The organism is Sphingobacterium sp. LZ11T8 (assembly GCF_024261425.1).
GTDB lineage: Bacteria > Bacteroidota > Bacteroidia > Sphingobacteriales > Sphingobacteriaceae > Sphingobacterium.
Map to the genome: position 1 here is coordinate 57,672 of NZ_JANBZY010000007.1, position 230,686 is coordinate 288,357.

General features: G+C 40.4%; 206 protein-coding genes and 1 riboswitch (2 of these 207 only partly in view). Of the genes, 83 read left to right on the plus strand and 123 right to left on the minus strand.

Annotation, left to right across the window (positions count from 1 at the left end):
* Nucleotides 1-327, minus strand: partial view of a collagen-like protein gene (locus tag NLF99_RS15785; RefSeq protein WP_254529494.1) — the 5' portion only. Its footprint begins 651 nt before the window's first position; the window shows 327 of its 978 coding nt (coding positions 1-327); it begins with the start codon at nt 325-327; its stop codon lies beyond the left edge, outside the window.
* 159 nt (nt 328-486) lie between these two features.
* On the opposite strand from NLF99_RS15785, the gene pth reads away from it, so the two are divergent.
* From pth to NLF99_RS15800, 3 genes are all read left to right on the plus strand, one after another.
* A complete protein-coding gene (gene pth / locus NLF99_RS15790) occupies nt 487-1,050 on the plus strand; it encodes an aminoacyl-tRNA hydrolase (protein ID WP_254529496.1) in 564 nt (187 codons plus the stop codon).
* A gap of 78 nt (nt 1,051-1,128) precedes the next feature.
* Nucleotides 1,129-1,311 (plus strand): hypothetical protein, encoded by a 183-nt coding sequence (locus NLF99_RS15795; protein WP_093101669.1) that lies wholly within the window; start codon nt 1,129-1,131, stop codon nt 1,309-1,311.
* A gap of 17 nt (nt 1,312-1,328) precedes the next feature.
* Nucleotides 1,329-2,114 carry a prohibitin family protein gene (locus tag NLF99_RS15800; RefSeq protein WP_185213436.1) on the plus strand — a complete coding sequence of 262 codons (786 nt, stop codon included), beginning with the start codon at nt 1,329-1,331 and terminating at the stop codon, nt 2,112-2,114.
* 72 nt (nt 2,115-2,186) lie between these two features.
* Here NLF99_RS15800 and NLF99_RS15805 read toward each other — a convergent pair whose 3' ends face one another.
* On the minus strand, nt 2,187-4,124 hold the full coding sequence (locus NLF99_RS15805; protein ID WP_254529498.1) for a M56 family metallopeptidase: 1,938 nt from the start codon (nt 4,122-4,124) through the stop codon (nt 2,187-2,189).
* Nucleotides 4,125-4,128: 4 nt separating this feature from the next.
* The gene (locus NLF99_RS15810) at nt 4,129-4,491 is read right to left on the minus strand and encodes a BlaI/MecI/CopY family transcriptional regulator (RefSeq protein ID WP_185213434.1); all 363 of its coding nucleotides are present in this window, start codon (nt 4,489-4,491) and stop codon (nt 4,129-4,131) included.
* A 313-nt stretch (nt 4,492-4,804) separates the two neighbouring features.
* Between NLF99_RS15810 and NLF99_RS15815 the strand changes: the two genes are divergently transcribed.
* On the plus strand, nt 4,805-6,094 hold the full coding sequence (locus NLF99_RS15815; RefSeq protein WP_254529500.1) for a citrate synthase: 1,290 nt from the start codon (nt 4,805-4,807) through the stop codon (nt 6,092-6,094).
* A gap of 135 nt (nt 6,095-6,229) precedes the next feature.
* Here NLF99_RS15815 and NLF99_RS15820 read toward each other — a convergent pair whose 3' ends face one another.
* Nucleotides 6,230-6,676: a T9SS type A sorting domain-containing protein gene (locus NLF99_RS15820; protein ID WP_254529502.1), complete on the minus strand. Its 447-nt coding sequence runs from the start codon at nt 6,674-6,676 to the stop codon at nt 6,230-6,232.
* Nucleotides 6,677-6,884: 208 nt separating this feature from the next.
* Here NLF99_RS15820 and NLF99_RS15825 point away from each other — a divergent pair, with 208 nt between their 5' ends.
* Nucleotides 6,885-8,825, plus strand: a complete 1,941-nt coding sequence (locus NLF99_RS15825; protein ID WP_254529503.1) for a KUP/HAK/KT family potassium transporter — start codon at nt 6,885-6,887, stop codon at nt 8,823-8,825.
* Nucleotides 8,826-8,875: 50 nt separating this feature from the next.
* Here NLF99_RS15825 and NLF99_RS15830 read toward each other — a convergent pair whose 3' ends face one another.
* Nucleotides 8,876-10,567 (minus strand): amino acid permease, encoded by a 1,692-nt coding sequence (locus tag NLF99_RS15830; protein WP_254529504.1) that lies wholly within the window; start codon nt 10,565-10,567, stop codon nt 8,876-8,878.
* Nucleotides 10,568-10,608: 41 nt separating this feature from the next.
* Nucleotides 10,609-11,292: a hypothetical protein gene (locus NLF99_RS15835; protein WP_185213429.1), complete on the minus strand. Its 684-nt coding sequence runs from the start codon at nt 11,290-11,292 to the stop codon at nt 10,609-10,611.
* 84 nt (nt 11,293-11,376) lie between these two features.
* Between NLF99_RS15835 and tyrS the strand changes: the two genes are divergently transcribed.
* Nucleotides 11,377-12,657 (plus strand): tyrosine--tRNA ligase, encoded by a 1,281-nt coding sequence (gene tyrS / locus NLF99_RS15840; RefSeq protein ID WP_254529505.1) that lies wholly within the window; start codon nt 11,377-11,379, stop codon nt 12,655-12,657.
* A gap of 72 nt (nt 12,658-12,729) precedes the next feature.
* Here tyrS and NLF99_RS15845 read toward each other — a convergent pair whose 3' ends face one another.
* Nucleotides 12,730-13,428 carry a DUF4397 domain-containing protein gene (locus NLF99_RS15845; RefSeq protein WP_185213427.1) on the minus strand — a complete coding sequence of 233 codons (699 nt, stop codon included), beginning with the start codon at nt 13,426-13,428 and terminating at the stop codon, nt 12,730-12,732.
* A 212-nt stretch (nt 13,429-13,640) separates the two neighbouring features.
* Between NLF99_RS15845 and NLF99_RS15850 the strand changes: the two genes are divergently transcribed.
* Entirely contained in the window at nt 13,641-16,244 is a 2,604-nt protein-coding gene (locus tag NLF99_RS15850; RefSeq protein ID WP_254529506.1) for a DNA translocase FtsK, read from the plus strand.
* Nucleotides 16,245-16,247: 3 nt separating this feature from the next.
* Nucleotides 16,248-16,892 carry an outer membrane lipoprotein carrier protein LolA gene (locus NLF99_RS15855; RefSeq protein WP_185213425.1) on the plus strand — a complete coding sequence of 215 codons (645 nt, stop codon included), beginning with the start codon at nt 16,248-16,250 and terminating at the stop codon, nt 16,890-16,892.
* A 150-nt stretch (nt 16,893-17,042) separates the two neighbouring features.
* On the opposite strand, the gene NLF99_RS15860 is transcribed toward NLF99_RS15855, so the two are convergent.
* From NLF99_RS15860 to NLF99_RS15890, 7 genes are all read right to left on the minus strand, one after another.
* Nucleotides 17,043-18,398: an FGGY-family carbohydrate kinase gene (locus NLF99_RS15860; protein ID WP_254529507.1), complete on the minus strand. Its 1,356-nt coding sequence runs from the start codon at nt 18,396-18,398 to the stop codon at nt 17,043-17,045.
* Nucleotides 18,399-18,406: 8 nt separating this feature from the next.
* Nucleotides 18,407-19,681, minus strand: a complete 1,275-nt coding sequence (locus NLF99_RS15865) for a TIM barrel protein (RefSeq protein ID WP_254529508.1) — start codon at nt 19,679-19,681, stop codon at nt 18,407-18,409.
* A 30-nt stretch (nt 19,682-19,711) separates the two neighbouring features.
* Nucleotides 19,712-21,820, minus strand: a complete 2,109-nt coding sequence (locus NLF99_RS15870) for a bifunctional aldolase/short-chain dehydrogenase (RefSeq protein ID WP_254529509.1) — start codon at nt 21,818-21,820, stop codon at nt 19,712-19,714.
* Nucleotides 21,821-21,840: 20 nt separating this feature from the next.
* Nucleotides 21,841-22,914 carry an L-rhamnose/proton symporter RhaT gene (gene rhaT, locus NLF99_RS15875; protein ID WP_254529510.1) on the minus strand — a complete coding sequence of 358 codons (1,074 nt, stop codon included), beginning with the start codon at nt 22,912-22,914 and terminating at the stop codon, nt 21,841-21,843.
* Nucleotides 22,915-23,453: 539 nt separating this feature from the next.
* On the minus strand, nt 23,454-24,083 hold the full coding sequence (locus NLF99_RS15880) for a 3-oxoacid CoA-transferase subunit B (RefSeq protein ID WP_185213420.1): 630 nt from the start codon (nt 24,081-24,083) through the stop codon (nt 23,454-23,456).
* A 3-nt stretch (nt 24,084-24,086) separates the two neighbouring features.
* Nucleotides 24,087-25,265 carry a thiolase family protein gene (locus tag NLF99_RS15885; protein WP_254529511.1) on the minus strand — a complete coding sequence of 393 codons (1,179 nt, stop codon included), beginning with the start codon at nt 25,263-25,265 and terminating at the stop codon, nt 24,087-24,089.
* On the minus strand, nt 25,258-25,980 hold the full coding sequence (locus NLF99_RS15890; RefSeq protein WP_254529512.1) for a CoA transferase subunit A: 723 nt from the start codon (nt 25,978-25,980) through the stop codon (nt 25,258-25,260). The genes NLF99_RS15885 and NLF99_RS15890 overlap by 8 nt, the downstream gene beginning before the upstream one ends.
* Nucleotides 25,981-26,461: 481 nt before the next feature.
* On the opposite strand from NLF99_RS15890, the gene NLF99_RS15895 reads away from it, so the two are divergent.
* The 3 genes from NLF99_RS15895 to NLF99_RS15905 all read left to right on the plus strand — a co-directional run bounded on the left by NLF99_RS15895 (nt 26,462) and on the right by NLF99_RS15905 (nt 28,794).
* Complete coding sequence (locus tag NLF99_RS15895; RefSeq protein WP_185213417.1) at nt 26,462-27,025, plus strand: hypothetical protein; 564 nt, start codon at nt 26,462-26,464, stop codon at nt 27,023-27,025.
* Nucleotides 27,026-27,205: 180 nt separating this feature from the next.
* Entirely contained in the window at nt 27,206-28,120 is a 915-nt protein-coding gene (locus tag NLF99_RS15900; RefSeq protein WP_254529513.1) for a hypothetical protein, read from the plus strand.
* On the plus strand, nt 28,117-28,794 hold the full coding sequence (locus NLF99_RS15905; RefSeq protein ID WP_254529514.1) for an ATP-binding cassette domain-containing protein: 678 nt from the start codon (nt 28,117-28,119) through the stop codon (nt 28,792-28,794). Before NLF99_RS15900 ends, NLF99_RS15905 begins: the two co-directional genes overlap by 4 nt.
* An 821-nt stretch (nt 28,795-29,615) precedes the next feature.
* On the opposite strand, the gene NLF99_RS15910 is transcribed toward NLF99_RS15905, so the two are convergent.
* From NLF99_RS15910 to NLF99_RS15950, 9 genes are all read right to left on the minus strand, one after another.
* On the minus strand, nt 29,616-31,397 hold the full coding sequence (locus NLF99_RS15910; protein ID WP_254529515.1) for a M14 family metallopeptidase: 1,782 nt from the start codon (nt 31,395-31,397) through the stop codon (nt 29,616-29,618).
* Nucleotides 31,398-31,410: 13 nt separating this feature from the next.
* A complete protein-coding gene (locus NLF99_RS15915) occupies nt 31,411-33,033 on the minus strand; it encodes a M14 family zinc carboxypeptidase (protein ID WP_254529517.1) in 1,623 nt (540 codons plus the stop codon).
* A gap of 343 nt (nt 33,034-33,376) precedes the next feature.
* A complete protein-coding gene (locus NLF99_RS15920; protein ID WP_254529519.1) occupies nt 33,377-34,189 on the minus strand; it encodes a siderophore-interacting protein in 813 nt (270 codons plus the stop codon).
* A 6-nt stretch (nt 34,190-34,195) separates the two neighbouring features.
* The gene (locus NLF99_RS15925; protein ID WP_254529521.1) at nt 34,196-35,140 is read right to left on the minus strand and encodes a siderophore ABC transporter substrate-binding protein; all 945 of its coding nucleotides are present in this window, start codon (nt 35,138-35,140) and stop codon (nt 34,196-34,198) included.
* A gap of 10 nt (nt 35,141-35,150) precedes the next feature.
* Nucleotides 35,151-35,933 (minus strand): ABC transporter ATP-binding protein, encoded by a 783-nt coding sequence (locus NLF99_RS15930; protein WP_254529523.1) that lies wholly within the window; start codon nt 35,931-35,933, stop codon nt 35,151-35,153.
* Nucleotides 35,906-36,859: an iron chelate uptake ABC transporter family permease subunit gene (locus NLF99_RS15935; RefSeq protein WP_254529525.1), complete on the minus strand. Its 954-nt coding sequence runs from the start codon at nt 36,857-36,859 to the stop codon at nt 35,906-35,908. Before NLF99_RS15935 ends, NLF99_RS15930 begins: the two co-directional genes overlap by 28 nt.
* Before the next feature lie 4 nt (nt 36,860-36,863).
* A complete protein-coding gene (locus tag NLF99_RS15940) occupies nt 36,864-37,853 on the minus strand; it encodes an ABC transporter permease (protein WP_237219521.1) in 990 nt (329 codons plus the stop codon).
* Nucleotides 37,854-37,946: 93 nt separating this feature from the next.
* Nucleotides 37,947-38,993: a YncE family protein gene (locus NLF99_RS15945; protein ID WP_254529527.1), complete on the minus strand. Its 1,047-nt coding sequence runs from the start codon at nt 38,991-38,993 to the stop codon at nt 37,947-37,949.
* Nucleotides 38,994-38,995: 2 nt separating this feature from the next.
* Nucleotides 38,996-40,144 (minus strand): alpha/beta hydrolase, encoded by a 1,149-nt coding sequence (locus NLF99_RS15950; RefSeq protein WP_254529529.1) that lies wholly within the window; start codon nt 40,142-40,144, stop codon nt 38,996-38,998.
* A gap of 133 nt (nt 40,145-40,277) precedes the next feature.
* On the opposite strand from NLF99_RS15950, the gene NLF99_RS15955 reads away from it, so the two are divergent.
* The 18 genes from NLF99_RS15955 (at nt 40,278) to NLF99_RS16040 (ending at nt 62,002) form a co-directional block, all read left to right on the plus strand.
* Entirely contained in the window at nt 40,278-42,674 is a 2,397-nt protein-coding gene (locus tag NLF99_RS15955) for a TonB-dependent receptor plug domain-containing protein (protein ID WP_254529531.1), read from the plus strand.
* Nucleotides 42,675-42,694: 20 nt separating this feature from the next.
* Nucleotides 42,695-43,957 carry a hypothetical protein gene (locus tag NLF99_RS15960; RefSeq protein ID WP_185217708.1) on the plus strand — a complete coding sequence of 421 codons (1,263 nt, stop codon included), beginning with the start codon at nt 42,695-42,697 and terminating at the stop codon, nt 43,955-43,957.
* 195 nt (nt 43,958-44,152) lie between these two features.
* Nucleotides 44,153-45,655: a F0F1 ATP synthase subunit beta gene (gene atpD / locus NLF99_RS15965; protein WP_185213404.1), complete on the plus strand. Its 1,503-nt coding sequence runs from the start codon at nt 44,153-44,155 to the stop codon at nt 45,653-45,655.
* A 108-nt stretch (nt 45,656-45,763) separates the two neighbouring features.
* Nucleotides 45,764-46,012 carry an ATP synthase F1 subunit epsilon gene (atpC, locus tag NLF99_RS15970; RefSeq protein WP_099370009.1) on the plus strand — a complete coding sequence of 83 codons (249 nt, stop codon included), beginning with the start codon at nt 45,764-45,766 and terminating at the stop codon, nt 46,010-46,012.
* Between the two features lie 369 nt (nt 46,013-46,381).
* The gene (locus NLF99_RS15975) at nt 46,382-47,272 is read left to right on the plus strand and encodes a branched-chain amino acid transaminase (protein WP_185213403.1); all 891 of its coding nucleotides are present in this window, start codon (nt 46,382-46,384) and stop codon (nt 47,270-47,272) included.
* Entirely contained in the window at nt 47,256-48,956 is a 1,701-nt protein-coding gene (gene ilvD / locus NLF99_RS15980) for a dihydroxy-acid dehydratase (RefSeq protein ID WP_185213402.1), read from the plus strand. Before NLF99_RS15975 ends, ilvD begins: the two co-directional genes overlap by 17 nt.
* A 206-nt stretch (nt 48,957-49,162) precedes the next feature.
* A complete protein-coding gene (gene ilvB / locus NLF99_RS15985; protein WP_185213401.1) occupies nt 49,163-50,905 on the plus strand; it encodes a biosynthetic-type acetolactate synthase large subunit in 1,743 nt (580 codons plus the stop codon).
* 2 nt (nt 50,906-50,907) lie between these two features.
* A complete protein-coding gene (ilvN, locus tag NLF99_RS15990; protein ID WP_185213400.1) occupies nt 50,908-51,498 on the plus strand; it encodes an acetolactate synthase small subunit in 591 nt (196 codons plus the stop codon).
* A gap of 11 nt (nt 51,499-51,509) precedes the next feature.
* Nucleotides 51,510-51,881 carry a glyoxalase superfamily protein gene (locus NLF99_RS15995; RefSeq protein ID WP_254529533.1) on the plus strand — a complete coding sequence of 124 codons (372 nt, stop codon included), beginning with the start codon at nt 51,510-51,512 and terminating at the stop codon, nt 51,879-51,881.
* 5 nt (nt 51,882-51,886) lie between these two features.
* Nucleotides 51,887-52,357, plus strand: coding sequence for a DinB family protein (locus NLF99_RS16000; protein WP_185213398.1), 471 nt, complete (start codon nt 51,887-51,889; stop codon nt 52,355-52,357).
* Nucleotides 52,358-52,399: 42 nt separating this feature from the next.
* Nucleotides 52,400-53,881 (plus strand): ketol-acid reductoisomerase, encoded by a 1,482-nt coding sequence (gene ilvC / locus NLF99_RS16005; RefSeq protein ID WP_185213397.1) that lies wholly within the window; start codon nt 52,400-52,402, stop codon nt 53,879-53,881.
* A gap of 96 nt (nt 53,882-53,977) precedes the next feature.
* Complete coding sequence (leuC, locus tag NLF99_RS16010; protein ID WP_185217704.1) at nt 53,978-55,375, plus strand: 3-isopropylmalate dehydratase large subunit; 1,398 nt, start codon at nt 53,978-53,980, stop codon at nt 55,373-55,375.
* Nucleotides 55,376-55,387: 12 nt separating this feature from the next.
* Nucleotides 55,388-55,972: a 3-isopropylmalate dehydratase small subunit gene (gene leuD, locus NLF99_RS16015; RefSeq protein ID WP_185213395.1), complete on the plus strand. Its 585-nt coding sequence runs from the start codon at nt 55,388-55,390 to the stop codon at nt 55,970-55,972.
* Between the two features lie 56 nt (nt 55,973-56,028).
* Nucleotides 56,029-57,435 (plus strand): ATP-binding cassette domain-containing protein, encoded by a 1,407-nt coding sequence (locus tag NLF99_RS16020; RefSeq protein WP_308214545.1) that lies wholly within the window; start codon nt 56,029-56,031, stop codon nt 57,433-57,435.
* A 3-nt stretch (nt 57,436-57,438) separates the two neighbouring features.
* The gene (gene leuB / locus NLF99_RS16025; RefSeq protein ID WP_185213393.1) at nt 57,439-58,512 is read left to right on the plus strand and encodes a 3-isopropylmalate dehydrogenase; all 1,074 of its coding nucleotides are present in this window, start codon (nt 57,439-57,441) and stop codon (nt 58,510-58,512) included.
* Between the two features lie 34 nt (nt 58,513-58,546).
* Nucleotides 58,547-59,707, plus strand: coding sequence for a 2-isopropylmalate synthase (locus tag NLF99_RS16030; RefSeq protein WP_093100276.1), 1,161 nt, complete (start codon nt 58,547-58,549; stop codon nt 59,705-59,707).
* 55 nt (nt 59,708-59,762) lie between these two features.
* Nucleotides 59,763-61,016: a threonine ammonia-lyase IlvA gene (ilvA, locus tag NLF99_RS16035; RefSeq protein ID WP_254529537.1), complete on the plus strand. Its 1,254-nt coding sequence runs from the start codon at nt 59,763-59,765 to the stop codon at nt 61,014-61,016.
* A 464-nt stretch (nt 61,017-61,480) separates the two neighbouring features.
* The gene (locus NLF99_RS16040; RefSeq protein WP_185213391.1) at nt 61,481-62,002 is read left to right on the plus strand and encodes a DUF2911 domain-containing protein; all 522 of its coding nucleotides are present in this window, start codon (nt 61,481-61,483) and stop codon (nt 62,000-62,002) included.
* A 192-nt stretch (nt 62,003-62,194) separates the two neighbouring features.
* Here NLF99_RS16040 and NLF99_RS16045 read toward each other — a convergent pair whose 3' ends face one another.
* Complete coding sequence (locus tag NLF99_RS16045; RefSeq protein ID WP_254529538.1) at nt 62,195-64,591, minus strand: S9 family peptidase; 2,397 nt, start codon at nt 64,589-64,591, stop codon at nt 62,195-62,197.
* 470 nt (nt 64,592-65,061) lie between these two features.
* Between NLF99_RS16045 and NLF99_RS16050 the strand changes: the two genes are divergently transcribed.
* The 4 genes from NLF99_RS16050 to nrdF all read left to right on the plus strand — a co-directional run bounded on the left by NLF99_RS16050 (nt 65,062) and on the right by nrdF (nt 68,878).
* A complete protein-coding gene (locus NLF99_RS16050; protein ID WP_254529540.1) occupies nt 65,062-65,295 on the plus strand; it encodes a glutaredoxin domain-containing protein in 234 nt (77 codons plus the stop codon).
* A 21-nt stretch (nt 65,296-65,316) separates the two neighbouring features.
* A complete protein-coding gene (gene nrdI, locus NLF99_RS16055; RefSeq protein ID WP_185213389.1) occupies nt 65,317-65,724 on the plus strand; it encodes a class Ib ribonucleoside-diphosphate reductase assembly flavoprotein NrdI in 408 nt (135 codons plus the stop codon).
* Nucleotides 65,684-67,789: a class 1b ribonucleoside-diphosphate reductase subunit alpha gene (gene nrdE, locus NLF99_RS16060; protein WP_185213388.1), complete on the plus strand. Its 2,106-nt coding sequence runs from the start codon at nt 65,684-65,686 to the stop codon at nt 67,787-67,789. Before nrdI ends, nrdE begins: the two co-directional genes overlap by 41 nt.
* 102 nt (nt 67,790-67,891) lie before the next feature.
* Nucleotides 67,892-68,878: a class 1b ribonucleoside-diphosphate reductase subunit beta gene (gene nrdF / locus NLF99_RS16065; RefSeq protein ID WP_185213387.1), complete on the plus strand. Its 987-nt coding sequence runs from the start codon at nt 67,892-67,894 to the stop codon at nt 68,876-68,878.
* A 253-nt stretch (nt 68,879-69,131) separates the two neighbouring features.
* Here the strand turns inward: nrdF and NLF99_RS16070 are convergent, their stop codons facing one another.
* From NLF99_RS16070 to NLF99_RS16095, 6 genes are all read right to left on the minus strand, one after another.
* Nucleotides 69,132-70,766, minus strand: coding sequence for a RagB/SusD family nutrient uptake outer membrane protein (locus NLF99_RS16070; protein ID WP_185213386.1), 1,635 nt, complete (start codon nt 70,764-70,766; stop codon nt 69,132-69,134).
* An 11-nt stretch (nt 70,767-70,777) separates the two neighbouring features.
* The gene (locus NLF99_RS16075) at nt 70,778-73,801 is read right to left on the minus strand and encodes a TonB-dependent receptor (RefSeq protein WP_254529542.1); all 3,024 of its coding nucleotides are present in this window, start codon (nt 73,799-73,801) and stop codon (nt 70,778-70,780) included.
* A 262-nt stretch (nt 73,802-74,063) separates the two neighbouring features.
* Complete coding sequence (locus NLF99_RS16080; protein WP_254529544.1) at nt 74,064-75,242, minus strand: glycoside hydrolase family 76 protein; 1,179 nt, start codon at nt 75,240-75,242, stop codon at nt 74,064-74,066.
* A gap of 137 nt (nt 75,243-75,379) precedes the next feature.
* Nucleotides 75,380-77,095, minus strand: coding sequence for a GMC oxidoreductase (locus NLF99_RS16085; protein ID WP_185213383.1), 1,716 nt, complete (start codon nt 77,093-77,095; stop codon nt 75,380-75,382).
* Between the two features lie 3 nt (nt 77,096-77,098).
* Nucleotides 77,099-77,578: a gluconate 2-dehydrogenase subunit 3 family protein gene (locus tag NLF99_RS16090; protein ID WP_254529546.1), complete on the minus strand. Its 480-nt coding sequence runs from the start codon at nt 77,576-77,578 to the stop codon at nt 77,099-77,101.
* 51 nt (nt 77,579-77,629) lie between these two features.
* Nucleotides 77,630-78,289, minus strand: a complete 660-nt coding sequence (locus tag NLF99_RS16095; RefSeq protein WP_254529548.1) for an HAD family phosphatase — start codon at nt 78,287-78,289, stop codon at nt 77,630-77,632.
* A 363-nt stretch (nt 78,290-78,652) separates the two neighbouring features.
* Between NLF99_RS16095 and NLF99_RS16100 the strand changes: the two genes are divergently transcribed.
* Genes NLF99_RS16100 through NLF99_RS16115 form a run of 4 tightly spaced genes read left to right on the plus strand, consistent with a single transcriptional unit; the run spans nt 78,653 to nt 82,962 of the window.
* Nucleotides 78,653-79,264, plus strand: coding sequence for a fumarylacetoacetate hydrolase family protein (locus NLF99_RS16100; RefSeq protein ID WP_254529550.1), 612 nt, complete (start codon nt 78,653-78,655; stop codon nt 79,262-79,264).
* Nucleotide 79,265: 1 nt separating this feature from the next.
* On the plus strand, nt 79,266-80,987 hold the full coding sequence (locus NLF99_RS16105) for a M23 family metallopeptidase (protein ID WP_254529552.1): 1,722 nt from the start codon (nt 79,266-79,268) through the stop codon (nt 80,985-80,987).
* 11 nt (nt 80,988-80,998) lie between these two features.
* Nucleotides 80,999-81,463, plus strand: coding sequence for a thioredoxin-dependent thiol peroxidase (gene bcp, locus NLF99_RS16110; RefSeq protein ID WP_254529554.1), 465 nt, complete (start codon nt 80,999-81,001; stop codon nt 81,461-81,463).
* 29 nt (nt 81,464-81,492) lie between these two features.
* On the plus strand, nt 81,493-82,962 hold the full coding sequence (locus tag NLF99_RS16115; protein WP_185213377.1) for a glycine--tRNA ligase: 1,470 nt from the start codon (nt 81,493-81,495) through the stop codon (nt 82,960-82,962).
* 84 nt (nt 82,963-83,046) lie between these two features.
* Here NLF99_RS16115 and NLF99_RS16120 read toward each other — a convergent pair whose 3' ends face one another.
* The 4 genes from NLF99_RS16120 to NLF99_RS16135 all read right to left on the minus strand — a co-directional run bounded on the left by NLF99_RS16120 (nt 83,047) and on the right by NLF99_RS16135 (nt 90,117).
* Nucleotides 83,047-83,448, minus strand: a complete 402-nt coding sequence (locus NLF99_RS16120; protein WP_254529556.1) for a hypothetical protein — start codon at nt 83,446-83,448, stop codon at nt 83,047-83,049.
* Nucleotides 83,449-84,235: 787 nt separating this feature from the next.
* On the minus strand, nt 84,236-85,720 hold the full coding sequence (locus NLF99_RS16125) for a hypothetical protein (protein WP_254529558.1): 1,485 nt from the start codon (nt 85,718-85,720) through the stop codon (nt 84,236-84,238).
* A gap of 164 nt (nt 85,721-85,884) precedes the next feature.
* On the minus strand, nt 85,885-88,209 hold the full coding sequence (locus NLF99_RS16130; protein ID WP_254529560.1) for a glycoside hydrolase N-terminal domain-containing protein: 2,325 nt from the start codon (nt 88,207-88,209) through the stop codon (nt 85,885-85,887).
* 3 nt (nt 88,210-88,212) lie between these two features.
* Nucleotides 88,213-90,117, minus strand: coding sequence for an alpha-L-fucosidase (locus NLF99_RS16135; protein ID WP_254529562.1), 1,905 nt, complete (start codon nt 90,115-90,117; stop codon nt 88,213-88,215).
* Nucleotides 90,118-90,427: 310 nt separating this feature from the next.
* Between NLF99_RS16135 and NLF99_RS16140 the strand changes: the two genes are divergently transcribed.
* Entirely contained in the window at nt 90,428-91,600 is a 1,173-nt protein-coding gene (locus NLF99_RS16140; RefSeq protein ID WP_185213372.1) for a PLP-dependent aspartate aminotransferase family protein, read from the plus strand.
* 134 nt (nt 91,601-91,734) lie between these two features.
* On the opposite strand, the gene tpx is transcribed toward NLF99_RS16140, so the two are convergent.
* Entirely contained in the window at nt 91,735-92,232 is a 498-nt protein-coding gene (gene tpx / locus NLF99_RS16145; protein WP_185213371.1) for a thiol peroxidase, read from the minus strand.
* Nucleotides 92,233-92,426: 194 nt separating this feature from the next.
* Here tpx and NLF99_RS16150 point away from each other — a divergent pair, with 194 nt between their 5' ends.
* From NLF99_RS16150 to NLF99_RS16160, 3 genes are all read left to right on the plus strand, one after another.
* Nucleotides 92,427-93,647: an OmpP1/FadL family transporter gene (locus NLF99_RS16150; protein WP_185213370.1), complete on the plus strand. Its 1,221-nt coding sequence runs from the start codon at nt 92,427-92,429 to the stop codon at nt 93,645-93,647.
* 19 nt (nt 93,648-93,666) lie between these two features.
* Nucleotides 93,667-94,968 (plus strand): SGNH/GDSL hydrolase family protein, encoded by a 1,302-nt coding sequence (locus NLF99_RS16155; protein ID WP_185213369.1) that lies wholly within the window; start codon nt 93,667-93,669, stop codon nt 94,966-94,968.
* Between the two features lie 158 nt (nt 94,969-95,126).
* Nucleotides 95,127-95,543: an OsmC family protein gene (locus NLF99_RS16160; RefSeq protein WP_185213368.1), complete on the plus strand. Its 417-nt coding sequence runs from the start codon at nt 95,127-95,129 to the stop codon at nt 95,541-95,543.
* Between the two features lie 6 nt (nt 95,544-95,549).
* Here the strand turns inward: NLF99_RS16160 and NLF99_RS16165 are convergent, their stop codons facing one another.
* The 6 genes from NLF99_RS16165 to NLF99_RS16190 all read right to left on the minus strand — a co-directional run bounded on the left by NLF99_RS16165 (nt 95,550) and on the right by NLF99_RS16190 (nt 101,270).
* On the minus strand, nt 95,550-96,560 hold the full coding sequence (locus NLF99_RS16165) for a LacI family DNA-binding transcriptional regulator (RefSeq protein WP_185217686.1): 1,011 nt from the start codon (nt 96,558-96,560) through the stop codon (nt 95,550-95,552).
* Between the two features lie 31 nt (nt 96,561-96,591).
* The gene (locus NLF99_RS16170; protein WP_254529564.1) at nt 96,592-98,025 is read right to left on the minus strand and encodes a S41 family peptidase; all 1,434 of its coding nucleotides are present in this window, start codon (nt 98,023-98,025) and stop codon (nt 96,592-96,594) included.
* A gap of 70 nt (nt 98,026-98,095) precedes the next feature.
* Complete coding sequence (locus NLF99_RS16175) at nt 98,096-99,589, minus strand: S41 family peptidase (protein WP_254529566.1); 1,494 nt, start codon at nt 99,587-99,589, stop codon at nt 98,096-98,098.
* The gene (locus tag NLF99_RS16180; RefSeq protein WP_185213364.1) at nt 99,586-100,146 is read right to left on the minus strand and encodes an HAD hydrolase-like protein; all 561 of its coding nucleotides are present in this window, start codon (nt 100,144-100,146) and stop codon (nt 99,586-99,588) included. Before NLF99_RS16180 ends, NLF99_RS16175 begins: the two co-directional genes overlap by 4 nt.
* Before the next feature lies 1 nt (nt 100,147).
* Entirely contained in the window at nt 100,148-100,615 is a 468-nt protein-coding gene (locus NLF99_RS16185) for a hypothetical protein (RefSeq protein WP_185213363.1), read from the minus strand.
* Between the two features lies 1 nt (nt 100,616).
* Complete coding sequence (locus NLF99_RS16190) at nt 100,617-101,270, minus strand: ABC transporter ATP-binding protein (RefSeq protein ID WP_185213362.1); 654 nt, start codon at nt 101,268-101,270, stop codon at nt 100,617-100,619.
* A gap of 144 nt (nt 101,271-101,414) precedes the next feature.
* Between NLF99_RS16190 and sucC the strand changes: the two genes are divergently transcribed.
* From sucC to NLF99_RS16205, 3 genes are all read left to right on the plus strand, one after another.
* Nucleotides 101,415-102,614 carry an ADP-forming succinate--CoA ligase subunit beta gene (gene sucC / locus NLF99_RS16195; protein ID WP_185213361.1) on the plus strand — a complete coding sequence of 400 codons (1,200 nt, stop codon included), beginning with the start codon at nt 101,415-101,417 and terminating at the stop codon, nt 102,612-102,614.
* 283 nt (nt 102,615-102,897) lie between these two features.
* The gene (gene hemL, locus NLF99_RS16200; RefSeq protein ID WP_254529568.1) at nt 102,898-104,211 is read left to right on the plus strand and encodes a glutamate-1-semialdehyde 2,1-aminomutase; all 1,314 of its coding nucleotides are present in this window, start codon (nt 102,898-102,900) and stop codon (nt 104,209-104,211) included.
* Nucleotides 104,212-104,280: 69 nt separating this feature from the next.
* Entirely contained in the window at nt 104,281-105,093 is an 813-nt protein-coding gene (locus tag NLF99_RS16205) for a hypothetical protein (RefSeq protein WP_254529571.1), read from the plus strand.
* A 54-nt stretch (nt 105,094-105,147) separates the two neighbouring features.
* Here the strand turns inward: NLF99_RS16205 and NLF99_RS16210 are convergent, their stop codons facing one another.
* From NLF99_RS16210 to NLF99_RS16230, 5 genes are all read right to left on the minus strand, one after another.
* Nucleotides 105,148-105,729, minus strand: a complete 582-nt coding sequence (locus NLF99_RS16210) for a hypothetical protein (protein WP_254529573.1) — start codon at nt 105,727-105,729, stop codon at nt 105,148-105,150.
* Nucleotides 105,730-105,753: 24 nt separating this feature from the next.
* Nucleotides 105,754-106,395: a response regulator transcription factor gene (locus tag NLF99_RS16215; protein ID WP_254529575.1), complete on the minus strand. Its 642-nt coding sequence runs from the start codon at nt 106,393-106,395 to the stop codon at nt 105,754-105,756.
* 4 nt (nt 106,396-106,399) lie between these two features.
* The gene (locus tag NLF99_RS16220; RefSeq protein ID WP_254529577.1) at nt 106,400-108,340 is read right to left on the minus strand and encodes a tetratricopeptide repeat-containing sensor histidine kinase; all 1,941 of its coding nucleotides are present in this window, start codon (nt 108,338-108,340) and stop codon (nt 106,400-106,402) included.
* A gap of 61 nt (nt 108,341-108,401) precedes the next feature.
* Nucleotides 108,402-109,364 (minus strand): hypothetical protein, encoded by a 963-nt coding sequence (locus tag NLF99_RS16225; protein WP_254529578.1) that lies wholly within the window; start codon nt 109,362-109,364, stop codon nt 108,402-108,404.
* Nucleotides 109,365-109,370: 6 nt separating this feature from the next.
* A complete protein-coding gene (locus NLF99_RS16230) occupies nt 109,371-110,699 on the minus strand; it encodes an OmpA family protein (RefSeq protein WP_254529580.1) in 1,329 nt (442 codons plus the stop codon).
* Nucleotides 110,700-110,910: 211 nt separating this feature from the next.
* Here NLF99_RS16230 and NLF99_RS16235 point away from each other — a divergent pair, with 211 nt between their 5' ends.
* Genes NLF99_RS16235 through NLF99_RS16245 form a run of 3 tightly spaced genes read left to right on the plus strand, consistent with a single transcriptional unit; the run spans nt 110,911 to nt 113,716 of the window.
* Nucleotides 110,911-111,795 (plus strand): hypothetical protein, encoded by an 885-nt coding sequence (locus NLF99_RS16235; protein ID WP_254529582.1) that lies wholly within the window; start codon nt 110,911-110,913, stop codon nt 111,793-111,795.
* A 5-nt stretch (nt 111,796-111,800) separates the two neighbouring features.
* Entirely contained in the window at nt 111,801-113,114 is a 1,314-nt protein-coding gene (locus NLF99_RS16240; protein ID WP_254529584.1) for a hypothetical protein, read from the plus strand.
* Nucleotides 113,115-113,143: 29 nt separating this feature from the next.
* Nucleotides 113,144-113,716, plus strand: a complete 573-nt coding sequence (locus NLF99_RS16245; protein WP_254529586.1) for a hypothetical protein — start codon at nt 113,144-113,146, stop codon at nt 113,714-113,716.
* A gap of 282 nt (nt 113,717-113,998) precedes the next feature.
* Here NLF99_RS16245 and argC read toward each other — a convergent pair whose 3' ends face one another.
* From argC to NLF99_RS16260, 3 genes are all read right to left on the minus strand, one after another.
* Entirely contained in the window at nt 113,999-115,018 is a 1,020-nt protein-coding gene (gene argC / locus NLF99_RS16250) for an N-acetyl-gamma-glutamyl-phosphate reductase (RefSeq protein ID WP_254529588.1), read from the minus strand.
* A gap of 97 nt (nt 115,019-115,115) precedes the next feature.
* Nucleotides 115,116-116,303, minus strand: a complete 1,188-nt coding sequence (gene argG, locus NLF99_RS16255; protein WP_185213358.1) for an argininosuccinate synthase — start codon at nt 116,301-116,303, stop codon at nt 115,116-115,118.
* Nucleotides 116,304-116,344: 41 nt separating this feature from the next.
* The gene (locus NLF99_RS16260) at nt 116,345-117,061 is read right to left on the minus strand and encodes a GNAT family N-acetyltransferase (RefSeq protein ID WP_185213357.1); all 717 of its coding nucleotides are present in this window, start codon (nt 117,059-117,061) and stop codon (nt 116,345-116,347) included.
* Nucleotides 117,062-117,565: 504 nt separating this feature from the next.
* Here NLF99_RS16260 and NLF99_RS16265 point away from each other — a divergent pair.
* On the plus strand, nt 117,566-117,814 hold the full coding sequence (locus tag NLF99_RS16265) for a hypothetical protein (protein ID WP_185213356.1): 249 nt from the start codon (nt 117,566-117,568) through the stop codon (nt 117,812-117,814).
* 73 nt (nt 117,815-117,887) lie between these two features.
* On the opposite strand, the gene NLF99_RS16270 is transcribed toward NLF99_RS16265, so the two are convergent.
* Entirely contained in the window at nt 117,888-120,044 is a 2,157-nt protein-coding gene (locus tag NLF99_RS16270; protein WP_254529590.1) for a S9 family peptidase, read from the minus strand.
* A 124-nt stretch (nt 120,045-120,168) separates the two neighbouring features.
* On the opposite strand from NLF99_RS16270, the gene NLF99_RS16275 reads away from it, so the two are divergent.
* From NLF99_RS16275 to NLF99_RS16290, 4 genes are all read left to right on the plus strand, one after another.
* Entirely contained in the window at nt 120,169-121,794 is a 1,626-nt protein-coding gene (locus NLF99_RS16275) for a S8 family peptidase (RefSeq protein ID WP_185213354.1), read from the plus strand.
* A 352-nt stretch (nt 121,795-122,146) separates the two neighbouring features.
* A complete protein-coding gene (nth, locus tag NLF99_RS16280) occupies nt 122,147-122,809 on the plus strand; it encodes an endonuclease III (protein ID WP_254529592.1) in 663 nt (220 codons plus the stop codon).
* 138 nt (nt 122,810-122,947) lie between these two features.
* A complete protein-coding gene (recA, locus tag NLF99_RS16285) occupies nt 122,948-123,973 on the plus strand; it encodes a recombinase RecA (protein WP_254529594.1) in 1,026 nt (341 codons plus the stop codon).
* A gap of 199 nt (nt 123,974-124,172) precedes the next feature.
* Complete coding sequence (locus NLF99_RS16290) at nt 124,173-125,360, plus strand: metallophosphoesterase (RefSeq protein WP_254529596.1); 1,188 nt, start codon at nt 124,173-124,175, stop codon at nt 125,358-125,360.
* Between the two features lie 123 nt (nt 125,361-125,483).
* Here the strand turns inward: NLF99_RS16290 and NLF99_RS16295 are convergent, their stop codons facing one another.
* Together NLF99_RS16295 and NLF99_RS16300 are read right to left on the minus strand one after the other, a co-directional pair.
* Nucleotides 125,484-126,182 (minus strand): ABC transporter ATP-binding protein, encoded by a 699-nt coding sequence (locus tag NLF99_RS16295; RefSeq protein WP_185213349.1) that lies wholly within the window; start codon nt 126,180-126,182, stop codon nt 125,484-125,486.
* A gap of 24 nt (nt 126,183-126,206) precedes the next feature.
* On the minus strand, nt 126,207-127,685 hold the full coding sequence (locus tag NLF99_RS16300; RefSeq protein ID WP_254529598.1) for a DUF5687 family protein: 1,479 nt from the start codon (nt 127,683-127,685) through the stop codon (nt 126,207-126,209).
* A 140-nt stretch (nt 127,686-127,825) separates the two neighbouring features.
* On the opposite strand from NLF99_RS16300, the gene NLF99_RS16305 reads away from it, so the two are divergent.
* Nucleotides 127,826-128,164 carry a hypothetical protein gene (locus NLF99_RS16305; RefSeq protein WP_254529600.1) on the plus strand — a complete coding sequence of 113 codons (339 nt, stop codon included), beginning with the start codon at nt 127,826-127,828 and terminating at the stop codon, nt 128,162-128,164.
* Between the two features lie 563 nt (nt 128,165-128,727).
* On the opposite strand, the gene pruA is transcribed toward NLF99_RS16305, so the two are convergent.
* The 5 genes from pruA to NLF99_RS16330 all read right to left on the minus strand — a co-directional run bounded on the left by pruA (nt 128,728) and on the right by NLF99_RS16330 (nt 133,820).
* Nucleotides 128,728-130,365, minus strand: coding sequence for an L-glutamate gamma-semialdehyde dehydrogenase (gene pruA / locus NLF99_RS16310; protein WP_185213346.1), 1,638 nt, complete (start codon nt 130,363-130,365; stop codon nt 128,728-128,730).
* A gap of 1,707 nt (nt 130,366-132,072) precedes the next feature.
* The gene (locus NLF99_RS16315; protein WP_254529602.1) at nt 132,073-132,687 is read right to left on the minus strand and encodes a superoxide dismutase; all 615 of its coding nucleotides are present in this window, start codon (nt 132,685-132,687) and stop codon (nt 132,073-132,075) included.
* Between the two features lie 91 nt (nt 132,688-132,778).
* Complete coding sequence (locus NLF99_RS16320) at nt 132,779-133,255, minus strand: nucleoside deaminase (RefSeq protein ID WP_185213344.1); 477 nt, start codon at nt 133,253-133,255, stop codon at nt 132,779-132,781.
* Nucleotides 133,255-133,596 (minus strand): tRNA-binding protein, encoded by a 342-nt coding sequence (locus NLF99_RS16325; protein ID WP_185213343.1) that lies wholly within the window; start codon nt 133,594-133,596, stop codon nt 133,255-133,257. The genes NLF99_RS16320 and NLF99_RS16325 overlap by 1 nt, the downstream gene beginning before the upstream one ends.
* 8 nt (nt 133,597-133,604) lie before the next feature.
* On the minus strand, nt 133,605-133,820 hold the full coding sequence (locus tag NLF99_RS16330; RefSeq protein WP_185213342.1) for a hypothetical protein: 216 nt from the start codon (nt 133,818-133,820) through the stop codon (nt 133,605-133,607).
* Between the two features lie 71 nt (nt 133,821-133,891).
* On the opposite strand from NLF99_RS16330, the gene NLF99_RS16335 reads away from it, so the two are divergent.
* From NLF99_RS16335 to NLF99_RS16360, 6 genes are all read left to right on the plus strand, one after another.
* The gene (locus NLF99_RS16335) at nt 133,892-134,470 is read left to right on the plus strand and encodes a porin family protein (protein ID WP_185213341.1); all 579 of its coding nucleotides are present in this window, start codon (nt 133,892-133,894) and stop codon (nt 134,468-134,470) included.
* A gap of 163 nt (nt 134,471-134,633) precedes the next feature.
* Nucleotides 134,634-135,413, plus strand: a complete 780-nt coding sequence (locus tag NLF99_RS16340; RefSeq protein ID WP_185213340.1) for a succinate dehydrogenase cytochrome b subunit — start codon at nt 134,634-134,636, stop codon at nt 135,411-135,413.
* A 49-nt stretch (nt 135,414-135,462) separates the two neighbouring features.
* Nucleotides 135,463-137,397: a fumarate reductase/succinate dehydrogenase flavoprotein subunit gene (locus tag NLF99_RS16345; RefSeq protein ID WP_185213339.1), complete on the plus strand. Its 1,935-nt coding sequence runs from the start codon at nt 135,463-135,465 to the stop codon at nt 137,395-137,397.
* 46 nt (nt 137,398-137,443) lie between these two features.
* Nucleotides 137,444-138,220 (plus strand): succinate dehydrogenase/fumarate reductase iron-sulfur subunit, encoded by a 777-nt coding sequence (locus NLF99_RS16350; protein WP_175486344.1) that lies wholly within the window; start codon nt 137,444-137,446, stop codon nt 138,218-138,220.
* 84 nt (nt 138,221-138,304) lie between these two features.
* Complete coding sequence (locus NLF99_RS16355; protein ID WP_254529604.1) at nt 138,305-142,057, plus strand: ATP-binding protein; 3,753 nt, start codon at nt 138,305-138,307, stop codon at nt 142,055-142,057.
* A 648-nt stretch (nt 142,058-142,705) separates the two neighbouring features.
* Nucleotides 142,706-142,924 carry a hypothetical protein gene (locus NLF99_RS16360; RefSeq protein WP_254529606.1) on the plus strand — a complete coding sequence of 73 codons (219 nt, stop codon included), beginning with the start codon at nt 142,706-142,708 and terminating at the stop codon, nt 142,922-142,924.
* Between the two features lie 171 nt (nt 142,925-143,095).
* Here NLF99_RS16360 and NLF99_RS16365 read toward each other — a convergent pair whose 3' ends face one another.
* The 3 genes from NLF99_RS16365 to NLF99_RS16375 form a co-directional block, all read right to left on the minus strand.
* A complete protein-coding gene (locus NLF99_RS16365; protein WP_254529608.1) occupies nt 143,096-144,037 on the minus strand; it encodes a hypothetical protein in 942 nt (313 codons plus the stop codon).
* A gap of 108 nt (nt 144,038-144,145) precedes the next feature.
* Entirely contained in the window at nt 144,146-145,297 is a 1,152-nt protein-coding gene (gene gmd / locus NLF99_RS16370) for a GDP-mannose 4,6-dehydratase (protein ID WP_185213335.1), read from the minus strand.
* Between the two features lie 141 nt (nt 145,298-145,438).
* Nucleotides 145,439-146,002, minus strand: a complete 564-nt coding sequence (locus tag NLF99_RS16375) for a lipocalin family protein (protein WP_185213334.1) — start codon at nt 146,000-146,002, stop codon at nt 145,439-145,441.
* A gap of 403 nt (nt 146,003-146,405) precedes the next feature.
* Here NLF99_RS16375 and NLF99_RS16380 point away from each other — a divergent pair, with 403 nt between their 5' ends.
* From NLF99_RS16380 to NLF99_RS16395, 4 genes are all read left to right on the plus strand, one after another.
* The gene (locus tag NLF99_RS16380) at nt 146,406-147,323 is read left to right on the plus strand and encodes a lysylphosphatidylglycerol synthase transmembrane domain-containing protein (protein WP_254529610.1); all 918 of its coding nucleotides are present in this window, start codon (nt 146,406-146,408) and stop codon (nt 147,321-147,323) included.
* 2 nt (nt 147,324-147,325) lie between these two features.
* Nucleotides 147,326-148,036: an SDR family oxidoreductase gene (locus tag NLF99_RS16385; RefSeq protein WP_254529612.1), complete on the plus strand. Its 711-nt coding sequence runs from the start codon at nt 147,326-147,328 to the stop codon at nt 148,034-148,036.
* A gap of 234 nt (nt 148,037-148,270) precedes the next feature.
* Entirely contained in the window at nt 148,271-151,279 is a 3,009-nt protein-coding gene (locus NLF99_RS16390; RefSeq protein ID WP_254529614.1) for a TonB-dependent receptor, read from the plus strand.
* A gap of 18 nt (nt 151,280-151,297) precedes the next feature.
* Nucleotides 151,298-152,677 carry a RagB/SusD family nutrient uptake outer membrane protein gene (locus NLF99_RS16395; protein ID WP_185213330.1) on the plus strand — a complete coding sequence of 460 codons (1,380 nt, stop codon included), beginning with the start codon at nt 151,298-151,300 and terminating at the stop codon, nt 152,675-152,677.
* Nucleotides 152,678-152,736: 59 nt separating this feature from the next.
* Here NLF99_RS16395 and NLF99_RS16400 read toward each other — a convergent pair whose 3' ends face one another.
* Genes NLF99_RS16400 through NLF99_RS16415 form a run of 4 tightly spaced genes read right to left on the minus strand, consistent with a single transcriptional unit; the run spans nt 152,737 to nt 155,424 of the window.
* The gene (locus NLF99_RS16400) at nt 152,737-154,101 is read right to left on the minus strand and encodes a S9 family peptidase (protein ID WP_254529616.1); all 1,365 of its coding nucleotides are present in this window, start codon (nt 154,099-154,101) and stop codon (nt 152,737-152,739) included.
* Nucleotides 154,102-154,105: 4 nt separating this feature from the next.
* Complete coding sequence (locus tag NLF99_RS16405; RefSeq protein ID WP_254529618.1) at nt 154,106-154,705, minus strand: hypothetical protein; 600 nt, start codon at nt 154,703-154,705, stop codon at nt 154,106-154,108.
* Nucleotides 154,695-155,156 (minus strand): hypothetical protein, encoded by a 462-nt coding sequence (locus tag NLF99_RS16410; RefSeq protein ID WP_185213327.1) that lies wholly within the window; start codon nt 155,154-155,156, stop codon nt 154,695-154,697. Before NLF99_RS16410 ends, NLF99_RS16405 begins: the two co-directional genes overlap by 11 nt.
* 4 nt (nt 155,157-155,160) lie before the next feature.
* A complete protein-coding gene (locus NLF99_RS16415) occupies nt 155,161-155,424 on the minus strand; it encodes a DUF2089 family protein (RefSeq protein WP_185213326.1) in 264 nt (87 codons plus the stop codon).
* 135 nt (nt 155,425-155,559) lie between these two features.
* Here NLF99_RS16415 and NLF99_RS16420 point away from each other — a divergent pair, with 135 nt between their 5' ends.
* Nucleotides 155,560-156,306, plus strand: a complete 747-nt coding sequence (locus NLF99_RS16420) for a 1-acyl-sn-glycerol-3-phosphate acyltransferase (RefSeq protein WP_185213325.1) — start codon at nt 155,560-155,562, stop codon at nt 156,304-156,306.
* Nucleotides 156,307-156,308: 2 nt separating this feature from the next.
* Here NLF99_RS16420 and NLF99_RS16425 read toward each other — a convergent pair whose 3' ends face one another.
* Entirely contained in the window at nt 156,309-157,409 is a 1,101-nt protein-coding gene (locus tag NLF99_RS16425; RefSeq protein ID WP_185213324.1) for a glycosyltransferase, read from the minus strand.
* 16 nt (nt 157,410-157,425) lie between these two features.
* A complete protein-coding gene (locus NLF99_RS16430) occupies nt 157,426-158,400 on the minus strand; it encodes a lysylphosphatidylglycerol synthase domain-containing protein (protein WP_185213323.1) in 975 nt (324 codons plus the stop codon).
* A gap of 86 nt (nt 158,401-158,486) precedes the next feature.
* Here NLF99_RS16430 and ruvC point away from each other — a divergent pair, with 86 nt between their 5' ends.
* Nucleotides 158,487-159,050 (plus strand): crossover junction endodeoxyribonuclease RuvC, encoded by a 564-nt coding sequence (gene ruvC / locus NLF99_RS16435; RefSeq protein WP_254529621.1) that lies wholly within the window; start codon nt 158,487-158,489, stop codon nt 159,048-159,050.
* On the opposite strand, the gene NLF99_RS16440 is transcribed toward ruvC, so the two are convergent.
* The gene (locus NLF99_RS16440; protein WP_185217656.1) at nt 159,047-160,090 is read right to left on the minus strand and encodes a hypothetical protein; all 1,044 of its coding nucleotides are present in this window, start codon (nt 160,088-160,090) and stop codon (nt 159,047-159,049) included. The genes ruvC and NLF99_RS16440 overlap by 4 nt on opposite strands.
* A gap of 378 nt (nt 160,091-160,468) precedes the next feature.
* Here NLF99_RS16440 and NLF99_RS16445 point away from each other — a divergent pair, with 378 nt between their 5' ends.
* Nucleotides 160,469-160,939 carry an Lrp/AsnC ligand binding domain-containing protein gene (locus tag NLF99_RS16445; protein WP_185213320.1) on the plus strand — a complete coding sequence of 157 codons (471 nt, stop codon included), beginning with the start codon at nt 160,469-160,471 and terminating at the stop codon, nt 160,937-160,939.
* An 88-nt stretch (nt 160,940-161,027) separates the two neighbouring features.
* Here the strand turns inward: NLF99_RS16445 and NLF99_RS16450 are convergent, their stop codons facing one another.
* The 43 genes from NLF99_RS16450 to NLF99_RS16665 form a co-directional block, all read right to left on the minus strand.
* Nucleotides 161,028-162,092 carry a M20 family metallo-hydrolase gene (locus tag NLF99_RS16450; protein ID WP_254529623.1) on the minus strand — a complete coding sequence of 355 codons (1,065 nt, stop codon included), beginning with the start codon at nt 162,090-162,092 and terminating at the stop codon, nt 161,028-161,030.
* Nucleotides 162,085-162,885 carry a pyrroline-5-carboxylate reductase gene (gene proC, locus NLF99_RS16455; RefSeq protein WP_185213318.1) on the minus strand — a complete coding sequence of 267 codons (801 nt, stop codon included), beginning with the start codon at nt 162,883-162,885 and terminating at the stop codon, nt 162,085-162,087. The genes NLF99_RS16450 and proC overlap by 8 nt, the downstream gene beginning before the upstream one ends.
* 11 nt (nt 162,886-162,896) lie before the next feature.
* Nucleotides 162,897-163,685 (minus strand): acetylglutamate kinase, encoded by a 789-nt coding sequence (gene argB / locus NLF99_RS16460; protein WP_185213317.1) that lies wholly within the window; start codon nt 163,683-163,685, stop codon nt 162,897-162,899.
* An 8-nt stretch (nt 163,686-163,693) separates the two neighbouring features.
* Nucleotides 163,694-164,659 carry an acetylornithine carbamoyltransferase gene (locus NLF99_RS16465; RefSeq protein ID WP_185213316.1) on the minus strand — a complete coding sequence of 322 codons (966 nt, stop codon included), beginning with the start codon at nt 164,657-164,659 and terminating at the stop codon, nt 163,694-163,696.
* 18 nt (nt 164,660-164,677) lie between these two features.
* On the minus strand, nt 164,678-165,811 hold the full coding sequence (locus NLF99_RS16470) for an aspartate aminotransferase family protein (RefSeq protein ID WP_254529625.1): 1,134 nt from the start codon (nt 165,809-165,811) through the stop codon (nt 164,678-164,680).
* A gap of 132 nt (nt 165,812-165,943) precedes the next feature.
* Nucleotides 165,944-166,675 (minus strand): 50S ribosomal protein L17, encoded by a 732-nt coding sequence (gene rplQ, locus NLF99_RS19750; protein WP_185213314.1) that lies wholly within the window; start codon nt 166,673-166,675, stop codon nt 165,944-165,946.
* A gap of 97 nt (nt 166,676-166,772) precedes the next feature.
* A complete protein-coding gene (locus NLF99_RS16485; RefSeq protein WP_185213313.1) occupies nt 166,773-167,765 on the minus strand; it encodes a DNA-directed RNA polymerase subunit alpha in 993 nt (330 codons plus the stop codon).
* A gap of 77 nt (nt 167,766-167,842) precedes the next feature.
* Nucleotides 167,843-168,451 carry a 30S ribosomal protein S4 gene (gene rpsD, locus NLF99_RS16490; RefSeq protein WP_254529627.1) on the minus strand — a complete coding sequence of 203 codons (609 nt, stop codon included), beginning with the start codon at nt 168,449-168,451 and terminating at the stop codon, nt 167,843-167,845.
* Between the two features lie 66 nt (nt 168,452-168,517).
* A complete protein-coding gene (rpsK, locus tag NLF99_RS16495) occupies nt 168,518-168,907 on the minus strand; it encodes a 30S ribosomal protein S11 (RefSeq protein WP_093100381.1) in 390 nt (129 codons plus the stop codon).
* A gap of 10 nt (nt 168,908-168,917) precedes the next feature.
* On the minus strand, nt 168,918-169,295 hold the full coding sequence (rpsM, locus tag NLF99_RS16500) for a 30S ribosomal protein S13 (RefSeq protein ID WP_094257893.1): 378 nt from the start codon (nt 169,293-169,295) through the stop codon (nt 168,918-168,920).
* A 27-nt stretch (nt 169,296-169,322) separates the two neighbouring features.
* Complete coding sequence (gene ykgO / locus NLF99_RS16505) at nt 169,323-169,439, minus strand: type B 50S ribosomal protein L36 (protein WP_013665024.1); 117 nt, start codon at nt 169,437-169,439, stop codon at nt 169,323-169,325.
* Between the two features lie 43 nt (nt 169,440-169,482).
* On the minus strand, nt 169,483-169,701 hold the full coding sequence (infA, locus tag NLF99_RS16510; RefSeq protein ID WP_021071231.1) for a translation initiation factor IF-1: 219 nt from the start codon (nt 169,699-169,701) through the stop codon (nt 169,483-169,485).
* Nucleotides 169,702-169,774: 73 nt separating this feature from the next.
* Nucleotides 169,775-170,557 (minus strand): type I methionyl aminopeptidase, encoded by a 783-nt coding sequence (gene map / locus NLF99_RS16515; RefSeq protein WP_185213312.1) that lies wholly within the window; start codon nt 170,555-170,557, stop codon nt 169,775-169,777.
* 6 nt (nt 170,558-170,563) lie between these two features.
* Nucleotides 170,564-171,910, minus strand: coding sequence for a preprotein translocase subunit SecY (gene secY, locus NLF99_RS16520; RefSeq protein ID WP_093100387.1), 1,347 nt, complete (start codon nt 171,908-171,910; stop codon nt 170,564-170,566).
* A 6-nt stretch (nt 171,911-171,916) separates the two neighbouring features.
* Entirely contained in the window at nt 171,917-172,363 is a 447-nt protein-coding gene (gene rplO / locus NLF99_RS16525) for a 50S ribosomal protein L15 (protein WP_185213311.1), read from the minus strand.
* 110 nt (nt 172,364-172,473) lie between these two features.
* Entirely contained in the window at nt 172,474-172,653 is a 180-nt protein-coding gene (rpmD, locus tag NLF99_RS16530) for a 50S ribosomal protein L30 (protein WP_093100390.1), read from the minus strand.
* 4 nt (nt 172,654-172,657) lie between these two features.
* The gene (rpsE, locus tag NLF99_RS16535; RefSeq protein ID WP_093100392.1) at nt 172,658-173,176 is read right to left on the minus strand and encodes a 30S ribosomal protein S5; all 519 of its coding nucleotides are present in this window, start codon (nt 173,174-173,176) and stop codon (nt 172,658-172,660) included.
* Between the two features lie 12 nt (nt 173,177-173,188).
* Complete coding sequence (rplR, locus tag NLF99_RS16540; RefSeq protein ID WP_093100394.1) at nt 173,189-173,542, minus strand: 50S ribosomal protein L18; 354 nt, start codon at nt 173,540-173,542, stop codon at nt 173,189-173,191.
* Nucleotides 173,543-173,547: 5 nt separating this feature from the next.
* Complete coding sequence (rplF, locus tag NLF99_RS16545) at nt 173,548-174,102, minus strand: 50S ribosomal protein L6 (RefSeq protein WP_185213310.1); 555 nt, start codon at nt 174,100-174,102, stop codon at nt 173,548-173,550.
* 18 nt (nt 174,103-174,120) lie between these two features.
* Nucleotides 174,121-174,522 carry a 30S ribosomal protein S8 gene (gene rpsH, locus NLF99_RS16550; RefSeq protein ID WP_229678329.1) on the minus strand — a complete coding sequence of 134 codons (402 nt, stop codon included), beginning with the start codon at nt 174,520-174,522 and terminating at the stop codon, nt 174,121-174,123.
* A gap of 137 nt (nt 174,523-174,659) precedes the next feature.
* Nucleotides 174,660-174,929, minus strand: a complete 270-nt coding sequence (rpsN, locus tag NLF99_RS16555; protein ID WP_093100399.1) for a 30S ribosomal protein S14 — start codon at nt 174,927-174,929, stop codon at nt 174,660-174,662.
* On the minus strand, nt 174,922-175,491 hold the full coding sequence (gene rplE, locus NLF99_RS16560; protein ID WP_185213309.1) for a 50S ribosomal protein L5: 570 nt from the start codon (nt 175,489-175,491) through the stop codon (nt 174,922-174,924). Before rplE ends, rpsN begins: the two co-directional genes overlap by 8 nt.
* On the minus strand, nt 175,491-175,802 hold the full coding sequence (rplX, locus tag NLF99_RS16565; RefSeq protein WP_254529666.1) for a 50S ribosomal protein L24: 312 nt from the start codon (nt 175,800-175,802) through the stop codon (nt 175,491-175,493). The genes rplE and rplX overlap by 1 nt, the downstream gene beginning before the upstream one ends.
* Nucleotides 175,803-175,837: 35 nt before the next feature.
* Nucleotides 175,838-176,206, minus strand: coding sequence for a 50S ribosomal protein L14 (gene rplN, locus NLF99_RS16570; protein WP_002997484.1), 369 nt, complete (start codon nt 176,204-176,206; stop codon nt 175,838-175,840).
* Nucleotides 176,206-176,460: a 30S ribosomal protein S17 gene (gene rpsQ / locus NLF99_RS16575; protein WP_013665010.1), complete on the minus strand. Its 255-nt coding sequence runs from the start codon at nt 176,458-176,460 to the stop codon at nt 176,206-176,208. Before rpsQ ends, rplN begins: the two co-directional genes overlap by 1 nt.
* 13 nt (nt 176,461-176,473) lie before the next feature.
* Nucleotides 176,474-176,692, minus strand: coding sequence for a 50S ribosomal protein L29 (rpmC, locus tag NLF99_RS16580; protein ID WP_185213308.1), 219 nt, complete (start codon nt 176,690-176,692; stop codon nt 176,474-176,476).
* Nucleotides 176,693-176,783: 91 nt separating this feature from the next.
* The gene (gene rplP, locus NLF99_RS16585) at nt 176,784-177,206 is read right to left on the minus strand and encodes a 50S ribosomal protein L16 (protein WP_094257903.1); all 423 of its coding nucleotides are present in this window, start codon (nt 177,204-177,206) and stop codon (nt 176,784-176,786) included.
* 51 nt (nt 177,207-177,257) lie between these two features.
* The gene (gene rpsC / locus NLF99_RS16590) at nt 177,258-178,040 is read right to left on the minus strand and encodes a 30S ribosomal protein S3 (protein WP_094257904.1); all 783 of its coding nucleotides are present in this window, start codon (nt 178,038-178,040) and stop codon (nt 177,258-177,260) included.
* An 11-nt stretch (nt 178,041-178,051) separates the two neighbouring features.
* Nucleotides 178,052-178,483, minus strand: a complete 432-nt coding sequence (rplV, locus tag NLF99_RS16595; protein WP_093100409.1) for a 50S ribosomal protein L22 — start codon at nt 178,481-178,483, stop codon at nt 178,052-178,054.
* A gap of 6 nt (nt 178,484-178,489) precedes the next feature.
* Nucleotides 178,490-178,756, minus strand: a complete 267-nt coding sequence (gene rpsS / locus NLF99_RS16600; RefSeq protein WP_002997495.1) for a 30S ribosomal protein S19 — start codon at nt 178,754-178,756, stop codon at nt 178,490-178,492.
* The gene (gene rplB, locus NLF99_RS16605; RefSeq protein WP_093100410.1) at nt 178,756-179,580 is read right to left on the minus strand and encodes a 50S ribosomal protein L2; all 825 of its coding nucleotides are present in this window, start codon (nt 179,578-179,580) and stop codon (nt 178,756-178,758) included. The genes rpsS and rplB overlap by 1 nt, the downstream gene beginning before the upstream one ends.
* 6 nt (nt 179,581-179,586) lie before the next feature.
* Entirely contained in the window at nt 179,587-179,877 is a 291-nt protein-coding gene (rplW, locus tag NLF99_RS16610; protein WP_093100412.1) for a 50S ribosomal protein L23, read from the minus strand.
* A gap of 1 nt (nt 179,878) precedes the next feature.
* Complete coding sequence (gene rplD, locus NLF99_RS16615) at nt 179,879-180,508, minus strand: 50S ribosomal protein L4 (protein ID WP_093100413.1); 630 nt, start codon at nt 180,506-180,508, stop codon at nt 179,879-179,881.
* A gap of 5 nt (nt 180,509-180,513) precedes the next feature.
* Nucleotides 180,514-181,131 (minus strand): 50S ribosomal protein L3, encoded by a 618-nt coding sequence (rplC, locus tag NLF99_RS16620; RefSeq protein WP_093100415.1) that lies wholly within the window; start codon nt 181,129-181,131, stop codon nt 180,514-180,516.
* 174 nt (nt 181,132-181,305) lie between these two features.
* On the minus strand, nt 181,306-182,538 hold the full coding sequence (locus NLF99_RS16625; RefSeq protein ID WP_185213307.1) for a glycoside hydrolase family 88 protein: 1,233 nt from the start codon (nt 182,536-182,538) through the stop codon (nt 181,306-181,308).
* A gap of 379 nt (nt 182,539-182,917) precedes the next feature.
* Nucleotides 182,918-183,277 (minus strand): CoA-binding protein, encoded by a 360-nt coding sequence (locus NLF99_RS16630; RefSeq protein ID WP_185217651.1) that lies wholly within the window; start codon nt 183,275-183,277, stop codon nt 182,918-182,920.
* 19 nt (nt 183,278-183,296) lie between these two features.
* Nucleotides 183,297-184,481 (minus strand): serine hydrolase, encoded by a 1,185-nt coding sequence (locus NLF99_RS16635; protein WP_308214546.1) that lies wholly within the window; start codon nt 184,479-184,481, stop codon nt 183,297-183,299.
* A 304-nt stretch (nt 184,482-184,785) separates the two neighbouring features.
* A complete protein-coding gene (locus tag NLF99_RS16640) occupies nt 184,786-186,444 on the minus strand; it encodes a pyruvate dehydrogenase complex dihydrolipoamide acetyltransferase (protein WP_254529629.1) in 1,659 nt (552 codons plus the stop codon).
* 42 nt (nt 186,445-186,486) lie between these two features.
* Entirely contained in the window at nt 186,487-187,482 is a 996-nt protein-coding gene (gene pdhA, locus NLF99_RS16645; RefSeq protein ID WP_093100421.1) for a pyruvate dehydrogenase (acetyl-transferring) E1 component subunit alpha, read from the minus strand.
* Between the two features lie 276 nt (nt 187,483-187,758).
* On the minus strand, nt 187,759-189,138 hold the full coding sequence (hisS, locus tag NLF99_RS16650) for a histidine--tRNA ligase (protein ID WP_254529631.1): 1,380 nt from the start codon (nt 189,136-189,138) through the stop codon (nt 187,759-187,761).
* 186 nt (nt 189,139-189,324) lie between these two features.
* Entirely contained in the window at nt 189,325-190,062 is a 738-nt protein-coding gene (gene rnc / locus NLF99_RS16655) for a ribonuclease III (protein WP_185213303.1), read from the minus strand.
* An 80-nt stretch (nt 190,063-190,142) separates the two neighbouring features.
* Entirely contained in the window at nt 190,143-191,396 is a 1,254-nt protein-coding gene (gene fabF, locus NLF99_RS16660; RefSeq protein WP_185213302.1) for a beta-ketoacyl-ACP synthase II, read from the minus strand.
* A gap of 27 nt (nt 191,397-191,423) precedes the next feature.
* Nucleotides 191,424-191,660: an acyl carrier protein gene (locus tag NLF99_RS16665; protein ID WP_079643602.1), complete on the minus strand. Its 237-nt coding sequence runs from the start codon at nt 191,658-191,660 to the stop codon at nt 191,424-191,426.
* A gap of 266 nt (nt 191,661-191,926) precedes the next feature.
* Here NLF99_RS16665 and NLF99_RS16670 point away from each other — a divergent pair, with 266 nt between their 5' ends.
* Complete coding sequence (locus tag NLF99_RS16670) at nt 191,927-192,427, plus strand: IPExxxVDY family protein (protein WP_185217648.1); 501 nt, start codon at nt 191,927-191,929, stop codon at nt 192,425-192,427.
* Nucleotides 192,428-192,538: 111 nt separating this feature from the next.
* Entirely contained in the window at nt 192,539-193,972 is a 1,434-nt protein-coding gene (gene pyk, locus NLF99_RS16675) for a pyruvate kinase (RefSeq protein ID WP_185213300.1), read from the plus strand.
* Nucleotides 193,973-194,035: 63 nt separating this feature from the next.
* Here pyk and NLF99_RS16680 read toward each other — a convergent pair whose 3' ends face one another.
* Nucleotides 194,036-194,422: a hypothetical protein gene (locus tag NLF99_RS16680; RefSeq protein ID WP_254529633.1), complete on the minus strand. Its 387-nt coding sequence runs from the start codon at nt 194,420-194,422 to the stop codon at nt 194,036-194,038.
* 126 nt (nt 194,423-194,548) lie between these two features.
* On the opposite strand from NLF99_RS16680, the gene NLF99_RS16685 reads away from it, so the two are divergent.
* The 3 genes from NLF99_RS16685 (at nt 194,549) to metE (ending at nt 199,883) form a co-directional block, all read left to right on the plus strand.
* Complete coding sequence (locus NLF99_RS16685; protein ID WP_185213298.1) at nt 194,549-196,420, plus strand: sensor histidine kinase KdpD; 1,872 nt, start codon at nt 194,549-194,551, stop codon at nt 196,418-196,420.
* Between the two features lie 18 nt (nt 196,421-196,438).
* Nucleotides 196,439-197,128, plus strand: a complete 690-nt coding sequence (locus NLF99_RS16690; RefSeq protein ID WP_254529634.1) for a response regulator transcription factor — start codon at nt 196,439-196,441, stop codon at nt 197,126-197,128.
* A 271-nt stretch (nt 197,129-197,399) separates the two neighbouring features.
* A riboswitch (SAM riboswitch) is annotated at nt 197,400-197,498 on the plus strand.
* A 75-nt stretch (nt 197,499-197,573) separates the two neighbouring features.
* Nucleotides 197,574-199,883 (plus strand): 5-methyltetrahydropteroyltriglutamate--homocysteine S-methyltransferase, encoded by a 2,310-nt coding sequence (gene metE, locus NLF99_RS16695; RefSeq protein ID WP_254529636.1) that lies wholly within the window; start codon nt 197,574-197,576, stop codon nt 199,881-199,883.
* A gap of 65 nt (nt 199,884-199,948) precedes the next feature.
* Here the strand turns inward: metE and NLF99_RS16700 are convergent, their stop codons facing one another.
* Together NLF99_RS16700 and NLF99_RS19755 are read right to left on the minus strand one after the other, a co-directional pair.
* A complete protein-coding gene (locus NLF99_RS16700) occupies nt 199,949-201,340 on the minus strand; it encodes an APC family permease (RefSeq protein WP_254529638.1) in 1,392 nt (463 codons plus the stop codon).
* A gap of 130 nt (nt 201,341-201,470) precedes the next feature.
* Nucleotides 201,471-201,602 (minus strand): hypothetical protein, encoded by a 132-nt coding sequence (locus NLF99_RS19755; RefSeq protein ID WP_302328342.1) that lies wholly within the window; start codon nt 201,600-201,602, stop codon nt 201,471-201,473.
* Nucleotides 201,603-202,189: 587 nt separating this feature from the next.
* Between NLF99_RS19755 and NLF99_RS16705 the strand changes: the two genes are divergently transcribed.
* From NLF99_RS16705 to NLF99_RS16720, 4 genes are all read left to right on the plus strand, one after another.
* Entirely contained in the window at nt 202,190-202,372 is a 183-nt protein-coding gene (locus NLF99_RS16705) for a hypothetical protein (RefSeq protein ID WP_093100438.1), read from the plus strand.
* Between the two features lie 65 nt (nt 202,373-202,437).
* A complete protein-coding gene (locus tag NLF99_RS16710; RefSeq protein WP_185217645.1) occupies nt 202,438-202,962 on the plus strand; it encodes a DUF4833 domain-containing protein in 525 nt (174 codons plus the stop codon).
* Nucleotides 202,963-203,080: 118 nt separating this feature from the next.
* Entirely contained in the window at nt 203,081-204,244 is a 1,164-nt protein-coding gene (locus NLF99_RS16715; protein WP_254529640.1) for an alpha-hydroxy acid oxidase, read from the plus strand.
* A gap of 146 nt (nt 204,245-204,390) precedes the next feature.
* Nucleotides 204,391-206,415 (plus strand): alpha-galactosidase, encoded by a 2,025-nt coding sequence (locus tag NLF99_RS16720; RefSeq protein ID WP_254529642.1) that lies wholly within the window; start codon nt 204,391-204,393, stop codon nt 206,413-206,415.
* 32 nt (nt 206,416-206,447) lie between these two features.
* Here the strand turns inward: NLF99_RS16720 and NLF99_RS16725 are convergent, their stop codons facing one another.
* Together NLF99_RS16725 and uvrB are read right to left on the minus strand one after the other, a co-directional pair.
* Nucleotides 206,448-206,882 carry a hypothetical protein gene (locus NLF99_RS16725; RefSeq protein WP_254529644.1) on the minus strand — a complete coding sequence of 145 codons (435 nt, stop codon included), beginning with the start codon at nt 206,880-206,882 and terminating at the stop codon, nt 206,448-206,450.
* Between the two features lie 53 nt (nt 206,883-206,935).
* A complete protein-coding gene (uvrB, locus tag NLF99_RS16730) occupies nt 206,936-208,969 on the minus strand; it encodes an excinuclease ABC subunit UvrB (RefSeq protein WP_185213291.1) in 2,034 nt (677 codons plus the stop codon).
* 117 nt (nt 208,970-209,086) lie between these two features.
* Here uvrB and upp point away from each other — a divergent pair, with 117 nt between their 5' ends.
* The 4 genes from upp (at nt 209,087) to NLF99_RS16750 (ending at nt 211,850) form a co-directional block, all read left to right on the plus strand.
* Nucleotides 209,087-209,731 carry a uracil phosphoribosyltransferase gene (upp, locus tag NLF99_RS16735; protein WP_185213290.1) on the plus strand — a complete coding sequence of 215 codons (645 nt, stop codon included), beginning with the start codon at nt 209,087-209,089 and terminating at the stop codon, nt 209,729-209,731.
* A 102-nt stretch (nt 209,732-209,833) separates the two neighbouring features.
* The gene (locus tag NLF99_RS16740) at nt 209,834-210,307 is read left to right on the plus strand and encodes a ribonuclease H-like YkuK family protein (RefSeq protein WP_185213289.1); all 474 of its coding nucleotides are present in this window, start codon (nt 209,834-209,836) and stop codon (nt 210,305-210,307) included.
* A gap of 388 nt (nt 210,308-210,695) precedes the next feature.
* Nucleotides 210,696-211,298 carry a nicotinamide riboside transporter PnuC gene (pnuC, locus tag NLF99_RS16745; RefSeq protein WP_254529646.1) on the plus strand — a complete coding sequence of 201 codons (603 nt, stop codon included), beginning with the start codon at nt 210,696-210,698 and terminating at the stop codon, nt 211,296-211,298.
* A gap of 12 nt (nt 211,299-211,310) precedes the next feature.
* Nucleotides 211,311-211,850, plus strand: a complete 540-nt coding sequence (locus NLF99_RS16750) for an AAA family ATPase (RefSeq protein ID WP_254529648.1) — start codon at nt 211,311-211,313, stop codon at nt 211,848-211,850.
* Nucleotides 211,851-211,945: 95 nt separating this feature from the next.
* Here NLF99_RS16750 and ahcY read toward each other — a convergent pair whose 3' ends face one another.
* Nucleotides 211,946-213,262, minus strand: coding sequence for an adenosylhomocysteinase (gene ahcY, locus NLF99_RS16755; RefSeq protein ID WP_254529650.1), 1,317 nt, complete (start codon nt 213,260-213,262; stop codon nt 211,946-211,948).
* 162 nt (nt 213,263-213,424) lie between these two features.
* Here ahcY and NLF99_RS16760 point away from each other — a divergent pair, with 162 nt between their 5' ends.
* Nucleotides 213,425-213,835: a BrxA/BrxB family bacilliredoxin gene (locus tag NLF99_RS16760; RefSeq protein ID WP_185213285.1), complete on the plus strand. Its 411-nt coding sequence runs from the start codon at nt 213,425-213,427 to the stop codon at nt 213,833-213,835.
* 204 nt (nt 213,836-214,039) lie between these two features.
* Entirely contained in the window at nt 214,040-215,611 is a 1,572-nt protein-coding gene (locus tag NLF99_RS16765; protein ID WP_254529652.1) for an amidohydrolase, read from the plus strand.
* 2 nt (nt 215,612-215,613) lie between these two features.
* On the opposite strand, the gene NLF99_RS16770 is transcribed toward NLF99_RS16765, so the two are convergent.
* A complete protein-coding gene (locus tag NLF99_RS16770; RefSeq protein ID WP_254529654.1) occupies nt 215,614-216,510 on the minus strand; it encodes a hypothetical protein in 897 nt (298 codons plus the stop codon).
* A gap of 73 nt (nt 216,511-216,583) precedes the next feature.
* Complete coding sequence (lipA, locus tag NLF99_RS16775; protein WP_185213281.1) at nt 216,584-217,465, minus strand: lipoyl synthase; 882 nt, start codon at nt 217,463-217,465, stop codon at nt 216,584-216,586.
* 142 nt (nt 217,466-217,607) lie between these two features.
* Here lipA and NLF99_RS16780 point away from each other — a divergent pair, with 142 nt between their 5' ends.
* Together NLF99_RS16780 and carB are read left to right on the plus strand one after the other, a co-directional pair.
* Complete coding sequence (locus NLF99_RS16780) at nt 217,608-219,860, plus strand: family 20 glycosylhydrolase (RefSeq protein WP_254529656.1); 2,253 nt, start codon at nt 217,608-217,610, stop codon at nt 219,858-219,860.
* 279 nt (nt 219,861-220,139) lie between these two features.
* Nucleotides 220,140-222,959, plus strand: coding sequence for a carbamoyl-phosphate synthase large subunit (carB, locus tag NLF99_RS16785; protein ID WP_185217637.1), 2,820 nt, complete (start codon nt 220,140-220,142; stop codon nt 222,957-222,959).
* Nucleotides 222,960-223,157: 198 nt separating this feature from the next.
* On the opposite strand, the gene NLF99_RS16790 is transcribed toward carB, so the two are convergent.
* From NLF99_RS16790 to NLF99_RS16810, 5 genes are all read right to left on the minus strand, one after another.
* Complete coding sequence (locus NLF99_RS16790; protein WP_254529658.1) at nt 223,158-224,237, minus strand: formylglycine-generating enzyme family protein; 1,080 nt, start codon at nt 224,235-224,237, stop codon at nt 223,158-223,160.
* A gap of 142 nt (nt 224,238-224,379) precedes the next feature.
* Entirely contained in the window at nt 224,380-225,789 is a 1,410-nt protein-coding gene (locus NLF99_RS16795; protein ID WP_185213277.1) for a Gfo/Idh/MocA family protein, read from the minus strand.
* 264 nt (nt 225,790-226,053) lie between these two features.
* On the minus strand, nt 226,054-227,358 hold the full coding sequence (locus tag NLF99_RS16800) for a TolC family protein (RefSeq protein WP_185213276.1): 1,305 nt from the start codon (nt 227,356-227,358) through the stop codon (nt 226,054-226,056).
* A 1-nt stretch (nt 227,359) separates the two neighbouring features.
* Nucleotides 227,360-230,455, minus strand: a complete 3,096-nt coding sequence (locus NLF99_RS16805) for an efflux RND transporter permease subunit (RefSeq protein WP_254529660.1) — start codon at nt 230,453-230,455, stop codon at nt 227,360-227,362.
* Between the two features lie 10 nt (nt 230,456-230,465).
* Nucleotides 230,466-230,686 carry the 3' portion of an efflux RND transporter periplasmic adaptor subunit gene (locus NLF99_RS16810; protein ID WP_254529662.1) on the minus strand. It continues 841 nt past the right edge of the window, so only the last 221 of its 1,062 coding nucleotides appear in the window; the start codon falls outside the window, past its right edge; it ends in the stop codon at nt 230,466-230,468.

Below are 230,686 nucleotides of genomic sequence, written 5' to 3' on the forward strand. Positions count from 1 at the left end.
ACTTAACAAATTCAATCCATCTTTTCCATTTTCTCCAGCTTCCCCCTGGTCCCCTTTTAATGAGGTGGGATTGCCCCATGAATTTGCTGTTTTTGGTCCATAGATATTAGTAAGTGCTAAGTCTATATAATAATCACCTAAATTTCCCAGATTTGCTGCCGGAGGAGTAGTTCCGCTAAGGACCTTAGTTCCGTCCTCTCCTTTGATTCCCACTTCGCCTTGTTCACCTTTATCACCTTTGTCACCTTTTGGCCCTTGCTCTCCATCTTTAGAGCAGCCTAACATTATGGAGAAAACCACAATGAAGAAAAGTATTCTGTTTTTCATGTTATTAATAGTTAGATAGATACAAATATAATAATTAGGATAAATAATTAATATTGGGATATTATATTTCCCTGAAGACATTTTCAATCATGCGTTTCATATTTAGTTCTGCCTCTAATCTTTTTCATTCTGTTATAATTAAATCCTATTTTTGCAGGCATGAATTATCTGATAGTAGGATTAGGAAATATTGGAAGGGAGTATGCTGATACTCGGCATAATATAGGTTTTATGGTTGCAGACGAACTGGCAAATCAGGCCGGCACGTCTTGGTCAACCTTGAAACATGCTTATTACACTGAATACAAGCAAAGAGGTCACAACGTTTTTGTGATCAAACCTACGACCTTCATGAACCTGAGCGGAAAAGCCGTAAACTATTGGATGCAAGAGCTGAAGGTACCTATCCAGAATGTCTTGGTCATTGTGGATGACTTGGCCATTCCTTTTGGATCATTGCGTATCAAACCTAAGGGATCTGCAGCTGGACACAATGGCCTGAAATCCATTGAAGGGTCGGTGGGCGGACAACATTATGCACGATTAAGATTCGGTATCGGAGATAATTATCCCAAAGGAAGACAGGTAGACTATGTATTGGGTCCTTTTGACAAGGAAGAACAACGGGAATTACCCGCGCTGATCGAACATTCCGTAAAAATGGTGAACAGCTTTATCAATATCGGAATTGAGCTGACCATGACTAACTTGAACACAAAATAAATCCCGGACTCTTCCAGATTCCCTAAAGACTTAGGCATTTTTTTCGTATATTATTAGCATATTTACGCGACATAAATTATGGATAGAATACGACCTTTCATTACCATTCCGATCATCTTGGTTTTCTTTATATGGGGATCGACGCAGGCATTTCATTTATTGAGTGCGGCATCAGATTGGGATGTTTTTGTGGGCGTTTGTTTGGCTCTCTTGCTGATTGCCATTCTCTATAAGTTCATTATGTATATCTTAAAAAAATAGACCAACCAATTTTATTTATGAAAAGAAATCTTATTGCTTTGGGGGCAACCCTTATTATCGCTTTGCTAGTTTGGATCATTTGCACGGAAAGGATTGACGCCGGATATGAAGGTATCAAGGTCAAACTCTATGGTTCTGAAAAAGGTGTTCAGGATGTCAGTCTTGTTACCGGAAGGGTTTGGTACAATCCAGTCACTGAGTCGATCTATGAGTTTCCAACCTATGTTCAGACAGTCAACTACGAGAACTTTACGGTAAATGCCAAGGATGGTTCTGTCTTTACGGTCGACCCTACCCTATCCCTTCGCGTATTGACAGGCAGCTCACCGAAGATCTTTACCAAATATAGAAGACCAGTGGACGAGATATTAAACATGACTTTGGTGAATCACATCAAGGATGTGTATAGGATCGAATTCAACAAATATTCCACGGATTCCATCATCAGCAATCGTGAGAAGTTTGAAAATGGTGTACAGGATAAAATGATCAAGTTTTTGGAGGGTGAAGGCTTTATCTTGGAGCAACTGACTTCAGGTATACAGTATCCTGAATCGATCACCCAAGCTATCAATGCCAAAAATGCCGCCATACAGAAGGCACAACAGGCTGAAAACGAGCTGAAGGTCGTGGAAGCGGATGCCAGAAAAATGATCGTCCAGGCAGAAGCTGAAGCCAAGGCCAATCAATTGAGGCAGCAGACCTTGTCACCATTGCTGATTCAACAGCAGTTTATTGAAAAATGGGACGGCTCGACACCGCTATATGGCAACAGCCCTGTGATCTTTAAGGAATTGAAATAATAAAAAGGCAGCCCTAGGGTTGCCTTTCTTGCCTGATTTGATTTAGTAAATAATAATATTTAATAAAAGTCTTTATTTGGATTTTGTCCCAATGATCACCACTCCCTTTTCACCTTTTTTCCCATATAAGGCTTTGCCTCCTTGTGGATCCAACTGGTTCAAATATTCTATTTGATTATTATCCAATTTGTCAATAGCTTTCTTATTGGCGATCTTTCCATCGATGACAACAAGCTTATCCTTTAGTCCATCTTTGGATAATGTTCCTCTAACCATGGCAGCTCCAGGTTTGCTATTTTGAGTATGTCCAGGATTACTTATGATTACTTGTGTTATCTCAGAGTCTGGCTCGCCTTTTACAGTCATTCTCGCAGGTTCAGAACCTGGTTCTCCTTTTACAGTTATTCTTGAAGGTCCAGAGGCAGGTTGGCCTTTAACGGTGATCCGAGGTTCGGAAACAAGTTTCCCAGAGAAAGTTGTTGATTGGAGATTGTTTTTCCTTGCAAATTCTTTTGTTGTGAACTTGATGGTTGGTTTCCCACCATTGGAATCCTTCATAATATGAACATTCTCCAATTCATTTGGGTTCAGTTTTTTATACTCATCGTGATTGGACTCTTTTTCATCAATGATAATTTTCGTGTCCTTTGGGATTCCTTGGAGCTGGACTTTTGTAATGACCTTTACAGGCACTGAGTCTGTATCAATAATATTATTCGCCTTCATACCTATAAATTCACCACTAAGCTCTTTGGGGCCTTGAGGACCTTTCCCATCGTCTTCTTTCTTGGTTTCGATAACAATTACTCCGTTTTTGGCCTCTTCACCATAACTTTTTGCATCAGCACCTATTAGAACCTTCGAACTTTTAATGGATTTAGGATTAATCGCGTCTATATTGAAGTTTATAGGTAATTTTTCACCATCAAGTATCACTAAAGGACGCTTACTCGGAGTTATATCAACAAAACGGATAGTTCCGCCAGACCTAGGCTTACCTTGAATATAGTCTGCAAATGCCCTGGTATTTATATCTTTGATGGAATCAAGGTATGTCGTATCTTTTCTAGGATGCTGAATCATGACCTTTTTGATCTGTTGATTGAGGTCAGTTTCATTCAAAGTGACCACGACACGTTCAATTTTTGCTTCTGCCTGGTTTACCGTAAAGGTAATACCGGCAATGATCAGGACGGGCAACAGGAATACATACTTTCCAAGTTGCAGTCGGGATGATCGTTTTTTGTTCATCATCATAATGCGCTTTTTTAAGGTTTTAAAATTAAACTGATTGCTGATGCCGACCGAAGCACCCTGCTTGGTGACATTCAGCAACGAGTATTGATAGGTCTGTCGGTCCACACCCTTATCCAGAACTTGTTGATCAGTCAAGAATTCTAGATTTTGACGTACGGCTTTGCGCATGTACCATACGAAGGGATTAAACCAACAGCACAACAACACTATTTCAAACAACAGAACATCGACGCTGTGATGGCCTTTCACATGTACCTGTTCGTGCTTGAAAATATCATATAGCTCCAGATCCTGGTGCTGCTCTTTGTGCAGATAGATTTTATTGAAGAAGGAAAACGGTGTGATCGGGAAAATGACATTCCTGAAGATATAATCTCGCCATTGAGATGGTTTAGAATGCCAATGGATACGCAATAAGCTTCCGAGCTGTATCAGCAGCCTGGTCAATAGGATCAATCCTCCTATGGCTAGCAAATAAACCAAAAGGTCGCTCAGGTAAAACCCTCCTTCTTCTTTACTGTCCTCCAACAATGGAAAGTATTCCATGATAATCCCCTGTGGGATTGTAATGCTCTTGGCAAACCACGCTTTGACGTCCAAGAACGGATAAACAAAGGCATAGATGCTCCCGAAGATAAAATAAACCCTATTGAGACGGTAGAAGGTGAGGTTCTTCAAAAGTACTTGGTACCCTAAATAGAATAAGGCCAGCAGCAGGTTTACTTGGATGATATAGGTCAGTAGAGCTTCCATGCGATTAGGATTTATTGTTCTTGATCATGTCCATGATTTCTTCCAATTCCTTTTGGCTTAGCTTCTCTTCTTTCACGAAGAAAGAAACCATTTCTTTATAGGAATTCCTGAAATAATCTCCTACAAAGGAATTCATGAATTTAGCTTTGTATTCCTCTGCATTTAATATGGGTTCATATCGCTTTGCATTGGCATATTTGACCGCCTTTACAAAGCCCTTCTTTTCTAGATTGCGGATAGTGGAAGCCAAGGTCGTGTAAGGCATCTCTTTGTCTTTCAAATTATCCAAAATCTCGCGGACAAATCCTCCGTTTAATTGCCAGATTGACAACATGGCTTCTTCTTCTTGTGCGGTCAGTTTTTCCATTGCTCTACGTATTTATCACTAAATTACGAACTTTTCGTAGACTTCCAAACTATTTAACATATTTTATCTGTTTGGCTCACTGGAAATGAACGGATTAGGCTGCCTATTTAGTTAAAAAAGGAGAATTAGGGCTATGCGAACAAAGATTTGTCCTGATTGGACAAGTAATCTAATTAATACACATAAATTGTCTTAAAATGACTGTTTTGTGTCATAATTATTCATATTATACATCTGAAAATAGAAATCAATTTTATACATTTGTAAGAATACGATAAAAGTATAAAACACAAATAATACAAGAAATTTGATTATGTCTGAAACTGCATCTATTAACTTAAATGGGTCTACATATGAAATGCCTGTTATCACAGGAACAGAAAATGAGAAAGCCCTAGATATTTCAAAATTAAGAGATTCTTCTGGATACATTACATTAGATCCAGGATTCAAAAACACAGGTTCTACAAAGAGCGCCATCACTTTCTTAGATGGAGAAAAAGGTATCCTTAGATATAGAGGATACGCGATTGAAGATTTAGCAGAAAAATCAACTTTCTTGGAAGTAGCTTATCTATTGATTTATGGCGAGCTACCGACAAAAGACGTATTAGAGAAATTCCGTTCCGATATCAGGGCGCAGATGATGATCCACGAGGATATGAAAAACTTCTTCGCAGGTTTCCCATCGAAGTCTCATCCAATGGGTCAATTATCTTGTTTAGTAGGTGCATTGTCATCTTTCTATCCAGAGTCCCTAAACCCTAACCAAACGGAAGAGGAAGAAAATAAAACGATCATCAACCTTTTGGCTAAGATGCCTACGATCGTTTCATGGATCCAAAAGAAATCATTAGGTCATCCGGTGGTTTACCCTAAGAATAACTTCGGTTATATCGAGAACTTCCTGAACATGATCTTTGGTGAAGTAAACCAAGACAAAACATTCGATCCTTTGGTAATCGATGCGATGCATAAATTATTGATCTTACATGCTGACCACGAACAGAACTGTTCTACATCAACGGTAAGAATGGTTGGATCATCCAATGCGAACATGTACGCTTCTATCTCTGCCGGTATCAATGCCCTATGGGGTCCATTGCATGGCGGTGCTAATCAAGCAGTAATTGAAATGCTTGAGGCTATCAAAGAAGATGGCGGGGATGCCGATAAATATTTAGCAAAAGCGAAAGACAAGAACGATCCTTTCCGTTTGATGGGATTCGGTCACCGTGTGTACAAAAACTTCGACCCACGTGCGAAGATCATCAAGAAAGCTTGTGACGATGTATTGGAAAAATTAGGTGTTCAAGATCCTGTATTGGATATCGCAAAGCGTCTTGAAGAAGCTGCCCTGAATGACCAATTTTTCATTGACCGTAAATTATATCCAAACGTTGACTTCTATTCTGGTATCATCTACCGTGCATTAGGATTTAACTCGGATATGTTCACTGTATTGTTCGCTTTAGGCCGTCTACCAGGATGGATCGCGCAATGGAAAGAAATGCGTGATAACAAAGAACCTATCGGACGTCCAAGACAAGTATACATTGGCGAGAACCTTCGTCCATATGTAGAGATCTCAGACAGAAAATAAGAAGAAGAAATTCATAATAAAAAGCCCAACCATCGAAAAGACGGTTGGGCTTTTATATTGAATGTCAATAAATTTCTACAGCAATTAAAAAGGCTCCAGAATTGGAGCCTTTAATATTTTATATAAATCTTTGGATTATTGTCTGATTGAAATACGCTTAACGATTGTTTCTGAGCCCCCAGACACTCTTACGAAGTAAAAACCTTCGGAAAGTTTCTGTTGGGTATCAAAACTTAAGTTCTGCATCCCTGCATCTAAACTACCATTGTGTAGACTTAAGACTTCATTTCCAAGGGCATCCATTACTTTTATCGTAATATTATTTACCTTTGCGAGCTTAAAAGTTACAGAGATTTGTTCTGAGATAGGGTTGTAGAAGACTTTAACATTATTGATAAGCTTGTCATTGTCTTCTTCTTTCGCCTTAATCAAATCAAATGAAGAAGGTTCAAGTGTTGAAAAACTGGAATAATGTGGGGTTGAAACTTCTGAATTAGAAGCCTGCGCAGTGCCTCCTAAGCCGACTAATAGGCATAGGGAACAGATAGCAAGGTGTGATATTTTTCTAAATTCTAATTTCATGTTTCAATATGGATACTCGATAAAGGTTATGGTTTAATCAAATGTAAACAATAATTCGAGAAATCCTAATACAAAAGTAATTAATTTTAGCTTTTTTTCTGGAGTTTTTTATGGCCTTTAACAATTTTTAACAAGAAAATACGTTGTCGCATTAAAAGTTGTAATTTCGCCTCTAATTTTAGACAAGATATCAAACATAATTAAATATATGTCAGGAGATCATAAACAAAACCTACAGCGCCTAAGCTGGACAGGTTTATTAATCAGTCTAGGTATCATTTTCGGTGATATCGGTACTTCTCCCCTCTACGTTTTCAAAGCAATTTTTAACAAAGGTGAAATTCAAGAAATCATGATCTATGGCGGTCTATCGTGTATTTTTTGGACCCTTACCTTGCAGACCACCGTTAAATATGTCATCATTACCTTAAATGCGGACAACAAAGGTGAAGGCGGGATCCTATCCCTCTATTCCTTGGTCCGAAAGAAAGCGAAATGGTTGATCATTCCGGCCATCATCGGGGGTAGTACCCTGTTGGCCGACGGGATGATCACTCCTGCGATCACGATCTCATCAGCTGTTGAAGGATTAGCTATCAAAACCCCAGGTTTTCCGACCATACCAGTCGTTGTTCTCATCATTTCCCTGCTATTTATCATCCAACGTTTCGGAACGAATATCGTAGGTCGGGTCTTTGGACCATTAATGTTCATTTGGTTCACCACAATTGGGGTTTTAGGATTTTCATACTTAGGACATAATCCAGAAATCTGGAAAGCTATCAATCCATATTATGCCTATCAATTATTGGCCAACTATCCCAATGCTTGGTTCATCATAGGTGCAATTTTCCTATGTACCACGGGAGCTGAAGCGCTTTATTCAGATATGGGTCACTGTGGAAAATCAAATATCCGTATCAGTTGGATCTATGTGAAACTGATGTTGATATTCAACTATTTCGGTCAAGGAGCTTGGTTATTGGAGCATGTTGGAACCCAGATCGGTGAGGTCAATCCTTTCTATGCGATCATGCCAGATTGGTTCATTATATGGGGAGTAACCATTGCAACCATAGCGGCTGTAATTGCCAGTCAAGCCATGATTTCAGGATCTTTTACCTTGATTGCTGAGGCTGTACGACTAAATATTTGGCCTAAGGTTGCTATCCGATATCCAAGTGACCATAAAGGTCAGATCTATGTGCCTTCGGTAAACCTGATCCTATATCTGGGCTGTATGCTGATCATCCTGATCTTCAGGGAATCCAGCAATATGGAGGCAGCCTACGGTCTTGCCATTAACCTGACCTTCATCATGACGACCATCCTGATGACCGTATTCATGATCAGAAAACGCATCAACCCAATCCTGATTGGCTTATTCGCATCGGTTTACACTGTCATCGAACTAGCCTTTTTAGTGGGTAATATCAGTAAAATTGCACATGGTGGTTGGTTGACCCTATTGCTTGCATTAACCTTGTTCATAGTGATGTACAGCTGGTATGGTGCAAGGAAGATCAAGAACAGATTTGTCAAATTCGTCAATATCCAAGACTACTACCCTATCCTATCTGAACTTAGTGAGGACAAAACGGTCCCTCAGTTTTCATCTCACCTGGTTTATTTGACCAGTGCAAATAACCTAACGGAGGTAGAGGCTAAGATCACCTACTCAATCATCAACAAGAAGCCCAAACGTGCCGATGTGTATTGGTTGGTTCACGTTGATGTAATGGACAACCCACATACAAGGGAATATAAAGTCACCCAATTGATCCCTGGTAAGCTTATCCGGATAGACTTTCATTTAGGTTTCCGTGAGGAGCAGAAGATCAGTTTATTGTTCCGTAAGGTTGTGGAAGATATGGTAAACAAGGGTGAGATAGATATCACAAGTAATTACGAAACCTTGAAGAAACATAATATTCCAGGTGATTTCAACTTCGTAGTATTGGAAAAAGTGATTTCTAAGACCCACTTCTTGAAATGGAATGAAAAGATAATCCTTGAGATCTATAAGATCCTGAAGAAATTCAGTCTTTCCGAGGAGAAAGGATTTGGACTCGACAGTAGCTTCGTAACATTGGAGCGGGTGCCACTGACCATTCCAAACACGGGAGAAGTAAAACTTACTAGATTATAAAAAAAGGCTGCCAATGATTGGCAGCCTTTTCTAATGCTTTTTATCTCGATCTATTTTGTGTCGATATTTCTCAACTTGGAGTTTCTATAGCCATAACCAAAATATATCGCTAAACCACCCAGTAACCACAGGATAAAGATAATCCAGTTACTCGCCCCTAATTCAGACATCAGGTAAAGGTTTACCAAGATTCCAATGACCGGCAGTAATGAAAAGTTATATTTAAAACTCAACACACTCAACACCAACCAAGCCAACCAAAATACGATCACTAAAGATTTATGCAAAAGAATCGCTGAGGACCCCATACTCATCCAATCTGAAATGGACTCTCCACTAAACTTAACAGCGAGTATCAAGCCAATAATTAACCCAATACCTACGATGTATTTCCCATTGACATATGGCACTCTAAACTTAGAACGTTTGGATAAGCCGGAATGATCCATATACAACACCCCGCAACACACTAGGATAAATGCGAAGAAAGTACCTACAGAGGTCAGATCGACAAAGAAATCCATCTTGAAGAACAATGCTGGGACAGCCACCACGATACCTGTCACGATCGTTGCAAAAGAAGGCGTTTTATATTTTGGGTGAATAGTTGCAAACTTCTTCCATAACAACCCGTCCCTACTCATGGTCATCCAGATCCTTGGTTGAGCCAATTGGAACACAAGCAAAGCACTCGTAATCGCAATTACGGAAGTAACCGAAATAATCCCGGCCATATGATCGAAGCCTACGTATTCGAATACATATGCCAATGGATCCTTCACATTCAACTCCTTATAATTCACCATTCCTGTCAATACAAGTGTGATCGCCACGTAAAGCACCGCACAGATCAACAAACAATAGATCATCGCTTTTGGAAGGTCCCTTTGGGGGTTCTTGCACTCCTCTGCTGTTGTTGAAATGGAGTCAAAACCGATAAAAGCAAAGAATACTGCTGCTACCCCACTCATTACACCTCCTAAACCATTCGGGGCAAATGGAGTCCAGTTCTCCGGTTTAACAAAGAAAATACCGCCGATAATCACCGCGAGGATAATCCCGATCTTGATCAGCACCATGATATTACTGGCTTTCCGGGATTCTTTAATACCGATATACACCAGCCAGGTCACCAGGAAAGTGATCAATCCAGCAGGCATGTCAAATATAATCGGGATATCCAAGATCCTTGGCGCAGTGTCATAGGCCTGCAGAGCAACCTTATCGATTTTCTCCAAATTCTCTATCCCTACTTCCAGGAACTTCTGATGCGCATCTAGGGCATAACCTGGCGCCATGGTCATCCATTTGGGGAGATGTATCCCAAAGCCTTCCAGCATGGACACAAAATACTGCGACCATGATATGGCCACTACCATATTGGATACGGCATATTCGAGCACCAGGGCCCAGCCAATTATCCAAGCAAACAATTCACCAAATGCCACATAAGCATAGGTATATGCACTACCGGAAACCGGTACGGTACTCGCAAACTGAGCATAGGAAAGAGCAGTAAACACACAGGCAAAAGCCACAAAAACGAAGAGCAGCGAAACAGCCGGTCCTCCATTGTAGCTAGCCAAACCTATGGTACTGAAAATACCAGCCCCTACGATGGCTGCAATACCAAGGGAAACTAAATCTCGAACTCCTAAAATTTTTGCTAATCCAGAACCACCATGTTCAGCGTCTGAAAGAATTTGATCTACGCTTTTCTTTCGGAAAAGTCTATTAGCCATATTAAGTTAATTTATTGGACAAGTAACAAAAGTGAAAAAAATTATGACAAATACGTCAAGTTATCCTGAATATATGTGTAGATATCCTTGAAGTCCTTCATATCTTCATGGCAATAATCGACCAAGACCTCGGTCAATCCTTCATGTATTCCCTTTGGGGTCTCAAAGGTCCAGATACGTTTTGAAATATTGATCAGTGGCTTTGAAATCTGATCAAGATCTTTATAATCAAAAATATACTTCCATGCTAGGAATTTATCATAAAAGGCAACAAACCCATCAATATCTTCAACACCGATGGTTTTCAAATAACTTTTCATAATTGGTTTGTGAACATTTTCCAGGTGTTCATATAATCTCGAAACATTGACAAGCTGATGCTTGATCAACAGATGGTCTAGCATCAATTCTACTGCGATATGCGCCATGAAAGTCCCACGGATCGGCGTACCTTCCAATACAGGGTCCAGCTTACGTCTCAGGTGATGGCAATGGTTCAAAAAGAACTCACTGCTATGGAATAACTTGTCCACCTCCACATGCCGATACCAACCTTCGGATATTTCCATGGTCAGGGGATGGGCAAAAAGCTGTTCCTCGAATTTTTGGGGATGAAAGATATAGGACTTATCTACATTCTTCAACAAGTCAGGCAACAAAGAGCCAAGAACACGCTCAGGGATAGTTGCAAACCTTTCAAAATAGAAATGTGAGAGAAAATTCATCCGCTATATCAAACAATAATTATCTGAAAGATACAGTTTAATCTCGTATCTTTGCAACTTAAATAAAAATCTTAAGGGTATATTATGAACTTTGTAGAAGAACTACGCTGGAGAGGCATGCTTCAAGACATCATGCCAGGAACAGAAGAATTGTTAAACAAAGAACAAGTAGCGGGATATATCGGCTTCGACCCGACAGGCGATTCTCTACATGTTGGTCATTTAACTCAAATCATGACCCTGATCCACTTTCAACACGCAGGCCACAAACCTGTTGCCCTTGTTGGAGGTGCTACAGGTATGATCGGAGACCCTTCATTCAAATCAGCTGAACGTAATCTTCTTGATGAAGCTACGTTAGCTCACAATGTTGCATCCCTGAAACATCAATTGACCAAATTCTTAACATTTGGCGAAGGTGAAACAGATGCAAAAATGGTGAACAACTTCGATTGGTTCAAGGACTTCAGTTTCTTGGATTTCATCCGTGACGTTGGTAAGCTGATTACCGTGAATTATATGATGGCCAAAGATTCTGTAAAGAAACGTTTGGAAGGCGAAAACGGCCTTTCCTTCACTGAGTTCTCCTATCAATTAATTCAAGGTTATGACTTCTATTATCTTTGGAAAAACCAGAACTGCAAAATCCAAATGGGTGGTTCTGACCAATGGGGCAACATCGTTACAGGAAGTGAAATCGTTCGCAGATTAGAACAAGGGACTGTTTTCGGATTAACTACGCAATTGATCAAAAAGTCTGACGGACAGAAGTTCGGTAAGACAGAATCAGGGGCAGTATGGTTGGACGCTAAGAAAACCTCTCCTTATAAATATTATCAATTCTGGTTGAATGCTTCTGATGATGACGCTAAAAACTGGATCAAGATCTTCACCTTGAAAACCAAGGAAGAAATTGATGCCATTATCGCTGAACATGATGCAGCACCACACTTGAGAATTGTTCAAAAGGCATTAGCTAAGGACATCACAACACGTACGCACTCTGAACTAGACTACGAAACAGCGGTTAAGACTTCGGAATTCCTTTTTGGAAACGGAGACCTTTCTTTCCTAGCTAACTTAGACCATGATGCCGTACTTGAGGTATTCGATGGTGTTCCTCAATCCAACTTGGAAAGGGCAAAATTAGCCGAAGGCATCAACATCTTGGATCTACTGGTTGAAACACAGGTTTTCCCTTCCAAGGGTGAGGCTAGAAAAATGTTGCAAGGTGGTGGAGTTTCCTTGAACCGCGAGAAATTAACAGACATTGAATTGCTAGTAAACACCAGCAACCTAATCAATGACAAATACTTAATTGCTCAACGTGGTAAGAAAAACTACTACTTGATCACTGTAGCATAAAGATCAAGCTATATCAAAAAGAAAGCCCGTAATCGACTTGATTATGGGCTTTCTTTTTGACCTCCAATCCGATTAGAGTTCCAATATTTTATATTTTATTTCCCTTTTTTCCGCATTTTCCTGTTGATCGGAGTACAATACGATCGAAAAAACGGCGCGATCTTTTCCATCTAAATTTATTTCAATATTATCATATTTACGGTCGGTGGAGCTGATTTCAAACTTAAAATCTTCCTTTGAGGAGTATTCATTCAATCCGAAGACTCTATCCTCCATATCATGGGTCACTTTTGAATTCAGGTATTGAAAGTCCAATTTAAGTTTAGAATCTGACACCAGGTTTACCAGCCTAACTTTCATCTTACCAGTTTCAGGCTTAATCACATCATCCTCTGTTACAAGCGGTTCCCTTTTGTTAGTACCATAAAAAAAGTATGAGTAAATTTTTGGACTCTGAAAAACTTTCTCTGTGGCATACAAAACATCTCCCTTTATTGTTTTCAGCTCCAACGATCTTTTTCCTGGAAATAAAGTACGGTGGTTAAGGTATCCTCCTGTGCTAAAATTCTCGTCGTCCTTATTGATTAATTTCCCATCGATCAAAAGCTGTAGGTTACTTGTTCCTTCGATGGCATTGAAAGCAGCAATACCTGAAAAACTATCGCTGTCCAGATTTTCTGGCCCAACGCCATCATCCTTGGCACAACCTTGCATAAAAATCGTAAAACAAAGCGCTAATACAGGCAGCAAATATTTATTTCTTGGAAACATACTTCAAAATTCTTTATATTCAAAGATACAACGAATTTGGAGAGCTTATTGCTACAGCTCCATGAATTCAAATCAATGAACTATTTATGCATTAGCTTTGTCGATTTCAATTGTTTTTAACATGACATGATACCATGTTGTGTTATGACCTACACAATGGAATCCTAAAAGTTTTTTTTAAGTTTGTACTAACGTAAATCACGTCATAATTAATGGCTAAATTAAATACATTTAAAAACGGTAGTGGTAGCACTGGGACTAAGAAGACGAAGAACACTACTATTTCCTATCAAAAAAGAGCAAAAACCAAGTCTTTTGACCAATTCAACTTTTCGGAAGGTCAGAGAAAGGCTCTAAAAATATTAGGCTTATTTCTTCTTTTGCTCGCTGGTCTATTCACCGTTGCATTTGTTTCCTATTTGTTCACTTGGCAATCTGACCAAAGCTACATCGCCCAAAGCAATGGCGGATGGAGCACTTTGATGCAAACTACCGAAGAAATCCATGATGAAACCATTGAAACACCAATCGTTCAGAATAAACTCGGAAAGTTCGGAGCCCTATTAGCCAATCAATTTATCTATGAGTGGTTTGGCGTCGCTTCCTTTCTATTTATTTTGGTCTTATTTGTTATCGGTTACAAGTTCCTTTACAAAAGATCGATCCTTCCTGTTTGGAAAACCGTGATCTACTCCCTTGTAGCTATTATCCTCTTGTCAATTACCCTTGGTTTCGCCCAAGATTTTATATCCAATACACCCCATATCCTTGAAGGTAAATTTGGTTTCTGGACCAACCAGATCCTAAAAAATCAAATCGGAACCGTAGGGACAGGCGGCTTGCTCGTATTTATTTTCTTGACAGCCTTGGTATTGCTGTACAACTACGACTTAAGATTCTCATTCCAGTCCTCCAAAAAACAATTGGAAGACGAGGATGAAGAATTTGAAGAAGATGATCAAAATTATACCACGGTCAACAATAAGATCAAGGCCAATACACAGCAAAACATCGCTACGGATACCTATGCTGTACCTGATGAGGAAGAAGAAGAAATTGGCAGTGTAGATTTCACGTCCAACAAAGAAGAGGACAATTCGGTATCTCTTCCATTGAATGTGAATGCTATCAAGCCCAACACAAACTTTGTTGAGAACCAGGAAAAAGAAATCGAGCTCAGCATTGATCCCCCTCCTGCTCCAGTAAAGAAATCTGAAGAGGTTGCAGAACCTGCTCTTACTGTGGAAAGAGTCATTGAAGAAAAACCGATTTCAGCCAATGACTTAGTGGAGAAATTTGGTGAATATGATCCTAAACTCGACCTTTCAGGATACCAATACCCCGGTTTAGATCTATTGAAAGATTATGGCTCCGGTAAAATCACGATCAACCAACAGGAGCTTGAAGCCAACAAAAACAGAATTGTTGAAACGCTTAGGAACTACAGCATTGAAATCGAACATATCAAAGCGACCATCGGACCAACGGTGACCTTATATGAAATCATCCCAAAACCGGGCGTTCGTATTTCTAAAATCAAGAATTTGGAGGATGATATTGCCCTTAGTTTAGCAGCCTTGGGTATCCGTATCATTGCACCAATGCCGGGTAAAGGAACGATTGGTATTGAGGTACCAAGCTCCACGCCTGAAATGGTATCGATGCGTTCTATCTTGACCACCGAGAAATTCCAGAAGTCAGATATGGACTTACCTATCGCTTTAGGAAAAACCATTTCCAATGAGGTATATATTGCCGATTTGGCAAAAATGCCGCACTTATTGGTAGCGGGTGCAACAGGCCAGGGTAAATCGGTTGGTATCAATGCGATTTTAACTTCGTTGCTTTACAAGAAGCATCCAGCCGAGTTAAAGTTTGTCCTGGTCGACCCTAAGAAAGTAGAGTTATCCTTATTCAAGAAAATCGAAAGACATTTCTTGGCAAAACTGCCTAATGAGGATGAACCAATCATCACCGACACGAAAAAAGTAATCAACACCTTAAATTCCCTTTGTATTGAAATGGATCAACGTTATGACCTATTAAAAAATGCACAGGTAAGGAATTTAAAGGAATATAATGCAAAATTTATCAATCGTCGATTAAACCCTGAGGAGGGTCATCGATTCTTACCATTTATAGTTCTTATAATTGATGAGTTTGCCGATTTGATCATGACTGCCGGTAAGGAAGTAGAAACTCCTATTGCTCGTCTTGCTCAGTTAGCCCGTGCCGTGGGTATCCACTTGGTCATTGCAACACAAAGACCTTCCGTGAATATCATTACAGGTACCATCAAAGCTAACTTCCCAGCTCGACTTGCTTTCAGGGTACTTTCGAAAACCGACTCAAGGACCATCTTGGACAGTGGCGGTGCCGACCAATTAATTGGTCGTGGTGACATGTTGCTTGCAACAGGTAGTGACCTTATCCGTATCCAATGTGCCTTTGTCGATACACCTGAGGTGGATCAGATTTCTGATTTCATCGGATCGCAACGTGGTTATCCATCCGCCCACCTATTACCAGAGTACATTGATGAAAATGGTGAAGGTTCCGGCTTAGCGGATTTCGACATGTCCGATAGAGACCAGTTGTTTGAAGAAGCTGCAAGGCTGATCGTCATGCATCAACAAGGCTCAACATCATTGATTCAGCGCAAATTAAAATTAGGTTATAACCGCGCTGGTAGGATCATCGATCAATTGGAAGCTGCAGGTATTGTAGGTCCTTTTGAAGGAAGTAAAGCACGCGAGGTGCTCTATCCCGATGAATACTCATTGGAACAATATTTGGAAACATTAAGAAAAGATTAATTAATGATGATGAGATTTATCTATGTATTTGTTGCCCTATTTAGTGCAACATTAGCTTTCGGACAAAATGGTTCAACCAAGAAAATCTTGGATGAAGTGTCCCAAAAATATGATGGCTACAAAACCATTCAATCCGAATTCACTTTTAAAGCTACGCAGGCGAATGGCGAGAACTATACCGACAAAGGAAAATTGTTCCTGAACAAACCTTCCAATCAGTATAAGATTTCATTGCCTACACAGGACCTGATTTCTGATGGCAAATCCACTTGGTCCGTTCTTAAGGAAGATAAAGAAGTTCAGGTTTCTGAAGCTGACAATTCTGGACAATCCATTGGACCCAACAATATTTTCACCTTCTATAAATCAGGATATAAATATGGAAGTTCTTCCAATCAGTCAGATGCTGCTGCTGGAAAGTTGACCGCAATTGACTTGACTCCTGAGGATGCAAAGAGTAATTATTCCAAGATCCAGGTCCGCATCAACAAGAACAAGCATATCCATGATGTAACCATCTTTGACAAATCTGGCGCTAAGTATACTTATACCATTAACGGCCTGTATGTCAACAGCCCAATTGCTGGTTCGACTTTCCAATTTAACAAAGGAAATTACCCAGGATTTGAAGTCGTAGATTTACGTTAAGAAACCAAACATTTCATATAAAAAAGGCGAGTCAACCCTAGGTTGCTCGCCTTTTTGCTGCATAAGCCCCCAACCATCGCAAAAATAAAAAAGCCTCATTGCTGAGGCCTTCTTATACTTATTCTAAAAAATTATAATGAAAATTCTAAACTATGCCCGAAAGAACCGCAGCTCGATCAGGTCATTTGGTACAGGCAAGGTATTCCAATGTTCATGAATGGCTAGGGCTGCTCCTACAGCCGTGGCCTGCGCCATAGATGCAGCATAAACTTCTACCTGCGGATACTCCTTGGCCAACAGGTTCATATAGATAGAATTCTTGCTGAATCCTCCATCCACAAAGACCCTACTGATCTTTCCTTGATCCATGATCAAATTGGTCGATCGTACCTGCGCCTTCACCAGGTGCAACATAAAGGAATGGTAGGCCTCTTTATAGTCCTTAAATTGATTTAGATCCAGTTTTGAGAAGGCATCCAATTCATCCGAAGTCTCTTTCTTTTTTAAGGCCTCTATTAAATTCCAATCAATATCCATATTCCTGAATTTTGCTGTCGTAACAGCAAAATGATCTGCAATTCGTTTGGATTGCACATCATGTTCATGTCCTGCAAACAGTCGCGAAGCTTTGACAGGATCACCTGCATAAGACAGGTAAAATAAACAATCCTGCTCCAACTCTGATTTAGTCAGTGGACTATGGTTGAAGGGATTCAAAGAGATACACCAGGTTCCTGTAGAGATCAAAACGAATGGCTCATGAAAATTCAACAGGTACGGAATCAAGGCCGATGAACTATCATGAAGGCCAGAACCGATCACAAAAGTACTTCCCGGAAAATTTGCTGAGAACACTTCATCCGCTTCCACTACCGGAGCCAATTTTTCATCAATGCCATTATCCTTTACCCATTGGTGATAATCCTGCTTATGGTAATCCCAAAGAGCTGTATGGCAGCCAATGCTCGTCTTATCCGAATAGAGCTTGCCAGAAAGCAAGAAACTGAGGTATTGTGGCAGATGCAGTGCACAATGGATCTCTTTGAAGACCTGAGGCCTTTCTTTCTTCACCCGAAACAATTGCAGACCGGAGTTTAAACTCCCTAAATCTGGCGATGCCGTATCTAAACTGAATTTTTCCAAACCCCCGTATTGATTATGGAGTTCGTCTTTCAGTTCCTGGGGATAGGCTTTCAAATAATTGTACAGTGGAGTCAGCGGTTGTCCATCCTCTTTGATCAGAACAAAGCTTGCTCCATAGGAAGTAAAGTTGATTGCTTTAACTTCAAATTCTGTTTTACGGAAAATCTCATGTAGCGAATCAAACACGGAAAGCCTCAAGCTTTCAATATTTTCACATGGATCTCCATCCTCATCGACCGTTTCTAAAAAACGTGCTGATTTTTCAAAGACGATCTGATAATGTTCATCAAATAAGAACAATTTTTTGTTCGTTTTGCCAACATCAAAAATGGCAACAACAGGTATACGTTCTTTTTGTCCCATTTATTTTTTTATAATCCCGTAGCAACTGAATTTTCACCTCTTTCTTTCACTAATTGATCCCTAACAGCTAGTTCATCGAACATTTGTAGTGGATCCAATGCAGCTCCAGACCGTAATCTTGCTTCAGCTACTATCGGTCGGACATCTGTGCGGAATGCGTCCTGCAAGATGTTCTGTGCTTTAACGATATCATTATTTTGTTGAGCCGCTTTCAATGCTTCTCGGTCTACCAAAAGCGCTTGCGCATAGGCAATCAAGATTGCTTCAACGGATTGCAATAAATCAATCAATGGATCTTTCAAGTTATGCGAAGCATCGATCATCCAACCTAAATCACTGACATGGTCCATCCCTCGGGCATCCATACCCTCCACCAACTCACTGAAGATCAAGAAGAGTTGGTAAGGCTTAATTGCCCCAGCAGTGAGGTCATCATCAGCATATTTACTATCATTGAAATGGAAACCACCTAATTTTCCTTCCATCAGCAATAAAGAAACAATCTGCTCAATATTGGCATTAGGAAGATGATGGCCCAGATCAACCAGCGTATATGCCTTAGGTCCCAACTTTGTAGCCAATAGCAAAGATTGCCCCCAATCTCCAATGGTCATCGAATAAAAGAAAGGTTCAAAGGCTTTATACTCCACAAACAATTTCCAATCCGCCGGCAGATGGGCATAGATCTCTTTCAGACTTTCCAAGGTATTTTGAAAAGCTTCCCGAAAGTTCAATTGACCTGGAAAGGATGAACCATCCGCCAACCATACTGTCAGCGCCTTCGACCCTAACGCTATTCCATGGTCAATAACCTCTTTATTATGGGCAACAGCCTGTTTCCTGACCTTCGGATCCACATGCTGCAAAGAGCCATGCTTATAGCTTAATGCTTGACCTTTCTGGTCCTGAAAGGTATTGGAATTTACCGCATCAAATTTTAGGTCAAAGGAAGCTGCCAGATCCCTGATCTTTTGGGAATCTTGAGGGATATCCCAAGGAATATGCAATGAAATGGCACCACTTGACCGATTTAAGGCATGTAATAAACCTACGTCCTCAATCTTTTCCTCCAAAGTCCCAGGCTCACCCTTACCACTAAACCTCCCGAAACGGGTACCTCCCGTTCCCAGAGCCCAACTAGGAATGGCAACCTGAAACTTTTCAAGCTTCGATACAATAGCTTCAATCCCTTGAATATCTTCTTTCAGAAATTGGAAAGCACGCTGATGCCTACTTTCCAATTTCCTATTGTGCTCTTCAATCTGTTCTTTCGCAATTCTCATCGTATCTGCTTTATGTTATTGAAACGGCCCTTATCTCACAAAGGCCATGGCAACTCCACCATCTACATTCAGTACATTCCCTGTTGATTTGTTCAACAGACCGCCAACAAAGGCAAAACATGCATTGGCAATATCTTCCGGCAAGATCACCTCATTTAATAAAGTTCGTTTCGCATAGAAAGCCGGCAACTCTTCAACAGATATACCATAGGCTTTTGCTCTTCCTTCGGCCCATCCTCCGGCCCAGATATTACTGTCCGAAATAACCGCATCTGGATTTACCACGTTGACCCTGATCTTGTCTGGACCTAACTCTGCGGCATTTAAGCGACTAAGGTGTAATTGGCTGGCCTTGGCACTGCCATATCCGGCATTGTTTGGTCCACTTACCAACGCATTCTTACTCACAATATTGAGGATATCCCCGCCTACTCCTTGAGCTTTCATGACATGTACAGCTTGTTGAGTGACATAAAACTGTCCCTTCACCAACACATCGTATAATAGATCAAGATCCTTTGTACTATGGTCCTCAATGGTTTTTGAAATCGATAGCCCAGCATTGTTTACTACGATGTCAATACCTGCGTAATTTAAACATGCTTTTTCAAATGCGACTTTGATCTGCTCTTCATTGGTTACATCTAAAGGTACAGAGACTACATTGTCATTTCCAAAAGCAGCTTCAAATTCTTTTTTTGCACCAGCCAATCGTTCAGCATTTAAGTCATTCAGTACAATGACAGCACCTTCTTCTGCAAATTTCTTGGCTATAGCCTTGCCTATACCGCCGGCACTACCTGTCACCAAGGCAATCCTTCCCGATAAGGCTTTCGGTTTCGGCATACGCTGTAATTTAGCTTCCTCAAGCAGCCAATATTCAATATTGAAAGCTTCTTGTCTAGGCAAGGATGTATATTCACTTACCGCCTCTGAACCTTTCATCACATTGATCGCATTGGTATAGAACTCCGCTGCTACCCTTGCTGTTTGTTTGTCTTTCGCAAAGGCAAACATCCCTACACCCGGATAAATGATGATCACCGGATTTCTATCCCTGATCGCTGGGCTGTTCGGGTGTTTACAGGTTTCATAATATTCCGTATACATGGCCCTATAATCCTCAAACAGGGGAGCAAGTTTCTCCTTCAATGCTTTTACATCATTCAAGTCCTCATCTTTGTCCAGGTTCAGGATCAATGGCTGTATCTTGGTTCTCAAGAAATGATCTGGACAGCTGGTACCTAATGGTGCCAATTTCTCCAGATCATTGGAGTTGATGTATTCCAGTACACGGTGGTCATCTGTGAAATGACCAATCATGTGGCGTTCACTGGAACAGAACCCTCTTAAAATAGGCGCTATTTTAGCCGCCTGTACTTGTCTTCCTTTAGGATCCAGACTTTCTACTTTCTGCCCCCCAAATATTGCTCTGTTCTTACCGTAGTTTTCTTCCAGGTAATTCGCACAAGCTTCAATCACATCCAAGGAATTGATATAGCAATCCTTTGCATTGTCGCCCCAGGTAAATAGACCATGGGAACCCAACATGATGCCGCGGATGCCCGGATTTTCTTCCAGACATTCACGCAATTGCAATCCAAGGTCAAAGCCTGGTTTTTGCCAATCCACCCAACCAATGGTCCCGTTAAAGAGCTCATGGGTAATTTTCTTGCCATCCTTGGCTGCCGCGATGGCAATCGCTGCATCGGGGTGAAGATGATCAATATGTTTGAATGGTAAAAATCCATGTAATGGGGTATCGATTGAAGGTGCTTTCGACGCTAGATCAAAAATGCAGTGATTGAACAGTTCAACCATCTCATCTTCATGTTCTATCCCTCGGTACACTTTTTCAAGATCCCGTAGCCTATCTACATATAAAGCAGCTAGTCCGGACTTCTTCAATGTTCCTATATCCCCTCCTGAACCTTTGATCCACATAACCTCTACTTCCTCTCCGGTCAAGGGGTCTTTATCCATTACCTTGCAAGAGGTATTTCCTCCGCCGTAATTGGTAATCCTTAAATCCGATCCTAAAATGTTAGAACGGTATAATAACAGAGCTACCTCATCACCCGCAAGCTGTTGAGCGTACTCATCGTCCCATAAATAATTAACGTGTTTGTATGTTCTCACAGTTATATGTATTTAGTTTATTATTCTAATGTTTTCGCAAATCCCACTATACAAATCGACAGAATGATAGTGGCTATTCCAGCTATGATCGCTGTATATGTTGGTTTACTAACTCCTTTCCATTCTTTGAGGGCAATTCCCCAAGCATTGGAAATCAAAATGATAAAGGCCATGTGCAGGATCCATGAACTCGCACCATTGCCCAATCTACTTTCGCCCATCCCATAGAAAAAGAACTGCAGGTACCAAGTCGTCCCGGCTATGGCACAGAGCAAAAAATTCTTTCCAATTGGCGTATCCCTTTTCGTATAATCTACAAACGAATGGTTCTTGATCAATAGGTACAGGCACCATAAAAAATTTGTGCTGAATCCACCCCAGAGGATTACGATATAGGTTACATTGTTTTGGTATAAAAACTCACCTTGACCTGGATGGGCAGACTTCCATAAATTATTGGCAACTTCTGCCATGGGTTTGCCGGATTCTATTCCAAAATTAAAACAGGCACTCAAAACCCCAGATACGATAGCGACAATGATCCCTAACCCAAAATTATAGTCTGCCTTCGCTTCTGATCCCAAGGCTCCCAAACTTCTTTCCTTTAGCACACCTGCCTTCCCACATAAATAGATCCCAACCACACAGACCAACAGGCCAACCATCACACAGATTCCAGCGTTCTCCGTAAAGAAATAATCAATGCCATGCTTCCCCTCGGTCCTATTGAAGAAATAATATATGGCCGGCATCAGGGAACCAAAGACCATACTCAGTCCCAGAATCACACTGCTCCCCAAGGAAACCCCTAAATATCTCACCCCTAGACCATAGGTCAACCCTCCTATTCCCCATAATATACCAAACAGAAAAGTATATCCTAAAATATGGTTTCCTGTATTGCTGATGATATCCCAAAAATTGGGAATTGTCAGCCATGCTGCAATCGGAGGAACAATGATCCAAGAGAACAAACCACCTAAAATCCACATTGCCTCCCAAGACCAGCCCTTTACTTTCTTAAACGGAACGTAAAAACTACCAGACGCAAAGCCACCAATAAAATGAAATATTACTCCTGCTAATGCATTCATACGTGATCAAAAAGTGATTTAGGTTTTTAAGTTATTCCGAAGATATTTTATTTCTTTCATTCAACTGTTATGCACTGTCATGCTGTATGTAACTTAAGTCACATATCTTCACTGAAACTTTAAATAAAAGATTAAAAAGGTTAATGTTTTTTCAGATTTTGTACTGTAAAAACATTTTATACAATAATCATAATACAGCAGCCAATCTATCTAATAACAAATTAAATGATATAATCTTAACCGAAATTGGGAGGAGTGTTTCAGATACATACGTTTTGAACCAGGATGGAAGGGATGAGAGGATGGACCAAGATCAGACCGTCTGCCGAAAGGATTGAAACTTATCGGAATATTGCATAAATAAGGTTTTACTGATTTAACGGGCTGTATTGCCGTACAGTTCCTGAACCTTCGGTCCAGGATGACAAAAACTTTAAAAAAAACAGACACAAGACCTAGCGCGCTGAACGGTCTATTGTCTTGTGTCTATTGTCTTATGTCTTAGAATAATGTCATAGACGTTCATCTATGACATTATTCTAATAAAAAAGTTTACCTGCGGTACTTTGTTTTACCATATCCAAGGATACGCCATCATGGAGTTCTAGTACCTTAAATCCGCCAGTTGGCAACACTTCAAATACGCCTAATTCCGTGACGATCTTCTTAACGCATTTCACACCCGTCAAGGGCAATGTACAACTCGGCAGCAGTTTAGACTCGCCAGCTTTGTTGACATGTTGCATGGCCACAATGATATTTTCAGCACTTGCCACTAGATCCATGGCTCCACCCATTCCTTTTACCATTTTACCGGGAATCTTCCAGTTGGCGATATCACCATTCTCCGAAACCTCCATGGCACCTAGGATAGTCAGGTCAATCTTTCGGGATCGGATCATTCCAAAGCTCATGGCCGAATCAAAGAAGGCTGAGCCCGGTAAGGTCGTGATAGTCTGTTTTCCGGCATTGATATAGTCTGCATCTTCTTCACCTTCAAATGGGAAAGGTCCCATACCCAACAAACCATTCTCACTTTGCAGAACTACATTGATATTGTCGGGGATATAATTGGCAACCAAGGTCGGGATTCCAATCCCCAGGTTGACATAATAGCCGTCCTTTATCTCCTTAGCAATTCGTTTTGCTATTCCAAATTTGTCCAACATAGGTTAAATCTTTTTAAGGATCATGGCACTTGCCCCACCGCCTCCATTACAGATTGCGGCAAGTCCTAACTGACCATTTTCCTGATGTAAAACACTGGTTAAAGTCACGATGATCCGAGCACCGGAACAACCCAATGGATGCCCCAATGAGACTGCACCACCGTAAACGTTCATCTGGTCTTCTGAAATGTCCAATAGCTTGGCATTGGCCAAGGCAACAACCGAAAAGGCCTCGTTAAATTCAAAATAATCGATATCATCCACTGTAAGTCCGACCTTTTGCAATACTTTCTGGGTAGCGGCTGTTGGTGTGGTGGTAAACCATTCCGGAGATTGTTCCGCATCTGCATACGCAATCACCTCTGCCAAGGGCTTAACGCCAAGCTCATTTACTTTTTCTTCACTCATCAAGATCACCGCAGCAGCTCCATCGCTTAAAGTCGATGCATTGGCAGCCGTGATCGTTCCATCGGTTTTAAAGGATGTCTTCAATTGACTGACCTTTTCAAAGTTGATATTCTTGAATTCCTCATCTTCATCAACCATGACGGAACCCTTTCTAGATTTTACCTCTACAGGAACCACTTCATTCTTGAATTTCCCCGTCTCCCAGGCAATCTTACTGCGGGTATAGGATTGAATGGCATATTCATCTTGATCCGCTCTACTGATCTCATATTTTTCCGCACAGAGTTCACCACAATTCCCCATGGCCTTATCCGAATAAACATCCGTTAGTCCATCTTTTTGGATGCCATCTGTTAATTTCTGATCGCCATATTTAGCACCCCATCTAGCTGCTGTATCATAAAAAGGAACTTGGCTCATATTCTCCATTCCTCCAGCGATCACCACTTGGGCATCACCTAATAGAATTTGCTGCACGCCAATTGAAATCGCTTTCATACCACTTGCACAGACCTTATTGATGGTTGTGGCAGGTACATGGTCGGGTAAACCGGCAAATTTTGAAGCTTGCCTGGCAGGTGCCTGTCCCAGATTCGCCTGGAGAACGGAACCCATATAGACTTCATCCACATGGTGCTTCTCCAATTTAATTTCGTCCATTACAGCTTTGATGACCGTAGCCCCCAACTCAGTGGAGGAAACGGTGGCCAGGGATGACCCGAAACTTCCCATTGCTGTCCTCTTGGCAGCAACGATATATACTTTTTTACGCATTATCTTCTCTATTTCTTACTGTTCTTTGTTCGATTCTTTTTTCATACTTCGCACCTTGGAATATCTTGTTTACAAATATGCCAGGGGTATGGATATGGTTAGGATCCAACTCGCCGACCTCCACTAATTCTTCCACTTCTGCGATGGTGATCTTGCCACACATGGCGACTGCATGGTTAAAATTCTGGGCCGTACCACGATAAACCAAGTTGCCCGCGGTATCCCCTTTCCATGCTTTTACCAAAGCATAGTCAGGTTCAAAAGCATATTCCATTAGATAATCTTTCTCTACTCCATGGAAGGTAAACCTTCTTACTTCCTTTCCCTCCGCTACTTCGGTCCCCACTCCCGCAGGGGTATAAATAACTGGCAGTCCGTAACCCCCAGCCATTAAACGCGTGGCCAAAGTTCCCTGTGGAACTAAGTCTACCTCCAGCTCACCACTCAACATCTGTCTTTCAAATTCAGCATTCTCCCCTACATAGGATGCAATCATTTTCTTGATCTGCTTGTTCTGCAGCAACAGGCCCAAACCGAAATCATCCACCCCGGCATTGTTACTGATGCAAGTAAGGTCTTTGACCCGCTTTTCCAACAAAGCTGAAATCAGGTTCTCAGGAATCCCACACAGCCCAAAACCACCCAAGGAGATGGTCATGCCATCCTGAATCCCCTCAATAGCCTGCTGTGCATTAGATACTGTTTTATTAATCATATCTGTACATTGCGTTATTTTCCCTTTCGGGAATGAATAAATCTTTTAGAGCTTAGGACAACCAAATAATTATCTTAAAATCAATGAGTTGATAAAATATTTTTTGGTATAATATTTATTTATGTCCTGAAGTTTATAATCATGATAAATTTAACGAAATTATCTTAAACCTCTAATTATTAAGAACTTTTACCATTCTATAAACCAGAGTTGGGTATTATTCAATACTTAGCAGTAAACAAGAAGGTATTTTACAAATGATGAAACAGTTTCAGGAATTGGATTAGATATTACAAAATAACCCTCCCAATTTAATCGGAAAGACAAATAATTGTTAACCTAAGGTTAATCAAATAAATAGATTAGTGTATTATTGAATCAATTTTTAGAATTTCTTTTGTAATTCTAATTAAATTGCTAAACTTGACTCTTAAAGCAAGAAATATACCCTATAACTATGCGATTATTATCACTTTTTTTAATGTTTTGGGCATTTAGTTCACCCCTATTTGGACAAACCCTACAACAAAAACTGAAAACGGCTCCTCTAGACAGCCAATTCGTCTATTTGAATTTGCAATCTAGAAACCAGGACAAGGACTTTAAGATTATCAGAAAGACAAATCTTGATATCATCCGTCAAAACGTTAAAGACTCCTTGAGCATTTATAAAAAGCAAATTTCCGGATTGAAAGGCGATGCGTCTTCTACCGAAGGTAGCCTACAGAGCCTACAAGATTCTGTAACCAACCTATCTGCTGCTTTACAAACTGAACAACAAAAAACCGACAGCATTTCTTTCCTTGGAATCCAATTTTCCAAGAGCTCTTACCATACCATGGTTTGGGTGATCATCATTGTGCTAGCGATTGCTTTATTTGGAATTTTAGCGGCCTTCAGAAAAGCTAAAGTTGACACTGAAGAAAGCAAACATACCGTAGATGAACTTCAGGAAGAACTTCAGACCCTTAGAAAAAAATCTATGGAAAGAGAACAACTTCTTAAACGTCAACTATTGGATGAACAGTTGAAAAGAAATTCTTAATTAGACAATAGACATAAGACGATATTCTTAGTTGTTTGAGGTCTAGACTTAATAAAAAAGCAGTGTTAACCGACGTTAACACTGCTTTTTTGGTTTAAAATCATATTTTACTCTGACTCCTGTAACATAACAGGATAATTTCTGACTAATTACAAAGGTTAAGCCTAAAGCCTAAAGCGCATGAAGACATACTTCAATTTGCAGTGGAAGATTATCTGTAGATCGATGAAAGATTTCGGTCTTCCATGGCTATTGATTTTTCCTGCAATCGCATTGGTATATATCGCCTTTTTCTATTTACTAAGACAGTACCCCTATTGGGCAGCCTATCTCATATTCCTGTTGAATTTTCAAGCTTTATTTAGCCTTGCCGAATACCAGCGAAATGACTTCCTCAAAATGACCTTCAATAACCTGGACTATTATCTCATCAGGATCCTTGAAAACCTGATCCTTAGTTTTGGAACGGTCATTCTATTAATCATATTCGGCAAACTTAATCTTGCCCTTGTACTATTGGCCATTGCTGTACTTTTCGTTTTTGTGTCCACAAACAGCCTATGGTCTGGTACCTTTCCAACTCCGTTCAGGAAATACCCTTTTGAATTTATTATCGGTTTCCGAAGGACCTGGCTTCTTCTGATTATTTTATATGTCTTGGCATATATTGGTTTAGCCTATGGTAATCAAAACCTAGCACTCTTCTGCATGTTTTGCATCTGCATCTGTGGAACCCTCTATTATCAAGTCATAGAGCCAGGGATAATTCTTTGGAACCAAAACAGAAAACCAGTGGCGTTTCTACTCCACAAATTCACGAGAGGAATAATACAGTTAAGTCTTTTGTTATTGCCTATTGCGATTCCGCTCTGTGTTATCTTCCCAGAGGACATCACGAAGGCACTTATTGTATGGGGTTTAGGTTTGTTCCTGATTCCCTTTGCTATCTGTCTCAAATATGCGGTCTTTCCAAGAAAGGTCAGTGTTTCAGAAAGTATCGTTCTAGGATTATGCCTTGCCTTTTATCCATTGGTCCTGGTCATCATCCCCTACTATTATTACAAAGCCATCCAAAACTTAAAATCTGCAGCATGATAGAAGTAATTAACCTCAGTAAATCCTATGGCTCCAAGACAGTCCTCAAGCATATCAACGTGATCTTTGAGCCTGGAAAGGTCTACGGCATTGTCGGAGAGAATGGTTCTGGAAAAACTACTTTCTTCAGGTGCATGGCTGAAATGGAGGACTATGAAGGAAAAATCAAGACGGGCTACAAGGAAATCAAGAATCACCTCGGTTTTTTAACGGCGGAACCTTATTTCTTACCCAAGATCACCGGAGAAGAACATATCTATCTGATGGCGGATGCTCGGAAAATAAAGCTGAAAAACCTTCAGGAAAAGAATATTTTTAAACTACCTTTAAAGGAATATATCAGCCAATATTCTACAGGAATGAAAAAGAAATTGGCGATTATGGCGGTTCTCTTTCAACAGAATGATTTCATTATCTTGGATGAACCTTTTAATGGTATCGATCTGGAGAGTTCTATAATCCTTGAGGAAATCATCAAGATGCTTAAGAACAAAGGAAAAATTATCCTTATGTCCTCACATATTTTTTCGACACTGAAGAATAGTTGTGATGTGATTTACCAGATTGAAAATGGACAGTTCTCCAATCCCTATTCTCCATCCACTTTTGGAGACTTGGAAGATGCTATGAAGAGTAAAATCCTACAGAATCACTTCAATAATTTTTCATTATAAGATTCCTGAACCCTAACCAGCAGAAAAATTAGGGGAATAGCTTTGACCTTATTCGAGACATATTCCGAAAATTCCGAAAATGGCTAGAATATTATTAAAGGTTTTCTCGAATGTGTCTCGAATGATTCTCGAACATGGTCAGGATATCAACCTAAAAAACAGCTGACACATTCAATTTAATCAGTCCTATTTGGTATTGGCTTTAAATAATGTTTGTCATAAACTGTAATATTCCTCTGTTTTTATTATATTATATGTAATTATAGATCAATAGAATTATAGTAGGATGTCTTATTACAGAAGCCTACTCGTAAATAAGAAATTATGAGAAATTCATTTTTATATACAGCATTTATATGCTGTATATTATTAGAAGTTTTAGTAATCTATTCTTATGTAGTAAAAAACATAAACACAAAAGAGTTCCTTCTTATAGGATTGAGCAATATTGGTGTTATATATGTTTTTATTTTAAATATTAGACATAATAACAAAAAGGCTAAAACCATTCTGAATGATAAGTAAAGGGGGCATGTACGTTTCTGTCTCATGACCCTGTCATCCTCAATCTTCGAGTGAGGACCTGTACGCCAATACACACTTGATATGTTTGGTTCCGAGACCCTTCGTTCCTCAGGGTGACCCTGGAAAAGGAGAGCTTTTTCCAAAAGATCTCGGAACTATCCTTTCTTTATTAACAATGGTTTTCTCATATTACGATTTCGCTATGACCTTACTTCCCCCCAAAAAAAAACAAAAGCAGCAATCCGTAGATTGCTGCTTCAAGGTATAAACCGATCTGTAAATTGTTGCTTTTTTGATTAGGACTTGTTCGCTGCGTCCTTCAGATTATATTCAAGGTATCCACCTTTAGGGCTATCCACGATCAGCTTCGCTGAACTAGGATTTCCTTTTACGATCCATCTTACCTTCACGGAGCTCATACCATCAATAGTAGGCACTTCGATCTGCTGTGGCTGATACTTTTGCTCCAGCGTTTCATTGAAGTCAGCGTTCAATACCTGCATCCCTGTTACCACCTGTGCACCTTCTAATCGGATATGGTTAGGGCGTTCGATCTTATGTCTCACATCATGGTCTGAGTGTGTAGGAACAATCCTGGTATTCCAGATCGTTGCATTCACTTCATATAGATTACCACCAAGAGGTTTGATACTGGATTCCATTACCTCCAATTTAGGCATGTGGTAAGCATGGTAAATGGTAAATGCGGCATTTCGGTGTGCATCCTCCATCAATAAGAAACCTGGGTGGTTACGAGTATAGTTTTTCTTAGCTCCACCGATCTCGATCTTACCATATTGCGGATGATCAAACTCTTTCCATGGCACATAGGCATCTCCGAACATCAAAAGCTTATCAAACTCATAATACTCATCACTGTTCCTTAGGCCACCTTCGGACTTTTCATTGAAAAGCTTGTAGGTAGTCATCAATTCATTGGAGAAAGTAAAGATACCACGGGTCAGGGCCAAGAAATCGATCTCGCCACCAAACACGGTATACAGATCTTTATGGATCACGATATAATCATAGCCCGGCAACATCTTTTCTCCGGTCTTTCCTAGGGCATCATATACCTGAACGTCTTTTCTTGAGTAGAACCTTTCATCATCTGCGGCTCCTGGACCACGCAGGATCATACCTCCGAAGTTGTGATACGATTGCGCTCCTGCGATATTCGGATGGGCATAGATAAATTTCTTGACAGCTTGCGTTTCAGGCAAGGTTCCTGGATAGTAGAGGGCACCACCCTGTACATAGTTTGGCTGCCAGTTCCATCCCCAGTCACGGTTAGGGTCATAAGTTCCTGTGATATCCTCATTGACCAATCCATCACCATCATTGTCAATCCCCTCAAAACCCAGCATTTCATATTCGCCTACTTCACCTGGTTTCACCATCAGCATACGGTTAGGATTTTCAGGATCGGCTTTAAACCTTCCGGTCTTGGACTTGCGGCGCATCATGACAATTTCGCCATCTCCATCCAAATCATCGTATAGATCTTCTGCTACCAGTCCATCGCCATCGTTATCAAATGGTCTTCGACCAGTCCTAGAGGAGTGCATGGTGTTCGGTTGGTAAATAAAGTATTCACGAGAATCTGGATTGATCGTTGGCGCGATGTAAAACACCTTATCCTTCAATAAATCTTTGATAAACGGGACATTATTATAGTTTTCTAAGAGATACCATGCGGTGTACATGGATATTTCAGACCCTTGCAATTCATTGGCATGGATGTTACCATCGATCCACATTGCCGGTTTTCTTTCGGGTTTACCTTCCTTGAAATCCGTTACGGTCAGGACAAAGATGTCCCTGCCTTCATAACTTTTCCCAATAGACTCATATTTAATAAGGTCAGGATAGGCTTTTTGTAGGTCCTTATAGAACTGTTCCATTTGTTTTAGGTCGTGGTAACGGCTCCAATTCATTTGAACTTTAGGATTGGAGGGCGAACCAACAGCCCGTAGACCGGCGATCTCCTTGCTGACATCGTCGTTTTTCTTTTGGGCAAAGGCTGCCGAAACACTCAGTGCTAAGGCAAGTGATAATATTTTATATGATAGTCTCATTTCTTGGCAGATTTTATAGGTTAATATCTAGGGTTTTCTCACCGGCAGTTGGGCAACCAACAGTCAACTGTACTTTACCTTTTCCTTTGACCAACCAAGAGAAGGTATTGGAAGCACCAGCTTGAAGGGTTGGATAAAGTTGAAGGCGTTTTCCGCTTAGGAAAGATTGTCCTTTTTGCAATTCCATAATGGATTTCATTTTGGAAACATGCTTAATCTTATCTGCAATTTCCGGATAGACAGGCATGGCACCCGTATTGAAGACTTTCACTTCGATACGGTAGATATCATCGCCAAGATTGGTCACTTTCGGGCTTGAGAATTCCAGGCTGGCCAGCGAACGGGTCAATTCAACCACAAAGTTGCTGTGCATCTTTGCTGCAACATCCAATAATGCTATAGGAGGGTTGTTCATAAAACGTTCCACTACCCCACCGACTTCCACATCCTGATTTGGAAAATCCGGATGGTTAACCTTGGCCCATGGAAGGATTGCTCCTTGGATCCCTTGGTTTTTAACCCAGTTCACAAAACGGTCGGAGTTGTTTGTTGCTGGTACTTTCGGTCCAGCATTCTTCGTCGTATCCGAAATGGTCGGAATCCACCATGATGGCGTAACAAAGCTGAATTTACCTGTATGGTAATAAATCGTTGGACTTAGGTTTCCTTTACCAGCAGCCATTTTTGGAGCTTCTCCCATTGGTTTTACGGCATCATTATAGATCTTGCTCACAAATGCAGAAACTTGTGCATCGTTATTGGTCCAAGACTTCGTAATTCTTTCCGAAGCTTTTCTTTGATCGAATTGTTCAGGTACAGATAGATTGTTTTGCAAGCCGAAGTGCAATACGGCCGCAATTTGTGGATTTTCGAAGATCAAATCGATGATTGCCCTGGTTTCCGGCTCCGAAGCTGCATAATCCCCGGTTTCTGGTTCGAAAAATGGATAATCATAGGTAAAGTTCTTGTCCAAGTTGACACCTGATTTACCATCTTCCGAGATTGCACCATCTTGATCTGCATCACGTCCTTCGGTATATAGTTCATATGTTCCTGATTCACCTTTATTACGTTCAGCCAAAACCAGGTAATCGGCATTATTGGCATGGGAACGGTAAGGCCCTGCAGGCGTTTTGATCCTCATCTGTGAAATCAAACCATCTTTATTTAGGTCTACTTCAGGGTCTTCATCGATCCGACCATCACGATCATTGTCTATGGTCCTGGCATTTCCAGAATACCAAGCTGCAGAACTGGAATTTCTTTTATAAGCATCTACATTTAGAACAGGAATAATCCAAATGGATTTATTGGCCAATAGTTCATTCAATTGATCGCTAGGAAGGGCTAAGATCTGCTTGGCCACATTTAATGAATTGATCACTCCAGCAGGATGTTTTCCATCTACACCGGCAACAATCAATAATGTGGGTTTTGCAGTTTTTCCATTTTGGATTTTAATTAATGGGATATCTTCAGAACCAACCGACTTTCCGATGGAAGTTCTTTCCACGAGTTTGTTTGAAGATACATCTTGAATTTGTTTTGTCAATGCATCGAAATTGGGATAATTCCACTGTGCATGTACAAAAAACGGCATGCCGCAGGAGAGCAGCAAAATGATCCAGTATTTCATATATTTAGGTATTTAGTCTGTCGCTAAACTACTGAATTAGGTTAATAATTGAAAGGCATTAAGCAGATAATCCCATTTTTAAATGATTATTTAAAAAAATTGGGAATAGAATGAATGGGAAGCCTGAAAACAGGTTATTAGGCCATCATTTTTATCACAGCCCCTTGGATAACAATATTGTTATAATTGCGATTAGGGGTGGTTTTTCTTTAAGAAATCTGCAAAAAAGTTGGAATGATTAAACAGGTTTCATCCCTATGATATTCAAATTGCATTTATTCTAATAACTAAACTTCTCGTCTTTCAAGATTTGATTGAGAAAGCTAATAACAATATGATTTTATTATTCTGACTTTTCTTCCCTTCGGTCCTGGGCGGACTTATCTTCAGCGACACCGGCTTTCCAATATGAGAATGCGTAAAAATCTTTATTGGACCAACCTAGATTATCTTTGAAATAAGTTCGAAGGTCTTTTACAGAACTGTACTCACAGGCTACATAAGCAAACTTCGATTGATCACTAGGTAGTTGCACCTCTTTAGCCAAGGTAGCTAATGTACTTCCTTTTTCTGGCTCTGGATTGATTAACCATTGAAATTCAAATCCGGGATGTTTTAGTTCTGGATGAAAATCATGCTCGGTTGGGATTTCTATCAAACAATACCCCTTAGCTGATGAAGGAAGGCTTTCCAGGATACAACAGATAACTGGAATCGCTGTCGCATCACCAATCAAAAGGTACCAGTCTACTTTGGGATAATGAACAGTTTCCCTAATTTTCATGGCAACCCCCAATTGATCGCCTAGGCCAGCCTTGCGAGCCCAAGTTGAGGCAGGACCGTTATCACCATGGTTTACAAAATCAATCGTAATTTCTTGCGTTTCGGGATTGTATTTCCGATGGGTATAAGTGCGGACAATAGGTTTCACGTCTTCATCAGGCATGACCCACTCCCCTTTTTGCGCATCAAAACTGGCAAATTGAACTTCCTTCTTTCCATGCGGAGGGATGAAGATCTTATTGTTTGCACCAGGTGTGCATTTATCAAAGTCTATCTCCTCATCTGATTTCAGGACCACGCGAATATAATGTGGGGTAATAGATTGTTTATCCGTTACCTTAAAAACATGTTTTGATATGATTGGCTTTTCCATTTTTTGTTATTGAATAAGTTTTACGATATCATCGACCATCAAATCCACTGATGTTATCCCCCCTCCGGAGATAAACCATACATTGGGGTCGAGATAAAACAGGTTATTTGATTTAAAGGCTTTGGTCTGTTTGATCAGTTGATTTTCCACTTCCTCTTTACTTGATTTCTTTCCTAAGACCGCAGCATTTCGGTCGACGATAAACAGATAATCAGGGTTGGCTTCAGCAATCAATTCATTGGATACCCGTTGTCCATGAACAGATTCATCCTGCAATTCAAGAACGGGCTTGATGCCTAGAACATCATGGATAAAACCGAACCTTGAACCTTTACCAAAGGCACTAAATTTCCCATTGTTATAGATCAAGAACAGTGCTTGATGCGGATCCTGTTGGAATTTGCTTTGGGCGGCAAGAATTTTCTTGTTCAATGACTCTAGTTTTTCAGTCGCCAACTCCTCTTTTCCATAAATCCTCCCGATCAGTTTGACATTGTTCTCAAAGGAGGGAAGAAAATTTTTATTGTCAGTTCCGATAAAAACCGTTGGGGCAATCTCATTGATTTCTTGGTAAAATCTTTCTAGTCGGGTTGAAATAAAAATAATTTCAGGTTTTGTTGCAGCAATGGCTTCAAAGTCGGGTTCAATCACAGAACCCACGTCTGCCACATCGGGATTGTCATGGATAGTCTTCAGGTAGGAAGGAAGGAATTTCTTGGGCACACCGACAGGCGTAATCCCTAATTCATTCATTGTTTCTAAAGCACCAATATCCAGAACAACGCTGCGTTTGGGATTTTTGGGAATGATCTGTTTGCCCAATTTATGTTCAATATGTAGTGTGTCACTCACAACCTTATCGTCTTGACTCGGTGAATTAGATTGGCAGGATAGGAATACAAAAGGCAAGATTAACATTGCCATGGATTGCCTTAATATATTGATGTACATCGTATTCATTTTATAGATTGAAATAGTTACAGATTTTTTTATTGTTGATTTCGATGATATTAAATTCAAGGTCAAATATTTCATGCAGGATTTTCGCATCGATTACTTTATTGGTTTGATCATTATAAAGGATCTCTCCATTTTTCAGCGCAATAATTTGGTCGGAATATTGGGAAGCAAAATTGATTTCATGGATGACCATGATTACCGTTTTTCCCAACTCATCCACGAGCCTCCGCAGTGTTTTCATGACATGGACGGCATGCTTCATGTCTAGATTATTGAGGGGCTCATCGAGCAGGATAAAATCAGTGTCCTGGGCAATGATCATGGAGATGAACGCCCTTTGTCGTTGTCCACCACTCAATTCATCGATAAAGGAATCTTTTAATTCCATTAGATCCGAAAACGCGATGGCATCATCCACTTTCCTCCAGTCCAATTCGCTCAGTTTACCTTGGCTATAAGGAAACCGTCCAAAGGAAACGAGGTCCCGTACGGTAAGTTTCAACTCAAGGTGATTGGACTGCTTCAGAATGGATAGTTTTTTTGCCAATTCAGCTCCTTTATAGGAGGAAAGCTCCTTCTCATAGAAAGCCACATGCCCTTCATCTTGCTTAATCAAGCGACTTATTATTGACAGTAAGGTACTTTTCCCAGCACCATTCGGTCCAATCAAGGAGGTAATCTTAGCTTGTGGAAAACCACCGGTAAGATTTTTCAACACTTCCTTTTTGCCATAGCGCTTGGCAATCGCTTCAAAGCTTAGCTTATTTTTTTCCTCGTCAACCATAGTAAATACATAAAATAAACACCACCGATAAAATTGATAATAATACTGACCGTTGTGGTAAATCCGATGACCTGTTCCACTAGAAACTGCCCCAATACTAAACAGAGCACAGAAATCACGGCACAAATAGGGAGCATATACTGATGTTTTCTTGTTTTAAAAAGTTCATAGGTCAGGTTACAGACCAGAATTCCAAGGAACGTAATGGGTCCGACCAATGCTGTGGATACTGAAACCAATAGGGTGATACAGATTAGAAATCTTTTGACCATCTTATTGTAATCGACACCAAGGTTAATGGCATGATCTCTTCCCAGTGCAATAACATCGAGATATCGAAGGTTAAAACTGATATAGACGATGGCTGCCAACATGGTAATCCCGGCAATGCCCAATAATTTACTGTTCATCTTGGCGAAGGAGACAAACATGAAGTTTTGTACCATCGAAAATTCATTGGGATCAATCAGAACCTGCAGGAATTGGCTCATGGTCAAAAATAAGGTGCCAAATACCATCCCTGTAAGTAAGAGATAGTACATGCTTCTTTTATTCTTACCAAACATCAAAAGGTAGATCAATAAAGTAAAGCCTAGCATCAGGATCACGGCAAATAAAAAATTCTCCTGTTGATTGATGACTTGAAAAGTTCGATCCCCATAGATAAAGACGATAACAGTCTGGAACAAGATAAAGATGGCTTCGTAACCCATGATTGAGGGGGTCAGAATCCTGTTATTAGTAATCGTCTGGAATAGGATCGAAGAATAAGCGACCGAACAGCCAACTATCAACATGCTAAAGAGTCGAATCGATCTTTTACTGATTGCGTAATTATTGGAAAGGTCAATGTTAAAGAACAGGAATAGGCCAATTACTATAAGTAATAAGCCTAGCAATAGAGAAAATTTGAGGATTGGCTTCATGGTCTTATTTCTTTTTAAGGATTAAGATCAAGAATACAATTCCACCTATTATGCCCACTGTCATCCCAATTGGCACTTCATAAGGAAAGACAATCAACCGACTGATCAAGTCGCATACGATGAGAAATACTGCGCCCACGTAAGCTATTATTGGGAGAATCTTTCTAAGGTTATCGCCAAAGACCATACTCACCAAGTTTGGTATGATCAGCCCCAGAAATGGAATAGCTCCAACGGTAAGCACGGAAGAACTCACCACGATAGAGACTGTAAACAAGCCTATATAGACAATAGTATTATAGGAAAGTCCCAAATTCTTGGCAAAGCTCTCGCCCATACCCGCAATGGTAAAACGTTCGGCAAACAGATAGACCAAGATAACCGCTGGAAGAATGATATAAATGGCTTCATATTGCCCTTGCATCACGGAGGAAAAATCTCCGAGCAACCACTCTTGCGTACTTTGCACTATACCTTTTTCATAAGCGAAGAAAGTTGAAATGGCACTGAGGATACTTCCAAACATCAATCCTACAAGCGGAATAAATACAGTGCTGCGCAGCTTGATCTTGCTGATAAAATAGATGAACAGGAAAGAGGTAAAGAATGTAAAGAGCAAGGCAAAGATCATCCTAATGGTCAAGGAGGATTGCGGAAAAAGGATCAATGCGGTCAATATCCCCATTTTTGCGGCCTCTAATGACCCAGAAGTAGTTGGCGAAACAAACCGGTTTTGCGATAATTGTTGGAGGATAAAACCAGATATACTCAATCCTGCTCCTACCAATATCAAAGCCAAAGTTCTAGGAATTCGGCTGATCAGAAAGAACAGCATCTTTTCACTATCCGAGGAAAGATCGGAATAATGGATATCCTTCACCCCTGTAAATAGGGATATCCAGATTAAAACTAAAACAACCCCTATGGCAATGATCCATAGCAGGTATTTATTCTTCAATAAACTCAATTTCTCCAACTCCTTACAGCATTTCAACGGCTCTCTTTAAACCGAAAAAAATGCTATGCTAAAAAATGAAACTATGCCCTGATCCATCCGGTTCAGGACATAGCAATCATCAAGATTTTATTAATTTATTTTTGTGATGGTATCGCCATTCTTGTCGACCTCCACAGGCTGACCTTCCACTGGTCTACCACCCTTGGTTTTGTTGATGACAAAGGCCTCTCCTGATTTAGGATCGATCTTTACATGATTCGGACGAGAACCTGTAGGCAGGTCCGCGACCACCTCTAAGGTCTTGGCATCGATAATACTCGTGGTACCAGTTTGGCGATTGGCAGAATAAATTCTGTTTTTCACTTTATCAAAGGCTATTCCTATGGCGCCATCCCCCGTTGGGATACTCTTGATCAAATTACCATCAGGACCTAAAACCGTTACAGTGCCAGACTTTTGGTTGGTAACAAATAGGCGCTCTCCATCCGAAGTAATATTTACCGGTGCTTCACCAGCAGATGGAAACTGCTTTTCAACTTTCTTACTTTTTACATCGACAACGTAAATGGAATTATCACCAATAACAGACACATAGATCTTGTCCGTTCCTTTCAGGAAAGTCATGCCAGTGGCTGTTTTCCCAAGGTTGTTCAAAGAATGGGAATAGGTATTCGTTTTTCCATCAATGACCCAGATATTACTAGGATCACCTACATCAGATACGTAGATCAGGTTATTTTCTTCATCAACCAATACCTCACGGGTATGGGATTCTTCGGCTCCATTTTTAATGGTTGCCAATAACTTTCCAGATTTTAGGTCCACGGCACTTACCGAATTCGTTCTTGTATTTGTGGTATAGGCGATCTGGGTTTTATTATTGATTCCAATTCCGAATGGAGGGTTTTCTTTAAGACTGATGCTATCCACAATAGCCAAATCTTTGGGGTTAATTTTATAGATTGCACCGCCTGGATTAGCTCTAGAACCAGCTGAAGTCACGTAGATATGTCCATCGTTTGTATTGATTACCGCTTCATAAACGCCTGTTCCAGCATGAGAAGATTTCACTACCTGTTGGCCGAAAGCCAAAGTACCACAAAAGAATAACCCTGTACTGAGGAATAGAGCTTTTGAAATGATTGAGCACTTGTGATTGAAGTTAATTGTGTTCATAGTTACTTATTTATATATATGGAGTTAATTCTTGATTTCCAGTGCAGGTAAAATTCTTCGAAAGCTTTTTGCCAATAATAGGCTCCATGTTTACCTTCAGGATTGATATTGAGTGTTAATTTTCCAGGAAAAATATCTTTTATCCAGTTGAAATAGCAATCTAGGTCAATTTTCATATTATTATGGGAGTCCATCATCCGAAAGCGCCTTTCCCGATCACCCATATAGAAATAGATTTCTTGGTCAGATCGATCTGTTCCTTTTTTCAGCAAGCTTTCAGAATAGCTGTATAGATTTGACTCGTCCATCCAGATAGATGGGGAAAAAACAGCGGTAGTACCGAACACTCCAGGATATTTCAGCCCGGCATACAGCGTTAACAGGCCTGCTATGGAACTACCGACCATGGCGGTATTCCAAGGGTCGGAAAGAGTCCTATAATTGCTGTCCACAAATGGTTTTAAGGTATGGACAATATCTTCGAGGTACAGCCATCCCAAAGGATTCTTAGTCCCCTGAACGGGATGCACAAGGTATTCTTGTTGTCTTAACTCATAATTCTTTGCATGATCTATGGCGACTACGATTGTAGATGGATCAATTTCATCCAGGAATTCATCCACCATCCATTCTACAGGTCCTGATCGACCAATCGATCGAGCTTCATCGAAAAGATGCTGCCCATCATGCATATAAATGGTTGGATAATGCTTGTCAGTATGAAAATAATCTTTGGGTAAGTAGATCATAACCTTTCGATATACATTCAAATCTGGAAAATAGAAATGTTCATCCAGGGTATGCACCTGTTTACTCGCAGTTGATTTGGGGAAAAGGTCCCGCCAAGATTCTATCTCTAAATTGATTTCTGAGTCTCTTTGTACCTTGAATACTTGAGGCGATTTCAGTTTGCCGTTTTGTGTAGCTTCGAGTGTTTGCCAATTGCCACGAGTTATTTTCAGTTCAAGTTCTCCGCTTGGTACTTCGGGCAGCAGGTATTGGACAGACTGCCCCTTTTCAGGGATTGTTCCTACCAATAAATGATCGGTATCCCAATTATTGAAAGTTCCAGCAAGGAACAATGGATCACCAACAAATTGGTCGCAATTGTTCAGAATGTTTACTGTTATCTCAATGATTTTTTTGGGCATAGTTAAATGTTTGCATTTAGCATTTTGACTTGGAGCTAAATTAGATAGATTCTAAATAAATGACAAACTTTATTTAAACTAATTATAAATAAGCCTATATTTACCAGCAAATCAACGCTATTTAGGAGAAAGGATGAGTTTAATTAAGGATACGATTTTAGTTTTACTAACTATTTTTAGTCACAATTTAGTTTTTGCCCAACAGGGCAGTTCGATTCAAATCGATGTTGTAGATGATCAAACTAAGGAAAAAATTGATGGAGCAAGCATACATTTTGCAGAATATGCGGGGAGTACAGATAAAACTGGTTCCTATTACCTGGAGTCCATAAAATCTGGGCAATACACTATTGAGGTAAAAGCTATTGGTTATATCCCCTACCAGGGATCATTTACTAAGAACAGTTTTGAAGAGTTGCATTTAGTGTTTTCCCTACAGCAGGAGGTAGCTCAAATTGAAGGGGTGACCATCATTGGGAATTCAGAAAACAAAAAAATCAAGCAAGCGGCAATCCGCAATATATTTATCGATACACGGGCTGTATCCAGCCAAGCTTTATCATTGAGCGACCTGATGAACCGCAGTACGGGAATCAGGGTGAGACAGAATGGAGGCTTAGGAAGCCGCCCAGAGGTATCCGTAAATGGTTTTCAGGGCAAGGCAATCAAATACTTTAAGGATGGAATCCCTTTGGATTACCTAGGTGATGGCTACAACCTATCTTCTCTACCTATTGAAATGCTGGACCATGTAGAAATATATAAGGGCGTTTTGCCTGTTTCATTAGGCTCAGATGCATTAGGTGGGGCTGTAAACTTGGTCACTAATAAAAATCAGGGAAAACATGCCAAAGTCTATTATGAACTGGGCTCTTTTAATACGCATAGACTTGGATTGATGGCTTCCAATCTTTCAAAGAATGAAAAATGGAGTTATGGTGGTGAGTTTTTCTATAATTATTCTGCCAATGATTACGATGCCTTGGTCGATGTCGTAAATCCAGAGACCAAAAACAAGGAACCGCAGAGACTTCCCCTATTTCATAATGCATATAGACATTATCTGGGTGAGCTGTTTGTGGGCATGCGGAACCGATCATGGGCAGATGAACTAAAGTTCAGCTTAACGGGATTCAATCTGTATAAGGAACAACAACATCCTGCCTTAATGACCGATGCTTATGGTGCTTTGCACTCTACCCAAGCAACCCTTGCCCCTTCGATACGGTATAAAGCAAACTTCCTGGATAACAAATTGCGTATTGATCAATTCAATTCCTACAATATCCTGCAGACACAACGGATTGATACGTTAAGGGGTAATTATGATTGGTTCGGCAATTTTAAGCCCGGTGCCAATATAGGGGAAAGCCGACTTCCCTCCCAGTCCAAGATTGACGAGAAGCAATGGGTCAATAGGACGAATTTGAGCTATTTAGTTAGTCCGAATAGCAAGGTTGAATTAAACTATGTATTCAGTTCGGCCAACCGATCTGGAAAGGACCCACTTGGCGTAAAACTTGAAGGTTCGGACATCGATGTCCTGAGTTTGGCATCAACTTACCAGAAACATGTTTTTGGGCTATCCTATGAGCAATCGTTACTCCAAGACCGTTTGACTAATCAGCTGATGGGAAAATACTATGTCTACAAAGCGAACGGATATCAGAACACCTGGTTTTCCGTAGATATCAAGGAAAAAGACAAGAGAAACACTTCTGGAGATTATTGGGGGATCACTGAAGCTATAAAATATCAGTTTTCTGAAAACAATTTCTTGAGGGCATCCGCAGAATATACCTATAGACTGCCGGAACGGGAGGAACTCTTTGGAAACAACATCTTTATCGTCCCTAATTTTGAATTGAACCCTGAACAGAGTTTAAATTTCAACCTTGGTCTCCATACCCAGCTCTTGAAGCCTTTGAAAGTTGAACTGAACAGTTTCTATAGAAATACAAAGGGATTGATTTTGTTGGTCCCTATTCAAGCACCGAATGCACAGTATCAAAACCAAGAGAATGTCCGTGGTTATGGAGTTGATCTAGACATGAAGTACCAAATCAGTGAGCAATATCAATTGTCGGGGAATGCGACATGGCAGGACTTGAGATTATTTGGTATCCAAAACGCACAGGATTCGTGGAAAAACAAGGCTCGGCTTCGTAATACGCCATATTTCTTTGCCAACCTTGCTGCGTCCGCAAAATACCATGATCTATTTCAGCGAGAGAACGAACTTCAGGTCTATTTGAACTACAATTTCATGCGTGAGTTCTATCTCGAAACCATCCCTAAAGAGGTTGAGCCTGGAGGATTCTTAGGATTATCAGGCAGTGCGGATCTAAGTTCAAATCTTATTATACCGAACCAGCACCTATTAAATGCAGGTTTTACCTTTCAATTCCAAAAAAATAAAATGGCCATCGGCGCAGAAGCCAGGAACCTGTTAAACCGGGATATATATGACTATTATCGGGTGCAGCGACCGGGCAGGAGCTTTCATTTAAAACTTAGTTATCAAATATAAAAACACAAAAATTAAAGGTTATGAAAATCAATAGATTCAAAGCATCCATTTTGTTTATGTTCAGTATAGGCGTTTTTGCCAGTTGCAGTGACGACAATGGAGGACCAACACCAGTTGAACCAGATGGAAAAGACAAGTTTGTGCTAATTACCATGAGTGAGAACAACCTTCAGAAGCCTGGCTTTGCAACCGCATTTGATGCATTACCATCGGGTAATGTGGTCAACAACGGAAGCAATAGCTTTCAAGGGATGGGTTTTGGTGGTTGGCGGCCACATGGCAATCAACTCCTGAAAATGTTCAATAGTAAGACCAATGAGCTTGGTATTGATCAGTTATTGGTTGATGGGAACGGAAAAATCAGTGCTGGCAAATTCATTGCAGCAGATAATAACAGTAATGGTTCTGGAAATTTCGTTATCCATGATGAGAATAAGGGTTACTATTGGGATGGAGCATCGCCCCTGAAAATCCAGACCTTTAATCCGACCAACATGACAAGGACTGGAGAATTGGATTTTGCATCCGTAGTCAATGAAAGAGGTCAAAACGTTCCTGAAATATTGTTTAGATCTATTGGACAGAAATTTTTGGCCATTAAAGCTGGCAAACTTTATGCAAACATCAGTTATGCAAAGACGAACGGTCCACAAAAAGGCTTTTTCGATGATTATTTTCCAGATGTATATATTGCGGTTATCGATATTGCGACCGGAAAGTATGAGAAAACCATAAAAATTGAGGATACGGGATCTATTGCCTACATCAATGATAATAATATGTATGACTTTGATTCCAATGGGGACCTCTATATCGTAACACAAGGGAGGAGCGCCGTTGGCGGAAAATCTAAGATTGTGCGTATCAAGGCTAATGAAACAGACATAGATAAAACCTGGAGCCTAAATATGGATGAAATCCAGCAAGGCGGAAAGTTCGTTTCCGTATTTGCGAAGGAAGGGAAGATCATTACGGTGATTCCCAATACGAAGTTGACTGGAGGACCTTCAGGCAACATCAATTTTGAAAACGTTTGGGAATTTTACCAGATTGATATTGCCAGTAAACAAAGGACGAAGATCAGTGGAATTCCAGCTGTTACAAATCCTGGAGCAGCATTCTGCGCGATTGATCTGGACGGAAAAACATTATTGAGGGTGAATACCAAAGACGGAAGTCAGAACGGATACTATGAATTGACGGGTACATCTGCGAAAGCCTTGTTCAATGTTACTGCTGGGGGTTCTGTATCTGGACTTTACAAGATTGTAGCAGGACAGTAAGGTTTTGAAAAACTGACAATAAAAGGCAGAAATAAATAACAAAAAAGGGGTATGCAGGATGATTTGAAAAAAATAAAAATTAAATATGCATATCCCTTTTGCTTTTAATAAGATAAAACTTATTTTTGCATTCCAAAATACAGGCATTCAAACAATCTGTATTTAAATTGATTAATAAATTTTAGTCCCTATAATATGCCCAATATTGGTAAAATAGCGCAGATTATCGGCCCAGTAGTTGACGTCAACTTTGCCGACAATGAAAATCTTCCTAAGATTTATGATGCATTGTACATTGAGAAAGACAATGGACAGCGCATTATATTAGAGGTTCAACAGCACTTAGGTGAGGAACGTGTTCGTACGATTGCAATGGATGCTACCGAAGGTTTAATTCGTGGCATGAAGGTCGTTGATACTGGCGCTCCTATCAAAATGCCGATTGGCGAAGAGATCAAAGGTCGTGTATTCAACGTTGTTGGAGATCCAATTGACGGTATTCAAGCATTAAACAAGGATAACGGTCGTCCTATTCACAACGTACCTCCTAAGTTTGAAGATCTATCGACTGAAACTGAAGTATTGTTTACAGGAATTAAAGTAATCGATTTGTTAGAGCCATATGCAAAGGGTGGTAAGATCGGTTTGTTCGGTGGTGCTGGTGTTGGTAAAACAGTATTGATTCAGGAATTAATCAACAATATCGCAAAAGGACACGGTGGTCTTTCGGTATTTGCTGGTGTAGGCGAGCGTACTCGTGAAGGAAATGACTTACTTCGTGAGATGTTGGAGTCAGGCATTATCAAATACGGTGACAAATTCATGGAAGAAATGGAAAAAGGTCAATGGCCTTTGGACACTGTGGATTTGGAATTAATGAAAGAATCTAAATGTACTTTCGTATTCGGACAGATGAATGAGCCTCCAGGTGCTCGTGCTCGTGTTGCGTTATCAGGTTTGACAATTGCGGAATACTTCCGTGATGGAGATGGCGAAGGACAAGGTCGTGATATCTTATTCTTTATTGATAACATCTTCCGTTTTACCCAAGCAGGTTCTGAGGTATCGGCATTATTAGGTCGTATGCCATCAGCAGTAGGTTACCAACCTACCCTAGCAACAGAGATGGGTTTAATGCAAGAGCGTATTACATCCACTAAGAACGGATCGATCACATCAGTACAAGCGGTATACGTACCTGCGGATGACTTGACTGACCCTGCTCCGGCAACAACATTTGCCCACTTAGATGCGACTACAGTATTATCCCGTAAAATTTCTGAGTTAGGTATTTACCCAGCGGTGGATCCATTGGATTCTACTTCACGTATCCTTTCTCCAGCAGTTTTAGGTGATGAGCATTACAATACTGCACAACGCGTAAAAGAAATCCTTCAACGTTATAAAGAACTTCAGGATATCATCGCCATCTTAGGTATGGACGAATTATCTGAAGAAGATAAGTTAACGGTACACCGCGCACGTCGTGTACAACGTTTCTTGTCACAACCATTCCACGTAGCAGAGCAATTTACAGGTCTGAAAGGTTGTTTAGTAGACATCAAGGACACTATCAAAGGATTCAACATGATCATCGATGGTGAAGTAGATGAATACCCAGAAGCATCTTTCAACTTGGTAGGTTCAATCGAAGACGCTATCGAGAAAGGTAAAAAACTATTAGCAGAAGCAGTTTAATGTAAGATATGAGATATTAGACATGAGATATGAGACTTTTGAAAGTATATAAAGTCTCATATTTTAAGTTTAGGTCTCAAATCTCAAATCTCACATCTCAAGTCAAAAATGAAATTAACAATCATAACTCCAGACAAATTAGCTTACGAAGGTGATGTAACAGCGGTTACAGTTCCGGGATCGGCGGGTTCTTTTCAGATTCTGAAGGATCACGCGGCTATTGTGTCTACGCTAGAAGATGGTAAAGTCATTATTAAGAATAATAATGATGAACAAGTCATTATTATTAAAGGTGGTGTAGTAGAAGTAAAGGACAACAATATCATCGTTTTAGCAGAAGGAATTGCGGAAGAATAGATAAACAAAATATTACGATAAAGTAGCCCTTAAAACTTCAAGTTCTAAGGGCTATTTTTTTGCAAGTTTTTTCGGTCCGAGGCCGGTTTTAGGAAGAATTTCGACCAGTTTCCTAAAAATTTGAAAAAATCAAAATTATACCAATTTTAATTTTAGTCTACAGACAACAAAATTTAAAACAGAAAATTAATAGGTATAACAAAATATAATTTTTAATATTAGCAAACATCGAAATAAAAAACTTTATCAAAAAAAAATTCTAGGCTATTGTAAAGAATTTTAATTCGAGCTAACTTAACAAAACAGAACGAAGGGAATCCTAAACGATATTTTTTCAAACAAGTATTACATCAAATTCGGCAGGTTATTATGCAGTATTACAATCAAGATACACTGATCTATTTAAATGGGGAGTTTGTGAAGGCGAGCAATGCTGGAGTTGATATGTTTGGACAGTCATTACATTATGGCTATGGAGCCTTCGAAGGTCTGCGTGCATACAGCACTCACAATGGAACGAGGATCTTTAAGGCAGAAGAACATTTCGACCGTTTACAACAATCATGTAAAGCCATCGGCTTACCTTATCAGTGGGACAATAGAGAGTTGATCGCAAAGTCGTATGAGCTTTTGGAAGCGAACAATCTTCGGGCAGCCTATATTCGCCCTTTGATCTATTCGGGCTCCAATATGCACTTAACGGCATCTGATACGGCAAACATCATGATCGCGGCTTGGGAATGGGGTCCTTATTTAGGACAGAACCTATTAAAGGTAAATATTTCCAGGATTGAACGACCGAACCCGAAGTCCTTCCCCATCAATGCCAAGGTTTCGGGACAATATATCAATTCGATATTAGCGACCAGTGATGCTATCCAAAAGGGTTTCGACGAGGCTTTATTGTTGGACCAAGATGGTTTTGTGGCTCAGGCATCAAGCGAAAACCTGTTCATTGAAAAAGATTTCAAGATCTATACCCCTCCTTTGGGAAACATCTTCCCAGGAATTACCAGGGATACCGTGATCGATATCTGTAAGCGTTTGAATTTTGATATCATCGAGAAGAGAATTACCATAAAAGACATTTACGAAGCTGACAGTGCCTTTTTAAGTGGTACAGCAGCGGGAATAATAGGCATAAAACAAATAGACGATGTAATCTTCCAAGAAGAATGGGAAGACAGCATCGGCGCATCTATCCAAAGAAAATATAAAAATTTAGTATTAGAGCAGAATAATTATGAAGTCATCATCTGATAACCAAAAGGGAATCAACAAGTACAGCCGCATCTTTACACAAGATGAAACTCAACCAGCTGCGAAAGCCATGTTATATGGTATCGGTCTGACCGATGCAGATATGGAGAAGGCACAGGTTGGAATCGCGAGCATGGGCTACGACGGTAACACCTGTAACATGCACCTTAATGACCTAGCTCAGGTCGTCAAAAAAGGTATTTGGAACAGCGATCTGGTCGGCTTGACGTTTGGAACGATTGGGGTCAGTGATGGGATGAGTAACGGAACGGATGGAATGCGCTACTCTTTAGTGTCTCGTGATGTCATTGCAGACAGTATAGAAACGATCTGCGGTGGTCAGTACTATGATGGCGTTGTGGCTATCCCAGGTTGTGACAAGAACATGCCTGGTGCCATCATGGCAATGGGAAGGTTGAACCGCCCTGCCATTATGGTCTACGGAGGAACAATTGCTCCTGGTCATTATAAAGGTGAAGAATTAAATATTGTTTCAGCATTTGAAGCATTAGGAAAGAAAATAGCTGGAACCATTTCGGATGAGGACTATGATGGTGTTATCCGTCATACTTGTCCAGGTGCCGGCGCATGTGGAGGTATGTATACAGCAAACACGATGGCTTCAGCGATTGAGGCTATGGGAATGAGCTTGCCATACTCCTCTTCCAACCCCGCTGTTTCTGATGAGAAGAAACAGGAATGTCTGGAAGTCGGTAAATATATGCGCATCCTATTGGAGAAGGACATCAAGCCTTCGGATATCATGACACGCAAAGCATTTGAGAATGCCATGCGTATCATCGTAATCCTAGGAGGATCTACCAATGCGGTACTTCACTTTATTGCAATGGGTAAATCAGTGGATGTAGATGTTACGCCGGATGATTTCCAACGCATGTCGGATGAAACTCCAGTATTGGCAGATTTCAAACCATCAGGTAAGTTCTTGATGCAAGATTTACACCAATATGGTGGTATTCCAGCAGTGATGAAATACCTATTGGATGAAGGTTTATTACATGGTGACTGTTTGACGGTAACTGGTAAAACGGTAGCAGAGAACTTAGCGGATGTAAAATCGATCATTGACTATAATCAACCGATCATTCACAAATTAGATGATCCGATCAAGGCGACTGGTCACTTGCAGATCCTTTACGGAAACTTAGCTGAGGAAGGTTCAGTAGCGAAGATTTCGGGAAAAGAAGGGGAGAAATTCACGGGTCCAGCGCGTGTATTTGATGGAGAGCATGATTTGGTAAAAGGTCTTGAGACTGGAAGAATCAAAAAAGGTGATGTGGTCGTGATCAAGAACGAAGGACCTAAGGGGGCTCCAGGAATGCCTGAAATGTTGAAACCAACGTCGTTGATCATTGGTGCAGGCTTAGGAAGTTCTGTGGCCTTGATTACAGACGGACGCTTCTCAGGAGGAACCCATGGATTCGTAGTAGGTCACATTACACCGGAAGCATACGAAGGAGGATTGATCGGATTGGTGCAGGACGATGACATCATCGAAATCGACGCAGTCAACAACAGCATCAACCTTCAGGTCTCGGACGAAGAGATTGCCGCACGCAGAGCAGCTTGGCAACAGCCAGCACTGAAAGTGAGCAAAGGCGTTCTGTACAAATACGCAAAAAGCGTTGCAAATGCATCACAAGGTTGTGTGACGGATTTGTAAAAAAAGACATAAGACAATAGACACAAGACATTAGATCCATCAGATATAAATTAAGCAGATCTATTGTGTCGATTGAATAAAGAGAAAAATTGTAGACAAATAATAAATAAAAAAATAAGCATAAGGGATAAGATTAGTTAGAGAAGCAAAAGGAGAAAACTTTAAAAAATCTTATGTCTTATGTCTTATGTCTAAAATCTAAAAAGATGAGTACACTTGAAAAAACGGAAACAAAGGAAACCACTAGAAAGGCAGCTGGAACGCAGGTAAGCGGTTCCCAGGCTGTGATGGAAGCCTTAATCCACGAGGGGGTGGATACCGTATTCGGGTATCCAGGAGGTGCTATTATGCCGATCTATGATGCATTGTATGATTACACTGATCAATTGAAGCATATTTTGGTACGTCACGAACAGGGTGGAATTCATGCTGCACAAGGATATGCACGTACATCGGGACGTGTGGGTGTGGCTTTTGCAACAAGCGGTCCTGGAGCAACAAACCTGGTCACCGGTTTGGCAGACGCAATGATCGATAGTAACCCTATCGTCTGTATTACAGGTCAAGTCTTTGCTTCCCTTCTAGGAACAGATGCGTTTCAAGAAACTGACGTCATTAACATCACCACACCTGTGACCAAATGGAACTATCAGGTGACTGATGCGAATGAGATCCCAAGTGTATTAGCTAAAGCATTCTATATTGCTAGAACAGGGAGACCTGGTCCAGTATTAATTGATATTACCAAAAATGCTCAGATCCAATTGTTTGATTACAATGGATACGAGTCCTGCAAGCATGTACGTAGTTACAGACCTGCTCCGATTGTTCGTAAGGAATATGTTGAAGAGGCTGCAAAAGCAATCAATGCGGCAAAGAAACCATTCATTTTATTTGGTCAGGGCGTGATTTTGGGTAAAGCGGAACAAGAGTTCAAGACCTTTATCGAAAAAGCGGGTATCCCTTCGGCTGCTACTGTTATGGGGCTTAGCGCTCTTGAGACAGACCATCCATTGCATGTGGGTATGTTGGGTATGCACGGAAACTATGCACCCAATGTCATGACGAATGAATGTGACGTGTTGATCGCTATCGGAATGCGTTTCGATGACCGTGTAACCGGACGTTTGGATAAATATGCAAAACAGGCAAAAGTTGTTCACTTGGACATAGACCCTGCTGAAATCGACAAGAACGTGAAAGCCCATTATCCAGTTTGGGGAGATTGTAAGGAAACCCTTCCAATGTTGACCGAATTGGTTGAAAAAGGCGATCATGCAGCTTGGTTGAGCAAATTCAGGGATTTGGAAAAAGAAGAAATCAAGGAAGTAATCCATAATGAACTGAACCCTACCTCTGACATCATGACCATGGGTGAAGTACTAAAGGTATTGAACGAGATCACTGGTGGAGATGCTGTTATTGTTACTGACGTAGGTCAGCACCAAATGGTAACCTGCCGTTATGCAAAATTCAACAGTTCGAAATCCAGCGTTACTTCTGGAGGTTTGGGAACGATGGGATTTGGTCTGCCAGCCGCAATTGGCGCTTGGTATGGTGCTCCGCATCGTGATGTGGTAGCTATTATCGGTGATGGTGGTATTCAAATGACCATCCAGGAATTAGGTACCATTATGCAATTCGGCGCCAAGGTGAAGATCTTGATCCTGAACAATGAGTTCTTGGGAATGGTTCGCCAATGGCAACAACTATTCCACGATAAGAGATATTCATTTGTTAATATCACCAGCCCAGATTTCGTAGCTGTTGCGAAAGGATACTATATCGATGGAAATAAGATCTCGGAACGTAAGGATTTAAAGGATGCCCTACAGACTATGATGGATCATGATGGCTCTTACCTATTGGAAATCATGGTAGGTAAAGAGAACAATGTATTCCCAATGGTAGCGCAAGGAACAAGTGTGTCAGAAATTAGATTGAAGTAATCATGGAAAAACAAGAATATACCATAACCATATACACAGAAAACTCTATCGGGATGATAGGCCGTATATCGGGGATATTTTCAAGACGTAAAATCAATATCGAGAGCTTAAATACTTCCCCATCGGAAGTGGATGGCATTCACCGCTTCACAATCTTGATTACAGAATCAGAAGAAGTGGTCCGCAAATTATGCCGTCAGGTTGAAAAACAGGTGGAGGTATTGAAAGCATACTTCAACACCAATGATGAATTGATTTGGCAAGAACAGGCTCTTTATAAAGTACCAGCAGACGCGATTGCAGAGAAAGTATTGGTAGAACGCTTACTTCGTCAATACGGTGCTAATGTAGTTGTGATCCGTAATGACTATATTGTATTCGAAACAGCAGGTCACCGTGAGGAGATCGACAGGCTTACAGAGGAATTGGGCAAATACAACCTGATAGAATTTGTTCGTGGTGCTCGTATCGCCATCATCAAGGACAGTGCTGGTTTCCATACCAAGCTAAAACAATTTGAAATCAATGAGCCAGCTCCAGACATCGTTGAAAACGAGTATTTGGATCAGCGCGACGATGTCTTTACCATGTAATTAATCCTTGCATGCAAGTAGAACAGGTCATACCGATATTCAGGATATTTGATTATGCCAAGGCAGTCGAGTTTTACATCGACTGGCTTGGTTTTCACATTGACTGGGAACATCGATTTGATGACAATTCTCCTATTTACATGCAGATCTCCAGAGATGGCATGGCAATGCACCTCAGCGAGCATCATGGAGATGCCACTCCGGGTTCACAGGTTTTTGTGAATTGCACTGGACTAAAGGCATATCATGAGCAATTGATTCAAAAGAATTATAAGTACAATAAACCCAGCTACGAGGAAACATTCTATAACTGCCACTGTGTTCAAGTCATTGATCCATTTGGCAATAGGATATCATTCAACGAGCCGATTAAAAAAGCATAGAACAAATGGAAAAAGTATTCCAATTCATTATCGATGGCCGCAAGGCATTCATCCGATTAATCGATGAATTGTCCTTAGAGCAATTGAACGAAATTCCAACAGGATTCAACAACAATATCATCTGGAATTTTGGACATATCGTAGTGAGTACACAAACATTAAGCTATACCCGCACAGGAATCCGTGAGGGCGTGAGCTGGGTAAAGTATGTGGATGCCTATGCAAAAGGCACTAAACCTACATACTTCGTAAGCCAAGAGGAAGTAAATGAACTTAAGGAAATCGCATTGAGTTCCATCCGTGAGATCGAGGCTGATTACAATGCCGGAGTTTTCAAGACTACGACTCCTTATGAGACGGCAACCTATGGCGCTACGTTAAATAGCATTGAAGATGTCCTGATCACTTCGGTAGGTCATGACAACCTGCACTATGGCTATGCGACGGCACAAAAAAGAATAATCAACAACAAATAATAAGAAACCTTAATCGAAAAAAATATTTAATTCAGTATTACAATGGCAAATTATTTCAACACATTACCTCTTAGAGAGCAATTAGATCAATTAGGCGTTGCAGAATTCATGAATTCATCCGAATTCAACGAAGGAGTAGAAGCTTTAAAAGGTAAAAAAATCGTAATCGTAGGTTGTGGAGCTCAAGGCTTGAACCAAGGTTTAAACTTGAGAGATAGCGGATTGGACGTATCTTATGCATTGCGTAAAGAAGCTATTGAACAAAAAAGAGATTCATGGAAAAATGCAACAGATAACAATTTTAAGGTTGGAACTTACGAAGAATTGATTCCTTCTGCTGACCTAGTTATCAACTTGACTCCAGATAAACAACATACATCCGTTATCAATGCCGTAATGCCATTGATGAAAGAAGGTGCTACCCTATCCTATTCACACGGTTTCAATATCGTTGAAGAAGGTATGCAGATCCGTCCGGATATCACGGTTATCATGGTAGCTCCAAAATGTCCAGGTTCAGAGGTTCGTGCTGAATACTTGAGAGGATTTGGTGTTCCTACCTTGATCGCTGTTCACCCAGAAAATGACCCACAAGGCAAAGGTTGGGCGGAAGCAAAAGCATACTGTGCCGGTACTGGTGGTGACCGTGCTGGTGTATTGAAATCATCATTCGTAGCAGAGGTAAAATCAGATTTAATGGGTGAGCAAACTATCCTTTGTGGTTTGTTGCAAACAGGTTCTATTCTTTCATTTGATAAAATGGTAGAAAAAGGAATCGATGCTGGCTATGCTTCAAAACTTGTTCAATACGGTGTTGAAGTTATTACTGAAGCTTTAAAACATGGTGGGGTAAGTGGTATGATGGACCGCTTGAGCAACCCTGCGAAAATCAAGGCTTTTGAATTGTCGGAAGAACTGAAAGATATTATGCGTCCATTGTTCCAGAAACACCAAGATGACATCATGTCTGGTGAATTCAGCAAGACCATGATGGAAGACTGGGCTAATGGAGATTCAAACCTATTGAAATGGAGAGCTGAAACTGGAGAAACTGCTTTTGAGAAAACACCTGCTGGCGATGTTAAGATTTCAGAACAGGAATATTTTGACAATTATCTATTGATGGTTGCTTTCGTGAGAGCTGGTGTTGAATTGGCTTTCGAAACGATGGTTGAAGCTGGAATCAAACCAGAATCGGCATATTACGAATCATTGCACGAAACTCCATTGATCGCAAATACAATTGCTCGTAAGAAATTATTCGAGATGAACCGTGTTATTTCTGACACAGCTGAATATGGATGTTATTTATTTGACCAAGCTTGTAAGCCATTATTGGCAGATTTCATGAAGAAAATCGACACAGATGTTGTTGGTAAAAACTTCAATGAAGGCAAGGATGGTTCTGTGGACAACATCAAATTAGTACAGGTTAACGAGATTTTAAGAAATCATGAAGTAGAAACCGTAGGTAGAAAATTGCGTAAAGCAATGACTGCTATGAAAGCTATTCAAACTGTTTAATTTTTCGTAAATTAGATAGCTAAAATTGGGGTAAAATTACCATATTTTAATTTTACCCCTTTTAAAATTTCAAACCAACAAGAGATAAAGAGAAAAATGGGAAAAACATTAGTAGAAAAAATTTGGGATGCACATGTCGTCAAGCGTCAAGAAGGGTTTCCTGATATCATATATATCGATACCCACCTCATCCATGAAGTGACCTCCCCACAGGCATTTGATGGTTTGCGCAAAAGAGGACTGCCTGTACTCCGTCCGGATCAAACTGTAGCAACGGCTGACCATAATGTCCCAACATTAAACCAGCACTTGCCAATCAAAGAAGAACTTTCTCGCTACCAAGTAGACATGCTGACCAAAAACTGTAAGGAGTTTGGTGTTGAACTTTATGGATTGGGCCACCCATTCCAAGGCATTGTCCATGTTATTGGGCCTGAATTAGGCATCACCCTTCCTGGAAAAACCATGGTATGCGGAGATAGCCACACTTCTACGCATGGCGCTTTTGGTGCTATTGCATTTGGAATCGGGACTTCTCAAGTAGAGCAGGTATTTGCTACACAATGTTTATTGCTGCAAAAACCCAAGACCATGAAAATCGAGGTTAATGGTGAACTAGGAAAAGGTGTGGGTGCTAAAGATATCATCCTTTACATCATTTCCAAGATTTCTGCAGCTGGTGGAACAGGCTATTTTGTTGAATATGCTGGTTCTGCTATTCGCTCATTGAGTATGGAAGGTCGAATGACCATCTGTAATATGAGTATTGAAATGGGTGCTCGTGGTGGATTGATTGCACCTGACCAAACGACTTTTGATTATATCAATGGTCGTGAATTTGCTCCAAAAGGAGAAGAATGGGATAAAGCATTGGCTTATTGGAAGACGTTGTATTCCGATGATGATGCAGAGTTTGATAAGGTATTGACCTTTGATGCTGCCGATATACAGCCGATGATTACCTATGGTACCAATCCAGGTATGGGTATCGGAATCACGGAGTCCATTCCTACAACCACCTCTCAACCTGAGAATGAACGCCCTTCTTATCAAAAAGCCTTAAACTACATGGGATTCCACGATGGCGATCAGGTCATTGGAAAACCGGTGGATTATGTATTCATCGGAAGTTGTACCAACTCCCGTATTGAAGACTTACGCCAAGTAGCGGCCTTCGTTCAAGGTAAGCATAAGGCGGAGAATGTGGAAGTATGGATCGTTCCAGGATCAAAACAAGTGGAGGCTCAGGCTAAACTTGAAGGTATTGACAAGATATTTGAAGAAGCAGGTTTTATGCTTCGTGAACCTGGCTGTTCTGCATGTCTAGGGATGAATGAAGATAAGATCCCTGCTGGTAAATACTGTGTTTCTACTTCTAACAGAAATTTTGAAGGTAGACAAGGACCAAACGCACGCACCATGCTGGTAAGCCCGCTTACCGCAGCAGCTGCAGCAGTAACTGGTAAAATTGTAGACGTAAGGGAATTAGTGTAAAGAATTAGAATCATGAAAAAATTTGAAAAATTATCCTCTCGTGTAGTTCCTCTACCGATAGAAAATATAGATACAGACCAGATCATCCCTGCCCGTTTCCTTAAGGCAACGACGCGTGAAGGATTTGGAAATAACCTATTCCGCGATTGGCGGTTTGACAGCGAAGATCAGCCTAAAGCGGACTTCGTTATGAATGACCCAACTTATAAAGGCAAGGTATTGGTTGCCGGTAAGAACTTTGGCTGTGGCTCCTCTCGTGAGCATGCTGCCTGGGCTATTCAAGATTATGGCTTCGATGTGGTAGTTAGCTCTTTCTTTGCTGATATCTTCAAAGGAAATGCCTTGAACAACGGTGTCTTGCCTATCACGGTTCCTGAGGAATTCTTAGAAAAAATCTTTGAGAAGGTTTTTGCTAATCCAGATACGGAAGTGGTGGTTGACCTAGAAGCTCAAACTATCGGCATTGAAGGAACTGATGACAAATTTACATTTGAAATCAATCCTTATAAAAAATCATGCTTGATCAATGGCTATGATGATATCGACTATATCTTAAGCCAAAAAGCGGAAATCGAAGCTTTCGAACAAAACAGATAATGGCTGCTTTCGTCCAAATATCAAATTTATCGGTTTCATACGGTCTAACTACTGTTTTGAACAATTTGTCTTGGACTATTGAGCCCGATGAAAACTATGTATTGGCTGGCAAGAGTGGTTCTGGGAAAACAACTTTGGCAAAAGCAATTGCAGGATTGATAACTGCAGCTGGCGAAGTGAAAGTTGAATTCGATTCCAATTGCCCTCTCCTTCAAAAAGTAATCTACGTTTCTAATTGGTATCAGTTTACCAATTTAGAAGGCGACAGAAACTTCTATTATCAACAACGCTATAACCGTCATCAAGGGAATGATACCCTGACGGTCAAAGCTGAACTGCTTCATTTTGCGAAGAAGGAAAACCTTCGAATAGAAGATATCCATGATAAGATTGTTGCCATGGGTTTTGAACATACCATGGATTCTCAATTGATTGAACTTTCAAGTGGAGAGCACAAGAAATTGCAATTGGTCAAGTCACTTTGGTTGAAACCACAGCTTCTGATCATTGATGAACCTTATACAGGTTTGGATAAGCAATCTAGGTTAGAATTGAATATCTGGTTAGATGAACTTGTTGCTGAAGGTGTACAGCTTTTTATTATTTCAAATGATAGGCAGTTACCAAAATCCATCAACCGATATGCACATATTGTAGACGGTCAGATCGAATCGGTAAGATCTTTTGATGAGATCATCCAAGATGAGGAGCGCGTAAAAAAAGAATTGCCTGCTTTTCTTCACCAAGTTCCAGAGACTAATTATAGCACGGTTGCTGATCTGAAAGATATAATTATCAGGTATGGTGAGAAGGTTGTGCTGAACAAAGTATCTTGGAAGGTAGAAGTAGGCGAGAAATGGTTGCTACAAGGTCCGAATGGTTCAGGAAAATCCACCTTATTGAGTTTGATCAATGGAGATCATCCGCAATCTTATGGATTGGACATCGAGCTGTTTGGAAACAAACGCGGATCCGGTGAGAGTATTTGGGACATCAAACAGAAGATTGGAATGATATCTCCAGAAATGCACTGGTATTTCGACCAAAACGCAACGGTTTGGCATACGCTGGCTTCTGGATTTTACGACAGTATCGGATGGTTCATTGATGTCAAGTTCCAAGAAAAGAAACAGATCGAGGAGCTGATGGCTTTCTTTGATTTGACGGAGCATAAGGATCAATTACTGCATACCCTTACATTAGGCAAACAGCGTTTGGCGATGTTAGCCAGGAGCATTATCAAAAATCCTCCATTATTGGTATTGGATGAACCCTGCCAAGGCTTGGATTCGCAGCAAGCAAAGTATTTTAATGATGTAGTCGATGAACTTTGCCAGCACGGCAAGACATTGATCTATGTCGGACATTATGAAAGTCAGCTTCCGAGCTGCATTGAAAAAAGAATTGTATTAGAAAAAGGTGAAGTCATCGCCTTGGAAAATAAAGTTGAAAACGTTTTATAACACATGAAGAAAAACATTCTTATTATTCCCGGAGATGGAATTGGACAAGAGGTTACTACCTGGGGAAAAGAAGTTCTGAATAAAATTGCCGAAAAATATAATCACGAATTTATTTTCGACGAGGCAATCATGGGCCACACTGCTATTGAAGCTACAGGAAATCCATTACCAGATGAAACACTAGAAAAAGCAAAAGCTTCTGACGCTATCCTTTTCGGTGCGATCGGTCATGCTAAATATGATAATGACCCTTCTGCCAAGGTACGTCCTGAACAGGGCTTATTAAAGATTCGTAAGGAATTAGGCTTATATGCCAACTTACGTCCTATCCTGTTGTTCGATGAACTATTGGATGCTTCAAGCCTGAAACCAGAAGTCCTTCGTGGTACTGATATCCTTTTCTTCCGTGAATTAACAGGTGATGTTTATTTCGGTGAAAAGAAACGTAATGAAGACAATAGTTTCGCTTCCGATCTGATGAACTATAACCGCTACGAAGTTGACCGTATTGCCCGTAAAGCATTCGATGCAGCAAGGACGAGAAGTAAAAAACTTTGTTCAGTGGATAAAGCCAACGTATTGGAAACATCAAGATTGTGGAGAGAGGTTGTCCAAGAAATCGCGAAAGAATACCCAGATGTTGAGACTGAACACATGTTCATCGATAATGCTGCCATGCAATTGGTTAAGAACCCTAAGAAATTTGATGTGGTATTGACGGCAAACCTTTTTGGTGACATCTTAACTGATGAAGCATCACAGATCGCCGGTTCAATGGGAATGTTAGCTTCGGCTTCTGTGGGTGATGGAACAGGATTCTTTGAACCTATCCATGGTTCTGCACATGATATCGCGGGACAAAATAAAGCTAATCCGCTAGCTTCTATCCTTTCAGCCGCATTGATGTTGGACATCGCCTTCGGTTTACAAGATGAGGCAAAAGAAGTGACCAATGCCGTTGCCGAAACATTGAAAGCTGGTTGGAGAACTGGTGATATCGCCAATGCAGATACCCCAGCCGAAAAGATTTTAGGCACTCAGGAAATGGGGGCTAAAGTTTTAGAGTTTTTGAAATAGAATTAATCAAGGTATAAACATAAATTGAGACAATATGTTACACGATCCTAATCACTTATACATTTTCGATACGACATTACGTGACGGTGAGCAAGTGCCGGGTTGCCAATTGACAACTCCTGAAAAAATCGAAATTGCCAAAGATTTGGAACGCTTAGGGGTAGATATTATTGAAGCAGGATTTCCTGTTTCAAGCCCTGGAGATTTCCAATCGGTTGTCGAACTATCCAAGGCTGTTAATGATGTGATCATCTGTGCACTGACCCGTGCTAACATGAACGATATCGATGTGGCTGCTGATGCATTGAAATATGCAAAAAGACCCCGTATCCATACTGGAATCGGCTCTTCAGACATGCACATCAAATATAAATTCAACAGTACCCGTGAAGAAATCCTAGAACGTGCTGTAGCAGCTGTAAAGCATGCCAAATCTTATGTAGAAGATGTTGAATTCTATGCAGAGGATGCTGGCCGTGCCGATTTAGAGTTCTTGGCAAAAATGATCGAGTCAGTGATTGCTGCTGGCGCAACCGTTGTTAATATTCCAGATACCAATGGATATTGTTTACCGGATCAATATGGCTCCAAAATCAAATACCTGAAAGAAAATGTAAAGAACATCGATCAGGCCATTATTTCAGCACATTGCCATAACGACTTAGGATTAGCGACTGCCAATTCCATTGCAGCCATCCAAAATGGTGCTCGCCAGGTGGAATGTACCATCAACGGAATCGGTGAACGCGCGGGAAATACTTCTCTGGAAGAAGTTGCCATGATCCTGAAAGTACATAACCAGGCTTTTGGAGGATTATCTTCCAATATCGACAGCAGAATGTTCACTTACCTTTCCAGAAAAGTAAGTGAAATGATGAACATGCCGGTACAGCCGAACAAAGCTATTGTTGGCCGTAATGCTTTCGCACATAGCTCCGGAATCCACCAAGATGGCTTCCTAAAACACCGTGAGAATTACGAGATCATCCGTCCAGAGGATGTAGGCTTGGAAGAAGCAGACATTATCTTAACGGCTCGTTCAGGTCGTCACGCCTTGAAACACCATCTTGAAAGACTAGGTTATAACCTAGATAAAGATAAATTAGCAGATTGTTACCAACGATTCTTGATCTTAGCAGATGCCAAAAAAGAAATCTGCGATGAGGATTTGCTGATCTTGGTAAAAGAAAATTAATACAAAGGCTGGGTGACCAGCCTTTACATCCACCTAAACAAACGAACAGATTAGAATGAGTTTGGACCTATCAACACTGACCATAGACTCGGTTGCTGCTAAAGAACAGATCAAGGATGTGGTTACCCGTACGCCATTGCAGTACAACCATCATCTTTCTGAAAAATACGGAGCTGAGGTCTATCTTAAAAGGGAAGATCTCCAAGTAGTGAGATCTTATAAATTACGTGGTGCTTTCAACAAAATCTGTAGTCTTTCCCAAGAGGAAAGAGAACGTGGTGTTGTCTGTGCCAGTGCTGGAAACCATGCCCAAGGCGTGGCCTTATCCTGCAAAAAATTAGATATCAAAGGCGTAATCTTTATGCCCGGCCCTACCCCAAGACAAAAAATTACCCAAACTGAGATGTGGGGGAATGGCAATATCGAAATCGTTCTGATTGGCGACACGTTCGATGACTGCCAAAAAGCCGCTTTAGAATATACCAAGGAACATAACATGACCTTTATCCCTCCGTTTGATGACCTGAAAGTCATTGAAGGTCAAGGAACAGTTGCTGTTGAAATCCTTGAAGATTTACCTGATGTAGACGCGATTTTTATTCCTATTGGTGGTGGTGGCCTATCTTCAGGAGTAAGCTATCATATCCGCAAATTTGCTCCTGGAGTAAAATGTTATGGCGTAGAGCCAGAAGGGGCTCCATCCATGCAGGCGGCAATCCAGAATGGTAGCCCGATTGAACTGGAGCAAATCAATAAATTCGTTGATGGTGCTGCAGTTAAGAAAGTTGGGGCTCTGACCTTCGACATCAGTTCAAAACTGTTGGACGGTGTGAAATCGATTCCTGAAGGCAAGATCTGCACAACCATTCTAGAATTATATAATAAGGATGCCATTGTAGTAGAACCTGCAGGGGCACTTTCCGTTGCTGCATTGGATTTCCACAAAGATGAAATCAAAGGCAAAAAGGTAGTCTGTATCATTTCTGGAGGAAACAACGATATCGACCGAATGAGCGAGATCAAAGAGCTTTCCTTATTGTATGAAGGATTTAAACATTACTTTATCGTTCGCTTCCCGCAAAGACCTGGTGCATTGAAATTATTGGTTACCGAAGTACTTGGTCCTAAAGATGATATCACTCGTTTTGAATACATCAAAAAAACAGAACGAGAAAGAGGTCCTGCCTTAATTGGTATTGAATTAAATGATCCAAATGATTATATTACATTTATAGAACGATTAAAGTCTTATAAATTTGACTTTATCGAATTGAACAAAGACCAGACATTATTTGAGTATCTGGTATAAAAACGCAACTAACCCTCCAAAATAAAGTAGATGCAACGGCCATTATTTCTTATGGTCGTTGCTTTTTTGTTTTACAGATATTATCAATTTTTTGACTCTTTTGTTACAAAACAACTAAAAAAGTTTAAGCGTAGATAAGGACTGGAAATCCTAATTTATTGACCGTCAACAAATGCCAATCCCAAAAAGAAGAACACCTATCTGCATTAGCTTAATTTTACCCGCTTGCCAATACAAATAGATGTTCTAGAAAATTTTAATCTATCATAACTTTATCTAACTAACAAACCTAAATTCTAGGATAGATTATAAATCAATATTAGAGATATTTAATGTTAAGAAGTGTAAATAAATCCTAATGTTATCTTAAATTTTAAATAACTTATTGATTTACAACTAAATTATACAACAATTATCGCTAATTTCAGTTTATTATTTAGTCAATAACCAAAATCATACTTACGATGAAAGCATCAACAATCTTATTAATCTTGACCCTGCTGTGCGGTTTTTCCATGGCTCAAGCTCAAGAAAAAAAGCCAAAGGCTAGTCCAGCGGACAGTGCCATGGTCACTACAGATGATGGAGTAACCATCTCGATCAAGTACAGCAGCCCTTCATTAAAAGGACGTAAGTTAGGTGTAGACCTTGCAAAAGTTGGGGAGGTTTGGAGAACAGGAGCCAATGAAGCTACTACCGTAGAATTCGACAAAAACGTATTGGTAAACGGCCAAAAACTTCCTGCTGGAAAATACAGCCTCTATTCCATTCCAGGTGAATCCCAATCAACCGTGATCTTTAATAAAACATGGAAACAATGGGGTACCGATTACAACGAAAAGGATGATGCCTTACGCGTGCAAGTCGACAATGAGGAAAACGGTGAAAACCTGGAACGCCTCAAAATCACCGCTGACAAAGATGGAACCATCAAAGTGAAATGGGGCGACTACGGCCTGCCAATTTCGGTTAAAGCGGATAAATAAAATAAAGGAGTCCTTTTACAAAAGGACTCCTTTATTTTATTTAGAGACTAGACAAAAGACATCAGAGTCCTTCAGGCGACAAACCAACGGGAACTCCCCTTTGTTTATAAACCCTTGGTCATAATAAACGCAAATAATCTGATCAGCCCTACCAAGTCTATTGTCTTATGTCTATTGTCTATAATCTACTGTCTACTGTTTATTCTTCACATACTTCTCCAAGAACTGGTCTTGTTCCCAAAGAAGATGGAAGATGTTTTCCTTCGCCGCATAGCCATGAGACTCTCTTGGCAACAATACCATTCTTACTGGAGCACCCAAGTTTTTCAATGCTTGGAAATAACGCTCAGTCTGCAAAGTAAAAGTACCAGGATTATTATCTGCAGCACCATGAACCAACAACATCGGCGTCTTCATCTTGTCCGCGCTAAAGAAAGGCGACATGGTGATATATAGGTTTGGATCATCCCAAAGGTTCCTTTGCTCGCTCTGGAAACCAAAAGGAGTCAAGGTACGGTTGTATGCACCGGAACGCGCAATACCTGCTGCAAACAGCTTAGAATTGCTCAACAAGTGTGCAGTCATGAAGGCACCATACGAGTGACCTCCAACAGCTACCTTATTTCTGTCCACATAGCCCAACTTGTCCACCGCATCGATTGCTGCTTCGGCATTGCCAACCAATTGCTCGATGAAATTATCATTAGGTTCTTGCGTACCTTCACCCACGATCGGGAAAGCCGCATTATCCAATACTGCATATCCTTTAGCTACCCAATAAATAAAGGATCCATAACTAGGAAAAGTGAATTCCTTAGGATTATTGGTGCTCTGGCCTGCAGTACTCTTATCCTTATATTCACGAGGGTAAGCCCAGATCAATAAAGGCAACTTCTCTTTCTTGTCATAGCCTGCTGGCAGGTACAAAGTACCTGAAAGGTCGACTCCATCCTTACGTTTGTAGTTCAACACTTCCTTGTGGACATTCGCCAAGGACTGGAATGGATTGGCTATCTCAGTTACGGCCTTTTCCTTGCCGGTCTTGATATTTTTGGAATAGTAATTAGGGAAATCAGTAGGTGATTGCAGAGAAACCAAAATATCTCCTTTGGCCATATCGATTACCGAATAGATACGCTCCTGCATCTTCGACTCCTTCGCCGTGTAGATACGTTTCTTCTTCTGCGTCTTGAAGTCATATTCATCGATAAATGGATATTCCCCTTCTTTGGTATAACCATTACCTATCCAATAAGACTTGCCGTTTTTGATATACATGCTATAGGCACCGAAATCATTCTTATCACGATATGGTGTCCCTGGATTTGAATAGATATCCTGAACATTCAGGTCATAGATCACCTGATTTTTACCGGTACTTGGATTCAGTAAGTAGGTTTTTCCATTTCTGGTATCATACCATTGGCTATATACCAAGGCATAGTCATCGTTGCCCCATAGAGTTCCTGCATAGCGGTCTTTGATCTTGATCAGGGATTTTGGTTCAGCATTGAAAGGCGCATCCCAAACAAAGAGCTCATCTCTAAATTCTGCTGGCTTATTGGCATCTCCCCCGTCCAATGCCTGTACAAAGGCAAGTGTCGCAGGTTTATCCGTTCTCCATGACAAAGAACGTTTGCCAGGTCGTGTGGAAGAGAATCCTTTCGGCATGATTTCCATCAATGGCGTCTCGTTCACCTTCTTTACCAAGTTCCCTTTTAGGTCATACACATTCGTTTCCATTGGAAAGCTTCCATAAGAAACAACATAGGAGAAAGGCTTTTTCAGGGTAGTGACCAAAACATATTGACCATCAGGAGATACTGATGAATTCATGTGCAGGTCAGCATTTTTAAAAGGCTCTTCCTTTCCATCCAAACCTAACCAAACCAATTTGGACTTCACCAGGTTCTCGAATTGTTGCTCATCTTGCGGGTTTTTCAATAGATCCTGATAGGTACGCAATTGCGAAACCTGTCCTGTCGAACTCGATACCACCGGCCCCGTTGGCAACTCATCTGGATTCCTAACCTTATCGGTTGCGGATCCATCAATCAAACTTAACAGCAAGCGATCTGAAGTCTTGTACCACATATAAGGGTCGTGCATGACAGCATTGAGGTTATACTCCGTTAGTTTTTTCAGTTCTCTCTTTTCGATGTCAAAAACAAAGAGAGCCACTCCATTTTCCTGGCTGTTGGTAAAGGCCAACTTCTTCGAATCTGGCGAAAAGCTCACGTTCGATACCTTTGCCATCTCTGGCAATTGGATTTCGATCACCTCTTTGGATCCAGCTGGACTTAGGCTAAGGGCGTCAAAATAGGTCTCGGTACTCGAGATGTGCGCCTTTGCATTGATCCGTAGACCTGCAAGCTTCGTTTCCTCCACGCCCAGTTCAGAAAGCGTTTTGTAGGTTGGGCGGTACATAGACAGTACCCAATTCTTGTCGCTGCTCATCTGGATGCTCGGCGGACGCTTGAAATCTGCTAACTGAAGGATTTCTGTGGATGGTTTTTGAAAGGTTACATTCTCTTGAGCAGACACACTCGAAAACAACAAGAGAAATGGTACTAAAAATTTACATTTCATAATTATGGTTTCATAAACATTTAATAAATTCATTAATAGTCACCCTTGGTTCGGGTCGTACTTCCTAACAATTGTTAATAAAGTAGCACATTAGATTTACACAAATCTAACAATATATTATTTTATAATTTACTTTTAAAAATATATAACGATTTTGGTTAATATTAACAAAAATTGCAAGGTAATTTGACAATAAAAAGAGGAACGATTTCCGCCCTAAAATTATCCCCCATAAGTTATCAACATAGTTATAAAGCTGTAAAACAAGCCTTTAACAATAAGTGAATGTTACCAAGCATGTTTTAACCTGATTTTGGAAATCAATGTGGAAAAGTATCGTTACCGCTCCGAGGAAAAATAAGAGATATTTGTTCTACTTAAGAAAATGACCTTCTTAAGTCACAACGTTTTTTTTATTTATCAAAGGACCAAGGCTTATTCAGCTAAAATTCTTTTAAACTTAATATATCATGGCAAGAATCATTAAATTCGAAAAAAATGACTGTGCACCATGCGCACAAGTATCGGCATACCTAGACAGTAAAGGTATTGCCTATGAAACCATTAATCCTTTCGACGAACCTGAATTAGCCGTTAAGTTTAAAGTTCGTACCGTACCGACTGTGATCGTACTGGAGAACGATGAAATCAAAAACCGAATCATTGGATTCAATCCAAATGAACTCGATCAAATCGCATTGTAATAATCATAAACCGGAGGAATTATGATTTATTTATACTATGATTCTCGAACAGGTAATGTGGAACGCTTTATCAATAAAGTGGTTCAGATTACCGGCTGGACAGCCATCCGCATCCAAGATGACTTGGAAGGTAAGGAAGCTGGACATCTGATCACTTATACCACCAACTTTGGTAAAGTGCCAGACAAAACCGATGCATTCATGAAAGAAAAAAGTCATCTCATCAGTTCCGTTACTTCAAGTGGTAACCGCAACTGGGGAAGAAACTTTGCCGTGGCTGCAGACAAAATCTCTGAAATATTCGACATCCCTACGGCGATGAAATTCGAACTTTCAGGCACAATGGAAGATATTAATCAATTTATTGACATCATAAAAAATCAGTACTATGATAGCAAACGAGGTAGCGAAAAACTGGATATTGCTTAACAACGAAATCATGATCAAACATGATGACGAGTTCAGCTTGCATAAAGACAAGGAGGCTGTACGCGCCTATTTCCTGGAATATGTGAACAAGAACACCGTGTTCTTCTATACATTGAAGGAAAAAATCGACTATTTGGTCGAAAACGATTATTACATCGATTTCTACCAATGGTTTACGTTTGAGCAAATGGAAGAGGTGTACAACTATGTATTCGCCAAAAAATTCCGTTTCCAATCCTTTATGGCTGCATTCAAGTTCTTCCAAAGTTACGCCCTGCGCGATGACTCTGGCGAGAAGTTCTTGGAACGCTATGAAGACCGCGTCGTTGCTGTAGCCCTATTCTTGGCTAGAGAAGAAGGCGTACAGAAAGCTATCGAGTATGCCGAAATCATGATCAGTCAAGAATATCAGCCCGCTACCCCGACTTTCTTGAACGCTGGTAAAAAACGCTCCGGCGAACTGGTGTCATGTTTCTTGGACGAAATCGGCGATAACCTGAATGGTATCGGCTATGCTGTCGATTCGGCAATGAAACTATCATCTATCGGTGGTGGAGTTTCTTTCAACATCTCCAAGATCCGTGCCCGTGGCGAAGCCATCAAAGGTGTGGAAGGACGTGCTGGTGGAGTATTACCGATCATGAAAATCATGGAAGATACCTTCTCCTATGCTAACCAACTTGGTCAACGCCCAGGTGCAGGTGCTGTATACTTAAACATCTTCCACTCGGATATCGAAGAATTCTTGGATTGTAAAAAAATCAACGTAGACGAGAAAGTTCGTATCAAGTCTCTTTCCATCGGTATTATCGTTCCTGATAAATTCATGGAATTAGCAGAAAAGGATGAGCCTTGCTACCTGATCTACCCGCACACAGTAATGCAAGAGTACGGTCAGTACCTTGATGAAATTGACATGGATGCGATGTACGATGAGTTGATAACCAACCCTAACGTTAAAAAGAAAAAAATCAATGCCCGTCACCTATTGGTGAAAATCGCTCAGACACAAAAAGAGTCGGGATACCCATACATCTTCTTCAAAGAGAACACTAACCGTGCACACGCATTGAATGGAATCGGTAAAGTAAAATTCTCTAACCTGTGTACCGAGATCATGCAAGTATCAGAAGTATCTGATATCAACATTTACGGTAAAGAAGACACTATCCGTTACGGTATTTCCTGTAACCTAGGCTCCTTGAACATTGCAACGGTCATGGACAACAAACGCATCAAAGAAACTGTTAAAACCGCTATGCGTGCCTTAACCGTGGTTTCTGATGTCACCAATATCGAAATGGTTCCTTCCATCGCTAAAGCAAACCGCGAGCTTCACTCTGTTGGTTTAGGAGCAATGAACCTACATGGCTACCTAGCGAAAAGCTTTATCATGTACGAATCTACCGAAGCATTGGATTTCGCCAACATCTTCTTCATGGCCATGAACTACTATTCTATCGAGGCTTCCATGGAGATTGCAAAAGAACGCCAACAGACTTTCGTAGGATTCGAAAAATCAGCTTACGCTGATGGTACTTATTTCGATAAATACCTTTCGCATGAATACACGCCGAAAACGGAAAAAGTAAAAGAATTGTTCGAAGGCATCCACATCCCAACATTGGAAGATTGGGCGAACCTAAAAGCTCAAGTGGCTGAACATGGTGTTTACCATGCGTACCGCTTAGCGATCGCTCCTAACCAGTCTACTTCATACATCATGAATGCAACTGCTTCTGTCATGCCGATCGTGGACATCATCGAAGTAAGAGAGTACGGTGATAGTACGACTTATTACCCAATGCCTTACTTGACCAATGACAACTACTTCTATTTCAAATCAGCTTACGATATGGACCAGATGAAAGTGTTGAAGTTGATCTCGGTTATCCAACGTCATATTGACCAAGGGGTATCCACCATCCTTCACACCAATTCAAAAGACTCCACTCGTGATCTAGCGAAATACTACATTTACGCCCATAAGTTAGGACTGAAATCATTGTACTACACCCGTACGCGTAAATCTACCATCGAGGAATGTATCTCTTGTTCAGCATAAGACATTCTCGTTAGAACCCAAGACATAAATCACGGAGAAGCTGAACTGGAAATTGAAAATTATCCAGTTCAGCTTCTTCAACTAAAAGATATAAGAAAAGCAATGAGCAAACAATTTACAGCGGTAAACTGGAATACACCGGACAACGATTACGCCTTGATGTTCTGGGAACAGAATATCAGACAATTCTGGATCGATACAGAATACATCCCTTCCAAGGATATAGACAGCTGGAAAGGCCTAAGCTGGGATATGAAAGAATGTTATAAGAAAGCCCTAGGCGGTCTTACATTATTGGATACCCTACAAAGCCATACCGGTATGCCAAAGATCATTGACCACATTGACTCATTGCAGAACAAAGCTGTTCTTTCTTATATGTGTATGATGGAAGCGATCCACGCCAAATCATATTCAACCATCTTTACAACGGTTTCCACAACCAATGAAATCAATGACGTTTTCGGATGGGTTTCCCAAAACAAATTCTTACAGTACAAAGCTTCAACGATCGACAAGTACTACCGTGCCATCGATAAAGAAAATGTATCTGACGAAGAACTGTTCATGGCTCTAGGTGCTTCGGTTTTATTGGAATCTTTCCTTTTCTACTCTGGTTTCTTCTTGCCTTTATGGTTATGTGGTCAGGGACAGATGGTAGCCTCTGCTGATATCATCAAAAAGATCATCGCTGATGAATCTATCCACGGTGTATTCGTTGGCCTTATCGGTCAAGAGGTATTTGCAAGACTGCAGAACAAAGCTGAAGTTAAACAACGCTTCCTAGACCTCTTAAACGAGCTGTACGAGAACGAAATCAAATACACAGAAGAATTGTACACCGTAGTAGGATTGACTGCTGAGGTAAAGGAATACGTACGTTACAACGGAAACAAAGCACTGATGAACTTAGGTTTCGAACCTATCTTCGAGGTAAAACAAGTAAACCCAATCGTATTGAACGGTCTGAACACAGAAACCACCCAACACGATTTCTTCTCCAAAAAATCTACTAACTACGAAAAAGCAACGGAAATCGTCCACCTAAAAAATGAAGATTTCCTATTAGATGCTACAGTAGAGATTTAATATTCTTTGTTATAAAAAAAACTCCCCTCAAGTAAAATTGAGGGGAGTTTTTTTATAGACATAAGACAACAGACATAAGACATTAGAACTTTCTAGCTTATCTCGTGGCTTATCCTGCCTCCCATGTTTTATGTCTTGTGTCTAGAAGTTTTTTTTATAGACATAAGACATTAGAACTTTCTAGCTTATCTCGCGTCCCCTGTCTTGTGTCTTGTGTCTTATGTCTTATGTCTTATGTCTAAACAATGGTCTCTTAGTAACCTGGGTTTTGTTTCAGGTTAGGGTTGATGGCCATATGTTGTTGTGGAATTGGGAACAATTCCTTGTTGACATCGTTGGTTGCTTTATGATCCCACCATGCTCCGCTTGTGTATTTTCCGAAACGGATAAGGTCGGTTCTGCGTTTACCTTCGAAGATAAACTCACGGCCACGTTCAGCTAAAAGCTCGTCTAAAGTCAAGGTAGCTGTAGAATACTGGTTGGCAGCCCAGTCTGCTGCTGCAAATGAGCGCTTCTTAGACTCATTGATCAAGTTTACAGCTTCTTGGTTGGCCGTTCCACCATTCTTGCGCATGATAGCTTCTGCCTTGTTAAAGTAAACCTCGCTCAGACGGTAGATCAAGTAATCATTCTCTTGGTAGTTATCATCCGATAAACGACCTGATTTATACTTGTTAAACCTTGCTCCTGAGTTTTCTTCTCCTTCCGCCATCGATCCTTGTGAAGTTTTATCTCCTTCACTCTCACGACGAATGGAATTAACGAATACTAAAGGTTGTCCAGAATACTCTTCTGTCCCTACCACTGGAGTTTGGGTACCGTATTTATATTGAGGACCGAACAAGAACCAATCTTTCTTTCTTAAGTCTTTGGCGTTGTAAGCGTCAAATGCAGTAGGAATAACCACGAATGCATTCCATCCTCCGTAACCTACGTTCAAGGCCTCTTTCATATAATCATATCCGAAATAGAATCCGCCCCAATCAAAAGCCCATCCACCTTTACGGCTGAACTGGAATTGGAATAGCGCCTCTGGATTTGCTGAGTTCGTATTGCTGAAGGCAGCATTGATGTCAGCAGAAAGCTTCGGTGTACCTCCGATTCCGCCGCCAGCACCTGAGATGACCTTATCCGATGCAGCGATCGCTTGATCCCACATGGCAGTGCCCGACCATTTCTGTGCATTCAGATATAGCTCCGAAAGCATGGCATAACCTGCTGCTCGGTTTACCTTACCAACAGATTCAGCAGTCAGATCTGGCAACTTCGGAACCTCGGCCTCCAATTCGGTCTTTATAAAATCAAAAACCTCTTTTCTGGTCTTGGTCTCCGGGTTCAATGGCTTGTCAGCTACTTCAACTGCAATCGGCACATTTCCCCACATATCCATGATGCGCATATAGTGGTAAGCTCTCAACACCTTTAGTTGTGCAACAGCGGTATTGATCTCTTCTTGGGTCATGTTGATGCTTGCAAAATCCAACTTCTCGATATCCCCAATGGCATTATTGATAAAACCTACACCGGTCCACATCAAATCCCACGCATTCTTCAGCCTATTTTCGTTCACTGTCCAGGTATGGTAGTGCATACGGAAGTGGTCTCCCCCATCATAACCATGGCGACCTTTTTGCGGCCAAGCCACTTGATCTGCTGCTAATTCCGAATGATAGTAAAATCCGGAACCTCCTGTAGGGGCCAACCATGCCTGCATGTGCGTGAATGGTCTTAATACGGCCTGCTCTACCTCCAATTTATTCTTATAGAAACTTTCCTGTTCTAATTTGCTATATAGATTCTCATCTAAATTGGTACAAGCGGAAAGTCCAGCTGTCGCCATTACCGCAACGGCTGCAAATCGTATCGTACGTTTATTTAATAATCTCATAATTTACTTCTTTAAAAACCAATATTTAATCCCAATGACCATGATTGTGTTCTAGGGTAGAATCCTCTAGAATCGATACCTCCATCAAATCCAGTATCTTGCAATTCCGGATCTATTCCAGAATAAGAAGTAATGGTTGCAAGATTCCTTGCGGTCATATACACATATAAATTCCTCAAATAGTCATTCTTAAGGTTGAAAGTATATCCAAGGGTAATATTGTCGATCTTAACAAATGAACCGTTTTCCAAATAGTAGTCTGAGTACTGCGGGTCATCCTTCAAGGCAGCATGTTTGCCAAATGCAGACTCCAATACGTTGTTCGGTAACCATTTTTGGTTTCCAAAATACATATCTGCAGTGTTCAAGATATCATATTTGAATTTACCTCTCAAGAATACGGTCAGGTCAAATCCTTTATAACTGAATCGGTTACCAAGGGAAGCCTGGAATTTTGGAATACCATTCCCGATATAGGTCAGGTCATCGTTGTTGATTTCGCCAGCATGTGCCGTAGAACCATCAGCTTTGTAGAATAACCATTTTCCAGCATCGTCAAATCCAGCGAATCTCTTACCGTAGAATGATCCGACCTCGCCACCTTCTTCCAGACGGATAGCATTACCCAAGTTTCCTGGCGAAGGCAAACCTCCGAACTCTAACCAGTTACTCTTAAAGATATCACTGGATAGTTTGGTCAACTTGTTCTTTTGGTAGTTACCGGCAAAATCAACTTGCCATGTAAAGTTATCATTGGCGATCGGCGTACCGGTCAATTGGATCTCGATACCTTTGTTCACCACTTCACCTACGTTGTACCAAATCGATGGCTGTACGTAAGCAGGCAACTGCGCATTGTATTCATACAATAAGTCAGTAGTCTTTCTGTGATAAACATCAATAGCACCCGTCAAACGGTTATTGAACATACCAAAGTCAACCCCGATATTGGTTTCTGCTTTTTGCTCCCATTTCAAGTCCGGATTCGGGTTTGTGGAAATACCGTAAGTTTGGTAATAGATCCCGTTCTGCGGATATACACCACCAGTACCTAAGGTAACTAACGATAGGTAGTTAGGGATACCTTGGTTACCCGTAACACCATAACCAGCACGTAGCTTCAAGTCATTAACCACTTCTTTGTTGGTAAAGAAGTCTTCGTTTGAAATATTCCAACCTGCTGAAACTGCTGGGAAATTACCCCATTTGTTGTTGGCACCAAATCTTGAAGATCCTTCACGACGTAAGATCGCAGTAACAAAGTACTTGTCTGCATAATTATAGTTTACACGTCCAAAGAATGCGATCAGGGTGTTGTCTTCTTTAAATGAATTCAACCCTGGTCTAGGTAATTTATCATTGGTAATGGCAGTACCGGAGTTAAAGTCCCAATCTAGGAATCCGTCGGTGGTAAAACCATTATTGTTCATGTCAAACCACTCCAAAGTTGAGTATTGATAACTATAACCTAATAATCCAGTAACGGTATGTTTCTCGTTGAAGGTTTTGTTATAGTCAATGGTACTTTCAAAGGTTTTTGTCCAGTTCAGTTCATTGCGTTTATACGCATATCCCATTCCTTGGTAGTTGGAGTCTTCCCTTTGGTCCCAATCTAATTTAGAACGGAATTCACGACCGTTCCAGTTGTCTCTTACATAAGAACCGAATGCCGAAACGCTCAATTCGTCCAAGATCTTGAACTTCAAACGGGCATCACCAGAAAATGTCTGTTGGTTACGCTCATTTAACCTATAGGCCAATCGGCTCATCGGGTTATAGTTATTGTATTCCTGGGTTTGGTAGAAAGTTCCATCGGCATTCACCAATGGCGCAGTCGGGTTACGTTGAATGGCTTGTTCAAAATCCCCTGTTTGTCCACCCAATAGATTGGCTTTATTAAAGTTGGCAGCAATATTAGCTGATAAGGTCAAACGATCCTTCAATCCTGTTTGGCTGAAGTTGATACGTCCACCAAATTGCTCTTTACCATTTTCCTTAGCCACACCTTTTGCCTGTTCATAGTTGAAAGAAGCACGGTATGTTGAGTTTTCCCCACCGCCGCTGGCAATGAAGTTATGGAAATGCGAAAAGTTATCCTTATTGATCAATTCATCATATAGATCAGTTGTAGCACCTAAATCATATTTTGGTCTATCCAATCCTACAACTACTTTATCCCTAAACTGAGCAGCATCCAACATGGTTGGTCTGCGGTTTACGATTTCAGTCTGTCCATACGTCAAGTATTCAAACTGAGGTGTTCCAGCCTTACCTTTTTTAGTTGTAACCAAAATTACACCACCGTTACCACGGGTACCATAGATTGCCGCTGCAGAACCATCCTTCAATACGTCGATGGACTCGATGTCCCCTTGTTTGATCAGGTCCAGGTTACCACCAGGGATACCATCGATAACCACCAATGGGCTATTGGATCCTTTTAGGGAAGCCATACCACGTAACTGAATATTGGTTCCTGAGTTCGGGTTACTTCCTTGCGTCCGAGTTACGTTCAGACCAGCTACTTTACCTTGGACCAATTCCATCGGGTTTCTCATTCCCCCTCTGTTAAAGTCCTTTTCCTTTACGGAAGCCACTGCGGAAGTAATCTCCTTACGTTTCTGAGTACCGTAACCAACTACGACTACCTCATCCAATGATTCTTCGTCTGGGCTCAGGTTTACATTGGCTGTTGCAGAGGTTACTGGAAATTCTTGGGATTTAAATCCAATGTAACTTACCTGGAGAACATCTCCGTTTTCTGCTGCGATGCTAAAATTACCGGCATCATCGGTTTGGGCCGCTGCTTCTTTTCCCTTCACGCGGACGGTCACTCCTGAAAGTGCTTCCCCCGTGCTTGCATTCTTCACCGTCCCCGTCACTGTCTGTTGAAATTCAACCTTCTCCATCCTTGTCGCTTCAGAATACGGTACCGATGCAGCATAACCATAACTGCAAGCCATCAGCGCAAAGCACAATATGCTCCCTCTGACAAAGCCTTTCCGATACATTTTTGAACTGTAAATGTTTGGCATGTTAATTAACGTTAATGAATAAATAATTTTTAAAGGTCTATAAAACTGATACTTAATCCTAAAACGATTTAGTTTAATTGGGACACAAGTTTGATTCTGAATGACCCAATAAAAGTAACGTGATAATTAGTTAAATATTATCCTTTGTTTTATTGATATTCGGGTAAATTAGAAAATTTATGTTAAAAACCTAAAATTAACAGCACAAAGTTTGGTAACACTTGTGTTATATTCTGCTAAAAAAGTGCAGGAATTTTAGTGCCTAAATGGAGGCAATTCGAGCGTACATTTCCACCATGGCCAGTTGGTCCAGCAACCATTTTTTGGCGCTCTTTTTTTCACCCGTCCAGTCCTTGTTGAACAAGCCGTGTTCATCCCTTAGATCCGTCCAGGCATAACGTAAATTATCCTTGAAACTGTTGATATACAGTGGATTTTTATCGGCATGGTACAACTCTACAAAACCCCTCAACATCACGGCGATAAACCAGGAATCGGAGTTCTTGAAAAGCTTGATTTTTTTGCCAGAATTCAATGCTTTATCTTGGAAGAAATATTCATGCGCAGAAGCAGCAATTTCCTGCGCTTCTTTCAGGTATTTTTGGTCCTTTGTAATTTTATAAAATAAGGCAGCCGATTGTAACATTTGTCCGGAATTATAGGGAAATTTTGTTTTGTTTACTTTACCCGTCAAGGAAATGTTGTCAAAATAGAGATGATCCACAGGATCCTCCAAATGCTCCTTGGTCCATTGGTACAATTTCTCCGCTTTCTCTAGATATGCTCTTTTGTTGGTCGCCTCATACAGCTTTAACAGATAGACCACAGCCGGAGCATTAGAACAGGTATTCTTGGATTCTTTTTTCTGTTCGCACCAATAGATCCCTCCCCCTAGTTTATCATCCATTCCACTTTCCACAAAACGCCAGATCTCCTCCGATTTAGCTAGGAATTTCTTGTCCTTCGTGTTCAGGTATAGATCGGCAAAGTCTATTCCCAACCAAACGTTATCATCATAGAATCGATCTGATAATGGGGCATTTTTCACATAAGAGGCATAGCCATATGGTTCTCTTTTATCATAATAATGTTCCAATCCCGGCAGGACCTTGGTTTTGATCTCTTTAAGGATCTTTGGGTCTTTATGAAGCTCATAACGGGCCACTTGAGCAGAAAGTGAGCCTGAAAATGGCCAAAGGTAGGAATAGGCATTTCCCTTTTTGCCTTCATCGGGTCCGGCCAGATAACTGGCTTTGTAGCTATCATCATATGGAAAATTCTCGCGAAGTAAATATTCCCCTTTAATACCATAATGCTTATAGATGGAGTCCAAGCTTATCGCTGCTTGCTCAGCAAAAGATGGTACTGCAGGGTTGGGCTGTGCAAGTACTTGCACAAGCTGCATAAAACAAATTACGGTTAGGATGAATGTCTTTTTCATGATCGCGTTCTTTTCTTCTTAAAGTTTATGTTGGGAAACCAGGTTTCCATAGGTTGATTGATGTCAGATAGCATCAGCGTGATTTACATTTCTTGGGGATCAATAGGATGGTATCCCCAAGAAATGTCGGAATTGTCTTAAATATTGCCTTTTTTCAGCTCATTGACGGCATGGTCCACTGCCCGAGCAGAGAAAGCCATATAGGTCAATGAAGGGTTTTGCGTAGAGGTGGATGTCATACTCGCCCCATCCGTAACGAAAACATTTGGACAGGCATGCACCTGATGCCAACTGTTCAAAACCGAGGTTTTGGGATCTTTACCCATGCGGGCTCCTCCCATTTCATGGATATCCAAACCCGGAGCTTGTGAACTTTCATTTCTATGGATATTCTTGAACCCAGCGGCTGTAAACATTTCTTCCATGGTATCCAGATAATCCTTCTTCATCTTCGCATCGTTATCATCATAATCCACGGATATCTTGAGCAATGGCATTCCCCATTCATCTTTCTGCTTATCATCCAGGGCTACATAATTGCTTTCCTTTGGAATGGTTTCACCCATCATATGCGAACCCACTCCCCAATTTCCATATTTTGGAGTTAAGATCGACCCTTTCAGGTCAGCCCCCAATCCCGACTCGTCCGACCAGGAAGAACGGTAAGCTCCAAATCCAGCCGCGTAGCCTCTCAAGAAATCGGTCTCCTGTTTATGTAAATTTCTGAAACGCGGAATATAACCTCCTCCAGCAGGATTTCTGCCATCGGTCTTAAATTCCAGCATCCCTTCGTATTCCGCCCCAATCCGTGCACTGTAATTATGGAAAGCCACATATTTCCCTAAGGTACCCGAATCATTGCCCAGGCCATTCTGGAATCTATTGGATTTAGAGTTCAACAGGATCAAGGTAGAATTTAGCGCCGCTGCATTCACGAAGATCACCTTAGCATAGAAATCTATCTCTTCCTTTGTCTCTTTATCGATTACCTTTACCCCTACCGCTTTCCCTTTACTTTCATCGTATAAGATAGAGTGCACGACCGAGTTCGGTCTCATGGTCAGGTTTCCTGTTTTCGCTGCCCAAGGCAGAGTGGACGCATTCGAACTGAAGTATCCTCCAAAAGGACAGCCACGTTGGCATAAGGTACGGTTCTGACATTGAACCCTACCCTGATCCAAGTGGATCTGATTAGGCTTAGATAAATGGGCACATCGCGCTGAAATCACTTTTCTTCCCGGATATTTGCTCTCTACCTGTTGTTTGAAATATTTTTCAACCACATTCAAGGGGTACCCTGGCAGAAACTCACCATCCGGTAGTTCCGGCAGACCGTCCTTATCACCGGCAATCCCCGCAAAACGTTCCACGTGGTCATACCAAGGTTTAATATCTTTATAACGGATAGGCCAATCTACGGCAAAGCCATCCCTTGCTGGACCTTCAAAATCAAAATCAGACCATCGCTGGGTCTGTCTGGCCCATAACAGGGATTTTCCCCCTACCTGATAGCCACGGATCCAGTCGAAAGGCTTTTCCTGAACATAAGGATGTTCCTTGTCTTTCACGAAAAAATGGGCTGCATCCTCATGGAAGGCATAACAACGATTTACAATTGGGTTTTCCTGCTGTACGGCATAAGGCATTTCCCCTCTATGCTCAAACTCCCATGGATATAGGTTGGTCGTCGGATAATCCTTCACATGCTGTACATCCCGACCACGCTCCAGGACCAAGGTCTTGAGACCTTTCTCACAAAGTTCCTTGGCAGACCAGCCACCGGAAATCCCAGAACCGATGACGATGGCATCGTAACTACGATCTTTTTCTGAATCAATATTTAAGTTTGCCATGGTCTATGCATCTATTTTTGCGGCTCCGTTATATCTACCCGGAACCAATTCGTAAACTAATTTATTTTTCATCACGTATTCCGAGTTCTTATATCCTTGGACCGTCCTTCTTTTCAAGATCTTGAAGAATACATCATCTTCAGGAAGCGCCTTGAGATAAGCCTGTTGCTCTTCCAAGGTCTTACCCTTCAGTTTTGAGGCTGCTTTCAAGCCATCGGTAAATTTATGCTGATCTTCTGGACTCGTGCAATCGTCCAGCATTTTCATCACGAAAAGATGTAGGTTTAGCTCTTTGGCACCAGGGCTATCGGTTTTGGGAATAATGGCTTCAACCAATTCAGCCAACATTTTCTCATCATCAAGATTGAGCTTCACTTTGTTTAACTGAATGGTAGGAGCTTTAGAACTAAAGTCGCAGGAAGTAGCAATCATGATACCACCTGCCACGATAAACATTTGTTTTAATGCGGTCCGTCTATCCATAAGATTCATAATCTAGAAACCTAAAATACGAATTATTGGATAGTTAGTTCTTTAATTTAGGGAAAGCAACGATTTTTTTACTTCTGCTAAATCGTTTAATAATTCGTCAGCATGTGTCAAACGAGATTTTTCAACCTCCTGTTTGGTCACAGCGATACAGTAAAGACCGGCAGTTTTAGCCGCTGTACAGCCCGTACTGGTATCTTCTACCACCACAATCTCCTCTTTTGGGATCGATAATTTATTGACTGCCAATAAATAAGGTTCAGGGCTGGGTTTTGGATTCTCCACTTGTTCCCTTGTCACAAAGAATTCAAAGTACTTCAGCAAATTATGTTCTCCAAGCACCGTATCTACGGTCGTCTGATAACTGGAAGTCACCAATCCTATGGTCTTTCCAGCATCCTTTACAGCATCTAATAATTCCTTGGCATGGGGCATCAGACGTATATTCTTCATATTAGCCTTCGCATACCGAGAACGCGTCGCAAACCACATATCTTCTTCATCAACATGCAGCTTATATTCCTCATTCAACATCTTTACGTTATGGCTCAAGGTGTGCCCAGCAAAATTGGAAATCCATTCATCAAAATCAATCTTCAAACCATAATCATTCTCCAAAATTGGAGCCCAGTTGCTGAAATAGAAATATTCAGAATCAATCAACGTCCCATCTAAATCAAAAAGTACTGCATTTATATTATTCATGCTGCAAATTTAACCATATTAATATTAAGCCCATGTTAAATAACGAAGTCTTAACATAGGTCTTCATCTTTATTTAACAAGGTTTCATGGATAAGGTTCTATGCTTTTCTAATGATGGGAACTAAGTATTAGTTTACCCATATTCGAGACATATTGCGAAAGTTCCGAATGTGTCTCGAATAAGGTCAAAAGTTCATAAGAAAACCTTGGCTTAATAGAATTTTAAATTTGCATTCATGCCATCCTTAGAACTGTAAATTCATTGTTGTTAATGAAGGCTTGATTTGCGATAGCTAGTGGCTTTTATTAAGTTTGCTTAGCCCGCTATAAAGATATGCGGAAGGTATAAAAACAAAATACTTTATGAAAATAATTGCAGTAGGCAGAAATTATATAGACCACGCCAAAGAATTAAACAATCCTGTCCCAGAAATGCCAGTTATCTTTCTAAAACCTGATACTGCAGTTTTGAAAGACAATAAGGACTTCTACTACCCAGAATTCAGCAAGGATGTGCACTATGAAGTGGAACTGGTGCTACGGGTATGTAATGAGGGCAAGCATGTTTCCAAAAAGTTCGCCCATAAATATTATGATGCGATTGGCTTGGGCATTGATTTTACGGCAAGGGATCTTCAATCAGAACTGAAGGCTAAGGGATTACCTTGGGAGTTGGCAAAAGCTTTTGACCACTCCGCCGTAGTCGGGGAATTGATTGCAAAAGAGCAGTTCAATGACCTACAGAACCTGAATTTTTCACTTCGGAAAAACGGAGAAATGGTTCAGGAAGGCAATAGCAAGGACATGATTTTTGATTTCGACAGCTTGATCACATTTGTTTCCCAATACATTACCTTAAGAAAAGGAGATTTGATCTACACGGGCACCCCAGCAGGGGTAGGACCGGTACAAATTGGGGATAAATTGGAAGGATTTTTGGAGGAGAAAAGCATGTTTACATGCCAAATAAAATAAGATGAAGAAAATAACGCTATCCTTATTCGTAGCACTCAGTCTGGCGGGAACTCTATCCGCTCAAAATAAAGATATTATCAAATCACGGAATTATCCACAGGGCTATTTCCGGAATCCATTGAATATAGCGCCAGATGCTTCTGGTACTTTTGGGGAACTCCGTTCGACCCACTTCCATGCGGGTGACGATTACCGGACCCAGCAAAGAATCGGACTTCCATTACATGCCGCAGCCGAAGGTTATGTTTCCCGTGTAAGGGTACAGATCGGTGGTGGTGGAAACTCGGTTTACATAGATCATCCCAATGGTTATACCTCGGTTTATTTGCACATGGACAGCTTTAATGATGTCCTGACCAAAATCATCCGTGCGGAGCAGTACAAGCAGCAACGGTTTGATGTGGATATGGAATTAAAACCCAGTCAGGTGAAGTTGAGCAAAGGGCAATTTATTGGAAATGCAGGGAATACGGGTGGTTCAGCAGGACCGCATCTCCATTTCGAAATCAGGGATACTAAGTCCCAGCATCCTTTGAACCCGCAGCTCTTTGGCCTGCATTTTACCGATAGGTTTGCCCCAACCATTAACGGCATTATGGTCTATGACCTTCTGGATCCACTGTTTAACGAAAATACTGGCCGGAGGTATCAACAATTAAAGGCGCTAGGGTCGGGACGCTATGCGCTGGCTTCTGGAGCACCGATTTCAGTAAACGGTAAATTTGGCCTTGGAATAAATACGATTGACAGGCATCGCGCTGGAGGTTTCCAAAACGGTGTGTATTCCATCGAACTGTTCCTTGATGGTAAAGCGATCTCCACCGTGCTGTTCGAGGAACTCGATTTCAATACTTCCAGTGCCATCCATTCTTACATAGACTTTCCGCATTTTAAGAAAACAAAGGCTAAGGTTCAGAAGAGTTTTAAAGACCCAGGCAATCCTATACAGATCTTCAAGTTCTTAGACAAGGATGGTACGATTGAATTGAAGGATGATGCGGTCCATGATGTGAAATATGTAGTCAAGGACGTTCATGGCAATTGTAGCGAACTGGATTTTAAAGTCAAGAACAATGCAAGCTATACCGCAAAGCGAAACCCTGCAAAAGGAGAACTGTTTGCCTACAGCAAAGACAACAAGTTTGAAGCAGACCAAGTGAAATTGGACATTCCAAAAGGAGCCCTTTATACTGATCTGGATTTTGTGTATTCCACGAGTGCTCCAAGGCCCAACAGTTATTCGGCAGTACATCATGTGCAGAACAACCTAACGCCCCTATTTTCCACTTACAAGTTAAGTGTGAAACCAACCAGCCTTCCAAAACACCTGGAGAGCAAAGCCTTATTGGCATCTGTAGAAGGAGGTTCAGTAGGTGGGAAATTTGAAAATGGCTGGGTAACAGTGAACACCAAGATATTTGGTTCATTTTATGTGACGGTAGATACGATTGCACCGACCATTGTTCCACGCAATTTCAGTAATGGCAAGAACGTCAGTGGACAATCAAAAATTGACTTCACGATTGCCGATAATTACTCGGGGATTCAATCTTTCAATGCATATATTGATGACAAATGGTTACTGATGGAGTATGATTCCAAGAACAGGCATGTTTGGCATCGATTTGACCCCGCATTGAGCAAGGGACAACATAAATTCAAATTCGTAGTGAAGGACTGGAAGGATAACGAGAAGGTCTACGAAGCTACATTTACTAGATAGAAAGGACAATTATGGCAGAGTTGAAAGTTGGAGACAAAGCTCCACAGTTTACATCAAAGAACCAGAATGGGGAGGAGATTAAGCTATCGGATTTCAAGGGAAAAAAGGTAATCTTATATTTCTATCCCAAAGATAATACACCAGGTTGTACCACGGAGGCCTGTAATTTCAGGGATAACTACCAGAGTTTATTGAAAGATGGTTTCGAGGTAATTGGCGTAAGTATCGATAGCGAGCAATCGCATCAGAAGTTCATTTCTAAATTCGAACTTCCATTTAATCTGGTCTCCGATGAGGACAAAAAGATCGTTGAAGATTATGGCGTTTGGGTAGAGAAGAACATGTACGGCAAGAAATACATGGGAACCGCAAGAACCACTTTTATCATTGACGAGAAAGGTATTATTCAGCAAATTATCAAAAAAGTTGACAATAAAAATGCGAGTCAACAAATAAGAGATTTATTGGCACAATAAATCAAACGAATACATTATATTTGCCCCTTATGAGCAAGCAAACAGACGATTTTTTCAAGAATATCATTTCGCATGCGAAGGAATATGGATTTGTTTTTCCTTCGAGTGAGATCTATGACGGTCTAAGTGCCGTATATGATTATGGTCAATTGGGTTCTGAACTAAAGAACAACCTAAAGACTTATTGGTGGAAATCCATGGTTCAATTGAATGAGAACATTGTGGGCATTGATGCTGCAATTTTCATGCATCCTACAACCTGGAAAGCATCCGGACACGTGGATGGGTTCAATGACCCGATGATTGACAATAAGGACTCGAAAAAGCGTTACCGTGCGGATCAATTGATCGAAGATAAGATCGACCGTTATGAAAAGGACGGAAAGAATGAAAAAGCCGCCCAACTTCAGAAAGATTTAGATGATGCGTTGAATGCGGACGACTTGGTTCGTTTGAAAACCATCATTGAAGAGCACAATATTGTTTGCCCTATCTCAGGAACAAAAAATTGGACGGATGTACGTCAGTTCAATTTAATGTTTGCCACGCAGATGGGTGCTATGGCTGATGGTGCGGAACAAGTTTATCTTCGCCCTGAAACAGCACAAGGTATTTTTGTGAACTTCCTGAATGTTCAAAAAACAGGTAGGATGAAAATCCCTTTTGGTATTGCCCAAATTGGTAAAGCATTCCGTAATGAGGTAATTGCCCGTCAATTCATCATGCGCATGCGTGAATTTGAACAGATGGAAATGCAATTCTTTGTACGCCCTGGAACAGATTCAGAATGGTATGCTAAGTGGAAAGAAAACCGTTTAAAATGGCATTTGGCATTGGGAGCTGATGAAACAAAATATCGCTACCATGACCACGTGAAATTAGCGCATTATGCTAAAGCAGCAGTAGATATTGAATACCAATTTCCTTTTGGATTTAAAGAGGTTGAAGGTATCCACTCCAGATCTGATTTCGACTTAAAACAACATCAAGAGTTTTCAGGTAAGAAGATGCAATATTTCGACCCTGAAATCAACCAAAGTTATATTCCATTCGTAATTGAGACTTCAATCGGTTTGGACCGCTTATTCCTGACAGTATTGGCCAATAGCCTGGTTCAGGAAGACCTTTCAACTGAAGACAAACAAGATTCACGTGTGGTATTGAAATTCCACCCAGCGATCGCTCCAGTTAAAGCAGCTATCCTTCCTTTGACCAAGAAAGATGGCTTGCCAGAAAAGGCGAGAGAGATTATGTCTAAGTTGAAATTGGACTATAACATCCAATACGACGAGAAAGATTCCATTGGAAAACGTTATCGCCGTCAGGATGCCATCGGTACACCTTTCTGTATTACGGTAGATCACCAGACCTTGGAAGACAATATGGTTACAATCCGTCATCGCGACAGCATGCAACAAGAGCGTGTGAACATTGATGAACTAGAAAACATCATTGGCAACCTTGTGAGCATGAGCAACCTTTTGAAAAAATTGATCTAAGCATCAAAAGAAATAATAAAATTAAACCTGCTTCGGGAATGAAGCAGGTTTTTTTTATATAGAGAGGTGGTTAGTTCAAACCATTCAAGAGGAGGTCACCCTTGTTTGATCAATAGTATAGTTTTTTCTTTCCAGATACTTCCAAACTGAACAGCCGTTTACCCGATGGAATACCCTATGAAATTCATAATCGCTTTTAAAACCCGATTCAAACAGTAATTTATTGATCACCGCCGAATCATGATCTGCATGCCCTAATTTATCCATGAAATAGGAAATGCGTTTAGAATTGAGATAATACTCAAAATTACCCCGCAAATAAACTTTAGTGATTTCCTTTAATTCACGATCAGACAATGGCAAAAATTTAGCGATGTCGCCTAGCTTAAATTCAGGATTCTTAAAGAGCTTTTCCTGGTCCATTAATTGGTCAATGGCTGTCACATAAAAGATCAGATCTACGTCCTTCTTAAATGAGTCTTCCAACCTTGGATTTTTTTGCAATCCATAAAACCGAAACATATAGGCGAAAAATAATTGCACCGTTTTAAAATACCGATAATAAAGGATAGAAAAGAGAACCAAAAAAGTATAGAGACCATCAGGGAACTTGAGGAACAAACCGTTTTCAAAAATAATCCCATTGAAAACAATGACTGTAAGCACAAGCAACTTTGACAGTATGAGAGAACAAGCTAATTGTCCATCAATGGAACACGAGAGCTTAGCCAAGTTTTTCCTAAAGGGCCAAAGTATATAGATATCATACACTAGCGTAACGGCGAACAAAATTGTCCTTGACCGTTGATTAAAAAAATCCAGGTAATCGTAGATCATCCCTTCTTTTATCTGATCTGAAAAGATATTGTAGAGGAAGAAGAAGACATAAAAAAGTAAAAAAGGGAAAAAGGCCAATAGCATGAGGTATCCCGAGGTCCTAATTTCCAAGACGATATTACGGAGATATAACGAAGATAGGGAAACCAAACATAGGCTACTTGTTGCGGTAAATAGCAAGTCAATATGAGGATCAATCATGGATACCAAATATTTAACTAATAGAACAACAATGGAAGAAAACATTAGGATTCGGATAATCTCCCCTCTTTCATCCCTAATAGTTTTTACCTTTAGATAGAGGATTATGATTAGTACCTGAATAATAGTTAGCGCTAGCAAATAAGCCATATAACAATAATAACACACTATTATTAACAAATTAAAAAGGTCTCGTTAAGTTTAATTTTTTAATCAGTACGATGATTTCGAAATTTTACTTAAAAACAACCACTTTGTTCGCATCCCAAGTTTCATCAATTATCACCTCAAAAAAGCCTGTAGAGAAACCTGATGGGTACAAGGGCCCTTTGAAAATCAACTTCACATTGTTTTTGATATTCGATTTCAGCCTAAATTTTCGGATGACTTTACTTTTGTCCCAGACCTCAATTTCATATTGAACGGGAAGCTCCTTATCAGATAGTCCTAAAAAATGACTAAATGAAATTTCTTTATTAAGGTTAAAATCTTGCTCAAATTCCAATGGTTTTGTAGGTTCCTCTAGAATTTTGGTATCTACTTTTAGATTAAAAGGTTTCCAAAAATAAGGAGCAGTAATTGGCCTGACGGTGACCTTTTTAATTTCCTTTAGGTCTCGAATATCAGTAAAGTTCAAGGTTACCAAACTGTAAAGGCGCTTAAGCTTGACCAGTTTCTCTACATTTTCCTTTAAGTCGAAGGAATCGATTGCGGCGAATGAACGGCCAAATTTATCTTCGAAGGTATGGCCAATAAAAATCTGGTCCTTATTTTTGATATCCGTAGGCATCAGTAATTTCTTTGGCGAATCATGGAACAAGATGAGGTTATAATAGCTTCCATAAGGAAGTTCCACTAATTGCTCCTTATTATTCTGGGAAAGGTCGAAACTTCCATTTTTCACAAGTTCACCTGTTTTCTTTTTAAAGATAAAATAGGGCAAGTCTGACAAATTGGGTTTACTGCGATCTTTTGCCCTACCATAAAATTTAATATTATCTATATAATGTGTATGGTTATTTGGCTCCTCAACATAGGGACTGTTGATTTTTGGGTCTTTCATCCAGATATTAACAATGGTTTTATCATTTCCTTTTAATTCTTTTGGAATCGGAATGTTATAGGTCTGCAATGGTTTAGAGGCATTGGAATTAGGAACAATTTGAAATATTGTATCTAACTTTCTAATTGCAAAATTCTTTGGATCATAAAAATCTACGTAGAAGTATTTTTGCTTTTCATCTGTTGATAACAAATCAAATTCAAGTCTATCGAGTTCATGAATTTTCGTCAGATCTATTTTGAAAGAAAACCTCGATAATCCTTTCACAGTATAGACAAAATTATCTTTATAAGCAGGCTTTGAAGGATCATTTACAAATTGAACGCTATTTTCTAGACCTGATATAACTTCTATTTTAAATACCTGATCATAATCATAGGTAGGTTCTAAAGATTTTTTATTCATATCGAAGTAACCCAGTACTTCAAATTGATCAGGATGAAGGTTTAATGTGGCATCATTTTGAACAGATTTGGTTGAGGGAGCGGAATGGTAGGATTGGATCTCAGACTGGAAATTTGAAAAATTGAAAGAAACTTGATGTAGGCCGTTATCAGGCTGTGGGGCTTCATGATCTTTCCTTTTACAGGAGAAACAAAGCAATGTTGGGATTAGGAAGGCCAAAAGGAAACGGAGGGATCGGCATAATAAACTCATAATAATTAAAATTTAAAGTAAACTAAAATATTTTATGTTTAAATTAAATGATAGAGTTTAACAAAAAAGAAAAAAGAGATAATTAAAATATTAATTATCTCTTTAATCATCTATAAGATAGAATGATATCTAACCTTTACATCAAAAAAACTTAATTAAATGCTTTAAGAAACGGTGTAGCTTATTTTTTCTCCATTTTTGATAACAGGTACTTTTTCACCCTTTTTACCTTTAATTTGAAGATTTGTAACTTTTCCGTCTTTCCATTCAAAATCAACAGTGTAATTCCCTCTTGCTTTTAAACCAGAAACTTTACCATCTTTCCATGCGGATGGCAAAGCAGGCAATAAATGGATATAACCATCATGGCTTTGAATCAGCATTTCAGCGATACCTGCTGATCCGCCAAAGTTTCCATCAATTTGGAAGGGAGGATGGGCACAAAAGAGATTTGGATAGGTGCCTGCTCCTGCACCTTCATAGGTTGTTCCACTACCGTAGGCAGGCTGCAACAACTGTCTCAAGATTTCTAGTGAATGGTCACCATCATGCAATCTTGCCCAGAATAAGATCTTCCAAGCTCTGGACCAACCGGTTCCTTCATCGCCACGGACCGCCAAGGTCTTCTTCGCAGCTTCAGCCCAATCTGGACTGCTCACAGGCGATATGAAATTTGCTGGATACAGACCATAGAGATGAGAAACATGTCGATGCTTGGGTTCAACCTCTTCATAATCTTCCAGCCATTCCATCACACGACCTGATTTGCTTACTACCACTGCCGGAGGTAACTGTTTTATGTCGATCTGCAACTGCTTCGCGAAATCGTCATTTAAGCCAAGGATCTCATTACTTTTTATGACCGATTCATATAATTCGCGGACGATCTGGTTATCGATGGTAGGTCCCATGACCACAGCAGCACGCTTACCATTGGCCAACTTGAAACCATTTTCTGGAGAAACCGAAGGAGAGGTAACTAACCAGCCTGTCTTAGGGTCTTTTACCATGGTGGCTTTATAAAAAACCGCAGCTTCTTTTAAAACTGGATATATTTCCTTTAGGTATGCTTCATCCTTTGTGAATTGGTAGTGCTCCCAAAGGTGATTACACAACCATCCTGAAGCCGTACTGGCTCCCCAAGAAGCGTGTTCACCTGGGGCAGTGTACCCCCATGGGTTCGTCATCATGTAGACAACCCATCCAGGAGCATTATAATAAGCCTTTGCAGTTTTTGTCCCTTCTTTCGCAATATTTTTGATCATCTCGATAAAAGGTTTATGGTATTCAGAAAGGTTGTTCACTTCTACTCCCCAATGGTTCATCTGAGCGTTGATGTTCAAATGGTAATCGCCGTTCCAAGGAGTCTGGATCTGATGTGCCCAAAGACCTTGAAGGTTTGGTGGCAATGCTTTCGGGGTATGGGGCGATGCGCTCGCTAAGGTTAAATACCTTCCGAACTGATAATATAAAGATGCCAGTCCATTATCTTGGCTTGGATCTTTAAAGAAAGCCTGCAAACGGTCTTTTGTCGGAACATCTGCCTTCGGGGATACATCGGCAAGCTGTAAGGACACGCGATCGAACAGAGGCTTGTATTTTGCAGCATGTGCTTTCCACAGTTTAGCATAATTGCTTTTCTCCACCTTCAATATTTCCTTAGATACATAATCCTTAGGATCATGTCCGTAATAACTGGTAGAGCCTGTAAACAACACTAGGGCCTCATCAGCACCCTTGATAATGATCTGATTGTCGTGGTTCTGAAGAGTCCCCCCTTTTGTCAGAACCTTGAACTTGGCGGCAAACTGGATTCCACGGCCTCCCTTTCCATCCGGAAGGCTGCCGGTTACCGTAATTTCATTCCCGTTTATCTTGTAATCTTCCACATTTTGGTCCCTATAGAAATGCATGGCAAATGCTATTGATTTCTTTTTATCTGCAGACAAACGGACAACGCCTACATTCTTGTCAAAAGATGTAAAGTACTCCCTTAGATAATGTGTCCCATTATTGCTGAAACTGGTAACCGCTTTCGCATCGGCGATATCCAGCCAGCGTTTGTAATCGGTAGTTTCGCCTTGATGAAAGAATAGAAAATTCATGAAACCAAGATTCTGGAATGCGCCATAAGGGGCCTCAGCTCCATTACCTTGTCCTGAACCGGCTCCTACACATACAAAATTCTTGTTGACCAATGCTTCTGCTAGATCATTCTTTCCTTCAAACAGCAGTTTCTGGATTTCACCAACAGAATTCATTGCCTTATAGTTATTGGCATCTTGGGGAGATCCGGACCACATGGATATTTCATTCAATACAATGGATTCATCATTGATCTTGCCATCCGGCATCATTCCAATCAATCCATTTCCCAAGGGCAGGGTCTCTTCCCAGACTTTTGCGGGTTCCTTATACCATAATTTAGAATCCTGCGCACTTAGAAGTCCCGTCCAAAGGCACAAACTCATCAACACTACTCTCTTCATTTCTTATTTTAAATAGATATCAAACTCTGCTACTGAAAATTCTTTCCCCTCACTTAATATTTCTTTCGGGATAAACCGTATATAATGAGCTTCATGGGCAGTATCAAAATTGATATTCTGTTCCGTTGCATTGGCTCGAATATTGGAAAATTCCCCTATGGCTGCCGTCTTCCACTCTTTTCCATCAATACTGGTCTGTACTTCATATTTGGAAGGAATTCCATTGATTTTGCGATCCTGTCTAGGCATATAGCTCATTCCTAAGACCTGTTCTGTTTTTGGCAAACGGATTTCAACGAATTTTTGATTGCTTAAGATAGTTTCCCAAACAGTCTTGTCATTGTTGTCAGATGCCAGTTTTACATTTTTATCAGCAGAAATAATCGTGATCTGATCCTTGGCGATTTTTTTACGGTCGGCATGGTCAAATTTAAAATCAGACTTCGCTTCCTTGAACAATGCAAAGTCGCTCAATGTAGGTGCAACAGGTGCATACAGTTTCAGCCTCAATTTGCTAGCGCGGATAGGTTTCTCCAATTTGATCAGTCTGGTTGATCCGATACTGGTCGCTGAAGCCAATGGTTTCCAATTATCATCCGACCAAACTTCTACCTGAACACTATCCAAACGCTGTCCCAATTTGATATTTTCGCGCAATCTAATGAGGTCAAACTCTTGATCATGGGCCAGATTGATTTCTATGGTAGGATTCAGCACATCATCGTCCGAGGCATAATAAGTATACCTATCGTTGTCAAATAGATTTTTCTCGGAGAACTTTGCATGGTTTTCTCTTATATTACTCGCTTTTGCTGTAGCACCAGCGGCTAAATTATCAGCGAAGGTTGACTTTAATTTTTCTCCAAAAGCAGCCAGTGATTTCACATCATTATCATGTAGGAGACCATTTGGCATTGGCGCCAATCCAAGGTTCATATTGCCACCACGTCCCACTGATTTCAAATAAATTTCAAACAGTTGATTTGGTGTTTTCACCTTTTCGTTTTGGTCCTCATGATAGAACCAACCTGGTCTTTGGGGAACATCACATTCCGCAGGAATCCAGAATTCACCATTACGGTCACCGGATGGCAAATTGGAATCATCGACTTCACCAGGAACAGCTGGTTTACCAGGGGTTTTGCTCTTCGGAGTCAGGGTTGCCCAACTGGTTTCTGCAGCAAAACCTTTTTCATTTCCTACCCATCTCATATCTGGGCCAACATCCGAGAATATCATCGCCATGGGCTGAAGTTTTCTCACAATAGGCCAAGTCTTTTCATGCCACTCGTAATAGGTGGTACGGTCAATGGTCCGTTTTTCATTTTTTCCGCCATAATAGCCATCTCCCCCGTTTGCACCATCGTGCCACGAAGTGAACAATGGGCCATAGTTGGTCATTAATTCTGTAAGCTGCTCACGATATGCATCTGCATAGGCTTTGGTGCCATATCGTGTATCATTTCTATCCCAAGCAGAAAGGTAAACACCGAATTCAAGGGCATTGTCATGCGAGGCTTGCATAAATTCTTTGACCATATCCCCTTTTCCATCACGCCAAGGTGAACTGGCTACACTGTATTGGGTCGTTTTAGTAGGCCATAAACAAAAGCCATCATGGTGTTTTGCAACTGATATCAATCCCTTGAAGCCTCCTGCCGCTGCAGCTTTGGCAATTTGGTTGGCATCGAACTTTGTCGGATTGAATATTTTTGGATCGGCATCACCGAAGCCCCATTCTTTATTCTGGAAAGTTGTCGGAGTAAAGTGAATCAGGGTGTACAATTCCATTTCATGCCATTTCAATTGTCTTTCACTAGGCAGGACACCGTAGGGTTTAGGCTCGGTCTGTCCAAAGGAAAGCAAAGGGCATAGTAACACCAAAGAAAGTAGGTTAGATCTTTTCATAAACGCGCTTAAAATAAACCCTCAAGATACAGAAAACTGCATAGAATCATGGGGAAAATTCGTTTTTTGATGTAATTTATTTAAAACAATAAGGATTTTTCATTAAACAATCGATTTCGTTGATAAACCAACAGCAGCCAATTGTAATCATAATTAATTCATCAAAATCTATTTTGAAGGTAGAAATTGAATAACTGTGGCTCAAAAATCGGCCTGCACAAAGGTTTGCATAAAAATATTTTCAATTCAGGCTTAAAATTATCTTATTGACTTAGTGCTTTTTATTGAAAAGTGAATAAATTTGTTAATCATGAATAACGAACAATCTAAAATCATCCGCGAGCAAGCCAAACGTTCTTCATTGAGGGAGCATTCGGTACCATTATACTTAACCTCAAGTTTTATTTTTGACAGTGCTGAGCAAGGCCGTGCGGTCTTTGCTGACGAAGAAGAGGCCATGGTCTACTCTCGATATGCTAATCCTAACACTACTGAGTTCATCAACAAAGTCTGTTTAATGGAAGAGGCTGAAGCTGGATTAGCTTTTGCATCTGGAATGGGTGCAATCTTTGCCACTTTTGCAGCTTTTATCGCGCAGGGAGATCATATTGTATCTTCTAGAGCAATATTTGGTTCAACCCATCAGCTATTTACACAGCTGTTTCCACGTTGGGGAGTTACAACAACCTATGTGGATGCCATAAACCCTGAAGAATGGGAAAAAGCCATACAGCCCAATACTAAATTCATCTTCTTGGAATCTCCTTCTAACCCAGGTCTAGAACTAGTGGATCTGGAATGGCTAGGAGGTTTAAAGAAAAAATATCCAAATATCATTTTTGCAATTGACAATTGTTTTGCTACACCTTATCTACAGAAACCTCTTCCATATGGTTTCGACCTATCCATTCATTCGGCCACGAAATACATGGACGGACAAGGCAGAGTCTTGGGAGGTGTTGTAGTTGGTAAACAGGAATTAATGGACAAGATGATGTTCTTAATCCGTCACACTGGCCCAGCAATGTCTGCATTTAATGCATGGATTCTTTCAAAAAGTATTGAGACTTTGGGATTACGTATGGACAGGCACTGTTCAAACGCCCTTGCTCTTGCAGAAGAATTGGAGAAAAATGAGGAGGTTTTAGACGTGAAATATCCTTTCTTGCCATCACACCCTCAATATGAACTTGCAAAAAAACAAATGAAAGCAGGTGGAGGGATTGTGACCATTGAAGTGAAAGGTGGCAAGGAGCGTGCTTTCAATTTCTTGGATGCATTAAATATGATCCTCTATACATCCAATTTAGGTGATTCTAGAAGTATAGCGACTCACCCTGCATCTACTACCCACTCCAAGTTATCGGAAGAAGAAAGGGAAAAACTAGGTATCCGTCCCGGAACCGTCAGACTTTCCATAGGAATCGAAGATAAACAGGATATCATCGATGATATCCTTCAAGCCTTAGAAGCTTCTAAATAAACAAAAAAAACGGGAATTAAAGCCCGTTTTTTTTTGTCTGGTATTGAGATTTGAGTATTGAGAGAGAACCTGTATTAAATTTGGTCATCACCAGAGATAAAATTTCTCATAACTCAAATCTCATATATAACATCTTATACTGCCGCTAATGCTGCTTCGTAATTTGGCTCTTCTGTAGTTTCTGCGACCTGTTCAGTGTATTTCACTTTTCCGTCTTCATCTACAACGACTACCGAACGGCTTAAAAGACCTTGAAGAGGTCCATCCGTAAATTTCACGTGATACGCATTGTTGAAGTTATCGTCTTTAAAATCGGATAAGGTCACCACATTTTCCAATCCTTCAGCTGCGCAGAAACGGCTCTGTGCAAAAGGAAGGTCTTTGGAAATACAAAGGACAACGGTATTATCTAAGCCAGAAGCTTTTTCGTTGAATTGACGTACTGACATGGCACAGGTCCCTGTGTCAATACTTGGGAATATATTAAGGATTACTTTCTTTCCTGCAAAGTCTTTCAATGATTTTTGTGATAAATCACCAGCTGTAAGTGTGAAGTCAGGAGCAACCTCACCTACTTTAGGTAGGTCTCCACCGGTATGCACTGCATTACCTTTAAATGATACTTGAGCCATATTTATTTTTTTTATCTGTTTATATTGAAAACCAATATACCTTAATTATGTTTTGATTAAAAACGATAAGCACTCTTTTATCGAATCTTGACAATTAGTTTATAAATATTTATCAATTAATTTATAATAATTAATAGAATTTTACTATGTTAGCATATCAAATTAAATTTGAAAAACGCTAATCAATAATTACTATGAAACGATTATTACTCAGTTTGTTATTAGCTTCCCCTACGCTTTTGTTTGCACAGGGCTCCCAAGTTAATACCCAGAGCCAAAAAGCGGTGGGTATGGCTGGTGCAGGATCTGCACTTTTTATCGATGAAACTTCCATCGTATACAACCCTGGAGCATTGGTGAAAATGGAGAACAATGGGGTACAAATAGGTGGTAGCGCCATCATGTACAGGTCTGCTTTCCAGGAGGCTGGCAGCCCAGATGTACACCATACAAAATTTCAAATATCCCCACCTTTTGGTGCTTATGCCACTTTTGGTCCTAAAGGATCCTGGTGGAAAGCGGGTATTGGTGTATATACTCCCTTTGGTGGTGGAGTTGATTGGGGAACGGAATGGCCAGGTAAATTTTCATTGACGCATCTATCCATGCGTGCAATCTATATCCAACCTACAATTAGTTTTAAATTGACCGATCAGTTCTCTATCGGTGGTGGATTTGTTTACAACATCGGTTTGGTGGATTTAGGAAGAGCTCTTCCAGTTTTCTATCCGGATGGAAGAACAGGTCAGGCTACTCTGAAAGGAACTGGAACTGGTATGGGTTATAATTTAGGTGTTCACTACACGCTTGATGAAACCTTTGCTCTATCCTTAAACTACCGTTCAAAAGTTGTTACAAAACTGAAAGGTGGAGATGCCACATTTGAAGTACCAAATGCTTTGGCAGCCAACTTCCCGAATGGCAAATTCGACGCTGAATTACCTCTACCAGGTTCATTCAATGTCGGTATCACTTTCCCATTATCGGATAAAGTGGATGCAGCAATCGATGGATCCATTATCAATTATGACATCTACAAAGAATTGGTATTTGATTATGAAAACAACACCCCTGTATTGCAGGATACCCGTTCAGAGAAAAAATATCAAAATGCCTTTTCAGGAAAAGCTGGTCTGAACTATGAGGTGAATGACAAGCTTGATCTTCGCCTTGGGGCTGGATATGTCTACACACCGGTTCAAGCTAAATATGTTTATCCAGAAACGCCGGATAATAACCGTGTAATGGCGGCAGGAGGTGTAACCTATAAGTTTTCACCAAACTGGCAGATGTCAGCAGCTTATGTTTTCCAAAAGATCTTGAAGAGAACAACTACCAATGCTGAAACGCAATTGAGAGGAACGTATGAAACCAATATTCATGCTCCAGGTATTTCTGTTTCTTATTACTGGTAGTCCTTAAATTATGAAAACAATGAAAAAGAACTTTAAACTCTATATCGGACTTGCAATTTTAGGATTTGCGAGTTCATGTGCCCCGTCTTTGGATGAACTGGAAACCAGCAAAGGAACAGCTGATTTCTCAAAATTCATTGCCGTGGGTAACTCTTTGACTTCTGGATATGCAGACAACGGCCTTTATCTTGAAGGACAAAAAGTGGCATTCCCTAATTTGATGGCTGAGCAGTTTAAAACTGTTGGTGGCGGTGAATTTACTTCCCCTTTCTTCAGTCAGGAACAAGCAAATGGTTCAGGTTATATCCAATTGAAGTCTTTGGTTGATGGCAATCCAGTGATGGAGCCTGTGACAACCAATTTGGCAATCCGTGGAAAAAGCCCTAATGGTGGTCCATTATACACAAAACATACAGAGCCTATTCAAAACTTAGGAGTACCGGGTATGCGCCTGGATATGTCCATGGCTCCTGGAATTGGTACTGTTATGGGAAATCCTTATTTCGAAAGGTTATTACCTGATGGCACTCCTCAAACATTGAAGTATGTGGAATATGCGGCTTCTCATGAACATACGTTCTTCTCCTTCTGGTTAGGAAATAATGATGTTTTAGGCTATGCAACCAATGGTGCTGCTCCATCACAAGATCCAACAAAGAAATTATTGGATTTGGCAACTTTTGATTTTGCTTACAATACTTTTGTCAATGCACTGACTCAAAATGGCTCAAAAGGCGTTGTGGCGACTATTCCAGACGTTACGACTATTCCTTTCTTGAACACCGTAACTACAGCTCGCCTAAATGCCGCAGTGGAAGCTGCTTCTCAAGGTAAAGCTAAAAATGTATTCATCGCAACTAAAACAGGACCTAGAATGGCTACTGATGCCGATCTATTTGTGCTGACCTTCCCTACTACTTTATTGGGCAAGCCAAATGAGCAACAGATTCCTTACGGTATGCATCCATTGAACCCTATTGAGGATCAATACGTGTTGGATAAAGCTGAGGTAACTGAAGTTTCAGGGCGTGTAAAAGCCTTTAATGATAAGATTAAAGCGATCGCTGAATCGAAACAACTTGCTGTTGCTGATGTTCATGCTTTCTTAAACAAGGTGAAAGCAGGATACAACTACAATGGTGTTCACATTTCAGCAGCATTTATTACTGGAAACGCTTTCTCTTTGGATGGGGTTCACCTTACTCCAATGGGAAATGCTATCGTAGCAAATTTATTTATCGACGCTATCAACGCCAAGTACAAGGCAAAAGTACCTAAGGTTGATATCAGTTTATATCGAGGTGTAAAATACCCGAACTAAAAAACAATAAACCCCCAAAAGATTTGGGGGTTTATTGTTTTTTATCCGATCCTTAAGGGCATTCAATCCTCTTGAATGTCTATAATATGTAGTCTTTGTCTGTTCCTTTTTCGTCTTGAATGGATTTTGACTACCTTTAAAGTAATAAATCAAAAAACATGAAAGTACATATTAAAAGACAGAATCAAGCGGTACACTTCGAGGCATCCAGCGAACTTTCCCCAGTAACAGTTCATGTAGACGGCCCAGAATCAATTGGAGGCGAAGGCAAGGGCGTTAGACCGATGGAATTGGTATTGATGGCTCTAGGTTCGTGCAGTGCGTTTGATTTAACGACTATCTTGCAGAAACAACGTCAGGACATTCAAGATATACAAGTTGATGTGGAAGGTGAGCGTAGAGAAGAGATTCCTAATATCTTCACTAAGATCCATATTTCCTTCAAATTGAAAGGTGAGATCGATGAAGCTAAAGCCCAAAAGGCAGCCGAACTGGCCGTAAAGAAATACTGCTCGGTACATGACATGCTAGTGAACGGTGGTATTGAAATCACCTATAGCATCCAGATTAACTAATCCTGATTATTTAAGCACCAATTTAGAAGGGAATACCACATCCTGTGGTTTGTTGGTATATTCTTTCTTATCTATACAATCGAACAATATCTCGGCAGCTTTTTGAGCTTGTTTTTCAGGGTATTGTTCGATACTTCCCATTGGCGGATTATCCATATATTTCCATAAAGGATAATTTGCATAGCTAATGAAAAACATATCCTGATTGAGAACAATGCCTCTTTGTTTGGCATAGCGGATAAGATCCAAAGTCACGAAGTCATTAAAGGAAACAACGGCAGATGGTCGATCAGCTAAGGAGCAGATTTTATCCATTGCCTCTTCATTTCCATGTTCCGTAAGGTCAGTATTGACAACAAAGCTTGAGTCTGCACCGATACCCTTCTTTTCCAGGGCATTTTGAAAGGCTTCTGCCCTTTCCTTTGATGCTAATAATGATTCAGGGCCATTGATCAGGGCAATTTTTCTATGCCCACGGTCTACGAAAGCTTCGATTGCTTCGATCATACCAGAGGCAAGATCGCTATATACCTTATGGACATGTTCTAGGTCGGGAACACAGTCAAAAAACACAATTGGGATTTCCGTTTTGGCAAGTAATTCCAAAAAGTCGGTATCACCAGTATTTTTACTCATGGAAATTAGGATTCCATCTACCCTATGCTTTTTGAAAGTCTGTATTATGTTCAGTTCCCTGTTTTCATCATCCAGGGATTGGCCAAGAAGCACGGTATATTTCTTTTCTTCGGCAACATTTTCGATCACACTGATGGCTTCAGAGAAAAAAGGTTCAGATAGTTTGGGCAGAATGACACCGATCGTAAAGGTCTTGCGTTGTTTAAAGAAAATAGCAGTTTGATTAGGCTCATAAGCCATTTCTTCAGCCATTTTCTTCACGCGCATAGTCGTGACCAACCCAATGCTTGGGTGATCATTCAATGCCCTAGACACAGTAGAAGGAGAAATCTTCAGTTTCCTTGCGATTTCTTTGATCGTGGTTGGTTTATTTCCTGCCATGCATCAAAGTTAATAATTATATAATGATAAATTAGTCCTTTATCATATTACGACGTGGTATTTTGTTCAATTCACGTGTAGTTCTGTTCACTGAACTTCGAACAGCAACAGTTCTGCTGCTAGCCTTAGATCCAGGTCCAATCAGGATATTCAAGGCTCTGCGGGTCATATCTTCGCTTGGATCTCCAAACTCTTTGTAGAAGTTATCAAAAACATTCGGATAATCCGCAGGGATACCATCCCAGTAGTCTGTATAATTAGCTGCATTGATGATTTTGAATGAGGCTGCCCAAAGTCCAACTTTTCCAAGGATATCCTCTCTATAAAATCCGACTGGCTTACCATAGGTCGAAGCATCAGAACCAACAAGCTTAACATCCATATAAGGTTTCAAAGCAGAGATCACAATCTCACTCGCTGAAGCAGTATAATCACTCACCAAGAATACGACCTGTTGGATTTCAAGATTTCCATTATCCTTAACAAAGATTTCATCTTCAAATTCAGGATCACCCTTATCACGATCTCTTTTTAGGTTTTTGTTGAGGTCATATTTAAACATCACCTTTCCATTTCCTGATGAATTGATGATTTTATTGAGCAGATGGATTGCGGAACTCACATATCCCCCTCCATTATATCGTAAATCCACAATTAGCTTGGTCACATTTTGGCTTGCGAAAACCGCAAAAGTGGAGTCGATCCCTTTTTTCATTTTGCTATCCGAGACACCTGACTTAAGTTCCTCAAAAGAGGATAGACCAATATAACCGGCTTTTTTTCCATTCTCTGTAAACACTTTACCTAATTGGAATGGCTGAATATCATAGGAAGTATAATTCAGATTATAGGTCTTTTGTACGTGTTGGGCATTTTCAGTCTTAATGCTCAGGGTATTTCCTTCTATATATTCATCCACCTTGGTTTTATTGGAATACACCATTTTCTTGTCACCCTGCATTTCAAGGACTTTATCGCCCCTTTTGATACCAACCGCAGCCCCAGGGGAACCACCTTCTACAAAGTAGACAAACAAGCTATCTCCACGACTTCCATCAAACGCCATATATAAGCCATATCCATCCGCTAAATCAGCCATTGCTGCGGCTTTGGAATCCGAACCGATATCTTCAATCCAAGAAAAGCGATCTAAAGGTCCATTGTAGGTGGGATGATACTTATAGTCCATCTTTTTAGGCGTGAGCCCCATTAGATAACTCAAAAGGTCATCTGCATCAGTATATTTATCTGTTAGACTGGAAATAGGATTTGCAACTGGAATGGAAGACTCCCAATAGGATGAATATTTATATTTAGAGTAAACACTATCTAACACCTCCTGATCAATGGTTCTGTCACCACCAGGTCTTGGTGGAGGGGTAATATCATTAAGATCCTTTTTACAACCGAATATGGAAACCAAGGTCAAAAGCACCAATAGTTTACTGAGAATAGCGTTTTTCATTTATAATATTAAGTAATATCGAAGCATGCAAAGATGATTCCAATAATTGACTTCCAAATTCGAAAAAAGATTAATCAACCTTTGGTATACTTCGAAGTTTCAGGTCCGGAAACTTGTACATATTATTACGATGATCGTTCAATTCCGGAACTTTTATCTCTCTAGCTCCTTCAAGACCAGTTTTTGTTGTCCTGCTAGATGCCCTTGCCCCCGCTCCTGTTCCGGTAATATCCGAGATGGCGGTAGCCAATAAAGCTTCTCTCTCATCCCCTAATTCTGTGAAGAAACCATCCGCAGCATTGGTGATCTTTCCTTTTAACCCATCGAAGTAATCTCCAAAACCATCTTTATTGAGCATTTGGAAAGAAGTAATATAAAGATCTGCATAGCCATGTACCACTGGATACCCAAAAAAGCCGACCGGTTTGCCGTAGGTGCCTTTTCCATTGGTCGTAATGATCTGCACATCCATATAAGGTTTCAATACATTCATCACCAATTCACTGGCAGAAGCGGTTCCGGTAGTTCCTAAGAAGTAGACTCTTTGTAGGTTCAGGGCATTGGTCTTATTGAAGTTCACAGAGCGGAATGGAGCTTTAGGATTAGTTTCATCATCCCAACCCCATTCTTTCAGATTCTTATTGATCTTATAATCATACATTTTACCTTTTGAACCAGCTGTTGGTACCAAAAGGTTTGACATCATTTCAGCTGTTGAAGTTGAACCTCCTCCGTTATATCTTAAATCTATGATCAACTCATTCACGTTGGCCGTTTCAAATTCCTTGAATGCATTTGTCATGGCTGTATGGTAGCCATTTGGGCCAGATTCACTGAACACATTAACAAAAGAAGTATAAAAGATGTACCCAATTTTCTTACCATTGATTGTGAATATCTTTTTGACTAAGATTGGGTCGATATTATAAGCCCCACCAGAAACCGATACGGTTTTGGTGGTCGTTTCACCCGGTGCTTGAACCACCAAATTCAAGGTCTCCTTGCCTTCTACAACTTTATAGTAGTTTTCGATTGCCTTTTGTTCACTCTTGTTATAGTCCAGATTGCTATCACCATTGATGCTCACGATGCGCATTCCACGTTTTAATCCAGCCTTCTCACCTGGAGAATTCTTTTGCACATACTTGACATACATATTGGCTTCCCCATTGTTCTGGTTGCTGACCGTAATGAAAATAGGCACAATACCAGTTTCTTTATGGACACCTTGTTGAATTTCCTCACTAACGGTGCCTTCACGGTCAACAAAACTAAAGCGATCTTCAGGAGCACTTCGTTTCAGTGCCGCCAGAACTCCTTCGGCATCCTGATAGGCATTCGTAAATGCTTTAAGGTCAGGTTGGCCTTTAGAATCGACTTTGGGCTGTGGGAGTTGATCTTCCCAGAGGGAAAGCGCCAAGGAGTAATAGTAAGTGGAGTCTCTTAAGAGAATTTCTTTGTCAGGATCTCGACCATCATCGGATGGTTGAACCGGGTCTTTTTTACAGCTAGCTCCAAAAAGCAATGAAAGCAGTAAAAAAGGAAGAACAAATCTTTTCATCATAACCTAGCTATATTGTCTTCAATGAAAATCAAATCACTCTGTGTTACATGATTTTCTGAAGCAATATAGTTAAATGGTTCAATATTTCTGAAATTTAACTCATCGATAAAATAAATTTTAACATTTCGGTCAAAACCTTGCCAATCAAGATGTTTTAGTTTATTTAACTGTAACGCTGGATTCCCTTTGGTTAATATGGCGATCTGTCCGCCATGTTCAAGAATAGAAGCAAATAACAGCTTGATTTCATTAAACAGGAAAAGTTTCAAGGGAAGATGTCCATTCACCATTAATCGTTCTAAGTTTTCCTTATAATCGTTGCTGAAATTGAATTTTTTGGCGGTTTGCTCATATAGGTCATCCTCTCCATTTTCAAGATATTGATCTTTCATGAAGTTCACTAGTTCGGTGGAGATCGGTCTCCCTTCAGTAAACTCAACAAACTGCGAAAAAAGATAATAGATCTGCAGTAAATAGTCTTTTTTTGGAAAAAGGACATCATCTATTTCGAATAGATATAGTTTTTTATCGAGAGGAATATTTGAAAAATCGATCATGTTAAATTGTACAAAGCGCTAAATCATCACCATCATCTGAAATGGTAAACAAACCAGAAACTTCCGATTCTAATTGACGGTCTGAAATCAGGCTTTTACCATCTAAAACCAATAATAATTCCACTACCGAAGGTGGATTCTCCAAAACGTACAGCTCTGTCAATGCCTCTTTAGAGGGAGAGAGCAATTGAATTCCATATTCTTCAAAAAGGATTTTGGACTCCGCCAACACATTGATCTCGTTCAGGCCTAGAGGCAGTAAATAATTCACCTCCTTATCAAGACAGAGTTTCAAAAGTTCATGGGCGTATGTTGGGTTTGCTGCCGTCGGAATTTTTTTAAAATTAGCTTCTAAAAAGCTGGGCACTTCTTCAGAAGTTGCGAAAATAACCTCAAATTGATTGTTCAGCATTTTGGAAAGTCTTTGGGCCAATGGCCGTGTTCCAAAAGTTATCAGGAGCTTTTGCATATTAATAGATTAAACCGTCTCTCATATGGATCGTACGATCCGAAATTCTCGCTAGTTCCTCATTGTGGGTGACAATGACAAAGGTCTGTTGCATTTTATCCCTTAGATCAAAGAATAATTGATGTAGGGCAGTCGCATTTTCCGAGTCTAAGTTTCCTGAGGGCTCATCAGCAAGGATGAGGGTAGGATTATTGATGAGCGCTCGAGCTACCGACACCCTTTGTTGCTCTCCCCCAGACATGGCCGAAGGTTTATGGTGAGCTCTATGGGCAACCCCAAGAATATCCAAGAGTTCCAAAGCTCGATTCTCAACAGCTTTTTTATCCTGACCAGCGATGAAACCAGGTATGGAAACATTTTCCAGGGCAGTGAATTCAGGAAGAAGGTGATGAAATTGAAAAACAAAGCCTATGTGTTTATTTCTGAAATCACTCAGTTTTTTTTCATTCAAGGCAAAAACGTCCTCACCCTCGATCAGTACGGTCCCTTGATCGGGTTTGTCCAATGTACCGATGATATGGAGCAAGGTACTCTTACCGGCACCGGAAGCTCCCACGATGGAAACAATCTCTCCTTTACGGACAGAAATACTGACACCCTTGAGAATTTCAAGGTCGCCATAAGACTTAAAAATGTTATTTGCCTTTAAGATCATACTGCGAAAATAACAAAAAACAAAAACAACTTGCCGCCCAAGCGATATAATAAATAGTTAGGCGTAACAAAGGACAATTTAATCGTAATAATAACTTGACCCTTACGAATAAATACGCTATTTTTACAGCAAATTTTTTTATCAATGAACATTCACGAATATCAAGGAAAAGAAATACTTAAGAGTTTCGGAGTAAGAGTACAAGAAGGTATTGTTGCTGAAACCCCAGAGCAAGCTGTTGAAGCTGCTAAGAGAATGAAAGAAGAATTCAACTCGGATTGGGTTGTGGTAAAAGCACAGATCCATGCGGGTGGCCGTGGTAAAGGTGGTGGTGTGAAATTAGCTAAGAACCAAGATGAAGTATTGCAACGCGCAACTGACATCATTGGAATGCAGTTAGTAACTCCACAGACTGGTCCAGAAGGTAAAAAAGTTAATAAGGTTTTGATCGCTCAGGATGTTTATTATCCTGGTGACAGCGAAACCAAAGAATTCTACATGTCTGTATTGTTAGACCGTGCTACTGGTCGCAACATCATTATGTACTCTACAGAAGGTGGTATGGACATCGAAGAGGTTGCTGAAAAAACTCCACACCTTATTTTCAAAGAAGAGATCGATCCAAAAGTAGGTCTTCAAGGTTTCCAAGCTCGTAAAATCGCTTTCAACTTAGGCCTTTCTGGTGCTGCGCACAAGGACATGGTTAAGTTTGTTGCTGCATTGTACAAAGCTTACGATTCAATTGACGCATCTATGTTCGAAATCAACCCTGTTTTGAAAACATCTGATGATAAAATCCTAGCGGTTGACGCGAAAGTGAACTTGGATGAAAACGCTTTATACCGTCATCCAGAAATCGCTGCTTTACGTGACATTACAGAAGAAGATCCTACTGAAGTGGAAGCTGGAGAATTCAACCTTAACTACGTAAAACTTGATGGAAACGTAGGATGTATGGTAAATGGTGCTGGTTTAGCAATGGCAACTATGGACATCATTAAAATTGCCGGTGGTGAGCCTGCAAACTTCCTAGATGTTGGTGGTACTGCAAACGCTGAAACTGTAAAAGCTGGTTTCAACATCATCTTAAAAGACCCTAACGTAAAAGCTATTTTGATTAACATCTTCGGTGGTATCGTTCGTTGTGACCGTGTTGCTCAAGGTGTTATCGATGCATACAACGAAATTGGAAACATTCCTGTTCCAATTATCGTACGTCTACAAGGTACAAACGCTAAAGAAGCTAAAGAATTAATCGACAATTCTGGCCTAAAAGTGTACTCTGCAATCTTATTGAAAGAAGCAGCTGAACTTGTAACTAAAGTATTAGAAGAAGGAAAGTAATACTTTCCATAAAAAAAGCGGGCTTTTCTCAAGAAAGCCCGCTTTTTTTTATGGAGTATTTAGTATTAAGTGTTTAGTAGTTAGACCTATTGCTTGTTTTCAGATTTGTAGCTTTGAAGTCTATATCAAAGTAAAACTACCAATAACAATACACTAAATGCTTTGACAAGATATATTATAACATTTCCGTCATAATCCCTCAATATCGAGCCCTACCCCAATCTAAATACGAAATACTAACTACTAAATACTACTTTTGTACCATACAATAAAACAAAAAACTATGACAACATCTACTTCAGATATTTCTCGCGAAAAGTCGGCGAAGTTATTTGAAAAAGCCAAGGAATTCTTTCCTGGTGGTGTAAACTCTCCTGTTCGTGCATTTAAATCAGTATATGGAACTCCATTGTTCATTGAGCGTGGTGACAAGGCCCATTTATGGGATGCTGATGGCAATGAATTTATTGACTATTGTTGTTCTTGGGGTCCTTTGATCCTGGGCCACAATACGCCAGAAATCCGTGAAGCCGTGCAAGAGCAATTAGGTAAAGGTTTGAGTTTTGGAGCTCCTACAGCGCTTGAAAATGAATTGGCAGAACTTATCCTTAGCAACAACAAAAAGATTGAAAAAATCCGTTTTGTAAGCTCAGGGACAGAAGCTGTCATGTCTGCAATCCGACTTGCCCGCGGATATACAAAAAGAGACAAAATCGTAAAATTCGAAGGCTGTTACCATGGCCATTCGGATTCTTTATTGGTTAAAGCGGGATCAGGTCTTGTCACCTTCGGTGAAACCTCTTCAGCAGGGGTGCCTAAAGCTTTTGCAGATGAAACTATTGTCATCGCATTGAATGATAAAGAAGCCCTTAAAAAAGTATTTGCAGATTTTAAAGATCAAATTGCAGCGGTTATTATTGAAGGTGTTCCTGCAAATAATGGCTTGTTGATACAAGATAAAGATTACATCCATTTCTTGAGAGATATTACCAAAGAGAACGGTGCATTATTGATCATGGATGAGGTAATCACTGGATTCCGTCTGGGTTTTGAGGGTGCTTCCAAATATTATGATATCCAACCGGACATTTTGACCTATGGAAAGATTATCGGTGGTGGTATGCCGGTAGGTGCTTATGGTGCCTCTAAGGAACTGATGGGCTGTATTTCGCCAGATGGTTCGGTATACCAAGCTGGAACCCTATCTGGTAATCCGGTTGCCATGGCAGCTGGTATTGCAGCTTTGCAGATCCTTGTACAACCTGGTTTCTATGAAAAACTAGAAAAAACAACCCAAGAATTCGTAACTGAACTTCGTTCCTTCATTAAAGAGAATGGTTTTGAGGTTTCCATTACGACAATTGGTTCCATTTTCTGGTTTGCCTTTACTGACAAGGAAAAAATCCAACGTGCAGATGAAATTGATCCAGCATCCATGGAAAAATACAAAGTGATGCATAGGGAATTATTGAATAGAGGAATCTATTTCGGTCCTTCCGGCTATGAAGTTGGCTTTATCTCGGCTGCACATACAGAAGATGACCTTAAGAAAACACTTCTCGCGCTAAAAGAAGCTTTACAGATTGTATTTCAATAAAAAATAAACAATTTACCGTTATATTTGTTTAAGTAACATAACAAATTCGACTAAATTTTAAATTAAGTGATGAGAACATTCAAATCAGCATTAGCAGTATTAACTGCAACAGCGGTACTCGCTTCATGCAATAACCCGACAAAAAATCAAGAAGGAGAAGTCAAAGATTCTACAGCATTAGCTGACACAGTTGGTGCAATCGCAGTGAACCCTCTTCAACATGCGAAAGACTTCCCAGGAGCAACTTTGAAAATCGCTTCATTAACTTCTGAAAAAGTAGGAACAGACTCTGCAAAGATTACAGTTAAATATGATGTTCAGAACTTTAAATTAACTGAGCAAACTGAACATGAGCACCACATGGCGAATTCCCATGATGGTCAACATATCCACTTTATTTTGGATAACACGCCATATGTAGCTTTGTATAAACCAGAACATACATTTACAGTACCAGTTAATTCTGAGCACTATTTAATGTCTTTCTTGTCTCGTTCATTCCACGAGTCCCTAAAAACTGCTGACGCTTCCAAATTAGTGAAGTTCAAAGTAGAAGCTGACGCTAAAATCGCGGAGCTTCCTACTCCTACAGAACCTTCTTTGTTCTACAGCAGACCAAAAGGTGATTACAAAGGTGAAGAAACTAAAACTTTATTGTTAGACTTCTTCGTATCTAATGCAACATTAGGTGCAGATAGCTATAAAGTAAAAGCTAACATCAATGGTCAAGATTTCACTTTGGACCAATGGGTTCCTTACGAAATCCTGAACCTGCCTCTAGGCGAAGCAACTGTTAAATTGACTCTAGTTGATAAAGACGGTAATGCTGTAACTGGAGACAATGTTTCTGTTGAAAGAAAAATCAACTTATTAGAAAAATAGGTTTTTCTAAATAAAAAGATAAGGGGCAAAACAATCATTTTGCCCCTTATCTTTTTAACCAAATATTACAATCATAAATACAAGACTAAAGAATAACAGCAACCCAATTACCTGCCATATAACTGCTGGCTCTCTATATAAGGTTCTTTCCACAGAACTACCATGAGACCTGACCAACATCGTATACTTAAACCAATCCCATATAATTAATAAAATTGAACTCAGCATCAACATTCCCGTAATGACCCATGTTCCTTTAAAATTAAGATCCACTGTTATTATGAAGATATTTGAAATCACTACAAAAAAGATTAAATTCCCTAATGCTGCAAATTTTTGCGTAAAAAGAAGGAACGCTGCTGTCAATTGCATCATCCCAATAAACTTCCAATAATTTGAAGCTTGAAATAAGGCTTCAAAGAAATATCCGATCTTGGTCTCCACCCCCAATCGAGTAAATCGTTCACCTTCAACCTTAATAATGCCAGAAGGAATAAAAGCCATACCCATCAGAAACCTTAGACCAATTATACATAATTCAACCTCTCGATTATTCCGGATCTTTTCAAAAAACACTGCCCATTTAGATTTGTTGATTTCGCCTGAACCCAGATTTTTGACTACTCCAAGTTTCATACAATGCCATATTTAGTGTAAAGTTTAATTAATTAGCCCTCGTTTAATGGCTTGTTTGACCAAACCCGCAGAAGTCTTAACACCCAACTTTTGATTTAGATTCAAGCGATGAGTTTCAACGGTACGTAAACCAATGAAAAGCTTTTCTGCAATCTCTTGGTTGGTAAATTCTTCTGCAATCAACCTTAAGATTTCCGTCTCCCTATTTGTCAATGGGATATCGTGCATTGATCTTTTATGTCCAAAGATACTCTCTTGCAACAGGGAAGATTTCAATCTTTCATCGATATAATTCTCTCCTTCCGCAACCTGAAATATAGCCTCAATAATGGTCTGTCGATCTGCATTTTTAAGTAAATACCCCTTTGCCCCATTTCTCAAAATCTGTTTGATATAATGAGATTCATCAAAACTACTGAAGGCAATAATTCTTAGTTCTGGATAAGTTTTCAAAACACTATAGGCCAGATCTATTCCACTTATCCCTGGCATTTGAATATCCATTAGTAAAATATCTGGACTACTTTCCTGTAATTTATTATTAAGTTCATCTGCAGTTTGTACTACAAGAACCACTTGAATCCTCTGCTCCGAGGATAACATCGAGATTAAGCCATCAAGAACCACTTTATGGTCATCAATTATCGCAAGCTTTATATTTTCCATAATATTAAATATGCTGACTGTTGATATTAAATTCTAAATAAACACCTAGACCCTTTCCTGGTCGGTTTTCGTATTCCAATTTCCCATCCATTGCGGCAGCTTGTTTTTGAAATCGCTGTAAACCAACTCCCTCTTGGTCCACCGCATCAAAATTGATCCCCTTGCCATTATCCTCAACTGTCAAAAATATACTGTCATGATGCTTGTTGATCTGAACTAATACCAGAGAGGCTCCAGCGTGCTTCATCGCATTGTTCAGCAGTTCCTGGATCATGCGATATACCGCCAATTCAAATCGCTCATCATAACGGCCAATTTCTCCCCAACTATCAAATTGAACCTGTAAGCTATGGCTGTTTATTTTATTACAATATTTTCTAATAGCTTCAACCAATCCTTTCTGAAGCACAATATCGGGCATAAGGTTATGTGAGGTCTTCCTAATTTCATCGGTAGCATCTGTTAGCAATTGTAGGCCTAATTGATAATTTTCCAGATTACAGGTATATTCCTTACAGGTCTTAAAAGATTGAAACTGCATCTTAGATGCTGTCAACATGCCGGCTACTCCATCATGCAACTCTTTCGCTATTCGAATGCGTTCCTTCTCCTCGCCCTCCATGAAGGCCTGTAATTGTTGAAGTTCTTTTTCCTTCTCATTTGCAACAGTTTGTAAAGCAAATTGCTTCCTCTTGTTATAAATAAAGAAGACCGCGAAAATCAAGAGCATCAAAAAAATGATGGCTGTAGTTATTGAAATTAAAAAATACTGTCGGTTCTTTTGAATGGTAACTTCCTGTTCTACAAGATCCAATTTCTGCATGGATAGCTCTTTTTCCTTTTGGGCAGTTTCATACTTGATATGCATTTCATTGGCCTCAAGTTTGGTCTTTTCATTCAATGTACTATCATTCAGCGAGGCATATTTGGTATAGTAATGTAAAGCTGATTTATAATCATTCACCTGACTATAGACCGATGAAAGGCCCTTATAGATATCATCCAATTGCAGAACGGTTCCACTTTTCAATGCGATTTTTTCAGAATTTTTATAAAAATGAATGGCATTTTCTGGATCCTTTTTTAATCTGTATCCATCTGCCACCGCAAGGTTACCAATGAGTAAATATTGGGTTTCATTAAGTTGTGAAGCATGGTAGATAATTTGCTGACCGTGATAGATTAATTCATCAGGTTTCTTCCATTCTTGATAAAGTTGTGTAAAAGCATTATGGGCAAGGGAGTACTCAAAATGGGCCCCAAATTTCTGCGCCAATGCCAAAGCTGCCTGTGCATGTTTCAACCCCTCTGGAAACTTCTTCAGAGCTGCATAACAATTTGTAAAACCAAGATTCGATGTGATTAAGTTTGATGTATCTTTCCGAATTATAGCCAAATCCCTAGCTTTTTTAAAATAAATAAGCCCTTTCTCTATCTCTTCCAAATTGTAATATAGTGCACCCATAATATTATAGGCATTCAGTATGAGATTACTTTTATTGCTACCCTCCAACATTTTTATGATTTTTTGCTGCAATTCAATTTCTTTTTCCAACTTCCCTAATCGACCATTCAATGCAGCAATATTCACGTAACATCGAATGATATTTTCCTTTGCACCAACTTTTTCAAAATGCTTTATTGCTGTTTCAAAATTTTCAATGGAAAGACTGTCCAATGCGTCCCGAGCATTGATAAAACCAATATTGAACCATGCAATTCCACTCCAGTATTCATTCTTCAATTTCTTACTGAGGTCCATTTGTTTATAAACTAACCATTTGGATTGAACAGGATCATTATAGATTACCTTGTTGATATAATTATCTAATTGAACCATCTTCGTGGTATCATCCTTTAGGCCCAAAATCCTATCCAACTCCGAATTTGAGGGTGGGATATTGTCCTGAAGGATGGAAAGTATCATCCCTAGGACTAGTATCATGATTTTCATGGTATAATTGGCTGTTTCTCAGACACAAAATTAGTGAGTAGAAATTGAAATTTTATTGATTTTCAACAATTTGAAAATTATTATAGGTAGAAATATGAAAATTTAACTGCTCCTTACTCCATAGTGTGTTTTGAGCAATATTCAGTGCCAAATCCGTGTTCACTATATGTTCTTGGATATGCTCCAAGATACGCGTTGAAAGGTCGTCAAAAACAGTAAATCCATTTTGGGTTTTTCGTTGTGGGGTAAGGGCTTTGTACAACCTAATAGCCTCCTCCAATCGACCTTGTTTTGCTTTCCAATCCAAATAAACCTTCGCATAATTCTGTTTCAGCAATAAGTACCGTTTTCCGTCATATCGGATCTGCAGCTCAATGGCTTTCTTTGGGTTTTCCATTTCCATAATAATACTCGGTTCCTGCTTATGAAACACCCAAACCTTAGGAATAGCATCCAGTTCTTCCCTCAGAGTAGATTCTAATTCCATTAAATTACCGGCATAAAGTGTTGGTAAATCAGAAATATTATTTTCATTACTTTTTAGACTTCCTAACAACTGCTCTATCGCCTTGACTTGGGATATACTAATACCAGAATTTTCAAAGTCTATCCAAGAGTAGCTATTACTACTTATCGGTCCCCTTTTTTTTATGGCAATCCTAAAAGCCACAATTTGAGAAGCTTCAGAAAGCCCCAACCTATGGGTTGCCACTTGTTCCCTTAAATTCTTCTCAGCAAGAGTCATATTCCCATGCAGTTTATTGCTTTCAAAAGAGGGTATAAGGTCAGCATAAAATAGGTCCAACGTTTCGTTAATTGCTGCTAGATGTTTGTTCTTATGTTCCTCGACCAATTCATTCTTTGGATGTTGGCTTGCTGTCAAATCAATATCAGGATCTAAAACCAATAGGCTTTCCCAATGATTTATTACGGTCATAGGATCCTTTTCTTGAGCAAAGATCATTTCTGCTCCCAGCCCAAATAAGAAGTATGGCAATAAAATAATAGTTCTCATAGATTACTAGAACTTAATAAATTCAACCCTTCTATTTTTTGCTCTTCCAGCTGAAGTAGCATTATCCTCTATCGGACTTCCTTCGCCTGCCCCACTTGACCTTAACCTAGACCCAGCTATTTTATGCTTTTCTACTAAATAGTTTTTTACTGATTCTGCCCTTTGGTTAGATAATGTCAGATTCTTTTGTTCATCCCCTTCACTATCTGTGTGTCCTTTGATCTCTATATTCAGACTTGGATTATCAATAAATATTTTGGCAATAGCATCGATTGTCCCTACACTTTCTGGTTTAATATTCGATGAATTGGTGTCAAATAGAATTCCCTGTGTTACGATCTTGCCCTCTGTCAAAAATTTAGACCTTAGATCCGCCATTGCATCCGCAACCATAACATTACCTATGTAGTAACCAACTTGCTCATCCTGATAGGCAGATCCCTCTACATTAAAGCCCAAATGGTCAAAGACAACGCCCTGCGGAATGGCTACTGGAATATCATATATCTTTTCCTCGTTGAGCCAAACCCTAATTCTTTGCCCTTGATTCCAGATGGCAATATGAATTGGTTTGCCGTAAAATGAATCCAGCTTCCGATAGCCTTTTTCTTCATTCTGAAAAAACAAACTCCCTTCTTTATTTACCTTTAAGGAGATGTTGGAACTGCCTTCCTCTCCTGGTAGTATTTCAATGATCAATTCCCCCTTGGAATTATTGTTCACCAAATAATCTTTGACATTATTCTTTCCATTCAATGCCAACAAATTCAGCTGTAGCCCTGGGAAGCGATAACTATTGCCCCCTTTATCAAAATTTAGGATCAAATCAAATTCTATCGTATGGTTTACTGGCAGTGAACTGATCATTGGTGATACAAATTTTGAAGATTGATACATGCGAAGCCATTTATTTATACTGTTTTTTACATTTACAGCTTCTCCTCTATTATTGGTTGACCATTTCAAAGGGAATTCTCCAATAACATCTTCAGAAAAATCATCCGAAAAACGGATTTGGCTCCCTCTTTCGAAATCATACTTTGAGTAGCTTTGAAAACTTGAAAGACCCTTTCCAGCTTGTTCCGTCTCTCCGTTTCCCTTTTCCTTATTGCTGGGCTTATTCTCTGGCTTTGACCCTTTGTTCTTTACGGTTTCATTCTTGACAGCTTCAGTCCCTTTTTGCTCTGCTTTATCTATCCCTTTGTCAATACCTTCTTCAATCTTCTGCTCAACTTTGTTCTTCACCTTATCCTTAATCCGATTAAGGATAGATTGACCGTAGCTTATGGTCATTGTTGCCATTAGGCACACAAGTATTACTGATGTCTTTATCATAATATTAAATTTTAACAAAGCTAGCAGCGAATAAGCGACACTTTTTCGATACCTGCACGGATATAAAGAAATACGTAGTTCTACGGAAAAGACAGCAAGGACCGCCAATTTCAGTACATCTACGGAGATATAAAATTCAGGTCTGCTACTTAAAAAATGGGGAATGATTAGGCTCAAATTTGTTCCATAAATTTTAATGAAACCAAAAGTCATGAAAAACAATAAAACAAAAATTTACCTGGCAAGCCTTCTCTTGATCCTTTCAAGTTGTAATCAGGATCAAGTTGTCGAGCCAACCCCTCCTAAAAAAGGATGTACCTTATCTGTCCTAAAACAATTCGATGGATTCGGTTTAAATACCTTCGTAGGAAACCTTTATAAGGAATCTCAACTATCTTATGAGAACAAAAACTTAAAAGAAGTAATAAACTTCACACGAGGGACAAAAGACCTCATTCGACGTGTAGCGACCATAGATGGGTTGGTCAAATCAGTGTCTTTTTATGATGCAAATGAAATCCTTAAAATCAGGTATTCTTTAAATTATGCAGCTAATAGTAAAAGGATTGAAAGTGCTGAGGTTCGATATGACAATATCTCTCCTGCAGTAACTGAATCCTATTTGTTCACTTATAACAAAGATAACAAAGTTTCAGAACTGAAATTGTACTCAAACAATCTATTAATGGAAAAGATCAAATATTTCTATTCCATTGATCAAGGCAAGCAGGTCATCAAAACCGAGACTTACGAAGTCAGTACTGCAAATCCCAACCATCATTATTTATCCTCTAAAGATGAGTATCATTATGACGACAAGCATACCGGTGAAATCCACCCTGCTTTTGCCATCAACCTATACCATCAAACAAGGTTAGATTTGCTTCTCCCTGAAAGTAAAAATAACATCATGAGTTACTACCATTATCACAATACTGCTGAAGTAAATGAAGTACCTGTGCTCAAGCTATCCCAAAGTGTCAGTTTCGACCGAACAATAACCTACAATAAAGAAGAGTACCCAATAAAAATCGTTGAAAACAGATTGAATGGCTACAAGTTAGAGTATGAATTGACTTATAGTGATTGTAAATAATTATCATGAAAAATCATCTAAAAACTGGTTTAAAAACCGTAATTATCTTTCATCTTATCCTTTTATTTTCAAGTGTTCTGGCCTGTGAACGGAACGATCTAAGGTTAGAAGAGGAAGAACCTATTAAAGATACTATCAAATATGAAATGCCTATTGGTGAGGCGATAGATGAACCTGTTTATGAATTTATCGGTCCTGAAGGAGGGTCTATACAAAGTTCAGATGGTAAGGTAAAAATATTATTCCCTGAAGGCGCCCTACTCGAGGAACAGGAAATTGGTATACAACCGCTTGAAAACAGCAGTCCTGGAGGCAGCGGCTTTTCATATCGCTTTACGCCAGAAAATATCGAATTACATAAGGAGGTAACTATTACCTTCAATTTAGAGGGACAAAGCCAACAGTCCCTTTTATCCAAAACCTTAGAAATTGCGTATCAAAATGAGGTAGGAACCTGGATATGCCCAGGAAAGAATGAAATTGATCTAAACAAAAAGGAATTACGCGTCCTGACAGACCACTTTAGTGATTGGTCAATGATCGAAACCATGCAATTAACACCAAATATGGCAACCATAGGACTAAGTGAGTCCCTTGAATTGGCCGCTATTCAAAATGTCCATCCCGTAGACGGCGATCTTTTGGTACCCTTAGTGCAGCCAATAAATGCTGGAACTCCTATACCATTAAGTCAAACCTATATTAAAAATTGGAAGTTGGATGGCCCTGGAAGACTGGTCGTGAATGGAAATAAAGCAAAATATTTATCACCTTCATCCAAACCCGCTAAAAATATTGCCACGGTTTCCGTAGAATTAAGTGTTAGAGGGCATCAAGTAATTTTAATAAGTGAAATCCACATCATTGAGGATGGCATTATGATTAGTTTAGATGGGGGCGAATGGAGAACATATTTGGGTGCAGCAGGTAATGTCCCTGGAACTAGCTTCCATAGCATGAACAACATTGTAGCAAATAGCACGGATCCTCAAATTACTTTCTTATGGCCAAAATCGGCCCTGTCAAGCACAGAAAAAAGATACACTTGGTCCATGTTCAATGAAGCCGATCAGCAAGTTACCTTTGCATATTTTACCCCAGGCCTAAGCCATGTTTACTCTTCAGTATATAAGGATGACCAAGATTTCAAAGATAGTCCTGGATATTTCACCGTCAAAGAAACGGAAGAAAACGGCAAAAAATATATATCAGGAATCTTCGTCATCGAAAGCTCCGGCTATTTCAGGTCCGCAATCACAAATGAACAGGTGCGTATAGGAAGCGTTAGAGGGATCTACCGAGTACCAAGGGGTTGGTAATTATCAAATTAGAATTATATAAATGGATCATGAAAACTATGTATTATTTATTGGCAATATGTGCATCGATATTATTATCATGTAAAAAAACAAATATTGAAGAGGAAAAGCCTGTTCCTCAGGATAAGCCAGCAACAGAGACCCCTTCCGAACTAAAAAATGGTCTTTGGTTCTGGGGAGGTTTAGGGCCTATATCCTATTATGATAGAGACGGACATCAATTAGGAAGTGATTGGGAAGCCGCTCGGGAATATTATTTTACAGAACAAAATAAAAAAGGAAAATTGGAATTCTATCAATATTTAGGAACTAGAAGTGCCTCAAACTGTGTCACTGAGATTTTCACAAAAAAAACTGGAACAACGGTTTTCGAAGGAAATAAATTCACTTTTCACCCTATATCTGGAACATTTACAACCGTAAAAAAGGGTTGTAGTACGAATGGAACTACAACTAGAAACGCAGAACCGAAAGATTTACAACCAGACACTTGGCTATGGAAAATCAAGGATTTTGAGGAAGTAAAACGCCTATATATCTATGAAATTAAAGATACCGAAATGGAAGACCCTGTTTTCGTCTATAAGTTTGTAGGACTATAAATCAGTAGCATCTCTAAAATAATTAAGGTTAAGTTGTTTTATTATATCTTTTATACAGTTAATATGTGTTGTTAGTGAATGTGGGCTTGTACAAGATCTGTGCAAGCCCTTCTGTTTATTATGTAGTTGATTTGAGTATTGAGATAGCAACCGCGCTATCACCTAAACGATCATTACTACATTTGATGAAAATGAGATAAGTATAAAAACGGTCAACCCTATTTAGGGATGGACAATGGACATCTCTCAAATCTCATATCTCACATCTCAAATCCCCGAACACTAAAAGCCAACCGACTTCAGGTTTAATCCCGCTTTTTCATCCAATCCAAACATCAGGTTCATATTCTGTACCGCTTGTCCAGAAGCACCCTTCAATAGATTATCAGTAATATTCAGGATCAACAGCTTTTCGCCATGTTTCTCTAGATGGATGATGCTCTTGTTGGTATTGACCACTTGTTTGATATCAATATTAGCCTTAGATACATGGGTAAAAGGATGCGAACCATAATAAGACTCGTAAAGCTCATAAGCTTCCTCTTCCGAAAGATCTGAATCGACATAGATGGCAGAAAAGATACCCCTAGGGAATGCTCCTCGTTGAGGGATAAAGTTAATTTTCTGGGCAGCTCTTTCTAGTAGAGATCCATCTCCAGCTGGAAGGAATCCTTCCTGCAATTGGTTGAGCGACTCCGATATCTCTTGCAGATGCTGGTGCTCAAATGACTTATAGGCCGAAAGGTTATTGCTTCTCCAGGAAAAATGCGACGTAGCAGAAGGTTTTTGACCAGCACCTGTTGACCCTGTTGTTGCATTCACATGGATTTGGTCGCCCAATATTCCTTTGTTCGCCAAAGGCAATAATGCCAATTGTATATTCGTGGCAAAACAGCCGGGATTAGCAATATATTGCGCCGAAACAATATCGGATTTATTCAATTCAGGTAGACCGTAGATAAAATTCTTACCTTGGTATTCCGTATTTGCCTTAAGCCTGTAATCTTGGGAAAGATCAATGATCTTTACGGAAGGATCGATAGGATGGGCATCTAAAAACTTGCGCGCATCGCCATGTCCTACACATAAAAACAGAACATCGATATCAGAATGAAAATCTGAAGAGAACGTTAAGTCTGTATCTCCAAACAAATCATTATGAACATCAGAAAGTTTATTGCCGGCATTGGAAGCACTATTGGCAAATATTATATCCACATTCGGGTGATAGATCAATACCCGAAGCAATTCACCTCCGGTATAGCCTGCCGACCCTACAATTCCTACTTTAATTTTTTCCATTATGATAAATAATCAGTCAAAATAAAACAAAAAAACCAAGGTGCCTAGACAGCTACCTTGGTTTGCAAAAAGATTTTCAATATTTGAAGAAAGGCGATTAGCCTTTGTTATTAACTTTGTGCCAAATGATGGTTTGGTTACCGAAGATTTTCGAGAACCCTTTTACATCATCACCAGTGTAGCCTTTGTTCATCTCACCGTATGAACCAAACTTGTTGGACATTAAATCGTGTTCAGATTCAATACCTAAGATTACAAATCGGTAAGGGTGAAGCTCAATAAATACGCGACCAGAAACGGTATCTTGCGAACTTTGAAGGAATGCCTCCATATCACGCATCACTGGATCATGCATCTGACCTTCGTGCATATAGTTACCATAGAATCCCGCTAATTGGTCTTTCCATGAAAGTTGCCATTTGGTCAAGGTATGTTTCTCCAAAGCATGGTGCGCTTTGATCAGAATAATTGGGCCTGCAGCCTCAAAACCGACACGTCCTTTAATCCCGATGATGGTATCACCAACATGGATATCACGACCGATTCCATAAGGTTGTGCAATCGCTTGCAACTCTTGGATAACCTTAACAGGACTCATTTTCTCACCATCTAAAGCAACTGGTTGACCGTTTTCAAAATCAACAGTAATCTTACGTGGTTCTGTAGAAGTTACAGGAGTTGGCCATGCAGATTCTGGAAGGTATTCATTCGAAGTAAGCGTCTCAGCCCCTCCTACTGAAGTTCCCCATAATCCTTTATTGATCGAGTATTTTGCTTTATCAGCAGAATATTCAACACCATGTGAATTCAAATAATCAATTTCCGCCTCACGTGATAACTGTAGATCACGGATTGGAGTAATGATCTCTACACCTGGAATCAAGGTCTGGAAGATCATATCAAAACGTACCTGATCATTACCTGCACCTGTTGAACCATGTGCAACGCATTCTGCGCCAATTTTCTTCGCATAGTTTGCTATAGCTGTAGCTTGGCAAACACGCTCGGCTGACACTGAAAGCGGATAGGTAGCATTTTTCAAGACATTCCCAAAAATCAAATACTTGATGGTATCTTGGTAATAATCTTCAGTTTCATCAATAGTAGTATGCGACTTTACACCTAGATCATAGGCCTTCTTTTCGATATTCTTTAATTCTTCCTCTGAAAAACCTCCGGTATTTACTACTACGGAGTGAACTTCTAATCCTAAGTCACGAGACAGATAGATACAACAGAATGAAGTATCCAACCCACCACTAAATGCTAAAACTACTTTTTTCATTTGATAACGATTAATATGCTGATGATAACAAAAATAACAAATTAAAAACCTTTAACAGGTCTAATCCCTACGGGAATTACCGCAGCGACCATTTTTTTAGTCGACCTCCAAAGTTTTGCTTCAATTCTCTTCAATAGAGATTGCTTTTTGGAAATTCGGTCAAGACGTTCCTTAGCTTCGGCCTTACGAAGGATCTTTTCCTTCAGTTCTTTTTCTTTTTCTACCGGGTCCCATAACATCGCAGTACACATACAGTTCTTACGATCTTTAGAGACCAAGATATCAAAGTTCACACAGGACTGGCAGCCTTTCCAGAATTCCTCATCTTGAGTCAATTCAGAATAGGTAACAGGTTCATATCCTAGGTCGGAATTGATTTTCATGACAGCCAAACCTGTAGTCAGGCCAAAAATCTTTGCATTTGGATACTTCTCCCTTGACAGATCAAACACGCGCTTCTTGATTGCTTTTGCCAAACCTACTTTACGGAAAAGTGGATTGACAATAAGACCAGAGTTCGCCACATAATCACCATGGCTCCAAGTCTCAATATAACAGAAACCGGCCCAAGTACCATCCTTATGTAAAGCAATAACAGCCTTACCTTCCTCCATCTTGCGCGCTACGTATTCTGGTTTTCTGCGTGCAATGCCCGTCCCACGAGCCTTTGCAGACTCGAACATTTCATTACAGACTTCATCGGCATACTTAACATGGTTTGCCGTCGCGGGAATAATTAAAAAATCTGAGATTGTCATTGAATAATGTCGACCTAAAAAATAAATACCAAAGTATTTGAACTAACTAATCTAATTTGAATATCAATCACCGAGCTGGGTGAATGACAATATGGGAAGTTTGCCTGCCTCGGTATCAAGCTCGAGGCAGAATAGGTCGTCGGAATCGAAGAACTGGACAATTAAATCTACGCATTGCATAATATGCCCTTATCCTAAGCTTGATGCAAGCTTGAGCGAAAGAGTTCATATATAACTTGTTACAATACATACATTTTTGCCTTTGATACTTAGTGATCAGACAGCGCAAAAGTAAACAATTATTTTTTTCTTTTATGCAATCTGAAAGTAGTTTTTTTATTTATAAAATAAATACGCCCCAAATTCATTGAAAACCTTTCAATCAGACTTTCCAATTATTGAAACGTTTAAAATCTTTCATTGTTTTGTAAGATTTCAATTCAAAATGAAGCATTTGCATCGATATATAAATAAATCCTTAATTTTGCATCAAATTAAAAAATCATGGTTGGTCCAAGTATCTTTTTTTACGCCCTATTCGTTATCCCTTACATCCTTTTCATGTATTGGTTGGTTAAGCAAGACAAGAAGAAATATATGTGGGGAGTAATAGTCGTAACTGTAGTTGCCATTTTTGGCCTGGTCGTTTCTCAACGTGCAAGCAAGATCGCAATGGAAAACTACAAGCAGCATCAAATCGATGCCCGCGAAATTGAAGCAGAAAACAAAGCCGATAGCTTAAATCACAAATAAGAAATTTTTAAAATCATACAAGAAAGGGCAATAGAATCATCTATTGCCCTTTCTTGTATCTGTCTTTTCTCTTTTATTTGGTAATTCCCTCCAACTTAAATAGGAATGCATAACTCAATGCCACATCTTTTAAGTAATCAAACCTTCCCGATGCGCCACCATGTCCATAATCCATATCCGTTTTCAATAGGATGACATTGTTACCTTTCTTGGTTGCACGCATTTTCGCTACCCATTTTGCAGGCTCAAAATACTGCACCTGACTATCATGGAGCCCAGTGGTAACCAATAGGTTTGGATATTCTTTCGCTTCAATGTTTTCATATGGAGAATATGATTTCATATAATCGTATGCTTCTTTATTGTTGGGATTTCCCCATTCATCATATTCATTCGTCGTCAATGGAATGCTTTCATCCAACATGGTATTCACTACATCGACAAATGGAACCTGCGCAATCACTCCATTCCAGATTTCTGGCGACATATTGATCACGGCACCCATCAATAATCCGCCCGCACTTCCGCCTTGGGCATAAAGATGCTCCTTGGCTGTAAACTTCTGATCGATCAAATACTTGCCACAGTCAATAAAATCAGTGAACGTATTTTTCTTTTTCATCATTTTCCCATCCTCATACCACTGTCTTCCCATTTCCTCACCACCACGAATATGCGCTAATGCATAGATAAAACCTCGGTCCAAAAGAGACAATCTCGAAGAACTGAAGCTTGGGTCCATGGAATTACCATAGGAACCGTATGCATACAACAACAATGGAGCAGTTCCATCTTTCTTGGTGCCCTTCTTATAGACGATAGAAATTGGAACTTCCGTACCATCTGTAGACTTGGCCATTACACGCTCCGTCACATAATTCTTCATTTCATAACCGCCAAGTACCTCTTGTTGCTTCATCAAGGTCTTTTCTTTGGTCTTCATATTATAGTCAAATGTAGACGATGGAGTGACCATGGAAGTATATCCATATCGTAATACATCGGTATTGTATTCTGCGTTTGTGCTCGGATAAACCGTATAGGCAGCTTCACCAAAATCAAGGTAATGCTGAGAATTATCCTTAAGGTTCCTGATGGCCAATTGCGTCAAGCCATTTTTCCTTTCAGATATGGCTACATAATCCGCAAACTCATCGATCCCCTGTACCAAGACATCCTTTCTGTGTGGGATATATTCCTTCCAGTTTTCTTTAGCCGTCTTATCCAATGGCGTTTCCATCACCTTAAAGTTCTGGGCATTATCATTGGTAACAATCAAAAATTTATCTGCCAATGGCGTCACATCATAGAGCACATCCTTCATTCTGGCTTGGAATACCTTGAACTCCGCATTGGGCTCATCAGCTTTAATGTACCTGGTCTCCGAACTTAATGTACCTCCTGAATAGATAAAGATGTATTGATCGTTCTTGGACTTACTTACCCCTATATAGTTGGTATTATCCTTTTCCTCATATACCACTGCATCCGATGCCGCATCAGTACCCAAGGCATGACGCTTTATTTTTTCACTCAATAAGGTCACAGGATTTTTGGAAGTATAGAAAATCGTTTTATTATCAGATGCCCAAACAGCAGCACCAGAAGTCCTGACAATTTTATCGGCTAAAAGTTCGCCTGTTTCCAGGTTCTTAAACTGAATGACGTACTCTCTCCTGGAAACCGTGTCTACCGAAAAGGCTAGCAATTTATTGTCCGGACTCACCGTAGCACCACCAATGGCATAATAGGCAAAGCCTTCAGCCATCTTATCCACATCTAACAATACTTCTTCTTTGGCATCTAGGCTGCCTTTCTTGCGGCACAGCTTAAAGTATTGTTTCCCCTCTTCCGTTCTTTGATAGTAGTAATACCCGTTTCTCAAATATGGGACACTTTCATCGGTTTCTTTGATCCGACCCTTCATCTCTTTGAAAAGGATATCCTGAAAAGATTCCGTATCCTTCATCATGGCCTCTGTATATTTATTCTCCGCTTCCAGATAAGCCACAACCTTCGAAGAATCTGGTCCTTTTTTGAAATAATCTATCATCCAATAATAGGGGTCAGCGACCGTATCTCCATGGATTATTCTTTCATGGGCTATTTCTTCGGCAATAGGCGCCATTGCATCGGGCCAACTCACTGGCTCTTTCTGTATTTTGTTATCTGATGAACAGGATGATATCATGATTGACAATATTAAACCAATTACATATTTATCTTTCATACTATATAGTTAATAATGGTTAATGAATGCTTAAAAATAAGATAAAATTTTTGTGATTTTAGATTAATTAACAAAAGCATCTAGTTGAAAATATTAAATTTGTCGAATTATAATCTATAAAAATATGATAGGAACAAATAAATTTCTGTGCTATTTAGCTTTAGGAATTCTTCCAACCCTTGGATTTAGCCAAGATAAGACTGCCACTCCCCCAGCAAACTGGTATAATCTTGATTTTCAAAAAGACGGTGTCATGGGTATCAGTACTGAAAAAGCCCAAGAACTTTTAAAAGGCAAAAAAGCAACGCCTGTTGTTGTGGCTGTACTAGATGGTGGTGTGGATATTCAACACGAAGATTTAAAGGATGTATTATGGACCAATCCAAAGGAAATCCCTGGAAACGGCAAAGATGATGATGGCAATGGCTATATCGATGATGTACATGGATGGAACTTTATTGGCGGTAAAGATGGATTGAATGTTAATCAAGACAATTTAGAGGTAACCCGTCTGATCCGTATCTACGAACCTAAATACATTTCCGTATTACCAAGTACACCTCTTTCTGAAAAGGAAAGAAGAGAGTTCGTGGCCTACCAAAAAATGATCACAGACTATACTTCTAAAATGGAAGAAGCTTCATTCGGCAAGTTGAACTATGGCCGTCTTAAAAATGAAGTGGATGCTGTAGTGAAAAAAATCGGCAAAGCGCCTAAAGATATTACCAAAGCAGATTTGGACGCTTTCCAAGCAGAAGGTGATCAACAAAAGATGGCCATTAGGATCGCAAAAAAAGAACTTGACAATGGTTCATTCGAGAAATTCTACACGGACATAGAGGATGCTGTAAAATACTTTACCGATCAGGTCGATTCCCATTTAAACAAAGAGTTTGATCCTAGACACGTGGTAGGCGACGACTACGAAGATGCTTCCCAACGCAATTATGGAAACCCAGATGTAAAAGGTCCAGATGCTGAACACGGAACTCACGTTGCCGGTATTATCGGCGCAAAACGCAATAACAATAAAGGCGTCAACGGTGTTGCGGATCATGTACAGATCATGGCTGTTCGCCTGGTTCCTAATGGTGATGAACGCGACAAAGATGTGGCCAATGGTATCCGCTATGCTGTAGATAATGGCGCAAAAGTAATTAACATGAGTTTCGGTAAAGGTTATGCATACAATAAAAAGGCTGTGGACGAAGCCATTAAATATGCTGAATCTAAAGATGTATTACTTGTTCATGCCGCTGGTAATGATGCTCAGGATAATGATATAGAGAAAAACTACCCAACCAAATATTTTACCGATAGTGTAGATGCCGTTGTTGGTGAAGCCAAGAACTGGATCACTGTTGGTGCAACAGGACTGAAACAGGACGCTGATCTATTAGCAAACTTCTCAAACTATGGTTACCGCAGCGTGGATGTTTTTGCACCCGGTGTTAAGATCAACTCGACTATCCCAGAGTCTAAATACAAAGAAAACCAAGGTACCAGTATGGCTGCCCCTGTTGTTGCAGGCTTAGCAGCAATGATCCGTGCATATTACCCTTCATTGACTGCCGAGCAAGTTAAAGAGGTCATCATGAAGAGCGTAACTAAGGTTGACCAAAAGGTTAAGATCAAAAAAGATGGCAATTCAAAACGCGTGTATTTGGATGAAATCAGTGTAAGCGGAGGTATTGTGAATGCTTATAATGCTATTGTAGAGGCTAATAAATTAGTTTCAGAAAAAAAGTAAAAAAATGTTAAATTTTTCACAATATTGCTAAGTATCTTGCGTTTAGATAGAAAACAAGATGCTTATGGTCGAAAACTCTACTAATACAAAAGAAGTAAATTACGAAGGTCAACTTTCAGGTATCATTCAAGACGCTAATCTTGAATTATCATTCGAGGAAAAAATCAAAAGTTGCATACAACAGTTGTCTAAAGATCCAGAAGACAGAACTATAGAAAATATCCTCAACTATTCTAAGACCTTACGTAACTTATAATAACGAAGCCATTCTAAGAAAGAGTGGCTTCGTCATTTATACCCTATTCCCTCAACAAAGCTTAAATCTTCCCTAGAAATATTATTATCTTTGTTTATGCTGATAAAAGAACGTTATAAGGCTTTTGTTGAATATTTTTCTACCCACAATCCTGACGCACAGACAGAACTGAATTATGGCAATCCATTTGAATTGCTCATTGCGGTTATTCTTTCTGCTCAATGTACAGACAAAAGGATAAATCAGGTGACTCCTGCCCTATTTGAGCGATATCCCGATCCTGAATCCTTAGCGGCTAGCTCCCCTGATGAAGTGTTCACTTATATCAGATCGGTAAGCTATCCCAACAACAAAGCGAAACACTTGGTTGGTATGGCTCAAAAACTCCTCAGTGAATTCCACGGAGAAATTCCGGAGAAGGTCGAAGACTTGGTCAAACTTCCAGGTGTAGGCCGCAAAACTGCCAATGTCATTTCTTCTGTGGTATTCCATAACCCAGCCATGGCTGTAGATACACACGTGTTCCGGGTGGCTGATCGAATAGGATTGACCAATAAGGCAACAACGCCACTGGCTGCAGAAAAACAATTGGTCAAACATTTACCTAAAGATACCATAGCCATGGCACATCATTGGCTAATCTTACATGGTCGATATATATGCCTGGCAAGATCCCCTAAATGCGTTATTTGCCCCATCTCCTATTTTTGCAGATATTTTGAACGGAATAAAAAAGCAAAATTAGTCCACAAAGATTAAAACATTCTTCAAAATCTAGCTTAAAACAACAGAAAACTAACATCTTGAACATATCAAAACAAAATAACTAACTTTTTTAGCATTTTATTTGTAGAATTCAATATTATAAATTATTTTTGACAACGTTATACTAAAAATATGAGCAACTCAGACAAACTAAAAGCCTTACAGCTTACATTAGATAAATTAGAAAAGAACTACGGAAAAGGTACCATCATGAAATTAGGTGATACAGCTGTTGAACCTATCGAGGCTATCTCTACAGGTTCCTTAGGCTTAGATATCGCTTTAGGTATTGGTGGTGTACCAAAAGGACGTATCATCGAGATCTATGGTCCTGAATCTTCTGGTAAGACTACTTTAGCCACTCATATTGTAGCAGAAGCACAGAAAAAAGGTGGTATCGCAGCAATCATTGATGCGGAACACGCTTTTGATAAATATTATGCCCAAAAGCTTGGGGTTGATATCGAGAACCTTTTAATCTCTCAACCAGACAATGGTGAGCAAGCATTAGAGATTGCAGATAACTTGATCCGTTCCGGAGCTATCGACGTTATCGTGATTGACTCCGTTGCAGCTTTGGTTCCTAAAGGCGAGATTGAAGGTGAAATGGGTGAATCCAAAATGGGTCTTCAGGCACGTTTAATGTCTCAGGCTTTACGTAAGTTGACCGGTACCATTTCTAAAACCAACTGTTGTTGTATCTTCATCAACCAATTGCGCGAGAAAATCGGTGTAATGTTTGGTAACCCTGAAACGACTACTGGTGGTAATGCCCTGAAATTCTATGCTTCCGTACGTTTAGATATCCGTCGTACTTCACAGATCAAAGATTCTGATGAGGTATCAGGTAACCGCGTAAAAGTGAAGATCGTGAAAAATAAAGTTGCCCCTCCTTTCCGTATCGCTGAATTTGACATTATGTTTGGTGAAGGTATATCCAAAGTTGGTGAGATCATTGACTTAGGGGTGGAATACGGAATCGTCAAAAAATCTGGTTCATGGTTCAGCTATGGTGATACGAAATTGGGACAAGGTCGTGATGCAGTGAAAACCTTACTGTTAGACAATCCAGATTTAATGGATGAACTAAAACACAAAATCAGAGCTGAAGTAAGTGGTCAAGATCTTGATCAAGCCGCTATCAGGGAAGAAGATTAATTAGAATCATTTTTTACAAAACTCCTCTAGGTTTCAAATTAATAGGAGGACATATTGAAACAGCAACTCAAATGAGCTGCTGTTTTTTTATGGAGAAAAAATCCGCTATTGTAAAATTAGTCCTACATCATCATTTACCTATCCAATGCTAGGATGTTTTTTATAAATTTATAGAGACAAAATCTAACCTCAATCTAGCATGAACTTTAATAGAAGAAATTTCCTGAAAGGATTAGGATTAATTGGTTTAGGAGCCAGTACCCCTGCCTATGCAGAAAAACTGATCCTTAATCAGAACGAAGCCTTTTCGCTCGCCTGTCCACCCTACTTACAGAACCTGAATGCCGAGACTGTAACCATCTGTGCGATATTCAACAAACCATGCCTCGCTTGGGTTGAAGTCCTGGATGCCAAAAACAAAACCGTCAAATCCATTTATCAGGTAGAGGACGGAATGCGAAACGCAAATACCGACCTTTTTAAATTCAAGGTAAACCATAAGAACGGTCAGTTGAAATACAAGGTGGTAGGAAAGGAAATCAGTAAATTCGAACCCTATAAAATTGAATATGCTGGAACCATTCAATCGGAACCTTTTGAGATTACTGTTCCTCTACCGAAACAGGATAGCATACAATGTTTGATCCTGAATGACATACATGAGGATAAAGAAAGCTATGCCTTCCTTTTTGATAAGAGTAAATTGGCTAAAAAGGATTTGGTATTCCTAAATGGCGACTCCTTCCATTATGTAAGCAACCAAACTGACCTGACCGAAAAACTATTGAAGCCTATTGGAAACAAATTTGCAAGTACCACCCCTTTCCTCATGATACGAGGTAACCATGAAACTAGAGGAAGCTTCGCCAGAGACTACAAAAAGTATTTTGATTACCCAGAAAACAAGTTTTACCAAGCATTTCGCATGGGGCCAATCTATTGGATTATTCTGGACAGTGGTGAGGATAAACCTGACGACCATGAAGTATATGCCGGCACCGTGGATTACGACAATTACCGACTGGAGCAAAAGGCATGGTTATCCAAGGTGCTGCAATCTAAGGAACGTAAGGAAGCGAAACATACCCTTGTCGTAACCCACATCCCCTTCCATCATTCGGATGATTGGCATGGAACCAAGCATAACTTTGAATGTTTCCACAGCATATTGAATGATAATAAGGTTGATGCCGTAATTTCAGGACATACACATAAATACAGTTTCCATCCACCCGATAATTCCCATAATTATTATGTGATAATTGGCGGTGGTCCAAAAGCAGGAAATAGAACCTATGTGGACATCACAGCCCAAGGTAAAGCCCTTCAGGTCTCCTTGAACCTTGATGATGGAAGCACCATCAATAGATTTTCAAAAAATGGATGAGCTCTTTTGAGCTAGCTATCAAATAAAAAATCCCAGATTGGAGAACAGCTAAAGGCCATCTCCAATCTGGGATTCTTACTTATTTTCAGTTAAGCCATAAAATGGGCTTAGCCATGAAGCTTTTTATTCAACAGCAAAGAATGAATTCAACTCTGCCAATGTTTCTTCCGTTTTGACACCATCCTTAACGATCAACCCCATACTCAAAGCAATGATCCGATCTGCGGTTTCAACGGTATGGGAAAGGTCATGACTGGAAATCAAAAGAGTTACATCCTTATTTTCCCTTATTTTAGCAATCAGCTTTTTCAACCTAAATTGTGTAGTTGGATCTAGGTTTGCAAAGGGTTCATCCAAAATAATCAATTCAGGATTTCCAATGAGTGTCCCGACGATACCAACCTTTTTTTGGTTTCCCTTAGAAAGGTCACGCACATAGACCTTCTTATTCAAAACTTCACCATTAAAAAACTCTCCATACTCCGCTAAAAGCTTATCTACATCACTTTTGTTCATTCCTCGTAACTCACCTAGAAAATAGAAATATTCCTCGGGAGTTAGGTATCCAATCAGGAAGCTATCATCAATAAAAGCCGTGGTAAATTTCTTCCAACCGTCTTGTCCATGGACTGGTATATCATTCAACAATATCTCGCCTGAATCAGGTTGGATCAGATCCAAAATCAAACTAAACAGAGTTGTTTTCCCAGCTCCATTGTTTCCGACCAACCCTATGCTCTCCCCTTTTCCAATATGTAAACTCGGGATATTCAAAACCCGAATTCCATTATAGCTTTTTATTATATCCTTTATCTCAATCATTTATTTTCAATTCAATATCTACAGTTAATTATTAACCTCCTTAAACCCAATCAATATCTTGTATTTATTCTCTTGATATTTCTTAGCGATCCTATTTAATATTTCATTCCGCAAAGCAACTCCAATTAAGCCAATGACAATGAGCGTAATATTAGCTATGTTGATTCCTCCCGCATAATAGGCAATTGCCCAAATGATAATTGGGGCAATCAATAATGGAATACCAACTAACCATTGAGCTGCACCTGTACCTTGATAGTTAAAGATATTTCCATTGTCCAGATCGATCCTTTTCTTGTTCATACTTCCGAAATAAAGGATAACAGGAACATTGACCCCTAAATTATAGACCGCACAAGCTATATTTACCCAAACAACCACCCATCCAAAGTAAAAGTATCCTGTACTCAACACGGTCATGATCGCAATGGAAATATACATCAGCATCGCTTTGGATTCCAAATATAATTTGATAGGCATATTTTGAGTCATAAGCATCGCATAGTAGGTACTATCCCAAGCTGGAACAAATTGGCCAAAATTGATCACAAATATTCCGGTAATAAAAACCCCAACAAAAACTAATGCAGTTGGGTTTCCCTCTCGCTGTGGGTAAAAGAACAAGCCATAAAACAAAAATACCAAACAACCAAAAATAACGGCCCTTGCTCTTTTTGACCTCCAGATCAACTTCATGTCCAGCTGAAGGAATGGAGCCAATTCTCCAAAACGATTCGTCCAGGAGAGATCATAATTTTTGACAACTGTCCTTTCTGTCTGTAGATAAGCATCCAAAAACATGTTCTCTTTCACATTAAAATACAACAGAAAATAACTCAAAATAGCCAAGACAACAGCAACCAAACATAATAGTGGATAAGTCAGGACAAGATCAAAAAATTGACCAAACAGTCCTGAAACAGAGAATATACTGTAGTGATCCAAACAAAATATGACCACTAGAAGCGCCATTATGGGCAGCGTTTTCAAAAGACCATTTTTGAAATTTTGTTGAATGTAAAGATTCAGGTAGTTCACAACAAATTCAAAACCCACGACCGCAATGCACCATGAAAACAGTTGAAAATTCGTTAAATCAGTTACTCTTGCGGTAATGATCAGATAGGGAACAACAACAGCCAACAGCATCCAATTCCAAAACGAATTGGAGGATTTTAACAGGGTATAATTGACGATGTTACTCCGCGGTATATTCAGGATCAATAAAGGCTTGACATTTTGAATGGGCAACTTTTGCATCATCATCCGCATCAAAAAGCTCAAAAAGACCCAATACAATAGAAATTTCCCCACAAAATGTATAGGTTCCTGATTTGGAAACAATTCAATGATCAAGAAATGCAAACTAACCCCAAAGGTCACTGCAGATCCCAAAAAATAAAGGCCAAGTAAGCCCAAAATTATTCTAACGGACAAACTTCTCCCCAGATCAGCCGACCTGAAAAAAGATCTCCATTCCAATAAAAACAATCTTTTAAACATATTCGCAGCTCTAATTGATGATCAGTTTAATAATGGTAACACCACCGTTAGTATTGCAGTGATTTTCTGTATCAAAATAAGAAAATTTAGGGAATGATAGAAAAATAATTGAAGTAGATTGGAGGGGTTCTGGAGATGGTTTGAACCAGGATGCCAAGGATGAGAGGATCGACCAAGATTATGGCAAGAACCAGGATTCATGGGATTGGAGGATGGACCAAGACCAGGATATGAACCAGGATGCCAAGGATGAGAGGACCGACCAAGATCGTAACTCATGTCCACTTAAAGGGTTTCCAATTTTCGTAGGCGTACAGCTCGTCAGTCTTCGATTGACTATGACAGAACTTTTTGTTGGAGAGCCGTACAGATTCTTCACTGATCATTCAAAATCGGATGTATCCACAAAAGGGATTCAGAGCGCCGCGAAGAATCTATTTTTTTATTTTTTTTCGGATTTGGTCATTCCGAAATCGTAAGATGAGGAAACTATTTTTTATTAAGCTCGCCCAATAAAGAGGATTTTTAGAAAAATATTTCACCCACGCTGTGGGTTCCCAAATTTACAAACATCAATCCTTCCGCAGGAAGTCCTTTAGCCCCTGGCTCATTTCCAATGGCGGAAAAAGGGAAAGAATGCCGTGGCCCTGCGCGGTGGGATTGGGCTTGGATGCTTTCAAGAAATTCTCCCATCTTAAGGGAGAATTTAGAAGAACGGCATCCTCGACATCAAGGCATTCTTTTCATGTGCGATGAATGGTGCGAAAAGCCATCTTAAATGAGCCGAAGCCTTTTGGTTACTTTTGGGCTTCAAAAGTAATGAAGATAATTGGTATCCCTGAGCTCCTTCGTCTGTTTGTTCACTTTTGCGCTCCAAAAGTAACGAAGAATCTAAAGTTTGTTTTCTTTCTTAAATAAATGACATTGCCCGCTAGGGGTTGTATTTTGGAATGTAGCTTCGACAGTTATCGGAACCGAAGGGCAGCACAAAAAAAAGGAGCCACCTTTTCAGATAGCTCCCATGACTTATTTTAATAATATTCTATAATTCCTCAGATAAGAAAGGATAACGGTAATCCACATCTGGATTAAAGGTTTCCTTAATCGTTCTAGGAGATACCCAACGCAATAGGTTGATCATAGATCCTGCCTTGTCATTGGTACCTGAACCTCTTGCACCACCAAATGGCTGTTGTCCAACCACGGCACCTGTACATTTATCATTGATATAGAAGTTACCAGCTGCATTACGTAAATAATGAGTTGCTTCTTCAATTGCATAACGGTCTTGAGAGATGATAGAACCCGTCAATGCATAGATTGAAGTGGTATCAACCAATTTCAAGGTTTCAGCCCATTTCTTATCGTCATAAACATAAATTGTCAATACTGGACCGAACAATTCTTCTGACATCGTTTCGTAATCAGCTTTCTCAGCAACGATAACCGTTGGGTTAATGAAGTAACCTTTAGATTTATCGTATTCACCACCGATTACAACCTCTGCATCTTTAGACTCTTTGGCTCTATCGATATATTTTGTGATCTTATCGAAAGCCTTCTCATCAATAACCGCATTGATAAAGTTGCTGAAATCTTCCGTTCCACCAATTTTGAAGGTTTTGATGTCACGCTCCATTTTTTCTTTAAGCTCCTTCCAAAGAGATTTAGGAACGTAAGCACGTGATGCAGCTGAACATTTCTGTCCTTGGAATTCAAATGCGCCACGTACCAATGCTGTATTCAATACATCTAAATCAGCAGATGGGTGAGCTAAGATAAAGTCCTTACCACCAGTTTCACCTACGATACGTGGGTATGTTTTGTAAAGGTGGATATTCTCACCAATTGTTTTCCAGATATCTTGGAATACACCGGTTGAACCTGTAAAGTGTATACCAGCGAAATCAGGGTGTTTGAAGATCACATCACCAGCATCAGGTCCTGATACATAAACCAAGTTGATCACACCTGCAGGTACACCAGCTTCTCTGAAGATCTCCATCAACACATTCGCTGAATAGATCTGTGTGTTTGCTGGTTTCCAAACCACCACATTACCCATCATCGCAGCACTTGTAGGTAAATTACCTGCAATAGCTGTAAAGTTGAACGGAGTCAATGCAAACACGAATCCTTCAAGAGGACGTTGCTCTACTCTGTTCCATACATTTTTAGGGTTGATTGGAGGTTGTTGTTGGTAGATTTCGCTCATGTACTTCACGTTGAAGCGCAAGAAATCTGCAATCTCACATGCTGAATCAATTTCTGCTTGGTACGGGTTCTTAGACTGACCTAGCATGGTTGCAGCATTCAATTTATAGCGATATTTTGTAGAGATCAACTCTGCAGCTTTCAAGAAAATCGCAGCTCTTTGTTCCCATGGAAGATTTTCCCAATCGTTTTTAGCAGCTAAGGCAGCATCGATCGCTTCCTTGACATTCTCTTTAGTACCTTGATTAAAATAACCTAGCACATGTTTGTGATCATGTGGTGGTGTGATTTTTACTTTCTTACTGGTGCGAACTTCTTCGCCTCCAATGTACATCGGGATATCTATTTCTGTTGCTCTTGCAGCAGCAATAGCTTCTTTTAATAAACTTCTTTCTTTAGTCCCAGGAGCGTATGAGTAAACGGGCTCATTCGTTGGCGTAGGAACTGTAAAAAAACCTTTCAACATAATTAAAAATTATTTTTTTGATTCATAAAAATACTCAAAACCGGACGGACGATCCGTCCAAAAAATTCCAATAAGATCAATAGAACGATAAATTTCCCCCTCTAAGATTTCCATCAGAATTCTTCTTACGAAGATACTCAATTGAGAAACGGAATGAACAACATATCTGAACCGATAATAAACATATTTTGTCCATTTTTATTTACTTCTAATCAAAGATACAAAATAAATGTTTACTTAAATTAACCCATATAGGCATTAAAACACCCCAAACAGCATCATTTTAAGCATATTAGGACCATGAGGCAAAGATTTTATCCTAATGATAAACAACTTCGCTTTCATTAGCTGATTGATCTCTTCATTTGCTCGATTAACAATTATCTAATTCTTTTGTTCAGCTCGTTAAAAAATTTAACATAACTAGAACAAAATGGGTTTAGAAATAATAAATAGACAGTGTTAATATTTCATTTCCATAAAAACCATAAACTCTGGTTTCATTCGAGACATATTCGAGAATCATTCGAAGGACAATGCAGAATGCTCCGAATATTCTTGGATAATTAAATTAAACATTTTGCGATTTTTCGGAATGTGTCTCGAATGAGGTCAAGTCCTCCTCAGAATAAAAAATTTGGACTAAATTTATTCGGAGTTGATGACAGCTTGTTGGCAATGAAATAAATTGGCTCTTTTATTTCTAAATATAGAACCACATCGGGGTTCCATTATTTTAGCTGGCATGTCACGTTAGCTTGGAATTAATGCAAAAAGGATGTTCGATTAATCGAACATCCTTTTTGCGCGGCCCCTATATTGTTCAATATCATTTCTAAAATAATACTGCCCTTCTAGGGCAGTATGTCGTAAAAAAATAATCTTTTCCGGTGTCAAAATGAGAAACGAAGGTTCTCGGATATTTACAGACATAATCAATTTCGGATGACATTGGTCTTCAGGCCCTTTACCTTCGCCCCCCCTAGCTGTCGTCCTGACGAAGGAAGGATCTCGGAATTTTACAGACATATCAATTGCGGATGGCATTGGTCTTCAGGCCCTTTACCTTCGCCCCCCCCTAGCTGTCGTCCTGACGAAGGAAGGATCTCGGAATTTTACAGACATATCAATTGCGGATGGCATTGGCGTACAGGTCCTTTACCTTCGCCCCCCCCTAGCTGTCGTCCTGACGAAGGAAGGATCTCGGAATTTTACAGACATATCAATTGCAGATGGCATTGGCGTACAGGTCCTTTACCTTCGTCCCCCCCCTAGCTGTCGTCCTGACGAAGGAAGGATCTCGGAATTTTACAGACATATCAATTGCGGATGGCATTGGCGTACAGGTCCTCAATCTTCGATTGAGAATGACAAGGTCATGGGGGGGAGAAACGTACAGATTCTTCACTGATCGTTCAGAATCAAAATACGCTATTGAGGGATTCTTCGCTTCGCTCTGAATCTATTTTTTAATTTATTTTGGATTGTTGTCATCGTGAGCACAGCGAACGAACTGTTTTTTTTAATGAAAATTGATTGAAAAACATTCCCCCCCCCACGCTGTGGCTTCACCATTACAACCATCCAGGTTCTACAAACGTTTCACCCTCGCTGTGGGTTTTGCTAGATTCAAGCTTTCATTGAGACCATAAAAAAAGCGGATATCTGCATTCAGATATCCGCTCTCTAAGAATAATCTATTATGGATTAACCTTTTTTAGCTTCCGCGTAACGTTTAGCTACGTCATCCCAATTTACTACGTTGAAGATCTCTTCTAGGTAGGCTGGGCGTTTATTCTGATATTTTAGGTAGTAAGCATGTTCCCATACATCGATACCAAAGATTGGAGTACCTTTTACTTCAGCAACATCCATCAAAGGGTTATCTTGATTAGGAGTAGATACTACATCCAGTTTACCGTCTTGACCAACGATTAACCAAGACCATCCTGAACCGAATCTACCAGCACCTGCTTCTTGCAATTTCTTTTTCAATTCTGCGAATGAACCGAAAGTAGCATTAATATCATTTGCTAAATCTCCTGTAGGCTCACCACCTGCATTTGGGCCTAAAACCTTCCAGAAAAGATCATGGTTCCATACACCGCCAGCATTGTTTCTCACTGCTGCTGGGTACTTGCTCACATTCTTCAGGATTTCTTCCAAAGAAAGGTTTTCTGCATCGGTACCTGCAATAGCTTTGTTCAAGTTGTCTACATATGCTTGGTGGTGACGATCATGGTGAATGATCATTGTTTCTTTATCGATAGATGGTTCTAATGCGTCTGCTGGGTAAGGTAACGCCTCTAATTCAAATGCCATAACGTTTATATTTTATTTATTAATTATCAATACACGAATATAACAATTTAAGCGCGTTTTTGTTTCGTTTAGGCGCCAATTTGTGGATAACTCAACGTTTATTACGAAAAAAAGACATCATGAGTTCGGCACATTCCTTTTCCAGCACGCCCGACTGAATGATCGTCTTGGGATGGATGATTTTTTCATGGATACTGGAATAGCCTCTCTTTTCATCGCGGGCCCCGTAGACAATCTTGCTGATCTGGGTCCAATAGCTTGCACCGGCACACATTACACAGGGCTCAACAGTCACATAAAGGGTGCAATCCTTCAGATACTTTCCTCCGAGAAAGTTCGCCGCTGCCGTAAAGGCCTGCATTTCTGCATGGGCTGTTACATCATTCAACCTTTCGGTCATATTATAGCCCTTGCCAATGATCTTTCCATTGGACACAATGATGGCACCAATCGGGATTTCATCTTCCTCAAAGGCTTTCTTGGCAAGCTTCAAGGCTTCCTGCATATACTGCTCATCAAGACTGGGGATACCTTGTTGAGGATTTTCTTCGAAATTGTACACCTTCATTACTTCAGCTTTGCACCGTTCGGAACCTTTCGTTCCACGGTTGTCAAAATAATATCTCCATTCTCATCCTCGAATCCCGTTACCAAGCACTCGGACATAAAATTGGCAATCTGTTTTTTAGGGAAATTCACGACTGCCACCACTTGTTTACCAATGAGCTCTTCCTTGGAATACTGTGCAGTGATTTGGGCGGAGGACTTGCGGGTCCCGATCTCCTCACCAAAATCTACCAGCAATTGGTAGGCTGGCCTTCGGGCTTTTGGGAAATCAGAAACTTCCAATATTGTCCCTACCCGTAGATCCACCTGTTCAAACTCTTCCCAACTGATCAACTTCTCCATATCCTTCCTTATAGTCTATTTGACTCCAGGTCGGTCAATTCTTTGGAAAGGGTAAACACGACATAGTCTACATTACGGTTCAATCTTTTGGCAAGACGTTTCAAAAGTTCTTCCTCTTGGCCTGGACTGTATTGCAAGTCTTCTTCGGAAAGAGTGTTATATTTTCTTTTCAGTTTTAGTTTTAATATGGGCCATTCTTCGGCACTGATCTTGAAATTATACATATTAATATGCGCTTATTGAATAAAAACTACTAATTTAGTGTTTGGAATTAGTAAATATATAAATTTTTGATATGAAAAAAATCTTACTTGGATTAGCTGCCTTATTCTTATGCGTTCAGGCAACGCAAGCACAATTATTACCGAGCTTAAAGTTGGGTATTAAGGGCGCAGTAAACTTTTCGAGCTTGAAATCGGATGGTTCATGGTTGAATTCAGATACAAAAGCTGGATTCCAAGCAGGTATTTGGGGACGTGTAGGTGTTGCAGGTTTCCACGTTCAGCCGGAGTTGTACTATACGCAGAAAAAAGCTGGATATGAAACTGAAGATGGAACAAACAGTGAAGCAACCTTCAAGAGTGTTGATTTACCAGTTCTTTTAGGTACTAGAATTGGCTTAGGTCCAATCGGCGTACGTATCCAGGCAGGTCCAGTATTTTCATTCGCTCATGAGGGAGATATCAAATCGGTAGCCAATACAGATGCTTACAAAAAATCATCGACTGGAATCATCGGAGGTGTTGGTGCTGACATCAGCAAATTCACTGTTGACTTGAGATATGAACATGGCTTGAGTAATATGAGCAAAGATAATGCGCACAAGCAAAAGATCAGTATGTGGTCAATTGGAGTGGGTTACTCTTTCTTGTAAGCTCTTAATAATAAAAAGTTTTTGGCCTGATTTGATAAAAATCGGGCCTTATTTTTTGGCGAAAATTAGAACCATTCTAAATTAGGTCTTTTTTATACATAAATCTCATTTATATGTCATCAAATAGATAGATTTGCGTACTTAAATTAAATTCATAGTAATAATGAGTAAATCAAAGCCAGTATTAACATCTTCACTAGGGAAGAAACTAATCATGAGCTTGACGGGATTGTTCTTATGTACTTTCTTGATAGTTCACTTGATCGGTAACTTACAACTATTTAAAGATGATGCGGGGTATGCGTTTAACAATTACGCTTATTTCATGACCCATTTTACCCCGATTAAAGTAGTATCATACCTACTTTATCTTTCTATCATTGTTCACGCGGTTTATGCTCTTATCCTAACTACAAAGAACAAAGCAGCACGTCCTATTGGTTACAACCAGTATGATGGAAACGCAAACAGCGCTTGGAATTCTCGTAACATGGGAATCTTGGGTACTGTTTTACTAATTTTCATTGTTACACACATGCAAAACTTCTGGTTTCAGTACAAATTTGGAACTACTCCTTACGTAGAGTACCGTACTGAAATCTCAACGGGTAACCAAGAGGTTTTACAGTTAGACGATATTCCTTCAGATTACATCGGGTATGTTCAATACGAAGACGCTGGATTTGAAGTAGTTAAATCTAAAGATTTATACAGACAAGTGGCCGTTACTTTCCAAAACCCTTTATTGGTTGGATTGTACCTTTTAGGAATGGCAGCATTAGCTTTCCACTTGATCCACGGTTTCCAATCTGCATTCCAAACGATTGGTTTCAACCACAGACGTTACAAAGGCATCATTAAAACAATCGGAATATGGGTATTCGGAATTATTATTCCAATCCTATTCGCGTCTATGCCATTGTATTTTTATTTTGTTAAATAGGTTATTTACAGATTACGCAATAGCAAGATCTTATAAATAAATAAAGGATATGTTAGATTCAAGAGTACCTTCAGGCCCTTTGGCCGAAAAATGGTCAAAACATAAATTTGAGATGAAGCTGGTCAACCCAGCCAACAAGCGTAAGTTTACCATTATCGTTGTTGGTACAGGTTTGGCAGGAGCATCTGCTGCCGCTGCATTAGCAGAATTAGGCTACAACGTTAAAACATTCTGTTATCAGGACTCTCCAAGACGTGCGCACTCTATTGCTGCACAAGGGGGTATTAACGCTGCGAAAAACTATCAAAACGACGGTGACTCAGTTTACCGTCTATTCTATGATACGATCAAGGGTGGTGACTACCGCGCTCGTGAGGCAAACGTATACCGTTTGGCTGAAGTTTCGGTAAACATCATCGACCAATGTGTTGCTCAAGGTGTTCCTTTCGCACGTGAATATGGTGGTCTATTGGACAACCGTTCATTTGGTGGTGCACAGGTATCACGTACGTTCTACGCACGTGGTCAAACGGGACAACAATTATTGCTAGGTGCTTATTCAGCGCTTAACCGCCAGATTGAAGCTGGTAAAGTAAAATCCTACACTCGTCACGAAATGCTAGATTTAGTAAAGATCGATGGCGAAGCTAGAGGTATCATTACACGTGACCTTATCACCGGTGAGATCGAAGCTCACGAAGGTCATGCGGTATTATTATGTACTGGTGGATACGGAAACGTATTTTTCCTTTCTACAAATGCAATGGGCTGTAACGTAACGGCTGCATGGAGAGCGCACAAACGTGGAGCTTTCTTTGCTAACCCTTGTTATACACAGATCCACCCTACTTGTATCCCAGTTACCGGTGACCATCAATCCAAATTGACTTTGATGTCAGAGTCCTTGCGTAATGATGGCCGAGTATGGGTTCCAAAGACAATTGAATTGGCAGAGAAACTTCGTAAAGGAGAATTGAAGCCTAAAGATATCAAAGAAGACGATCGCGATTACTTCTTGGAAAGAAAATACCCTTCATTCGGTAACTTGGTACCCCGTGACGTGGCTTCACGTAACGCTAAGGAAATGGTTGACGAAGGACGTGGTGTTGGTAAAACTGGAGTAGCGGTATTCCTGGACTTCGCTGAAGCGATCCAACGTTTAGGAAAAGATGTAGTCGAAGCTAAGTATGGTAACTTATTCGACATGTATTACCAAATTACTGACGAAAACCCATACGAGCAACCAATGCGTATCTACCCTGCGGTTCACTATACCATGGGTGGTGTTTGGGTTGACTACAACTTGATGACAACGGTACCAGGTTTATACTGTTTAGGAGAGGCTAACTTCTCTGATCACGGTGCTAACCGTCTAGGTGCTTCGGCATTGATGCAAGGTCTTTCTGATGGTTACTTCGTAATCCCTTACACTGTAGGTGATTACTTAGCGAAAATCGGAAACTTCAAACCTGTTGACAAAAACAATCCTGCATTCGAGCAAACCCGTAAAGAGGTTGAAGAAAGAATCAACAAGTTATTGGCCCTTAAGGGTAGCAAAACGGTTGATGACATCCACAAGAAATTAGGCCACATCATGTGGGAATACTGTGGAATGGCTCGTACAGCAGAAGGATTGGAAAAAGCAAAAGGCTTGATCCAAGATCTTCGCAAAGAGTTCTGGACTGACACGAAAGTATTGGGACAAAACGAAGAGTTGAACATGTCCCTAGAAAAAGCTGGCCGTGTTGCAGACTTTTTGGAATTAGGAGAATTAATGGTTGACGATGCTTTGAACAGAAATGAGTCTTGTGGTGGTCACTTTAGAGTGGAATCACAAACTGAAGAAGGAGAAGCAAAACGTAATGATGATGAATATGCATATGTTGCAGCTTGGCAATACAATGGTGATAACCAACCAGAGATCTTGCACAAGGAATCATTGGTATTCGAAAACGTTAAGTTAACACAAAGAAGTTATAAATAAGCCAAAGGGCTTCCTGTGAAGCCTTTTGCTACTCAAAAATATTATCATGAGTGCACATATGAATTTAACGCTAAAAGTTTGGCGTCAGAAAAACTCAAATGACAAAGGACAATTCGTGACTATCCAAGCTAAGGACATCGCTGATGATATGTCTTTCCTAGAAATGCTGGATGTGGTAAACGAAGACCTAACTCGTCAAGGGGAAGATCCTATCTATTTCGACCATGACTGTCGTGAAGGTATCTGTGGAATGTGCTCCTTAGTTATCAACGGACGTCCTCATGGGCCAAAATACGGTATTACAACTTGTCAGCTGCATATGCGTTCTTTCCACGATGGCCAAACTATCGTGATTGAACCATGGAGAGCTGCTGCATTCCCTGTATTGAAAGATTTAGCTGTTGATAGAACATCATTTGACAGAATCCAACAAGCAGGTGGTTATATCAACATCAACACTGGTGGACCGCAGGATGCCAACAATATCTTGATCCCTAAGCGTATCGCTGATGAGGCTTTCGAATCGGCAACCTGTATCGGATGTGGAGCGTGTGTTGCTGCATGTAAAAATGCTTCAGCTATGCTATTCGTATCGGCTAAGATTTCACAATTCGCATTATTGCCGCAAGGTCAGACTGAACGCTATGAACGTGCTCAGGCAATGGTTGACCAAATGGACGCAGAAGGTTTCGGTAACTGTACAAATACTGGAGCTTGTGAAGCGGAATGTCCAAAAGGCATTAAATTAACAAACATCGCAAGAATGAACCGTGAGTATTTTACGGCGAAATTCTTCCGTCAAGAAGACGTTCACCAACACTAAGGTTGAATTTCTCTATAAAACTCCTCGTAAAATTATTTGCGAGGAGTTTTTTATTTATATTTACCCATTAGTAAAATCAGATAAATGGGTAATAAAATAAGAATCCTCTTACTAATCCTAACTGTATCTTTCCTCGCTACCGCCATCATGATCAACAAAATGGTAACCAAGGAAGATATGTTGGAATTGGATACTAGAACTCTTTCAAATAACATTCATCAATACGAAGACATTGTAGACGAGCTGTGGGCAGATTCTAATCTCATGAAAGCCTTCGTCAATGTTGAGGTCTACCCTACCCAAGTCCTAGATGTAGCCAAGAAATACGGCGACAAATACAAGATCTTCTTTTATATCTATAAGGACCATAAACCCATATTCTGGAGCAACAATATCTATGTTCCCCTTACGGATGGCGGCATCCAATCGGATGTGGTCTTTATACAGGAAGACAATCGATCCTTTATCCTCAAACGGAAGACATTAACCTCCAATACTTCTGTCCTCGCACTAATCCCTGTAAAGACCAATTTCTCGATTACCAATGAATATCTCGTCAATCATTTCTTCAATGAGCTCATTGCCACCAACAATCTGACCATTGCAGACTATACGGATACAGAGAACATAAAAAACATCTATAGCAAGACAGGGGCCTATTTATTCTCGGTTAAGCTAAATCAAGGGAAGCATGACAATATTTTTATGGATATCCAATTTATGTGTTGGGTATTCGCTTCGATCTGTTTCCTGATCTTGGTCAATAATATCTGTCTAATGATTGCAAAGAATGGCAGACCCTGGTTTTCACTTGCCTTCTTTACCTTTACTTTGATCCTGACCCGGTATGTGGATCTAAACACAAACTGGCTGGCATCCTCATCAAGCATTGGACTATTTGACCCTAAATATTACGCTTACAGTCCACTCCTTCCTAATCTCTGGGGTTTCTTTATGACCACCCTATTGGTAGGCTGGCTGGTTTTTTATTTCAGGGTTATCCAACCTTACCTTAGGATCCCATTGAAGAAACTGACTGGAAACCTAGCGACCATTACTGCCTTGCTTTCAATTTTGGGGATCTACCTGATCAGCAACTTACTGTTTTTCCATCTTTCTACCCTGATTACGAACAGTACCGCGGTAACATTGGACCTGACCAATTTACTTTCCTTTAACTCCTACAGCTGGTTGAACATCTTGATCATGTGTATCAACATGGTTATCCTGCTCTATTTCATAGATACGGTTGTCAATATCTTAAAGTCAATCCTACCGAATACAACATCCTTTCTGAACATTCAATTGATTGCTTTGGTTACAGCGATCATCTTGAATGCCATTTTTGTTGGCGACAATACCTTCTTTAACATCTTCTTGGCGGGCATCATCATGCTAAGGGCCTATAGTAAACTGAAGGTAAACCTGGCCATGTCCACTTTTATCCTTACCCTGGTTTTTCTAGCGTTCATGACCACCTCCGTCTACACCAGAAGCTTGGAGTCAAAGGTAGAAAGGGAAATGAAGGTGACGGTAAATCAGTTGGAAGCAGAGGACGACCTAAATGCCACCGCCTTGTTTGTGGATCTGGAAAGGAAGATAACAGCTGACGAAGGATTGCGACAATCTTTCGCCATCAGCTTGCCAAACACGCAGATTGACATTATCAATGAATATATCAAGAACACCTATTTCAGTGGTTACCTTTCGAAATTTGAGTTCAACGGTTATTATTATTACAATGACCAGGCCTTAGGCAACTATGAGAACAATAAAATCGATGAATACAGGGAGAAGGTAATCAATAAGTCCACCAAGGTTCAACAGACAGAACATTTCTACCGTGTCCGTAGTGACTTGGGAACCCATGAATATTTCCTGCAATTTGATATACCAGTCGATACGACCGAAGACCGTGTGGTCCAAGTATTCATCAACCTCAAGAACAGGGCCTATGGCACGACCATGCCTTATCCAGAGATCCTTTCGGATAGCAAGGTGGAATTTATCAGGAACTACCAGAGCAATGCAACCTCCTTTGCACTATATCGTGATGGAGCATTGGTCACCCAAAATGGTTCATTCACCTACCCCAACAAGGATGATGCCTTTGGCGGGAAGGTACAGCAATACATAACAAGGGATGACTATAATGGCTACTTTAACCTGGTCTATAAACCGGATCCTAATACCACCCTTGTGGTCAGCACTCCGCAGCTAAGCTTATGGCAGTCTGTCGCGGTGTTCTCCTTCCTATTCCTATGCCTGTACATCTATTTCCTGATATTCGATGGTATCAAATATTTCTTTAGTACCATTACACAGAAATCATTCAATTTCCGAAGTATCAAATACCACTTCAAATTATTGATAAACCGTATCCAGTATAGTACGCGTATTCAGACCATGATCATTGGTGTCGTGATCTTTGCGATCGTAATCTCTGGATTTATTTCCTTTATCAGTATTTCGGGTCAATTGGAAAAATCGAAGGTGCAGCAACGTCTAGGGTATATCATGGATGTAGTAAAAAAGATTGAGAACAAGATCCAATCTTCCGATAACCTATCCGAGGCTGAAATACAGGACTTTGTAAAGAATTTCTCCGAAACCTCGGTCACTGACATCAACCTCTATAACAAAAACGGAAAGTTGATCTTTACCTCCCAACCCAAGATCTATGATATGGGATTGGTTTCAAGGTTTATTAATCCGATCGCGTTCAATAACCTGAACGTTCTCAAAAAAACGGATTCCTTTATCAAGGAGAATGTTGTGACCTTTGAATACAATTCAAGTTATGCAACTATTAAAAACAATGAATACAACAATATCCTCTTCTTAAATATTCCATACTTTACATCCGTAGAGGAAGAAAATGAAAGCCAAAACTTATTGTTGAATACCCTCTTGAATATCTATACCATCATTATCCTAGGGTTAGGTTTCTTAACGGTCATGGTTGCCAACTCCATTACCAAACCATTGAGCTTGATCGGTAAAAAGCTTTCCCAAACGATCTTCAGCAATAAACCAAACGAACCATTGTACTGGGAGCGTGATGATGAAATCGGCGCCTTGGTCAAGGAATACAATTTTATGATCGTGAAGCTGGAGGAAAATGCCAAACAGTTGATGAATGCTGAACGGGAATATGCTTGGCGCGAGATGGCTAAACAGATTGCACATGAAATCAAGAATCCATTGACTCCAATGAAATTGGGGATCCAACAATTGACACGTAGTTATACGGAGGATGACCCGAGGTTTGAAGAACGGTTCTTTAGGATTTCAAATTCCTTTATTGAACAGATCAACAGCTTGAGCAAGATTGCTACTGAGTTTTCAAATTTTGCCAAGTTACCAGATACCAATTTAGCAAAGATAAACCTGATCGAAAAGATCAATAAATCTGCGAACGTCTACCATAACAACCATAATACGTACATTAAGATTATCAATAACACAGATGATGAGAATGTTTATGTTTTGGGAGATAGGGATCAACTGCTGAGGACCTTCAATAACTTGATCAAAAACTCCATTGAAGCATCGATTGGAAGAAAAAAACATCTGATCAGCATCTTGATCGAGCATTTGGACCAAAAGAAAGTCAAGATTATCGTGAAAGATAATGGGATGGGCATTCCGGCCGATGTGATTCCAAAGATATTCCAACCAAACTTTACAACGAAAAGCTCCGGGACAGGACTTGGATTGGCCTTTGTTAAGAAAACCGTCGAGTCCATGAATGGAGACATCTCCTTTGTGACTTTTGAAGGCATAGGAACGACTTTCACTATTATCCTACCTCTTTATGAGGAAGAAGATAAATAAAGGTTTAAAAGCCAAGAAACGGCTGTTTTGGAAAGGGCTATGGTTCGCTTCTGATGAGAGCTTTGGAAATAAAAGCTTTTGTTGGGATGAAGGCTTTTTCTACACCCTCTTTGTGTCACCTTGAAGGGTCTCGGAACTATTCATGCTTCATTTAAAATAGCTTCCTCATCTTACGATTTTGGAATGATAGCAATCCTTAAAAAAAATAGATTCTTCGTTTCACGCTGAACCCCTCTTTAGCGTATTTTGATTCTGACCGTTCAGTGAAGAATCTGTACGGATCTCCCCTTCATGACCTTGTAATTCTACATCGAAGATTGAGGACCTGTTCGCCAATGTAAATTATTGTAGATTGAAGAACCGTGCGCCAATGCAATGTGTTTTCAAATGGATTTTGCATGGTTCCGAGATTCTTCGTTCCTCAGAATGACCCCAAAAAGGGATTAAAAATGGAAAAAATATTTCACCCACACTGTGGGTTATCCGATTAACGATTAGAATCTCTACAAAGATTCCACCCCTTCCAGGGGTTCCCAATTTATACAAACATACATCCTTCCGAAGGAAGCACTTTAGCCACCGGCTCATTCCCAGTGGCGGAAAAATGGATAGAATGCCGTCGACTTGTGCGATGGGATTGGCCTTGGAATGCTTTCAGAAGATCATCCCATCAAAAGGGATGATCTTCTGAAAGATATTCCCGACAACAAGGCATTCTATCCATGTGCGCTGGATTTTGCGAAAAGCCAGCTTAAATGGGCCGAAGCGTTACGGATTCGAGTTGTTTTTGGTATCCGTGAGCTCCTACGTCGGTTTGGTTACTTTTGGGCTTCAAAAGTAACGAAGAATCTAAATTTCTTTTCCTAATTTAATGACATTGCCCTTCGGGGAACCTTCTCAATGTGACACCGGAAAGGGGAACCAATACAATCATTAAATCTTACGATTCACCAAGCCGCTCCATTGGCACTCATCCACAAAAAACAAAAAAGGAGCTGAATATTCAGCTCCTTTCTTGTGTTTATATAATAACCTTTTTTATTTCAATACAACTGAGGAACGACCCATTATGGCATCATCCGCATAAAGCAATACCGTGTATGCTCCTTTTTGGAATTTGTGATTAGGATCAGACCACATAAATTGATATTCTTGACCGTTATTATTGAATTCAATGTTTTCTTTGAATGTATATTGTAATTTTTCACCATGCACCAAGAACAAATCCTCCGAGTTGGCAATTAGGTTACCTTTAGGGTTGATAATCCTAACATATACTTCCTTTTTCCCCATTGCCGCCAAAGGATTGTCCGCAACGGTAAAGTTGATCTGAAGTTTATCAATACGCTTAGCTTTATTTTCATTTTCTAAAGAGCCATTTCTTTTCTCTTCGATCCCGATGATATGTACATTGGATACTTTGATAGAAGAAGCTTTGGCAATTTTATCGGTAAGCGCATTTTTTTCCGTTACGAGCGTAGCAGCTTTTGCCTCGGAATCTTTGACTTGCTTATTGAGGTCTGAGTTCGTTTCTGCCAACAGCTGATTTTTGATCTTCAAGGCCGTGACATCATCCTTCATTTTTGAAACCTGATCTTTCAACAAAGAAACATCAGCTTTGGCAGCCTCTATCTGAGGGCCTGTGATTTCATTGTTTTCGAGTCCTTTTCGTAAATCTTCAATCTTTTGCCTAGCGGACTGTTCTGCTGCCACCAAAGCGGCAGTACTGGTAATACCTTCAGATTTGATATTATCAAGTTCGGCCTCGATACGGTCTATTTCAATCTGTAAATTTTCTTTCTGAAGAGTCACTGTGTACAGTTTTTCACCAGAAGATTTATATTTTACATAGAAATATATATTGGTGGCCAAAAGGGCTGCAATTGCAATCACGAAAAAGTAGATCTTAGAATTATCCCTTTTTACTACAGGGGCGACTTGCGCTTCTTTTGTATCTATCTTGTTAACGTCTGTTTTCATTTTCCATTATCTCCATTGAACTGTTAAGTGGGGAGACACTAAACAATTACAAAATGAATATTTAATATTTATTTAACTTTCGGAAGCAAATATTGTTCCAAGTTGCTGCTATTCAAAATAATTTAAGATATCAAAGCCCCCTTTTTTGAGATATTCCTCTCTTTGCATAAGTTTGAGGTCAGAGAGTACCATTTCATTCACCAACATTTCAAGGTCGTATTTGGGTTTCCAACCTAATTTGTTGTTTGCCTTACTCGGATCACCAATCAATAGATCGACCTCCGTAGGGCGATAATAAGCAGGATCTACTTTTACAATAGTTTGACCTAGCTTAATTTTCTCAGGATCAAGACCTAGCTCTTTCAATCTTTCGTTATCACGATCAATAATAACGCCTTTCTCAGCTTCTGCTTTACCGGAGAATTCCACTTCAATCCCTAGCTCAGCAAAGGCCATCCTGACAAATTCACGTACCGTAGTCGTCACACCGGTAGCTATAACAAAGTCTTCAGCCTTATCCTGTTGCAAGATCAGCCACATGGCTTCAACATAATCTTTGGCATGTCCCCAATCACGTTGCGCAGAGAGGTTGCCTAAGTAAAGTTTATCCTGAAGACCTAATGCAATTTTCGCAGCAGCACGGGTAATCTTTCTAGTCACGAAAGTTTCTCCCCGCACAGGGCTTTCATGATTAAAAAGGATACCATTGCAGGCATACATATTATATGCTTCGCGGTAGTTCACCGTAATCCAATAGCCATAAAGTTTTGCAACGGCATATGGACTTCTTGGATAAAATGGAGTGGTTTCACTTTGAGGAACAGCCTGAACTAGCCCATAAAGCTCCGATGTAGAAGCTTGATAGATACGGGTATGTTCTGTCAATCCTAGCAAACGGACAGCCTCAAGGATCCTTAGCGTTCCAAGTCCATCGGCATTTGCAGTATATTCTGGGGTATCAAAGCTCACTTTAACATGGGATTGTGCAGCGAGGTTATAAATTTCAGTAGGTTTCGTTTCTTGAATGATCCGGATCAGGTTGGTTGAATCCGTAAGATCGCCATAATGCAGGACGAAATTACGTCCTAATTGGTGCGGATCTTGGTACAAATGGTCGATACGGTCGGTATTAAACAAAGAACTTCTTCTTTTCAATCCATGCACGACATAGCCTTTTTTTAATAAAAACTCTGCTAAATATGCTCCGTCCTGTCCGGTAATACCGGTAATGAGAGCAACTTTATTACTTTCTTGACTCATTCTGATTGTTATAACTTGACAAATATAGAGATTTCAGACAAACGATTGAGAAAAACCTTACCGAAACCTGATAAAATGGCTTGCATAAAAAAAGCCGTAGATTTCGCTACGGCTTACATTCAAAAAATTCTTTTTGTGGAATTATTCTCCGGCTCTACTAAATTTAAGAACCAAGTTTCCAGTTTTACCGTCATTCAAATCTACCGGCAAACGCATCTCCAAGGAGTTTTCATCAGCATAAGACAAATCCAAACGGTAACCACTTGTTACGTTAGAAGCTTTGTCTCCAGCATAGATTTTCTTGAATTGGAATGCAGGCTGACCACCTGTTTTACCGGGATTGAAGATAGACCAAACAATGGTACGTACAGTTCCACTAGCACATAGGTTTCCATCCGCATTAAAGGTGATGCTTCCTCTTTGGTTTCCGCCAGGAAGGTTCCATAGCGAACCGATGAAACAATCAACCGGTGCTTCATCAAACATATTTTTAACGGTATAGCTGCTTGGGATGTTTTCGCGGGTCACGGAATTCAATGTCCATGTTCCTTTTACTCCCGAACGCCATTGTGATGCCGATGGGCCTGTAGCAGAAACAGTTCCTGATTCAGTACCACCTGTAGCGCCTTTTCTTGGTGCTCCACAACTACCTAAAACCAACAAAGCTGTTAGTAAAGATAAAAACGAAATAATACGTTTATGCATATTACAAATTTTAAAATAGTATAATAAATGTATATTAGTAAACAAAAAACTCAATTTTCATTGATGAACAACACTTCCAAAAATCATACCATAAGCAAAATTGTAGCCAAGGCTATTCTTCGTTTGATGATGATTGTTTTAATTGTCGGAATTGTATTCGCTTTTAGCAAAGATGCTAAAATACTGGATAATATTTCTTTAAATTTCCCAAACAAATGGGCTATATTTGCTCCCATTTCCTTATTCATTATCTTTATCATTTTGATGTTCATGATGTTAAAGGAAAAATACAGACGGATTGATTTGAATTGGTTATTCAGCTTGTGTGGAGGATTTCTGCTGATTTACCTGATTTTATTCTATTCCCGCATTTACCCGATGCTATAATTACAGCAAAAATTAAATGGAAAAATCAAAGATTTGGGAAATCGCAAAAAACATCCTAAAGGTACTGATCACAGCGGGTGCTCTGTATTGGGTTTCTACAAAAATATCATTCAAGGACCTTACTGAGGTATTAAAAGACAGTAATCCCCTATACGTATTCTTTGCCCTGTTGGCATATATATGCTCCATTTTAGTAGCATCCTCACGGTTGAACTCTTTCTTTAAAGCGATAGGACTCAAATTGACCGAACGCTATAATTTTAGACTCTATCAATTAGGCCTGCTCTATAATTTCTTTCTACCTGGAGGAATTGGTGGAGATGGCTATAAGATCTTTTTCTTAAAGAAGAATTTCCAGATTTCTCGTCGGCAGGTATTGGGCGCAGTTTTTTTTGATAGGTTATCGGGTCTTTGGGCCTTAAGTATCATCACCGGTGCCCTGATTATCTTCATGCCAAGGTTAGCCATACCAAATGCTGTTACCATAGCAGTCCTTTTTATAGGAACTATCAGCTACCTGTATGTGCTCCGTCTATTCTTCAAGCAGTTCCTTAAGAATTTTATCACGACCCATTTTAAGGCCTTATGTGTTCAGGGTTTTCAAACCTTGACCGCAACCTTCATATTATTGGCCATGAACTTTGATGGCAAGTTCTCACCCTACCTATTGATCTTTATGGTCTCTCAATTGGTGGCTATTGTACCTTCCATTGGGGGAGCGATCGGATTAAGGGAATCTGTCATATTCAGTTTGGCAACCTACCTTAAATTGGACCCACATATCGCGGTAACCATTAGTCTGATATTCTATATCATATCTTTATTGGTTGCCTCAAGTGGTATATACTATATATTCAGGCCACAACGATTGGGAGCAGATAAATTACCATCTGCAAAAGAAGTAGAGGAAGAAATAGATAAAGAAGAGGAATAATAATGGCAAATATCATCATAACAGGCGCTAGCAGTGGAATAGGATTTGAAGCTGTGCTAGATTTGACCGCGAATAAGGAAAATAAGGTAATCGCCCTGGCGCGATCAGCAGATAAATTGAGGAAATTACATGAGATTGCGTCCTCATTGAACCATGATGGCGGAACACTCTATCCGGCACAATTTGACATTGTGTTTGACAATTATCCTGAATCTTTGGTCCCATTTATCCAATCCAAGTTTGACAAGGTTGATATCCTGATCAATAATGCAGGGGCGCTGATCAATAAGCCATTTTTGGAAACAAGCATGGAAGATGTTGCCCAGATGTTCCAATCCAACCTATTGGGGCATATACAGATGATTAAGCATATCGTTCCGATGATGAAAGAAGGAGGCCATATTGTCAACATCAGTAGTATGGGTGGGTTTCAAGGGTCTGCAAAATTCCCTGGCTTATCAGCATATTCCGCAAGCAAAGGGGCTTTGGCCATCTTAACGGAATGTTTAGCGGAAGAGTTAAAGGATAAAAATATTAAAGTGAATTGCCTAGCCTTAGGTTCATCACAGACTGAAATGTTTGAAGCAGCTTTCCCAGGTGTTGAGGCGGGAACCTTAGCTTTTGAAATGGGAAGATATGTCGCTGAGTTTGCCCAAAACGGACATAAATATTATAATGGAAAGATCCTTCCTGTTGCAAATACGACCCCTTAAATAAAAAAATACAAGAAATTAAAACGGCTATCATGGTACATGATAGCCGTTTTTTATTGTTTAAACATCGAATTGCTAAAATTAACTCCTCGCTTATAAAAGCGCTAATATTAAAAATATTGACTATCATTTATTTGATTATTAAATTTTTCTATATTTAATTTAATAATCAAAGCCTAAAGGAGTTAGAACAGCTCCTCAAGTGAACACTAATCACTAACTGAAACTTATTTTATGAAAAGAAAACTACTTTTTTTCTTATCGTTGTGTCTGATGCATTTCATTGCATTTGGACAAGACCAAACGATTACAGGAACAGTAACTGACGCTGTAACCAATCAGCCCATTTCTGGAGTTACCGTTCGTGCAGTTGGAAGCAACTCTGCAGCACAGACCGATGCTCAGGGACGCTATGAAATCGGTGTAAGTGCTTCTATCAAGGCCTTACATTACACTTTTGTTGGCTATAGCTCCCAACAGCTGAGCATCGACAACCGTAAAAACATCGATGTTCAATTGACACCTGCTGCTGCAGACCTGGAAGAGGTTGTGGTAGTGGGTTATGGTACTCAGATCAAAAAGGACATGACCGGATCGGTCGCCAGTGTAAAAATGTCTGATTTGGAAGATGTACCTCTACAAACTGTTGAAAGTGCCCTGCAAGGTCGCGCACCTGGGGTATTTGTCAACTCAAGCTCTGGAAAATTAGGACAGGCCCTACAGATCCGTGTTCGCGGTATTTCCTCGATCTCAGCAGGTACTCAACCTCTGTATGTCATCGATGGAGTGCCAATTATTTCTTCTGCCATGGGTACTTATGATGAACCAGATAACCCATTGGCAGCCATCAGTCCTGATGACATTGAATCCTTGGATGTATTAAAGGATGCTGCTGCTACAGCAATCTATGGTGCCAGAGGTTCGAACGGTGTAGTGATCATCACGACCAAAAAGGGTAAAGCTGGAAGGACAAAATTTGAGTTAGGCTACTTTGGGGGTTTCAGCGATCCAACCAAAAAGGGTGAATTCCTGAATGGAACCCAGTATAAGGAATTATTGGGCACTGCCCTGAACAATGGCGGATACATCGGAACCGGTGAAGACCAATATCCCACATTAGCTGAATTTTGGGAGGATTGGACCGGGTCGGATGATTGGGACAAAAACTACAACAGCAATTGGGTAGACGAAGGATTGAGAAGAGGTGGAATCCAACAATACAGCCTAAATGTATCTGGAGGGGATGAAAAAACAAGATTTATTGCTTCTGGAAGTTATAACGATAATAAAGGTGTTATTATCGGCAACCGCTTTGTAAGGACCTCCGGCCGTTTAGGTTTGGACCATTCGGCAAATTCCTGGCTAGATGTTGGCGGTACGATCAATATCAATAAAATTGACAACTACCGTGTTAGCAGTGACAATGCATTTTCAAACCCCTTACAATTAAATGCCCTTCCCCCTATCCAAGCGATCAGGGACGAGAATGGAGTATTGAACAATTATACTGTTTATTATAACAACCTGATTGATCTTGAAAATGGAAAAAACCTTTCAAACACCTACCGTACATTCGCAACGGCTTATGCCAGTGCTAAGATTACCCCTAACCTGATCTTCCGTTCGGAATATGGTATGGATTTCCAAAACCTGGAGGAAGAAATCTTTCTAGGATCAAGAACCCAAGATGGTGGTGATGTTGGAGGTTACGGCTGGAATTACCAAGCCCGCTCAATCAATTTCAATACCAACAATACCTTGAACTATAGCAAGACATTCAATGAAATCCATGGTTTCAGCGCGATGTTAGGTATGGCTTATCAAGAAGGGCAATTTAGATATACCATGGCAGAAGGTAAAGGTTTTCCTTCAGACCAATTCACTAAGATCATCAGTGCGGCGGTAAAATCAAACGCCAGTTCATCTGAGTCAAGGTTCTCTTTCCTATCTTACCTAGCGAGAGCTAACTACAAATTCAAGAACCGCTATTTATTGGAAGCGACCTTACGTATTGATGGGTCTTCCAGATTCGGTAAAGAATCTAGATATGGTTCCTTCCCAGCGGCTTCATTAGGTTGGGTGGTTTCTGAAGAGGACTTCTTAAAAGGCAACTCAACCTTATCATTCCTAAAACTGCGAGCAAGTTACGGTCGTACCGGTAATGCCGAGATTGATAACTTTGGACCAAGGACACTGTACACAGGTGCTAACTATGCCGGTGTTCCGGGAACTGTTCCATTGAGATTAGGCGATGAAAAACTGACTTGGGAAAACACATCTTCAAGCAACTTCGGTGTTGACTTTGGTTTCTTTAACGATAGATTATCTGGAACCATCGATGCTTATTTCAAGAAAACAACCGACCTATTATTGGATGTGCCTATTGAATCTACCAATGGATTCACGACCATCCTTCAGAACGTAGGTGATATGCAGAACCGCGGTATGGAGTTCGCATTGAATTCTAAAAACTTTGTTGGCGAATTTAAATGGAGTACTTCATTCAATATCTCCTTCAATAAAAACAAAATCTTAAAGTTGGTTGATGGGCAGCCTATCTATCCAGGAGGTCGCTATTTGGGTAGAATTGAAGAAGGTATGCCTTATGGTTTCTTTTACGGTAAGGCCTATGCTGGTGTAGATACTGAAAATGGTGATGCTTTATATTATTTGGACGCAAGTCAAACGACAACAACCAACGAATACTCGGAAGCTGCTGATCAATGGATTGGCGACCCTAACCCTAAGTTCTTTGGTGGTTTCGGAAACAACTTCTCCTATAGGAGCTTCGATCTAGCCATCCAGACGCAATTTGTTTATGGCAATGATATCTACAATGCTGCAGGAGGTTTCCAATCAACCAATGGTGATTACTTCGATAACCAGACTTTAGATCAAATGGACTATTGGAAGAAACCGGGCGATGTGACCATGATTCCGCAACCTCGTTTTGATGAAGGAAATGGAACAAGACCTTCTTCTCGCTATATTCAAGATGGTTCATACTTCCGTGTTAAAAATGTTGTCCTTGGTTATAACTTACCTTCTAGTATTGCCAACAAAGCTTATATGCAATCGGCTCGCATCTATGTTTCTGCTACTAACTTGTTGACTTTCACTAAATACAACGGTTATGACCCAGAGATCAACACGACCTTTGCCGGCAGGTATCAGCTAGGTACTGATTTTTATACAGCACCGCAGCCTAGAACGATCACATTTGGAGTTAACATTGGTTTTTAATCTTCTAAGCGAACTATCATGAACATCATAAAATATATTACAATTCCTGCTGTGGCAGTTGCACTGACCTTGGGATCATGCGGAAAAAAACTGGAGATTGAGCCTGTCGACGATATTTCGGCTGAAAAGGCACTTTCTACCCCTGCTGATGTAAACAATGCCCTCACCGGTGCTTATACCATTATCGCTGAAGGCGCATTATATGGAACGAACCTGGTTATGGTTCCGGATCTATTTGCCAGCCCTGGTTATTTAAACTGGACTGGATCCTTTTCAACTTATCGAGACATCTCGAATCAGAATATTATTGCAACCAATGAGGATGTTACCCGTACCTGGACCAATGCTTATCAGGCGATCAATGCCGCCAATACAGTCCTAGAAGCACTTCCTATCATCACTGATGAAGATATGAAGGCCCAAATTGAAGGTAAAGCTTATTTCATTCGTGGTATTATGTTCTTTGAACTTGTGCGTCTCTATGGCTTACCATATGAAGCAGGTGGAGCTAATTCAACCCCTGGTGTACCTATTCCCCTGAAAGCGGTTACTAAGTTTGAAGACCTGATCAAAGGGATTACGAGAAGCACAGTGACAGAGTCCTATGCACAGGCGGAAAAAGATTTATTGGCCTCCATCGCCAAATTAGCAGATTACCCTTCTGACCTAGCAGCCTCACAAGGGATGTTGGCACGTCTATATTTACAACAAGGCAAATATGACAAAGCCAGAGACCTAGCCAATGATATCATCGAAAGTGGAGAATATGAGCTATCTCCGACTTTGGAAGCTCCTTTCCGTACGCCAAATTCTTCTGAAGGCGTATTTGAGATTCAACAGAACGAACAAAGTAATGCTGGTTCTTCAAATGATGGATTAGCAACATTCTACTCTAGCTATTTGAACAATACAGGTGGAAAAGTTGGTCGTGGTGATTTGAGCATCTTGAACTCCTATTACAACACTTTTGATCCTACCGATAAACGCAGAACACAGATGATCTATGATGGCACTGGCGCCAAATCGGGTTGGTTTACCAAAAAATGGTACAATTATTTTGACAACATCCCAGTGGTTCGATTGACCGATTTGTATCTGATGCGCGCTGAATGTAACTTCAGATTGAGTACTGCCATCGGAGCCGATCCATTAGATGACATCAATGTCCTACGTGAAAGGGCTGGACTCGAAGATCTAGAAGATCTGACCTTGGACGCTATCTTATTGGAACGCAGTAAGGAATTGGCCTTTGAGGGTCACAGATTGCACGACCTGAAGAGAACAAAAAAGAATATTGGTTCTCTTCCGTACAATTCTCCGAAAATGGTATTCCCTATTCCATATAGAGAAATCTCAGTGAACCCTGCATTGGTACAGAATCCAGGTTATTCACAATAAAAGATTATATAAAAATAGCGGTCTAAATTAGACCGCTATTTTTATTAAATACCTATACTTTATAAAGCTTTAATCCAAGCTGTAATCTCCTTTAACACTTCTGGACTAATTGTTTCTTCAATTTCAGCATATTCACCTACAGCCCCAGTTTTAGCATTCTGGAACAAATGGTTTAAGTTTGGGTAGACCTTTAAAAGGTCTTTTTTGTTTTTTGGAAGATTGTCCGTTAGGCTCTCTATATTTTCAGCAGCGGGCACTTGGACATCCTTGCCCCCAAACGCTGCAAATGTAGGGATCTTGATCTTTTTGATAAATGGCACGGGATCTATCTTGATGAAATGACGGAACCATGGCGTCACCAAAGCAGCAAGCTGATCAGCACTTTCCATATTTTGGCTACCGCTTACTGAACGCATATTATTACGTATGGCGTCAAATGCCTTGTCGCCTGGAAGGTCGGAGGCCATAATCTCATAATTCTTCTTGATTATTGCACGTTCTGCTGCAGAAATATCCTTTCCTTGTGATTTCATGATTGCTGCATTCTGGAGAATCATCAGAGAGTCCATCCTTATCGTTGGACCAGCCAAGGTCACAATAAAATTCAACCCACTAGCTTGTTGCCCTGCGAGGATCGTGGCTATCAATCCGCCTTCACTATGGCCTACTATCCCAACTTTCATTGGATCTACTTGGGCTTGCTTGCGCAAGAAACTCAAAGCTGCAAGTGCATCTTTTCCAAAATCACCCGTAGTAGACTTCGCAAAATCGCCTTGGGATTTCCCTACTCCTCTATCATCATAACGAAGAACCACAATATTGTTCTTAGTCAGGTAATCCGCCAATACCTTAAATGGCTCATGGCCCATTAAAGTTTCATTCCGATCCTGAGGACCGCTTCCAGAAACCAATATCACTGCTGGATATTTACCTGGTTCTTTGGGCTTGGTTATCGTTCCAGCAAGAGTTACCTTGTCTATTTTATTTTCAAATGTTACATCTACGGTATCATAAGAATATGGAGGATTTACGCGTTGGCTTCGTCTAAAAGTACCAGCTTCACTGGCTTGCTCAGCAGTAAGTTTGTTAAGGACTAATTCGGTCTTTAGCCCCCCTTGTTGAAACTTGCCATCGATACTCATGCGGTCAGTACTGATCTTTCCAGCATATTTTACGCCCATACTTTTCAGCTCTACAAATATCGAATCACCTTCGGCAAGAATGCTTGTCAAAGGAAATCTATTAGTGCTCTGCTTAGGACTCTGCATGGTCCCTTCCCAAGCTCCATTGTATTTAAATTCAAAGATTAATGGCAATTCCATCCCTGAAACCTGCAAAGCTCCCTTCCAGTTTCCTTCAAAGGATTGTGAAAATCCCATCGAACATGAACAAAACAGGACCAGTGCCAAAAAATAATTCTTCATATACTTAAAAATAAGGGTTTAATACATTCAAAATAACGTCCAAAACCAAAGTCAACAACACAATCGCTATAGTATGGAACAGTTTATTACTGTTGATGGCAATTTTCATACCTCTAACCAGTAAATGAAAAAAATAATAAATGGAAAAAATACTGAAGATTCCCGCTAAGGTGATGATCCCCAAATTAATAGGTGAAATATTTAGCTTATCAATATTACCTTTTTCAATTTCACCTTTAAGATCATCCATGATTCCCAAAATGTATGGATTCAATAGAAAAAGGGCAATAACAACCAATACGCATTGCGCAATGAGCACTGAAATCAACACATCCAATAGTCTGGTCTTGGAATAATTGAACCTTGCATAGGCATACATTAAGGCAGTTAATGCCCCAGTATTGATAAGACCATAGATTAAATATTTCCAAAATGGCCTTGGATCAATAAAATGTAATTGAATAATCCCGTTGTTAATAAAATGGAAGAAAAACCCTAATATACTCAGCAGCAGAAAACCTAAACTACCAAAAATCAATAATTTACGACTAGTTACATCCTCAAATGGATTTAACATGATATTGACAAAATCTCTAGAACTCATCTTTGTAAGGTTTATATTGGTTTATTATTTTTTGGATCTCTTCAGGTTTTTGGGTCCCAATCATTAACTGGCTTCCGTCTTTCATGATCAATTGCAATCCTTGATCTCCTTTGGCAGAATAGGCTTTTCCCCACTTCCCTATTCTGTAACCCCAGCCTCCAAAATCCGCAAATGTATAGGTCCTGATATACGCAGAAGCAATGTCAGACCATGGGATAAATTTATTCCAGATAAAAGGGATGAAAACGATACGGATTCCTTCGGAATCATAGGTAGTCTTTAATTTAATCAGTAATAAGAACAGCAACACGATTACTGACAGCAGAAAGCCACTGGTTTTGAATACATCCATATAATAGGGACTGATGGCAAAAACTTGGGCAGCTATAACCGCTAAAATGATTAAGAGCAACCAAGTGGTCAGCATATTTTGATTTTCTTTGAATTTCATGATCTTACTGAAGGTTTTTAACTTTATCTATCAATTCATCAAGCTTATTCCTAACGGTTGGATAGCTCTTTCCTAATTTATTGGCCATTTCCTTGAGACTTCCAGAGTTTAATAGAAACTCAATAATGAAGTCCTGTTCCTCAGGTTCCAAACGCATCAATAAAGGAAAATTAAATCTTCCAGCCACCTCTGTTTCGCAGTTGCTACAGTGCAATTTTACCACAGACATTTCATTATCGCATGCCGGACATTGAATAGGAAACTTCATATATTATAGATTTACTTAAATAAAGTTAAACAAATATTCAATAATATTTAAACTTTGTTTAACATTTACAATTTAAGAATTGAAGAAAGGGATAAAATATACTAATTCGTATATTTGCTCAATTTTAGTTTACAGATGAGAAAGTTATTAGGATTTATCCTTACTCCGATATTTTATATTTGTTTTGCATTATCATTATTGATATTCCATCCCATTCAATGGTTATGCTTGAAACTAGGGGGCTATGCCGCCCATAAGAAAAGTGTTGATATCCTAAATGGCTTTCTGGTAGCATGTAACTATACCCTATTCAACAGGACACAGTTTATCGACAATAAAAACATCCCAGTTGGCAAACCCATTATCTTCATTGCCAATCACCAAAGTACCTACGATATCCCACCTTTGATTTACTTTTTGAGAAGATTCCATGGTAAGTTCATCTCTAAGATTGAATTGATGACCGCCAATATTCCAAGTATCTCTTTTAACCTAAAACATGGGGGAGCGGCCAATATTGACCGAAAAGATCCAAAACAGTCAATTGCAGAGATCTTGACCCTAGCCAATAACATGAAAAAGAATAATTGGTCTGCATTTATTTTTCCTGAAGGGACAAGGACTAAAACCGGAAAGATGAAGTCCTTCTCTGTAGGTGGAATTGCGACTTTGATGAAGAAAAACCCAGAAGCACTCGTTGTTCCAATTGCAATTAATGGATCCTATAAAATGGTAGAATGGGGAGCATTTCCACTTAGGCCTTTCACCCACATGTCTTGGGAGGTTTTGGATCCCATTGATACCACGGGATTAAATCCAGAGGAGATTGTGAAGAAAGCCGAAGATTTGATCCGCGCCAAGGTGAAGGAAGAAAATCTGTAGAACTATTTGACGGTTCTGCCTTTCCAATCGTACTTACCTATATTTCCCACCACGCCGATATAGACAAAATAGAGCGAATGGACTACAGTTAGCAATGGTAGGTTCCAAAGCAGCTCCTTTCGGTTCACGAAGCTAAGGATGGGATAAAGAAAAGCCAGTTCCACCAACATCTTCATCATCAGGGAGGTTAATACCAGTTCACTAGCATCGTAAATACCAAACAACAGAAAGATCAAGCTCAGCAAAAAAGAAAGATTGAAGAGCCAGATACACACGCCCAATACAACTACCTTCTTGTCCTTATATTTGGTACTTTTTGAAGCCCAACGCTTTCTTTGGCTTAAGAATGATTTTAGGTTTTCTTTGGCATCGGTGTAAACTATTGCTTCTCTAGATTTACAGAAACCGATCCTGTCGGCATGTTTTTCCGCAACCTTATGCAGTAATAGCTCATCGTCGCCAGAAGCCAATTCATCAATACCATTAAATCCACCCATCTCAAAGAACAATGTCTTTCTATAAGCAAGGTTGGCACCATTACAGGTCGTTGGATTTCCGTTGCCTATTCCCGCTGCCCCTAAACCAATAAGATAAAGGAATTCCAAGGTCTGCAAGCGTTCGAAATAAGATTGTTCCTGATCGTAACACACTGGAGAGGAAACCATCAGTTTATCTTGGCTTTCCATATATTGAACTATGCTCAATATCCATTTGGAGCCCATTCTACAGTCTGCATCGGTAGTAATGATTATATCACCAGAAGAAGCGTGAATAGCCTTGTTTATGGCAAACTTCTTATAAGAATTGAGTTTATTTCCTTCATTTAGGGTGATTAGCTTTACCCCGCGGTCCGCATAACGGGTGACGATCTCTCCTGTCCTATCCGTAGAATGGTCATCAACCACGATCACTTCCAGTAAATCTTTAGGGTATTCCTGACTGACAATACAATCCAGCGTATTGCCAATGTTTGACTCTTCGTTCCGGGCAGCGATAATTACTGTCACTTTTGAAAGGGGCATAATGGATGTTAGATGAAACATTGGCAGTTTCATCCAGCCATTGCGCATATAAAGGACCAATACCACATAGATAATGGTCATAATAAATAGGAAAAAACTAAGATTTATTATCACTGATATAATTCACGTTAAATACAAAAAACGACCCTATGATTGCCGGAAAAATGAGGTTAACAAACCAAACACATGAAACAATGGCCATCACTGCAATTTCTTGGGTCGTAATATACGCATACAAATTGCTGGCTACAAAACTACGAACACTAAAGTCAAAAATATCTAAGGAAGGAACGGCAGATTGAATAAAAAACATAATAAAGATCATTAATACCATGGAAACCAACGGCAACTCTGGCAAAATGACCAACATCAAAATTATATATTGCGAAGTAAAAATGGCAAAGCGAAAAGCAGATAGCAGGAGCACATAGGCCAATTCTTTAACGGTAAAATCTTCCAGGACCGAGAAGAACGGCTTGATCTTCCGCAAAAACTTTACTTTCCCTACCAGATAATCCACCCAAGAGACATTGAAATACAAGATCAAAAAGGCCAATGCATAGATTATGGCTATTAACCAAACCCCAAAATCCACTGAGGCAGGAGTTTCCAAAAAGGTCGTCACGAACCAAGCGATGCTCAAAGAACCAAAAACCGAAGTCAATACCAATTGAGCAAATAATCCTACTCCCATCGCAACAGCGCCGGTAGCTCTGTTCTCGGGCTTCAACAACATCACCCGTCCACCGTATTCACCAATCCGATTAGGAGTGAATATTGCCCAGGTAAGTCCACAAAAAACTGATTTAATAGCCTTCCAAAGCCCTAACTTCTCTATCCTTTGACTTAGATATTGCCACTTTTTAACTTCAAGAAACCAATTGAAAAACATTAAGAGCACAACGACCAGCAATACCAATCGGATCGTAAGAGGGTCGATCTGATGGATAAGGTGTTCAAACTCCTTCAAGTTCTTTTGATTATTTACCTTGCTGACAACAAACCACATCGCCAACGCAACAATGGCTACTTTAATCAATAGATTGAGATATTTTCGCTGTGTCTTCGTCAATTTTGTCTAAGAAAGCACAATTTTAATAATTTTTTAATTAATAACCGTTTTTAGAAAGCAATGTTTAGAAAATCGTATTATTGCATATGCAAAAAGAACCGGCTAAAGAGAGGATTATTTTGGGAATTGACCCTGGAACGGTAGTTCTGGGTTATGGAATATTGAAGGAGGTGAATAAAAAAATATCCTTGATCACGCTTGGTGTCATAAAAATGGGGCATCTGGATGACCATGGCCTCAAGCTCCAACGCATCTTCAAAAAGACTAGCGCATTGATCGCAGAATACAAACCAGACTGTGTAGCTTTAGAGGCACCCTTCTACGGAAAGAACATCCAAGTCATGCTAAAGCTGGGTCGTGCCCAAGGAGTAACGATGGCAGCTGCCCTGAACGCCGATATCCCAATCTTTGAATATTCCCCCCGAAAAATAAAACAATCCGTTACAGGCAACGGAAATGCGAGTAAGGAACAAGTGGCGGCCATGTTACAGACGCTACTTAGCTTCAAGGAAACTCCAGAGTTCCTTGATGCTACCGATGGTCTTGCTGTTGCGGTATGTCATGCCTTTCAACAAAATCAATCCACAGGTGGAAAAAACTATTCGGGTTGGGAAGCTTTCGTAAAGGATAACCAAAAACGAATCCGCTAAAGCTGGACCTGCCGTATGACATTCTTGACGTTGAGTTCAATAATATCGGTCATACTCTTGCATTTGAAGTAATTTTCATTCTCATAGTACCTTGCATAGCCTTCTTTCAGTTTCTCAATATTCTCTTTTGTTGAGAGTTGCTGTGTACTGGAGGCATCACGGAGGTCCTTGATACGATGCCTTTCGCTTCGAACCCGATGTACAATGGAAGATCTTTCTTCTTGCTGATACTGCAGGACCGTCTTCTCATTCAAATGGTCCATGGACAATTTGACATAAGGTAAGTTTTCCTTGAAGAATTGCGGAAGATACACCTTGATGTTCCCTTCATAGAATTGCTGGTCAAAATCAATCGCACGGATCCTAAATTGGAAATCATCAAAATCCGGAGTGATCTGCATCACGAAATTATAGGCCCGCATGTCCCCTAACATTGAGATCACACAACGTTCATTAAACTTGACAAACTCCTTCGCTATTCTCGTCTGGTTATAATCCGGAGCGTCCATCTTGGTCTTGGCAAATGTATCCCCAGGAATCCCCACAATATGTTCTTCCACCAAGGTATCGCGATCATAGAGATAATTGACTTGGTTTGGAGATACAATCTCTTCCAGCTCCAACCCATAGATCCTGGAGGCATCAGCTTGCTTGATATAGAAATAATCATAGACATCATTCAGTCTATTGACAATTTTGATTCGGAAGGGATGGGTATTACCAAAAGCACAGAATTCAATCTTTTCGATGACTTTATGCTGCACAATCCTGGTATTACCGGAAGCCTTCAATTGCGCATATACGATCTTGAGCTGGTCATATAGGGTATCTTGTATATGGGGCGGATATAAAGGGATTTCCCACAACGTATCATTGCCAAACTTGTCCAGGGAAGGAATGGTTTCTTGGAAATTCAAAAGATCGGAATAGGTCATGGGCAATTTACCATCCCGCTGATAAGCTTTTAGATATTTCAACAAACCCGTACCCACTGGAAAAATTGGCTTTTTCCTCGAAATCTTTACATCATCTTCTTTCATAACAAGCATTTGTGACTGAAACTAAAGTACGAAAAATAGTTGTTGTATACATCAATGAAAAAATGCTAAAAAAAATGACGTAATTTTATCATTCGAACATTAATATAACAATAATTGTTATTATTTTTGAAAAAATCAGAAAATTGAAAAATTTATTTGAAAGGCTTATAAATGGAAGAAGCTCCCCGGGCGAGGAGCTTCAACGCTAACCAATTATAAACCTATGTTATTTTGAGGGAAGTAATTACAAACTTTAGTGTTTTTTACCTCGTTTGTTATGACAAATTTAATTTTTTCAATAATTAAATAGAAATTTATTTGATTTTTTTAGATATTTTTAAAAACCTTATTACAAATTAACACACAAATACCATTTTTATGGAAAAAAACTATTCAAATTACGATTTAGACAACCTAGATGTTCAAATTTTATCCATTTTAATGGAAGATGCCTCAATTCCATATACAGAAATCGCTAAAAAACTAATAGTTTCTGGCGGAACCATCCATGTTCGCATGAAAAAAATGGAAGAATTGGGAATAATCAGAGGTTCTAACTTAATTATCAACCCTCAAAAGGTTGGATTTGACATTACTGCCTTCTTAGGAATCTATTTAGAGAAGGGTTCTCAGTATTCGGATGCTGTTGAACAGTTGAAACAAGTGAAAGAAGTGGTGGAATTACATTACTGTACTGGTCAATATAGTATGTTTGCTAAGATCATCTGTAAGGACACATCACATTTACGCAAAGTTTTGAATGAAGACATCCAAGGATTGAAAGGAATTCAACGTACAGAGACCATTATTTCCTTAGAAGAGAGCATCAAAAGACAAATCACCTTATAAGAACTGTATAAAAAGGAGATTTTTATCTTAGAACTACCATCTAGAGATAAAAAAAGCGGGCCAAGGCCCGCTTTTTTTATTGAAATTCTTATAATATCCCTTTCAGAAGGTCGATATAGTACCGGACCCCATCATTTATTTCTTGCAAATAAATAAATTCATCCGCAGTATGTGACCTCGCCGAATCTCCAGGTCCCGTTTTGATGGACGGAATTTTCAATATGGCCTGATCACTCATCGTCGGACTGCCATATAATTCTTTCCCCAAAGATTTCCCGGATTGAACGATTGGATGTTCAATTGAAATCGAAGAAGGATTCAGGCGCGTAGAACGTGGCTCTACCGAAGACTTCACATGTTGTCTGATCATTTCCAAGACCTCCAGGTTACTGTACACATCGGTAGTCCTTACATCCACCACAAATTTACAGCTAGCCGGCACCACATTATGTTGTGACCCCGCTTCTATCATGGTGACACTCATCTTTACCGGCCCTAAAAACTCCGACTGTTTTGGGAATTGATAATTCTGGAACCAATTGATGTCTTCAATCGCATTATAAATCGCGTTTTCACCCTCTTCCCGTGCGGCATGACCAGATTTACCTGCCGCTTCACAGTCCAAAACCATCAATCCTTTTTCCGCCACTGCCAAATTCAACAGGGTGGGTTCACCAATAATGGCAAACTCACAAGGTTTGATGTGTTTATAGGCTTCTTCTAAGCCTCCTTTACCAGAAACCTCCTCTTCAGAGGAAGCTACCAAACAAAGGTTAAACGGTAAATCATCACGGTAATAAAAATAACGGAATGCAGCAATCAAGGAAACCAAACACCCACCGGCATCATTGCTCCCTAAGCCGTACAGCTTCCCATCCTCAACGATAGCCTTAAATGGATCTTTGCTATAGCCAGGGTTGGGTTTAACGGTATCATGATGCGAATTCAACAGGACATAAGGTTTTGAAGGATCTTCAAAACGGTTATAGGCGACCACATTGTTCCCTATCCTTTCAGTAGCTATGCCATGCTGCTGAAAATACTCCACAAGCAATTGAGCAGTCTGATCCTCTTCCCTACTGAATGACTGGGTTTCAATCAATCCTTTCAAGAGTGAGGTACTGTCTTCAATCAGTTGGGCAATATCAATCATTGTATAGGCCTCCAGCTTTTTTAGCAGACAATTTTATTCCTTTAATGAAAGCAGAACTGAAACCGTTGTGTTCCATTTCGTTCAATCCTGCAATGGTACAGCCTTTTGGAGAAGTCACCTTATCGATTTCACTTTCCGGATGGCTTTCCATCTGCAGCAACAGGTCGGCAGCACCTTTGGCCGTTTGAATGGCCATTTTTAAGGCGTCGTGAGCATGGAAACCGATCTCAACACCACCTTGTGAAGCTGCCCTGATACTTCTCAGGAAAAATGCGATTCCGCAAGCACATAGTGCCGTCGCGGAAGTCATTAAGTCCTCATTGATGACCACCACAGAACCTACCGATTCAAAGATCACCGATACATCCTGGATTTTGTCCTCAGGAGCACTGTCAGTGGCAATACATGTCATGGACTGCCCTATCGCAATAGCCGTATTCGGCATTGCACGGATAACAACCTTATCTTGGCCCAATACATCCTTGATATCCTGGCAAGTTACACCAGATACCACCGATATAATGGTCTGAGCGGGAGTCAGTACAGGAGCCAATTCATCCATCACCTTTCTGATCTGCTGGGGGAGAATGGCCAATACAATAAATTCAGACCCTTGAATCGCTTCAGGATTTGAATCGCTCACCGTAAAACCTTCTTCCTGTTCCACAGCCAAGGACGCCAGATTGCGCCTGGTGATGGTAATCTCATTAGCTTTGCAATATTTAGATTTCACCAGCCCTTTGGCCAATGACAACCCTATATTCCCGCCTCCAATAATTGTTATCTTATTCATTATATTTAAGTTTAGGCAATCAAGCAGGTTCCAAACTTCCGTTGCTGGAAGAGGTGCAAGTTATTGGCATGTCCGATATAGACATTACTGACACCCTTGGAAATCGCTTCAAATGCATTGTATAGTTTAGGGATCATTCCATCATGAATGGTCTTGCTATCTTTCAATCGTTCAAAATCAACCGAACGAATGGTCTCAATAACCGATTGCTCATCATTAACATCCAACAATACGCCATTTTTATCGAAACAATAGATCAATGAAACTTCATATAGTTTGGATAGCGCAACAGCCAAGGAAGATGCAATGGTATCGGCATTGGTATTCAATAATTGTCCATTACCGTTGTGGGTAATAGCGGAAAAGACAGGAATAAACTCCGCCTCCAATAGTTTTTTTATAGCCAATGAATCAATCGAATCAGCAAGGATATCACCTACAAAACCATAATCGATTTCCTTAACCGGTCTTTTTACCGCTTTGATCACATTCGCATCTGCTCCGCACAATCCTATGGCATTGCAATTGTATTTTTGCAGGGAAGCAACCAAGTTTTTATTGGTAAGGCCAGCGTAGACCATGGTCACGACATCAAGCATGGCAGCATCAGTAATACGTCTACCTTCCACCATTTTGGCTTCAATGCCCATATCTGATGCCATACGCGTGGCGATCTTTCCACCTCCATGCACCAGGATCTTTCGACCTGGCAATGCAGAAAATTTCTCTAAAAATTCCTCTAATTGTTCCGGGTTGTCAATGACATTCCCACCTATCTTGATAATATTTAATACCGACATCCTATATTTTAACCCTTCAAATCTTCCAACATTCTTTTCAATACTACCTGCGCAGCCCATACCCTATTGCTGGCTTCCTTGATCACCAATGAATTTGGACCATCCAATATCTCAGAAGATAGCTCCAAGTCCCTACGCACTGGCAAACAATGCATCACTTTTGCATCATTGGTCAATTTCAATTTCTCATTGTCCAAAAGCCAATTCTCATTGACCGGATAAACCTCTCCATACTCCTTAAATGAAGACCAGTTCTTCACATAAACAAAGTCTGCTCCTTCCAAGGCCTCATCCAGGTTCGTCGAGATATTGGCACCAGGAGTAAAGTCCTCGGAAAGTTCATAGCCTGCAGGATGAGCAATGGTAAAATCTACCAAACCTTCTTCCTGAGCACGGCACATCCATTCTGAAAAAGAATTGGGAACAGCTTGAGGTAATGCCTTCACATGCGGTGCCCAAGCCAATACAACCTTTGGTTTATCTGTTTTTTTATATTCCGTAATCGTGATCAAATCTGTCAAACTTTGCAATGGATGCCTCGTTGCACTTTCCAAGGAAACTACAGGCACGCCGCAATATTTGATAAATTTATTGAATAGGTCTTCCGAATAATCCGCTTCCTTATCTTTCAATGTAGGAAATGAACGCAGACCAAGAATATCACAATACTCTCCCATTACAGCCGCAGCTTCACGGATATGTTCCACTGTTGTTCCATTCATGATCACGCCATCGCGCGTTTCCAATGCCCAGCCATCCTTATCCATGTTCATCACCATGACGTTCATGCCAAGGTTCATCCCTGCCTTTTGCGTACTCAACCGTGTTCTCAAACTTGGATTAAGAAATACCAAACCCAGCATTTTATGCTTCCCCAGGGTTTCATTGGAATAAGGGCTAGCCTTAATTTCTAAAGCCTCTGTAACGATGTCTTTCAGATTATCTACGTCTGCTACGGAAAAAAACTTCTTCATTTAATCTATTTTGATTTTTTATGCCTTTAATCTCTCTTCAAAAGCAGTTAAAAATTGATCAGCAATCTTATTGGTAATATTTAGTGCAGGCAACAGACGAATCACATTAGGTTTCGCCTCACCCGTAAAAATCTTGTTTTTTGACAACAAATCCTTCTTCACATGTGCCAATTCAGTTGGTAGTTCAATCCCAATCATTAAGCCTCTACCTCTCACTTCCAATACCTGATCAAACTTCTTAAGTTCTTCGATCAGATAACTGCCTACTTTTGCTGCATTTTCCATCAGGTTATCTTGCTTGATGATATCCAATACAGAAACAGCTGCTGCACATGCCAAATGGTTACCACCGAAGGTCGTACCTAACATGCCATAAGAAGCCTTGAATTTTGGAGATATAGCAATCCCTCCGATTGGAAACCCATTGCCCATTCCTTTAGCCATCGAATAGATATCTGCATCTATTCCGGCATAGTCATGCGAGAAGAAGGTTCCAGTCCTTCCATATCCACATTGAACGGAATCCGCGATAAATACGGATCCATATTGGTCACACAGACTGCGTATCAGCTTCAAGAAAGGCACCGATGCTTCACGGATACCTCCTACTCCTTGAATTCCCTCGATGATTACGGCAGCTATCTCTTCGCCATTTTCCTTGAAAGCCTTTTCAAGTGCTTCTTCATCATTGAAAGGAAGGAATATTACATTATCAGTTTCATTTACAGGAGCAACGATAGCTGGATTATCTGTAGCAGCTACGGCTAAAGACGTACGTCCATGGAAGGATTTTGAAAAGGCGATTACCTTTTTTCGTCCGGTGTGAAATGATGCTAATTTCAAGGCATTTTCATTGGCCTCAGCACCAGAATTACAAAGAAACAAGGTATAGTCGGTCTTACCCGAAACTTCACCTAATTGTTTCGCTAATTGTTGTTGAATAGGGATCATGATTGAATTGGAATAGAACCCAATTTTATTCAACTGATCCGTGATACTTTTCACATAATGTGGATGGGTATGGCCAATGGAGATAACAGCATGAGCTCCATATAGATCCAAATATTCAGTTCCTTGTTCATCCCAAACAGTAGAGCCTTGCGCTTTTACGATGTTGATAGGGTTAACAGGATAAACGTTAAATAGTTCCATGAAATGAAATAAATATGCTAAAGTTTAGTTTTTCAAATGTACAAATAATTAAATAGCTGAACTTACTATAAAAGCGTATAAAATAAAAAAGTCCTCTTGGATAAGAGGACTTTTCTATGATTCGTTTAAAGATTATTCATCAACTTTTTTTCCGCCGTCTAATTCGGCTTTAAGTTTTTCTAATTCTTCAAATTTTCCATCTGCAGCTAATTGTGCTTGTTCAGCCCAAGTAGTAGGATCTGCAGTGTTAAAGTTAGAACCAGCTTCAGTTAAGATTTCTTTAACTTTCTCAGCATCAGTTTTAGCTAATTCAGCGTAAGTTGCAATACCAGCAGCTGCTAATACTTCTGCAATCTTAGGACCGATACCTTCAACAATGGTTAAATCATCGCCAGCTTTAGTAGCTTTTGCCTCTTTTGATTCAGTTGTTGGAGTAGCTTTCTTTTTAGCAGAACCACGACGTCGAGTAGATTTTTTCTCAGTTTGAACAGTTTTACCGTAAATTTCGTTGTAATCAACTAATTCGATAAATGCCATTTCTGCGTTGTCACCCAAACGGTTCTCTAATTTAATGATACGAGTGTAACCTCCTGGACGTGATGCCACTTTTTCTGAAATCTCGCGGAACAAGATAGAAACTGCATCTTTGTCTTTCAAGTAAGCGAATACCGTACGACGTGAGTGTGTAGTGTCGTTTTTAGATTTTGTAATCAAAGGCTCCACATAAGTACGTAACGCTTTTGCTTTTGCTAAAGTCGTAGTAATACGTTTGTGTTTGATCAATGAAGTCGCCATGTTAGCTAACATCGCCTTACGGTGACTGTCAGTGCGGCCTAAGTGATTTACTTTTTTTCCGTGTCTCATTTTAGTTTTGATTTTGTGCGTACCGTTCTTTTTCTATAGACCGTGGTCCAAATACTCCGGAGGAATTACGCAGCAGGTCGCTTATATTATTTAATTATTATTCTTCGTCCAATTTGTATTTAGACAGGTTCATACCAAATGATAAACCTTTTGATTTAACTAACTCTTGAATTTCGCTCAATGATTTTTTACCAAAGTTGCGGAATTTCAACATATCAGCTACATCATATGTAACCAATTCAGCTAAAGTGCGGATATCAGCAGCTTTCAAACAGTTCAATGCACGAACTGAAAGGTCTAAGTCTACTAATTCTGTTTTCAAGATCTTACGCATGTGTAAGATTTCCTCGTCAACTACTTTAGTTTCTTCTTTAGTTTGTGACTCTAACAACATGTTTTCGTCAGAGAACAACATAAAGTGTTGGATCAAGATTTTAGCTGCTTCTTTCAAAGCATCTTCTGGATGAATAGAACCATCAGTAGAGATATCTAACAACAATTTCTCGTAGTCAGTCTTTTGCTCTACACGGTAGTTCTCAATGGTATATTTTACATTCTTAATTGGAGTGTAGATTGAGTCAATCGCAATTACTCCAACAGGACCATCAACCACTTTATTTTCCTCTGCATTAACGTATCCGCGGCCTTTTGCAACTGACAATTCAACTTCTACAGTTACTGAACTATCCATGTTACAGATGACCAAATCAGGATTCAATACAGTAAAATTATTGGAAAACTTCGTAATATCACCAGCTGTAAATTGATCTTGACCATTGATAACCACAAAGATCTTCTCGTTATCGCCTTGCTCACCTGATTTCTGGAAACGTACTTGTTTCAAGTTCAAGATGATCTCTGTAACGTCTTCTACTACGCCTTTAATCGTAGAGAATTCGTGCGACACGCCTGAAAATCTTACCGACGTAATTGCATATCCTTCTAAAGAGGACAATAAAATACGGCGTAAAGCATTACCAATAGTAACTCCAAAACCTGGCTCTAGTGGACGAAATTCAAAGGTACCATCAAAATCAGTTGATTTCTGCATGATAACTTTATCCGGTCTTTGAAATGCTAAAATTGCCATTTATGTTCTTTTAAGTTTATTTACTATTTATGAAAACAACAACATGCATCTATGACAATGCATGTTGTTATTAATTATTATTTAGAGTATAACTCTACAATTAAGTTCTCTTTAATGTTTTCTGGAATATCAGCTCTTTCAGGGAAATTAACGAATGTTCCTGTAAGTTTGTCTGCATCCCAATCCAACCAGCTGAATTTGTTGATTTTTCTTCCAGCTACTGAGTTTACGATTGCCTCTAATGATTGAGAACGCTCGCGAACTGCAATAACATCACCTGGACGGATACCGTATGATGGAATGTTAACTACTTGACCGTTAACAGTAATGTGCTTGTGCGAAACTAATTGACGAGCAGATGAACGTGTAGGAGCGATTCCTAAACGGTAAACGATGTTATCTAAACGTGCTTCTAATAATTTCAAGAAGTTCTCACCTGTAACACCTTGTTTTGCTGCTGCCTTAGCAAATAGGTTAGCGAATTGACGCTCTAATACACCGTAAGTGTATTTTGCTTTTTGCTTTTCTAACAACTGAATAGCGTATTCAGATTGTTTACCTCTTCTTTTTGATGGTCCGTGCTGACCTGGAGGATAATTCTTTTTTTCTAATGCCTTATCTGGGCCGAAAATTGGCTCTCTAAATTTACGAGCTATTTTGGACTTAGGTCCTGTATATCTTGCCATTTCTTATTCTGTTTGAAGTATCAATCAGCCTATAGCTGACGAATCTTATCTTAAACAAATCTGTTATTAAACTCTTCTGCGTTTTGGAGGACGACAACCGTTGTGAGGAAGTGGAGTAATATCCTTGATCGTGGTTACGTCGATACCAATACCTTGCAATGAACGGATAGCTGACTCACGTCCAGCGCCCGGACCTTTTACGAAAACTTCAACTTTACGCAATCCTAAATCATGTGCAACTTTACCACAGTCTGATGCAGCTTGTGATGCAGCGTATGGAGTGTTCTTTTTAGAACCTTTAAAGCCCATTTTACCAGCTGATGACCATGAAATTGTTTGACCTTGATTGTTAGTCAAAGTTACGATGATGTTGTTAAAAGTAGCGTTGATATGAGCTTGTCCTACAGGCTCGATAACTACGATACGTTTTTTAGTAACTTTTTTACTTTTAGCCATTTCTTACTTATTATTTAGTAGCTTTTTTCTTGTTTGCAACTGTCTTACGTTTACCTTTTCTGGTACGAGAGTTATTCTTAGTACGTTGTCCACGAACTGGAAGGTGTTTACGGTGGCGTAATCCACGGTAACAACCAATATCCATTAAACGTTTAATGTTCAACTGAACCTCTGAACGTAAAGCGCCTTCTACCTTAATCTCATCATTGATGATTGTACGGATAGCTGCTAATTGATCATCATTCCATTCTTGAACCTTTACATCTTGACTGATGCCTGCTTTCTCTAGGATATAAGCAGCAGTAGAACGACCAATACCGAAAATATAGGTAAGGCCAATGATGCCTCTTTTGTTTTTAGGTAAATCTATACCTGAGATCCTTGCCATATAATATTTTAAGCGATTATGTTAAAATTAACCCTGACGTTGTTTGAACTTAGGGTTCTTTTTATTGATTACAAATACTTTTCCTTTACGACGGATAATCTTACAATCCGCACTACGTTTTTTTATTGATGCTCTAACTTTCATTACAGTAAATTTTTAAAAGCTATTTTATTGAAGAAACTTACGTTTACTTATAGCGGTATGTAATTCTTCCTTTTGTTAAGTCGTATGGTGACATCTCTAACTTCACTTTGTCACCTGGTAATATTTTAATATAATGCATGCGCATTTTTCCAGAGATATGTGCAATGATTTCATGCCCATTCTCTAATTCTACGCGAAACATCGCGTTAGAAAGCGCTTCTTTGATTATGCCGTCTTGCTCAATCGAGGCTTGTTTAGCCATATAATCTATTATTTTAAATGATGATATACCCGCAAACAGGAGTGCAAAGATAAATAAAATAATTGAATACCAACTACTTTTTATTTAAAACTTTCTCTATCGCGTCAAAATTCAAAAGCACGTCCGGACTACCTTTTCTGATCGCCACCATCTGTTCAAAGTGTGCAGAAAGCTTTCCATCAACTGTACTCACTGTCCAACCATCATCCCAGAACTTGACCCCCGCCTTACCGGCATTGATCATCGGTTCGATACAGATTACCAATCCTTCTTCCAACTTCGGACCTGAACCACGTTTCCCGTAATTCGGAACCTCAGGTTTTTCGTGCAAATGAAAACCAACACCATGTCCTACCAATTCACGAACAATCCCATAGCGATATGGTGTTACATATTCCTGAACGGCAGCTGAAATATCGCCGACACGTTTCCCTGCGATTGCTTGATCGATCCCCGCTTGCAACGAACCTTTTGTTACTTCTAACAATTGTTTCGCCTCCTCAGAAATCTCTCCTACAGCAAAAGTATAAGCAGAATCACTGATAAAACCATTCAAATTCACCCCACCGTCAACCGTTACGATATCCCCATCTTTCAGAACATAGTCACTCGGAAATCCGTGCACGACCTGGTCGTTCACAGAAATACACAATGAATAAGGAAAGCCTTGATAGTTCAAGAAAGCTGGAGTCCCTTTATGATCTTTAATAAAATCAAAGGCAAACTTATCTAGGGATAAGGTCGTGATGCCCGGTTTTACTAATCCTGCAATTTCAGCAAGTAACTGCGAGAGTACATTTGCTGACTCTCGCACTTGCTCAATTTCATCTGCTGTTTTATAATATACTTTAGACATTCAAAATTATAATGCGGATTGATCATAGCCTTCAACTGTAGTCGCAGTGCTTCTACCTTTGACGCGGCCTGTTTTCATCAACCCATCATAATGACGCATTAACAAATGACTCTCAATTTGCTGAATCGTATCCAGTACAACACCTACTAAGATCAATAGGGATGTACCACCATAGAAATGCGCAAATTGATTGTTTACTCCAAATAATGTTGCAATTGCCGGCAAGATCGCAATGATCGCCACAAATACAGCACCAGGGAAGGTAATATGTGATATTACGTTGTCGATAAACAAGTTGGTCTCATAACCTGGCTTAATGCCCGGAATAAAACCACCGTTCTTCTTCATGTCCTCAGACATCTGCTGTGGGTTCACCATAATCGCTGTATAGAAGAAGGTAAATGCAATGATCAACAAGGCAAATACCACATTATACGTTACGGATGTATAGTTACTCAACGAGTTCAGGAAATCTGACTGGACGTTCGGGAAGAACTGGGTCAACGACATCGGTAAAAACATAATCGCCTGAGCGAAAATGATTGGCATTACACCCGCCGCATTTACCTTTAAAGGAATGTATTGACGCACACCACCAATCTGTTTGTTACCAACGATTTTCTTCGCGTATTGTACAGGGATCTTACGAACACCTTGTACAACCAAGATCGTGAAGATCACGACGAAAAACAGAGCGACAAACTCCAATAACAATGGAATAGGACCACCACCACTCGGGCTCATTCTGGATGCCCACTCTGCAGTAATACCTGCAGGAAGCTGAGCAATAATACCAGCCATAATGATTAATGAAATACCATTACCAATTCCTTTATCGGTAATCTTTTCACCTAGCCACATCACAAACAATGTACCCGCTGTCAAAACAACTGCTGATAGAATGGAGAACATTGGATCCGCAATAGTCTTAGCTTCTGGTCCGATTTGAGTCTTCACATAGGCTACGGCTTGAACCAACGTAATCGCTACGGTAAGGTAACGAGTGATGTTGTTCATTTTCTTACGGCCAGATTCACCTTCTTTCTGCATCTTTTGAAAAGCAGGAACAGCAATCCCCAATAGCTGAACTACGATAGATGCCGAGATATAAGGCATAACACCAAGAGCAAAGATCGCCGCACGGGAGAAGGATCCCCCAGCAAACATATTGATCAAGTTCATGATGTCATTACCACCTTCTCTGTTTACTACCAACGCTTCTGGATTGACACCTGGTAAAACCACGTGACAACCAACGCGGTATATTAAAAGAAATAGTAACGTATTAAGAATACGGTTACGTAATTCTTCTATCTTCCATATATTGGTTAAGGTTGTGATTAGTTTCTTCATGTATTATTACAATTTAACGATAGAACCACCTGCTGCTTCGATAGCTTTTTGTGCTGAAGCTGAAAATGCATGGGCCTTTACTTCTACTTTTGCGCTGAACTCGCCACGACCTAAGATTTTAATCAAGTCATTTTTTGAAACTAATCCGTGCTCTTTCAAAGTATCGAAATCTACAGTGGTTAAGCTGTATTTCTCAACGATAGCTTGTAAAACATCTAAGTTAACACCTACATATTCTACACGGTTGATGTTCTTAAAACCAAATTTAGGTACACGACGTTGAAGAGGCATTTGACCACCTTCGAAACCGATCTTCGTAGAGTTACCTGAACGGGAACCTGCTCCTTTGTGACCACGTGTTGATGTACCACCACGGCCAGATCCTTGTCCACGACCAATACGTTTTTTAGTTTTAATTGAACCAGCTGCTGGTTTTAGATTACTTAAGTTCATTTTTAATCAAATTGTGCTACGCCTTCGCTCTCACTAAACAGGCCTTAGCATTCCATAAATTTATTAACAAAGAATGGAAAGGAAGTGAGTATCCTTTCCATCTATTCTTATTAAATGGACTCTACAGCCACTAGGTGGTTCACTTTACGAACCATACCAATGATTGCTGCTGTAGCTTCAACTTCTACCGAATGGTTGATCTTTTTCAAACCTAATGCTTCGATAGTTTTCTTTTGGCGCTCGCTTCTGTCGATAACGCTCTTTATCTGGGTGATTTTAATTTTTGCCATGATATTAACCGTTAAATACTTTGTTTAAATCGACACCACGTGTTTGCGCTACTGTATAAGCGTCACGCATATTAGCTAATGCATCGATTGTTGCTTTTACCACGTTGTGTGGGTTTGAAGAACCTAATGATTTTGCTAATACGTCTGTAATGCCTGCAGACTCCAATACCGCACGCATAGCACCACCTGCCAATACTCCGGTACCACTTACAGCTGGTTTGATCAAAACTGAACCACCTGAATATTTACCGTATTGCTCGTGAGGTACTGTACCTTTGATAATAGGAACCTTTACTAAGTTTTTCTTTGCATCATCGATACCTTTAGTGATAGCTTCAGTAACCTCTTTAGCTTTTCCTAATCCGTATCCTACGATACCGTTCTCATCTCCAACTACAACAATAGCTGAGAAACTGAAGGTACGACCACCTTTGGTCACCTTGGCTACGCGCTGGATGCTTACTAAGCGATCTTTTAATTCGATTTCGCTTGATTTTACTCTTTTAATATTGCTTAATGCCATTTTCTTCTTTAATTAAAAGTCTAAACCGCCTTCGCGAGCACCTTCAGCCAATGATTTGATACGGCCATGGTATAAGTACCCATTACGGTCAAAAACTACTTTGCTAATTCCTGCTGCAACCGCTTTCTCAGCAACTAATTTACCTACTTCTTTCGATTGATCTACTTTGTTTCCTGATCCAGCAAACTCTTTTGACAAAGTGGATGCTGAAGCAATTGTTTTACCAGTTGTATCGTCGATGATCTGTGCGTAGATGCCTTTGTTACTTCTAAAAACCGTCAAACGAGGACGTTCAGTTGATCCAGCCAGGTGTTTTCTAATTCCTTTTTTGATTCGCTCTCTGCGAGTTGATTTAATTCCTGCCATGGTTATTATTTTTTAGCTGATTTACCTGCTTTTCTTCTCAATACTTCACCTGCAAACTTGATACCTTTACCTTTGTATGGCTCTGGCTTACGGAAGCTACGGATTTTCGCCGCTACTTGACCGATCAATTGTTTGTCGATAGATTCCAAAGTGATAGTTGGGTTCTTACCCTTATCAGCAGTTGTTGTTACTTTAATTTCCTGTGGCAATACGAATACAATCTGGTGAGAGAAACCTAAAGTTAACTCTAGCGTATTACCTGTGTTTGCTGCACGGTAACCAACACCAACTAGTTCTTGGGTAGTTTTGTATCCCTCGGTTACACCTACAACCATATTGCTCAATAGGGCGCGGTATAATCCATGTAATGCTTTGTGCTTCTTTTGTTCTGTTGAACGTGACACTACGATATTACCATCTTCTTCTTTAACGGTAATGTCGCGGTCTACTTGTTGTGTTAATTCACCTTTAGGGCCTTTAACAGTTACCAGATTCTTATCTGATACTGTAACCGTTACACCAGAAGGTATAGCGATAGGCGCTTTTCCAATTCTTGACATTCTGTGCTTTTTCCTAGATTAATAAATGTAACATAAAACCTCTCCACCAACGTTTTGTACGGCAGCTTCTTTGTCTGACATTACTCCTTTCGAAGTAGACAAAATCGCAATTCCTAAACCGTTTAATACACGAGGGATGCTGTCAACACTTGCATACTTTCTTAAACCAGGTTTACTCACACGTGTCAATGTGCGAATAGCCGGTACTTTGCTAATTGGATGGTATTTCAAGGCAATCTTGATGGAACCTTGAGGACCTTCTTCAATAAATTTGTAGTTAGCAATGTAACCTTTGTCGAAAAGAACTTTTGTGATTTCTTTTTTAAGGTTCGATGCAGGAATTTCAACAACCCTGTGGTTGGCCTTGATGGCATTCCTTACTCGGGTAAGGTAATCCGCTATTGGATCTGTATTCATTATGTATAAAATTGTGATAATGGTTTCCATGACTAACCGAAGCCACAGACCTTTTATCGGTTAAAATATTGCATTGCAAAAAAAACCCGATAAACCACAGTTCGTGGTTTATCCGGGCAAAAGTAATTATATTTTTTTGATTACCAAGAAGCTTTTTTCACTCCCGGGATTTTTCCGTCTAAGGCCATCTCACGGAATGTTACACGGGAGATACCGAATTGACGCATATATCCTTTTGGACGTCCAGTTAATTTACAACGGTTGTGCAATCTTACTGGTGACGCATTCTTTGGTAATTTATCTAAAGCTGCATAATCACCTGCTGCTTTTAAAGCCGCACGTTTCTCTGCAAATTTTGCTACTAATTTCTGACGCTTTACTTCGCGTGCTTTTAATCCTTCTTTAGCCATTGTTATTCGTGTTTTGGTTTTTGAATGGTAAACCGAATTGTTTCAATAATTCTAAAGCTTCGATATCGTTCTTAGCTGAAGTTACGAAAGTGATATCCATACCTTGGATCTTGTTGATCTTGTCAATGTTGATCTCAGGGAAGATGATCTGCTCAGTAATACCCAAATTGTAGTTACCATGTCCATCAAATCCTTTATCGTTGATTCCACGGAAGTCACGGATACGTGGTAAAGAAACCGCGATTAAACGATCTAAGAATTCGTACATATTGTTGTCACGTAAAGTTACGCGAGCACCAATTGGCATACCTTTACGCAATTTGAAGTTCGAGATATCTTTCTTGGATTTCGTAGGAACTGCTTGCTGACCAGTGATCGTCGTCAATTCTGTGATAGAGTTGTCGATCAATTTCTTGTCTGCTGTAGCGGCACCAATACCTTGTGATACTACGATTTTCTCCAGTTTAGGAACTTGCATAACGCTCTTATACTGGAATTTTTCCTTAAGCGCTGTACGGATATCTTCCGCATATTTCGCTTTTAATCTTGGTACGTAAGTCATTATTTAATTTCCTCCCCTGATTTTTTTGCGTAACGAACTATTTTACCATCTGCATTAACTTTACGTCCAACACGGGTAGGATTACCTGTCTTAGGATCGATTAAAGCTAAGTTAGAGATGTTGATTGCAGCTTCTTTCTCGATGATACCACCGTTCGGGTTAGCTGCGCTAGGTTTAGTGTGTTTCTTAACAATGTTAGCGCCTTCAACAACCGCTCTGTTAGTTTCAAAAATAACTTGTAATACTTTACCTTGAACACCTTTAGAGTTACCAGCGATAACTTTCACTAAATCTCCACTTTTGATCTTGATCTTGTGAGTAGTTTTGTTTGTTTTCTTTGCCATAATTATAAAACCTCCGGTGCTAATGATACAATTTTCATGAACTGTTTCTCACGCAATTCTCTGGCAACTGGGCCGAAGATACGTGTTCCGCGTGGTTCATCGTTATTATTTAACAATACTGCAGCGTTGTCATCGAAGCGAATGTAAGAACCATCTTTACGACGGATCTCTTTTTTCGTACGTACTACAACTGCTTTTGAAACTGATCCTTTTTTCACGTTTCCTGAAGGTAGTGCGCTCTTAACGGTAACAACAATTTTATCACCGATAGATGCATAACGCTTGCGCGTACCGCCTAACACACGGATTACTAAAACTTCTTTAGCTCCGCTGTTGTCAGCTACATTTAGTCTTGATTCCTGTTGTACCATTATTTAGCCCTTTCTAAAATTTCTACTAATCTCCAGTTCTTAGTTTTACTCAGCGGACGTGTCTCCATAATTAATACCGTATCGCCGATACCGCAGGTATTTTGTTCGTCATGAGCTTTAAATTTAGTAGTTTTCTTAACGAATTTACCGTAAATAGGGTGCTTTACTTTACGTTCAACAGCCACTACGATAGATTTGTCCATCTTGTTGCTAACTACTAAGCCGATTCTTGTTTTTCTTAAATTTCTTTCCATTTCGACTTTAATTTTATGCCTCAGCGGCTGTTTCAGATTTTGCTGCATTAGTACGCTTTGAAATCTCGGTAGAGATACGAGCGATAGTTTTGCGAGCTGCTTTGATCACGTTTGGATTCTCAATAGCAGAAACAGCATGTGCAAATTTCAATTTGTTCAAGGCAGCTTTCTCTTCAGCAAGACGAGCTGTTAAATCCTCAGTTGATAATTCTACGATTTCTGAATTTTTCATTTTTCAATTTGTTGTGCCGGGTTATCTCGAGTGTTAAACGGCCTTACTGGTAACGGCAGTAAGGCTGAACTCTTGACATTACCGACGATTATTATGCTTCAACGTAATCTCTACGTATCACAAATTTCGTTTGAACCGGTAATTTTTGTGCAGCTAAGCGTAATGCTTCTTTAGCGATTTCCAATGGAACGCCTTCTGCCTCAAATAACATACGGCCTGGGCGCACTACGGCTACCCAATATTCTGGAGCACCCTTACCTTTACCCATACGTACCTCTGCAGGTTTCTTGGTAACAGGTTTGTCAGGGAAAATGCGGATCCAAACTTGTCCTTCACGCTTCATATAACGTGTTACCGCAATACGAGCTGCCTCAATCTGACGGCTTGTGATCCATGCTGGTTCCATTGATTTGATACCGAAAGATCCGAAAGCTAATTCCGCTCCACGAGTGGCATTACCTTTCATGCGGCCTTTCTGCATCTTTCTGAACTTCGTTCTTTTTGGCTGTAACATGTTCGTATTTTTTTAAATCTGTTGAACAGATAATCTAAATCTTGTTATTAATTAATCTCTTTTACCTCCACGGTTGTTGTCACGGCGTCCGCCACGGTTTCCACCGCGACCTCCACGGTTGTCACGACGGTTGTTGTTATCACCACCTTCGTTGCCACCACGTGATTTTACGCCTGATGCTTGACCAATGTTTGGAGATAAATCTCTCTTACCGTAAACTTCACCTTTACAGATCCAAACTTTTACGCCAATCTTACCGTAAGTTGTCAATGCTTCTGCTAATGCATAATCGATATCTGCACGCAATGTGTGTAGAGGAGTTCTTCCTTCTTTGTACTGCTCGGTACGTGCCATCTCAGCACCACCTAAACGACCTGAACACATTACCTTGATACCTTCTGCTCCCATACGCATTGTAGATGCAATCGCAGTCTTCATTGCACGACGGAATGAAATACGTGCCTCTAATTGCTTAGCAATGCCTTCTGCAACTAGTTTTGCGTCTAATTCTGGGCGTTTGATCTCAAAAATGTTGATCTGAACATCTTTCTTAGTTAATTTCTTTAACTCTTCTTTGATCTTATCAACTTCTTGACCACCTTTACCAATTACGATTCCTGGACGTGCAGTATGGATCGTTACAGTGATACGTTTCAACGTTCTCTCAATAACAACTTTTGCTACACCGCCTTTTGCGATACGTACAGAAAGATATTTTCTTATTTTTTCGTCCTCAACCAACTTATCAGAATAGTTGTTGCCTCCGAACCAATTAGAATCCCATCCTTTGATGATTCCTAATCTGCTACCTATTGGATTTGCTTTTTGTCCCATTCTTAATATAATTAGTTGTTAACGTTATTAATACTGTCTACTACCAAAGTTACATGGTTTGAACGCTTGCGAATTCTATAGCCACGACCTTGTGGTGCTGGACGTAATCTCTTCAATTGACGACCGCCACCTACAGATACTTCCTTAACAAACAATCCACCGTCTTCTACTGAAGAACCTTCGTTGTGAGCTTCCCAGTTCTTGATCGCTGATAATAATAATTTCTCAACGCGGATTGAAGCTTCTTTTCCTGAATGTTTAAGGATGTAAAGAGCGTTCTCTACTTTCTGTCCACGGATAAGATCCACTACTAGACGCATCTTACGAGGTGAAGTAGGGCAATTCAATAACTTGGCAGTAGAAGCTCCTCCTACTTGAGCTTTTGCCTGCTCCTTGCGCTGCTTAATTAAAACAGACTTTTTGAGTTTTTTTGTTGCTTCCATTACCTATTATTTTTTCTTTTCTGCGTGGCCTCTGAAAGTACGCGTAGGCGCAAATTCACCAAGCTTGTGACCAACCATATTTTCTGTTACATAAACCGGAATGAATTTATTCCCGTTGTGCACTGCGAAGGTATGACCAACAAAATCAGGTGAAATCATTGATCTACGAGACCAAGTTTTGATTACTGATTTCTTGTTTGTTTCATTCATAGAAAGAACTTTTCTTTCTAAGTTGTGATCGATATAAGGACCTTTTTTAATTGAACGAGCCATTATTTTTTCCTTCTCTCAATGATGTAACGATTCGATGTTTTCTTCTTGTAGCGTGTTTTGTAGCCTTTAGCTAATACACCTGTGCGTGAGCGTGGGTGACCTCCTGATGAACGTCCTTCACCACCTCCCATAGGGTGATCAACCGGGTTCATCGCAACACCACGAACTCTAGGACGACGACCTAACCAACGTTTACGACCTGCTTTACCCAATACTTGGTTTGCTTTCTCTGCGTTCGATACCGAACCGATCGTAGCAACACATGTCAATAAAATCATACGAGTCTCGCCTGAAGGCAATTTGATAATAGCATACTTACCATCACGTGCAGACAATTGTGCATATGTACCTGCTGAACGTGCAATGGAACCACCTTGTCCTGGATTCAACTCAATGTTGTGGATGATCGAACCCAATGGGATGTTTGCCAATGGCATAGTATTACCTACTTCTGGGGCTACTGATTCGCCTGCAATCACTGTCTGACCTACTGTTAATCCAGCTGGTGCAATGATGTAACGTTTCTCTCCATCTGCGTAGTGCAATAAAGCAATACGTGCAGTACGATTTGGATCGTACTCAATGGTAGCAACTTTTGCAGGGATATCTTTTTTATCGCGTTTGAAATCTATTAATCGGTATGATTTTTTGTGTCCCCCACCGATGTAACGCATAGTCATTTTACCGGAGTTATTACGACCACCTGATTTCTTGATGCTAACTACTAATGATTTCTCAGGTACGTTAGTTGTAACGTCTGAATAATCAGCACCTACTCTGAAGCGAGTACCAGGGGTAACCGGTTTGAATCTTTTAACTGCCATTTCTTATTATAGTGTACTGTAAAAGTCAATAGTTTCACCATCTTTAACTGTAATGATGGCCTTTTTATATTTAGGGCTTCTTCCGGATACAAATCCTGCTTTAGTGTAACGGCTTTTTGCCTTACCTGCAACAACTGCTGTGTTTACTGCTAATACAGTAACACCAAACATTTGCTCTACTGCAGCTTTGATTTGAATCTTGTTTGCTCTATGATCTACTTTGAAAGCGTAACGGTTTAATTTTTCCGTTAACAATGAAGCTTTCTCAGTTAAAATAGGTTTTTTGATAATCTCCATATTATTTAGCGAATGCTTCCTCCAAAGTTTTAACAGAATCAGCAGTTAACAATAATTTCGTAGCGTTCAATACATCATATGTATTCAAATCTGATGCTACGATAACTTTTGCTTTCTTCAAGTTTCTGCTTGATAAATAAACATTGTTATTGTATGCTGGCAATACTAATAAAGTTTTCTCGTCAGCAAGGTTTAACGCATTAACTAAAGCAACGTAGTTCTTAGTTTTGATCGAATCGAAGTTAACTTCATCCAATACCACAACATTGTTCTCTTGTGCTTTGTAAGATAATGCAGATTTACGTGCTAATTGCTTTAATTTTTTGTTCAATTTGAAGCTATAGTCACGAGGTTGAGGACCGAATACACGACCACCACCGTTAAACAATGGAGATTTGATAGAACCCGCACGAGCACCACCTGTTCCTTTTTGTTTGTGTAATTTACGAGTTGAACCCGCGATCTCATTACGTTGTTTTGATTTGTGTGTACCTTGGCGTTGGTTCGCTAAGTATTGTTTCACATCTAAATAGATCGCATGGTCGCTTGGCTTTACACCGAATACTGACTCAGGAAGTTGCACCTTGGCACCTGTTTCTTTTCCTGATAAATTTAATACTTTAACTTCCATCTCTACTATTTGTCTACGATTACATATGAACCCTTAGCTCCTGGTACGGAACCACTAACAACAATTAGGTTTTGTTCTGCGTAAACTTTCAAAATCTGTAAGTTTTGAACTTTTACTCTCTCGCCACCTGTACGACCCGCCATACGCATTCCTTTGAATACTCTTGAAGGCCAAGATGAAGCTCCCAATGAACCCGGTGCACGTAGTCTGTTGTGCTGACCGTGAGTCGCACCACCTACACCACCAAAGCCATGACGCTTCATTACACCTTGAAATCCTTTACCTTTTGAAGTACCGACTACATCTACGTACTCGCCTTCTTCAAATAAAGTAACATCAACGATGTCTCCTAGTTGTTTCTCATCTGTGAAAGTTTTGAATTCAACTAGTTTACGCTTAGGACTAACTCCTGCCTTTGCAAAATGTCCTTTTAGAGGAGCCGTCGTGTTCTTTTCCTTAGCTTCATCAAAGCCAAGTTGAACTGCCGAATAACCATCCTTCTCTTCCGTACGTATCTGCGTAACCACGCACGGCCCAGCCTCGATTACTGTACAAGGGATATTCTTCCCTTCAGCATTGAACAGGCTGGTCATTCCTACTTTTTTACCAATAATTCCTGACATGTTATAAATTAATTAATTAAACGTCCATCGAAGCAGTAGGGCTTCGCTCAAGACACAATTCCCCATTTAGGGACTGCAAAAGTACAAACAATTTTATAACTATCAAACAGTTAGTCAATTATTTTTAAAAAAAATAGCCCCGGTTTTTTTCCGGGGCTCCAAATATTCTGCTTTTTATATTTTTATGGCAGGGCCTCCATCCAAAAGTCGCTGATACCGAACCAAGGCTTCTACATAATAATAGTCCGCATAGGTCAAGGGTACATCAACCTCTGAATCCAATGGCAATGCCCCTACGCTATGTTCCAATAAGTAGCCTCCATTCGTGCCCTTCTTCGCAAAATATGCGCTAGAAGACAAACTTTTAAGCATGCCTTCTGCCTTGCGCAGATACGTTGTCGATTCTTTGCCCTTGGTATATTGGGAGAGCTCGATCAATGCCGATGCCGTGATCGCTGCAGCTGAGGCATCCCTCAGGCTTCTCCTGGAATAGGTTTTATTGTCCGCAGGAATCTTATCCTTATCAAAATCCCAATACGGAACCAGGTCTTCCGGAAGGTTAGGGCTCTTCAATATATAATCCGCAATCTTTTTCGCCTGATCTAAATAGGCCTTATCCTTGGTTTCCCTGTACATCATCGTATAGCCATACAGACCCCAAGCCTGTCCCCTCGCCCATGCGGACTCATCAGCCGCGCCCTGTGCGGTTTGCTTGGCAAGCACAGATCCTGTCTGAGGATCATAATCGATCACATGGTAAGAACTGTTATCCTTACGGAAATGGTTCTTGATGGTTGTGTTTGCATGGGTGATCGCTATATCGGAATATTTTTTGTTGCCGGTGGTCTTTGCCATCTGCATCAGGAACTCTAGGTTCATCATATTGTCAATGATCACGGGGAATTTCCAAACATTATGGTCCCAGGAACGGATGGTCTTGGTCGTCGGGTTAAAGCGGCTGCTCAATGATTCGGCTCCATTCTTCAGGATCGGCTGGTATTTGCTACTGTCACCTGTCAATCTCAATGCATTTCCAAAACTACAGAAAAGCATAAAGCCTAAATCGTGGGTCCCTTTATTGAACTGTTCTTTTTCGAGATCCTTTAACTTATCAAGGCCTGCCTGTTTGAGTTTAGGATCCGAGGTAGCTTCTCCAAGGTAAAGTAAGGTGCCGGGGTAAAATCCAGAACACCACCAACCAGAATTGGAGAATTCTTGCTTGCCAGCTTCAAAAGTTTTTGGAAATTTATGCTCAGGAACAACGGAAACTAAATTTTGGTATTGTTCAGCGGAAGCCTTAAGCTGATCATCAATAAATTTGGAACTCAGTTTCAGGTCATGCTCCTGCCCGACTGAAACCTGCAATGAAATCAAGCAAACGGCTAAGGTTGAAAATAGGCCTTTCATATCTACGGTTTTTTATAAATTGTAATTCTTTAGGAATAACAAAATACTCATATAAAAACAAAAAATAACAATTATTTACTACAACGTTTTCATATTGGGTCAAATCGAACTAAATTCAAGGAACTTTCCCATGGTTTCCATGCCTATACTTATTTAAGATTTCAGTATCCATCAAGCACCCTCGACTAGATTTGGACCTTGTTCGGGACACATTCGGAATTTTCGCAAAATGAGTGAAGCCAAATCGATCGTATATTCGGAGCAAACTGCAAGATTTCCCGAACATGCCTCGAATGAGACCCGACCATGACCTGGAAAAATCCAATAAAAAAGGACAATGAAAAATCATTGTCCTCTTAATAAATCTTTAAGTTCTGGATTAGTATTGTCCTGTATTCAGCATCACTAAAGTACAAGCTTCTACGACTTCAATCCCATTGGCTCTAGCTTTGTCAGCTAGCTCTGCATTTTCTGCACCTGGATTGAAAATAATACGCTTCGGCTTGGTCTTCAAGATATAATCATAGTATTGAGGCTGATTTTGCGGACCTACATATAAGGTCATCGTATCTATGTCAGTATGAATGTCCTCTGCAGGTTCGATCTCTACGCCAGCAACTTTCCCAGTTTTACGTCCAACATTCACGATTGGATGTCCTTTTCTAGCCAATTTATTGGCAACCAAATACGAATATCTTGCCGGGTTGGTACTCGCACCTAAAATCAAGGTCTTTTTCATATATTGTTGTTAGGTTTTCTTAATTTACTAATTCTCCACTTGAGTTATATGCATTTTGTCTCAAAATAGGCATTTCTAAGATTTTATACAAATCATCGAGGTGATTCAAACTGCCATTTGCCATATTTGTTAACAAAACAATGGTCACATCGTTTTTCAGGTCGCGCACATAAAGGCTCTTGAAGCCATGCCACCAACCCGTATGATAGACGATAGGATTTTCGGGCGGACTAAAGGTACGCCAACCGTAACCATAACTGAATAGGCTGCGTTTTGCATCGCTTCTAGGCAAATACATCGAATCAAGAGTGGTCTTGTTCACCAAACGGCCTTCATTGATTGCCCTGTCCAATAGGTACATATCCTGGACGGTACTGTAAATACCCTTGTCACCGACCGGACCATCTAAATAATTTCGCACTACCGAACGACGCCATACCTTATCATGTCCCATTACATTGGAAGGAGTTTTCTCGTACACGGCAGTAGAATATACCGCTGTATGCTTCATCCCTGCAGGATCGAAGATATTTTCCTTCATATAAACTGCAAAGTCTTTCCCCGTTACTTTTTCAATAATCGATGCAAGGACCATGAAGTTTGAGTTATTGTAATGGAACCTGCCATCTGGTGCTCCGTAGCGGTTAGGGTGTTTTTCGATCAATAAGCTCATAGCATCCTGATTGGACATCGGTTTCTTGCGGTCTGGCCATGCTTCCTCCGAAAAGTAAACATAGTTTGGCAATCCCGAACGATGAGATAGCAGTTGGGCAATGGTAATCCCAGGATATGGGAAGTCAGGATAGAAATCGTTGACGGTATTTTCCATCTTCAGCTTTCCTTCCTGCACCAGCTTCATCACGCCTAATGCCGTGATAGGCTTGGACGCAGAAGCCAGCTCGAACTGCGAATTGATGTTCAGGCTATCTTTCAAAAGGTAATCTGCCCAACCAAAGGAATTCTGGTAAAGAATCTTTCCTTTTTTGGCTACCAATACATTCCCGTTAAATGCGGATTTCTTGTGTAGGTTTTGCATGAAAGCATCAATCTGCTTATCTGCTTTTGTGGAATCATAAATCAGTGCTACACTATCTTTTTTGGCCTGATCTATTTTTATCTCTTTTTGTTTTGCTTCTGGCGAAGAACAGGAGAACATCGCAAATGTCCCCAACCCCAATACGAATAATAAATTTTTTATTGACACGCTCCTAATCTGATTCTTTTAATGCTTATAATCTCTAATGATTATCAAGACAAATTACTATATATTGTGACAATTTACAATAAAAATTAGCTTTCTTTTGATAAAACTATAGTTACATTAAAGTATTGCCCCATTATCGATATTAATTCCTGATAATTAGTAAACGGTTCAATTTTTCACTTATTGCAATTCGGCAAAAAATAAGGAAAGACATTTTAGGAGTTATGTTCTTTATGATGGAGGGCAGTATAAACACAAAAGCCAGCAAGATCTGCTGGCTTTTGTGTTTTTATGGATGCTTCGATTACGCTAATAAACGGATCGGAGCTTCGATAAGTCCTTTTAGAGTTTGAAGGAATTGAGCACCGGTAGCACCATCGACTACGCGGTGGTCACAACCTAATGTCAACTTCATGATGTTTCCAGGGACAACAGCTCCGTTTTTCACAACCGGAACCTGTTGGATAGCACCTACCGAAAGGATAGCGCCATCAGGTGAGTTGATGATCGATGTGAATTCATCGATACCAAACATACCTAAGTTAGAAACAGTGAAAGTTGATCCTTCCCAATCTGAAGGCTGTAGTTTTTTAGCTTTTGCTTTTTGTGCAAAGTCTTTCACTTCAGCAGAGATATGGGATAGTGATTTACCGTCAGCAAAACGAACCACTGGAACCAATAGACCATCTTCAACAGCCATGGCTACACCAATGTTTGTATGCTCGTTGTAACGGATCTTATCACCTAACCAAGATGAGTTCACGTTAGGGTGTTGTTTCAAGGCAACGGCTACCGCTTTTACAACGATATCGTTGAATGAAACTTTCACTGGAGCTACCTCATTGATCTGCGCGCGTGCAGCCATTGCATTGTCCATATCTACACTGATAGTCAGGTAGAAGTGTGGAGCAGTGAACAATGACTCAGACAATCTGCGAGCAATCGTTTTACGCATTTGGTTAACAGGTTTCTCAGTGAAACGCTCTTCGCCAACAAATTGAGGTAAGCTGATTGTTTTTGCTTCAGACTCGGCAGCTGGTGCAGCGGAAGCCGAAGCAGCAGGTGCTGCAGAAGGTTTGAAGTTTTCAACGTCTTTTCTTACGATACGTCCGTTTTCTGCAGAACCTTTCACTTGGCTCAAGTCAATACCTTTTTCCTTAGCAATTTTCTTAGCTAAAGGAGAAGCTTTGATTCTTGAATCACTTGATGAAGAGGATGCAGCAACAGGTGCATCAAACTTGCTTTCTTGAACAGCTGGTTTATCTTCTTCTTTCTTAGATTCAGATTTGGTACCTGCTGAAGATTTTTGGTTCAACAAAGGCGTTACATCGGTTCCTGCAGGACCTACGATAGCAATGATATCATTTACTTTCGCAGCTTGTCCAGCTTCTAGACCAACATATAACAAGGTACCATCAGCATAAGCCGTAACTTCCATAGTCGCTTTATCAGTTTCTACGTCCGCAATAGCATCGTCTGATTTAATGGTATCCCCTACTTTGAAGTTCCATTGAGCGATTACCCCTTCAGTCATGGTATCACTCAATAAAGGCATGGTAATAACAGTAACACCTAAGTCTTCTGCCGTTACATTGCTTCCTGAATCAGCTGGAGCAGCTTCTTCAGTTTTATCTTCTTTAGTTTCTTTTTTGGATTCTTCTTTTGGCTCTTCTTTCTTCTCAGCAGCAGCACCATCTCCTTTGATCAGAGATTCGTAATCTTCACCTTCTTCACCTAACACCGCAATTACAGAATCAATTGGAACTGCATCTCCCTCTTTAGGGCCGATATACAACAAAGTACCTTCTTGGTATGATTCGAAGTCCATTGTCGCTTTGTCAGTTTCAACCTCTGCAATAAGGTCTCCTGAGTTTACTTTATCACCAACTTTTTTGTGCCATTTAGCGATTACACCTTCAGTCATGGTGTCGCTCATTTTTGGCATTCTTACTACTTCAGCCATCGTTTAGGAATGTTCTATTTTAGTTAAAGTAATTATCATTAATTAATCCATGACAAAAGGATAGTCCTCTTGTACATAAACGTCTTTGTAGATGTCAGAAGCATCTGGGTATGGAGACTCCTCAGCAAATTTCACTGATTCATCAACGATTTTCTTCACTTTTGCTTCTACTTCATCAAACCAAGCTTGATCAGCATATTTATTCTCAACAATAGCATGCTTTACAGCAATAATTGGATCTCTTTCTTTGTATTCTTCCAACTCTTCCTTGGTACGGTATTTCGCTGGGTCAGACATCGAGTGTCCTTTGTAACGGTAAGTACGGATCTCTAAGAAAGTTGGGCCTTCACCTGCACGAGCACGTTGAACGGCTTCGTCCATAGCGTTGTGAACGGCTACTACATCCATACCATCTACAGGTGCACTTGGCATATCAAATCCAAGACCCATTTTGTAGATATCCTGCATGTTTGTGGTACGTTTTACAGAAGTTCCCATCGCATATCCGTTGTTTTCACAAACGAAAATTACAGGTAATTTCCATAACATCGCCATATTCAAGGTCTCGTTGAAAGCACCTTGACGTACAGCACCGTCACCCATATAACAGATGTTTACATTGTCTGTTCCTAAATATTTCTCTGCAAAAGCAATACCTGCACCTAAAGGAATCTGACCTCCTACGATACCGTGCCCTCCCATGAACTTATGTTCTTTGGAGAAGAAGTGCATCGAGCCGCCTTTACCTTTTGAACAGCCTGTAACTTTACCAAACAATTCCGCCATACAAGCATCTGCAGACACTCCCTTTGCCAAGGCATGGGCGTGGTCACGATATGCTGTAATCAAAGAATCTTCTGGTTTGATCACTGACATGGTACCCGCTACTACAGCTTCTTGACCAATGTATAGGTGACAAAATCCACGAATCTTTTGCTGTCCATAAAGCTGTCCAGATTTCTCTTCAAATTTGCGCATGAGCAGCATGGATTCATACCACTCTAGGTAGGTTTCTTTTGTTATAGGTGTTGAACTCATTTCTAAGTATTGAATTTCTTTACTAAACTGACCACAAATTTAATCAATATTAACGAGATTTTTGATAATTTTTAGTTTACATTTCACTGTTTTATACGGATTATGTCAAAATAATACCACAATCCGCAGCTCGCTCAGCAACTCCTCCTCCAATATGGAACAGACTAAAACATTGGCAAGAATGAATATATGGGGTTCATAATGGACTATCCGCCGCTGTAGTTTCTTGCGATAAAATAAAAGGCAAAAAAAAGCGGTCTCTTAGGACCGCTTCTATTATTTCAATTTTTCTATTAACTCCTCTATGGTCAATTTTTCCTGAACACCACTTTCCATGTTCTTCAAGGACAACTGACCTGATCCTGCTTCCTCATCTCCTACCAAAAGGACATAAGGTATTCCCTTGGAATCAGCATAACTCATCTGTTTCTTTAACTTCACTGCTGCTGGATAGAGTTCCACGGCAACACCTGCTTCTCTCAATCTATACAGCAAAGGCAAGGTATAGCCTTCTAATGACTCTTCGAAATTAACGATCAGCAGTTTTGTTCTTTCAGAACCTTCCTGAGGGAATAGATTTAATTCTTCCAAGACATCATAGATACGGTCTGCTCCGAATGAAACCCCTACCCCTGTTAGGTCTTTCAGCCCGAACATCCCAGTAAGGTCATCATAGCGGCCACCGCCTCCGATGCTTCCCATTTGCACCTCATTGGTTTTCACCTCAAAAATACAACCTGTGTAATAGTTCAACCCTCTGGCCAAGGTGATATCCACTTCGACGATCTTTTCAAGAAGATCTGCACGTCCAAATTTATTCAGGTATTCGAAAACTTCCTCAAGTTCAGCGATCCCATTCATTCCTACTTCTGAATTTGAAAGCACGGACTTCATGGATGCTAGCTTATCGGCATTGGAACCTTGCAATTCGATGATCGGTTTAAGGACCGCTAAATCCTCATCCGTGAATCCTCGTTCAAGCAATTCTTTGTTCACCCCATCCAAACCTATCTTGTCTAGTTTGTCAATGGCTACCGTCATATCCACGATCAGCTCAGGTTTTCCTACCACTTCGGCAATTCCTGAAAGGATCTTTCTATTGTTAAGTTTTATGTTGAAATCCTTCAGACCCAGTTTCGCCAAGGCTTCATTATAGATCAGGATAAATTCTGCTTCGTTCAATAAAGAGCTAGAACCTACCACATCCACATCACATTGGTAAAATTCTCTGTAACGACCTCTTTGCGGACGGTCGGCACGCCAAACCGGTTGGATCTGGAATCTTTTGAAAGGAAGTGCAATATCGTTTTGATGCATCACCACATAACGGGCAAACGGTACGGTCAGATCATAGCGCAAAGCTTTTTCAGAGATATGTGAAATCAAGCTGGTCGAGTTCTTTGCTTCCAACAGATCTGCTGGAGCCTTGCTCATGTAGTCACCTGAATTCAAGATCTTGAAAATCAATTTGTCGCCTTCATCACCATACTTACCTGTCAAAGTACTTAAATTCTCGAATGAAGGGGTCTGGATCTCGGAATAACCGTATTTCCTGAAAATAGATTTTAACGTATTGAAAATATGATTACGCTTATCCATTTCAAGGGGCGAAAAATCACGAGTACCCTTTGCTAAAGATGGTTTAATTGATGCCATAGCCGCAAAGATAGACATTAGACATGAAATAATGGATGGGAGATTTGAGATTTGAGTATGGAGATATCATCCTAATCAAAATCTTTGCGATGCTCAAATCATTAAAACAATGGAATCAATAAGTATGATTAAAAACGATGGCTTATCAGATTTGATATCTCAAATCTAACCTCTCATATTTCAATACTACTCTTCGAATATCTTCAAATATTCGCAAGCGCGTTCTGCAGCGATCTTTTCAGCGCTCTTTTTATTGAAGTCACGTCCAAGGCCACATTCCTCGCCATCAACGACAGCTACCACAGAAAACATCTTATTGGACTCACCTTCTGGGTTATCGACCTGCATAAAGCTGATTTCTTTGTTGTTGTGTTGGCACCATTCGATCAAGCGGCTTTTGAAGTTTGTTTCGGTCACTTCCAGTGTTTGAATATCGACATGGGGCTTGATAATGCGAGACAAGAGAAATTCCCTTGTAAAGGTGTAACCTTTGTCGAGATAGACAGCACCTACCAAGGCTTCAAAGGCATCTCCGAGAAGAGATCCTTGCTTGTTTGGATAACTGATCATTCGGGCATCGAATTCAATCATCTCATTAAAACCTAACTTACGGGAAAGTTGGTTCAGGTTTGCCCTGGATACGATCTTTGAGCGCATCTCGGTCAAGAACCCCTCATCCTTGTATGGATAGAGCTTGAAGAGCAATTCAGCTACCACCGATCCTAAAACCGCATCGCCTAGGAATTCCAAACGCTCGTTACTGTTCTTGACGCCATCCTTGATCATGACCGCTACAGACTTATGTCTGAAGGCCATTTGGTACAGGCGTACATTGCCAGGTACGAAACCAAGCAAGTTCTTTAGTTTTCGAACGTAATTTCGATTTGGAGACAGATATAGATTATAGACCTGTGTGATAGGCATGGTAACTATAAATAACAAATAGGTAGTTGAAAAATGCAACTACCTATTTAAATGTTTAGCATGGTGAAAATGAATACATTTTAACCATTATACTTTTTCACAATAATTGTTGCATTATGGCCTCCGAAACCGAAGGTATTACTCAAGGCAGCATTTACAACTCTTTTTTGTGCTGTGTTGAACGTGAAGTTCAGTTTGCTGTCAATTTCAGGATCATCCGTGAAGTGATTGATCGTTGGAGGTACAATATCATTTTTGACTGCCAAGATAGAGGCAATAGCTTCAACCGCACCTGCAGCACCTAGAAGGTGACCTGTCATGGATTTGGTAGAACTGATATTCAGATTATAAGCATGTTCACCGAATAGGTCAACGATAGCTTTGGTTTCACTAACATCTCCCACCGGAGTTGATGTTCCATGGACATTGATGTAATCAATATCGGAGAAATCCATTCCAGCGTCCTTGATTGCCATTGTCATGGCTAATTTAGCTCCCAATCCTTCCGGGTGAGAAGCAGTGATATGGTATGCATCTGCACTCATTCCACCACCTACAACCTCAGCGTAAATTTTCGCTCCACGCGCTAATGCATGCTCTAGGCTTTCCAACACAATTGCTCCGGAACCTTCGCCAGACACAAATCCATCACGATCTTTATCGAATGGACGAGATGCTGTCTTAGGATCGTCATTCCTGGTAGAAAGCGCGTGCATCGCATTGAAACCTCCGATACCAGCTTCATTGATAGTCGCTTCGGAACCACCGGTGATAATAATGTCGGACCTTCCCGAACGGATGTAAGTGAAGGCATCGATCATTGCATTGGTAGCCGAGGCACAAGCAGAAACTGATGAGAAGTTTGGACCTTGCAATCCATGGCGCATAGAAATATGGCCAGGAGCTAAATCGATAAGCATTTTGGGAATAAAGAAAGGATTGAACCTAGGCGTTCCATCCCCTTTGGAATACTGTGCAACTTCCTCAGTGAAAGTTGTTAACCCACCAATTCCAGAGCCCCAAATTACACCAATTCGCGTCCTGTCTAATTTATCGAAATCTAAACCTGCGTCTTTTACTGCTTCATCGGTAGATGCAATAGCATATTGGACAAAGGGATCCATCTTACGGGCTTCTTTACGGTCCATATAGACGTGCGGATCAAAACCTTTGACTTCGCAGGCAAACTGTGTTTTGAATTTTGACGCATCAAAGTGCGTGATAGGAGCGGCTCCACTTACACCGTTTATTAATCCATCCCAGTATTCTGAAACGGAATTACCAATAGGTGTAAGTGCGCCTAATCCTGTTACAACTACTCTCTTAAGCTCCATTTATGATGTTTGGCCTAATAAAATTAGTTAGTTAACGTTTTTTTCTAAGTAAGCGATTGCTTGTCCTACAGTACTGATGTTTTCAGCTTGGTCATCAGGAATTGCAACGTTGAATTCTTTCTCGAATTCCATGATCAACTCAACTGTATCAAGTGAGTCTGCACCTAAATCATTCGTGAAAGAAGCCTCTGGTGTCACTTCATTTTCGTCTACACCTAACTTTTCTACGATAATTGCTTTTACTCTTGATGCGATATCTGACATGATTTTCTAGTTTAATTGTTTAATAAATCTGTGCAAAGAAAAAATAAATATTCCCAAAAATCAAATCTTTTTGACTTTTGAAACTAAATAAAGAACAAAGTCATCTTAAATAAAGTTTTTAACACCTTATTAATTAACCTTAATCCAATAATACTAAAACAAATAAAGTTTTACAAACTTAATGCATATTTAATGATATTTTTACTTAACCTTCAAACTTAAATGCAGTAAAAACGTAATTTTGTAAATCATCAAAACAAATTGACTTGAGCAAAATAACCTTTAAACTCGAAACTGACTTTGACCTGGAACTCGATTTTGTCCTAATTGGGATCAGTTCGGTTTTGAGAGATTATCGACTTTGCCACTTTATCAACAAGCATACCGGACTCCAGCTGGTCTACGGGAAGGAAGATTACACGGACCATAACGGCCACAACAAGGAAAAACCCAAAGACGAACTGGATTACCACATTCTTTTTGAATCCAAGAAAAACAAACCCGTCGTAAAAAATCACTACAACATCTTCAGGTACCATAACCAATCTTTCGAATTTGAATTCTATTTGCTGAGCAACCGCTCGGTCGAAGGTGCCGCGTTAATACCTGAAATTAGTAGCTTTGATTACTTCCTGATGATCAAACATTTTATCGACGAGGAGGATTTAGATGCTCTTTTAGAAAACATTAAGTCTATTCCGGAAGTTCTTTTAGTAAAAGAAATAGACCCAACAATATTGAAATCTAAAGAAAATCTGATATTTTAGCGGATTATTAAGATAGTGTATCTTATACACATAAACCTAATCATCTGCTTTAAGGGGAGAATAAAGCAGGAAATGACTTAATAGAGAATATAAATTTAAAATTTAATTTAAATGGATAAACTAAAAAAGCGGACCAAAATTGTTGCCACACTAGGTCCGGCTTCTTCAAAAAAAGATGTTTTAACCCGTATGATTGCAAAAGGGGTAGACGTATGTCGCCTTAACTTCTCACACGGTTCTCAGGAAGATCACTTAAAGGTAATCAACACAATCAACGAAATCAACCAAGAACACCCTTTCAACGTAGGTATTTTAGCCGATCTTCAAGGTCCTAAAATCCGTATCGGAAAAATGAAAGAAGGTGGTGCTATCCTTGTCAATGGAAGCACGGTAGAAATGACTACGCACGAACTTATCGGTGACGAAAAGAAAATCTACATCACTTATGACAACTTCCCTAACGACGTAAAAGAAGAAGAAATCATCCTATTGGATGACGGTAAACTGCAATTGCGCGTTCTTTCAACAAACCACTTGGACACAGTAACTTGTGAGGTTGTTCACGGGGGAATCCTGACTTCTAGAAAAGGTGTAAACCTTCCTAATACAAAAGTTTCTATCCCTTCATTAACAGAAGAGGATCTAGACAACTTGAACTTCGCGCTTGACCACGGTGCTGACTGGATTGCCATGTCTTTCGTGCGTTCAGCTGAAGACATCAAACAATGTAAGGAAATCATCAAGAAAAAAGGTTCACATGCTAAGGTGATCGCTAAGATCGAAAAACCTGAGGCTATTGACAATATCGACAGCATTATCGAAGCTACGGATGCGATCATGGTTGCTCGTGGTGACCTAGGTGTTGAACTTCCAATGGAAGAAGTACCGGGACTTCAAAAAATCATTGCTCAAAAATGTCGTAACCTTTCAAAACCGGTTATCATTGCAACACAGATGTTGGAAAGTATGATCACTACCCCTCGCCCAACACGTGCGGAGGTGAATGACGTTGCTAACTCTGTAATCGATGGTGCTGATGCTGTGATGTTGAGTGGTGAAACTTCAGTTGGTGAATTCCCAGAGATCGTAATCGAGACTATGGCGAAAGTGATCACCCATGTTGAAGCGACTTCATATCCGTACTACAGCGAAAAAGAGCAGTTAGGTACTGTTCCTGTAACGCGTATTCCAGATGCAATATGTAGCTCGTCGATCTTCTTGGCAGAGAAAACCCATGCTTCAGCAATTGCTGTCATGACTTCTTCTGGCTATACTGCCATGGAAATCTCCAGCTACCGTCCTGATGCTGACATCTATGTCTTCACAGGTAACAAATCCTTGTTGCGTACGCTTAGCTTATGCTGGGGTGTGAAGGCATTCATTTACGAAAAATATGAATCTACTGATGGTACTATCCAAGATGTAAACTACTTATTGAGAGAACGTCACTTGGTAGAACCTGGCCAGATCGTAATCAACACTTCTTCTACCCCTCTTCATGAGAAAGGCAGAACGAACACCATCCGTGTTTCTGAAGTAAAATAATTACAAAACGATACAAAAAAAGAGTCTCAATGAGGCTCTTTTTTTGTATCGTCTATTTTCAAGCTATCTCTTGATTATTGGCGACTTGACGGTCGCTGAATCCTGTTTGACAATCATGGAATGCTCGTCCAGCTTCTTTGTCCCCGGCATTTTCACCGACCCCTCACCTGACAGTTTTTTCTCCAAGATTACGGTATCATCATGATCCTTCAGCACATCATGTGGAGTAACCATAAAGCCCTGTCTATTACCCTTATAGGCATTTGGAATCTCTACCGATTTATTCATGGAATCCAACAAGGGGATCTTGAACTGCTTTAAACTATCCTTGGGATTAAGGTCAACCTTAAAATCTAATGGTTTCTTTTTTTGAATATTTTGATTATTTTGAGCAGAAGAAGGAATTGCCCAAATCAGGAATAAGAAGGAAATCAAGATGAAATTTTTCATAATCAGTATCTTAAGTCATTATTCTATAACAAAAGAAATCCTATTCTGCTAAAAAAGCTAAAAACTTGCTGTTAAATTGTGTTAAATGAGAAAATTAGCTGTTTTCCCTTATTACTTTTGTAACAAATGAAAAAAAGAAGTATTGCATTGATTATTTGGCTTATGTCCATCGCGCTGATCGGCGTAATGGCAATGCAGTATTATTTTGTGCGGGAATCCTTCATCAAGGAGTCCAAACTTTTTGATGAGGAAGTCAAGGCATCCCTTTCTGCCGTGGCCAATAAGATCGAGCGTCAGGAAATCTATGATTTCGCAAGGGAACAAGAACGACTTAACCAAGAGAAGTTCAGGATTGACCAGGAACGCATCCAAAAGAACGAAAAGATCCTTGCCTTGCAGGTGCAATACCAGGACAGCATCAAAACCTTGCAGAGAAGGGCTTTTGCCCATACCACCAGGTTCAACTTTCTGGAAAGAGAACTGAACCAACAGTTCCCGGCGGTACCCATCAGCAATGATTTCTATGAAACGTACCTAAAGAGAAAAGAATACAAGCACCTAGTGCGAATCACCTTGGAACAGGGCCTAACCTCCGACAATACCATTGGAGAGTTCACCAATGTGGAGGCCATCAAGGTCGTTCCTAGGATTGCGCAGAAGGACGATAGTACCCGATACCTGATCCCCGTATTCAACCCACCTTCCACCGAAGCGATTGCTTACCAGATCAGGACCCTACCCCCTCGTTATGATTCCAAGACCCTGTCAAAGATCGAGGAACTCGAGATTAAGCTCAATAACCTGAGAGGACAGCGATTATCAGAGGCCGCAACACTATATGACACCATTGCCATGTTAGGAGGCAAGAAAAGCTCTGTAATCGCCGATGTAGCCATGGGTATGGAATTATCCAAAAGACCTTTGGCCGAACGTATCAACGGGAAGAAAACCGTCAATCTATTGATCCACGAACTCCGTGAAAGAGGAATAAAATCCTCCTTCGTCATGGAGATCAAGGATTTCAATAAGATGCCCGTTTTCCAAGGAGTCTATCAATTCAACAATGAGCAACTCAAGGAAGTCAATAATCCTTTGATCTATACCGCTAGACTATTCCAAGGAGACCGTGGCAATGCTCCTGGCGAGCTCAGCATACATTTCCCTAACAAGGGCGGAATTATTGCCGAGACCATGGGCTATTGGCTATTTCCGACCATCCTAGCCTTATTGGCGCTGTTGATCGGATGTTTTGCCTATACGTTGAGCATCATCTTCAAGCAGAAGAAGATGTCGGAGATGAAAACCGACTTCATCAACAACATGACCCACGAGTTCAAGACACCGGTAGCCACCATCATGATCGCTAGTGAATCCTTACGTGACCCTGAGATTTCCGCCGATGGCAAGCGTGTCAACAAATTGGCAAACATTATCTACGATGAGAATGTCCGTTTAGGCTCGCATATCGAACGCGTCCTGAACATTGCCCGTCTGGAGAAAGAAAACCTAAAGATCGAGCGCACCAATGTGCACATCAACTCCTTGGCCAACGCAGTCTTGGAGAGCATGCGACTACAGATGGACAAGGCAGAAGGCACCTTGAATATTGACATTTCAGCAGGCAATGATTTAGTGGTTGGCGATGAACTTCACCTTTCCAATGTGATGTTCAACCTGGTCGACAATGCAATTAAATACTCTCAAGAAAAACCAGAAATCACTTTTAAGACTTTTAATAGAGGGAACAGTATCGTAATATCCGTTGCAGACAAGGGAATGGGAATGACCAAGGACCAACAGGAAAAGATATTTGACCAGTTCTATCGCATACCTACGGGAAATATCCACAACGTGAAAGGCTTCGGTCTAGGGCTAAGCTATGTTAACGATATCATCAAAAGACTGAACGGAAAAATCTCCGTAAAAAGCGAAAAAGATAAAGGCACACAATTTGAAGTAACTCTTCCTTTAAAGGACGCATCCAAGGAAGTAGCATAACATAAGAAAGAGAAAAGTATGAATCAAAAGATATTATTAGCAGAAGATGATCCTAATTTGGGCGAATTACTGAAGGATTATCTTGAATTAAAAGGAAAATTTGACGTTGTGCTCTGTACAGATGGTCAAGAAGGAATGGATGCCTTCCGAAAGGAAGAATTCGACCTTTGCATCCTGGATGTCATGATGCCCAAAAAAGATGGCTTCTCCCTTGGAAAGGATATCCGCAAGATCAATCAGACGGTCCCTATCATCTATGCTACTGCAAAAGGCATGATGGAGGACAAAACCCAGGCCTTCGAACTAGGTGGTGACGACTATATCACCAAGCCTTTCCGTGTTGAAGAACTTTTATTGAGAATAAATGCGCTATTAAAGAGAGCTTCCAAGGACAAAGAAGAAGAAATATCAGACAAGTTTGAGATCGGCGATTATTTCTTCGATTACACCAGTCAGATTATCTCCTACAAAGGTCAACAACAGAAACTGTCTACCAAGGAGGCCGAGTTGCTTCGTTTGCTTTGCTTAAAGAAAAACGATGTCCTGACCCGCGAAGAAGCCCTGATCAAAATATGGCATGACGACAATTACTTTACCGGCCGAAGCATGGACGTATTCCTAAGTAAACTGAGGAAATACCTCAAAGAAGATCCAAACGTGGAAATCGTCAATGTGCATGGTAAAGGATATAAATTGTTGGTTAGCTAAGGATGGATGTGAGATATGAGATGTGAGATGTGAGTGTCCATCCCTAAATAGGGTTGACCGTTTTTATACATATCCAAAATCAAAATATATAAAGGGGCAAAAGTATTTTTGCCCCTTTTTTGATAGAATTATATCCAGCTACTTTTAAACCACGATTTCTCTCATACTCAATGAACTAAAATATAGAAAACCCTCGCTTTCTCATATCCCAAATCTCACATCTAAAATCTTTTTCCTTGGAAAATAAAAATCTTATCCATAACTTAGCCGACGCTTATAGAGAAAGGCAGAGGGACTAGACCCGATGAAGCCTTAGCAACCTGTCTCTTGACAAGGTGCTACATTCTACCCCGATTGGGAAAGATAAGCTGGTTACAGGAATCCTAGGTAGCCTTCTCTTAGCAAAAAGACTTATTGGAATTTATTTAATTTAGTAGAGAACTATATGCTATTAACAAACAATTTAGGCTACCCACGTGTGGGTGCTTTCCGTGAACTGAAGAAAGCTAACGAAGCTTACTGGGCAAAGAAAATCAGCGCGGAAGAATTATTGCAGGCTGGACTTAAAATCCGTGAAAGCAATTGGAAGACTCAAAAAGATGCAGGTATCGAATTGATCCCATCGAATGATTTCTCATTCTATGACCAAGTCCTAGACTTATCTTTAACTGTTGGAGCTATTCCCGCTCGTTACAACTCCCTTTTGAACAAAATCGATCGCCAATATAACCTAGACTTATATTTTGCGATGGCTCGTGGTTTCCAAGAAGGTGGCGTTGATGTAACTGCCATGGAAATGACCAAGTGGTTTGATACAAACTACCACTATATCGTTCCTGAATTCGTGAAAGATCAAGAATTCAAACTGACTTCAGAAAAATTCCTAAGTGAATACAATGAAGCAAAACAATCAGGTATCGAAACTAAACCTGTCCTGATTGGCCCTATCACTTACCTATTGTTAGGTAAAGAAAAAGAAGCTGATTTTAACCGTATCGATCTAATCGACAGATTACTTCCAGTATACGAAGAGATCTTGGCTAAACTTGCTGATGCTGGCGCTAAATACGTGCAGATCGATGAGCCTTTCTTGGCTTTAGATATCGATGATGCTACCAAAGCTCTTTACGGAAAAGTATTCGAAAAGTTAGCTGCAGCTGCCAAAGGCATCAAATTAATCGTTGCTACATACTTCGAGGCATTAGGAAACAACGAAGACATTGCTGTTAACCTTCCTGTGCATGCGTTACACCTAGACTTAGTTCGTGGTGAAAACCAACTTGACACGATATTATCCAAAGTTCCTGCTTCCCTAACCCTTTCATTAGGTGTTGTTGAAGGCCGTAACATTTGGAAAAACGACTACGAAAACTCATTGAAAAAAATCAAACAAGCTGTTGATGCTTTAGGAAAAGACCGTGTTTGGATCGCTCCTTCTTCATCTTTATTGCATGTTCCTTTTGATTTGGACAATGAGAACAATGAAGAGTCCCTACCTGCTGAGGTTAAAAACTGGTTAGCATTCGCTAAACAAAAATTAGCTGAGGTAAAAGACCTTGCAGTATTGGCTGAAGGTGAAGTTGATGCTGAAACACAAAAACGTTTCGAAGCAAACAAAGAAGCTGCTGAGAGCCGCCGTACTTCTCCATTAATCCACAGACCAGAGGTTAAAAACCGCGTCAGCAACATCACTGATGAAGATGCTAAGCGTACTTCTACTTTCAACGCTCGTAAAGAAGCGCAACAAGCGAAGTTCAATCTTCCAGGATTCGCAACCACTACAATCGGTTCATTCCCACAAACTAAGGATGTTCGTAAATGGAGAGCTGACTTGAAAAAAGGTGCCATCTCTCAAGAAGAATACGATAAAGAAATCGCTGCTGAAACAGAAAGAACAATCCGTTTACAGGAAGATTTAGATATCGATGTATTGGTACACGGTGAATTCGAACGTAATGACATGGTGGAATACTTCGGTGAGCAATTAGCTGGATATGCATTCACACAAAACGGGTGGGTTCAATCTTACGGTTCTCGTTGTGTTAAACCTCCAATTATTTTTGGTGATGTTTACCGTCCTGAAGACATGACTGTTCGTTGGTCTGCTTATGCGCAGTCTTTGACCAACCGTCCTGTAAAAGGAATGTTGACTGGTCCTGTAACCATCTTACAATGGTCATTCGTACGTAACGACCAACCTCGTTCTACAACTACATACCAAATCGCTTTGGCAATCTTGGACGAAGTTCAGGCATTGGAAAAAGCAGGTATCAAGATCATCCAAATTGATGAGCCAGCTATCCGTGAAGGACTTCCTCTACGCAAAGCTGATCAGCAGGAATACTTAGACTGGGCTGTACGTGCATTCCGCGTTTCTTCATCCAATGTTGATGACGATACACAAATCCACACGCACATGTGCTATTCTGAGTTCAACGATATTATCCAAGATATCGCTGCCATGGATGCTGACGTAATCACCATCGAGACTTCTCGTTCTCAAATGGAACTGTTAGATGCTTTCGCAGACTTCAAATATCCTAACGATATTGGTCCAGGTGTATATGATATCCACTCTCCACGTGTTCCTAGCACAGAAGAGATGGTTAACTTATTACGCAAAGCAAAAGCAGTAGTTCCTGCAGAGCAATTATGGGTAAACCCTGACTGTGGTCTGAAGACTCGTGCTTGGCCAGAAACTAAAGCTGCCTTAGAATCTATGGTAGAAGCTGCCAAAATCCTAAGAGCTGAATAAGAAACATTAGTAATTTAAAATAAGATAAAGGCCGAGCAATTTTTGTTCGGCCTTTTACTTATCATTTATTTTAATACAGGTTTCTTTCGATTGGCAAAATAATAGATCGGCACTCCCATCAGGATCAATATAAACCCAGGCCAGGTGTACTGTGGTTTATACAAGATCAAAAGCACACAGAAAGCTGTTCCGATCAAGAGATAGACCAATGGAGGGATAGGATATAAGAATGTTTTATAGGGTCTTTCCAGATCAGGTCTCTTCCAGCGCTGATACATCATCGCCAGGACCGTGATCATATAGAAAATCACGATCACAAAGGACACCATGTCCAATAGGTTCCCATACTGCCCGCTCAAACACAATAGCGAAGCCCAGATTCCCTGAAACCAGAGTGACTTTTCCGGAACATCATTCTTGTTGTTTGGAATGGCCTGCTTCAGGAAAAGGCCATCCTTGGCCATGCTCTGAAAAACCCTTGCTCCTGAAAGCACAATTCCATTCACGCAGCCAAAGGTTGAGATCATCACCAATATGGCCATGATAATGGTCCCTGCGCTTCCCAATAACTTTTCAGCAGCAGCTATCGCAACTCGATCATTCGCGGCAAAGGCAATTTCTTCTCGATTTAAAGTGGCTAAATAAACATAATTGGCAAACAGGTAGAGGATCATCACCAAGCTGGTTCCGATCACCATGGCTATCACCACAGTCTTCTTCGCATTCTTGATCTCCCCCGCCACGAAGGTTACATTTTCCCAGGCCACACTACTGAAAACCGAACCTACCATGGCCGCAGCAATTCCACCAAGCAACACATTACCTGAAATCTCTTTCCAGCTTGAATGGTCAAGATTCTGCGAAGCAGACCAACCGAAGCTCATGTTCCCTGAAAACTGATTGCTCTCGATCAATAGAAGCCCGCCAACGATCAGGGCCAATAAGGCAATGACCTTGGAAGAGGTGAAGACGGATTGGACAATCTTGCCACTCCGCACCCCCTTACTGTTGATAAAAGTTAACAACAGTATGATTCCAATGGCAAGGATCTGCATCCAGGTGATCATAAAGGTGCCATTCTGGTAAATGGGAGCTGCATCATTCAGCTGTGGAAAGAGGTAGCCGGCAAATTTGCCAAAAGCAACCGCAACAGCGGCAATGGTTCCTGTCTGGATCACGGCAAATAAGCTCCATCCATACAGAAAGCCAGTCATTTTCCCAAAGACTTCAGTCAGGTAGGTATATTGTCCACCAGCTTTAGGGTACATCGAAGAAAGTTCACCATAACAGATTGCGGCAGCAATGGTCGCAACCGCAGTAATCAGCCATATATCAATCAGCCAATAGCCCGACCCTAACTGTCGCATCATATCCGATGAAACAATAAAGATCCCACTTCCAATCATAGAACCCATGACAATCATAATGGAGTCCCATAAATTGAGTTTTTTATTCATAATTGGTTATTATATTCACCAAACGTACAAATAATTATTATGTTAATAATTTTCTTATTTCATAAAATTGTTGTTACCACATTTATTAGCGTAAATGAGACATCTCACACAGTATCAGCGTATCATGCCGTTACCCGAAGAAGAAAGGTTCTCGGAACATAGCATAGCTTTCCTGTAAATAAACCGGTATTGGCGTACAGTTCGTCAATCTTCGATTGACGATGACAGAGCCTTTTGCTGGAGTACCGAACAGATTCTTCACGAATTGTTCAGAATCAGAAGTTTTCTGAGAGGGATTCAGAGTGAAACGAAGAATCTATTACTGTTTTTTTTAATGGATTGTTATCATTGCGAAATCGTAAGATGAGCAATCTATTTTCTTTCCACAGAAAGATTCATTGAAAAATATTTCACCCACGCTGTGGGTTCTCTTTGTAGACAAACATTATCCTTCCGAAGGAAGCCCTTTAGCCACCGGCTCATTTCCAATGGCGGAAAAATGGAAAGAATGCCGTTGCCCTGTGCGATGGGATTGCTAAAATAAATCTGCCCTTCTAGGGCAGTATAGCTCAAAAATAATCCTTTACCCCTGTCAACCTGAGGCACGAAGGTTCTCGGAACCAGACAAATAATCTTGGCGAACGGTTCCTGCACCTTCGGTCCAGGATGACACGCATGGGTATAAGAAAACCATACAGATTCCTCACTATACGTTCAGAATCAAAATGCGCTATAGAAGGCTTCAAAAGTAACGAAGAGAATCATTTCACCTTTATGGCAATTCCCACTGTAGACCTCCATATCAAACATTATCATTTTGAAATTGTTTAATAAACTAAACACAGAACTATGAATAGATATATTGGATTTTTGGCACTTGCACTGACAACATCATTGTTCAGCAGCTGTTCGTTAATTGAAGGAATTTTTAAAGCAGGGATGTGGTGGGGAATCATCTTAGTGATTGGCGCCGTTGTCCTCGTAATATGGTTGATTTCCAAGCTGTTTGGGGGACGCGGGGGAACAAATTAAACTTTAACTAAAATTTCATTATCACTTAATGCGAATATCAGTAACTTCCCATCAAAATAAATAAGATGAATAGATTCATTTTGAGCTTACTGATATTCGTTACTACTCACTATGCACAAGCCCAAGAAGGCTACCCTACTCCAACCAACAAAGAAAACCTGCTCTTCTATATCCAACACAATCGAGGTAAGAACACCTTTATCTACGACCTGAATAAGAATGGATCAAATAAAGTGGACGAAGATGAACCAATCCGGGTCTATCGCCAAATATTTGATAAGTCCGGAGAAATAAGACCCCTTACCGGTATTCAGAAAAACTTTGCCTATGGCATCGAAGCCAAGCCTATTGACGCCCATACCTACGAAGCAACCATTGTATCGCTTCCCAGTCAGAAATTTTACCTGACCGTTCCAACAAAAGGCAAAGCCTACGTTGTGACTACCGTCAATGGGCTAAAAATAAAAGTAAACAGGATTTTCATTAGACAAAAAGATGGCACATCTGGCTTAACAACCAAGGTCGATTACATTCTTTTTTACGGAACTTCCAAAAACAAAGAGGTCGTAGAGAAACTCCTGATCGACTAAAAGTCCCATTTTTAAAATATTTTAAATAGCTATTTCTGGTTCCCACCGCATAGCACAGGATGGATATTTCAATTTTTTAACCGTAATTTCGTGGGCACCACCTAAATCTTAAATAAAAATGAGTGTAAAAATCAAGTATCCCTATAACCCAGGGTATCCTTCTGTAGCTGACTTGAAGAAAAGAGCGAAATGGCGCATTCCAAAATTTGCATTTGATTACCTGGAAGGCGGATGTAATGAAGAGCTCAATTTGGCCAGAAATGAGAATGATTTTGATGATATTCTTTTAAAGCCGCAATACCTCCATGTTTCCGGAGATATCGATATGTCCGTTGAACTCTTCGGAAAAACCTATTCCGCACCTTTTGGGATTTCCCCCATCGGTTTGCAGGGTCTGATGTGGCCTAATGCACCTGAAATATTGGCTAAGGCAGCAGCAAAGAACAATGTTCCCTATATCCTGAGTACGGTATCGACCTCAAGCATTGAAAGAATTGCCGAAGTTTCCAATGGCGAAGCCTGGTTCCAGCTCTATCACCCTACCGAAGATCGCCTTCGTGACGATATATTAAATAGGCTTAAAGCCGTGGAATGTCCAGTGCTGGTGGTATTGGTCGATGTACCATCCTTTGGCCTTCGCTATCGCGAAATCAAGAGCGGACTGTCCATGCCTCCCAAAATGAATATCAGCAATATATTCCAGGCCATGATCTGTCCTGAATGGGGAATCAAGACCCTACAGCACGGCATCCCAAATTTTGCAACCCTACAACCCTATATGGAAAAAGGTCTTGACCTATCCCAACTGGGGCAATTCATGAACAAGACCTTTACAGGTAAAGTAAACATCCAAAAGGTAAAGGCCATCCGTGATCTATGGCCAGGTCCACTGCTGTTGAAGGGCATCACAACCCAAGAAGATATGGAAGCTGCAATTTCCATCGGAGTCGATGGCGTAATTGTTTCCAATCATGGCGGTAGACAGATTGATGCCGGTGAATCTTCTATCCATTCCTTGATCCGCTTGACACAAAATACCAGCTATGGCAGCAAGGTTACGATCATGTTGGATGGAGGTATCCGATCAGGTGTAGACCTTGGACGCGCCTATGCAGTGGGATCTGACTTCAATTTTATGGGAAGACCATTCATGTATGGAGTGGGTGCCTTAGGCGATGAAGGTGGAGACCATACCATTAACATGTTTAAAGCGCAACTTTATCAAGTCATGCAACAATTAAGTATTGAAAATATAAAACAGTTCCCTTCAAGATTATTGTAACTCGATAATTTCTTGTAAAAAATAGGCTATAAACTCTTTTATAGCCTATTTTTTTGTACCCAGCCCCATTTGTTCCCGTTTTTTTGATGTACATTGGACAACTTTATGAAGCAACCTATTCATGAAAACCGTACAACCTAATCAAGATGTTATTTAAATTTTCGAACCTATTCTGGCTAATATGCCTTCTTTGCTTGCCATTCCAAACCCTTCAAGCTCAAATTGAAGTCAAACTCAACAACAATCAAGAATTTCGATACGACCTCAAAAAAGGTAGTTTTTCCTTGTTAGAAAACAAGAAACTGGTATTTGAAAATGCCATATCCAGCTACCAATTAAAAAGCGGCGCTGTTCAAGATGTTTCCTCATCAAATCCCAGGGCCTTAAAACAAAAGTTTAAAGACAATGCAGGCTCAGGAATCTGCTATTCCATTGAGCATCTCTCCAAAAATGGAACAAAAGCCATCCAAAACTTCTATTTCTATGAGGGAAGTCCTTTTTTCGTTATGGAGCTCGTCTTGAAAGGCAGGAACATCAGCTCAAATGCATTATCGCCTTTCCAACTAAAAGGACAATCCCTTCTATCTGGAAAAAACTTGAGTTCTGTCTTTGTCCCTTTCGACAACGATACATTTATCGAATACAAGCAGCAAGATTTTGCATCCGAACCGTATGAAAGCTCTGAGTTAGGGATTCTATATGACAATAATGACCAATCCGGATTCCTGACCGCATCTTTGGACCAATCAACCTGGAAAACGGGGATCTTGGCGAAGCAAGATCAACAGCAAACAGACCTTGAAGTCAAAAATGGCTTTGTCAAGGCAAGTGTTACCCGCGATTCCATGGAGCACGGTTATCTTTCCGGGAATGAAATCCGTTCCTCCAAAATCCTGATCTCTTATTCCAAAAATTGGCAAGACGGTCTGGATGAATTTGCAAAATTCCAAAGAAAACTTTTTCCTCCCAACATCAAGGCATGGACAGCAGGCACTCCAATAGGTTGGAACAGCTGGGGCGTGATCCAAACCAAGCTTTCCTGGGAAAATGCGACCGCAACGGTGGATTATTTCAAGGACAGACTCCCAAAATTCAGAAATGAAAACGGAAATGCCTATATCGACCTAGATTCTTTCTGGGACAATATGGTACCGGGAGGAATGACAGGTGATTACAGTAAATTAAAGGAATTTGCCGATTACTGTAAAGCTTCAGGATTGGAACCTGGGGTGTATTGGGCTCCATTTACTGATTGGGGGCATGGTTCTGGACCTGATCGAAAAGCCGAGGGATCGGACTATACCTTCGGAGAGATGTGGACCAAGACCAGTGCCGGATTCCATGACCTTGACGGTGGCAGGGCATTGGACCCTACCCATCCCGGCACGCAGGCCAGAATGAAATACATCCTCGGGAAACTAAAGGAATGTGGGTTCAAGATGATCAAAATAGACTTCCTTTCCCATGCTGCTATAGAATCAAGTAAATTCTACAATCCAAATGTCAAAACCGGAATGCAAGCCTATGCGATTGGGATGACTTACCTGAATGAGCTGTTAGATAATCAAATGCTGATCTATGCAGCCATATCCCCTTCCCTTGCCACTTATAGGTATGCCCACATGCGTAGGATAGCTTGCGATGCTTGGAAAACGATCGATCAAACAGCCTATACCCTAAACGCCATAACCTTTGGCTTCTGGCAGACCTACCTCTATGATTATATCGATGCTGACCACTTGGTGTTTACAGGCGAATCCCATGATGTCAATATAGCAAGGTTCCTTTCAGGAGTTGTCGCTGGACCATTGATCTTAGGTGATGATTTCTCCCAGGTCGAAGAGTGGCATAACAGCATGGAACCCATTCTTCAGAACCCAGAAATCCTGAACATCATAAAAAATGGAAAAAGCTTTAGACCTCTTCCAATCATGCAGGATAATAGAACCAGCAATGTCTATTTGAAACGCGAAGGAAACAAAGCTTATTTGATTGCAATCAACTTCAAGGAAGCTCATGCCCATTTTGAAATTGACCTGAAAAGTTTAGGTCTGACTGGAAACTACAAGATGCAGGACCTGATCAATACCCAGGAAAGTAAGGTTGCTTCAAAGCTGGAAATAGAATTTGAAAGCATTGGAGGCAGGATCTTTAAACTGGAAAAGGAATAATTGATGGAATCAACAAGCAGTGATTCTCGTTGTTATTCCCTTTGCCTATCCATATATCTTTTAATCAACGAAAGCAGATCGGAATAGCCTTTTTCAGACTTAATCATTCCTTTATCTTCATAAGTAGTAATTAAATCTCTTGTAGTTCCTTCCTGCATATAGATCTGCAAGGTAATTCTACAATCAGTTTCATTGACGGAATTCAATAGCACATTAATGGCTAGTTTATAATCACTTCTAAAGAGGTTATTGGTCCTCGAGAGAAATCCTAATTGTATAAAACCCTCTGCACGGTCTAACTTCTTGATGAAATAATCATTCTCAAGCGCAAATTGCTTGAGATGATCAAAGGTCTGGTCTTGGGTAAAACCAACTATATCTATTGATTTATTTATTTCTTGTCCATTAACCTGGAAGGATAGGAAAAAAAATAACGCTAAAATAAGGCTGTGCTGGATCGCTTTCATAATGGAGGCTTTTGTGTTTAGACCTCCAAAAATTCTACAGGTTTAAAACAAAATTATTTTGCTCCAAATTTCTCTTCGTAGGTTTTCTCCAGAGAGAACATTTCGTCCCGAAGTTTTGCAGCTTCCAAGAATTCCATTTCCTTGGCAGCTTTCTCCATACGTTTTCTCACAGTTTCTATCGCCTTCTTCATTTCCTTTTCACTCATATATTCGATCAAAGGATCAGCCGCAACGGAGGCACCTGCTTCCGGCTCAACATAAAACTTAGGTTCGCCTTTAAAGTCAGCCACTGAAGTTTGTTCCAGGATCTCCTCTTTGGTCTTCCCTACTGTCCTAGGTGTTATGCCATGCTCCAGGTTATAGGCAATCTGCTTATCCCTTCTGCGATTGGTTTCATCGATTGTCACACGCATACTATCTGTCATCTTATCGGCATACATGATCACACGTCCCTTGTCGTTACGAGCTGCGCGACCGATGGTCTGGATCAAGGATCTTTCCGAACGCAAGAAGCCTTCCTTATCCGCATCCAGGATGGCCACTAAGGTCACCTCTGGTAAGTCAAGTCCTTCCCTCAATAGATTGACCCCTACCAATACATCAAACTCGCCCAGACGCAGTCCCCTCAAGATCTCGACCCTTTCCAAAGTCTTTACCTCTGAGTGTATATACCGAACCTTGATATTTAATCGGGTCATGTATTTGGTCAGCTCCTCAGCCATACGTTTGGTCAAGGTCGTAGCCAAAATCCTTCCACCCTCTTTTATCGTTTTATCAACCTGTTCCAAGAAATCGTCCACCTGATTCACCGCCGGTCTGACTTCCACAACCGGATCTAACAGTCCAGTCGGACGGATCACCTGCTCCACCACCACACCTTCGGTCTGTTGCAGTTCATAATCTCCAGGAGTCGCTGAAACATAGATGGTCTGATTGGTTAAAGACTCAAATTCCGGAAAGTTCAAAGGACGGTTATCCAATGCTGCTGGCAAGCGGAAACCATGCTCAACCAAGGAAATCTTCCTGGATCGGTCACCACCATACATTGCCCGCAATTGCGGTATGGTCACATGGCTCTCATCGATCACCAACAGATAATCATCAGGGAAATAATCCAACAGGCAGAACGGTCGCATGCCCGGATCCCGGCCGTCAAAGAAACGGGAATAATTCTCGATTCCCGAGCAATAGCCCAACTCACGCATCATCTCCAAGTCGTAGTTCACCCGTTCTTCCAACCTTTTAGCTTCCAGCATTTTTCCTTCTTCCTCCAATTGGGTTTTCCGAGCTACCAATTCATCCTGAATCGACCAGATGGACTGGGTAAATTTATCCTTTGGCGTCACGAAAAGATTCGCTGGAAATAAAGCCAGGCTTTCATGTTTTTCCAAAGTCCTTCCCGAAACCGGATCGATTTCACTCAACTCATCAATCTCATCTCCAAAGAAGGAAACACGATAGGCTACATCCAAATATGCAGGGTAAACATCTATGGTATCGCCCTTTACGCGAAATGTTCCACGTTTAAATTCAGCAGTAGTCCGTGCGTACAGGATCTCGACCAACTTATGCAGGAATGCATTCCTACTGATGGTAGTCCCTACGCCGAAACGGAATATAGACCTGGAAAAGTCTTCCGGATTACCCATACCATAAATACAGGAAACCGATGAAACCACGATAACATCACGTCTTCCAGACATCAGGGCCGAAGTCGTTGCCAATCGCAGCTTTTCAATCTCCTCATTGATAGCCAGATCTTTCTCGATATACGTGTTCGTATGGGCAATAAAAGCCTCGGGTTGATAGTAGTCATAATAGGACACAAAATAATTCACCGCATTGTTCGGGAAGAATTGCTTGAATTCTCCGTACAGCTGCGCCGCAAGGGTCTTGTTATGGCTCAATATCAAGGTGGGCTTCTGGGTTTGCTGGATTACATTCGCTACAGTAAATGTCTTCCCCGAACCTGTAACCCCCAAAAGGGTCTGATAGGTTTCGCCCTGATCCACGCCACTCACCAATTCTTTGATTGCTCCAGGTTGGTCACCTGTTGGTCTATACTCTGATGTTAACTCAAATTTCATAGAATGCCTTTCGTACACCTAAGTTATCAAATTTTATTCCCTTTATAGTTATCTGCCCTGCAAACAAACGAATCCGAAAAATTATTGTTATTTTGGTAGCTAACAAGACTTTTTGTCATGGTCACTATCTTAACGAAACAAAACAGCATTGCAAACCATTTCTTAGCAGAACTAAGGGATGTAGGGGTTCAAACAGACAGGATGCGATTCAGAAGGAATCTGGAACGCTTAGGCGAGGTAATGGCCTATGAAATCTCCAAAACCTTCGAATACAAATATTCAGAAGTGGAAACTCCACTTGGCGTGGCCAATACCCATCTCATGAGCATTCAACCGGTCATCGCAACGATAATCCGTGCAGGTTTACCTTTTCACCAAGGCTTGTTGAATTATTTCGACAATGCAGACTCTGCTTTTATAGCTGCCTATAGGCATACCAAGAAAAGCGGTGAGTTTGAGATCCACAAGAAGTATCAGAACACCCCTAACCTAGATGGTAAGATCGTTATTATGGCCGATCCCATGCTAGCCACCGGCCGCAGTCTAGTCTTATGCTGCAAGGACCTCATGAATGATTATGACATCAAGGAACTGCATATCGCCACGGTCATCGCTTCTGAAGAAGGGTTACAGCATGTTCAGGCATTCTTGCCCGAAGTACAGATCTGGGTAGGTGCTGTGGACAATGAACTGACGAGCAAGTCTTATATCGTTCCGGGGTTAGGCGACGCTGGAGACTTGGCTTTTGGCAACAAAGAATAGAAAAAGCGCTTTAAATTAAACAAATACTTAGCAATTTATTAACATATAACAATTAGATAATGAATCACATATCCGTAAATTTAATAAACAAATTTTCATACTATGGAATGGCAAAAATACAACGGAGAGACAATAAAACTTCCTTTATGGTCCGCAGTTGAGGAGACCATTGTAAGGGAGAAAAATGCTGGCAACAAACTCAAGGTCTACATTGGCACTGACTCCCAAGTCAAAAGAGGAACGGTCGAGTTTGCAACAGTCGTTGTCTTCCTCAGAGAACACCGAGGTGGTTTTATGTTCATCAGAAAAGACAAGAAAAGTCACAACATGACCATCAAAGAAAGAATGCTTTTAGAAGTTCAGCATTCGATTGAAACCGCATACGAACTTTGCCCCCTCTTGGATCAATACCAAATCGATCTAGAAGTCCACGCCGACATCAATACAAATCCAAATTTCCAATCCAATACTGCACTGAAGGAAGCCATGGGCTACATCCTAGGAATGGGTTTTATTTTTAAGGCTAAACCAGAATCTTTCGCCAGCACGAATTGCGCCAATAAATTGGTTCAATAAGCCTGAACAGAGATCCCTTCTTAACCGAGTCACCTCTTTAATTACTCCCCGTAATTGAAGGATGCATAACTTACCCCCACAATTTTGATCTAAATCCTAGGTCAGTAAAAATCTTCTCCCCTAATTTTTCTGAAAACCTTGTAGATTATTTTAGGTAACCTTTTAAGAAATCTTGCGGTTTCACCTTGACCTCATTCGAGACACATTCGGAAATTCCGAATTGGCTATAATTTTTTCAGAATGATTCTCGAATGATTCTCGAACATGCCTCGAATAAGACCCCTACTATTGGACCATATGCTGTCCTGAAATGGGAAATTTTTCTGACCATAATTTTTAATAATGGATTAGAATGGGCACTTTTATTGAAAATATCTAGAAAAAGAGCATGCAGGACTTCCTACAGCAATTATATGAGCAGTTTCTGCTGACTTCTCCCCTGGAATGGTTGGCAACGATTACCGGTTTCCTGTGTGTTTATCTTGCCGCCAAGCAAAATATCTGGAATTGGCCTATCAGTATTGTTTCCGTCCTGACCTATTTATTTATCTTCTATCATAACAAGCTGTATGGCGACTCTATTCTGCAGATTTATTTTTTAGGGACAGCAATTTACGGGTGGTACTATTGGAATAAAAGGGCCCATTCTGAAGAGCGTCCGATCAGTTCCTTCAACAGCAAACAGATGCTTTTGACCATTGTCGTGATTGTGGTGCTTTCGGGGATATTGGGCTTGCTCTTAGACCGTTTTACCGACACCGATGTGCCTTATGCAGATGGATTCTGTACAGCAACCAGTTTTGTTGCGCAGTTTCTGATGACGAGAAAGGTGCTTCAGAATTGGCTTTTGTGGGTTTTTGTGGACATCTGCTATATACCCTTATATTTCCACAAGGACCTGCTCTTGACAGCTGTGCTCTATTTGGCTTTTGCCATTATTGCTTGGAATGGCTACCGGGATTGGAAGAAAACCTATCAAAATTTTCAGTAATATTGCCTTTCTATGGAAATTGAAAGAGTGCATCCCAGGAAGATTGCAGTGGTCGGTCCGGAATCAACAGGCAAATCCACCATGGCAAATTACCTTGCCAAAGAGTTAGGAACGGTCTGTGTCCCCGAATATGCTCGATATTATTGCAAAAACCTGAACAATCAATATACCTTACAGGATGAAACCAACATGTTCTACGGACAGATTGCACTGGAAGAAGCATTGACCGCATCTGCAAGCCATGGACTCTTGGTCTGTGATACCACGATATTGACGGTTAAGATTTGGTCTGATCATCTTTTTGGCTATACTCCAGAGGAAGTAACTGAAGAAATCAGATCAAGGAAGTATGACCTCTATCTCCTGATGGATATAGACCTACCATGGGAAGATGATCCATTACGGGATTTCCCTACCGAAAGAGCACACTTTATGAAAGTTTGGAAAGAGGAACTAAATGCCCTCCAGGCTGAATACGAAATCATTTCCGGTCTAGAAGAGGCCAGACTACAAAACGGATTAAATGCCGTAAAAAAGCAATTAAATCTATAAACAAGAAAGCCGAGGGATATCCCTCGGCTTTCTTGTTTATAGATTAAGCAATCAGCAAAGTCTAAATACTAACTACTAATTACTAAATACTCATATTAATAACGGTATGCTTCTGGCTTATAAGGGCCTTCAACAGTTACACCGATATATTCAGCTTGTTCAGGAGTCAATTCATCCAATTCAACACCGATATGGGCAAGGTGCAGACGAGCAACTTTTTCATCAAGGTGTTTAGGTAGGGTGTACACTTCTTTTTTGTATTGGTCAGTATTGGTCCATAGTTCCAATTGAGCCAATGTTTGGTTGGTGAAAGAGTTTGACATCACGAAAGATGGATGACCCGTAGCACAACCTAGGTTTACCAAACGGCCTTCAGCTAAGAGAATGATATCTTTGCCATCGATTGTATATTTATCAACCTGCGGTTTGATTTCTACTTTAGAGCTGCCGTGGTTTTGGTTTAACCAAGCCACATCGATTTCATTGTCGAAGTGACCGATATTACAAACTACAGTTTTATCTTTCATTGCCTTGAAATGCTCAGGGCGGATGATGTCTTTGTTACCGGTCGTAGTTACCACGATATTAGCTTCTTTGATGGCATCTTCCATTTTCTTCACCTCATAACCTTCCATTGCCGCCTGCAAAGCACAGATTGGGTCAATTTCAGTTACCAATACACGCACACCTGCAGAACGCAATGATTCAGCAGAACCTTTACCTACATCACCATAGCCGGCAACTACCGCAACTTTACCTGCCAACATCAAATCGGTAGCACGGCGAATGGCATCAACCAATGATTCACGACATCCGTACTTGTTATCAAATTTAGATTTGGTCACGGAGTCATTAACATTGATCGCTGGTAGATGTAAGGTACCGTTTTTCATACGTTCGTATAGACGGTGCACACCTGTAGTGGTTTCTTCAGAAAGACCTTTGATGCCATCGATCAATTCAGGGAACTGGTCGAATACCATATTGGTCAAGTCACCACCATCATCCAAGATCATGTTCAATGGTTGACGATCTTCTCCAAAAAACAAGGTTTGTTCTATACACCAGTTAAATTCCTCTTCATTCATGCCTTTCCAAGCATAAACAGGGATACCAGCAGCAGCGATAGCAGCAGCAGCATGATCTTGAGTAGAGAAGATATTACAAGAAGACCAAGATACATCCGCACCTAGTTCAACTAAGGTTTCAATCAATACAGCAGTTTGAATAGTCATGTGCAAACAGCCAGCGATTCTTGCGCCTTTTAAAGGTTTGGTTGCACCAAATTCCTTACGTAAGGACATTAATCCTGGCATTTCCGCTTCTGCTAATTCTATTTCTTTACGGCCCCACTCTGCTAAAGAGATGTCTTTTACTTTGTAAGGTACGTAGGTAGTTTCTAATGATGACATAGTTTTCCTTTTTGATTTTAGAACCACAAAATTACTTGATAGTCAAATCAATTCAAAACATTGCTGCATTATTCACTGTAAAATTGACATTTTCTTGAGGATAACGGCTTGACTATGGTATCATTTAAGACTATATTTGCATAAATCATTAAGAATTAGAATATGTATCCAGAATATTTAGTAGCTCCAATGCGTCAAGAATTAGTTGATGCTGGATTTCAAGAATTAAAGTCAGCATCTGAGGTTGACTCTGCAATTCCTTCTGAAGGAACTGTATTCGTAGTAGTAAACTCGGTTTGTGGTTGTGCTGCTGCCAATGCGCGTCCAGCTGCAAAAGCTGCCGTTAAAAACGAAAAACACCCTGACAAATTGGTTACTGTATTTGCCGGAATGGAAAAAGAAGCAGTAGACAAAGCACGTCAGTATATGTTACCTTACCCTCCATCTTCTCCAGCAATGGCATTGTTCAAAGATGGTAAGTTGGTGCATATGATAGAAAGACATATGATTGAAGGCAGACCTGCTCAAATGATTGCTGACAACTTAGTTGCAGCTTTCGACGAGTACTGCTAACATTCATTGTATTTTGATTTTTGAATATCGAAAAAGCTTCTTTTAACCTTAAAAGAAGCTTTTTCTTATTCAGGGCAATTTCAGCTTTTTCTTAGTACATTTGTCTTAAATCATCTTAACGAAACGATGAATCTTAAAACCAACCTTATATTTCTATTTCTGATTAGCTTGTTCATAAGCTGTACCACCAATAAACAGATTGACTTGATAGTTTATAATGCGAAAGTGTACACGGTAGACTCTCTTTTTTCTACAGTGGAAGCCTTTGCCGTAAACAATGGCGTCATTGTCGAGCTGGGGGATTCACAAGATTTACTGAACAAATATGATGCAAAGGAGAAACTGGATGTGGAAGGCAAGTTTATCTATCCTGGGTTTTATGATGCCCATGCGCACTTCTTTATGTTAGCAGAAGGCATGGATGAGGTAAACTTGGTGGGTTCAAAGTCTTTTGATGAGGTATTAGAAAGGTTAAAAGCTTATGCTAGCGCCAATCCAGACAAAAAATGGATCATTGGTAATGGTTGGGACCAGAACCTATGGGAGGTAAAAGATTTCCCGACCAAGGATTCCTTGGATAAATATTTCCCGAATATTCCAATCTATTTGACAAGGGTGGATTATCATGCTGCGCTGGCAAATACCAGTGCATTGCAAAAAGCATCCCTAGACAGCGCTTATTTTGTTGAAGGTGGCGTTATATCGGTCAACGAGGAAGGATTACCTGACGGCATCCTGATCGACAATGCCATGCAGTTGGTTCAGAGCCACATTCCTAAACAACAAAATTCAGCTTTGCTGAAGATTTTGAGAAGAGCTCAAGATTCACTGCTTTCGGTAGGTCTGACCAGTATCGTCGATGCCGGATTAACCAAAGAACAGATTGAATCCCTGAAGATATTCTATAATGAGGATTCATTGGCCATCAGGGATTATGCCATGGTGCTTGCGAATGAACAAAGTGTAAAGGACTATTTGAGGTCCGGAACATTCGAGTCGGACCGATTGACGGTTCGTTCCTTTAAGTTAATGGCAGATGGAGCCTTGGGTTCTCGTGGTGCATGTTTATTACACCCGTACCATGACGCACCAACCAATGGATTCCTATTGCAAAGCCCTGAAGAATTTGACAAGGTCATCAAAAGGTTGGCCAACAGCAATTTCCAGGTAAATACCCATGCTATCGGTGATTCTGCCAATAGGATTATCTTGGACACTTATGGCAAATACCTGAAAGATGGCAAAAAACGTCGTTGGAGGATAGAGCATGCACAGATCATTGCCCCTAATGATTTTGATAAATTCAAGGAATTCCAGATCATCCCATCGGTTCAACCGACCCATGCTACTTCGGATATGTACTGGGCCGAAAATCGCATCGGACCGGACCGTATCAAAGGTGCGTATGCTTATAAGAAGCTCTTGGAAGAATATGGTTTATTGGCATTGGGCAGTGATTTCCCCGTGGAACATTACAATCCCCTATATGGTTTCCACGCTGCTGTAGCACGAGTGGACAAGGTAGGGTACCCTGAGGGTGGTTTCCAAATGGAAAATGCCATTACAAGAGAACAGGCCTTGCGAGGCATGACCATTTGGGCGGCATATTCTTGCTTCCAGGAAAAGAAACGCGGGAGTATAGAAAAAGGTAAAGATGCGGATTTCGTGATCTTGGAAGACGATATCATGACTGCTCCCAATGAGAAATTGAGGGATGTCAAAACCCTGAGAACCGTTATAGCTGGGCAGACCGAATATATAAGGTCTAATAAGTAAACTTATTCCAGCCCATCAAATTCCTTAGGTTTAAAATAGGAAATCAATCCTGCGACTATCAATAGTCCCGGAATTCCTACGATCGCAAACAGGAACAGGAAATACTTAAAATGGTAGATCGATAAGATATCTCGGTCTACATCCTGCCCTCTGTAAATATTGATGTAACCGCTTTTAAAATAATCGTGAACTTGAGCCATCTCCTTAAATACCTCATATTGTTCACCCCTGGGAAATGCTTCAAAATAGTCAAAACCACGCACATTCATTTTCTTGAAATGGGCTATGGATCCTTTAGCAAACTTATCATCTAGGTGCTCATTCAGTTCCTTTCGACTAAATACCTTGCTATAGGCAAAACCCAACCATGCCTTGGCATGCGTTCGGTAGGCATCTGTTTTGGAGAAAATGGGCGCAATAAACAGGATATTGACCTGATGTTTCCCCATACTCAAGAGAGAAGGAGTACTGATGCTGCGGATAGGAATGACGCGCATGCGATCCACATACCAATCCTCTACTTCCAAAAAAACAGGGCTTTCACCGGCCTTCAGGTTATTGATGCTCTTCAGCTGTTGCACCGTAGCGAAATTGTAACGGATACTCTTGGCCAATGCTGGAAATAAGACTGCCGTAAGGATGGGAACAAGCACGAATAAAATCCCAATCGGCACCAGTTTCACGGCATCATTTGATATGTCGGGAAAAATTATGCGAAGGATACGATGGAGAAAGATATAGACAAAAAGGAGGCTCAGAGCAATAGGAAACATCCACAATACCCATTCTGGAAGATTAATATTCCAAAAGCGGACCAGCAGGAAATAGGCTAAACTGGTCAACAAAAGCAATAACAGCTCCAGTAGGAATAAGGGAAGAAATATTCTCTTGAAAAACATATCAAACACTATTGATAAAGGTTAAAAATAATGTATTCCAAAAAAAAACCTTAGAATTCTAAGGATTTAATCTTTATTGCATATCGAAGAGATGTTTTTCAGCATGGTAGGATGATCTTACCAATGGTCCGGATTCTACGTATTTGAATCCCATTTTCAATCCGATTTCTTTATATTTTTCAAATTGTTCAGGGGTTACCCAATCAATAACAGGATGGTGTGCTTTTGTAGGTTGAAGGTATTGTCCGATGGTCAGGATATCGACCCCTACATTGTACAGATCTTGCATAGTTTCGATAACATCCTCTTCGGTTTCACCCAAACCTAACATAATACCTGACTTCGTACGAAGACCTGCTTCGGAGATCCTTCTCAAGCATTCCAATGAACGGTCATATTTAGCTTGGATTCGAACTTCACGGGTCAATCTTCTAACGGTCTCAATATTATGGGACACCACTTCAGGACGAACGGCCAATACGCGGTCTAGGTTTTCCCATTGCCCCTTAAAGTCAGGGATCAAGGTTTCCAAAGTTGTTTCAGGACTTTCCCTACGGATAGCCAAAATTGTCTCAGCCCAGATCTGTGAACCTCCATCCTTCTGGTCATCGCGGTCTACCGAAGTAATAACACAATGCTTAACCTGCATCAATTTGACCGAATTTGCCACACGGTTTGGTTCATCGTGATCTACAGGTAGTGGTCTACCGGTAGCTACGGCGCAGAATGAACACGATCGCGTGCAGATATTTCCTAGGATCATAAAGGTAGCAGTACCTGCTCCCCAACATTCACCCATGTTAGGACAATTTCCACTTTCGCAAATGGTATGCAGCTTATGTTCATCAACCAAACTTCTTACATGTCGGTATTCTTTTCCAACAGGTAGCTTTACGCGCAACCAATCTGGTTTACGTTGAGTCTGGTTTACAGGAATTACAGGAAGTTCAATCATGCAACAAAGTTAATGATATTTACAGTATTTATGTTAAACGAATGTTAGGATAATCTCATAAAAACCATGTCTCTACTTTTATTGTTATCTAAATATTATTTTTTTAGGATATTTGCTAAAAATCAAACCCCTATTCTCCAATATGGTTCATCATCTGCGTAAATTACTCTTTTTGACCTGTTTGTTGCCCTTATGGCTATCTGCCCAAGAACAGGAAATTGCCATAATTCCTCGACCTGTCAAAGTGGTCTCCCAAGAAGGAAATTTCAACCTCGACCACAAACTAGATCTCTACTATACCGAGGAGTTTTCCCAGGTTGCAGATCTGGTCAATGAGATACCAGGCATTCATATTGGAAATTCAGAGTTAGTTAAAAAGATCAAAAAACAGCATAATTCGGGAATTCGCCTGTTTAAGGCGGAAGAATATGACCGTGTTGACCCAAACGGCTACCTCATTGAGGTGGATGAACAGGGTATCCTCATTAAGGCGCATTCCGCTCAAGCGATGATCCCGGGAATCTATAGTCTGGTGCAATTGAGCTATCTGAACGACAGTAAGTCCTTGCCATTTGTACGCATCGAGGATAAGCCAAGGTTTCCCTATAGAGGGATGCACTTGGATGTTTCCCGGAATTTTATGCCCTTTAATTTCCTAAAGAAATACATTGACCTATTGGCGCTTTATAAATTCAATTACTTCCATTGGCACCTAACAGATGGGGCTGGATGGAGATTGGAGATCAAGCAGTACCCAGAATTGACGAAGAAGGCCGCTTGGAGGACGCATACGCTGTGGAAAGATTGGTGGAACAATGGTCGACAATATGTAGACGAAGGTACCCCAAATGCCAGTGGAGGATATTATACGCAAGACCAAGCAAGGGAACTGGTAGCCTATGCCGCTAAGCGGGGCATTACCATTATTCCAGAGATTGAAATGCCAGGACATTCCGAAGAGGTATTAGCCGTTTACCCTGAACTATCCTGTACAGGCCAACCTTATACCCAAGGTGAGTTCTGTTTAGGCAATGAGGACAGCTATAAATTCCTAAAGAATGTTTTGGATGAGGTAATGACCATCTTCCCTTCCCCGTATATCCATATCGGAGGCGATGAGGCTGATAAATCCCATTGGAAAAATTGTCCGAAATGCCAAGCCTTGATGAAGAAGGATAGCCTGAAGTCGGAAGATGAACTACAGTCCTATGCCATCAAGCAAATGGATGAGTACCTGCAATCCAAAGGCAGAAAGCTGATAGGCTGGGATGAGATATTAGAAGGAGGATTGACAGCGGGAGCCACCGTGATGAGCTGGAGAGGTGAAGAAGGCGGGATTAAATCAGCGAATGCTGGGCATGATGTCATCATGACGCCTGGGGCATATTTATATTTTGATGGTTACCAAACCGATCCTAGGACACAGCCTGAAGCCTTGGGTGGATTTTTGCCATTGGAAAAGGTCTATAGCTACAACCCTATCCCGGAAGGGATCCAAGATGATAAGAAAAAGCATATTCTAGGTGCACAAGCGAATGTATGGACGGAACACATCCCAACCTACCAACATGTGGAATACATGGCATTCCCAAGGGCATTAGCGCTATCGGAAGTGGTATGGACCGATAAGGAAAGTAAGTCCTGGCCTGATTTCCAAAAGAGACTGCAACAGCAATATAAGATATTACAGAAATTGGAGGTGAACTATTACCGTCCATCCTATAATGTGATCAATAAGGTAGAATTTGATTCTGTTCATGTCAGGAACACCGTTAGTTTGTCTTCGGAGCAGTTTAAACCAAACATCCGCTATACGATAGATGGGACGGAACCGAGCAAATCATCGACCTTGTACAATCTTCCGATCGAGCTATCGAAATCGGCGGTAATCAAGGCTGCATCCTTTTTGGATTCCGCTAGGGTCAGTCCGGTGGAGACCATAGAACTGGATATACATAAGGCCATTGGAAAAGAAGTGATCTATAAAACGGCTTGGGAAGGATATCCTGCACAGGGCAACAGGACGCTGACCAACGGCATAAAAGGAACATTGACCTACCAGGATGGACAATGGCAGGGATTTACCAAAGGCGTAGATGTGATTGTGGATTTTGAGAGAAGAGAAGAGATAAAATCTGTGGCCTTAAATTTTATGCAAATCCCAGCACCGGGGGTATATTTTCCGGGAGAGTTTACGGTATTGGTTTCGGACAATGGAAAAAGTTACAGAGAATTGGGAACCGTAAAAAATCAGGTAAGCACGACAGACCCGGCATTGAAATTTCAGAAGTTTGAAATCAAGCTGGAAAAGCCGGTCATGGCACGATATATACAGATCAAGGCGACTAACCCGATGAAGGGTTATCTATTCGCCGATGAGATAGTCATTTATTAATGGAAAAAGGGAATTCAGATCATTGAGTTCCCTTTTTTATGGGCGAAACTTTTTCTGAGGATAAGCATAAAGGGTTTAATTGGAGGAAAACGTAATGAATTCCTTAAATAAGCAGCTAGGAAGGTTCAATTTTTTCGATGAAATAATTCGTTCATTATTAAAATAAAAATGTAACTTTGCACTCCGACAAAGCAGTCGGAAAAACACCTCCCATTAAGGCAATCTCTGTCTGCAAACGTCCACTTAATTATTTGTATTTAACAATTGAAATAAAAAATAATGCCTAGAAACACCTCCATCAATTCGGTATTAATCATTGGATCTGGACCTATTGTTATCGGACAAGCCTGTGAGTTTGACTATTCAGGATCACAAGCAGCATTGTCTCTGAAAGAAGAAGGAATCTCTGTATCCATCATTAATTCAAACCCAGCTACAATCATGACCGATAGTGTTGTAGCAGATCACGTTTATTTACTTCCATTAACTTGCGAAAGTATCGAGCAGATCCTTCAAGAACGCCAAATCGATGCTGTACTACCAACTATGGGTGGTCAGACCGCTTTGAACCTATGTATTGAAGCATCCAACCGTGGTATTTGGGACAAATACAATGTTAAAGTGATAGGAGTTGATGTAGCTGCTATCGAGAAAACTGAAAACCGTGAAGAATTCCGCCAATTGATGATCGACATCGGTGTTGGTGTTGCGAACTCTAAGATTGCGAACTCCTTCTTGGAAGGTAAAGAAGCTGCGCAGTTGATCGGATTCCCATTAGTAATTCGCCCTTCTTACACATTGGCTGGAACCGGAGGTGGTTTTGTGCACAAGAAAGAAGAATTTGACGCTGCCTTGAACAGAGGTCTGCATGCATCCCCTACCCATGAGGTATTGGTGGAGCAAGCAGTATTGGGTTGGAAAGAATTTGAATTGGAATTATTACGTGATACAAACGATAACGTAATCATCATCTGTACGATCGAAAACTTTGATCCTATGGGTATCCATACCGGAGACTCCATTACAGTGGCTCCAGGGATGACCCTTTCGGACAAATGTTACCAAGATATGCGTAATCAAGCAATTAAGATGATGCGCTCTATCGGTAACTTCGCCGGTGGTTGTAACGTTCAGTTCTCTGTAAACCCTGAGAACGAAGAGATCATTGCTATCGAGATCAACCCACGTGTTTCCCGTTCATCAGCATTGGCTTCTAAAGCTACAGGTTACCCTATCGCTAAGATCGCTGCGAAATTGGCAATCGGTTATAACTTGGACGAACTTCAGAACCAGATCACTAAAAATACTTCAGCATACTTCGAGCCTACATTGGACTATGTAATCGTTAAGGTTCCACGCTTTAACTTTGACAAGTTTAAAGGTGCCAACAAGGAATTGGGCTTACAGATGAAGGCTGTAGGTGAGGTTATGGCAATCGGCCGTACTTTCATCGAGGCACTTCAAAAAGCGGCTCAATCGCTTGAGACTGGCCGTGCAGGTTTAGGTGCTGATGGTCGCCAATCAAGAAATTTAGAGGAAATCATGCACAGCTTGGAGCATCCAAGTGCTGATCGCCTTTTCCATATCAAAGATGCTTTCGAATTAGGGGTTCCTTTGGAATCTGTTCGTAAAGCGACCTTAATTGACAAATGGTTCTTATTGCAAATTCAAGAGCTTGTTCAATTAGAAGGTGAATTGCGCAGATACCAATTGAACAATATCCCTCGCGATTTCTTCATGACCTTGAAACAAAAAGGTTATTCAGATATACAAATCGCTTGGTTACTAGGGAATACAACAGAAGACGAGGTTTATGCTCGCCGTAAAGAATTGGGTATCCGTCGCGTTTACAAAATGGTTGACACCTGTGCCGCGGAATTCCCTGCACAGACTCCATACTATTACTCTACTTTCGAAGACGAAAACGAGTCGACAGCATCTGACCGCAAAAAGATCATCGTATTAGGTTCAGGACCTAACCGTATCGGTCAAGGTATCGAGTTTGATTACTCATGTGTACACGGTCTATTGGCCGCTAAAGAATCTGGTTACGAAGCAATCATGGTTAACTGTAACCCTGAGACGGTTTCTACAGACTTTAACATGGCTGACAAACTCTACTTCGAGCCTGTATTCTGGGAACACGTTCGTGAAATCATCGAATTGGAGAAACCGGTTGGTGTAATCGTTCAGTTAGGTGGTCAAACTGCCTTGAAAATGGCTGAGCGCCTAGAAGCCGAAGGCGTAAAGATCATCGGAACAAACTTTGCAAACATGGACTTGGCTGAAGACCGTGGAAGTTTCTCGGATCTATTGAAAGATTTAGATATCCCTTATCCAAAATATGGTGTGGCAACTTCTGCAGAGGAAGCGATCAAGGTTGCGAATGAAGTCGGTTACCCAGTATTGGTTCGTCCTTCCTATGTACTAGGTGGACAAGGAATGAGCATCGTGATCAACGATGAAGACTTGGAGAAAGCAGTAGTGAACCTATTAAAAAATCTTCCAGGTAACCATATCCTAATTGACCACTTCTTGGATAGAGCTGAAGAAGCGGAATCAGATTCGATCTGTGACGGTGAAGATGTTCACATCATCGGAATGATGGAGCACATCGAGCCTGCAGGTATCCACTCTGGTGACTCATCAGCAGTATTGCCTCCATTTAGCTTATCAGAAAAGGTTCAGCAGAAAATGGAAGAATATACCATCAAATTAGCGAAAGCATTGAATGTGATCGGTCTATTGAACATCCAATTCGCCATCAAAGATGAGAATGTATTTGTAATCGAGGCAAACCCTCGTGCATCACGTACAGTTCCATTTATCGCGAAAGCTTATGATGTACCTTACATCAATATCGCTACAAAGGTGATGTTGGGCGAGAACAAGTTGAAAGACTTCACGATCGAGCGCAAACTGAATGGATACGCCATCAAAGAGCCTGTATTCTCTTTCTCAAAATTCCCTGAGGTAGACAAGCAATTAGGCCCTGAGATGAAATCTACTGGTGAAGCAATCCGTTTTATCAAAGATCTTAACGATCCACATTTCAGAGAATTGTACAGCAAGAAATCAATGTTCTTGAATGCGCAGTAGCAGTACAGAGTACTAAGTACTAAGTATTTAGTATTTAGTATTTAGTATTTAGTATTTAGTATTTAGTATTTAGTATTTAGTATTTAGTATTTAGTATTTAGATATAAAAAATTCGAAAAGGTCTGAGAATAATTTCTCAGACCTTTTTTAATATTGAAGATGTCTAAATACTAAATACTTTCTACTAAATACTCTCTACTAAATAATACTCTTGACACACCTAAACCCTACATTATTTGTCGGCGAATTGATTTCTCCTTTTCCTCGACTTCCGGCTTTATAGCGCTCGCAATATTGGTCATTGCAAAGGAATGAGCCTCCACGTTGTACGCGTTTGATGGTTCCGGGTTCTTGGGGATCGTAGGAATCTGCTGGTCCTTTGGGGTTATCTTTAGGACTATGTTGGTAGTAATCTGGTCTGTAGAAGTCAGAACACCATTCCCAGACATTACCTTCCATATCGTAAAGGCCAAAGGCATTCGCTGGAAAGGACTTGACTGGTGCCGTAGTTTCGAATCCATCTTCTTTAGAGTTCTTGGTGGGGAATTCACCCTGGTAAATATTCGCTAGCCATTTGCCATCTTCCAACTTCTCAGACCCCCAATAGTAGGTTTCCGCTTGATGTTTACCTGCCTTGGCTGCATATTCCCATTCCGCTTCTGTTGGAAGTCGCTTTCCAGCCCATTTTGCATAGGCTTCTGCATCTTCGTAGGCAAGTTGCGTGACAGGATGGTTCTCCTTTCCTTTAATACTGCTCTTAGGTCCTTCAGGATGGCGCCAATTGGCATCGGGAACATATTCCCACCATTGCAGGTGGTCTTGCAAACCTTGGACTTGTTTTGGAGCCGAGAAGACTGCTGAGCCTGGCACCAATAAAGCTGGGTCTGCTCCAGAGAAATCTTTTGGATCTAATGGCCGCTCCGCTACCGTTACATATCCAGTGGCTTTCACAAATGCTTCAAACTGGGCATTGGTTACCTCATGCACGTCCATATAAAAGCTATTGACCGTAACTTGGTGCAAAGGTTGTGCATCCTGAAAGCTATTGCTTCCCATTTCAAAGGTTCCCCCTTCAATCAAGACCATTTCTGCTTTATCCTCCCCTAGGAGATTATTACCCACGGAATCCTTCTTTAGGTTTGCAAAACGGGAAGGAATGGATGAGGTATGACATACGGCAACCGAATCTGAAAAGACAACCTGTTCTTTATTCTTAGCACCAGATTGGCAAGCAGTGAACAATAAAAGGGAAATAGGAATAGATTTGAAAATGTTCATAGTATAGGATTGAAAGATCTCCTTTTACAAAGATAACAGAGTAATTGAAAAATGAAAACCAAGGACATTCGCTATGGAATCAGAAAGGAATCAAAAAAAGCTGCCTTTTGAGGCAGCTTTAATGAAAATATAGGATTTTTAACTATTTCACATTTAATTGAACATCCTTCGCGTTAACCTTTGGACGGATCTTGGTGTTACCACCACCGTTCAAGGTCATATCATGAGGTTTGTTTGTTTTCCAGTTACCTCTAGTGAAGTCAGGGATGTCCACTGTTCTGCTGTTTTTAGAAACAGATTCAACGCTTAATGGAACGATTGCACTCCATACGGCGCCATCATATACCGTTTGATCAAGAGGAAGACCATTACGCAGACAGTCGATCATTCTCCAGTCCATCATAAAGTCCATACCACCATGGCCACCAACTTCCTTAGCTTGTTCACCAATGAATTTCACTAATTCCGGAGTGTACTGATCGTATAGTTTTTTAAGTTCTTCTGGTTTTACGAAGCTATGTCCGAAAGCGATTCCTTCTTGAGGGTATTTCTGTGCAAAGCCTTTTGTACCACTCAATAAGTGAATACGAGAATAAGGACGAGGTGAAGTAACATCATGTTGAACCATTAATGTTTTACCTTTTTCAGTTTTGATCAAGGTCGTATCCATATTTCCTCTGTATTTCTTACCAACGAATTCTTGGAAGAAATCATCCTTTGCTGCTAATTCTCTAGCTCTGTCAGCCATCATAAAGTCATTTGACTGCATAGCAACGAGGTGGTTCAATTTATCGCCACAGTTGATGTTCATACATTGCGCGATTGGGCCAATACCGTGGGTTGGGTACAAGTTACCGTTCAATTTGATGTTCTCACGCAATCTCCACATGTTTTCATAACCTTTCTTATCGAAGTTCAAGTCCAATAAGTCATGGATATAAGCACCTTCAGCATGTACCAATTCGCCGAATAACCCTTGACGTACCATGTTCAAAGTCAACATTTCGAAGAAGTCATAACAACAGTTCTCCAACATCATACAATGTTTCTTGGTCGCTTCAGAAGTTTTTACAACTTCCCAGATTTCAGAGATCGTCAATCCCATTGGAACCTCTGTTGCAGCGTGTGCACCAGATTTCATTGCTTCAATAGCCATTGGAGCGTGGTATTCCCAAGGAGTTGTGATATATACAAGGTCTAGTTCTTCGTTTTTCAACATGGATTTCCAGCCATCTTCACCTGAATAGGCTTTAGCTTCCTTCAATCCTTTTTTAGTTAAGATAGTTTGAGCCTTGGTCACACGGTCTGCATGCTTATCACATAGTGCTACGATTTCTACACCTTCAATGTATGAAAGACGATCCACGGCGCCAGGACCACGCATACCCAAACCAATTACGGCTACTTTTACTTTATCTATTTTTGGAGCAGCAAATCCAGACATATTAAAGTTGGAGCTTGCAAACACCTCGTTTTGCAAAGAGGGCAATGTAATTGCTGCGCTGGACAACAAACCAGCCTTCTTTAAAAAATCTCTACGGGAGTTATTCATAGTATAAATTTATTATCAAACTAATTTACAAAATAAAGGGGGACATAGTCCCCCTATAAATCACCTATTTTAAAACAAACTAAACAGTCAAATTTTGATTTATCACAAATTAACGAATGGTATAATTTGGTTGAGGGGCTTGATTATCAAACCACTAATACAATGATAATATGATTTTTGATAAAACAAAAACAATTTGACCACGCAAACGTTTGTCCAATTTGCACAACCGTTTGCTTTCTGTCAAAATATTGAGACAAAAGACTATAGATTGATATTTCCGATCATCTCCTTCAGTGCAAGCTCTGAAAGCTTGGCCTGTAACCGAGAAGAATTGAACCTAGATACCGCATTGATAAAGTTTTCCTGTGCATCACGGAATTCTACGGCAGAGATGGTTCCTATCTTATATTTTTCTAAGGTAATATTGAGGTTCTGTCTGGCGATATCGGCGTTATTCTCCTCTAATCGTGCTAAAGACAGGTTTGTTTGATAAGATTCATATGCGGTGGACATGGCTGTCTTGATCAATAGATTCTGCTGATCGATCATCAATCCGGAGTTTTCCAATTGGATCTTGGCAACCCTTTCATTTCTACGTTGGTTAAATCCATCAAAAATATTGATCGAAGCTGTAACACCATAATTAAACCCACGGGAGTTCGAACTGGATACGAAACCTAAACTGGATTCAGATTCTGAAAAATTGTAACCTGTATTCAATCGTACAATGGGATATCGATTGCCCTTGACTCTCTTCACTTCCAATTCAGCCATCCTTTTATTGATGGCTATGATCTGTAGGTCTGGATTGTATTCTTTGGCTTTGTTCAATAACTCATCATAAATCAATGAATCATCGTACTCAACTTCTCTTTCTACATCAAATTCAATATTTAGATCACGCGCCATCAGGCTGTTCAGGTTAATCTTTAAGTTCTTGACTACATTGGCTTGCCTTAGTCTATTTGATTCATCCTCATTGAGGTTCACTTGCACGTTCAATACTTCCAGGCGGGAAGCCTTTCCGATCATGAATCTATTTTCAGCTGTACGCAGGCGTTCCGTGGAGATATTGATACTTGAATCTATGGCATTCAGGAGATTCTGTTGCTCTACAATGGTGTAATAGGTGGAGATAACATCGGAGACCTTAGCCAAGATCGTTTTTTTAAGTTCAAACTCCCCTTGTTTCTGAAGCTCCTTTAATTGGTCATACCTGGAAAACATCGCAAAACCATCAAAGATGGTCCATCCAATGCTAACGCCATAGCTCATATTATTGTTTTTCGCATTCCTCAATGAACGTTGATCTCCATTGGCCTGAACCTGTGAAGAGTTCATGACAGAGTTGTTCTGGGAGAAATTACCTGTAACCGTAGGCAACATACCGGCATTGCCATAGGTCATGTTTTCCTGGGCAACACGCAGGTCATTCTGCGATAGTTTTATTTCAAAGTTATTCTCAAGAGCTATCTGAACAGCATCCTTAGCGGTCAATAGTCCCTGCGCATTCAAATTCACCCCTGCTAAGAGTATCAGACAGCCTAATAAGACAAGTTTCTTCATTTTATTCTTCAATTTCCTCCAGCATTTTAATTTCTTCCAATTCCGGATGTAAGTTCTTCTTCCTTGACATCATCAGGTAAAATGCAGGAATAACAAATAAAGTCAATATCAATGCGAAAATAGTTCCGCCTACGATCACCACCCCCATGCCGATACGGCTGGTTGAAGCTGCCCCTAGGGAAAGCGCAATTGGTAATGCCCCTAAAGCAATGGCTAGTGAAGTCATTAAAATAGGTCTTAACCTCGCTTCTGATGCTGTAACAACGGCATCGTATTTATTATAGCCTTCTTCACGTAGCTGGTTTGCAAATTCCACAATCAAGATACCGTTCTTGGTTACCAAACCAATCAACATGATCGTTCCGATCTGCGAAAAGATATTCCAGGATTGGCCAAAGAGCCAAAGCGAGAACATGGCTCCAGCAACTGCCATCGGAACCGTAATAATGATAATAATAGGGTCAATGAAACTCTCGAATTGGGCAGCTAGGATCAAAAAGATTAGCAATACCGCCAATCCAAAAGCGAACATCGTATTCGAACCACTTTCTACAAAGTCTCTGGACTCACCGCCAAGATCGGTGGTAAAGGTATCATCCAATACCCTTTCCTTGATCGCCTCCATTGCTTCAATCCCATCGCCCATGCTCTTACCTGGTGCAAGCCCCGCCGATACGGTCGCTGCCATATAGCGGTTGTTATGGAACAACTGTGGTGGACTGCTTCTCTCTTCGATCTCCACGATATTATCCAATTGTATCAACTGGCCCTGATTGTTCTTGACAAAAATAGAGGCTAGGTCCATCGGCGTTGAGCGATCCTTACGATCAAACTGCCCCATGACCTGATATTGCTTTCCATTCATCATAAAATAACCGAAGCGCTGTCCCGAAAGCGACATTTGTAAGGTCTGGGCAACATCTAAGACCGATACCCCTAAGGATTGGGCTTTTTCCCGATCAATGCTGACATATACTTCAGGTTTGTTGAACTTTAAATTTACGTCCGTAATGGAAAAAGTATTGTCCTTTGACAATTCATCCATAAATTCCGGAATTTTCTCCTCCAATTTCTGAAAGTTAGGCGCTTGAATAATATATTGAATCGGCAGACCTCCCCTTCTATTGACAGAAATAGTAGGTTGTTGTGATACCGATACACGTCCTTCTGAGTAACCTCTGGTCAACCTAGATAGGTCATCTGCGATCTCTTGTTGCGTCCTTTCCCTTTCACCAGGTTGCACTAATCCAAGGCGGACAAATCCTGAATTGGACGAAGCAGAACCAAATCCTGGGGATGTGATCACCAAACTAACCTTTTTCTCAGGTACTGAATCGTTGATCAACATGGTTAGGTCGGTCATAAATCTATCCATATAATCATAGGACACCCCTTCCGGAGCTGTTGCTCTCAGACTGATGTAACTCCTATCATCATAAGGAGCAGTTTCCTTAGGAAGTAATTGATAGAAGAAATAGATCAATGCAAAACAGGCCAAAATGGTGGCAAAACTAAGCCATTTCATGCTCAGGAAGCTTTTTAGCGAATCGGCATAGCCTGCGTTCATCATTTCAAAATAACGTTCGGTACGCATATAAAACTTCGATCTCTTCTGTTCGCCACCTTTCATGAGGTAGGCATTCAACATCGGTGTCAAGGTCAGGGAAACGAAGGCTGAAATCAATACAGCCGCCCCGATGACGACACCGAATTCCCGGAACAGCCTTCCCACGAACCCCTCTAAAAAGATTACCGGTAAAAACACTGCTGCCAACGTAATAGAAATGGAGATTACCGCAAAGAAGATTTCATTGGAACCTTTGATGGCCGCTTGAATGGGCGACATGCCCTCTTCCACTTTCTTAAAGATGTTTTCTGTGACCACAATACCATCATCCACCACCAGACCGGTAGCCAATACAATGGCCAGCAAGGTCAGCACGTTGATGGAGAAACCACAGAGGTACATAATGAAAAATGTCGCAATCAAAGAAACCGGTATATCGATCAATGGCCTAAATGCAATGGACCAGTTTCGGAAGAACAGATAGATAATCAACACCACCAATACAATAGCGATCAATAGGGTTTCTACCACTTCCAATACCGCTTTCTTGACGAATTGGGTGTTATCTATTGCTATGTTCAATACAAAGCCTTCCGGCAGCTCATTCTGCATACGGTCATATTCCGTATAGAACTGATCTGCAATCTCCAGATAGTTCGTGCCAGGCTGAGGGATTACTGCCAAACTCACCATGGGGAAGCCTGAGTCGGACATCTTCGTCTCAAAGTTTTCAGCTTCCAGTGCGGCCTTACCCACATCCGAAAAGCGAACGATTCGGTTGTTATCTGATCGTATGATGATATTACTGAATTCCTCCTCTGTTGCAAGGTTTCCGATGGTCTTGATTGCCAATTCCGTATTGGCACCGGTCAGTTTGCCCGAAGGCAATTCCACGTTCTGCGTGGTCAAAGCCGTCCTAACATCCAGAACCGTCAGTCCATAGGATGCCAACTTCACAGGATCAATCCAAAGGCGCATAGCAAATTTCTTTTGCCCCCAAATCTGAACCGAACTCACCCCAGGTATTGTCTGTAGCCTTTGTGCGATTACATTTTCGGCATAATCCGAAAGCTCCAATACGTTTTTCGTAGCGCTTTGCATGGTCATCGTCAGGATAGGCTCTGAATCCGCATCAGCTTTGGAAACGACTGGCGGCGCATCTATATCTTGAGGCAAGCTCCGTAATGCCTGCGAAACTTTGTCCCGCACATCATTCGCAGCCTCTTCCAGGTTTTTGCTCAGGTTAAACTCGATAGTGATATTACTGGATCCTTGATTAGAAGAAGAAGAAATATTTCGGATTCCATCAATTGAGTTAATGGATTTTTCCAAGGGTTCCGTAATCTGCGACTCAATGATGTCTGCATTTGCCCCTGCATAGTTTGTCCGCACAGAAATCTGTGCTGGATCAATAGAAGGGAATTCCCGCACACCCAAGAACGTGTATCCAATGATTCCAAAGAGAATCAGGATAAGGTTCATGACTATGGTCAGGACCGGCCGCTTAATACTTATGGTAGATAAACTCATTTCTTATCGATTATTGAAGGTTCACCTGAACTTTAGAGCCATTACGCAAGGACATTACCCCCGAAGTCAGTACCGTATCGCCACCCTGTATTCCTGAAGTAATCAATACGTCTTCATCCGTTCTCGCTCCTGTTTCAACCATGACCTCATTGGCCAGACCATTTTTCATTACAAATAGCTTCTTACCATTTTGAACAGGTATCAAAGCTTCCGCAGGCACCAGCAATCCAT

Excerpts from the sequence above, each read along its gene's own strand:
- NLF99_RS16045 (WP_254529538.1), bottom strand. The coding sequence starts at position 64,591 with ATGAAATGTAAATTTTTAGTACCATTTCTCTTGTTGTTTTCGAGTGTG.
- NLF99_RS16265 (WP_185213356.1), top strand. The coding sequence starts at position 117,566 with ATGGTTGGTCCAAGTATCTTTTTTTACGCCCTATTCGTTATCCCTTAC.
- NLF99_RS15885 (WP_254529511.1), bottom strand. The coding sequence starts at position 25,265 with ATGCGTAAAAAAGTATATATCGTTGCTGCCAAGAGGACAGCAATGGGA.
- NLF99_RS16665 (WP_079643602.1), bottom strand. The coding sequence starts at position 191,660 with ATGTCAGATATCGCATCAAGAGTAAAAGCAATTATCGTAGAAAAGTTA.
- carB (WP_185217637.1), top strand. The coding sequence starts at position 220,140 with ATGCCTAGAAACACCTCCATCAATTCGGTATTAATCATTGGATCTGGA.
- hisS (WP_254529631.1), bottom strand. The coding sequence starts at position 189,138 with ATGGCATCAATTAAACCATCTTTAGCAAAGGGTACTCGTGATTTTTCG.
- rpsE (WP_093100392.1), bottom strand. The coding sequence starts at position 173,176 with ATGGCATTAAGCAATATTAAAAGAGTAAAATCAAGCGAAATCGAATTA.
- NLF99_RS16720 (WP_254529642.1), top strand. The coding sequence starts at position 204,391 with ATGTTATTTAAATTTTCGAACCTATTCTGGCTAATATGCCTTCTTTGC.
- NLF99_RS16150 (WP_185213370.1), top strand. The coding sequence starts at position 92,427 with ATGAAACGATTATTACTCAGTTTGTTATTAGCTTCCCCTACGCTTTTG.
- rpmD (WP_093100390.1), bottom strand. The coding sequence starts at position 172,653 with ATGGCAAAAATTAAAATCACCCAGATAAAGAGCGTTATCGACAGAAGC.
- NLF99_RS16425 (WP_185213324.1), bottom strand. The coding sequence starts at position 157,409 with ATGACCATTATCTATGTGGTATTGGTCCTTTATATGCGCAATGGCTGG.
- NLF99_RS15810 (WP_185213434.1), bottom strand. The coding sequence starts at position 4,491 with ATGGAAAAACTGACCGCACAAGAAGAAGAAGCCATGTTGTCAATCTGG.
- nrdE (WP_185213388.1), top strand. The coding sequence starts at position 65,684 with ATGATAGCAAACGAGGTAGCGAAAAACTGGATATTGCTTAACAACGAA.
- rplO (WP_185213311.1), bottom strand. The coding sequence starts at position 172,363 with ATGAACTTAAGTAATCTAAAACCAGCAGCTGGTTCAATTAAAACTAAA.
- NLF99_RS16130 (WP_254529560.1), bottom strand. The coding sequence starts at position 88,209 with ATGAAGAGAGTAGTGTTGATGAGTTTGTGCCTTTGGACGGGACTTCTA.
- metE (WP_254529636.1), top strand. The coding sequence starts at position 197,574 with ATGCTATTAACAAACAATTTAGGCTACCCACGTGTGGGTGCTTTCCGT.
- rpsK (WP_093100381.1), bottom strand. The coding sequence starts at position 168,907 with ATGGCTAAAAGTAAAAAAGTTACTAAAAAACGTATCGTAGTTATCGAG.
- rpsS (WP_002997495.1), bottom strand. The coding sequence starts at position 178,756 with ATGGCTCGTTCAATTAAAAAAGGTCCTTATATCGATCACAACTTAGAA.
- pnuC (WP_254529646.1), top strand. The coding sequence starts at position 210,696 with ATGCAGGACTTCCTACAGCAATTATATGAGCAGTTTCTGCTGACTTCT.
- NLF99_RS16380 (WP_254529610.1), top strand. The coding sequence starts at position 146,406 with ATGGAAAAATCAAAGATTTGGGAAATCGCAAAAAACATCCTAAAGGTA.
- NLF99_RS15830 (WP_254529504.1), bottom strand. The coding sequence starts at position 10,567 with ATGGCTAATAGACTTTTCCGAAAGAAAAGCGTAGATCAAATTCTTTCA.
- NLF99_RS15795 (WP_093101669.1), top strand. The coding sequence starts at position 1,129 with ATGGATAGAATACGACCTTTCATTACCATTCCGATCATCTTGGTTTTC.
- NLF99_RS16085 (WP_185213383.1), bottom strand. The coding sequence starts at position 77,095 with ATGGCAAACTTAAATATTGATTCAGAAAAAGATCGTAGTTACGATGCC.
- rplN (WP_002997484.1), bottom strand. The coding sequence starts at position 176,206 with ATGGTACAACAGGAATCAAGACTAAATGTAGCTGACAACAGCGGAGCT.
- rpsD (WP_254529627.1), bottom strand. The coding sequence starts at position 168,451 with ATGGCAAGATATACAGGACCTAAGTCCAAAATAGCTCGTAAATTTAGA.
- NLF99_RS16385 (WP_254529612.1), top strand. The coding sequence starts at position 147,326 with ATGGCAAATATCATCATAACAGGCGCTAGCAGTGGAATAGGATTTGAA.
- NLF99_RS15945 (WP_254529527.1), bottom strand. The coding sequence starts at position 38,993 with ATGAACACAATTAACTTCAATCACAAGTGCTCAATCATTTCAAAAGCT.
- pruA (WP_185213346.1), bottom strand. The coding sequence starts at position 130,365 with ATGTTGAAAGGTTTTTTTACAGTTCCTACGCCAACGAATGAGCCCGTT.
- uvrB (WP_185213291.1), bottom strand. The coding sequence starts at position 208,969 with ATGAAATTTGAGTTAACATCAGAGTATAGACCAACAGGTGACCAACCT.
- argB (WP_185213317.1), bottom strand. The coding sequence starts at position 163,685 with ATGTCGGTATTAAATATTATCAAGATAGGTGGGAATGTCATTGACAAC.
- rpsM (WP_094257893.1), bottom strand. The coding sequence starts at position 169,295 with ATGGCAAGGATCTCAGGTATAGATTTACCTAAAAACAAAAGAGGCATC.
- ilvC (WP_185213397.1), top strand. The coding sequence starts at position 52,400 with ATGGCAAATTATTTCAACACATTACCTCTTAGAGAGCAATTAGATCAA.
- argC (WP_254529588.1), bottom strand. The coding sequence starts at position 115,018 with ATGGAAAAAATTAAAGTAGGAATTGTAGGGTCGGCAGGCTATACCGGA.
- nth (WP_254529592.1), top strand. The coding sequence starts at position 122,147 with ATGCTGATAAAAGAACGTTATAAGGCTTTTGTTGAATATTTTTCTACC.
- argG (WP_185213358.1), bottom strand. The coding sequence starts at position 116,303 with ATGAAAAAAGTAGTTTTAGCATTTAGTGGTGGGTTGGATACTTCATTC.
- NLF99_RS16315 (WP_254529602.1), bottom strand. The coding sequence starts at position 132,687 with ATGGCATTTGAATTAGAGGCGTTACCTTACCCAGCAGACGCATTAGAA.
- NLF99_RS16235 (WP_254529582.1), top strand. The coding sequence starts at position 110,911 with ATGAAAAACAATAAAACAAAAATTTACCTGGCAAGCCTTCTCTTGATC.
- NLF99_RS16625 (WP_185213307.1), bottom strand. The coding sequence starts at position 182,538 with ATGAAAGGCCTATTTTCAACCTTAGCCGTTTGCTTGATTTCATTGCAG.
- NLF99_RS16420 (WP_185213325.1), top strand. The coding sequence starts at position 155,560 with ATGAGAAAGTTATTAGGATTTATCCTTACTCCGATATTTTATATTTGT.
- NLF99_RS16115 (WP_185213377.1), top strand. The coding sequence starts at position 81,493 with ATGAGCAAGCAAACAGACGATTTTTTCAAGAATATCATTTCGCATGCG.
- rplV (WP_093100409.1), bottom strand. The coding sequence starts at position 178,483 with ATGGAAGCAACAAAAAAACTCAAAAAGTCTGTTTTAATTAAGCAGCGC.
- rplC (WP_093100415.1), bottom strand. The coding sequence starts at position 181,131 with ATGTCAGGAATTATTGGTAAAAAAGTAGGAATGACCAGCCTGTTCAAT.
- NLF99_RS16395 (WP_185213330.1), top strand. The coding sequence starts at position 151,298 with ATGAACATCATAAAATATATTACAATTCCTGCTGTGGCAGTTGCACTG.
- tyrS (WP_254529505.1), top strand. The coding sequence starts at position 11,377 with ATGAACTTTGTAGAAGAACTACGCTGGAGAGGCATGCTTCAAGACATC.
- NLF99_RS15820 (WP_254529502.1), bottom strand. The coding sequence starts at position 6,676 with ATGAAATTAGAATTTAGAAAAATATCACACCTTGCTATCTGTTCCCTA.
- leuD (WP_185213395.1), top strand. The coding sequence starts at position 55,388 with ATGAAAAAATTTGAAAAATTATCCTCTCGTGTAGTTCCTCTACCGATA.
- NLF99_RS16270 (WP_254529590.1), bottom strand. The coding sequence starts at position 120,044 with ATGAAAGATAAATATGTAATTGGTTTAATATTGTCAATCATGATATCA.
- ykgO (WP_013665024.1), bottom strand. The coding sequence starts at position 169,439 with ATGAAAGTTAGAGCATCAATAAAAAAACGTAGTGCGGATTGTAAGATT.
- sucC (WP_185213361.1), top strand. The coding sequence starts at position 101,415 with ATGAACATTCACGAATATCAAGGAAAAGAAATACTTAAGAGTTTCGGA.
- NLF99_RS16700 (WP_254529638.1), bottom strand. The coding sequence starts at position 201,340 with ATGAATAAAAAACTCAATTTATGGGACTCCATTATGATTGTCATGGGT.
- NLF99_RS16135 (WP_254529562.1), bottom strand. The coding sequence starts at position 90,117 with ATGAAAAGATCTAACCTACTTTCTTTGGTGTTACTATGCCCTTTGCTT.
- NLF99_RS16325 (WP_185213343.1), bottom strand. The coding sequence starts at position 133,596 with ATGGAGAAGTTGATCAGTTGGGAAGAGTTTGAACAGGTGGATCTACGG.
- NLF99_RS16220 (WP_254529577.1), bottom strand. The coding sequence starts at position 108,340 with ATGATACTAGTCCTAGGGATGATACTTTCCATCCTTCAGGACAATATC.
- NLF99_RS15930 (WP_254529523.1), bottom strand. The coding sequence starts at position 35,933 with ATGGTTGACGAGGAAAAAAATAAGCTAAGCTTTGAAGCGATTGCCAAG.
- NLF99_RS16390 (WP_254529614.1), top strand. The coding sequence starts at position 148,271 with ATGAAAAGAAAACTACTTTTTTTCTTATCGTTGTGTCTGATGCATTTC.
- rpsC (WP_094257904.1), bottom strand. The coding sequence starts at position 178,040 with ATGGGACAAAAAGCAAATCCAATAGGTAGCAGATTAGGAATCATCAAA.
- NLF99_RS16365 (WP_254529608.1), bottom strand. The coding sequence starts at position 144,037 with ATGAAAACAGACGTTAACAAGATAGATACAAAAGAAGCGCAAGTCGCC.
- secY (WP_093100387.1), bottom strand. The coding sequence starts at position 171,910 with ATGAAGAAACTAATCACAACCTTAACCAATATATGGAAGATAGAAGAA.
- NLF99_RS16180 (WP_185213364.1), bottom strand. The coding sequence starts at position 100,146 with ATGATCGATTTTTCAAATATTCCTCTCGATAAAAAACTATATCTATTC.
- NLF99_RS16485 (WP_185213313.1), bottom strand. The coding sequence starts at position 167,765 with ATGGCAATTTTAGCATTTCAAAGACCGGATAAAGTTATCATGCAGAAA.
- NLF99_RS15960 (WP_185217708.1), top strand. The coding sequence starts at position 42,695 with ATGAAAATCAATAGATTCAAAGCATCCATTTTGTTTATGTTCAGTATA.
- NLF99_RS16630 (WP_185217651.1), bottom strand. The coding sequence starts at position 183,277 with ATGAAAAAGACCTTGATTTTAGGTGCGAGTACCAACCCGGCAAGATAT.
- NLF99_RS15855 (WP_185213425.1), top strand. The coding sequence starts at position 16,248 with ATGATGATGAGATTTATCTATGTATTTGTTGCCCTATTTAGTGCAACA.
- NLF99_RS15845 (WP_185213427.1), bottom strand. The coding sequence starts at position 13,428 with ATGTTTCCAAGAAATAAATATTTGCTGCCTGTATTAGCGCTTTGTTTT.
- NLF99_RS16750 (WP_254529648.1), top strand. The coding sequence starts at position 211,311 with ATGGAAATTGAAAGAGTGCATCCCAGGAAGATTGCAGTGGTCGGTCCG.
- NLF99_RS16690 (WP_254529634.1), top strand. The coding sequence starts at position 196,439 with ATGAATCAAAAGATATTATTAGCAGAAGATGATCCTAATTTGGGCGAA.
- NLF99_RS15865 (WP_254529508.1), bottom strand. The coding sequence starts at position 19,681 with ATGAGAATTGCGAAAGAACAGATTGAAGAGCACAATAGGAAATTGGAA.
- ilvA (WP_254529537.1), top strand. The coding sequence starts at position 59,763 with ATGAGTTTGGACCTATCAACACTGACCATAGACTCGGTTGCTGCTAAA.
- map (WP_185213312.1), bottom strand. The coding sequence starts at position 170,557 with ATGTCTAAAGTATATTATAAAACAGCAGATGAAATTGAGCAAGTGCGA.
- ilvN (WP_185213400.1), top strand. The coding sequence starts at position 50,908 with ATGGAAAAACAAGAATATACCATAACCATATACACAGAAAACTCTATC.
- NLF99_RS16350 (WP_175486344.1), top strand. The coding sequence starts at position 137,444 with ATGAGTGCACATATGAATTTAACGCTAAAAGTTTGGCGTCAGAAAAAC.
- NLF99_RS16355 (WP_254529604.1), top strand. The coding sequence starts at position 138,305 with ATGGGTAATAAAATAAGAATCCTCTTACTAATCCTAACTGTATCTTTC.
- NLF99_RS15825 (WP_254529503.1), top strand. The coding sequence starts at position 6,885 with ATGTCAGGAGATCATAAACAAAACCTACAGCGCCTAAGCTGGACAGGT.
- rplW (WP_093100412.1), bottom strand. The coding sequence starts at position 179,877 with ATGGAGATTATCAAAAAACCTATTTTAACTGAGAAAGCTTCATTGTTA.
- NLF99_RS16400 (WP_254529616.1), bottom strand. The coding sequence starts at position 154,101 with ATGAAGAATTATTTTTTGGCACTGGTCCTGTTTTGTTCATGTTCGATG.
- NLF99_RS16125 (WP_254529558.1), bottom strand. The coding sequence starts at position 85,720 with ATGAGTTTATTATGCCGATCCCTCCGTTTCCTTTTGGCCTTCCTAATC.
- NLF99_RS15850 (WP_254529506.1), top strand. The coding sequence starts at position 13,641 with ATGGCTAAATTAAATACATTTAAAAACGGTAGTGGTAGCACTGGGACT.
- NLF99_RS16705 (WP_093100438.1), top strand. The coding sequence starts at position 202,190 with ATGAATAGATATATTGGATTTTTGGCACTTGCACTGACAACATCATTG.
- NLF99_RS16215 (WP_254529575.1), bottom strand. The coding sequence starts at position 106,395 with ATGGAAAATATAAAGCTTGCGATAATTGATGACCATAAAGTGGTTCTT.
- NLF99_RS16170 (WP_254529564.1), bottom strand. The coding sequence starts at position 98,025 with ATGAAAAACGCTATTCTCAGTAAACTATTGGTGCTTTTGACCTTGGTT.
- NLF99_RS16070 (WP_185213386.1), bottom strand. The coding sequence starts at position 70,766 with ATGAGATTATTAAATAAACGTACGATACGATTTGCAGCCGTTGCGGTA.
- NLF99_RS16740 (WP_185213289.1), top strand. The coding sequence starts at position 209,834 with ATGGAATGGCAAAAATACAACGGAGAGACAATAAAACTTCCTTTATGG.
- NLF99_RS15835 (WP_185213429.1), bottom strand. The coding sequence starts at position 11,292 with ATGAATTTTCTCTCACATTTCTATTTTGAAAGGTTTGCAACTATCCCT.
- NLF99_RS16230 (WP_254529580.1), bottom strand. The coding sequence starts at position 110,699 with ATGATAAAGACATCAGTAATACTTGTGTGCCTAATGGCAACAATGACC.
- NLF99_RS16795 (WP_185213277.1), bottom strand. The coding sequence starts at position 225,789 with ATGAATAACTCCCGTAGAGATTTTTTAAAGAAGGCTGGTTTGTTGTCC.
- NLF99_RS16440 (WP_185217656.1), bottom strand. The coding sequence starts at position 160,090 with ATGAAAGAAGATGATGTAAAGATTTCGAGGAAAAAGCCAATTTTTCCA.
- NLF99_RS16790 (WP_254529658.1), bottom strand. The coding sequence starts at position 224,237 with ATGAACATTTTCAAATCTATTCCTATTTCCCTTTTATTGTTCACTGCT.
- NLF99_RS15880 (WP_185213420.1), bottom strand. The coding sequence starts at position 24,083 with ATGTTGGACAAATTTGGAATAGCAAAACGAATTGCTAAGGAGATAAAG.
- NLF99_RS16640 (WP_254529629.1), bottom strand. The coding sequence starts at position 186,444 with ATGGCTGAAGTAGTAAGAATGCCAAAAATGAGCGACACCATGACTGAA.
- NLF99_RS16680 (WP_254529633.1), bottom strand. The coding sequence starts at position 194,422 with ATGAAAAATTTCATCTTGATTTCCTTCTTATTCCTGATTTGGGCAATT.
- NLF99_RS16105 (WP_254529552.1), top strand. The coding sequence starts at position 79,266 with ATGAAGAAAATAACGCTATCCTTATTCGTAGCACTCAGTCTGGCGGGA.
- NLF99_RS15920 (WP_254529519.1), bottom strand. The coding sequence starts at position 34,189 with ATGGAAAAGCCAATCATATCAAAACATGTTTTTAAGGTAACGGATAAA.
- NLF99_RS16300 (WP_254529598.1), bottom strand. The coding sequence starts at position 127,685 with ATGTTTAAAAGATTGTTTTTATTGGAATGGAGATCTTTTTTCAGGTCG.
- NLF99_RS15905 (WP_254529514.1), top strand. The coding sequence starts at position 28,117 with ATGATAGAAGTAATTAACCTCAGTAAATCCTATGGCTCCAAGACAGTC.
- ilvB (WP_185213401.1), top strand. The coding sequence starts at position 49,163 with ATGAGTACACTTGAAAAAACGGAAACAAAGGAAACCACTAGAAAGGCA.
- NLF99_RS15950 (WP_254529529.1), bottom strand. The coding sequence starts at position 40,144 with ATGCCCAAAAAAATCATTGAGATAACAGTAAACATTCTGAACAATTGC.
- NLF99_RS16090 (WP_254529546.1), bottom strand. The coding sequence starts at position 77,578 with ATGGATAGACGGACCGCATTAAAACAAATGTTTATCGTGGCAGGTGGT.
- pyk (WP_185213300.1), top strand. The coding sequence starts at position 192,539 with ATGGATAAACTAAAAAAGCGGACCAAAATTGTTGCCACACTAGGTCCG.
- NLF99_RS15815 (WP_254529500.1), top strand. The coding sequence starts at position 4,805 with ATGTCTGAAACTGCATCTATTAACTTAAATGGGTCTACATATGAAATG.
- nrdF (WP_185213387.1), top strand. The coding sequence starts at position 67,892 with ATGAGCAAACAATTTACAGCGGTAAACTGGAATACACCGGACAACGAT.
- pth (WP_254529496.1), top strand. The coding sequence starts at position 487 with ATGAATTATCTGATAGTAGGATTAGGAAATATTGGAAGGGAGTATGCT.
- NLF99_RS15935 (WP_254529525.1), bottom strand. The coding sequence starts at position 36,859 with ATGAAGCCAATCCTCAAATTTTCTCTATTGCTAGGCTTATTACTTATA.
- tpx (WP_185213371.1), bottom strand. The coding sequence starts at position 92,232 with ATGGCTCAAGTATCATTTAAAGGTAATGCAGTGCATACCGGTGGAGAC.
- NLF99_RS15800 (WP_185213436.1), top strand. The coding sequence starts at position 1,329 with ATGAAAAGAAATCTTATTGCTTTGGGGGCAACCCTTATTATCGCTTTG.
- NLF99_RS16405 (WP_254529618.1), bottom strand. The coding sequence starts at position 154,705 with ATGAGTTCTAGAGATTTTGTCAATATCATGTTAAATCCATTTGAGGAT.
- NLF99_RS16770 (WP_254529654.1), bottom strand. The coding sequence starts at position 216,510 with ATGTTTTTCAAGAGAATATTTCTTCCCTTATTCCTACTGGAGCTGTTA.
- NLF99_RS15955 (WP_254529531.1), top strand. The coding sequence starts at position 40,278 with ATGAGTTTAATTAAGGATACGATTTTAGTTTTACTAACTATTTTTAGT.
- NLF99_RS16375 (WP_185213334.1), bottom strand. The coding sequence starts at position 146,002 with ATGCATAAACGTATTATTTCGTTTTTATCTTTACTAACAGCTTTGTTG.
- rplD (WP_093100413.1), bottom strand. The coding sequence starts at position 180,508 with ATGGAAGTTAAAGTATTAAATTTATCAGGAAAAGAAACAGGTGCCAAG.
- NLF99_RS16210 (WP_254529573.1), bottom strand. The coding sequence starts at position 105,729 with ATGAAACTTGGAGTAGTCAAAAATCTGGGTTCAGGCGAAATCAACAAA.
- NLF99_RS16205 (WP_254529571.1), top strand. The coding sequence starts at position 104,281 with ATGAGAACATTCAAATCAGCATTAGCAGTATTAACTGCAACAGCGGTA.
- ilvD (WP_185213402.1), top strand. The coding sequence starts at position 47,256 with ATGAAGTCATCATCTGATAACCAAAAGGGAATCAACAAGTACAGCCGC.
- rplP (WP_094257903.1), bottom strand. The coding sequence starts at position 177,206 with ATGTTACAGCCAAAAAGAACGAAGTTCAGAAAGATGCAGAAAGGCCGC.
- NLF99_RS16240 (WP_254529584.1), top strand. The coding sequence starts at position 111,801 with ATGAAAAATCATCTAAAAACTGGTTTAAAAACCGTAATTATCTTTCAT.
- NLF99_RS16030 (WP_093100276.1), top strand. The coding sequence starts at position 58,547 with ATGTTACACGATCCTAATCACTTATACATTTTCGATACGACATTACGT.
- NLF99_RS16290 (WP_254529596.1), top strand. The coding sequence starts at position 124,173 with ATGAACTTTAATAGAAGAAATTTCCTGAAAGGATTAGGATTAATTGGT.
- recA (WP_254529594.1), top strand. The coding sequence starts at position 122,948 with ATGAGCAACTCAGACAAACTAAAAGCCTTACAGCTTACATTAGATAAA.
- NLF99_RS16330 (WP_185213342.1), bottom strand. The coding sequence starts at position 133,820 with ATGTATAATTTCAAGATCAGTGCCGAAGAATGGCCCATATTAAAACTA.
- NLF99_RS16260 (WP_185213357.1), bottom strand. The coding sequence starts at position 117,061 with ATGACAATCTCAGATTTTTTAATTATTCCCGCGACGGCAAACCATGTT.
- ahcY (WP_254529650.1), bottom strand. The coding sequence starts at position 213,262 with ATGTCATCATTAGAAACTACCTACGTACCTTACAAAGTAAAAGACATC.
- NLF99_RS16800 (WP_185213276.1), bottom strand. The coding sequence starts at position 227,358 with ATGAAGAAACTTGTCTTATTAGGCTGTCTGATACTCTTAGCAGGGGTG.
- NLF99_RS16190 (WP_185213362.1), bottom strand. The coding sequence starts at position 101,270 with ATGATCTTAAAGGCAAATAACATTTTTAAGTCTTATGGCGACCTTGAA.
- NLF99_RS16165 (WP_185217686.1), bottom strand. The coding sequence starts at position 96,560 with ATGGCAGGAAATAAACCAACCACGATCAAAGAAATCGCAAGGAAACTG.
- NLF99_RS15895 (WP_185213417.1), top strand. The coding sequence starts at position 26,462 with ATGTTTTGGGCATTTAGTTCACCCCTATTTGGACAAACCCTACAACAA.
- NLF99_RS16245 (WP_254529586.1), top strand. The coding sequence starts at position 113,144 with ATGAAAACTATGTATTATTTATTGGCAATATGTGCATCGATATTATTA.
- NLF99_RS16175 (WP_254529566.1), bottom strand. The coding sequence starts at position 99,589 with ATGATGAAAAGATTTGTTCTTCCTTTTTTACTGCTTTCATTGCTTTTT.
- rpsQ (WP_013665010.1), bottom strand. The coding sequence starts at position 176,460 with ATGGAAAGAAATTTAAGAAAAACAAGAATCGGCTTAGTAGTTAGCAAC.
- NLF99_RS15890 (WP_254529512.1), bottom strand. The coding sequence starts at position 25,980 with ATGATTAATAAAACAGTATCTAATGCACAGCAGGCTATTGAGGGGATT.
- NLF99_RS16450 (WP_254529623.1), bottom strand. The coding sequence starts at position 162,092 with ATGATTGATATTGCCCAACTGATTGAAGACAGTACCTCACTCTTGAAA.
- NLF99_RS16225 (WP_254529578.1), bottom strand. The coding sequence starts at position 109,364 with ATGAGAACTATTATTTTATTGCCATACTTCTTATTTGGGCTGGGAGCA.
- rhaT (WP_254529510.1), bottom strand. The coding sequence starts at position 22,914 with ATGAATGCATTAGCAGGAGTAATATTTCATTTTATTGGTGGCTTTGCG.
- NLF99_RS16080 (WP_254529544.1), bottom strand. The coding sequence starts at position 75,242 with ATGAAAAAGACATTCATCCTAACCGTAATTTGTTTTATGCAGCTTGTG.
- rplQ (WP_185213314.1), bottom strand. The coding sequence starts at position 166,675 with ATGAGACACGGAAAAAAAGTAAATCACTTAGGCCGCACTGACAGTCAC.
- NLF99_RS16335 (WP_185213341.1), top strand. The coding sequence starts at position 133,892 with ATGAAAAAAATCTTACTTGGATTAGCTGCCTTATTCTTATGCGTTCAG.
- hemL (WP_254529568.1), top strand. The coding sequence starts at position 102,898 with ATGACAACATCTACTTCAGATATTTCTCGCGAAAAGTCGGCGAAGTTA.
- NLF99_RS16345 (WP_185213339.1), top strand. The coding sequence starts at position 135,463 with ATGTTAGATTCAAGAGTACCTTCAGGCCCTTTGGCCGAAAAATGGTCA.
- rpmC (WP_185213308.1), bottom strand. The coding sequence starts at position 176,692 with ATGAAAAATTCAGAAATCGTAGAATTATCAACTGAGGATTTAACAGCT.
- proC (WP_185213318.1), bottom strand. The coding sequence starts at position 162,885 with ATGAATAAGATAACAATTATTGGAGGCGGGAATATAGGGTTGTCATTG.
- NLF99_RS16805 (WP_254529660.1), bottom strand. The coding sequence starts at position 230,455 with ATGAGTTTATCTACCATAAGTATTAAGCGGCCGGTCCTGACCATAGTC.
- infA (WP_021071231.1), bottom strand. The coding sequence starts at position 169,701 with ATGGCTAAACAAGCCTCGATTGAGCAAGACGGCATAATCAAAGAAGCG.
- NLF99_RS15925 (WP_254529521.1), bottom strand. The coding sequence starts at position 35,140 with ATGTACATCAATATATTAAGGCAATCCATGGCAATGTTAATCTTGCCT.
- lipA (WP_185213281.1), bottom strand. The coding sequence starts at position 217,465 with ATGATTGAACTTCCTGTAATTCCTGTAAACCAGACTCAACGTAAACCA.
- NLF99_RS16000 (WP_185213398.1), top strand. The coding sequence starts at position 51,887 with ATGGAAAAAGTATTCCAATTCATTATCGATGGCCGCAAGGCATTCATC.
- NLF99_RS15805 (WP_254529498.1), bottom strand. The coding sequence starts at position 4,124 with ATGGAAGCTCTACTGACCTATATCATCCAAGTAAACCTGCTGCTGGCC.
- ruvC (WP_254529621.1), top strand. The coding sequence starts at position 158,487 with ATGCAAAAAGAACCGGCTAAAGAGAGGATTATTTTGGGAATTGACCCT.
- NLF99_RS16185 (WP_185213363.1), bottom strand. The coding sequence starts at position 100,615 with ATGCAAAAGCTCCTGATAACTTTTGGAACACGGCCATTGGCCCAAAGA.
- NLF99_RS15995 (WP_254529533.1), top strand. The coding sequence starts at position 51,510 with ATGCAAGTAGAACAGGTCATACCGATATTCAGGATATTTGATTATGCC.
- NLF99_RS15900 (WP_254529513.1), top strand. The coding sequence starts at position 27,206 with ATGAAGACATACTTCAATTTGCAGTGGAAGATTATCTGTAGATCGATG.
- NLF99_RS16320 (WP_185213344.1), bottom strand. The coding sequence starts at position 133,255 with ATGAAGGTGTACAATTTCGAAGAAAATCCTCAACAAGGTATCCCCAGT.
- NLF99_RS16155 (WP_185213369.1), top strand. The coding sequence starts at position 93,667 with ATGAAAAAGAACTTTAAACTCTATATCGGACTTGCAATTTTAGGATTT.
- NLF99_RS16075 (WP_254529542.1), bottom strand. The coding sequence starts at position 73,801 with ATGCCAAACATTTACAGTTCAAAAATGTATCGGAAAGGCTTTGTCAGA.
- NLF99_RS16710 (WP_185217645.1), top strand. The coding sequence starts at position 202,438 with ATGAATAGATTCATTTTGAGCTTACTGATATTCGTTACTACTCACTAT.
- atpC (WP_099370009.1), top strand. The coding sequence starts at position 45,764 with ATGAAATTAACAATCATAACTCCAGACAAATTAGCTTACGAAGGTGAT.
- NLF99_RS16685 (WP_185213298.1), top strand. The coding sequence starts at position 194,549 with ATGAAAAAAAGAAGTATTGCATTGATTATTTGGCTTATGTCCATCGCG.
- NLF99_RS16465 (WP_185213316.1), bottom strand. The coding sequence starts at position 164,659 with ATGAAGAAGTTTTTTTCCGTAGCAGACGTAGATAATCTGAAAGACATC.
- NLF99_RS16040 (WP_185213391.1), top strand. The coding sequence starts at position 61,481 with ATGAAAGCATCAACAATCTTATTAATCTTGACCCTGCTGTGCGGTTTT.
- NLF99_RS16360 (WP_254529606.1), top strand. The coding sequence starts at position 142,706 with ATGCTTTCAGAAGATCATCCCATCAAAAGGGATGATCTTCTGAAAGAT.
- NLF99_RS16050 (WP_254529540.1), top strand. The coding sequence starts at position 65,062 with ATGGCAAGAATCATTAAATTCGAAAAAAATGACTGTGCACCATGCGCA.
- atpD (WP_185213404.1), top strand. The coding sequence starts at position 44,153 with ATGCCCAATATTGGTAAAATAGCGCAGATTATCGGCCCAGTAGTTGAC.
- NLF99_RS16415 (WP_185213326.1), bottom strand. The coding sequence starts at position 155,424 with ATGAAGTTTCCTATTCAATGTCCGGCATGCGATAATGAAATGTCTGTG.
- NLF99_RS15915 (WP_254529517.1), bottom strand. The coding sequence starts at position 33,033 with ATGAAATACTGGATCATTTTGCTGCTCTCCTGCGGCATGCCGTTTTTT.
- rpsN (WP_093100399.1), bottom strand. The coding sequence starts at position 174,929 with ATGGCTAAAGAAGGATTAAAAGCACGCGAAGTAAAGCGTCAGAAATTA.
- fabF (WP_185213302.1), bottom strand. The coding sequence starts at position 191,396 with ATGGAGCTTAAGAGAGTAGTTGTAACAGGATTAGGCGCACTTACACCT.
- rnc (WP_185213303.1), bottom strand. The coding sequence starts at position 190,062 with ATGCCTATCACACAGGTCTATAATCTATATCTGTCTCCAAATCGAAAT.
- gmd (WP_185213335.1), bottom strand. The coding sequence starts at position 145,297 with ATGAGTCAAGAAAGTAATAAAGTTGCTCTCATTACCGGTATTACCGGA.
- bcp (WP_254529554.1), top strand. The coding sequence starts at position 80,999 with ATGGCAGAGTTGAAAGTTGGAGACAAAGCTCCACAGTTTACATCAAAG.
- NLF99_RS16100 (WP_254529550.1), top strand. The coding sequence starts at position 78,653 with ATGAAAATAATTGCAGTAGGCAGAAATTATATAGACCACGCCAAAGAA.
- pdhA (WP_093100421.1), bottom strand. The coding sequence starts at position 187,482 with ATGAGTTCAACACCTATAACAAAAGAAACCTACCTAGAGTGGTATGAA.
- rplF (WP_185213310.1), bottom strand. The coding sequence starts at position 174,102 with ATGTCAAGAATTGGAAAAGCGCCTATCGCTATACCTTCTGGTGTAACG.
- rplE (WP_185213309.1), bottom strand. The coding sequence starts at position 175,491 with ATGACTTACGTACCAAGATTAAAAGCGAAATATGCGGAAGATATCCGT.
- leuB (WP_185213393.1), top strand. The coding sequence starts at position 57,439 with ATGAAGAAAAACATTCTTATTATTCCCGGAGATGGAATTGGACAAGAG.
- nrdI (WP_185213389.1), top strand. The coding sequence starts at position 65,317 with ATGATTTATTTATACTATGATTCTCGAACAGGTAATGTGGAACGCTTT.
- NLF99_RS16715 (WP_254529640.1), top strand. The coding sequence starts at position 203,081 with ATGAGTGTAAAAATCAAGTATCCCTATAACCCAGGGTATCCTTCTGTA.
- NLF99_RS16445 (WP_185213320.1), top strand. The coding sequence starts at position 160,469 with ATGGAAAAAAACTATTCAAATTACGATTTAGACAACCTAGATGTTCAA.
- NLF99_RS16760 (WP_185213285.1), top strand. The coding sequence starts at position 213,425 with ATGTATCCAGAATATTTAGTAGCTCCAATGCGTCAAGAATTAGTTGAT.
- upp (WP_185213290.1), top strand. The coding sequence starts at position 209,087 with ATGGTCACTATCTTAACGAAACAAAACAGCATTGCAAACCATTTCTTA.
- NLF99_RS15975 (WP_185213403.1), top strand. The coding sequence starts at position 46,382 with ATGCAGTATTACAATCAAGATACACTGATCTATTTAAATGGGGAGTTT.
- NLF99_RS16780 (WP_254529656.1), top strand. The coding sequence starts at position 217,608 with ATGGTTCATCATCTGCGTAAATTACTCTTTTTGACCTGTTTGTTGCCC.
- NLF99_RS16410 (WP_185213327.1), bottom strand. The coding sequence starts at position 155,156 with ATGAAATTCAAAGAAAATCAAAATATGCTGACCACTTGGTTGCTCTTA.
- NLF99_RS16470 (WP_254529625.1), bottom strand. The coding sequence starts at position 165,811 with ATGGAACTATTTAACGTTTATCCTGTTAACCCTATCAACATCGTAAAA.
- NLF99_RS16160 (WP_185213368.1), top strand. The coding sequence starts at position 95,127 with ATGAAAGTACATATTAAAAGACAGAATCAAGCGGTACACTTCGAGGCA.
- NLF99_RS16275 (WP_185213354.1), top strand. The coding sequence starts at position 120,169 with ATGATAGGAACAAATAAATTTCTGTGCTATTTAGCTTTAGGAATTCTT.
- rplR (WP_093100394.1), bottom strand. The coding sequence starts at position 173,542 with ATGGCAGGAATTAAATCAACTCGCAGAGAGCGAATCAAAAAAGGAATT.
- NLF99_RS16095 (WP_254529548.1), bottom strand. The coding sequence starts at position 78,289 with ATGAATAATATAAATGCAGTACTTTTTGATTTAGATGGGACGTTGATT.
- NLF99_RS16295 (WP_185213349.1), bottom strand. The coding sequence starts at position 126,182 with ATGATTGAGATAAAGGATATAATAAAAAGCTATAATGGAATTCGGGTT.
- NLF99_RS15860 (WP_254529507.1), bottom strand. The coding sequence starts at position 18,398 with ATGGGACAAAAAGAACGTATACCTGTTGTTGCCATTTTTGATGTTGGC.
- NLF99_RS16340 (WP_185213340.1), top strand. The coding sequence starts at position 134,634 with ATGAGTAAATCAAAGCCAGTATTAACATCTTCACTAGGGAAGAAACTA.
- NLF99_RS16140 (WP_185213372.1), top strand. The coding sequence starts at position 90,428 with ATGAATAACGAACAATCTAAAATCATCCGCGAGCAAGCCAAACGTTCT.
- NLF99_RS15910 (WP_254529515.1), bottom strand. The coding sequence starts at position 31,397 with ATGAGACTATCATATAAAATATTATCACTTGCCTTAGCACTGAGTGTT.
- rplB (WP_093100410.1), bottom strand. The coding sequence starts at position 179,580 with ATGGCAGTTAAAAGATTCAAACCGGTTACCCCTGGTACTCGCTTCAGA.
- leuC (WP_185217704.1), top strand. The coding sequence starts at position 53,978 with ATGGGAAAAACATTAGTAGAAAAAATTTGGGATGCACATGTCGTCAAG.
- NLF99_RS16725 (WP_254529644.1), bottom strand. The coding sequence starts at position 206,882 with ATGAAAGCGATCCAGCACAGCCTTATTTTAGCGTTATTTTTTTTCCTA.